Here is a 223862-nt window from a genome sequence, read left to right as displayed (position 1 = left end):
GGTCATCGCCGTGCTCACCGAGACCAGCGCGGTGATGGCGCCGATCGACAGGTCGAACCCTCCGGCCAGCAGTACGACGAACTGGCCCAGTGTGGCGATGATGATGTACGAGTTCTGCCTGAGCGCCGAGTGGATGTTGTCCACGGTCAGGAAGTTGTCCGACATCATCGAGAAGGTGATCAGCGCGACGACCACCAGGATCGGCAGCACGCCGATCTTGACGAAGATCCGGGCGGCGTACGAGATCGCGGATGCTCGTGGCCGCGCCGTCACTTCGACCTCACTCTGGAGGGTCATGCGATCTCCTTCGCCGGTTCGTCCCAATGCATCATGTGACGCAGGATCGTTTCCTCGTTGATGTCGTCCTGCCGCAGCTCGGCGGTGATCGTCCCGTGCGCGAACACGTACACCCGGTGGCACAGGTGCAGGATCTCCGGCAGCTCCGAGGAGATGACCAGCACGGCGTTGCCCTGCCGGGCGAGCTCGACGATCTGGTCGTAGATCGTCACCCGGGCTCCGACGTCCACCCCGACCGTCGGCTCGTCCAGCAGGTAGGTGCCGCAGTCGCCGAGGAGCGCCCGCCCGAGCAGGCCCTTCTGCTGGTTGCCGCCGGAGTAGCTGTCGGCCGTCCGCTCGGGGTCGGCGGGGCTCAGCTTCATCCGGCGCAGCATGTCGCCGGCCACGGCGCGCTCCCTGCCGGGACGCAGCACCAGCCCGGCGGACATCGGCTCCCGGCGCAGCCAGGGCAGCGTGACGGACTCGCGCAGCGGCCGGTTCAGGAACAGCCCCTCGGTCTTGCGGTCGCTGGGCAGGTAGACGACGCCCGACCGCATGACGCGGGCCGGCTTGGCGCCCGTGAGATCGGCGCCGCCGATCGTCAGCGTGCCGGAGTCGACCCGTTCCAGGCCGAAGCAGGCGCGGGCCGCGGTGGACTTGCCGGAGCCCATGAGCCCGGCGAATCCCACGATCTCCCCGGCGCGCAGCTCGAAGCTCGCGTTCCGTACGGTGCCGTCGAAGGTCGACAGATCGCGGGCGGCCAGGACGACGCGGGTGCCCGCCTCGGGCAGCTCCGGGTAGAGATCCTCCACCACGCGGCCGGTCATCAGGTTGATCAGCTCGTCGTCGGGCGTGCCGCCCGGGACGGTGGTGATCAGCCGGCCGTCCCGCAGCACGGTCACCCGGTCCGCGAGACGCCGGATCTCGGCCATCCGGTGCGTGATGTAGACGATGCCGATCCCCCGGCCGCGCGCCTCCTCCACGAGGCTGAACAGCCGCTCCGACTCCTCCTCGGTCAGCGAGGCGGTCGGCTCGTCGAGGATGAGCACGCTGAGCTCGGGCCGGAACGCCTTGGCGATCTCGACCATCTGCTGTTCGGCCCGGCTCAGCGTCTCCACTAGCCGATCCGGCGAGATACGGAAGTCGAACTCGTCCAGGCGCTCCTGGGCCAGCCTCCTGACCGCGCGCCGGTTGATGATCCCGTAACGGCCGGGTTCGGCGCCCATGACCAGGTTCTCGGCCACGGTCATCGTGGGCATCAGCGAGAACTCCTGGAACACCGCGCTGATGCCCAGCGCGCGGGCGGCCGCGACGCCCGCGAGCTCGACGGGCCGCCCGTTGACCTCGATCGTCCCGCCGTCCGGATGCTGGGCGCCCGAGATGATCGAGATGAGCGTGGACTTCCCGGCCCCGTTCTCGCCGAAGAGCACGTGCACCTCGCCCTTGCGGAGCTCGAAGTCCACCCGGTCCAGCGCGGTCACGCCGGGGTACTTCTTGGTGAGCCCGCGGACCCGAAGCACCACCTCGTGGTCAGGATGGGTCATGGAGACAACTTTCTGGTCATGGATCACGCCGTCAGGTGGACCGGGTCAGCTGCCGGCCTTGACCTGGAACGTGGGGGACCAGCCTTCGGGGGCCAGCGTGGTCGCCACGTCGAAGGCGTCGAGCGTGTCCTTGGTGACCATGACCAGCTCAGGCCCCACGTGCTTCATGAACTCCTTCTTCTCCAGCGCCCGGACGGCCTGGTCGATGGCGATCCGGCCCTGCAGCGCCGTGCTGTCGCTCGGAGCGGCCTGTACGGTGCCGCGCTGGATCCCCGTGTAGGTGCCCGGCGTGAAGTAGTAGCCCGCGACGCGGATCTTGTCGCTGAGGCTCCGGTCCCGCAGGATCGGGCCGGCGGCCTCGGCGGTCACCGCGGTGCCGATGATGTATTCGACATCCGGGTGTGCGGCGAGCACATCCTCGATCAACCGGCTTTGTGCATCCTTACCGGTGTCGCCCCACTTGGTGTCGACGACCTCCACCTTGCTGTCCTTGAGGGCGGCCTTGAAGCCCTGCTCGCCGGCCTCGGCCCAGCCCGCGCCGCTCGGCCCGGGGAACCAGGCGACCTTGACGGCCTCGCCCTTGGAGTCCTCGATCAGCCACTTCGCCGTGATGTCGGCCAGGTCGTGGAACGAGACGAGCGACTTGGCGGTGACCTTGTCGCTGGACATGCCGTTGACGACGTCGATGACCGGCTTGCCGGAGGCCGCCAGGCGGTCCACGGTCTTGTTGAGCCCGTCGTAGGAGATGGCGCCGACCACCAGCGCGTCCGCGCTCTGGGCGCAGTCCTCGATCTGCTGGGTCTGCTTGTCGAGGTTCTCGTACCCGCCCGCCTCGACCATCGTCATGTTGACGCCGGCCTCGCGCGCCTGCTCGGCCACGCCGTAGTTGAGGCCGAGCCAGTAGGCGTCCTTCATGTGGGGGACCGACACGCAGATGTTCCAGGGCTTCTCGGCCTTGCCCACGGGTGTGTACTCACCCTTGCTGCGCTCGCTGTCCATGGCGAGGTCGGCCCAGATGTCGACCTTCGCGGGGGCCCAGCTCTTGGCGGGTGCGGCGCTCGCCGGGGAGTCGGCGGCCGAATCGGTGGTGGAGGCCGAGCCGCAGGCGGTCAACGCCAGCAGTGCCGCGGCAGAGGTCGCCAGGACGGCGGGATAGCGGGTGAAGTGCACGAATGCTCCCCTTGTTTTGTTCCACGCCGGGAACTTCGCAGGTAGATGGGTGGTTGCAGTCAACAGGGGGGCCGCTTTCAGCGTCTACGTGCGTGAGGTCTAAGCCTGTCGAGCTTGTATCGTGCAGTTGCACAGCAATACGGTCAGCCCGAAAGGTCGGCTCCGCCCATGGCCCTCACGCTCAGCCAGCTTCTCGCCGAGTCCGTACTCGAGCTGACCTTGGTCACGCCCAGCAGCCCTGACCTGCTGCAACGCCCTGTCCGCTGGGTCGCGTCGACGGAGCTCGTCGACCCCACGCCGTTTCTGCGCGGGGGCGAGCTGCTGCTGACCACGGGCGCGTTCATCGACGCGGACGACCACCAGGCGTGGCAGGCCTTCATCCGGCGGCTCAAGGCGGCCCGGATCCCGGCGGTCGGGTTCGGATGCGGGCTGACCCACCACGACGTCCCGCGCGCGTTGGTCGAGTGCGCCACCGCGGCCGACCTGCCGCTGCTGGCCGTCCCCTACAGCGTGCCCTTCGTCCGGATCAGCGAGTTCGTCGCGGACGCGATCATCGCCGACCGGTTCAAGGACATGGGCCGGGCCTCCAACCTGGCCGCCGAGCTGGCGAAGCTCGTCTCCAACGGCGCCCCCATCGCGGCCCTGCTCAGGCAGATCGCCGAGGAGATCAAGGGAGAGGCGGCCATCGTCGACATCGACGGCAGCGTGATGTCGAGCTGGCCGACGCACCACGAGCTGCAGCCAGACCTGGTGCTCCAGGGGTTGGCCACGAACGGCACGACCGGCTACTTCGCCGTGCCGCTCGACCAGGCCGGGGCGCACGACCACATCCTGGTCGGCCGGTCCGAGATGGCCGTCGAGACCGTGCGGATGGCCATGAACTCCGCGGCGACGCTGGTCGCGATCGACCTGACGCGACGGCTGCAGGAGGAGCCGTCCAGCGCGACGCGGATGGCCGCGGTGCTCGCCGGCCTTACCGACTGGACCACGCCCACGGCGACGCTGGTCAGGGCGCTGCGCGTCGCGGGCTTCGACAGCGACGCGCCCACCGTGGTGCTCGTGGCCCACCCCAATCCCGCGTTCTCGGCCGGCTACTCCCTGCGGCTGCGCCTGGCCGTGGAGCAGGTGCTGCCCGTGGTGCGTTCGGTGCGCAGCGGCGAGATGCTGGTGCTGCTCGCCCAGGGCGGCTCCGGTGATGCGACGGGCACGGTGCTGGAAGTCCTCCGGCGGGAGATGCCCAGCCGGCGGATCGTCGTCGCCGGACCGGCCCGCGACGCCGAGGAGATCCGCATGGTCCTCGCCTCCGCGCGGGCGATGATAGCGCCGGAGCAGGCGACGCCGGTGCGCGCCCGTGCCTTCGACCTGACGTCGATCGTGGCCGCCGCCGCCGGCCGGGGCGGGCAGCACGCCGCGCGTGAGGTCCTGCAACCGCTGATCGACTACGACGCCAAGGTCAACGGCGAGCTGCTCCACACCCTGCGGACCTACCTGCGGCTGGACGCCAGGCAACACCTGACGGCCAAAGCCCTGCACCTGCACCGCAACACGCTGAGATACCGGCTCGCGCAGATCGGCAAGCTGCTCGACGCCGACCTGGACAGCCTCGACACGCTGCTGATCTGCAACCTCGCCTGCCGGATGTACGACGCGGCCGGCGGCTGAGCCGCGATGGTTTGAGCCGCGATGGTTTGAGCCGCGATGGCTTGAGCCGCGATGGCTTGAGCCGCGATGGCTTGAGCCGCGATCACCTGAGCCGCGGGCGGTGGTCAGCCGTCGCGTTGATCGCCTCGGGCTGTGGGTGGCGGTCAGCCGTCGCCTTCGCCGCGGGCGGCGAGCGCCTCGCCCAGCTCGTCGGCGTGGCGCAGGGTGCGGACCAGGAACGGCACCGTGAACGCGACGATCGACCGATCCGCGCCGCGCGCCTTGGCCGCCTCGCGGACGTCGGCGGCGATGGCGGACAGGGCCGCCACCGACTGGAGGGTGAGCCCGACGAGCAGGCCGAGCCGGTCGGGACGCACCCCGAACCTGCTCAGCGGGCGCAGCCCGCGCTCGACCGACGAGACCACGTCGTCGACCCGGGTGGTGATCGCGAACAGGTTGGCGGCGGCCAGCGCGGCCACGATCCGCAGGCACATCACCACCGCCGCGACGGGGCCGAGCAGCCACCACTGCAGCGCGAGCACGAACACCACCAGGAGCGCGAGCAGGCGGACGACCTGCAGGCAGCGCCTCGGTGAGACCCGGGCCACCAGGTAGCCGAGGGCGACGGCCACGCAGATCGCGCCGAGCCACCCCGGGGAGCTCACGAAGAACACCGCCCCGGCCAGCACGAACAGGACGAGGAACTTCCAGCCCGCCGGTGTCCGGTGCAGCGGGGTCGAGCCGGGTTCGTACCATCCGCCGGTCGTCATGTCGCGAGCTTGCGGTAGTGGCGCAGCGCGGGCTCGGGCTCGTCGTCGGCCACGACGCACCCCGCGTCGAGCACGATGACCCGGTCGAAGCCGCCGAGCAGGTCGAGGTCGTGGGTGACCATGACGACCTGCTGCTCCAACTCGGCCAGCAGGCTGACGAACCGGCGCTTGTTGCGCAGGTCGAGCAGCGTCGTCGGCTCGTCGCACACGAGCACGGCGGGCTCCAGCACGAGCATCGCGCACAGCGCGAGCAACTGCTTCTGGCCGCCGGAGAGCTGGTGGGCGGGATGGTCGGCATAGCCGGCCAGCCCGTGCTGGGCGAGCACCTCGGCCGCGCGCGCGGCGCGCTCCCCGGCGGACAGCCCGCTGCGCCGCAGGGAGAACGCGACGTCCTCGCCGGCGGTCGGCATCACGATCTGGCTGTCGGGGTTGGTGAAGACGAACCCGACGCGCCGCCGGACCTCGCGGCCGTCGCGGCTCGGGTCGAGCCCGTCGACCAGCACCCGGCCCGTGGCGGGCCGCACCAGACCGTTGATCATGCGGGCCAGGGTGGACTTGCCGGAGCCGTTGGCCCCGACGAACGCCACCCGCCGCTCGGGCAGGCGCAGGTCCACGCCGGAGAGGACCACCCGGTCGCCGTAGTGGTGTCCGACGCCCTCGAACTCGATCATGGCACTGCCTCCCACATGGTGGCCACGCCCACACCCCCGCCGGCGGAGAGGGCGGCCAGGCCGGAGCCGGCGCGACGGGTTCGTACCAGTGTCGCGAACAACCGCACCACGAGCACAGCGCCCGACGCTCCCCACGGATGGCCGAGGGCGATCGCGCCGCCGTCGGGACCGGCCGTGCGCTCGTCGATCCCGGCGCCGTCGAGGCAGGCCAGCGCCTGACCGGCGAAGGCCTCGTTGAACTCGACGACGTCGGGAGTCCGGTCGAGGACCGCCTTCATCGCCGGGACCGCGCCCAGGCCGAGCCGGTTGGGATCGACGGCCGTGGTCGCCGAGGCGACGAGCCGCAGCCCGGGCAGGCCGAGCCGGCGGCGGACCGTCTCGCTGACCAGCAGCACGGCGGCCGCGCCGTCGTTGATGCCGCACGAGTTGGCCGCGGTGGCGGTGCCGTCCGGGGTGAAGGCGGGCCGGAACCGGGCCAGCCGTTCGGCCGTGAAGCCGGGGCGCGGGCGCTCGTCGCGGTCGGCCCGGCCGAGCGGGACCAGCTCGGCGGCGAACCTGCCGGACCGCTGGGCTTCGACCGCCCTGGCGTGACTGCGCGCGGCGAAGGCGTCCTGCCGCTGCCGGGAGATCCCGGCCTCGGCGGCCACCAGGTCGGCGGCCGGCCCCATGTCGGGGTCGCCGATCTCGGCGGGCGCGAACGGCGCCCGCGTGTAGTAGCCGGGTGTCTCTCCGGCCGACTGCGGGCGCCACGCGCGGTAGGGCGCGGTGGAGGCGCTCTCGACGCCCCCGGCCAGGTACGCCTCGCCTTCGCCGGCCCGGATCAGCGCCGCCGCGAGGGTGATCGCGGCCAGGCCGCTGGCGCACTGCCGGTCGACCGTCATCCCCGGCACGCTCTCGCCCAGCCCGGCGCGCAGCGCGGCGACACGGGCCGGATTGCCGCCGGGGCCGAACACGTTGCCCAGCACGACGTCGTCGACGGTGTCCAGCCCCGCGTCGTCGAGCACGGCACGCAGCACCGGCGCGGCGAGCTCGTCGACGGCGAACGCGCGCAGCGCGCCCCCCGCGTTGCCGATCGGGGTGCGCCGGGCCGCCACCACGACGGGTGTCCGGTCGTCGCTCATCGCATCGGCTTCGCGGCGAGGGTGCCGTCACGCAGTTGCTCCGCGACCGTGGCGCGCGCGGGCTTGCCGGACGCCGTACGGGGCAACGCCGTCGTCACCAGCCAGCGGCGGGGCCGCTTGCCGGGTTCGAGGTTGGCGGACGCGGCGTGGCGCAGCTCGCGCAGCGTGGGCCGGCTGCCGGCGGTCACCTCGACGACGGCGGTCACGATGGAGCCGAGGGTCGGGTGAGGAGTGCCGGTGACGAGGACGTCGGTGACGTGCGGGACTTCGCGCAGCACCCCCTCGACCTCCTCGGCGGAGACCAGCTTGCCGCCGCTGGACAGGGTCGCGCCGAGCCTGCCCCGCACCATCACGGCCCCGGTGTCGTCGAACTCGACCCGGTCGCTCACGGTGGACCACTCGGCCGCGGGGTGCGGGACGCCGTCGCGGAGGTGGCCGGCGAACGCGAGCGGGGAGCGTACCCAGAGCACGCCGTCGCGGACGTCGAGCCGCACGCCGGGGACCGGCCGCAGCCCGCCCGCGCCGCGCCGGACGGCGATCAGCGAGTGCTCGGCGGAGCCGTAGTAGTCGACCAGCTCGGCTCGCGGCAGCAGCCGCGAGAACCGTGATCGGACGGCCGCGTCGAGGTGGGCGCCGCCGCAGACGACCGTGCGCAGGGCGCAGCCGGCCCGCAGGGTGGGCCGCTGGTCGAGGACGTCGAGCAGCGCGGCCAGCATCGCCGGGACCAGGTGGACCGTGGCGGTCTCGCGCGCGGCCCCGGCCGCGGCCTCGGGCGCCCAGCGCGGCAGCGACCTGACCTCGTGGCCACACCACAGCGCGTGCAGCGCGCCGAACAGGAACAGCGACGAGCTCAGCGGCCCCGGGATCAGCACGGGACCGGGAAGCCGGCCGAGGGCCTCGAAGCTGCGCAGCCACGATCCGCGGCTGCGCATGAGGACCTTCGGCCGGGCACTGCTGCCCGAGGTCGTCGGCAGGTAGAAGATCGTGGCGTCGTCGCCGGCCGGTGAGACACCATCGGCTCGTGGGACGCCGTCGCCGACCGGTGGGACACCGTCGGCGATGGGCCGGACGGCGCCGGTGACCACGAGGTGCGGGCTCGCGTCGGCGAGCACCGCGTCGCGCTCCCGTGGTGTCCACGACGGCTCGACGACCAGCGTCGCCGCGCCGAGCAGGTCGGCGCCGAGCAACCACGCCAGCACGTCCGGCGCGTCCACGGCGATCCGCGACCCCTCGGTGACGCCGCGCCCGGCCAGCCACCGGGCGGCGCCGTGCGCCCGCGCCAGCAGGCCGGCGGATGCGGCGCCGCCGCCGAGGATCGGGGGTGTCGCGAGCGTCATGGAGTGGGCGTCACGTTGCCCGTCAGCCTGCCCGGCAGGGCGCGGTGCACCACGGCGGCGATCAGCGAGACCGCCACCACCTTGGCCAGGTCGCCCGGCACGTAGATCAGCGACTGCACCGCGGCCGCCGGCAGGTCACCGGTGTAGAAGCCGAGCCAGGGGATGCCGATCAGGTAGTCGGCGAGCAGCCCGGCCAGGTTGGCGACCAGCAGCAGCGGCAGCCGAGGCTGGCTCGCCCGCGAGACGATCAGCCCGACGACGAACGCCGACAGAATCCAGCCGAGCAGGAAGCCGCCGCTCGGGCCGATGAACGAGGCGATGCCGCCCCGTCCACCCGACAGCAGCGGCAGGCCGAGGGCGACCAGCCCCAGGAACAGCGCGACCGAGGCGGCGCCCCGGCGGGCGCCCAGGACACTGCCCGCGAGCAGCGGGCCGGCGTTCTGCAGCACGATGGGCACGGCGGAGCCGCCGACGTAGACGCCGGGGAAGATGCCCAGCACCGCGATGAAGGCGGCGAAGACGACCGTGCGAGCGAGATCGGCCGCGGGCAAGGGGGAGCGGGATCCAGACACAGCAGTCACGATATCTCCCGGTCGGGAGTGCCTGGACAGAGGCCCCGTGGCGGTGAGCATCCCGGCTGAGCTGCGAAGACAGCGAGAATAAAAAGATCTTGGAAAAAGGTGTGGCCGATCTGTCGAAGCGGCGCGATCCCATTCGAAGCGTAGTCAAAGGGCCGAGAACGAGCCCCGGACTGACGAGGAGAAGGCCATGAGCCGGCAGCTGACGGAGACCTGCGACCCCCGTACGAGTGTCACCAGGTCGCTCCTGGGCTACGGGATCATCGCCGGGCCGGTGTACGTGGTGGTGTCGCTCGCCCAGGCGCTCACCAGAGAGGGGTTCGACCTCACCCGCCACGCGTGGAGCCTGCTCGCCAACGGCGACCTCGGCTGGATCCACATCACCAACTTCATGGTCGCCGCGGCGGCCACCCTCGCGGCCGCCGTCGGGCTGGGCCGGGCCATGACCTCGGGGCGCGGCGCGACCTGGGCGCCCCGGCTGATCGGGGTCTTCGGGGTGAGCCTGATCGCGGGGGGGATCTTCCGGGCGGATCCGGGGATGGGCTTCCCGGCCGGGACCCCGGAGGGACCGGGCGTCGTGACCCCGCAGGGGATGCTGCACTTCGCCGCCGGCGCGGTCGGCTTCCTCGCCGTGAGCATGGCCTGCCTCGTCGTCGCCCGCCGGTTCGCCGGCGAGGGGCGCAGGGGATGGGCCGTCTACTCCGGGGTCACCGGCGCCTTCTTCCTCCTGTCCTTCGCCGCTGTCGCGACCGGAGGCGGGGCCGTCTGGGCCAACCTGACCTTCGTCGCCGGAATCATGGCCATCTGGACCTGGCTCTCGGCCCTGTCGCTGCACCTCTACCGTCGTGCCACACCCCAGCGGGCCTGAACCCCGGCACGGCTGAACCGTCCGAATCCGAAAAAACACGAGAAAAGGGAATCTGTCATGCGATACGCGATCATGCTGCGAGTCACCTCCCAGCCCGCCACCCCGCCGCCCGCCGACCTGATGGAGGCGATCGCCAAGCTCGGCGAGGAGGCCACGAAGTCGGGTGTCCTGCTGGACCAGGCCGGGCTGGCTCCGAGCGCCGAGGGAGCCAGGGTGCGGCTCACCGGGGGCGAGCTGAGTGTCACCGACGGCCCGTTCGCCGAGGCGAAAGAGCTGGTCAGCTACGCCCTCTACCAGGTCCGGTCCAAGGAGGAGGCGGTCGAGTGGACCTCCCGGTTCATCCGGCTGCACCGCGACCACTGGGCGGGCTGGGAGGGCGAGGCCGACGTCTACCGCGTGTTCGGTCCCGAGGACTTCGCCGCCCCCGCCTGACCGCGCGGGACCGTGCCCCAGCCTGACCCCGCACCCCCCGCACCACGACGCCCCCGTCCATGGTCCGAACGGACCGCGGACGGGGGCGCCGTCGTGGTCGCACCATGGTTGGATCGATGGTCATGACCACAGGTGACCCGCGTAGGGCGATCGAGGCGGTCTGGCGGATCGAGTCCGCGCGGGTGATCGCCGGGCTGGCCCGGATGGTGCGCGACGTGGGCCTCGCCGAGGAGCTGGCGCAGGACGCCCTGGTCGCGGCCCTGGAGCAGTGGCCGGAGTCGGGCATCCCCGACAACCCGGGCGCCTGGCTCATGCTCACCGCCAAGCACCGGGCGATCGACCTGCTGCGCCGCCGGACCCGCTACGAGCAGAAGCTGCAGGAGGTCGGCCACGACCTGGAGCTCCGCCAGGAGTCGGCGCCGGACGAGGTGGAGGACGCGCTCGACGATCGGATCGGCGACGACGTGCTGCGCCTGTTCTTCACGGCCTGCCACCCGGTGCTGCCCACCGAGGCGCGCGTCGCGCTGACCCTCCGCCTGCTCGGCGGCCTGACCACGGGGGAGATCGCGCGGGCGTTCCTCGTGCCGGAGCCGACCGTCGGGCAGCGGATCTCCCGCGCCAAGCGCACCCTGGCCGAAAAGCGGGTGCGGATCGAGCTGCCCCCGCCCGACGAGCTGGCCGGCCGGCTCTCCTCGGTGCTGGAGGTCGTCTACCTCATCTTCAACGAGGGCTACTCGGCCACCGCCGGCGACGACTGGATGCGCATGTCGCTCTGCGAGGAGGCGCTGCGCGCCGGCCGGGTCCTGGCGGGGCTCATGCCCGCGGAGGCCGAGGTGCACGGGCTCGTCGCGCTGATGGAGATCCAGGCGTCCCGCACCCGCGCCCGCACGGGCCCCGACGGCGAGGCGATCCTCCTGCTCGACCAGGACCGGCGGCTGTGGGACCGGCTGCTCATCCGCCGCGGCCTGGAGGCGCTCGGCCGCGCGGAGGCGCTCGGCACGATCGGCCCGTACGGCCTGCAGGCCGCGATCGCCGCCTGCCACGCCCGCGCGACCTCCGCCGACGACACCGACTGGGAGCGGATGGCCGCCCTCTACCGGGTGCTCGCCCATCTCAGCCCTTCCCCGGTCGTGGAGCTGAACCGGGCGGTCGCGGTGGGCATGGCGTACGGCCCGGCGCGCGGACTGGAGATCGTGGACGGCCTGGTGGCCGAACACGCGCTCCGGCACTACCCGCAGCTACCGGCCGTACGAGGAGATCTGCTGGCCAGGCTGGGCCGGCTCGGCGAGGCGCGCGAGGAGTTCGGGCGGGCGGCGGAGCTGACCCGCAACGAACGCGAGCGCGTCCTGTTCCTCAACCGGGTGGCCGCCATCGCCGAGGAGCAGGAGCCCGGTCAGTCCTCGTCGGCGGGCAGGGCGAACAACCGGATGTAGAGGGGCCGCGCGTCCGGTGGCGCGTCCTCGTGCCGATGGCTGTACTTCGTCAGCAGCTCGATGTACGCCTCGTAGAAGTCGTGGAACTCCGCCTTGGTCATCCGGCCGAGCCCGCGTGACCCCTTGGCCCAGTCGGGGTCGCGCCGGTAGGCCTCCGGGAAGCGGTTGAACAGCTCGAGATCCTCCTCCATGCCGAGCCGGTGGAACTCGGCGAGCACGGGACGGTCTTCGGGAGCGAGCTGGTCGGGCGTGGGCAGCCGGATGTCCCTGGGCACGTCGGCCTTGCGCCACCAGCGCTCCCTGCCGGTCGAGCGCTCGGGGATCTCCTCGATGAAGCCGTATTTCTCCAGCTGGCGAAGGTGGTAGCTGGTGGTGCCGGTCTTGGCGCCGAGCAGCTCGCCGAGCGTGGTCGAGGTCGCCTCGCCGTGCACGTTGAGATGGCGCAGCATCAGCCGTCGCATGGGATGGGCCAGTGCCTTGAGCCGGGCCGGGTCGTCGAGCAGGAGTCGGTCGTCATCCTTCATGATGAACAGCCTAGTCCTGCAGAACGATATCTGCAGATAACTGTCTGCCGAGAAGTCTCTGCAGAGTATCTTCGGCGATATGAGACGAATCCTCCCGGCTGTGGCCGTCGCCGCATGCCTGCTCACAGGGCCGGCGACCGCGGCGACCGCCTCGCCCACACCTGCCGCCGCACCCGCGCCCGCACCCGCACCCGCACCCGCGAGTACCCCGACCGCGGGCACGGATGCGTCCGGGGTCGTTCCGGCTGATCTGAGCGCGGCCGAGGTGAGCTTCCGCGGAGGCGGCGGCCTCGCCATGCACGGAACGGTCCTCTCACCCGCCGGGGCGAAGACCGCGCGGCCCGGTGTCGTCCTGGTGCACGGGGCGGGCACGGGAACGCCACGCGCCAAACTGATGGGCGAGGCCGTCGAGTTCGCGCGCAGGGGCCTGTCGGTGCTCATCTACGACAAGCGCTCCGAGGGCTACTCGCTCATGCGCCGGTCCTACTCGACGCTGGCCGACGACGCGCTCGGCGCCGTGGCGGCGCTCCGTTCCCAGCCGGGCGTCGACCCGGCGAAGGTCGGCATCTGGGGCTTCAGCGAGGGCGGATGGGTGGCTCCGATCGCGGCCGCCCGGTCGGCGGACATCGCGTTCGTCGTGCTCGTCGGCGCCAACAGCCAGTCGCCGCTGCGCCAGCAGACCTGGGCCGTGGCGGCCGGGCTGCGCAAGGCCGGGGTGTCGGGGGCGCTCGTCGACCGGGCGGAGCACAACCTCTACCGGGTGATCGCCGACGGCGGCATGTTCCCCGAGCCCTACTACGACCCGGAGCCGACCATCGCCGCCCTGCGCCGGCCGGTGCTCGCCATCTGGGGCGTCCACGACCTGCTCACCCCGCCGAAGGAGAGCCCGCCGGGGTTCGTCTCGGCGCTGGAGAAAGGCGGCAACCGGCACTACACGATCCGTTTCTTCGCCGACGCCGACCACGCCGCGCACCTGACCCCTGATCGGGGCGTCACCCGGCTGCCCGAGCTGGCCCCCGGCTACGCGGACCTGGTCGGGAGCTGGATCGGCGAGGTCACGGCCGGACGCCCCCCGGTGGCGCAGACGTCCGGGCCGGCTCCGGCGCAGGACTCGCCGACCCTTCCCACCGAGCCGCCGGCCTGGTGGGAGTCGGCGCTCATGCAGGCGGTGGCGCTGGTGCTGCTCGTCGCCGGGTTCGCCGCCTACCCGGTGGTCGCGCTGGTGCGCCGCTTGCGCCGTCGTTCGCTCGCGCCGGTGACGAGAGCCGCCCGGCTGCTCAGCGCCGGGGGGACGGCGGTGGTGCTCGGCGGGTTCTCCTACCTGTTCTACCTGGTGACGACCGGCGGCAAGCTCGCCTCTCCCGGGCCCCTGCTGGCCGGCCGCCCGCTCGTCTGGCTGGTCCTGCAGGCCCTCTCCGTGGCCTGCGTGGTCGCCGCCGTACTCACCGCCCGGGCCTGGCGCCGCGCGGGCGGCTCCGTGCCATGCGGGGAGAGGGTACGGCTCGGGCTGCTGCTCACCGGTGGGCTGGTGTTCGTGCCCTGGTCGCTCTACTGGGGTCTGCTGATCCCGTGACGGGGATGGGTGAGAAGGGAGGAGACCGGGTCGGCGGGCTCGCCGCGCCAGGCGGTGTGCGGGCCGGTCAGCGGTCGAACCAGCGCCCGGCGGCCGGGGTGAGCAGGATGACGACGACGACCGCGGGAAACAGCATGGCGCTGATCAGGTGGCCGGTGCTGATCCCGGGGTCGATGGCCTGAGCCGCCGCCTGGCCACCGGCGATGACGATCTCGAATGCGACGCTGGCCCAGCGGACCCGCCTCAGCCGCGAGTGCCAGCGGCCCGTCAGCAGGCCCAGCAGCACGGTGAACGCGACGCCGATCGCGAAGTACAGGATCGGGGCGAGCCCGAAGAGCCCGTGGGCGATGATGGCCATCCCGTACAAGGCGAAGTTCACCACGGCGAAGGCCACCTGCAGCGTCATGACGAACCTGGCGCTCCTGACGGCGAACGGCATGCGCGCCGCCTCGGTGACCTCGGTCATGTGATCATCCTGCCTGAAGGGCCACCGTGAGAAAAGTCACATACCGGTCATCGCCTTGAGCGTCGCCGTCATGTTGGCCCGGCTCCTCTCGTGAAACGGATTCATGGCAACGACGAACGGGCGGCGGCGGGACGGACAAGTGGACAGCAACCTCGCTGCACCGGATATTGGATCAAATATCGCCACTACCGGAGGACTTTCATGGATGTACGCCTGGACCACCTCGTCTGCTGGGTCTCGGACCAGCTCCGCGCGCTCGACTTCTACGAGCGGGTGGTCGGGTTGCCAGGCGTGCGGGCCACCGAGTTCCGCGCGGGAGAGGCGCCGTTCCCCAGCGTGCGGATCTCGGACACGACCATCCTCGACCTGATGCGCCAGGACGCCGCCGGCCAGGTCGACGAGGGCACCGGCGTCAAGGGCAGCGCCGGCCACCCGGTCAACCACTTCTGCCTGTCGGTCGGCCGGGCGGACTTCGAGGCCCTCAAGGCGCGGCTGGAGCGGCATGGCGTGCAGATCACGGGCACCGGCACCGACTCCTTCGGCGCCCAGGGGATCTCCCCTGAGGTGATCTACTTCCCCGACCCCGACGACAACGTCATCGAGATCCGCTACTACGCCTGAGCCCGGCTACCGGGCCCCGGTTGTGACTGAGTTCGGGATGCGAGGCCGGCACTACGACTGGGCGCGGCGCAGCCGGCCGCGCACGGTGCGCCGGACCAGCGGCCCCATGTCGTCGAGGGCGGCGACCAGCGTGGTCAGCTGCTCGAGCGCGTCGAACGCCCGGCCGGCGCCGTCGGCGTCGACCCCTTCGTAGAGCTCCAGGCCCACGAACGCCGCGGCGGTCGCCCTGGCCAGGCCCGCCACGTCGACGAACTCGGCCAGCGGGGTGCCGGCCAGCACGCGGCCGAGGGTCTGCTCCAGCTCGCCGATCCACAGGTTGAGCCCGTCGGTCGTCGCGGGCGCCAGCTTGGGGTCGGTCTGGCCGCCGGCGATCAGCTGGGCGAGGGCCGCCACGTTGCCCGCCTTCCGCTCCTCCGCGTGCAGGGCCCGGCCGAGCTCCAGCAGCTCCCGCAGCGAGGTGACCGCGGCGAACCGCTCGCGGTAGGCCGCGACGCGCTGCGTCGAGCCGTGCAGGCCGGCCTGGGCGAGCAACTGGTCGACGCTGCCGAAGTGGTAGAAGACCAGCGCCTGGTTGACGCCCGCGGTGGCGGCGATCGACCGCGCCGAGACGCCCGCGATGCCCTGGGTCCTGAGCGTCTCCAGCGCGGCGTCGAGCAGCTTCGATCGTGTGTCGGCCACCATGTGTCTCCCGGTGTCAGCAGCGGGCGTCCTCGAGCACCGGCTTCACGTTAGCCGGAATCCCGTGCTCGGCGACGTCCACGGAGCCGGCGGTGAAGCTGCCGCGGCCGCGGCCTGGTGGGACGGATGAGCCGGTTATCGCTACTGACTGAAATCGCACAGCCCGGTCTGGTAGGCGATCACGACCAGCTGTGCGCGGTCGCGCGCACCCAGTTTCCCCATCGTGCGACTGACATGCGTGCGCGCGGTGGCCGGACTGAGAAACAACGCGGCACCGATCTCGTCGTTGCTCATGCCCTGTCCCACCAGTGCGAGCACTTCGCGCTCACGGTCGGTCAGCACCGCGAGCCGGTCCTCGCCGGATTTGGCAGCCCTGCGCTGCGCGGTGAACTGGCTGATGAGGCGGCGGGTGATCCGGGGGGCGAGCAGCGCGTCACCGGCGGCGATCACCCGGATGGCGTGCAGGAGTTCGGCGGGGCCCGCGTCCTTGAGCAGGAACCCGCTCGCGCCCGCTTGTAAGGCCTCGAAGACGTTCTCGTCGGTGTCGTAGGTGGTGAGGATCAGGACCTTGACCTGCTCCATCCCGTCGGTCTCGGCGATCTGGCCGGTGGCGCGTATCCCATCCAGCCGTGGCATGCGGATGTCCATGAGGACCACGTCGGGGCGGGTGGCGCGGACCAGTTCGACAGCTTCTGCGCCATTGGTGGCTTCACCGACCACCGTAATGTCGTCTTCCAGGTCGAGCAGAACTTTGAAGCCGGAACGGACCAGCCGTTCGTCGTCGGCGAGGAGCACCTTGATCGGCGACGTGGAGTTCACAAGCGCGATCCGACCGGGGCGAGCGGCAGCCGGGCGGTGACCTCGAACCCGCCATCGGGATGCGGCTTCGCGTCGAGTTCGCCGCCGAGCAGCTGGCAGCGTTCGCGCATTCCGACGATCCCGCGGCCGGTCGTTGGCGAGCCGGCGGTGCGAGCCGGGACGTGCGAGGGGTCGCGGTGGCCCTCGTCGATCACCCGTATCCGCAACGCGTCGATGCCGGGTTCGAGTAGCACCGTCACCCGGGTCGGGCCGACGTGACGGATCACGTTGGTGATCGATTCCTGCACGATGCGGTACGCGGCGCTGCCCACCGCGCTTGGTAGCGGCGTTACCGGCGAGGTCTGCTCGAGAGCGATGTCGAGCCCGGCGTCGCGGGCCTTGCCGGTGAGTTCATGAATCTGGTCGAGACCGGGGTAGGGTTCGCGCCCGTCGCCTTCGCGCAGGACACCCAGGATGGCACGCATCTCGCGTAGTGCCCGCGAACTGGTCTGCTCGATGGTGTGTAGTGCTTCGCGGGCCTGTTCCGGTCGCTTGTCGAGCACGTGCGCGGTGACACCGGACTGCACGTTGATGATGGCGATAGCGTGGGCGACGGTGTCGTGGACTTCGCGGGCGATCCGCAGCCGTTCGGCGTCGACCCGCGCTCTGGCCTCCTCGTCGCGGAAACGTTCCGCCAGTTCTGCCCGCTCTAGCGCATCGGCCGCGATGACCCGGCGGGATCGGACGGACTCGCCGAGCGTCATGCTGATCACCGTCGCGCCGATCCGGAGGAACACCCAGCCGAGGGCCACGCTCGGCTCAGTATCTGCCCCGGCGATCAGCCAGCCGACGGAAAGCACCGTGGTGCCCAAACCGGCGATCAGCAGCGATCGGCGCCCATCGCCATAGGCGGCGAGGGTGTACATGGCGACGAAGAGACCGAGGCAGGAAAGCCGTTGGGGAAGGCCGAGACCGAAATAGATCAGGCTGGCCAGCGCCGTGATCGTGAACACCAGAACAGGCCACCGGCGGCGGGCGACGACGGCCACGCCACTCACGATCAGCAGGGCATAGCCCCAATGTCCGAAGTCCGAGACCGGCCTGGCGGCCGGCTCGGGGAGAACAGCCGCATAGTCCGCGACGCTCTGAATCTGAATCACGGTGACGAACAGCGCCAGCAGAACATCCGAGAACCAGGCGGGCCGACGCGAGAACCAGTCGGACAGCCGTCGCGACACCGCTCGCAGATCCATGCCGTGATCGTACGAGATCCGCGAGGGCTCACGCTCCCGCTCGGACGCGCGATCGGCTACGACGACCGACGTAGCCGATCGCACTTGTCGTACGCGTATTCACGTAGACGGCGCCACCCGTCGCCGGACGCGGAGCATGCCCGGTCGGCGCGACGATCAATGGCATGAAAAAAGTCTTCACCGGCCTGGCGGCCCTGCTGCTGCTCGCCGTCATCACACAGTTCTATCTGGCCGCCAGCGGCGCGTTCGACGCCGCGCCCATCGAGGAAGCCTTCCAGCCACATCGCGTGCTCGGAAACGTGATACTCGTCCTCGCGGTCGTGGTGACGATCGCCGCCGCCGTCGCCCGGATGCCGGGACGGCTCATCGGGATGGCGGGCCTGGCCGCCGGGTTGGTGCTTGTTCAGTCGCTGATCAGGGAAGTCGCCAAGTCGTTCGGCGACGGCGGCCATTTCATCTTCGGCCTGCACGCGGTCAACGGGCTGGTCATCATGGGCCTGATCGGAATGATCGTGCGGCAATCGCGACAGATTTCGTGGACACCGGCCGAACCCGGCCGAATGGCGTCATGACGACGGCCACTTTGATCATCCTGGACCATGCCGTCGCGCTGCTGAGCATCATCGCGTGGTTCGCGGCAGGCGTCACCATGTCGCTGCGGCGTGCCAGGCCCGCCCTCGCCCTCCTGGCCGTGGCGCTGCTGGTGACGTTGACCAGGGCGGTGTCGGTGACGGTGCTGGCCGGTCGGGGCTGGTGGCTCGTCCAAGAGAAGGTGCTGCTCGGGCTGCCGATGCTCGCGCTGGCCGCGCTGGCCGCCACGGTGATCGCCGGACCCCGGCTGCTCGCGCAGGCCAGGGATGCCGGGCGGCGGGAAAACCTCGATGTCGCAGGCGTCGTCGCGCTGCTCACCGCCGCTTACGCCGCATTGGCGGGTTTCGTGCTGACCTTCCTCATCGGATACCCCCTGACCCTCGGCACCGCGCTGATCACGATCGCGCTGGTGTTCGCGGGCGCGCTGCTGACCGTGCGAGTGCTCGCGACACCGAACGCGAACACGGTCGAGGAAGCGGACACCGATCCGGACCGGCCGGAAGTTTCGCGTCGCCGCTTCCTCGGCGTTGCCGGTGGCGTGGTCGTGGTCGGTGCGGTCGGCACCGGCGCCGGCCTGTCGGCGCTGCCCACCGCGGCGGTGACCGACGGAGGTGGTCCCGGTCCGGCTTCGCGTGCGACCGTATCGGTGACCGACCTGCGGGGCGCCGGCACACCGGCACCGGGCGGCGTCCGGCGCGAACACGTATTGGTCGCCCGCAAAGCCACCGTGCGCTTGGAGTCCGGACGCGACATCGACGCGTGGACCTTCGACGGCACGGTGCCCGGCCCGCCGATCACGGCCACTCAGGGCGATCTCATCGAGGTCACATTGGCCAACCACGATCTCGACGACGGAGTGACCCTGCACTGGCACGGCTACGACGTGCCGTGCGCGCAGGACGGTGCAGCGGGCGTCACCCAGGACGTCGTGGCACCCGGCGGCGAGTTCGTCTATCGGTTCCGCGCCGACCAAGTGGGAACCTACTGGTATCACACCCATCACGCGTCTCACATCGGCGTACGCCGAGGGCTCTACGGTGCCCTCGTCGTGAAACCCCGGGAGGAACACAACACCGGACAACTGGATCTGACTCTGCCCGTGCACACCTTCGACGGCACCGCCACGATCGCGGGCGGAGCCGAACACATCGCACCGGCGGGCACCGCCGTACGGCTGCGGCTGATCAACACCGACTCCGAACCGCATTGGTACGCGCTGGCGGGCACCTCGTTCCGGGTGGCTGCCGTCGACGGCCGCGACCTGGAGCAGCCCGGCGAGATCAGCCGGAACGGGCTGCGTCTGCCCGCAGCCGGGCGCTACGACCTGGTGTTCGTCATGCCGAGCACATCCGTGGCACTGGTGCTCGACGACCACGCCGCCACCGTGTGGTTGCGGCCCGAGGCCGGCGCTCCCGACGGTGAGCTGTCCACGCAGGACACCACAGGATGGCCCGAACTCGACCTGCTGACGTACGGAACCCCGGCCCCTGTCGCGTTGCGCGCCGACGCCGCCGACCGGCACTTCACCCTGGTTCTCGACCGTGGGGTGGCCATGGTGGACGGATCACCGGCATACGCGCAGACCGTCAACGGCCGCGGACACCCGTCAATCCCCGATCAGCTCGTCGCCGAAGGCGACATCGTCCGGTTCACCGTGGTCAACCGGAGCCTCGAGACCCACCCCTGGCATCTGCACGGTCATCCGGTGCTGGTCCTGTCCAGGGATGGGAAGCCGTCGTCGGGCAGCCCCCTTTGGGTCGACACCTTCGATGTCCGTCCTGGAGAGGTGTGGGAGGTCGCGTTCCGGGCCTCGAATCCGGGCATCTGGATGAATCACTGCCACAACCTGCCGCACGCCCATCAGGGGATGATGCTGCAACTGCGCTACGACGGTGTCACCACCCCATTCGGCGGCATGCACACGGTCGGCTCGAGCCACAACCACTGATGACCGCGCGGCCCCGGCGCGGCCGTCGACGACGCGCTATCGGCCTTCTACCGGCAAGCGATGTCCGGTGACGGAAAAGACGGGAGAGCGATGAACGCCACTGACCTTGCCAAGGCAAGGGAGCAGCCCGCACCACCACCGGATTCCGCGGCGGGACAGAGCCTGGCAGGGCTGCTGCGGCCGCATCTCGGGGGGTTCGCGGCCGTTGTGATCCTGCAGGTGATCGGCGCCATCGCGGGTCTGGTGCCGCTGCTGGCGGTCGTCGAATTGGGTCGTACTCTGCTGTCGCCCGGGCCGATCGATCACGGCCATGTCTGGTTCGTCGTGTTCGCGGGTGCGGTCGGCTTGTTCGTCCGACTGCTGTTCACGGCCGCATCGTCCGGACTCGGACATATCGTCGACGGCCAGGTGCAACTGACGTTCCGCCGGCAACTGGCCGCGCGGTTGGGGCGCGTACCGATCGGCTGGTTGTCCCGGCGCAGGACCGGCGAGCTGGCAAAGGTGGTGGGAGAGGACGTGAGTGCCGTGCACCCGTTCATCGCCCACGCCCCCGGCGAGCTCATCTCCGCATTCGTGGTGCCGCTGGTGTCGCTGATCTACTTGTTCACCATCGACTGGCGGCTCACGCTGATCACGCTGATACCGGTGGTGCTGGCAGTGTCGCTGGTCCCACTGCTGATGCTCCCCGCCCGGCTGCGCGAGCAGGAGGAGTTCGACGCGGCCATGGGACGGATCGCGAGCTCCGCCGTCGAGTTCGTGCAAGGTATCTCGGTGGTCAAGGCGTTCGGCGGATCCGAGCGCGCCCACCGTAAGTTCCTCACGGCCGCAGACGATTTCGTCAGCATCTTTTTGCGGTGGGTGCGCGGTATGTCCGTGGTCGCCGCTGGGATGCAGCTGGCGCTGTCGCCGCCGTTCGTGCTGCTGGTCGTGCTGATCGGCGGTGCGGCTCTGATCACGGCCGGTGGCCTGGCCCCGGCCGACCTGCTGCCCTTCCTGCTGCTCGGACTGGGACTGACCGCTCCGGTGGCGGCCCTCGGCCACGGCTTCGACGAGATGCAGGCCGCCCGGCGCGCGGTCGGCCGGATCCGGGACGTGCTCGCGGTGCGGTCGCTGCCGGAGCCTGCGCACCCGGTCGCACCACAGGGTCACCGGGTGGAGCTGCGTGGGGTTCGATTCGGTTACGAAGCCGATCACGAGGTGCTGCGCGGGATCGACCTGGTGCTCGAGCCGGGGACGGTCACCGCGATCGTGGGGCCGTCGGGAAGCGGAAAGTCCACGCTGGTTCAGCTGTTGCCGCGGTTCTTCGACCCGGCCCACGGTTCGGTCGTCCTGGGCGGTGTCGATCTGCGCGAGATCGGCAGCCGGGAGCTCTACCGGATGGTCTCCTTCGTCTTCCAGGATGTTCGCCTGCTCCGCGCGTCGGTCGCGGACAATATCGCGCTGGCGGTACCGCATGCCGACCACGATGACGTGGTTCGCGCCGCCCGGCTGGCGAATATTCATGATCGAATTCTCGAGCTGCCGCGCGGATACCAAACGGTGATCGGTGAAGACGCCGGACTGTCGGGCGGCGAGGCACAGCGGATCTCGCTCGCACGCGCGCTGCTCGCCGCCACGCCCGTTCTGGTGCTCGACGAGGCGACCTCCTTCGCCGACCCGCAGACCGAACAGGCGGTGCGCCAGGCCTTGGCGACGCTGGGTGGCGATCGGACGATTCTGGTCATCGCCCATCGCCTGGAGACGGTCGCCGACGCCGACACCGTCGTGATGCTGGACAACGGGTCGATCGTCGAGCGCGGCAGGCCCGCCGAGCTGCTGGCACAGAACGGAAGGTTCGCCGAGTTCTGGCAATCCCACCGATCGGCGATCGCCGACGAGACCGCAACCCACGGTGGCGTACCGCAAGGAGACGAGCCCCGATGATTCGAATGCTGCTGCGCGTGCTGGGAGACGAGTACGCCCAGGCAATGCGTCGCACCGTGGTGCTCATGACGATAACCGCGATAGCCGAGGGTTTGTCCTACGCACTGCTGGTTCCCGTGCTGCGGGCACTGTTAGGGAGCACGCCCGCGGATGCCGGGCCGTGGCTGATCGCGTTCGGGGGCGTGGTCGCGCTCTACGCCGTGCTGCGCTACATCAGCGATCTGTCCGGGATGCGCGTCGGGACCACGATGTTGCGTGGCATGTATCACCGGCTCGGCGAGCATCTGGCCCGATTGCCCATCGGCTGGTACAGCGCCGGCCGGGTCGGCGAGGTGTCCGTCATGGCCAGCCGCGGCCTTCTGGCGGCGATGGGTGTGGCGGCGCATCTGCTGGCACCGTTCATCTCCGCCCTTGTGACTCCCCTGACGATCGTGGTCGTGATGCTCGCCTTCAACAGGCAGATGGGGTTGGCCGCGTTGATCGCCGCACCCGTCGTGGCGGCGATCCAGATCTGGACGGCACGCTCGATGGCCGCCACCGATGCGGAGCGCCACGAACGCGACCACGAGGCCACCGGGCGAGTCATCGAATATCTCCAGGCCCAGCCGGTGCTGCGAGCCGGCGGCCGGACCGCCGAACGCTTCACGTTGCTCGACGACTCGCTGCGGGAAGTCCAGCGCACATCCCGCCGTACCGTGCTGGCGACGCTGCCCGGCGCAGTGGGGTTGACGCTCACGGTGCAGGCGATGTTCACCGCGCTGCTGGTCCTGGGCGCCTACCTCGCGCTCGGCGGCAATATCGGTGCGGCAGAGATTTTGGCGATCCTGGTGCTCGCCGCCCGCTGCGCCGATCCCCTGCTGTCGCTGTCGGATATCGGCGGCAAACTCCGCGGCGCGCGTTCCGAGCTGGCGAGACTCGACACGGTGTTGCGCACCGAGCCGCTGCCGGAAGCTCGCGAACCGATCCTGCCGGTAGGCCATGACCTGAAGTTCGAGTCCGCCGCCTTCCGGCATGGCGATCGCACGGTGATCGACAACGTGTCGTTGTCCGTGCCAGAGGGACAGCGGCTTGCCGTTGTCGGGCCGTCGGGTGCGGGCAAGAGCACCCTGCTTCAGCTGCTCGCGCGGTTCTACGACGTGGACGCGGGCGCGGTGCGCGTGGGAGGCGTGGACGTGCGCGCGATCGACACGGAGGTGTTGATGGCGCAGATCGCCATCGTCTTCCAGGATGTCTACCTCTTCGACGGCACGATCGAGGACAACGTGCGTCTCGGCCGTCCCGACGCCGACGAAGCCGAGGTGCGGGCGGCAGCGGCCGCGGCGCGGCTGGACGAGGTGATCGAGCGGCTGCCCGGTGGATGGGCGACGAATGTCGGCGAGGGCGGCGCACTGCTGTCAGGTGGTGAGCGCCAGCGGGTCTCGATCGCGCGAGCGCTGCTGAAGAACGCGCCCATCGTGCTGCTGGACGAGGTGACCTCCGCACTGGACCCAGTGAACGAGGCGGCCGTCCACGAAGGTATCGACCGCCTGATGGCGGGCCGGACGGTGGTGATGGTGGCGCACCGGATGCGGACCGTCCGACGCGCCGATCGCGTCGTCTTTCTGGACGACGGTCGGATCGTGGAGGAAGGCAGCCACGACGAGCTGCTGCGCCGCAGAGGCCGCTACACCGATTTCTGGAACATCTCCCGGCTGGATTGTCGGTGTTCTTTGCTAGACAGGGGCCCATGGGTGTGAGCGTCGAAGAGTTCCTCAAGCTGCTGGACGAGTTGCCCGAGGTCCGCACGAGCCGTGGTGGCGACTGGGTGAGCCTCAAGGTGCGGGGCAAGGGGTTCGGCTACCTGTGGGAGGAGACCGAGACCGTCGGGCTCAAGGCGACGATCGAGGAGCAGCTCGCGCTGGTGGCCGAGCGGCCCGACGTGTTCGAGATCCAGTTCACCGCCGGCCGGTTCGGGTGGGTGGTGGTGCGGCTCGACCGGATCGACTACGAGGAGCTGTTCGAGCTGGTCGCCGAGGCGTGGTGCCTGACCGCGCCCAAGGAGCTGGTGACCGCCTTCGAGGCAAAACATGACATAGGGGGATAATCTTGCACTAATGCTGCCTATGACTATCGAGCTGCGCGAATGGCGAGACGACGACGCGCCCGTCGTGCTGGCCGCCTTCCAGGTGGCCGACATGCGCACCCAGGCGCCCTGGCCGATCGTCACCCTGAAAGACGCGACGGGCTGGATCGCCTCCTGGTCGGGCGTGGGTCACGCGTTCGCCGTGACGCTCGACGGTCAGGTCGTGGGCAACGTCGCCGTGACGGGCATCGACGTGCACGACAACGGGTGGGTGTCCTACTGGACGGTGCCCGCCGCCAGGGGCCGGGGGGTCGCCACCGCCGCGACCGGCGAGCTCGCGCGATGGGCGTTCCGCGAGCGGGGCCTGTTCCGGCTGGAGCTCGGTCACCGCACCGACAACACGGCCTCGTGCAGGGTGGCGACGAAGGCGGGGTTCCGTCCCGAGGGCGTCGAGCGCGCCAAGCTCAGCCACGACGGCTTCCGCTACAACGTCGAACGCCACGCCCGCCTGGCCACCGACTGACCGACCAGCCCCCTTCGCCGGCTAGGCCGGCTACCGGTCGAGCCGCGTGAGTGGGGGTGAACTGGTCAGCGGGTGGCGGGCTGATCTACGCTCGGGGGGTGGACAGCGAGAGCCTGGCCGCGGCCGGCCTGCTGGCGGCGCTGAGCCGGGCGGCCGGCCTCCTCGCCGAGTTAGATCATCCGTTCGTGAGAAGCGAGCCGTTCTCCTACTTCGTCCCGCCGGCCGGCGCCCGCACCGGCACCGCGTTCACGCTCCCCGACGGCCGCGAGCTCTGCTTCACCGTCTCGATCGCCGTCTTCGAGGGAGCCTTCCAGGTGGACGGCTCGATCGTGGTCGAGGGTGAGGTGCTCCTCGAACTCCCGCGCAAGACCACCCCCGACATCCGCGACGGACTGGCCGTCCTCGACGACTACGCCGCCGAGCTGGCCGCCCCCGCGGGCCGGTTCATCGATGAACAACTCGACAATATTGTCTGATTGTCAGACAATGCCGGAATGAAGAACGGACCTCTCGCCGTGGTGGGCGCCTCGGTGCTGTGGGGCACGGCCGGCACGGCGGGGTTGCTAGTCTCCGCCGACTCGGTCGCGCTGGCCGCGGCCCGGCTGGTCATCGGCGGCTCCGTGCTCGCGCTGTTCGCCGGTCGTGGCATCCGGCGGGTGGTGACCCCCGGCCTGCTGCTCGCCGCCGCCGCGGTCGCCGCCTACCAGCTCTGCTTCTTCGCCGCGGTCGGCCGCACCGGCGTCGCCATCGGCACGGTCGTCGCGATCGGGAGCGGTCCCGTCTTCACCGGCCTGCTCGCCTGGTTGCTCCACGGCGAGCGGCCGAGCGGTCGCTGGGCGCTGGCCACCTCGGCGGCGATCTCCGGCTGCGCGGCCCTGATCATCGGCGGCGGCGCGGAGGCAGGTGGGCAGCTGATCTCCGGCGTGCTGCTGGCGCTGCTCGGCGGCCTGCTCTACGCCTTCTACGCGGTCAGCGCGGCCCACGCGATCGGGGGCGGCGCGCCCTCCAACGCCGTGATGGGCGTGCTGTTCGGCGGCGCCGCCGCCATCATGCTGCCCGTCCTGCTCGTGCGGGGAGTCGACTGGATGGGCGAGCCGCGCGGCCTGCTCGCCGTCCTCTACCTGGGCCTCGGCACCACCGCCCTGTCCTACTTCCTGTACGGCAGGGGCCTGCGCGGCACGCCGGTGGCCACGGCCGCCACCCTCGCCCTGGCCGAACCCGCGGTCGCCGCGCTGCTCGGCCTGGTCGTCCTGGGCGAGCGGCTGGGGCTGGTCTCGGTCGCCGGGCTGGTGCTCCTGGCGATCAGCCTGATGGCGGTGGCCGTACCGGGAAGGGCGGCCGGACCCAGGAAGGTGCCCGTACTGGGAGAGGTGTCCGTGCCGGGACGGGCGGTCGTACCGGAAGAAGGTTAGAGTCACGCTCGTGACGTTGCCCCTTCGTCCCGTTTCCGCCGTCGGCGCGCTCGCCGACGCGCTGCGCCGCAGGGTCCTGTCCGGCGAGATCGAGCCGGGCACGTCGCTGCCCGAGCAGGAGATCGCGGCCGCCTACGGTGTGGCCAGGCCGACGGTCCGCGAGGCGCTGGCCGCGCTCGTCCACGAGGGTTTGCTGCGACGGGAGCGCAACCGCAGCGCGTACGTTCCCGAGGTGACGCTCTCGGATCTGGCGGATCTGATGTACGTGCGCAGGCCGCTGGAGGACCTGATGGCCGAGGCGGTGGCCGGCCGGCGGGTCCCCGAAGCGGAGGCGGCGCTGGCCCGGATGGACGCGCTGCCCGCCGCGGCGCCGTGGGCCGATTCGGTGGCCGAGCACATGGCGCTGCACCAGGCGCTGGTCGAGGCCGTGGGGAGCCCGCGGCTGGAGCGGCTCTACGGCGCGCTGCACGCCGAGACCCGGCTCGGCCTGGTCCGGCTGCGTGACGTCTACGAGGACAGGGACGTGCTCGTGCGTGAGCATCGCGAGCTGCTCGACGCGATCGCCGAGGGTTCGGTGGAGGCGGCGCGGGCGGCGGTCGCGGCGCACCTCGGTCACGGGTGGGGTGGCGAGCGGCGCGCATAAGCGCGAACCCTTGCGGTACAACCCCAGAACTCGCAAGAATCGCGGCCATGCACGGCAACCCGATGCCGGACTCCTACGTGTATGTCACGGAAGAGGGCGTCACCCGTCACTACGCGGACGGGAGCGTTGAGGCACTCGCGTGGGAGGACGTGGTCGAGGTCCGTGTGGTGACCGAGTCCGGAGCGGACGTCCTCTACATCCTGCTCGATCGTGACGGCGAGGGCTGCGTGGTGCCACGGTCGGCCACCGACGCGACATTCCTCGCCCGCCTGCGTTACCTGCCCGACTTCGACCTCGAACGGCTCATCGTCGCGGCCGAGTCGGGGCACGACGGGGTGGTAGTCGTCTGGCGCAGCCCGGATCCGCCGACGGCGTTGCCTGACCTCGAATACGACTAACGGTTCATACTGCGGCAACCTTGTAGAAATGGTGCCGTAAGCTCCATTTCTCTGCCGGTGGGGCGCACTTTTAGATCGTTCCGTCAAGCCTTCAGCTGCCCAGTCATGCGGCCGATTGTGGACATATGACGTTATTCCCCGCTATGCAGTCGATCTTTACTCTTTAGTGGGGGCCGCCGCCCTTGATTACGCATGGGGGACTTTGTCAACCCGTGGGGTTCAAGGAACGTCATGTTACTGCGGTGCACAACGTTGCATGGGTGGTGCTATGAGGGTGGGGACTGGGGAGTCCAATGTCGTGCTCCTCGAAGCCGTGCCACGCCAGGCGTCGAGCATCTGGACGCGGGCGTATCTCCGGCTTCTGCTGGGCGGCGACACGACGTGCGCGCTGGTCGCGTGCGTCTGTGTGCTGGGCATCCGCCTCGTGCTCGGCGCGTACATTCCGGTGGTCGAATTCCTGCTCGGATTCGGCCTGGTCATCGCCTGGCCCGTCGCTCTGGCGATGGGCGGCGCGTATCGGCAACGCGCCCACGGCGAGGGAACGGAGGAGTTCAGAGCCGTATTCAACGGTGGCGCCGGACTGATGGCCACCGTCGCCATCGGCGCCTATGCCACGCAGACGCCGATCGCGCGGAGTTTCGTCATGGCGATGCTGCCGCTGGCGCTGCTGTCCACGCTTTACTTCCGCTACCAGATGCGTAAACGCCTGCACAGGCGCAGGGCCGTCGGTGAATATATGCGCCGGGTCGTGGCCGTGGGGCATCGGGAGTCGGTGCTCGACCTGGTGATGCAGTTCCGGGGCCAGCCCTACCACGGCATGCGCGTCGTGGGGGCCTGCCTGCCGCCGGACCGCATGGACCTCGACCTCGACGGCCTCCCCGTCCTGGGCTCGTTCGACGAGGTCTCGGAGGCGGCCGCGCGGGTGCGGGCGGACGCTGTGGCGGTGCTGGCCTGTCCCGAGCTGGACGGGGCCGCGCTGCGCCGGCTGGCCTGGAGTCTCGAGACCGAGCGCACCGACCTGTTCGTGGCGCCCGCGCTGATGGACGTGGCCGGCCCGCGCATCAGCATCAGGCCGGTGGCCGGGATGCCGCTGCTGCACGTGGAGCATCCCGAGTTCGACGGCACGAAGCAGCTCGTCAAGAGCGTGTTCGACCGCTGCGTGGCGGGAGCCGCGCTGCTCCTGATGGCGGTGCCGTTGCTGGTCGTCGTGCTGCTGATCCGCCTCACCAGCAAGGGGCCGGCGCTGTTCCACCAGACCAGAGTGGGCAGGCGGGGCAAAGAATTCCGAGTCGTGAAATTTCGGACAATGGTGGCGGATGCGGAGCGGCTCAAGGGCAAGCTCCTCGATGCCAACGAGTTCGACGGAGTGCTCTTCAAGATACGGAACGATCCAAGGATCACCCGTCTGGGCGCCTACCTGCGCCGTTACTCCGTGGACGAGCTGCCCCAGCTGCTCAACGTGATCCGAGGGGAGATGTCGCTGGTCGGCCCCCGGCCACCGTTGCCCGAGGAGGTCGCCGCGTACGGCACGGACGTGCGCCGCCGCCTGGTGGTCAAACCAGGTATGACCGGCCTCTGGCAGGTGAACGGGCGCTCCGACCTGACCTGGGAGGAATCGGTACGCCTCGACCTGCGCTACGTGGAGAACTGGTCGCTCATCCTGGACCTTCAGATCCTCTGGAAGACCTGGTCCGTCGTCACGCGGGGAGAAGGGGCCTACTGACCGTGAAAGCACTCGTGCTCGCCGGGGGATCGGGCACACGGCTCCGGCCGATCACTCACACCTCGGCCAAGCAACTCGTCCCCGTCGCCAACAAGCCGGTCCTGTTCTACGGCCTGGAGGCGATCGCGGACGCCGGGATCCACGAGCTCGGCCTGGTCGTCGGTGACACGCAGGCCGAGATCGAGTCGGCCGTCGGCGACGGCTCGGCCTTCGGATTGCAGGTGACCTACCTGCGCCAGGAGGCGCCGCTCGGGCTCGCGCACGGTGTCCTGATCGCCCGTGACTACCTCGGAGACGACGACTTCGTCATGTACCTCGGCGACAACTTCATCGTCGGCGGCATCGACGGCATCGTGCGCAAGTTCGCCCGAGAGCGGCCCGCCGCGCAGATCATGCTCACCCGGGTCGGCGACCCGCGCCAGTTCGGCGTCGCCGAGCTCGACCCGCGAGGCCGCGTCGTCAGCCTGGAGGAGAAACCCGTCCGGCCCAAGAGCGACCTCGCGCTCGTCGGCGTCTACCTGTTCAGCCCGGCCGTGCACGAGGCGGTGAGCGAGCTCAAGCCGTCGTGGCGCGGCGAGCTGGAGATCACCGACGCCATCCAGTGGCTGATCGAGGCAGGGCTGCCGGTGGAGTCGTCGGTGATCTCCGGCTACTGGAAGGACACCGGCAACGTCACCGACATGCTGGAGGTCAACCGCCTCGTCCTGGAGGCGCTCGAACCCCGCGTCAGCGGCTCCGTCGACGCGGCCAGCGAGCTGGTCGGCCGGGTCGTCGTCGAACCGGGCGCCGTGGTCGAGCGCTCCCGCGTCGTGGGCCCGGCGATCATCGGGGCGGGGGCCAGGATCCAGGACGGCTACGTCGGCCCGTTCACCTCGATCGGGTCCGGCTGCGTCGTCGTCAACGCCGAGATCGAGTACTCGATCGTGCTGCCCAGGGCCTCCATCCGGGGAGTGGGCCGGATCGAGAGGTCGCTCATCGGCCACGACGTCGAGGTGACCCCGGCCGCCGGGGCGCCCAGAGCCCACCGCCTCGTCTTGGGAGATCACAGCAAGGTGCAGATCCGATCATGAAGAAGATCCTGGTGACAGGGGGTGCGGGGTTCATCGGCTCGCACTTCGTCCGTTCGCTGGCCGGCGCGGACGTGACCGTGCTGGACAAGCTCACCTACGCGGGCAACCGGGCCAACCTCGACGGTGTGCCGCACACATTCGCGCACGGCGACATCTGCGACGCCGGCCTGCTCGCGGAGGTGGTGCCCGGTCACGACCTGGTGGTCAACTTCGCCGCCGAGTCGCACGTCGACCGCTCGATCGACGGGGCCGCCGAGTTCGTCCGGACCAACGTGCTCGGCACCCAGACGCTGCTGCAGGCGTGCCTGGACGCGGGTGTCCCGAAGGTCGTCCAGGTCTCGACCGACGAGGTCTACGGCTCGATCGACACCGGCTCCTGGGACGAGTCGGCCCCGCCGGCGCCCCGGTCGCCCTACGCGGCGTCGAAGGCGGGCGGCGACCTCATCGCCCGCTCGTACGCGATCACGTACGGGCTGGACGTGTCGATCACCAGGTGCGGCAACAACTACGGCCCCCGGCAGTATCCGGAGAAGATCATCCCGTTGTTCGTCACGAACCTGCTGCGCGGCCGGAAGGTGCCGCTCTACGGCGACGGCGGCAACGTCCGCGACTGGATCCACGTCGAGGACCACTGCGCCGGCATCCGGCTGGTGGCCGAGGCGGGCGAGCCGGGCGAGGTCTACCACATCGCGGGCAACGCCGAGCTGACCAACCTGGAGCTGACCGGGCTGCTGCTGGAGGCGTGCGGCAGGGACTGGAGCCTGGTCGAGCGCGTCGAGGACCGCAAGGGCCACGACCGCCGCTACTCGCTCGACGACACCAGGCTGCGGGGGCTCGGCTACCGCCCGCGGATCTCGTTCGACCAGGGGCTGAAGGAGACCGTCGGCTGGTACGCCACTCACAGGGACTGGTGGGCGTCGTCATGAGATGGCTGATCACCGGTGGCGGCGGCATGCTGGCCACCGACGTGCTCGACCGGACCGCGCTGACCGGCGAGCCGGTGCTGGCGCTCGGCCGGGCCGAACTCGACCTGACCGACGGGCGGGGCGTGCGCGACTTCGTCTCCGCCTACCGGCCCAGGGTCGTGGTCAACTGCGCGGGCTGGACCGCGGTGGACGAGGCCGAGACGCGTGAGGCCGAGGCGCTGGCGGTCAACGGCTACGGGGTCGCCTCGCTCGCCGAGGCCTGTGCCCGCTCGGGCGCGCGCCTGCTGCACGTCTCCACCGACTACGTCTTCGACGGCACGAGCCGCGAGCCGTACCGGGAGGACGCGCTCACGGGGCCGGTGAACGCCTACGGCAGGACCAAGCTGGTCGGGGAGCGCGCGGTGCTGGCGTACGGCCACTACGTGGTGCGCACCGAGTGGTTGTACGGCACGTCGGGCGCCAACTTCGTGCGGACCATGATGAGGCTGGCCGGCGAGCGGGCGACGGTGGACGTGGTCGACGACCAGCGCGGCCAGCCCACGTGGACCGCCGACCTGGCCGACTTCCTGGTCCGGCTGGCCCAGTCAGACCTGCCGCCGGGCGTCTACCACGGCACCAGCTCGGGGGAGACCACCTGGTGCGGCCTGGCCCGGGAGGTCTACGCGCTGCTCGGGGCCGACCCGGAGAGGGTGCGCCCGGTGCCGAGCACCGCCCATCCCCGCCCGGCGCGGCGGCCCGCCAACAGCGTGCTCGCCCACACCCGGTGGGAGCCGATCCGCCACTGGCGCGAGGCGCTGCACGCGGCCTGGCCGCTGCTCACCGGCGGCACGCACAAGCACCCGGACACGTACACGAACGCGAGCACCTACATGAGCGCGGGCCTGAACACGAACGCGAGCGTGGGCGCGAACATGAACACGAACACGGGCGTGGGTGCGAACACGGGTGTGGGCGCGGGCGGGAACGCGGGGGTGCGGCGCGGCGGCGCGGGCACCGGGGCGGGACCCTAATGCGGCGTCGAGTAGAAGCTCCGGCACACCTGGTAGTCGGGCAGCAGCCCGGCGGCGACCGCCTCCGCCAGGGTGGGCGCCGTCGCGTCCTTCTCCGACAGCAGCGGCTCCACGTCCGCCGGCCAGCCGATCCCGAGGCCGGGGTCGAGCGGGTGGACGCCGTGCTCCCGCTCCGGGTCGTAAGGCCGCGAGCACAGATAGACCACCGTGGCCCGCTCGCTCACGGCCATGAACGCGTGGCCGAGGCCCTCGGCGATCAGGACCGCCCGGGGCTCGGACGCGTCCAGCGTCACCGCCTCCCAGCGGCCGAACCCGGGCGAGCCCACCCGCAGGTCGACCACCACGTCGACGACGCGGCCCGCCACGCACATCACGTACTTGGCCTGGCCGGGCGGCACGTCGGCGAAGTGCACGCCACGCACCACGCCCCGGCGGGACACCGAGCAGTTGATCTGGGCGAGGTCGAACGGGTGGGGCAGGCCGACCGTCCGGAAGGCCTCGTGGAAGGCGCCGCGCGCGTCGGTGTGGACACGTGGCGCGTGCACCCACGCCCCTTCGACCGAGAGGGGATCCATGATCGCAGCATGCCACGGTCCGCACTCCATACGTAGACCACCGGAAGGGGATGTTTCACATGACGGCCGTCCTGTCCAACAGCCGGGTGAGCGACGAGACACGGCGGGAGCTGCTGTTCCAGGGTGACCTGTTCGTCTACTCGCCCTCGCCCGCGTCCGCCGAGCTGGTCGGCTTCGCCAGAGAGCTGATCGCCGACGCGTTCGGCGGCCTGGACCCGGAGACGGCGCAGCACGAGATGCCCGTGGAGGACTTCGCGAAGCTGCTGGTGGACCTGAAGCCGCGCTTCATCCACCACCCGAGGTGCAAGGAGCTGCTGCCGGCCGTGGTCGAGGAGCACGGCTGCGACCTCGGCGACACCTACTTCGACGTGCCGCGGCTGCGTACCTCGACCTCCGACGACTACCTCGTCTCCGGCATCTCCTACGCCTTCCACCCGCACCGCGACTGCTGGTATTCGGCGCCGTTCAGCCAGGTCAACTGGTGGATCCCGGTCTTCGAGGTGGTGGCGGAGAACGTGATGGCCTTCCACCCGGCCTACTTCGACCGGCCGGTGCGCAACGGCAGCGGCGGCTACGACTACGCCGAGTGGAACCGTACGAGCAGGCGGAGCGCCGCGCGGCACGTGCGCAGCGACACCCGCGTCCAGCCGCGGCCGGAGGAGGAGATCGAGCTCGACCCGCAGATCCGGGTGGTCCCCGAGCCGGGCGGGGTGCTCATGTTCTCCGGTGCCCAGTTGCACTCGACGGTGCCCAACACCTCGGGCCGGACCCGGTTCAGCATCGACTTCCGCACCGTGCACCTGGCCGACGTCCGCGGGTGGAGGGGGGCGCCGAACGTCGACGCCCGGTGCACGGGCACCACGCTGCGCGACTTCGTGCGCTGTAACGATCTGGCCCCCATGCCCGAAGACCTCGCGCTGGACTACGAAGCCGAGGCCCTGGCTGGAGTGAGCTGAATGATCACCTGCCGACTGTGCGGTTCCGACCGGCTGGCCGGGGTGGTGGACCTCGGGGCGACGCCGCCGTGCGAGTCGTTCCTGACCGCCGGGCAGCTCGACGAGCCCGAGGTCACCTACCCGCTGCACCTGCGGGTGTGCGAGGAGTGCTGGCTGGCGCAGCTACCGCCGCTGATCACCCCGGAGGAGACGTTCACCGAGTACGCGTACTTCTCCTCCTACTCCAGCTCGTGGGTCGAGCACGCGCGGCGGTTCGTCGAGGGCCTCTACCTCCAGCCGGACGCGTTCGTGGTGGAGGTGGCCAGCAACGACGGCTACCTGCTGCAGCACGTGGTCGAGCGGGGGGTGCGCTGCCTGGGCATCGAGCCGTCCGCCAACGTCGGCAGGGCGGCGATCGGCAGGGGTGTGCCAACCCTGACCGAGTTCCTCTCGCCCGAGACCGGCCGGCGGGTGCGTGCGGAGTACGGGCCCGCGGACCTGGTCGTGGCGAACAACGTCTACGCGCACATCCCCGACGTCGTGGGATTCACCAAGGGGCTGCGGGCGCTGGTGGCCGACGACGGGCGGGTCTCGATCGAGGTGCAGCACCTGCTGACGCTCGTGGAGCTCAACCAGTGGGACACCATCTACCACGAGCACTTCCAGTACTACACGGTCGCCTCGGCGCGGCGGGCGCTGGCCAGTGGCGGCCTGACCCTGGTGGACGTCGAGCTGCTGCCGACGCACGGCGGCTCGATCCGGCTGTGGGCCGAGCCGCGGGAGTCGGCCACGGTGTCGCACCGGGTGGCGGACGTGCTCGGGCTGGAGAAGGCCGCCGGGCTGCACGAGCTCTCCGGCTACCAGGACTTCGCCGCCCGGGTGGCGAAGGTCCGGCGTGACCTGCTGAGGTTTCTCGTCACCGCCGCCGACGAGGGCCGGACGGTCGTCGGCTACGGCGCCCCGGGCAAGGGCAACACACTGCTCAACCACTGCGGCGTCCGGCCCGACCTGCTCGCCTACACGGTGGATCGCAACCCGTACAAGCACGGCAGGTTCACGCCCGGCTCGCGGATCCCGATCCTGGAGCCGGAGCGGATCGGGGCCGACCGGCCCGACTACGTGCTGGTGCTGCCGTGGAACCTGCGCGAGGAGCTGATCGAGCAGCTCTCCTACGTCCGTGAGTGGGGCGGGCGGCTGGTCTTCCCCGTCCCGAGGCTGGAGGTCGTCTCGTGAAGGTCGTGCTGTTCTGCGGTGGGCGCGGCACCAGGATGCGCAGCGACGCGCCCGGCGGCGACCTGCCCAAGCCCATGCAGCTCGTCGGGCCCCGGCCGCTGGTCTGGCACGTGATGCGCTACTACGCGCACTTCGGGCACCACGAGTTCATCCTGTGCCTCGGGTACGGCGCGCAGCACATCAAGGACTTCTTCCTGAGCTACCGCGAGACGGTGTCGAACGATTTCGTGCTCCGCGACGGCCGCGTCGAGCTGCTGTCCACCGACATCTCGGGCTGGTCGATCTCGCTGATCGACACCGGGGTGGACGCGCCGATCGGCGAGCGCCTGCGCAGGGTGCGCGGTCACCTGGACGGCGACGAGATGTTCCTGGCCAACTACGCCGACGTGCTGACCGACGCGCCGCTGCCGGACATGATCGACCGGTTCGCCGTCTCCGGGGCGGGCGCCTCGATGATGGTCGTCCCGCCGACCAACACCTTCCACGTGGTGGACGTGAGCGAGGGCAGCCTGGTCGGTGGCATCACCCCGGTCAGCGAGATGCCGCTCTGGGTCAACGGCGGCTTCTTCGTGCTGCGCCAGGACGTGTTCGAGCACATCCCGGAGAACGGCGACCTGGTCGCCGACGGCTGCGCCGAGCTGGCCAAACGCGGCAGGCTGCTGGCCTACCGGCACCGCGGCTACTGGCGGCCCAGCGACACCGTCAACCAGCGGCTGGAGCTGGATCGTTCCTGGGCCCGCGGCGAGCGGCCGTGGGCGTTGTGGGAAACGTGAACGGGCTCCGGCTCGCCGTCCGGAACGGCGTCGTCCTGCTCGGCGCCCACTGCGACGACATCGCGATCGGCGCGGGCGGCACCCTGCTGACGGTCTGCGCGGCCCGGCCCGGCACGCGGGTGGACGCGCTCGTGCTGTCGGGCGGCGGCACCGAGCGCGAGGACGAGGAGCGGGCCGCGCTGGCCGCGTTCTGCCCCGGCGCGGACCTCGCGGTGACCGTGCTCAAGCTGCCCGACGGGCGGCTGCCCGCGCACTGGGACGAGGCCAAGGACGCGCTGGAGGAGCTGCGTGCCAGGACGGACCCCGACCTGGTGCTCGCCCCGTGGGCGGGCGACGCCCACCAGGACCACCGCGGGCTGGCGAAGCTGGTGCCGACGGCCTTCCGCGACCACCTCACCCTCGGCTACGAGATCGTCAAGTGGGACGGCGACCTCGGCCGCCCGTCGGTCTACCAGCCGCTGGCGCCCGAGACGGCCGAGGCCAAGGCGAGCCTGCTCGAACGGCACTACCCTTCGCAGCGGCAGCGCTCCTGGTACGACCGGGAGGCCTTCCTCGGGCTGGCCCGCATCCGGGGCGTCGAGTGCCACGCCCGCTACGCCGAGGCCTTCCACACGACCAAACTGACCATCGACCTGGCTGGAGAATGACGTGCGGATACTGCTGACCGGGCACCAGGGCTACCTGGGCAGTGTGATGGCCCCCGTGCTGTCCGCCGCCGGACACGAGGTGATCGGGCTCGACTCCGGCCTGTTCGCCGACTGCGTCCTCGGGCCCGCCCCGGCCGACCCGCCCACCCACGCGGTGGACCTGCGGGACGTGCGGCCCGACCTGCTGACCGGGTTCGACGCCGTGGTGCACCTGGCCGCGCTCTCCAACGACCCGCTCGGGTCGCTCGCGCCCGAGCTGACCTACGACATCAACCACCACGCCTCGGTACGCCTGGCCCGGCTGGCCAGGGACGCCGGGGTGAGCCGGTTCCTCTACGCCTCCACCTGCTCGGTCTACGGCGCGTCCGGCGACGACGACCTGGTGGACGAGGACGCCCCGCTGCGCCCCGTCACGCCGTACGCGGAGTCGAAGGTGCGGGTGGAGGACGACCTGGTGAAGCTGGCCGACTGCGGCTTCTCGCCGGTGTTCATGCGCAACGCCACGGCGTTCGGCTTCTCGCCCAGGCTGCGTGCCGACATCGTGCTGAACAACCTGGTGGGCCACGCCTGGCTGACCGGCCAGGTGCGCGTCCTGTCCGATGGCACGCCGTGGCGGCCCTTGGTGCACGCCAAGGACATCGCCGACGCCTTCCTGCAGGCACTGCGGGCGCCCCGCGAGGCCGTGCACGCCAGGGCCTTCAACATCGGCACCGAGGACAACAACGTGACGGTGGCCGAGATCGCCGCCGAGGTCGTCGAGGCGGTGCCCGGGTCCACACTGATGATCACCGGTGAGACGGGGAACGATCCACGCTCCTACCGGGTCGACTTCTCGCGGGTGCGGCGGGCGCTGCCCGGTTACGAGGCCCGCTGGACGGTCAAGGCGGGCGCCGCCGAGCTGCTGGACGCCTACCGTCTCCACGGCCTGACCAGGCACGACTTCGAGCGCCGCTTCACCCGCCTGACCAGGCTGTCGGACCGCAGGGTCACGGGGGAGATCTCCGCCGAGCTGAGACCATGACCCCGGCGGAGATGCACGCGCTGGTCGAGCGGCTCTATCCGATCTGCAGGAGCATCACCGGCGACGGCGTGCGCCGGACCCTGGAGATCGTCGGCGAGCTGCTGCCGCTCACCGTCACGGAGGTGCCGACGGGCACCGAGGTGCTCGACTGGACCGTGCCGAAGGAATGGAACATCCGCGACGCCTACGTCAAGGACCCGTCGGGCCGGCGCGTGGTCGACTTCCGCGCGTCGAGCCTGCACGTGGTCGGCTACAGCGTGCCGGTGTCGGGGACGTTCACGCTGGAGGAGCTGCGCCCGCGCCTGCACACGCTGCCGGACCAGCCCTCCCTGGTGCCCTACCGCACCAGCTACTACGCCGAGACGTGGGGCTTCTGCCTCAGCCAGGACACGCTGGACGCCCTGGACGAGGGCCCGTACGAGGTGCTGGTCGACTCCACGCTCGCCGACGGATCGCTGACCATCGCCGAGCACGTGGTGCCCGGCGAGCTTCCCGAGGAGGTGGTCGTCTCCTGCCACGTGTGCCACCCGGCGCTGGCCAACGACAACCTGGCGGGCATCGCCGTGGCCGTCGCGCTGGCCTCGCGGCTCGTGGCGCCCCGTCACACGTACCGGTTCCTGTTCATGCCCGGCACGATCGGCGCGATCACCTGGCTCGCGCTGAACCGGGACCGCGTGCACAGGATCAGGCACGGGCTCACGCTGGCCTGCGCCGGCGACCCGGGCTCGCTCACCTACAAACGCAGCAGGCGCGGCGACGCGGAGATCGACCGCGCCGTCACGCACGTGCTCCGCGGGCGGCCGCACACGGTGCTGGACTTCTCGCCGTACGGCTACGACGAGCGCCAGTTCTGCTCGCCCGGCTTCAACCTCCCCTTCGGGAGTCTCACCAGGACCCCGTACGCGGGATATCCGGAATATCACACCTCGGCGGACAACCCCGGCTTCGTGACGCCCGAGGCGATGAGCGACACCCTGGAGGCGCTCTGGCAGATCACCAGGGTCCTCGAGGGCGACCGCGGCTACGTCAACCTCAGCCCGTACGGCGAGCCCCAGCTGGGCAGGCGCGGACTCTACGGATCTCTCGGCGGGCGAAGTGACACGAAACAGGGCCAGATGGCGATGTTATGGGTGTTGAACCTGTCCGACGGCGAACACAGCCTGCTCGACATCGCCGAACGATCTGGGCTGCCCTTCGAGGCGGTCGAGTCCGCCGCGAAGGCTCTGCGCACTGCCGGCCTGGTGAAGGAGAAGACGTGATGGACCTCAGGGTCGGAGACGTCGTGGAGGTAAGAGGCGAAGCCGAGATTCTCGCCACGCTCGACGAGCGCGGGGAGCTCGACGGGCTGCCCTTCATGCCGGAGATGCAGAAGTTCTGCGGTCGCCGGATGACCGTGCACAAGGTGGCGCACAAGCTCTGCGACACGCAGACGCGCACCGGGCTGCACAGGATGGAGCGGGCCGTCCACCTGAGCGGCGCCCGGTGCGACGGGTCGGCGCACGGCGGCTGCCAGACGGCCTGCTCGATGTACTGGAAGGAGGACTGGCTGCGGCCGGTCGAGCCGGGAAGCCAGCCAGCGCCGTCCGTGCCGTCCGGGTCGTCCGGGTCGTCCGGGTCGTCCCTCCCGCCCGTGCCGGAGGCCCGGCTGCTCCCGCTCCTGGAGGTCAACACGCGCAAGCCGCCCGGCGAGGCGGGCGAGGCGCGCTTCTCCTGCCAGGCGACCGAGTTGCTGCGCGCGGCGCCGGTCTGCCTGCCGGTCAGAAGCCTGGGACAGTACGTCACCGACGTGCGCACGGGCAACGCGGGACCGCTCCGCACCCTGCACGCCTTCCTCATCGGGATCTTCAACCGCCTGCAGGACGTCAGCACGCGGATGTTGCCCAGGCGGCTGTGGATCAAGGAGGGCCGGCGCTGGGGCTTCCTGCGGCCCGCCCTGCGCGGGGCGACCCCGACCGGCACGCTCGACCTGCGACCGGGCGAGCTCGTGCGGGTGAGATCGAAGGCGGAGATCCTCGCCACCCTCAACGAGCGGATGCTCAACCGCGGCCTCGGGTTCGAGGAGGAGATGGCCCGCTACTGCGGCCGGACCGCCCGCGTCCGGGACCGGATCGAGCGCTGCATCGACGAGCGCTCCGGCCGCCTGCTGCGGATGAAGTACCCGTGCATCACCCTTGAGGGCGTCGTCTGCGAAGGGGTGCACAGCCTCAACTGCCCGCGCGAGTTCGTGCCGTTCTGGCGCGAGATCTGGCTCGAACGGGTCGTCACCTAGAAGGGCTTGGATGGACAGGACACAACGCGTCGACGAGATCGGCGCACAGGCCGGCCGTGGGCTGCGCTGGAGCCTGCTCGGAAACCTCGTCACCAAGGCCGGATCGTTCGCCATGGGCCTCGTGCTGGCCCGCGTGCTCGCCCCCGACGACTTCGGGACGTACGCGGTGGCCCTGGCGGCGACCCAGATCGTCATGCACATCAAGGACGTGGGCATCCAGGCGGCGACCATCCAGTGGCGGGGCCGCCTGGAGGACATGGCGCCCACCGCGACGGTGCTGAGCTTCCTGTTCGCCACCGGCCTGTACGGGCTGTTCTGGGGGTTCGCGCCCACCTTCGCGCGGATGGCGGGCAACGAGGACGCGGCGCCCGTGGTCAGGCTGCTCACCTCGATCATCCTGATCGAGGCGTTCACCGCCGTCCGGAGCGCGGCGCTGCTGCGCAGGTTCGACCAGGACAAGCTGACGCTGGCCATCATGATCGGTTTCGTGGCCAACGCCGCGGTGGCCATCACGCTGGCGCTCAACGGCGCGGGGGCCTACAGCTTCGCCTGGGGGCAGGTCTGCGCCTCGCTGATCACCGGGGTGCTGATCTTCTTCTGGGGCTGGGTACCGGTGAGGATCGGGCTGGACCGGGAGGTGGCGGGCAAACTGCTGCGCTTCGGCATCCCGTCCGCCGCCGGGTTCGGGCTGGAGGCCGTGCTGATGAACTCCAGCTACATCGTGGTCGGCGACGTGCTCGGCGCCGAGCAGCTCGGCTACTACCTGCTGGCCTTCAACGTCTCCAGCTGGGTGCCGGGGATCATCGGCACCGCCCTGCGCTACGTCTCGCTGCCCAGCTTCTCCCGGCTGGCCGAGGAGCCCGCCGCGTTATCGGAGGGGGTGCGCAGGTCGGTCCCGGTGATGGTGGCCTTCGTGCTGCCGCCCGCGCTGGTGATGGCCGTGCTCGCGCATCCCCTCGTCACCTTCCTGTACGGCGACCGGTGGGACTCCTCGGCCGGCGTGCTGCGGTGGCTCGCCGTCCTGATGGTCGTCAGGATGCTCATCTCCTTCCTGGCCGTGGACATCCTGACCGGCCTGGGCGCCACCAAGACCACGGTCTGGCTCAACCTGGGCTGGGCCGTCGCGCTGCTGCCCGCCCTGGTGGCCGGGGCGCACCTCGGCGGCATCAGGGGCGCCGCCATCGCGCACGCGCTGGTGGCGCTGTTCGTCACGCTGCCCGTTGCGCTGTTCATCCTGCACGCGGTCGGCGTACGGCTCGCGCCGGTGCTGCCCGACCTCGTACGGCCGGCGGTCGGCGCGGTGGTGTCCGGGGCCGTGATGCTCGGGTTGGAGTGGCTGACCCGGTCCGGCCCTGCGCCGGTGCAGCTCGTCGTGGCGGGAGGCGCGGGACTGCTGGTGTTCGTCCTGATCATGGCGCCGGGCGCCGCGCTGAGAAGGCTCGCCCGAAGGAGGAGCGCCTGATGAGGTTCGCCGACACCCTGGTCTCCGTGGGACTGCCGGTCTACAACGGCGCCGGTCGCCTGGAGAAGGTGGTCGCCTCCGTGCTGGCCCAGGACCATCCGAACATCGAGCTGGTCATCTGCGACAACGCCTCGACCGACGCGACCGAGGAGATCTGCCGCGACCTGGCGGCCGGCGACAGCCGGATCGTCTACCACCGGCAGCCGGAGAACATCGGGCAGGTCCCCAACTTCACCGACGCCATCGACCGGGCCACGGGCGAGTTCTACCGCTGGGCGGGCGACGACAACTGGCTGGCGCCCGACTACGTCTCCCGCTGCCTGCGGCTCTTCGCCGAGGACGAGCGGCTGCTGCTGGTCACCACCCAGCAGGCCTACACCGGCCCGGACGGCACGACGAGCACCGCCTCATACACCGGCACCGGCTATCTCGCCGACGATCCGGTGGACCGGTTCGCGGAGTCGCTGAGGATGCTCAACGAGGATCCGCTGGCCATGGACCCGCTCTACAGCCTGATGCGCCGGGAGCGGGTGCGGGCCGTCAAGCGCGGCCGGATCATCCTGCGCGAGGACGAGATCTTCGCCGCCAGGATGGCGCTGGCCGGTCCGTGGGGGCATGTTCCGGAGATCCTGGCCGGCCGCGGCTGGGAGGCGCAGCGCCTGGTGGACATCGCGCGCAAGATCGGCGCGCCCGCCTGGCATGTCCGCTTCTCCACGCTGCTCCAGTGCTGGGAACTGTGCCGGGCGCTCGACGAGGCCGATCTGAGTCCGCGACAGCGCAGGAGGGGCCAGGCCATCGTGGCGGGGATGTACCTGCGCCGGCACCGGACGACCGCCGCCCGCCGTGGCCGCAAACTCCTCACTATGGGGGCAACTCTGGTCAATCGGTAGAGATGTAACGAAAGCTCCGAAACCTGCGAGTACGGAGTGATCGGGGGAAGAGGGGAAGGGAACTCCGTACATGCTCACCACCGTCTTTTCCAACAGCAAGGCGGACGACGAGACCCGCCGGGGGCTGATCTACCAGGGTCAGGTGTTCGTCTACTCGTCATCTCCCGCGTCCAGGGAGCTGGTCGCCTTCGCCGACGAGCTGATCGTCGAGGCCTTCGGCGACCGCGATCCGGAGACCGCACAGTTCGCAATGCCGGTCGAGGAGTTCGCGCGGCTCCTCGCCGATCTCAAGCCGAGGTTCATCCACCATCCGCGCTGCCGCGAGCTGCTGCCGGCCGTGCTGGCGGACTTCGGCTGCGACCCCGGCAAAACCTACTTCGACGTGCCGAGGATGCGCACGTCGACGTCGGACGACTACCTCACATCCGGCATCTCGTACGCCTACCACGCGCACCGCGACTGCTGGTACTCCGCGCCGTTCAACCAGATCAACTGGTGGATCCCGATCTACCCGGTGGTGGCGGAGAACGTGATGGCCTTCCACCCGCGCTACTTCGACAACCCGGTGCGCAACGGCAGCGCGCGCTACGACTACGCGGTGTGGAACAGCGTGGGCCGGCCCGACGCCGCCAGGCACGTCTACAGGGACACCCGCGAGCAGCCCAAGCCGGAGGAGCCGATCGAGCTGGAGCCTCAGCTCCGGCTGGTTCCCGAGCCCGGTGGCGTGCTCATGTTCTCCGGCGCCCAGTTGCACTCCACGGTCCCGAACACCTCGGGCCGTACCCGATACAGCATCGACTTCCGGACCGTCCACATCGACGACGTGACGGCCCGCCGGGGCGCTCCCAACGTCGACTCCCTCTGCGTCGGCACGACCCTGCGCGACTTCCGGCGGGCCGCCGACCTCGACCGCATGCCCGAGGACCTCGCCTCGGCCTACGAGGCCGAGGCGCTGTCCCGCCTGGCCTGACTCCCGGCCTAACTCCCGGCCCGAGGGCCGGCCTGACCGCCGGTCCGGTCGCCGGCCCGTGCGCCGGGCCCGCGTCGGCTCCGCAGCCGGTCCCGCGCCGCCGCCCGCAGCGCGGGACCACTGCGGTGCCGCTGGAACGGCAGCTCGAACACCGCCGCGAACCCCCTGGCGAACAGCACGGAGGCCGGCCCGGCGACCGCGAGCAGCACCAGGAACCGGGGCACCCCCGGCCCCAGCCGCGGGGCGACCAGGAAATGGTTGAGCGCGACCACGATCGGCGCGTGGACCAGGTAGAGGCTGTAGGAGAAGGAGCCCAGCGAGCGCACCGGCCGCGTGTCGAGCAGGGCGACCAGCGGCCTCGGCCGGCCGCCCGCGACGGCCGCCAGCAGCAGCCCGGCGGCCGGGGCCAGGGCCAGGTCCACCCAGAAGAAGCCGGCGACCGTCCACTCCGATCCCTTGACCGCGATCAGCGCGAGCACGGGGACGGCGGCGAGCAGGGCCGCCCAGTGCAGCGGAAGCCGGGAGGGGGTGCGGACCACCCGGGCCGCGACCACGCCCACCGCGAAGAGCACGGCGAACTGAGGAGTCAGCCGCATCAGCGTCTCGACCGGCGGGACGGCGGGGGCGAGCAGGCCCACCGCCAGCACGACGGCGGTGACCGCGCCCAGCATCGCGACCGCGCCGAGCCGCCGCACGGCCAGCAGCATGAGCGGGAAGACGAGATAGAGCTGCGCCTCGATCGCGATCGACCAGAGTGCCCCGTTGGGGCTGGGCGAGCCGAACACGTCCTGCAGCAGCAGCCCGTACACGACCACGGTCTTCCCGGTCGGCACGGGCTGGCCGGGCTGCGGCACCAGGGTCCACGCGACCACGAGGCTGAACAGCAGCGCCGCCCAGTAGGGCGGCAGGATGCGCCAGGCGCGGCGGCGGGCGAAGCGGCGCAGGCTGTCGAGTCGCCATCCGGAGCGGGCCGGCGAGACCGCCAGGGAGAAGCCCGAGAGGGCGATGAAGATGACGACGGCGAAGTGGCCGTAGAGCAGCCAGCCCGCCCATCCCGGGCCGGTGTCGGCCGGGAAGCCGGGGAAGGAGAGCAGCCAGCAGTGGTGCAGCACCACGAAGAGCGCGGCCAGGCCGCGGATCCCGTCGAGGCCGCTCAGCCGGGCGCCCACCGGGCCCACCGGGCCCGCCGGGCCCGCCGGAGGCTCCAGGTGACCGGCCGCCGGGGAGCCGGACGGGGGCCCTGCCGAGGAGGTCGCGGTGTCGTCTGACGGGGAGCTTGAGGGTCTGCCGGTAAATGAGTCCATCCGCCACCCCCGTGATGGCCGCATTTCGGCCACCGTGAGGTCTATCGCAGTAGGCCGGGCATGCGTAACAAAACTCTCAGCACGACGTGCCGGCAGGCGCTGTAACAAGGACATCAGGTATGCCGATGGACCTAATGGAACGGATTTCGGGGGTTTTGCAACGCCCCGGCGCTTGGTATATCGGGCGGGGGATATATGGAGTTCTGGAAAGCCATTCTTGGCCTGGCCCGTCAGAAGCTCATCGGGCTGCCGGTGTTCGCCCTCGCCGTGGGTCTGGCGGTCGCGGGATTCATCGTGATGCCGGAGCGCTACGTGACGAGCGTCTCCATGGTGCTGGTCAGCCCGTCGGGCGGCGGCTCGATCGACCGGAGCAAGCCCCTCGCGCAGACCAACCCGCTGCTGCAGTTCACCGACGACCTGCGGACCACCGCCAGCATCCTCATCCTGGCGATGAACACCTCCGACGTGTTCAAATCGGTCGGCGTGACCGAGGACGGGCCCACCGACCTGACGATCGACGACGGCCGCAGCAACCCGGAGCTCCTCGGCGTCGGCACCACCGGGCCGTTCATCTACGTCAAGGTCGAGAGCGACTCCCCGAAGACCGCGACCAGCGTGCTCACCGCGGCCCAGGAGCGCGTCAGGACTGAGCTGGAGGACCGGCAGAACGACCTGAAGGCGCACCCGATCACGTTCGTGCAGGTCGAGGACGTCGTGCTGCTCCCGCCCGAGGCCGACCTGTCGCCCAAGCTGCAGGGTATGGTCGGCGGGGCGCTGCTCGGCCTGCTGATCGGCTTCGGCGCGGCGTACGCCGTCGTCCGCAAGCGCCTGTTCGGGACCGCCGTGCCGGCTCTCACCGAGGCGGCCGCCGTCCCCGAGGAGGAGCGTCCGGATGGCACCCGGGGGCCCATCACGGCCCCCGCGAGGCCGGTCGATCCCGCGACGTCCGTGGACCCCGCGACGGTAGAGGACTCCGAAGACTCCGGGGACGAGGAGCCGGGTCAGGGCGGGCGGGAGTCGGGCAAGGTCGCTCGCAACGGGACGAAGCCGGTGCTCGTCGACCCGGACGAGACCGGCCCCATCACCGTCGTCCGGGTCGGCGACAAGAAGTGACCCTCAGCGGCGTCGGGAGAGCAGGTCCACCAGCGCCGGCGGCACCCACCGCCTGGCCGTCTGGCGGAAGCTGCTCTTCCACTCCTCGCCCGGCCGCTGCTTGAACTTGGTGTCGTGCTCGTCGAGCACCTCTTCCTCGGGGCGCCCGTTGGTGTAGTAGTAGAGCGCCATCGACCGCCGGGCCCGGTCGTCCGGGCAGGTCAGCGGCTCAGGGTGGCCGTGGTTGGCCTCGTCGGTCGTGGCGAAGAGCACGAACCTGTTGAAGACCGGCAGGATCTTGTGCTCGCACACGCTCATGTCCCTGTTCCAGAGCTGCAGGTGCCCGCCGTAGGACTCCTCCCAGTCCTTGTTGAGGTAGAGCAGCCCGTTGAGCCGGCGGTCGAGGTTGAGCCTGCGGTGCCGGTTGAAGTCGACGTGCACCTTCAGGAACCCGCCCGGCTTGATCTGGTGCAGCCCGCCGCCGTCGTAGTGCGGGTCGGACACGAGGTGCTCGATGCCGGTGAGCCGCTCCAGGAAGTCGACGAAGACCTGTCCGTTGAACTCGGCCAGCAGGTGCCGCGTCGCGGGGCCCATCCGCTCGGTGTCGGCGAGCGCGAGCTTGATCTCCTGGGCGTTGTCGAACCGCTGCCATTCGACGTCACGGGGCTCAGGGAACTCGGCCAGGACGGGCTCCAGCGCGCTGGGCGGCAGGAAGTCGTCGATCACCACGTGTCTGAACGGGCTGGCCTTGAGGAAGCTCTCGCGCAGGCCGTCCGCCAGTGGGATGAGCTCCTCGCGACGGAAGGTGAAGCTCTCGACTTGCTGCATGACCGCTCCCCACCGAGATTCGCGACGTGAATTCCCCGCGAGTGACATCGCCATATGAGGTGATCTCGTTACAAACCAACCGGTAACACCAGGTACCCGGTCAACCGATTGTCTTGGGGGGAGAGCTGTCGAGGTGAGGAAGGAAAGCCTTGGACTTCTGGGGGACGGTCCTCGTCGTTTTCCGGCGGTGGTATGTCACCGTTCCCGCATTTCTGCTGGCACTGGGTACGGCATTCGCCGTCTATCTGACGGTCCCGACGATGTACCAGTCGAACGCGGTGCTCGTGCTGACCATTCCGCCCACGGGTGGAAGCGTCCCGGTGGATCCGCAGTATCCGAACCCGCTGACCAACCCCTTGCTCAACTACGACGGGGCGCTCAACGTCTCGGCCTCCATCCTGTTGCAGGCGCTCAGCACCCCAGAGACGGCCGCCCAGGTCGGCGCGCCACCGGGCGGCGACACCGCCTACTCGGTCAACAACGGCAGCTCCAACCCCGAGCTGCTGGCCAGCGGACCCTTCGTGATCATCGAGGCGAGGAGCCCGTCGGCGGAGACGGCCCACTCCCTCGTCACCAAGCTGGTCCAGCGGGCCAAGGTCGAGATGGCCGAGCGGCAGCGGCTGCTCCGGGCGCCGCCCAGCACGTACCTCGCGCTGACCGAGATGGTGCCGCCGACCAGCCCGCAGGAGCAACGGGGCGGCAAGAGCCGGTTCGCCGCGGCGGTGCTGATCCTCGGCCTGTTCGCGGCCCTCACCGCCGGGTTCGCCGCGGAGAGCGTCGCGGCGGCCCTGCGGCGCAGGGAGAGCCCCGGCCCGCCGCCGGCGGCCGGCCGGGTCGAGCCGACGGCGCTGCGCCGATGAGGCCGGCCACGCTTCCCGGGCCCCGAGTCGCGCTCCCTGGAGCCCGGGCCCCGCTCCCCAGGCCCCATCGCGCGGACGCCGCCACGGTCGGCGTCGTGTTCGTGGTGATCCTCATGATCGTCCCGGCCAGGCTGGTCTTCCGCGGACTGTCCTTCGCGATCACACCCGCCGAGGCGGTCGGCCTGTTCGCCATCGTGTGGTGGCTCTGCGCGCACTTCACCGACACGCTCGGCGTCGCCAAGGGCCGGACCTTCGTCCGCACCGCGGTGTTCGTGTACGCCGCCTCGCTGCTGGCCACCTACGCCTACGCGACGGCCGGATACCTGCCGGCGGACGAGCTGGACCTGGCCGACCACCTGGCCGTGACCACCACCTCGATGATCGGGATCGTGCTGCTCATGGTCGACGGCGTGCGCGGCCGGGACCGGCTCGACCTCGTGCTGAAGACCGTCGCGGTGATGGGCGCGATCCTCGGTGTGATCGGCGCCCTGCAGTTTCTGCTCGCGTTCGACCCGACCGAGTACATGGTGCTGCCGGGCCTGCGCTACACCAAGCAGGAGCTGTTCATCCTGGAGCGCAACGGGCTCAGCCGGGTGGCCGCGACCACCGGGCACCCGATCGAGTTCGCGGTCGTGTGCGCGATGATCCTGCCGCTCGGGCTGCACTTCGCGTTCCAGGCCCGCGAGCTGGGCAGGCCGTCGGCGCGGTGGTGGATCTGCTCGGCGCTCATCGGGGCCGGGATGGTCTTCTCCGTCTCGCGCTCGGCCTTCGCCGGCCTCGCGGGCGCCGCCGCCGTGCTGCTGGTCGGCTGGCCGAGGATGCGCCGCCTGCTGGCGGCCGGGGCCATGCTGCTGTTCCTGGGGGCGGTGAAGGTCGTGGTGCCCGGCGTGCTCGGGGCCATCGTCGAGCTGTTCACCAACATCTCCAGCGACTCCAGCCTGCGCTGGCGGACCATGGACTACGCCGCCGCGGCCACCGAGATCTCCAGGCACCCCTGGCTGGGCCGGGGTCTCGGCACCTGGTACGCCCCGAAGTACCTGGTCTTCGACAACCAGTACATCCTCACGGCCGTGGAGACCGGCGTCATCGGCGTGGTCGCGTTCGCCGGGCTGTTCGTGGCCGGCATCTGGTCGGCGCTGCGCGCCCGGCACCTGCAGACCGATCCCGCGGCCCGCGATCTGGGGCTGACCCTGGCGGCCTGCCTGGTGGTCCCCCTGATCGGCTCGGCCACCTTCGACCTGCGCTCATACGCCGTGGTGACCGGGCTGGCGTTCCTGCTCGTCGGAGCGGCGGGCGTGCTGTTGCGGGAGAGCGCGCTCAGCCGGCCAGCAGCCGCCGCGCCTCCTTCCACGACCCGGCGGAGAGGTCTCGGCGGCTGATCGCCGTCACGGGCAGCGGCCAGGCGATGGCGAGGTCGGGATCGTCGTAGCGGACCGCGATGTCCTCGGCCGGGTCGTGCTCCCTGTCGATCCGGTAGCAGACGTCCGCCTGCTCGGTGAGCGCCTGGTAGCCGTGGAGCAGGCCCGGAGGCACGTACAGCTGGGCGAACGACCGGTCGTCGAGGAGCACGGTCATGGTCTCGCCGAAGGTGGGCGAGCCGGGTCTGGCATCGACCAGCACGTCGTGGATCGCGCCTCGGGCGCACCTGACGAGCTTGGCCTCGCCCCGGCCGCCGCGCCCGTGCAGCGCCCTGATCGTGCCGAGCCGCGAGCGGGACTGACTGTCCTGGACGAACGCGGCGGGGTCCAGCCCGTGGGCCGCGGCCACCGCCGCGTCGAAGGTGCGGGTGAACAGGCCGCGGTCGTCGTGGTGCGGCGTCGGGACGAACACCAGGACACCGTCGAGCGCCCCTCGTTCCACTCTCATGTCCCCATACTCCTGGATCAGCGACGAGCGCTGCCAGACCCGTACGTAACGGCCTTCTCGTACATATCGATTATCTGGTGAAAGGTCGGGTTGAGCTCGGCCACGAGAAGGGGTGAGCACATTCCGGCGGATCCCTCGATCACGGCGGCCGGCACTCCGGCGCGCGTGCGCGCCGGAGCGATCCAGATCATGGCCATCACGGAGGCCGGGGTGGCCGACCACGTCTCCGGGGCGTGGGCCCGTGGCCGGGGCGGGGCCATCGTCACCGCGAACGTCGACATCGTCCGGGCGGCCACCCGCGATCCCGAGCTGGCCGCCCTTGTCGGCAGGTCCGAGCTGGTCGTCGCCGACGGCATGCCGGTGGTGTGGGCAGGACGCCTGGCCGGAGTGCCGATCCCCGAGCGGGTGACCGGAGCCTCGCTGGTCCACTCCCTGTCCGAGCGCGCCGCCAGGGACGGCCGCTCGGTCTACCTGCTGGGAGGCGACCCGGGCGTGCCCGAGGCGGCCGCCGCGGCCCTGACCGGGCGTTACCCGGAGCTGAGGATCGCCGGCACCGACGCGCCGCCCTACGGCTTCGACGGCGAGCCGGAGGCGCGCCGGGACGCGGCCGGGCGCGTGCTGGCGGCCCGGCCGGACCTCGTGCTGGTCGGGCTGGGGTTCCCCAGGCAGGAGCGGCTGATCCTGGAGTTGCGATCCGCGCTGCCCGCCGCCTGGTACCTGGGCTGCGGGGCGGGCATCGCGATGGCCGCGGGCCAGTTCAGCCGGGCCCCGCGTGCCCTGCAGTCCGTGGGCGGCGAGTGGCTGCACCGCCTCGTCCTCGAACCGCGCCGCCTGGCCGGGCGCTATCTGCGCGACGACGCCCCGTTCGCCGTCGCCCTGCTCGCGGGCGCCGTGCGCAGCCGCTTCCGACGCCCCTGACACGCTTCTGAGAGGCCACCCCCGCATGCTCGCGATAGTGATCGTCACCTACTTCAGTGACCAGGTCATCGGCGACTGCCTACGGTCCCTGCCCGCCGCCGGAGCGGGGGACGCCCGGGTGATCGTGGTCGACAACGACTCCCGGGACGGGACGGTCGCACTGGCGCGGGACGCCCTGCCCGGCGTCGAGGTGATCGCCACGGGCCGCAACGCCGGGTTCGCCGCCGCCGTGAACGTGGGCCTCGCCGCCGCGCCCGGCTGCGACGTGCTCGTGCTGAACCCGGACGTCCGGCTCGCGGCCGGCTCGATCGGAGCGCTCCAGAAGGCCCTGGACGTGCCCGGCACTGGGATCGCGGTGCCGCGCCTGACCGGCCCCGGCGGCGAGCCGCAGCCGTCGCTGCGGCGGCGGCCGACCGTGCTCAGGGCGCTCGGCGAGGCCCTGCTCGGCGGCCACAGGGCGGGCCGCGTGCCGGCGTTGGGCGAGCTGGTCGTGGCGGCGGGCGCGTACGAGAGGCCGGGGACCGCCGACTGGGCGACGGGCGCGGCCTGGCTGGTCTCCAGGCGGTGCCTCGACGCCACCGGCCCCCTGGACGAGCGCTACTTCCTCTACTCCGAGGAGACCGAGTTCATGCTGCGCGCGGGAGACCGCGGCTTCGCGGTGCGCTACGTCCCGCGGGCGGGGGCCGTGCATCTCGGAGGGGAGCAGGCGGTCTCCAGCCGGCTGTGGGCGCTGTCGGCGGCCAACCGGGTCAGGCTGCACAGGCAGCGGCACGGCCGGCTCCGCGCGCTGCCGATGCGTCTGGCGGTCACGCTGAACGAGGCCTCGCGCGCGCTCGCCAGGGGCCGGGCGGGCGGCGAGCGGCACCGGGCGGCCCTGCGCGCGCTGTGGCGGATGCCGCGCTGGCCCGCCGAGCCGCCCGGTTACGTCTGCTTCTCCGCGCAGGACTGGTGGTACCACAACCGGGCCCACTCCGACTTCCAGCTCATGCGCTCGGTGGCGGCGCACCGCCGGGTGCTGGTGGTCAACAGCATCGGCATGCGCATGCCGACGCTCGGCACGTCCACCCAGGTGACCAGGCGCGTCCTGCGCAAGTTGCGGAGCATCGCCAAGTTCGTCCGCAATCCGCTGCCCGGCTTCCACGTGATGTCGCCGCTGCCGCTGCCGTTCTACGGCTCGCCACCGCTCCGCCGGCTCAACGCGGTGCTGGTACGCGTCCAGGTCCGGGCCGTGTGCCGGGCCCTCGGGCTGGACCGGCCGGTGGTCGTGGTGACCATCCCGACGGCCTGGGACGTGGTGGCGCCGATGCGCAGGCGGGCACTGGTGTTCAACCGCTCCGACCGGCACTCGGCGTTCCCCGAGTCGGACGCGGCGACCATCGGGGCGCTGGAGCGGGAGCTGCTGGCCAGGGCCGACCACGTGCTCTACGTCAGCGGGGCGCTGATGGCCGGGGAACGGTCCATCACCGGCGACCGGGCGCGCTTCCTCGACCACGGCGTGGACTTGGACCACTTCACCCGGACGGACGAGCTGCCGGAGGATCTGGCGAGGATTCCCGGGCCCCGGGTGGGATTCTTCGGCGCGCTGGACGACTTCCTGGTGGATTTCGAGTTGCTGGAGCGGATCGCAGTAGATTTGCCGGGCGTTTCGCTGGTGCTCATCGGGGACGCGACGGTTTCGATGGAACGGCTCACGAAGTATCCCAACGTGTATTGGCTGGGATTCCGGCCATATGAGGATATTCCCGGTTATGGCACTGGTTTCGATGTGGCGATCATGCCGTGGGTGAACAGCCCGTGGATCCACCACTCCAATCCGATCAAGCTCAAGGAATACCTGGCGCTCGGGCTGCCTGTGGTGAGTACGGAATTCGCCGAACTCATCAATTATCGTGATCGGGTAAGAATCGCCGCAAACCCCGCCCAGTTCGTCCAGGCCATCAAGGTGACGCTGCGCGAGGGCGGACTGAGACCCGCCGAGGAGCTGCGCGCGTCGGTGCGAGGCGCGTCCTGGGCGTCGCGGGCGGAGGAGCTCATGACGCTCGCAGAAGGGGAGAGCTGATGCGGGCGAGACACCCGGTGCTGATCGTGGCGGGGCTGGCCATGCTGGGCCTGCTGTGGGCCACCCTGGGCATGTCCCCCGACGTGCCGCCCGCCGCGGCACCCGAGCGGGAGCCGGTCCGGAGCGGACAGCCGGCCCAGCCCGCACCCCGGAAGCCGGACCAGCTCAAGCCGGTGCCCTGGGAGGGCGGGCCCGCCTACTACGAGCGCTTCCCCGCCACCGCGGCCGCCGGGTGGACCAAGCCCTCCTTCTTCCCGATCGGCGTCTGGTACGAGTCGGTGATCACCCAGGACGACGTCGACAAGGACAGGGCCGCCGGGATCAACACCTACGTCGAGCTGACCGAGACCAGCGACATGGCGCTGATCAGGCAGAACGGCATGTTCGCCATCCCGAGCAAGCCGCTGGCCGGCTTCGGCGCCGAAACGGTCGCCTGGCTGATCACCGACGAGGCCGACATGTGGGCCGGCCCCGGCGACGACGGCTGGACCGGCAACTTCCCCGGCCAGGGCCCCCTGTGCATCCCCGATGACCCGCACAAAGAGCGCTGCGGCTACACGGTGATGAAGACGCTGAAGGACCGGCTGCCCAAGGGCGACGGCCGGCCGCACTACGCCAACTACGGCAAGGGCGTGATGATCTGGCAGACCGACAAGCAGGCCGCCCGGTTCGTCAACGACTACACCGACCTCGTCTCGCTCGACGTCTACTGGTACACCAGCCACTACGCCTGCGAGGACGCCCAGAACTGGCTCAAGATCCCGGCCGCCGAGTGCCGCAAGGCCACCAACTACGGCCTGCTCCTCGACCGGCAGCGCAGGCTCGACGCCATGGACGGCAGGCGCCAGCCCATCTACGCCTTCGTCGAGGTCGGCTGGCCCGCCCCCGAGGACGAGCGGAACATCCAGCCCGACGAGCTCAAGGGCGCCGTCGTCAACTCGCTCATCCACGAGGCCAGGGGCGTCATCTACTTCAACCACAGCTTCGGCGGGCCGTGCCAGACCCAGCACGCCCTGCGGGACAGCTGTGGGCAGCGGACCAGACCCGCCGTCACTGAGGTCAACCGGCAGATCAGGGACCTGGCGCCGGTGCTCAACACCCAGTCGCTGGACCATGACTTCGGCCCCGGCCTGGACACGATGCTCAAGGAGCACGACGGCTCCTACTACCTGTTCGCCATGGTCAAGGCGGGCGCCAGGACCGGGCCCCACGACTTCACCCTCCCGGCCGGCCTGTCGCCGAGCGGCGTCGAGGTGTTGTACGAGAACCGCACGGTGCCCGTCTCGGGCGGCAGGTTCACAGACTCCTTCGAGCGGGAGAACTCCTACCACATCTACCGGATCAGGCCCTGACGCCCGGCAAACCACGCGATCGTGCGGCGCAGCCCCTCCTCCAGGCCCACCCGCGGACGCCAGCCCAGCACGTCGCGGGCCTGCGCCGGGTCGGCGATTCGGGCGCTGTCCAGCGGCCGGTCCGAGATCGCGCCGTACCTCGCGCCGGCGGCCCGGCCGGTGAGGCGTTCCACCAGCTCGACCGTCTCCCGGATCGACGTCCCGGTGCCCGAGCCGATCTCGAGGCTGTGCCCGGCCGCCCGCCCGCTGGCCCCCGCCGCGACGAACGCCTCCACCACGTCGTCCACGTAGACCCAGTCCAGCAGCCTGGTGCCGCTGGTCAGCGACGGCCGCTCGCCGCGCAGCAGCGAGAGCGTCACGTACGGCAGCAGCTTGCTCGTGTCACGCTGACCCGGGCCGTACACCATGGCGATGCGCAGGCTGGACACCTGGACGCCCCACAGCCGGTGGAACATTTCGGCGTAGCCGCCGGCCGCCCACTTGGCCACCGCGTACGGCGAGGAGGGCGCCCCCTCGCCCGGCCGCGGCTCCTCCAGCGAGCCCGCGAGCACCACCCGGGTGCCCGGCCGGTCCGCCACGGAGGTCAGCACGTTGACGACGCTGACCAGGTTGGCCTCCAGCGTCGGCAGGACCATCCCCGGGTCGCGGACCCCGGTCACCTCGCTGGCCAGGTGGAAGACCACGTGCGGGTCCACCGACCGCACCACCCCGGCCGTCGCGTCCGGGTCGCGCAGGTCGGCCCGATGCCAGAAGACCCCGCCCTCGGCTTTCGCCCCGCCCTCGGCTTTCGACCCGGTCTCAGCCTTTGACCCGCCCTCGGCTTTCGACCCGGGCTCCGCGCCGGAGGTGCGGCTGACGGCGTGCACCTCGGCGCCCAGCCCGGCCAGCCGCTCCACCAGGTGGCCGCCGATGAAGCCGGTCGCACCGGTCACCAGCGCGCGCTTGCCGTACCACTCCACGAGCGACTCTCCCCGCACCTGCTGGCGGGGCCCACTCGGCCGAGCGGGCCCATCGGATCGTGATTATCACCCGGTGAGCCGGTGGTCCGTCCCGGACCGCCTGGCGCAGACCGGGCAGCCCGCCCGTCGGTCATGCCGGTGGTGGCAGCGGCCGTGTCGCGTCCGGGCGTGGACCGACGGCAGCGCCGCGACGAGGGCCGGGTCGCTGCTCAGGATCGCCACCTGCAACCGGCGCAGCTCCGGTGAGGGCTCCAGGCCGAGCTCGGTGCTGAGGATCCGCCGGCCGTCCCGGTAGACCTCCAGGGCCTCCGCCTGGCGGCCGGTCGCGTACAGGGCGATCATGAGCTGGCCGCGGAGCCTCTCGCGCAGCGGGTGCTCCCTGACCAGCACCGAGAGCTCCCCGATGAGGTCGGCGTGCCGGTACAGGCGCAGGTCGGCGTCGATGCGGTCGGCCAGGGCGGCGAGCCGTTCCTCTTCGAGGCGGGTGGCGTGGAGCTGCAGCAGGGGGATGTCGTCCAGGCCGGACAGGGCCGGCCCGCGCCACACGCCGAGGGCGGACCGCAACAGGTCGCTGCCCCCGGCGACGTTCTTCGAGCCGAGAGCCTGGCGCCCCAGGCGGACGAGCACCTCGAACCGCCAGGCGTCCACGGCGTCGTCGGGCAGGCGCATCAGGTAGCCGGTCGACTCGTGCGTGATCGGCACACCCGCGCCGAGGATCTGCCTGAGGCGGTGGATCTGGAGCCGGAGGCGCCTGGTGCCCGTGTCGCCCGCGCCGGCCCCCCAGAGGGCGTCGACGAGGACGTCGCTGCCCACCACCGTGCCCCGATGGCAGAGCAGCATGGCGAGCAGGCTGCGCTGCTTGATCGAGCGCAGGGGTAATTGGTGCTCCCCATCTCTCACCTCCAGTGCACCCAGAATGCCGAATTGCATGGGTCTCCCCCCGTGCGTGTCCTCTTATTACGACCCAAGGAAGGATATTAGTTCCGATCGTCTTGTGAAACGTTGATCGGGAAATCGCGATGAAACCCTCGAGAAACTCGTGGTAATCACACTCGAGGCTTGGCCAGTGACGTATCCACTGGCCGTCTTCGGCTTTCGCGGCTCGGGAGTCAGGTGGGTTCAAGATGAATAACTTTCAGCGAATCGGTTTCGGGCGGCCACGCGGATGGGCCGTACTGGCGGGCTCGGCCATCGCGCTTTGCGGCCTTTTCACGGCCAATTCCCAGGCGGCCGTGACGACCGCCGCGGCGGGGCCCGGCCAGGCCGACGCCGCCCCGCTCAAGGCGCCGCTGGCGCGACCGAAAGCGGACAAACTCGGCCCGCTGCCCAAGATGAAGGGCACCGTGCCCGTGCAACGTTCCACCACGGTGGCCAGGTCCGGCGCCGCGCTCACCGCGGCGGCCAACGACCGCGTGGGGCTGCGCGCGCTGGTCGTCGCCGTCGACGAGGACGATTGGGGCGTCGCGACCTGGAAGTCCGTGCTCGACCGCGTGGGCGCGTCGTACGACGTGCTCTACAGCCGCAGCCAGCCGCTCACCGCGGAGAGCCTGCTCCAGGGCGACGGCGCCGGCAGGTACAACGCAGTCCTGCTGACCAACAACTCGCTGCTGTACTTCGACGGCGGCGGCTACGTCAGCGGGCTCGACGCCGCCGAATGGAACGTTCTATGGGCCTACGAGCGTGACTTCGGCGTCCGCCAGGCGTCCCTGTACACGGCCTACGGGACCTTCCCCGAGGACTACTGCCTGCGCGCCGGCAGCGAGGGCGGCGTCGGCGACACCCCGATCGGCACCGCGCTGACCTCGACCGGCGCGGGCGTCTTCGACTACCTCAAGTCGGGCGTCAGCGTCCCGATCTCCCAGTCCTACGTCTACCGCGCCGCCGTCGCCTCCGGCTGCTCGGCCGACCCCGTCATCACCGCGGGCGGCGACGTGCTCGGCGTGCGCAGCACCTCCGCCGACGGCCGCGAGCGGATGGCCCTCACCTTCACCTCCAATCAGTACCTGCCGCAGGCCGACCTGCTCACCTTCGGCCTGTTCCGCTGGGCGAGCAGGGGCCTCTTCCTCGGCGAGCAGCGCCACTACCTCAACGCCGACGTGGACGACTGGTTCAACCACACCGACCACCTGAAGGCCGACGGAACCCTGGAGACCAACCCGGGCTACCGGCTGACCAGGTCGGACGCGGTCGCCGCCTACAACCGGCAGAACAGCTTCCGCACGTCGAACCCGCTGGCCTCCGCCTTCAAGCTGAACCTCGCCTACAACGGCGAGGGCGCCGACCAGGGCTCCCTGCTGGGGTGCCTGCTGACCCTGCCCGGCCAGGACGGGCTCACCTCCTACTCGCGCTGCCGGGCCTCGTCCTTCACCTGGATCAACCACACGTTCTCGCACCCGAAGATGAACTCGACCGACTACGCGACGAGCCGCGCCGAGATCCAGGACAACCTCACCAGGGCCGCGGCCATCGGCCTGAGCGTGGACCCGACGGTCCTCAAGACCGGCGAATACTCCGGTCTGGGCGTCTACCACCCGGATCCGAACAACGACATCGACCCGCCCACCGACTACGGGCTGGCCGCCTCCAACCCCGAGTTGCTGCGGGCGGCCAAGGACCTCGGCGTGAAGTACCTGCACGGCAACATGTCCTTCAACAGCCACAAGCCGTCGTGCTTCAACTGCGGCATCTACCACCCGCTGGAGCCCGCGGTCATGGTGGTGCCCGACTGGCCGACCAACATCGCCTACCACACGACGACGCCGGCCGAGGAGACGCTCTTCTACAACTCCTACTACGGGCCGTCGGGCAGGTTCCCCTTCTGGCCGGCCGACCAGACCTACGCCCAGATCCTCGGCCACGAGAGCGACGTGGCGATGCAGCACGTGATGTCGGGCTCGGTCTACACGCACACCTTCCACCAGGGCAACCTGCGCAACTACGGCTCCGGCAAGAGCCTCGTCTTCGACTGGCTGGAGGCCGTGCTGGCCAAGTACAACTCCTACTACAAGGTGCCGCTGCTCACCCCCAACTGGGGCACCCTTGCGCAATACACCGAAAACCGCACCAAGCACTTCGCCGGCCTGGGCGACGTCAACGCCGTCTACGACCGCGTCGCGCGCACGGTCACCTTCACCTCCACCTCCGCCACCACCGTCTTCGCCACCAACGCCGCGGTCACCGGGGCGGTGACGTACGGCACCGACACCATCGGCAGGCTCACCCTCAGCGCCGGCACCCCCGTCACCGTCGCCGCGAGGGTGCGCCCGTGAAGGTGACGTTCGTGTCCGAGGGCACCTACCCCTTCGCGATGGGCGGCGTGAGCGTGTGGATGGACCAGCTCATCCGAGGCATGCCCGACTACCGGTGGGACGTCGTCACCATGACGGTGGACGGCGCGGAGAGGCTCGTCTGGGACCTGCCCGGCAACCTCGACCAGGTGATCTCCATACCGCTGTGGAAGACGGGTCACCGGCGCTCCTCGCGAGCGCCGGGGCCGTCATTCGGCGAGGCGTACGAGAGGTTCCTGCAGATGGTCCTGACGCCGGCCGTCATGGGCGCGGGCGGCGAGGAGTTCCTGTCGGTGCTCGAATCGCTGTTCAGGTTCGCCCACGCGGGCGGCGACCTGGCCGGCGCCCTCACCACGAACGAGTCGCTGACCCAGCTCATGGACTGCTGGTACTGGAACAGGACCGACGGGATCAACCTGGCCGACGCGATCACCGCCGGCCACCTCATGGGCCACATGCTGCGCCCGCTGGCCGAGCCGCCGCTGCGCACCGACCTGACGCACGTCGCGATGAACGGGCTGAGCATGCTGGTCGGGATGGCCGCCAAATGGCAGTACGGGACACCGATCGTCCTGTCGGAACACGGCGTCTACCTCAGGGAGAGATACCTGCAGTACGTCACCGAGCCGGTCTCCCACGCGGTCCGGGTGCTTCTGCTCAGCTTCTTCAGGCGGCTGGCCGGCGCGGCCTATGTCGCGGCGGACCGCATCGCCCCGCACTCCTCCTACAACCGGCGCTGGCAGATACACAACGGCGCCGACCCCGACCGGATCCGCGTCATGTACAACGGCGTGGATCCCGACGACTTCCCCCTGGCCGAGACGGAGCCCAAGACCCCGACGCTGGTCTTCATGGGCAGGGTGGACCCGCTGAAGGACATCCACACCCTGATCCGCGCGTTCGCGATCGTCCGCGACAAGATCCCGGACGCCGTGCTGCGCATCTTCGGCGGCGTGCCCTTCGGCAACGAGACCTACCACGAGAGCTGCGTCGCGCTCATCGCCGAGCTCGGGCTGGAGGGCGGAGCGGTGTTCGAGGGCCGCGTGTCCAGCCCGGTCGTCGCCTACCACGCGGGCCACGTCGTCGCGCTCACCAGCATCTCCGAGGGTTTCCCCTACACCGTGGTCGAGGCCATGGCCTGCGGCAGGCCCGTCGTGTGCACCAACGTCGGCGGCGTCGCCGAGGCGGTCGCCGACGCCGGAGCGGTCGTCCCGCCCCGCGACCACGTGGCCGTCGCCGACGCCGCGGTGCGCCTGCTGAAGGACTCCGCGCTGCGCCGCAGGCTCGGCGCGATCGCCCGCGACCGCGTCCTGGACCGGTTCACCCTGAGACAGTCTCTGGACGACTACCGCGACGTCTACGAGGAGCTCCGCCCGGCCGGCCGCGACCGGGGAGCACCCGTATGACGGCCCTCGCGCCGCCCGGGGAGCGACACCCCCTCGACGAGCTGATCGAGCCGCTCGGCACCAGGATCTTCAGGGCCGTCGAGCCCCTGCAGGTGGCCGCCATCCTGGAGTCGGAGGGGCTCAACGACAAGATCGCTCGGGAGAGGTACGGCCACAGCGACGTCTTCTCGCTGGCCGAGGCGGCCTACGGGCGCATCGCGCTCATGGACGCGCCCCGCCCGCCCGCCGTGACCGTCCTGCGGAGGGCCCGACCGGCCGCCCAGATGGCCCACGGGCTGCTCTACGCCCTTCCCGCCGCCCTGCTCCCCGCCGCCTCGGGCCTCGTGGGGACGCAGTGGCTGATGCCCGGGCTGGTCCTCACCACCGGGATCGGATGGGTGCTCGGCAGCGCGGCGGCGCAGATCGCCTACTCGCTGGCCGGCCGGGGCTTCCCGCGTTCGGCCGGGAGGGCGCTGCGCAGCGGGCTCGTGCTCGGGGTGGGCGCGGCGGTGCTCACGGCGAGCGCGATCGCCATCGTCAGGAACGGCCCGGTCGCGCTCGTCGCCCTCTGCGTGACGCAGATGGCGTTCCAGATCGCGTCCGGCATCCTGTTGTTCTACCGGCGCGAGGCCTGGCTCGCCGCCATGATGCTGCCCGCAGTGGCGGCCGGCGTCGCCTACCTCGCCGTCGGAGAGAGCCTGGCCGGACTCGTGACGGTCTGCATGGGCGTCGTCTGCGTCGCGGGCCTCGTCGGCGCGGCCGTGCTGCTGACCCTGCGGGAGGGGGCCGGCCAGGACACACCCGCCGCCGAACCCGCGCTGCGCACGCTGATCCGGTCGAACATCCGCGGGCTGGTCCCGTCCTTCGCCTTCAGCCTGCTGAGCGCGCTCTTCCTGCTCCAGGCCGAGGGGCGCTACGTCCTCGACCGGACCGACATCGCCATCGCCGGCGCCGGGCTGGTCTTCGGCATGGGCGTGCTCGAGTACCGGGCGCATGCCTTCGAGGACGAGACCCGAGCCGTGATCAGGGAGGTCTGCTACCCGGCCGAGTTCACCGCGCTGAGCCGGGGGCTGCTCGCCAAGGGGCTGCTCGTCTGCCTCGCCGTGCTGTCGGCGCTCGCCACCCTGCCGCTCGCCTTCCTCTACGCCACCGACGCGCTGTCGCACGCGAGCGCCGTCATGGCGGTCGCCCACGTGACCGTCGGCGGCGCCTACTTCCTGTCCTTCCTCCTGGCCAACCAGGGGAAGGTGCCGCACCTGTGCCTGGCACAGGGCCTGGCCCTCGCCGTCCATCCGGGAGCGCGCCTGTTGCTGCCCGACCCGGACTCCACCCTGGCCGACGTGACGCTCTTTCTCGTGGCCGGGCTCGTCTTCCTCGCGATCCTGCTCGTCCTGACGGTCAGCAGCCTCAGGGACGTCCAGCAGTACCGCTAGACCACGCAGAAGCAGACCACGCAGAAGCAGACCACGCAGAAGCAGACCACGCAGAAGGGGAACGAACATGCACGTCGTCATTCTCGCCGGTGGCAAGGGTGTTCGCCTGCGTCCGTATACGTCCGCGCTGCCCAAGCCGCTGGTGCCCATCGGCGAGGAGTACGCGATCCTCGACATCATCCTCCAGCAGCTCACCGCGCAGGGGTTCACCGACGCCACGCTCGCGGTGGGGCACCTCAGCCCGCTCATCCGCGCGTTCGTGGGCGACGGCTCCCGATGGGGCCTGTCGGTCGACTACACCGAGGAGGTGACGCCGCTGTCCACGATCGGGCCGTTGTTCCCCATCAGGGACCGGCTGCCCGAGCACTTCCTGGTGATGAACGGCGACGTGCTCACCACGCTGAACTACGCGGACCTGCTCTCCCGGCACGTCGCCTCGGACGTGCCGCTCACCGTCGCGACCTCGCCGCGCGTGGTGAAGATCGACTTCGGGGTGCTGGAGGCGCAGAGCGGCCGGATCGTCGGCTTCAAGGAGAAGCCGCTGCTCAGCTACCTCGTGAGCATGGGGGTCTACGCCCTGTCGCGCGAGACGATCGCGCACTACGCGGACGGCCTGCCGTTCGGCTTCGACGAGCTGGTGCTCGACCTGCTCGCGCACGACACCCCGCCGGGCATCTACGAGTTCGACGGCTACTGGCTCGACATCGGGCGGCCCGACGACTACGACGAGGCCAACGCCCGGTTCGACGAGATCCGGCCGCAGCTGCTGCCCTCGCGGGAGCGCGTGCGATGACGACCGTCGTGCTGTTCGGTTCCACGGGATTCCTCGGCCGCCAGGTCAAGGACCGGCTGGCGGCGGATCCGCGGGTGTCCCGGCTGCTGTGCCCCGGCCGGGCCCGGCTGGACCTCCTCGCGGCGCCGGTCGCCGACGTCGCGGACCTGCTGCGGTCCGTCCGGCCCTCGGTGGTGCTCAACTGCGTGGGCCGGCTGGCGGGAGGCTACGACGAGCTGGTGCGCGGCAACGCCGGGGTCACCGCGGTCCTCATCGAGGCGATGGCCGAGGCGACACCGGAGGCCAGGTTCGTGCGCCTGGGCTCCGCCGCCGAGTACGGCCCGGCCGGGCAGGACCGGTCGCTGCGCGAGCAGGACGCGGTGTGCCCGGTCAGCGCGTACGGCGTCAGCCACCTGGCCGGCACCCTCCTGGTGGAGCGGGCCGCCGAGGACGGCAAGATCGACGGGGCCTCGCTGCGGATCTTCAATCCCATCGGCCCCGGCGTCGGCGCCGAGAGCGTGCTGGGCAGGGCCCGGGCGCTCCTCGACAGGGCCATCGCGGACCGGCTCGGGCACATCGACATGGGGCCGCTCGGCGCGTACCGCGACTTCGTGGACGTGCGTGACGTGGCCGAGGCGGTGGTGAGCGCCGGCTTCGCGGACGAGCTGACCGAACGGGTCTTCAACGTCGGCAGCGGCGACGCGGTCGCGGTCCGCGACGTGGTGGCGCTGCTGGCCGCGGAGTCGGGGTTCGCGGGCGAGGTGCGGGAGAGCGCGCCTGGATCGGCCCGGTCCAGGGCCGTCGACTGGAGCAGGGCCGACATCGGCCGGGCCCGGTTGATCCTGGGCTGGCGCCCACGCTTCCAAGTGGGCGACTCGGTCAAGGCGATGGTGTGAGGGGAGCCGGGATGCGTTCCTTCCTGCACGCGGGGGTCGCGCTGGCCACGCTGGCGACCTGCGCGACCGGCTCGCCGGGCGGCCGCTCGGGGGAGGGGAGCGGGCTGCGCGAGATCTCCACGTTCACGTACGTCCTGCAGAACTACCCGAAGGGCCGCCTGGACGAGCTGGCGCGGGCCCCGCACCAGCTCGCGATCATCGACCTCTCGCGCGACGGCACCGTCAAGGGCTACTTCACCCGCGAGGAGATCGACCGCCTGCGCGGGAGCGGCAAGAAGGTCCTCGCGTACTTCGAGATCGGCTCGATCGAGGAGTTCAGGACCGAGTACCGCCCGCTGCGCGACAAGAACGCCGACCTCCTGCTCAACGTCTGGAAGGACTGGCCGGACGAGCACTTCGTGAAGTACTGGGACCCCCGCTGGTGGCGCCTGGTCGTCAGGCCCAGGGTCGACCAGGCGCTGCGGGCCGGGTTCGACGGCGTCTATCTCGACACCCCGCTGGCCTACGAGGAGATCGACCTGGCCCGGGTGCCGGGCAGGACCCGAGAGCGCCTGGGGCGCGAGATGGCCGACCTGATCATCCGGATCAGCGCCCACGCCAAGAGGAGCCGCCCCGGCTTCGCCGTCGTCCCGCAGAACTCCCCGGAGCTCCGGCGCTATTCCGGATACACCCGGGCCATCGACGGCATCGGCATGGAGGAGCTGTTCTTCAAGGCCACCGACGATCCGTGCGACGAGGAATGGTGCGGCGAGAATCTCGCCAATGCGATAGCACTGCACAAACAGGGAAAAGCCGTGCTCGCGACCGACTACGCCGTCTCGCCGGCGAATGTCAGGACGGCCTGCTCCCGCTATCGCAAACTCGGCATAGCGGGAAATGTCACCGTAGTCGACCTCGATCGCATCAGCCCGCCCTGTCAGTGAAATAAACGAGAAAGGAGCCAGAAATGCCGAAAAAGGTCGGCATTGTCGGCATGGGTTATGTGGGACTGACGCTGGCCGCGGCACTGGGGCGCCGCGGCTACACCGTCCACGGTGTCGACGCCAATCCCCACGTGGTCGAGGCCCTGTCCAACGGCCGGATCCACGTGTTCGAGCCGGGAGTGGAGGAGGCCTTCGAGGAGTTCCTCGGCACGTCCGTCTTCGTCTCCGACCGGCTGCCCGCCGAGCCGCTGGACGCGGCCATCCTGTCGGTCTCCACCCCCGTCGACCTGTCCACGGGCGTCCCCCAGCTGGACAACCTCGCCGCGGCCGCCGAACAGGTGGCCGAGGTGTGCGGCCCCGAGACCCTGGTCGTGGTCCGCAGCACGGTGCCGATCGGCGCCAGCCGCGCGATCGTGCTGCCGGCGCTCACCGCCCGCTGGGGACGGGCGCGGCTGGTCATGGCGCCCGAGCGCACGATCCAGGGCCAGGCGCTGCGCGAGCTCGTCGAGCTGCCCCAGGTGATCGGCGGCCTCGACGAGGCGAGCCTGCGGGCGGGCGTCGAGCTGTTCGAGGGGCTCGCCGACCAGATCGTGCCCGTCTCCAGCCTTGAGACGGCCGAGATGGTCAAGCTCTCCAACAACTGCCACACCGACCTGATCTACGCCTTCGGCAACGAGTTGGCGCTCATCGCCGAGCAGAACGGCCTCGACCCGCTGGAGGTCATCCGGGCCACCAACCTCGACTACCCGCGGCCGGACCTGGCCAAGCCCGGCTACGTGGGCGGCGGCTGCCTGTCGAAGGACCCGTACATCATGCTGGCCAGCGCGGGCGCGACGCACCGCCCCTACCTGGTGGGCGGTGCGCGGACGCTGAACGAGCGGCTGCCCGTGCACGTCGCCGAGCGCGTGGTGGAGCTGGTCGGGGAGACGTTCGGCCACACCGAGGGGGTCAGGCTGTCGGTGCTCGGCTGGGCCTACAAGGGCTGGCCCGCCACCGACGACATGCGCGGCACCCCGATCGCCGACATGATGCCGGTCTTCACGGCCGCGGGCCTGACCGTCCAGGGGCACGACCCCCTGGTCAGGGACGAGGTCATCCGTGAGTACGGTGGCGAGCCCGTCAGCCTGGACAAGGCGTTCGCCGCGGCCGACGCCATGATCATCATCAACGACCATCCCGACTATCGCGGCATCGAGGTCGAGGCCAGACTCGCCTCGTCCGGCCTGCGGGTGCTCTACGACTCGTGGCGCATCCTCGACGAGGCCGCGGTGGTCAGGAACGGCGTCCGCTACGCGGGCATCGGCTACCTCGCGAAGGAGCACGCGTCATGAGAGTCCTCCTGCTGGGCGGGGCCGGGTTCATCGGGCTGCACCTCGCCCGCCGGCTCCTCGCCGACGGGCACCAGGTCACCGTCGTCGACGACTTCTCCCGCGGGCGCCGCGACCCCGCGCTGGCCGAGCTCGCCGAGCACGCCGACGTGAGATCGGCCGACCTCACCGACCCGGCGTCCTACGCGGCCATCGAGCGGGGCTGGGACCAGATCTACATGCTCGCCGCCGTCGTGGGCGTGCGGAACGTCGAGTCCGCCCCGGCCAGGGTCATCAGGGTCAACACGCTGGCCCTGACGCACCTGCTCGACTGGCTCGGCCCCGGCGACCGGCTGTTCTTCGCCTCCACGAGCGAGGTCTACGCCGGCGGGGTCAGCGCGGGCGCGGTGCCCGTCCCCACCCCGGAGGGCGTGCCTCTGATGATCGAAGACGTGGGCTCCGCGCGCTTCACCTACGCCATCAGCAAGATGCTCGGCGAGGCGGCGGTCCTGCACACCGCCCGGGCGAAGGGGTTCGCGGCCGTCATCGGCCGCTTCCACAACATCTACGGCCCCCGGATGGGCGCCGACCACGTGATCCCCGAGCTGGCGCTGCGGGCCACCCGTGGCGAGAACCCCTTCACCCTCTACGGCTCGGAGCAGAGCAGGGCCTTCTGCTACGTCGACGACGCGACGGAGGCGATGGTCCGCCTCATGGCGACTCCGGCGGCCTCTGGGCAGATCGTGCACATCGGCGACGACTCCGAGGAGACCAACATCGGCGACCTGGCCAAGCTCGTCCTGCGCGTCGCGGGCGCCGACCCCGCCATCCGCGAGGTGCCCGCCCCCGCGGGCTCGGTGGCCCGCCGCTGCCCCGACCTCACCCGGCTGCGCGAGCTCACCGGGTACGAACCACGCGTCTGCCTGGAAGAAGGGGTTCGCCGAACCTTCGAGTGGTACCGGGAGTCGTGGACGGCATGACCCAGCCCATCGCGTTCTACTACGGAGCGGGGGAGCTGGAGGGGCTCTCCCGGTTCGACAAGGTCGTCCTGCAGGCCGACTTCTACGCCAAGCACGAGCTCGACCTGCTGAGAGAGCGGGAAGTCCAGACGCTGGGCTACCTGTCCCTGTCGGAGGACGTCGGACCACCCGCGCCCTGGCACCGCCCCGAGCGCAACCCCGACTGGGGCGGCGCGTTCGTGCACGTGGGCGACCCGCGCTGGGTGGCGCACGTGGTGGACCAGGCGACGACGGCCATCGCCGCCGGCTTCAGCGGGCTGTTCCTCGACACGCTCAACCTGGAGCAGACCTACCCCGAGGACCTGCCGCACCTGCTCACCCTCATCGCGGCGATCAGGGAAGAGGCCCGCCCCGAATACCTCCTGGCCAACCGCGGGTTCGGGCTCCTACCGAAGATCGCCGACCTGGTGGACGGCGTCCTGTTCGAGTCGTTCTCGGCCCGCTGGGTCGACACCGAGAGCTACGCGCCGTGGCCCGACGACGTGCTGGAGGCGCACGCCTCGGTGGCCGAGCGCCTGCTGGAACTCGACGTCGACCTCTACGCCCTGGACTACGCCGACAGCGATGAGCTGGCCGACTTCGCCCAGAGGCGGGCACGGGAGTTCGGCATGCTCTGCTTCGTCAGCGACCGGGTGCTGTCGCGGATCTGAGGCGCCGCCGCCCTTGCCGAGCGGCGGCGCCCCGCGAACTCAGCCGATGCGCCAGGTGTCGCCGCCCACGAGCAGCTCGCCGAGGTCGCCCGGCCCCTTCTGGGCCATGGCCTCGTCCAGCTGCTCGGCCATCAGCACGTCGTACGCCGGCCGGTCGACCTGACGGAAGATGCCGATCGGCACGTGCTCGAAGGACGGCTCGTCGAGCCGCGACAGCGCGAACGCCAGCGACGGGTCGGGGTTGTGCGCGTCGTGGACCAGGATGCGGTCGGCGGCGGCCTCGGCCCTCGGGACCACCTCGATGCCGCCGTTGGCGGCGCGGACGACCGCCTTGGACGCCGACGCGATCGGCTGCCCGTGCTCCAGCCGCAGCGTGATCTCGTCGCGGACCTCGGGGTCCTTCAGCGGCTCGAAGGCGTTGTCGTTGAAGATGTTGCAGTTCTGGTAGATCTCCACCAGCGAGGTGCCGCGGTGGGCGGTCGCCTCGCGCAGCACCGACTGCAGGTGCTTGCGGTCGGAGTCGAGGGTCCTGGCCACGAACGAGGCCTCGGCGCCGAGGGCCAGCGAGATCGGGTTGAACGGCTTGTCCAGCGAGCCCATCGGCGTCGACTTGGTGATCTTGCCGACCTCGGAGGTGGGAGAGTACTGGCCCTTGGTCAGGCCGTAGATCCTGTTGTTGAACAGCAGGATGTTGAGGTTGACGTTGCGGCGCAGCGCGTGGATCAGGTGGTTGCCACCGATCGACAGCGCGTCGCCGTCACCCGTGATCACCCAGACGGACAGGTCGGGCCTGCTGGCCGCGAGCCCGGTCGCGATCGCCGGCGCGCGGCCGTGGATCGAGTGGAAGCCGTAGGTGTTGAGGTAGTAGGGGAAGCGCGACGAGCAGCCGATGCCGGAGACGAACACGATGTTCTCGCGCCGCAGCCCCAGCTCGGGCAGGAAGCTCTGCACCGCGGCGAGGATCGCGTAGTCGCCGCAGCCGGGGCACCAGCGCACCTCCTGGTCGGACTTGAAGTCCTTCAGGGTCTGCTTGGCGTCGGTCTTGGGGATGAGCTTCAGGCCCTTCCCGTTTACCAGCTCAGTCACTGTCGATCACGTCCTGGATCACTCCGGCCAGCTCTTCGGCCTTGAACGGCAGGCCGCGCACCCGGTTGTAGCTGATGATGTCGACGAGGTAGCGGGCCCGCAGCAGCAGCGCCAGCTGGCCGAGGTTGATCTCGGGCAGCAGCACCTTGTCGTAGCGGCGCAGCACGTCACCGGTGTTGGCGGGGAGCGGGTTGAGGTGGCGCAGGTGCGCCTGCGCGATCTTGCCGCCGCCCTTCCTGATGCGCCGCACGGCCGCCGCGATCGGGCCGTAGGTGGAGCCCCAGCCGAGGACGAGCACGCGGGCCTCGCCGTCGGGGTCGTCGACGTCCAGGTCGGGCACGTCGATCCCGCTGATCTTGGCCGCGCGCAGCCTGACCATCAGGTCGTGGTTGTTGGGGTCGTAGGAGATGTTGCCCGTGCCGTCGGCCTTCTCGATGCCGCCGATCCGGTGCTCCAGACCCGCGGTGCCGGGGATGGCCCAGGGCCGGGCGAGGGTGTCGGGGTCGCGCTTGAACGGCAGGAACTCGCCGTCCGCGCCGTTGGGAGCAGTCGTGAAATCTTGCGAGATATCCGGCAAGTCGGAAACCTCGGGCAGTCGCCAGGGCTCCGATCCGTTGGCCAGGTAGCCGTCCGAGAGCAGCATGACCGGGGTGCGGTACTTCACCGCGATCCTGGCCGCCTCGATGGCCGCGTCGAAGCAGTCGCTGGGCGACATCGGCGCCACGATCGGCACCGGCGACTCGCCGTTGCGGCCGAACATGGCCATCAGCAGGTCGGTCTGCTCCGTCTTGGTCGGCATGCCGGTGCTCGGCCCGGCCCGCTGCACGTCGACCACGATCAGCGGCAGCTCGGTGGTGACCGCCAGGCCGACGGTCTCGGCCTTGAGCGCCACCCCGGGACCCGACGTCGTCGTGACGCCGAGCGCCCCGCCGAACGCCGCGCCCAGCGCCGCGCCGACACCCGCGATCTCGTCCTCCGCCTGGAAGGTGCGGATGCCGAACTCCTTGTGCCGCGACAGCTCGTGCAGGATGTCGCTGGCCGGGGTGATCGGGTAGGAGCCGAGGAACAACGGCAGCTTCGACTGCACCGAGGCCGCGATCAGGCCGTAGGCCAGGGCCTGGTTGCCGGAGATGTTGCGGTAGACGCCCGGGGTCAGCCTGGCCGGCTTGACCTCGTACGACACCGAGAACGACTCGGTGGTCTCGCCGTAGTTCCAGCCGGCCTGGAAGGCCGCGATGTTGGCCTTGGCGATCTCGGGCTTCTTGGCGAACTTCTGCTGCAGGAACGTGATCGTGTGCTCGGTCGGGCGGTGGTAGAGCCAGGACAGCAGGCCGAGGGCGAACATGTTCTTGGAACGCTCCGCGTCCTTCTTGGACAGGTCGAAGCCTTCGAGGGCCTTGACCGTCAAGGACGTCAGCGGCACCGCGTGGACGCGCCACTCGCTGAGCGAGTCGTCGTCGAGCGGGCTGGCGGCGTAGCCGACCTTCTGCAGGTTGCGCTTGGTGAACTCGTCGGTGTTGGCGATGATGTCGGCGCCGCGCGGCAGGTCACCGAGGTTGGCCTTGAGTGCGGCGGGGTTCATCGCGACGAGCACGTTGGGGGCGTCGCCGGGGGTGAGAATGTCGTGGTCGGCGAAGTGAAGCTGGAAACTCGACACACCCGGCAGGGTCCCTGCGGGCGCGCGGATCTCGGCCGGGAAGTTGGGCAGCGTCGACAGGTCGTTGCCGAACTCGGCCGTGCCCGCGGTGAAACGGTCGCCGGTGAGCTGCATGCCGTCGCCGGAGTCTCCGGCGAATCTGATGATCACGCGGTCGAGTTGCTGGACCTGCTTAGTCACAGCTCAGTCCTCCTCGACGCGCCAGGGCGCGGTCGCTGTGGCGCGTAGTCAGTTTCCATGCTAGATCCTCGCGAGGTTCAACACGTTTCCCTCGCCGCAAATGCGGGTAAACGTGATGGGCGTTCAGGGGGTAGCGGGAGATCCGTAAACGTGACACAGCCCGGAGGCGAGCCTGCACAGGTCCACGTGCAGACGGGCGAAGAGGACGGTACGGGTCACGAGCGCCAACTATACGTCCCCCCTGAGCGTGGGCTGAGTCAGGGCTACCCTCGCGTCTCGTCCGTCCCTGACGGATACAGATGTCCGGCCACCATCCCTGCGGGGCCGTACAGCTCTGGAACAGTGACGAACACGTAACCCTTCCCGCGAAGCCTTTTTAGCATGTCCGGAATCGCCTCGACTGTCGGGCGATGGGTGTCGCGCAGCAAAATGATCGCCCCGTTTCGGGCACCCTTGACGGCGCGCGTGGCGATCGCCTCCGGGCTGTCGCCCGGCCGGTCGAGCAGGTCGACGTCGGAGCCGACCAGCGCGAGCCCCATCTCCCGCGCCACGTCCAGCACGTCGGCGTTCACAGCCCCGTACGGCGCGCGTACCAGCTTGGGCGTCTGCCCGATGGCGGTGGTCAGCACGTCCGCGGTCCGCGCCAGCGAGTCGCTGATCTTGCTCGTGGGCAGCTTCGACAGGTCCCGGTGCGACCAGCCGTGGTTGCCGACCAGGTGCCCCTCGTCCCGCATGCGGCGCAGCAGGCCGGGGTCGGCCGCGGCGTTGGAGCCGACCGTGAAGAACGTCGCCCGCGCGCCCGCCTCCCGCAGCGCGTCGAGCGCCTTAGCCGTGTCGGGGCCCGGCCCGTCGGCGAAGGTCAGCGCCACGCACTTGACCTTCGCGCAGTCCACCGTGCCCGCCATCGAGCTGGCGGCGTCGGGGGCGGGCGCCGGTTCCGTCCGCCGCGGCGGCACGGCCTCCGCGGGCTCCACGGGCCGCCGTCCGCGCTCCCGCGCGCTGTCCCGCGCCCGGCGGCCCGTCTCCGACAGCAGCGGCTCCGCCTTCTTCGCGGGCACGGCCACCGCCAGCCGCCCCAGCGAGCAGGGCCCGAGCTGGCAGTCGTCGAACTCCACCACGAGCTCGCCGGCCCGGTTGAACGCCATCGAGTCGAACGCGTCGCCCTTGACCGACAGCCGGCTCCAGTCCACCGTGGGGCCCCGGTCCTTCAGCTCGTCCTTGACCAGTCCCGTCAGCTCGCCGAGGGCCGCCTCGCCGGAGAGCAGCCCGGTCGAGCCGACCGCGGTGCGGCTCTCGCGGTCGTACCAGAGCGTTCTGGTGGAGTTGGTCCAGTCGGCGCCGAGGTGGCGGCCGGTGCGCAGCCGTACCCCGACGACCTGGGAGGAGGCGGCGGTGAGCTGCCAGTCGACGTTCAGCTCGTGACGAGCGGAGCGAGGAGGAGAGGAGGAGCCGGACGTGGCGCCCGCGCTCGGGCCGGTCGCGGCGCGGAAGGTGCGTAGCAGGCGCGCGGCCTCCTCGCGCAGCGCCTCGTTGAGCCGTGGGGTGTCCTTCAGTTGGGGGTAGCTGATGTAGACGTGCCGGTCGCCGTTCTCGGCCAGCGTGCCGGTGGTCAGGCCGGCGACCTCGGCGGGATCGACAAAGTCGATCATGGTCGGCTCTGCTGGGACGAGGACGTCCCGCTCGGGGGAAGCGGAGGCCAGCCCGCAACCCGCTGCGCTGACGGCCATCAACGCGATTCCTCCGAAGAATCGCATTATGTGCATGGATGTCACATTATGAGGTCAAAAACGCCTTTTGCCGTGATTTGGGGCTATGGGGTCAGAGGCTTGACTGGGTTACGATCGCGACATGGACGGCTACTTCGGGTCCTACCTGCTGGTCGCCGCGCTGTTCGCGATCGGCGTGGCCATCGTGGCCGGGGCCCTCCTGGTCAACCGCCTGCTGCGCCCGACCAGGCCCACGCCCGAGAAGCTGACCAGCTACGAGTGCGGCGTCGATCCCGTGGGCGACGGCTGGGCGCAGTCCCAGGTCCGCTACTACGTCTTCACCTACCTGTACGTGATCTTCGCCGTCGACGCGGTCTTCCTCTTCCCCTGGGCCACGGTGTTCGACGCGCCCGGATTCGGGCTGACGACGCTGGTCGAGATGTTCGTCTTCCTGGGCGTCATCGCGCTCGGCATCCTCTACGCCTGGCGCAAGCGCGTGCTGAGCTGGACCTAGATCGACTCGCCCGCGCACCCCTCGTGACCTCCCCGGCGAGGCCGGGCGAGCGGTCTCCTTTGCCTGACCAGCAATTCGAGGAAGAATGGGCGGTATGGCAGCAACGGATCTCCCGATGCCCACGGTCGGGCCGGGCTCACGGCTGGCGCCCAAGCCCATGCGCTTCATCCTCAACTGGGGGCGGCGCTATTCGCTGTGGGTGTTCAACTTCGGGCTGGCCTGCTGCGCCATCGAGTTCATCGCGACCTCGGCGAGCCGGCACGACTTCATCAGGTTCGGGGTGATCCCGTTCGCCAACGGCCCCCGGCAGGCCGACCTGATGATCGTCTCGGGCACGGTCACCGACAAGATGGCCCCCGCCGTCAAACGGCTCTACGAGCAGATGCCCGACCCCAAGTACGTGATCTCGTTCGGGGCCTGCTCCAACACCGGCGGCCCCTACTGGGACTCCTACTGCGTGACCAACGGCGTCGACCAGATCATCCCCGTCGACGTCTACGTGCCCGGCTGCCCGCCCAGGCCCGAGGCGCTGCTCTACGGGATCATGAAGCTGCAGGAGAAGATCGCCGGAGAGAAGCTCGGCGACCGCTACCTGTGGTCCCGCGCCCACGGGGAGGAGGCGTGAGCCTCTCCGAGCGGGCCCAGCTCTCCGAGACCTACGGCGAGACCACGGCCGACTTGGACCCCGGCGACTGGATCGACGTCCTGACCGAGCTCCGCGACACCGGCTACACCTTCTTCGACTGGCTGACCGGGGTCGACGACCCGCCCGACGGCTTCCACGTCGTCGCCCACCTCTACGATCCGGTCGCCTGCCGGCGGCTGCTGGTGCGCACCCGGATCCCGCGCGCCGACCCGCGGCTGCCCTCGGCCGTGGGCGTCTTCCGGGGCGCCGACTGGCACGAGCGCGAGACGTACGAGATGTTCGGCGTGACCTTCGACGGCCACCCCTACCTGGTGCCGCTGCTGCTGCCCGACGGGTTCGAGGGCCACCCGCTGCGCAAGGACTTCATCCTCGCCGCCCGCGTCGCCAAGGCGTGGCCCGGCGCCAAGGAGCCCGGCGAGTCGGGACACGGAGCGCCCAGCCGCCGCAAGACGCTTCCGCCCGGAGTCCCGGCCGACTGGGGGACACCCGATGCTTGACGTGGTGCTGACCTTCGCCGTCATCCTCGTCGTCTTCCTGGTGCTGCCGCTGATCATCGGGCAGACCGAGCACAAGGTGATGGCCCACATGCAGTCACGCCTCGGGCCGATGTACGCCGGCGGCTTCCACGGCTGGGCGCAGCTGATCGCCGACGGGGTGAAGTTCGCGCAGAAGGAGGACGTCATCCCGGCCGCCGCCGACCGGCGGATCTTCATGATCGCCCCTGGCGTGGCGCTGGTGCCGTACCTCGTCGTGATGATCGCCATCCCCCTCGACAAGGGCCTGGTCGGCGTCGACCTCGACCTGGGCCTGTTCTTCGTGCTCGCGGTGATGGGCGTCGGCGTGCTCGGCTCGATCATCGCCGGGTGGGCCTCGGCCAACAAATACTCCCTGCTCGGCGGCATGCGATCGGCCGCCCAGCTCATGTCGTACGAGCTGCCGCTGGTGCTGGCCGCCTCCTCGGCGGCGATGGCCGCGGGCACCCTCTCCCTGCCCGGCATCGTCGAGGCCTGGCAGTGGTGGTGGCTGCCCTGGCAGGCGATCGGCGGCGTGGTGTTCTTCATGGCCGGGCTGGCCGAGCTGCGCCGCCCGCCGTTCGACATGCCGATCGCCGAGTCCGAGATCATCATGGGCCCGATGACCGAATACACCGGCATGCGGTTCGCCCTGTTCATGCTCTCCGAGTACGTCGGCATCGTCGTGCTGTCGTTCCTGACCACCGTGCTGTTCCTCGGTGGCTGGCACGGGCCGCTGCTGCCCGGCTGGCTGTGGACCCTGGGCAAGGTGTTCCTGCTGGCCTTCGTGGTGATCTGGCTGCGGGTGACCTTTCCCCGGCTGCGCGAAGACCAGCTGCAGAAGCTCGCCTGGGCCGTGCTGGTGCCCCTGGCCCTCGCCCAGCTCGCGCTCACCGGCGTGGTGAAGGTCATGATCTGACCGATTCTTCCCGTTCTCCCTGCCCGTTCATTTGTGATAGGGAGGAAGCGGGCCTTACGGGGATGTGACCTATCTTGCGCGCTTGGGTGCGGCCACTCGGGGAAGAGACGAAGACCGCGTTGTTCTGGGACGGGCACGCGCTTACGGCCACGGACGACGCCGCGCGCCTCGCGATACGGGTCAAACCGGTCGCGCTCTACTACTACTCCTACGTTCAGGACCACGCCGAGAAGCTGAGCGAGGTCATCGGCGGCCTCGCCGCCCTCGACGCCGACGGTCTCGTCCTCGTCGATCTGCCCGGCCCGTGGGACCGCCGGCACGTGGCGGCCTTCACCGCGACGACCGGCCTCCGTTTCGTGGACGGGCACCACGACCCGCCCCGCCGGACCCGGGCGGTCCTCGCCGGACGTGCCCCCGGCTGGCGACGCCTGCACGGCCGCGACCGGCCGTTCCTCAGCCGATGGCGCGCGCCGGTGGCCATCTGCGCCGGAGTCGTCGGGCTGGGCGTGATGGCCTACCTCACCTCGACCGGCGCCTGGATGGCCTGGCGCGGGCTCGCCACCGTGGGCCGGCTCGCGCTCGACCTGATCGACGCCAAGTGGCTGATGATCGCCTTCAGCCCGGCGCTCCTGGTGTTACGGCCCGTGATGGCCCGCGTCCAGAGGTGGCGGATCCGGAACGGAACCGTGTTAGGGCAGGCGGGCGGGGCGCATCTGACGGTCAAGCAGGGGAAGCTGCGGATCGGGCGAGGCAAGGAGGCGATCCCCGAGCTGCGCGTCGGGGTCCACCGCTCGGAAGCCTCCACCCTCCTCCTCTACCGCTACGACCCCCCACCCACCTCCACGCCCCTTTACGGCTACGACCCCCCACCCACCTCCACGCCCCTTTACGGCTACGACCCCCCACCCACCTCCACGCACATCAGCGCTCATCCGCTCCCGCCGAACCCTGCCACGGGTCTCACCCCAGCAGGTCTGCCGGACTCGCCGAACACATCCCCGGCTTCGCCGCACTCCGGCCCGCCACCCCCTCCTGCGCCGGGCCCTGCGCCGTCGGGTGTCGACGTGCCGGGTTCTGTGCCGTCGGATGTCGACGTGACCAGAGACTCCGTTCGGGTGCCCGTCGCGCCCGCGTCGATTCCATCCGCGGTGGGGCTCTTCGTCCTGGACGGGGTCGGGCAGCCGCTCCATCACCTTCCGGGGCCGTGGGACGTCGGTACGGTCCATCGATTCGCTCAGCGATACAACCTGAGGCTGGCCGTACACCGGGTGTCGCGTGAGGAATACCTCCAACTGGTCCGGACGTGCCGAGAGGCGACACCCTGAGCGGCGGCCCGGCGCGTCGGCGGCGAGAACAGGCTCCACCGCCTGATGGCCGGCATGGTCAGTGCACGATGGCCAGCATCACGTCCGAGGCGGAGGGCCGGTCGAGGGGACTCTTTTGGAGGCAGGAGCCCGCGACACCCCGGAGGGTGGGCGGTAAAGGGGATAAGTCTGGATGAACGGTCAACACCCGGTTGAACACCGCGGGCACCGAGTCCTCGCCGAACGGCGGCCGCCCCGTGGCCGCGAACATCATCGTCACCGCCCAGCTGAACACGTCGGAGGCCGGCCCCACCTGCTCCCCGGTCAGTTGCTCGGGCGACATGTACGGTGGCGTGCCGACCATCTTCCCGGACGTCATGGTCACCTGGTCGAGCGCGCGAGCGATGCCGAAGTCGATCACTCGCGGCCCGTCGTGCCCGATGAGCACGTTGCTCGGCTTGAAGTCGCGGTGCACGATCCCCGCCTTGTGGATGGCGGCCAGCGCCCCGGCTGTGGACAACGCCAGCCGGGTCAGGCTGCCCTCGTCACGCGGGCCGTGGCGCCGTACGAGCTGCTCCAGTGATGGGCCGTCGACGTATTCGCTGACGATGTAGGCGTGCTGGCCCGTGATGCTCACGTCGAGCAGCCGGGCTGTGGAGAACGTCGCCACCCTGCGCGCGGCGTCGACCTCCCTGGCGAACCTCATCCGAGCCGTCTCGTCCACCAGGTCGTGCAGGACTTTCACCGCGACCTGCACCCCGTTGGGCGCCATCGCGAGATAGACCGCGCCCTGTCCGCCTCGCCCGAGCGAACGGAGCACGCGGTAGTGCCCGATCCATTCGGGCTCACCCGGCCGCCGGTGGGTGCTGGGAGAGGTGGTGCGCTGGTGCGGATCGGTGTGTGGATATCCGGGTCGCTGGTGAGGAGCCGGATGTGGATAGACCGGCTGCCGGTGCCGGGCCCTGGCCATCGCCGGAACCAGGATGCCCGAGTGGATGACCCCGCCCAGCCAACTGACCATGAGCGCCACAGAGACCAGCGTGGACATCGGCTCCGGGATGTCGTCGAACTCGGTGTAACCCATCACCGCGATGACGAACGAACCGATGCAGACCGTGTACGCGGCAGTGGCGAGCACCAGCCACACGCTGCGCAACCAGTAGGCGGCGAACCCGATCGTGAACGGGGCCGCCAGGCCGCACGTGAACAGCGGCAGGACCGCCCACCCCACGGCGGCGGTCCACGCCAGACCGCTGGGGCCGCGCGGATGGGTGTTCGACATGGCGGCAGGTTATCGTCCCGTACTTGCCTATATCGGCTGTGGACCCATGTTGTGGATAACCTCCCCCAAGCCTGTGGATAGCTGTGGAAAACCTGGGGACAGAGTCTCCTGCTCATTCACCTGCGCCGCCAAGTGCGCCATGATGTTGAATATGGGACGGATACCGGGAGTCGGACTCGCAAAGGGGCTGTCCATCACCCTCCGCCACATGCTGCGCAAATCCGTCACGCAGCAGTATCCCGAGGTCAAGCCCGCCCTCCCGCCTCGCAGCCGGGGGGTGATCGCCCTAGTCGAGGAGAATTGCACCTCTTGCATGCTGTGTGCGAGAGAGTGTCCCGATTGGTGCATCTACATCGATTCCCACAAGGAGACGATCCCGGCCCCCGAGGGCGGTCGCCCCCGCCAGCGCAACGTCCTCGACCGCTTCGCCATCGATTTCGCCCTGTGCATGTACTGCGGTATCTGCATCGAGGTGTGCCCGTTCGACGCGCTGTTCTGGTCTCCCGAGTTCGAGTACGCCGAGGGCGACATCCGTAATCTCCTGCACGAGAAGGACCGGCTCGCGACCTGGGTTCCCACTGTCCCACCCCCTCCCGCCCACGACCCCGGCGCCGAGCCGCCCAAGGAGCTCACGGCCGCCCCTCGCCGCCCGGGCGCCGCTCCGGCTCGCCCTGCATCCTCCCGCCGCCCTCGCCCCGACACCCCGGCTCCACCGGCGAGTACGCGGCAGCCCGTTGACGACACAACGAGCACCGAACAACGCCCACCCGGTACGCCGGACAAGCACACACCCGCCCCCTCAACCCCCGAGACCACATCCTCGGGAACTTCGATCTCCGGAACTTCCACTCCCGAGACCACATCCTCCGGGTCCTCGACCTCCGGAACTTCGATCTCGGAGACCACATCCCCCGGGTCCTCGACCTCCGGAACTTCGATCTCGGAGACCACATCCTCCGAGCCCTTGACCTCCGGGACCGCATCTTCCGGGCCCATAACCTCCGGAACTTCGACCTCCGGGAGTTTGCCCTCGGGCGCCCCGGCCTCCGGGGCGGCGGTTCCGGGGACGGCGACATCTGAGACCGCGCCTTCCGGGAGCGCGCCTGCGGAAACCACGTCTGCGGAAACGGTGTCGTCGGAAGGCGCGGCTTCCGAGGATGAGCCTTCAGGCGCTGTGACCTCTGGAGATGTGAGCCGGGGGACGGCGTCATCCGAGACGGCGGCCCCAGCAACTGCCTCCCAGGACCAGAGAGCGTCCGAGGCGGAGGGCCCCGAGAGTGGCGCGTCCGAGGGGACGATGTCCGAGGCGGAGGGCCCCGGGACTGGGACGGCCGAGAGGGCGATGTCCGAGGCGGAGGGCCCCGGGACTGGGACGGCCGAGAGGGCGATGTCCGAGGCGAGGGGTGAGGCAGCGGGTTCCGAGACGGGCGGCGAGCCGTCTGGAGCCGGGCCAGACCGCACACCGCCCTCGGAGCGCCCCCAGAACGGCCCGTCATCCACAGGCAAGCCGGCAGAGGAAGAGTTGTCCACAGCCTCGGGAGAGCCGCGCCCGGACCCCGGCTCGAAGGAGCAGACTGCAGGCCCGAGGCCGCGCAGGCGCCGGATGGCCGACCCTCGATCCATCCGCCCGCCCGGGCGACTCGACCCTGACGGGACAAGGGAGTCCGAGGAGGATTCGTGATCGAGGAGGTGCCCTCCTACCTGTCACCCACGGGGCAAGAAGTCGTCCTCTTGCTGCTGGGTGCGGTGGCGGTCGGATCGGCGCTGCTCGTTGTCACGACCCGCCAACTCGTTCACGCCGCCCTGTGGCTGGTGGTCTCCTTCGGTGCGCTGGCCGGATGCTACCTCGTTCTGACAGCCGAGTTCGTCGCCTGGGTCCAGGTGCTCATCTATGTGGGCGCCGTCGTGGTTCTGATGCTGTTCGGGATCATGCTCACCCGCGCCCCGATCGGCCGCTCCGCCGACCTCGACAGCGGCAACCGGGTGGTGGCCGCGGTAGTGGCGCTGGCGACGGCAGCCATCCTGGTCACGGTGGTGATCGACGGCTTCCACATGGCCTACACCCCTCTGACGCCCGGCGCGGGCGCGGCGAAAGAGCTCGGAGCCAGCGTGTTCAGCACATGGGTGCTGCCCTTCGAGGCCCTGTCCGTGCTGCTCCTGGCCGCCCTGATCGGCGCCATCGTGCTGTCCCGCACGGACATTCCCGGCGGCGCCCCGCCCGCCCAACCCAGCCCCTCAACCGCCCCACCCGGGAAGCGAGCCGCTCCGCCCGCGAGTCCGGCCGTTCCGTCTGGCAGTACGGCCACGCCGTCCGCGAGTCCAGCCGTTCCGTCTGGGGATCCGGTCGAGCGAAGCGGGGCTTCGGTCGAGCGGGGCGGGGCTTCGGTCGAGCGAAGCGGGGCTTCGGTAGCCGATGAGACCGGGGGACCGGCCCGTCAGGTCGGCGGTTCGACCGACCACTCCCGCGACTCGCCACCTGACCGCACCGGGGGGCATTAGTGCACATCGTCTACCCGGCGGTCATCTCCGCACTCCTCTTCTCTGTCGGCGTCTACGGCGTCCTCGCACGTCGCAACACGATTCTCGTGCTGATGTCGGTCGAGCTGATGCTCAACGCCGTCAATCTCAACCTGGTCGCGTTCGACGTGTGGCTGCGTGACCGGCTGCACAGCGGTCAAGTGCTCACGCTCTTCGTCATCGTCATCGCGGCCGCCGAGGTGGGCGTGGGCCTGGCGATCGTCCTGGCCCTTTACCGAAACCGCAGGACCGTCGACATCGACCAGCTCCGTGACCTGGCCGAGCCCACCGCACCACCGGCAGACTCGACGGACGCAACCGGACGGCCGTGGGCCCCCAGCGATCACTCCCTTGATCTCGGCGAGCCCGCCGGCCCTGCATCGAGGGCGACCCAGTCCAGCGACGGCCCGCTTGCGACCGCCCCCGGACCCGTGATCACACGCATCGGCCACACACCTGCGACCGAGTCCGTCGATCACCCCGTGGCCGAGCCGCCCGAGCAGACGGGCACTCCCAGGGCGCCATCCGACGAGCCACACGAGCCCGCGGAGCGCCATCCCGCCCAGCCGCCGGCCGGCCCGTCGGGCAACGGGCGTGGAGACGAGCGGCCCGCCGAGCGAGGGGGAAAGCTGTGACGATCTTCCCGCTGCTGGCCGTACTCCTGCCCTTCGTCGCGGCCTTCGCGGGCCTGCTCCTCTCGCGCCGGCCGCATTTCCGGTCACCGGGCACCCCCGAGACGCGGAGAGCGGCAGGCCGTCGACGGGCCGCGTGGTTCGCGGTGTTCCCGACGGCAGCCTCCGCCGTGCTGGCCACCTGGCTGGCCTGGGGCCCCGGCTTCGCGTTCCTCGAGGGGGCCTCGCCGGGAGAACCCGTCGGCCGCACCTACGGCACGATCGTCACCGGTGGCATCCCGATCTCGCTGACCCTCCAGGCCGACGACCTGTCCGCCATCCTCGGCGTCCTGGTGACGTTCGTGGCGCTGGCCGTCCAGGTCTACTCGGTCGGCTACCTCCACGACGACCCGCGCTATCCCTCCTACAGCGCCTTCATCAGCCTGTTCACCAGCGCGATGCTGCTCGTCGTCTACGCGGGCGACCTTCTGGTCCTCTACGTGGGCTGGGAGATCATGGGCCTCTGCTCCTACCTCCTCATCGGACACTGGTGGGAAGACCGGGCCAATTCGCGGGCAGCGGTCAAGGCCTTCCTGGTGACGCGGCTGGGTGACGTCGGCTTCCTGTTCGGCATCTTCGTGCTCGGCGTCTCGGCGGGCAGCTTCCGCATCGCCGACGTGCTGGCCAAGGTGCCCGAGATGTCCGCGGGCACGCTGGTGGCCGCCACGATGCTGCTGCTCGCCGGGGTGGCGGGCAAGAGCGCCCAGGTGCCTTTGCACACCTGGCTGCCCGACGCCATGGCCGGACCGACGCCGATCAGCGCGCTGATCCACGCGGCCACCATGGTCGCGGCCGGGATCTTCATCGTGGCCAGGCTCTTTCCCGCCTTCCTGGCCGCTCGCCCGACGCTCGACGTGCTCGCCGTCATCGCCGCCCTCGGCATGCTCGGCGCCGCCCTGGCCGCGCTCGCCCAGGACGACCTGAAACGGGTGCTCGCCTACTCCACGGTCAGCCAGCTCGCCTACATGGCCGGAGGGCTCGCGGCCGGGTCGGACAGCGCCGCGATCTTCCACCTGCTCACTCACGGCGCGTTCAAGGCGCTGCTGTTCCTCTGCGCGGGCGCGGTGATCCACCACGTCGGCTCCAACCTGATGAGTCAGATGGGCGGGCTCCGGCGGACGCTACCGGTCACGTTCGTGACGATGACGGTGGGGTTCGCCGCCCTCACGGGCATCCCACCGGCCAGCGGATTCTTCAGCAAGGACGCGCTCCTGCTCACGATGGAACGCGCGCTGACGGGTGGCCGCCTGACGGACGCCGCCGCCCTGCTGCTGTACGGCTGCGCGCTCGCGACGGTCGCCGTCACCGGCGCCTACGCCACCAGGGCCTGGCTGCGCACGTTCCTCGGCGAGGCCAGGGTGGTCGCGCTGCCCGAGCCCGAACCCGGCACGGCCCACGTGGTCGACGTCCGCGAGGCGCCGAGGACGATGCTGGTGCCCATCGTGCTGCTGGCGGTCCCCGCCCTGCTGCTCGGGTTCGCCGGAGGGGTGCACCTCGATCTGGGGGTGGCCGCCATCAGCGTCGTGCTCACGCTGCTCGGCGGCGGGGTCGTCTACGCGTTCTGGCGCGGCGATCCGGCGGCCGATCCGGCACGCGTGCTCGGTCCGTTCCTGGGGCCGTGCGAGCGGGCGTTCTACGTCGACGGCCTCTACGCCGCCGTGTTCGTGCGCCCGGTGCTGGCGCTGGCCAGGCTCGTGGTCCGGACCGACGACCGGGTGGTGGACGGCGCGGTGCGCGGCTCGGGACGCACGATGCAGGGCCTGTCCGGGATGTTGCGGCTGGTCCAGAACGGCAACGTCCAGCTCTACGTGACCGGCCTGCTGGCCGGAGTCCTGTTGATCGTGGTCGGGGCGGTGGTGTTCGCATGATGGGCTGGCTTCCCGTCGCGCTGCTCGCCGTCCCGTTGCTCGGAGCCTCGCTGCTGCTGATCTCGCCCGGGTCGCTCCGGCCGGTGCTGCGCGTCTACGGGCTCGCCTTTTCGGGCCTCACGCTGGCGCTCGCCGTGATGCTGGCGGCGACGTTCGACTACGCGCAGGCCGCCCGGCCGCAGTTCACCGTCGACCAGCCGTGGATCCCGGGCCTCGACCTCCGGTTCCACCTGGGGGTCGACGGCATCTCGCTGCCGCTGGTGGTGCTGACGGCCCTGCTGACGTTCCTCTGCTTCGCCTACCTGAGCTGGGGCGACGCGCGCGGCCCCGGCCAGCTTCGGGCCTCCGCCACCGGCAGGCCGAGAGCGCTGGTGTTCACGCTGCTCGTCCTCGAAGTCGGCATGATCGGCACGTTCCTGGCCCTCGACCTGCTGCTGTTCTTCGTGTTCTTCGAGATCGTGCTGATCCCGATGTACTTCCTGATCGCCATCTGGGGAGGCAGGGGCCGCCGGGGCGCGGCGATCAAGTTCATCCTCTACACACTGCTCGGCTCGGTCGTGATGCTGCTCGGCCTGCTGCTCATCTGGTCCCAGACCGGCACCCTGGACATCGTCGCCCTCGGTCAGGCACACGGCGCGGGCATGTCGAGGGCGGTGCAGATTCTCGCGTTCGCGGCGGTGGGGATCGGCCTGGCGGTCAAGACGCCCATGTGGCCGCTGCACACGTGGCTCCCGGACGCGCACACCGAGGCGCCGACCGTCGGTTCGGTGCTGCTGGCCGGGGTGCTGCTGAAGATGGGCACCTACGGATTCGCCAGGATCGCCATCCCCGTCCTGCCCGAGGGAGCGGTGGCGATCGCGCCGTGGCTGGGAGCCCTGGCGGTGGTCGGCATCGTCTACGGCTCCCTGGCCTGCCTCGCCCAGCGCGATCTCAAACGGATGATCGCCTATTCCTCCGTGGGGCACATGGGGTTCGTGCTGCTCGGGTTCGCCACGCTGACCACGGTGGGCATCAACGGCGCCCTGTTCGCCAACGTCGCCCACGGCCTGATCACCGGCCTGCTGTTCTTCCTGGCCGGCGCGATCAAGGAACGGTACGGCACGGCCGACATGCCGTCGCTGGGCGGCGGCATGCTGGCCACGCTGCCGCACCTGGGCGCGGTCCTCACCTTCGCCGCGATCGCCTCGCTCGGCATCCCCGGGCTGGCCGGGTTCTGGGGGGAGATGCTGTCCCTCTTGGGCGCCTTCCAGCCGGCCGAGGCGTTGCCGCGCGGGCTGTTCCTCGTCTTCATGGTGATCGGCGGGCTCGGGGCGGTGCTGACGGCGGCGTACTTCCTCGTCATGCTGTCCCGCGTGACCCACGGCCTACCGGCCCGGACGGTCCCCAGCCTGGTCGCGACGCACCCCGGCCCGGCGGAGGAGCCGCCCGCTTCGGCTGCGGGTCTCGGCCCGGATGGGCCGGGCGCCGGGGCAGAGGCGGCCGGTGAGCGGCCGGAGGCGTCCGAGACGGAGCCGTTCGTCCCCGAGGCGACGATCGAGGGCATGCGCGACATCAGGGGCTACGAGCTGGTCGCCTGGGTGCCGTTGATCGTGCTGATCCTGGTGTTCGGACTCTGGCCCAAGCTGCTCCTCTCGCTCACCACACCGGCCGTGCAGACCCTGCTGGGAGCCCTGTCATGATCCAGCAGATCCACTACTTCGTGATCGCTCCACCTCTGGTGCTGGCGCTCGCGGCCGGGCTCGTGCTGCTGCTCGACGCCTTCCTCCCAGCCGGTCGGCGGACCACGGCGGGCCTGGGGCTGATCACCCTCGCCGGGGTCCTCGCCGCCCTGGGTTTCGTCGTGGCGCAGGCCGCCCGAGGCGGGCAGACGCTTGCCACGTTCTGCGTCCCGGACGGCCTCGCCAGGGCCGCGGGCGCCGCTGTGCCGGCGAGCGCCGCGGCGCGGGAAGCCGGAGACGGCGCCGGGTTGTGCTCGTTCGTGGCCGACCGGTTCACCCTGATCTTCGCCGGGGTGGTGCTCGTGGCCGCCGTGGTGGTCGTGCTGATGTCGATGACCGAGCTGGCCGGCGGCGGCATCCCGGTCGGAGAGTGGTACTTCCTCCTGCTCTGCACCCTCGTCGGCGCGGTGACTCTACCCGCCTCGCGCGACCTGATCATGCTCGTGGTGGCCCTCGAGCTGGTGTCGCTCCCGGTCTTCGCCCTCACCGCGCTGAAACGCTACGACGGCCGCTCGTCGGAGGCCGCGATCAAGCTGTTCCTGGTCTCGGTCGTGTCCACGGCGATCATGCTGTTCGGGGTCTCCCTGCTGTACGGCGTCGCGGGCTCGGTCCACCTCTCCCGGATCGCCGCCGTCCTCAGCGGCGCCGGCCCGCCCCCGGAGGCGTTCGCACCGGCACTGGAGGCCGCCCACGGGCTGCCGGCCGTCGTCACGGTCGGCGTCGTGCTGGTCACGGCCGGGTTCGGGTTCAAGATCGCCGCGGTGCCGTTCCATGCCTGGGCGCCGGACGTCTACCAGGGCGCGCCCATCCCGATCGCCGCCCTGCTCTCGGTGATCTCCAAGGCGGCCGGGTTCGCGGGCCTGATCCTGCTGCTGGTCACCGCCCTGGCCGGGCAGTCCACCACCTGGTCGCCGATCATCGCGATCGTCGCCGCGCTCACCATGACGGTGGGCAACCTGCTGGCCATGCGCCAGCGTTCCGCCGTGCGGCTGCTGGCCTGGTCCTCGGTCGCGCAGTCGGGCTACATCCTGGCTCCGATCGCGGTGGCGTCCCGAACAGGCAGGTCAGGCGATGCCCTGCTGACCGGAGCGGTGGGCGCCTCCGTCGCCTACCTGGTCATCTACGCGGCGATGAACCTGGGCGCGTTCGCCGTGGTCATGATCGTCTCCAGGACGGCGCCGCGCAACGAGCTCGACGACTACCGGGGGCTCGTCTTCCACAGCCCCGTGGTGGCGCTCGTGCTGGCGTTCTGCCTGATCTGCCTGGCCGGGCTCCCGCCGGGGCTGGCCGGTCTCTTCGCCAAGATCGTGGTCTTCCGCGAGCTCGTGGACGGCGGGGCCGGCTGGCTGGCGGTGGTCATGGCGGTCAACACGGTGATCGGGCTCTACTACTACGTCGTCTGGGCAGGCCGGCTCTTCACCCCCGCCCCCGCCGTCACCGCCGCCCGCCGGACGTTTCCCGCCACCTGGGTGGCCGCCGGGCTCGCGGTCGCCCTGGCCGTCGTGTTCTCCGTCGCGCCCCAGCTGGTGCTCGACCTGGCCACGGCTTCGGGATAGCCGTACGGTGGCGCTCCGCCGACGGGGGAGCACGCGGGGAACGTTGTACCGGGGGATGGTCGTTGGACCTGGTGAACCCGCACTACGAAGGGGGGAACCTTGCACCACAACGGTCTGCGCACCGCCGTCCTGCTCGGCGGACTGTCAGCGCTTATCCTCGCGGTGGGCGCGTGGCTGGGCGGCAGCACCGGCCTGCAGATCGCGTTCGTGCTGGCCGTGGCCGGCAACGGCTTCGCGTACTTCTTCTCCGACCGGATCGCGCTGTCCGCCATGCGGGCACGCCCGGTGAGCGAGGTCGAGCAGCCCACCCTCTACCGCATCGTGCGCGAGCTCTCCACCCAGGCTCGCCAGCCGATGCCGCGCCTCTACATCTCGCCGACCGTCCAGCCCAACGCGTTCGCCACCGGCCGGACCCCCCGCCAGGCCGCCATCTGCGTGACGTACGGGCTGACGCGGTTGCTCGACGAGCGGGAGCTGCGCGGGGTGATCGGGCACGAGCTGTCTCACGTGTACAACCGCGACATCCTGATCTCCTCCGTGGCCGGCGCCCTGGCCACGATGATCACCTGGCTCAGCTACGTGGCCGTCTTCTTCGGCGGCTCCGACGACGACGAGGGCCCCGGTTTCCTGGGCGCGCTGCTCATGATGTTGCTCGGACCAGTCGCGGCGGGCATGGTTCAGATGGCGATCTCCCGTACGCGGGAATACCAGGCCGACGAGTCGGGAGCCATGCTGACCGGCGACCCGCTCGCGCTGGCCTCGGCGCTGCGCAAGATCGAGATGGGTGCCCGCCGGCTGCCCCTTCCCGAGAACAGCCGCCTCACCTCGGCCTCCCACATGATGATCGCCAACCCGTTCAGCGGCTCAGGCTTCGGCCGCCTGTTCTCGTCGCACCCACCCACGTCCGAGCGGGTGGCCCGGCTCGAGCGCATGGCCGGCTACCGCCGCTAGAGGATCGCACCGCCGAGCCGGGCGAGCCAGAGGATCGCGCCGCCATAGGGACGCGCCGCCAGAGCATCGCACCGCCAGAGGGCCGCGCCGCCAGACGTCACGTCCGATGGAGGTCACGTCGCGACCGAGATGACCACCCGCCGGTTCTTCGCCCGGCCCGCCGGATCGTCACTCCCGTCCGCCTTGGTGTTCGGCACGACCGGCTTGCTCTCGCCGTACCCCGTGGCCCTGAGCAGCGATCTCTGGATGCCGCCCTTGGTGGCCAGCCAGTCGACGACGGCCTGGGCGCGCCGTTCGGAAAGGGGCTGGTTGTGGGAGTCGTCGCCCTTGGCGTCGGTGTGGCCGTCGACCCGGATGGGCGCCCCGTTGGCCCCCTTCGCGGTGATCTGCCCGGCGATCTGCTTGAGCGCGGCCACCGCGCCGGGCTTGATCGTGGCGCTGTCGAAGTCGAAGAGCACGTCCGCCTTGATGTTGTAGGCGATCGAGCCGTCCCCTTCGTATACCTCACTCTTGCCGATCTCGTACGACTTCAGCTCCGCCCCCGGGATGTCCACGCCCGGGACGTTCACCCCGGGCACGCTCAATCCCGGCACCTCCACGGCCGGGATGCACTCGCGCTGCGCGTTGCACGCCGAGGGCCGGATGAGGAACCGCCGCACCAGGAAGGGGCGGACGAGGAAGGGCCGGACGAGGAACGGCCGGATCACGAAGGGCACCAGCCCGCCGTCCTTGGGCTTGACCTGGCACACCTCGGGAGTCGAAACCCCCTCGGCGTACTGTGCCTCGGCTTTGCCGCCCTCGGCGCGGACGGGCGCGAGCTTGATCCCGCCCGCGTCCACGCCGGGGATCTCGACGGGCGGGATCTCCACCCCGGGGATCATCGTCGGCGGGATCGACGCCGCACCCAGGCATCCACCGGGTGCGGGCTTGATCTCGGTGCACTGCGCGGGCACCCGCTGCGCCGGGATGTCCACCCCGGGGATGGTCACCGCCGGGATGACCTCGCCGCCGATCTTCGCCTCCGGGATCAGCACCGGGTCCGCGTGCACGGCGGGGATCTCGACCGCCGGGATGAGCCGGCCGTTCGGGCAGCTCGTCGGCTCGGGCCCGCCGGTGGTCGCGCCAGGAGTCGGCGTGGGCGCGGAGCCGGTGACCTGGGAGGAGGGCTGCTGCCGTTCCTCGCCCCCGCCGGCGACCGGACGCTCAGGCATGAGCCCGCACGAGGCGAGCATGGCGACCACCACTGTGACGGTGATCGCGACCGCGAGTCGCATATCAGACCTCCGGGAGAATCGACCACAGGAGCACCGATGCTAGGAGATTGACCTTCAGAACCCGCATAGCCGCCAAGCCTGCGCCAGAATCTCGGGCATGGGACGACCTCCACGACTGAGCGCGGCCGAGCGCAGGCTCTGGGACGCCTTTCCCACCGGTGAGTTCGTGGAGTTGGCTCCGGTCAAGAGCGGCGTCGGCCGTCCAGCCGGGGAGAACGCGCCAACGGACGGCGACACATGGGGCCCCGAGCGGACCATCCGGGCCAAGGTGATCACGTCGCTGCTGCTCGGCGCCCACGACCCGGGCGCCGGCGTGGTCCCCGCGATACGGCTGCGTGGCGCCAGGATCACCGGCCCGCTCACGATCCTGGGCGGCAACGTGGAGCACGAGCTCGTGCTCAGCGGCTGCCACCTGGACGAACCCGTCCAGCTCACAGGTACGACCACCCGCACGGTCCGGCTGACCGACTGCGCCTTACCCGGGTTCAGCGGCGGCGGGATGCGGGTCGCCGGGCACCTCAGCCTGTCCGGCTCGAACATCACCGGCACCGTCCGCATCGCCCGCGCCCAGTTCGAGAGCGGGCTCTGGCTGACCGGCACCAAGGTGACCGCCGACGACGAGTGGGCCCTCTACGCGGGCTCGATGGTGGTCGAAGCCGGGGCGAACCTGAAGAACGCCGACTTCACCGGCGGTGTCCGCCTGGTCGGCGCCAGGCTCAACGGAGATCTCATCTTCGAGGGCGCGACCCTCCGCAATCCCGGCAAGAACGCCCTCACCGCCGACAACATGGTCGTCGAGGACACCCTGCAGTGCACCGGCGGCTTCACCGCCCTGGGCTGCCTGCGGCTGCGCGGCGCCCGGATCGGCAGCATGTTCGCGCTCAGGGGCGTCGTACGCAGCCCCGACACGTCGTACGCGCTGCACGCCAGCCACATGGAGGCCCGCGAGTTCTATCTCAGACCGGCCGAACCCATCGAGGGCGTGGTCAGCCTCGCCCACTCGCGTTTCAGCACCTTGCAGGACGACCCGGACACCTGGCCCGACAAACTCCGCCTGAACGGCCTGACCTACGACCGGTTGCGCGGCAGCGGCGTCGCCCGCAGGATCGGCTGGGTCGATCGTGATCCGGAGGGCTTCCGCCCGCAGCCGTACGAGCAACTGGCAGCCTGGTATCTCCGTGACGGAAACGACGCGCTCGCCCGCCGCACCCAGCTCGCCAAGCTTCGCGCCAGACGGCGCACGCAGGGCCGCGGCTGGCGGGTGTGGGGCCGGCTGCTCGACGCCACGGTCGGGTACGGCTATCGCCCCTGGCTGGCCGGTGTGTGGTTCGGGATCCTGCTGCTGGCCGGCACCGCGGCGTTCAGCTTCAACCCGCCGCGCGCGCTGAAGCCGGACGAAAGCCCCGTTTTCGATGCCTTCGCCTACACCTTCGACCTGCTGCTCCCGCTGCCGGCCTTCGGGCAGCGGGAGTTGTTCGACCCCGCGGGATGGACGCAGGGGCTGGCGTACGGGCTGGTCGTCTCGGGCTGGATCCTGGCCACGGCCCTGATCGCCGGCGCTACGCGGGTGCTCCGCCCCCAGTGATCTTGCGCAGGATGGACGCCAGATCCTCCGGGAAGAAGGCCTCGGCCGTGGCGTCCAGTTCCTCCGCACTCCACCACCGGTGCTCGATCGTGGTCGCCTTCTCGATCTCCTCCATGTGCTCGAACGAGACCTCCACCCGGCCGACCCGGACCGCGAAGAACGTCTGGTCCTGGACGATCGCGTACTGGTCGAAGAAGAACTCGATCGTGGTCGTGCCGTACGGGCCGGTGAACTCGTCGGCGGGAGCCCTGATCCCCACCTCTTCGTGCAACTCGCGCGCGGCGGCCTCCTGGAGCGTCTCCCCTTCCTCCAGCGCCCCGCCGATGGTGAACCAGTAGCGTCTGCCGGGCTCCGCGGGATCGAACCCGTGGAGCAGCAGGACCCGTCCGTCGTCGTCGATGGGCAGCGCACGTGCCGTGAACCTGCGCAAGGGGATCTTCGTCACACGTCGAGCTTACGGACGCCGAGGCGGTCCCGTGGCATCGACTCCGGATGAGGTCTCGCCATGACCGAAGGCCGTTAGTACATTCGTACCCTATACAGTCGTACCATCCGAGCCTCCTTTGAGGCAGGACGAGAAGGATCAGCGATGGCAGGCAGAGCCCTGGTGCTGGGCGGCGGCGGGTACGTCGGCATCGCGTGGGAGATCGGCGTCCTGGCAGGCCTGGCTGAGCACGGCGTCGACCTGAACGACGCCGACCTGATGATCGGCACCTCCGCCGGAGCCGTGGTGGCCGCCCAACTGGCCGCCGGCACAGACCTCGAGCAGCTGTACGGCAGGCAGCTCGCGCCACCGGACGGCGAGCGCACCCCCAAGCCACACCCGTTCGGCCTGGTACGCCTGCTGTGGACGCTGAGCCGGTCGAAGACCATGGCCGAGTTCGGCGCCCGGATGGGCAAGATCGCCCTGAACGCCAAGACCCCGCCGGAGGCCGAACGCCGAGCGGAGATCGCCCGCTGGCTCGGCGACATCCGCGAATGGCCGCGCCGGCCGCTGGTGATCACCGCTGTGGACGCCGAGACCGGCCAGCGCGCCACCTTCGACGCCGCGAGAGGGGCGGACCTGGTGGACTGCGTCGCGGCCAGCACCGCGGGACCGGGCACCCGACCCCCGGCCACCATCGGCGGCCGTCGATACATCGACGGCGGCATGTGCTCGCCGGCCAACATCGACCTGGCCGCCGGCTACGACCGCGTCGTCGTGCTCGCGCCCGTGACCCGTGGTGGCGGAGTCATGAGAAGTGTCCCCGACCAGCTCGCCGAGCTGGGCCCCGGCACCGAGGCGGTCCTCGTCGAGCCCGAGCCGGACACCTGGAAGCAGGTCGTCGGGAAAGGTCTCGGCGGCATGCTCGACCCGGCCCGCCGTGGCCCAGCCGCCCGAGCAGGCCGCGCCCAGGCCGACCGGGTGGCTTCCCGGATCGCTCAGGTCTGGCGCGTTTGATTACCCGATCATTACCTGAGTGATTGTCGGGGCACAGCGGAGACGAGCGCCCCTGTGCCCCGAGCTGCCCTCCGCCGACCTGCCAAGAGAGTCGGCTAACGGTAGTTGACGAACTGCAGGGCGATGTCGAGATCCTTGCCCTTGAGCAGGGAGATGACGTCCTGGAGGTCGTCCTTCTTCTTCGAGCTGACCCGGAGCTCCTCGCCCTGGATCTGGGCCTTGATGCCCTTGGGTCCCTCGTCGCGGATCATCTTGGAGATCTTCTTGGCGTTCTCCTGGTCGATGCCCTCCTTCAGGCTCACCAGCATGCGGTATTCCTTGCCGGACAGCTTGGGCTCACCAGCGTCGAGGATCTTCAGGGAGAGGCCCCGCTTGACCACCTTCTCCTTGAACACGTCGAGCGCGGCCTCGGCCCGCTCCTCGCTGTTCGCCTTGATCTCGATGTTCTCCTGACCGGACCAGCTGATGCTCGCCCCGGTGCCCTTGAAGTCGAAGCGGTGTCCGATCTCCTTGACCGTCTGGTTCAGCGCGTTGTCGACCTCCTGGCGGTCGATCTTGCTGACGATGTCGAAAGATGAATCGGCCAAAGCGCACATCCTCTCAGCTGCGAACGCATGTATGCGGTGCCCGGCTCCAGGTCTCGCGGACCACGAACGCGTCCCCGTGAACACGAACCCCAGCAAACGAGCCTAGCCAGCATCGCGCCAACGTGCAGGACGGCAGGCCCTTGCTCGCCCCTGTACGCTGACGGATGATCGCGTGTGAGCCGGTGACCAAGATCATCCTTGTGGCCCGAGATCCTGAGCTGAGGCCAGCCAGCATGATGGCCACCATCTTCCAGCAGGTCGCCCAGGGCGACACCCTGCCGGGCCGGACGATGACCCGCGTGTCGGCCCTCCTGGACGCCCGGCTGGGCGGCGCTGACCAGGATGACCCAGCTGATCACCGGAGAGCAGGTCTTCGGCGGCCACCTGGGAGATCCCGAGCACGCCCTCAAGGTGTTGACCGCCCAGATCGACGAGGTCAAGGCGTCGATCCCGCCCGGACGGCTGCTCGTCTACCAGGTCACGGTGGGCTGGGAGCCGCTCTGTGAGTTCCTCGGCACGCCGGTGCCGGACGAGCCGTTCCCGCAGGTCAACGATGCCGCAGAGTTCTCGAGGAACGCCCAGGCCGCGGTTGTGTCGCTGCTGTTCCGGCGGAGTGGGTAACCAAGATCCGGCGCGGGACAAACCGGTGTCACGTGTACCTCGGAAGTCCGCTATTCTTCTGTCTGTCGCCACGAGAGTGGATGACGAGGCAGGTTGCCCGAGTGGCCAAAGGGAGCGGTCTGTAAAACCGTCGGCTCAGCCTACGCAAGTTCGAACCTTGCACCTGCCACCAGCAGTTAGCGCAGCTCAGAGGCCCTACGGGGCCTCTTCTGCGTTTCGGGGGTGTGCAGCCATGGGCAGCCCTGAGCGGCCGTTTGTCGCCAGTCACGGGATATACACGGGATGGATCTCCGCACGCGGCAGGGTGCCCCGGATGGCCATATGCAGGTGTGGAGCCAGCCGCTTCTGAGGCTCGACAGCCGCGAAGTACTGCACGTCATAGCCCGCCACTCGGCGAAGGTTCTGCACGAACCGATCTACGAGCTTGGAGAAGTGCAGCGCGTCCCGAGCAGCGCCCCGGTAGTCGTAGGTCTCCGGATCGACCGGGACGCCGTCACGGACCTTGCCGTAACTCGGCAGGGTGAGCGTGACGAACAGCGACGGCCGGTAGGTCTTGCCCTCGGAGTCGGTGAAAGTGCGTCCAAGGGTGGTGTTGGTCATCTTGCGTTTGGGCAGGTCTGGCGCGTCCTGCCGCCGCCGCGTCGATCGGGTGCGCTTGGGCACCGCGGATCCGGTGACGCTGCCCCGCATCCCAGCGGAGTTGATCTCCTCGTCCAGGCCGGACAGGACCGCGTCCAGATCGGTGGTGTCGTCGCCGGCCTGTTCGCCGGCATCCCGCTTGGCCTGCATATCGGCGCGGAACTCGACTAGCCAGCGCTGTTCCTCGTTCGGCTCGTCCAGCGTGATCGCCGGTTCCGCTTCCAGATGCCACCCCTCACGGCACTGGGCCACGCGGAGCTGCCGATTGCGCTTGGCACACGGCGGGCACTTGCTATCGAGAACGGCTCCACATGGCACGTCGATGATTTCGGCCTTGCCGGTGACGATGTCAAGCGGCGGCGCGGCGTGCCGCCGTACCCCCGGCCCTCCGCCCGCCCGCCGTCCGGGCGTGCGGCCTGGGGGCCGGTCCCGGGCGGCGGCGGGGCACCGGGCCGGGCACCGCACGCCGGTCCCGCCGTAGTTGCCGAACGCGTCGACCGGGGTTGCCACGTCGCCGCACAGATGCAGCCCTACGATCGCCACTGCATGGTTGGCCGCCGTAGATTGCTGGGGGCGATCGACGATCCGTACTTCGTTCCTCAGCACGGCTCACTGAGCAGGGTTGTTGCGGTCCAGCTCCATGCCGAGGCCCGAATCAGCAGGAGAGATGCCGTCCCCCATGATCCGGAGAATACGCGGAATGATCTCTGAGGTAGGCCGTACGCCGCATGGCTGCACCGCAGGTCAGAGGCTGTCGGGCATCAGAACGGGTGACGCCCTGTAAAGCCGTCGGTAGCTGGTATCGCACTTACGATCGCCCGCCTGTGGCTGGCCGCCTTAAGTGGCTGGGGGCGACGGTCCAGGGCTTCGTTTCCTCAGCCCCGGCCCACCGTCATGCAGCAACCCGCCGATTCTCAGTGCGCGCGACATACGCTTGTTGTGTGGACTACATCCCGTCTCGTTACGACCAGGTCGACTTATCCGCGCAGAAGAAGACCGCAAAAGGAAACAAGGTCGTCGAGATCGTCGGCGCCATCATCGACTTACCCGCCACGGTCGGCTGGGGGATGCTGATCGGCGCATGGAAGGTATGGCAAGCGAAGGTACCGCGCCCTGTAAAGATCTTGCTTGCGGCCGTCCTACTCCCCGCAGGACTGTTGTTGCTCCTCCTGAACCTGGTCACATGATAGGGAGTATGAGGAGCGCAGCCTGAGCCGTGGGGGTTGCAGTTCAGGGTGATCCAGAGGCGTTCAGGCTAGACCGCGTATGCCCGTTGACCTGCATTGAACTGCCGGAACCATGATCGTCCGAGCTTTAATCCGCATGCTGTTCTTCCTCGTCAGGTAGAAGCTGTAATCCGCAGGCTCCAGGGGCGATCGTGGCTGGCTCTGCCTCGCGGGATATACGCGGGATGGTCTTCCCTGGTAGGGGAAAGGCGAGAGCCGTACCCCGAGGTCAGAGGCCTGATGCAGTCAGGAACGTCGGCCCGCTGTAAAACCGTCGGCTCAGCCTACGCAAGTTCGAACCTTGCACCTGCCACACGCAGTAAGTGCAGCTCAGAGGCCCTACGGGGCCTCTTCTGCCTTTCAGGGGTATGCAGCCGGATGCCGCCGTGAGCGGGCTGTTGTGGCTGGTCCACCAATATGCGTGCAATGATCTTGATCGTGTTTCCCCAGGTAGAACGCCGGATTCAGCGAGAACGCGGCCATGCGGTAGACCCTCGGTGCGGGGCGGGGTTCTGGGTGTGGCTGGTGCGTGGTCATGCTGAGTACAGCTAGAGCGTCGCCAGTCTGCTCGTTGGAGATGTCCTGGTGGCTGTCGATGTACTTGGCGTAGACCCTCAGGAGGACATCAATGCTGTGATCGACTCGTTGCAGGGCGGAAGCTCGGGAGGCTGCTGACATGATGTCTTGAGACTAGGTAGGGCAGCACCCATGCACCGTTCTGACGTGCGCGATCATGCAGCTGAACCCACATTCTAGGTTGACCGTTTGCAAGTTGGTAGATAGATTGAACTCGTAGTCAGACCCACTGCGGTGAGGTCTGAAAGTGAGCCTCGGGAGATCCTGCCGGACGACAGAGCCCGGGGCTTGCGGCTTTTTCGGCCACTTGTGTCTCGTCGAGCACCTTGACCGTGAGTCTTGACTCGATCTTATCGAGGTACTTCGCCTCACCCACCCGTGCTTGGCCTACTGCGCCACAGATGACGTCAGGAATCCACAGCATCGGGTCACTCGGCCCGGGCTCGTGGGCTAACCGGAGTGTCGAGTCAATCTGCTTGATTCGCCGCATGTTCTCCAACATCATGCGATCACGTTTGTCGTCAGCAGGGCCTCTTGACTCAAGTACTAGGTGACCGCATCCAAGAGCGCTCAGTTCGAGCAAGAGCAGCTCAAGGCACTTCCTCCGCAGTCTTTCAGCGCGGTCCTGTACTCCAGCGGACCGCACCACTACGAAGCCCTCGACGGGCAAGTCGGCTATCGCGTCGATGAGCATCACCCTGCGATTGGGTGCTTCATCACGCCAGTGAACCTTCCTCTGCCCTCGGAGAAGAAGGCCGCCCATTGCGTCACGTATGCCCTCAATCTTGTCTGGTTCTCCCATTGCAGCAGCCATCATGTAAGTTCCTGGGTCCAGCCGGTGGCTTGATCCAGATTCGTCACCCCATGCCGTGAACATCTGAGCTCCCTCCTCCCCTTTCTCGCGGCATGCCAACCTGTCAAGTCAAGCCGGCGGCGCACCGCGCCGCCGTACGCCCCGCGCCGGCGCTCCCGCGCCGCGCATGCGGCCTGGGGGCCGGTCACGGCGCGAGCGCCGCGCGGGGCATCGCCGTAGCGCGGCCCCGCCATATCCAACGTCGCCCACCGACTCCAGCGGCACGCCGCCGCTAGGCCGCCCTCAGCCGACCGTTACGTGACCTGCTGATACCTCGGATCGACGCAAGCCGCTCTGCTCCAATTGACCACTCGGCCTCAAGAAGGCGCTCCCGGCGACTAACGGCTCTATCAGCGACTATGCCAACCTCTACGCCATGCACATCAGATCCGGAACCAAAGACGACGCCGAGCACATCGCAGAGCTCCACACTCGTAGCTGGCTAACCGCCTACGCCGAGATCATGCCCGCCAGCTACCTGAATGGGCCCCTGCTCCACGAACGCAAGGCCATGTGGAGCACGCGGCTCGCCACTGTCACCGCGGAACAGGATCACACCCGCTGCCTGCTTGTTACCGTCGATGGCAACGCCCTTCTGGGGTTCGCCTATCTCGCCGTCGGAACCGACGGGCGCATCTTGCTCGACAACCTGCACGTCCAGCCGGAGCGCAAGCAGTCCGGCATCGGCCGCCAACTCGTTTACCACGCTTTTGGCTGGGCCTCCGAGCAACATCCTGACAAGACGGTCTATCTGGAGGTGTTGCGCGACAACGTCGCCGCGATCACCTTCTACCGGCGCCTCGGCGGCCATCCCACCAAAGAGTTCATGGAACGCTTCCCCGCCGGATTCGAACTACCCGTCGTCGAGTACACATGGGGTCCTGACATCGTCCGAATCCTTGCCGACAACCGTCCCACCACCGATCGGCTCGCCTCCTAGAAGCCTCCGGCGGGGGCACTCTGGCTCCGGGATGATCGCCGTGCCGGGATTGAGGTCCGTAGGTGGCTGAGGTGGAAGCCTGATCATCCCGCCCACCGACCCGGGACAAGCCGAGCAGACCAGGGCCACGGGTCAAGGGTCGTTCGTCCAGTGGGGCGCTCCACCCTTGACCCGTGGCCCTGGCCCGCTTCCCCTTCGGGCGGGTCGACGGCAGACGGGATGATCAGGCGGGCAGGCTGTGCGCTCGCGCGAGCGACCACGATGCGAAGGCCTCGCCCAGTGATAATCAGAGTTTGGGTTGCGTGCCTCATAGGGAGGGGGCGTGGACGAGGATGAGAGCCTGCGACGCTATGGTCTTCGACCGTCTGGGGCTGATCTTGACGAGATTCGAGAGACGTTGAGAACCGAGGCGGTGCTGGAGCGAAGCGCGCAGGACGAGGGCGACACCGAATTGATGAAGCTCTGCTGCGTGCAGCTGTTCAATGCGGGCTATCTGGACGATGTGCTGACGATCTGGGATGCCAAGCGGTCGAGTTGGGATGCTGGCTTCTCTGTCGATGTTCAGTTGCTCTGCGGCGCTGGACTTGAGGAAACCAAGGCGTATCTCACCGCGACGAACTCGCCGGAGGCGTTGGCGGCGCTGGATTACCTCCTGCTGTGTGAGGGGGCCGGCGACTTCGAGGGCTTCTCCGTGGAGTCGAGGTCACGTTGGTACGCGGAGTACTACTCGGATTGAGCGCCGAGCGCTTGCGCCTGCCTGTGCCATATGCGTGCAATGATCACGGACACCGATGCCGCCGGGTGTACTCAAGCCGCAGGTCGGAGGCTATTTCTCGGCTGTAAAGGTCACGGGCTGTAAAACCACCACCGCAGCCGTAGTCTGCGGTCCCATGCCCGGCCCGTACTGGCTTTCCGGCAGACCTGGCCCACTACCGCGCCGCTGTTGGAGTATCCGGCGGCACGGGCGACCTACGGGAGCTTCGGTCAAGCAACCCCGTGGCGGCTTCGGCGTCCCTCCGCAGTTCCTGAGCCACCCGCCGATCAAGCTTCCCATTGTTGTTGAGCCCGGGTTCGTCTGCGCGTGTCCAGCCATGCTCATGGATGGGGTGGCGACTCGCCTGAGGATCTGCATCACCTGACCATAATCACCACTGGTACCACGCTCCCCGCCACTGACTATCCCGGTGTCGGTCGTGATCGTTCCGGCGTCTGAGGCCGCCGCCGGACGCTGGCTTGAAGCGGCGTGGTGCAAAGAGACTGGCCTGGATGGGTGGCGGCGCGGTGCTTGGTCGGCGGGTTTGACCGGTTCGGCGATGGCTTGTGCGGCGGGCTGTTCTCGCGTGCACCCTGGCACGGGAACGGCCGCCAGGCCGCATGCGCAGCGCGGGAGGGCCGGCGCGGCCAGCACGTTCTTGGGCTTGTGTCCGGGCACAATTTCTCTGCGACAACTATTCAAGATTTCCTGGAAGAATCGCATGCTTGCGGGCAAACAAGGGTGTGATCACTGCTCCCGACGTCTTCGAGGCTGTCTTCGAAGCCCATTACGAGGAGATCCGGCGCTACATCGGGCGCAGGCTCGACCCCGATGTGGCCGAGGACCTCGCCGCGGAGACGTTCCTCATCGCCTTCAGGCAACGCGAACGCTTCGACTCGGCCGTGGGCGGGGTCAGGCCGTGGCTGTACGGCATCGCGACCAACCTCATCGGCCGCCACCGGCGCGCCGAGGTGCGCAGGTACCGCGCCATGGCCAGGACAGGGCCGCCACCTGACGACGAAGGACACGACCAGCGGATCGTGGACAGGCTCAGCGCGAGCGTGACGGTCGACCGGCTGGCCGGGGCGCTGGCGCGGCTGTCGAAGGGGGAGCGCGACGTGGTGCTCCTCATCGCGTACGGCGGGTTGGGCTATGACGAGGTGGCGGCGGCGCTCAGGATCGCCTCAGGGACGGTCGCGTCCCGGTTGAGCAGGGCCAGGACCAAGCTGCGTGAGGTGTTGGGATGAACGAGTTTCAGGTCATCGACTCGGTGATGCCCGATGTGCCGCCCCCGTCGGCCGACCAACTGGCGGCGGCGCGGGAGCGGGTACTCGCAGCTACACAGGTACCCCCTGTGTCCATGGCGCGGGCGGGCGAAAGGTCGTGGACAGGGATGGCGCTCGTCGCGGCGGCCGTCGCGCTCGTGGTCGGCGCGGTGGTGGCCTTCGTACCTCGACCTGTGGTGGAGCCGGTCGCGGTCACGCCCATGCAGAAACTGGAAGCTGCGGCCGTCAGGCTGGCGGCGACACCGGAGGCGAAGGGCCGCTACTGGCGACGAGACACCGAGCACGTCATGCGGACGAAGAACGGTTATGGCTACAAGGTCGAGGAACGGGCCATGGAGGTCCTCGCCTTCGGGCCCAACCGCGAGGTCTACGGCTGGCACGAGCCAGTGTCGTCGAAGCCGTATACGGCCGAGGGCCTGAAAGCGTGGCGACGGGACGGTTCCCCTAAGCTGTGCCCCGCGCGGGGGTGCGACAAGAACATGCCCGCATACTCCTCGGTTGATCTGGATTTGGGGCTGGAGCTCGCCGATGGGCTTAAGCCGACGCTGACGGAGCTGCGGAGCCTCCCCAAGGATCCGGCGGCGCTCAGGGCACGGCTGCTGGAAAGCTACAACCCTCAGGTGGCTGCCGAGCGTGAGCCATGGCTCGAGGGGGCTGCCTCGCGGCTCATCACCTCACCGGCGACGCCTGGCACCAGGGCTGCCGCCTACCTTCTCCTGGCGAACGCGCCGGGCATCAAGGTGGTCGACGACATTCCCGGGACGTTCGGGCTCGACGGGCTGGCCCTCCAATACAAGGCGGGGCAGGTCGTAGGGCAGATCGTGATCGACCGCAGGACTGGCCAATTGCTCGGGAGGCAATGGCTGGCTCCCGAGGGCGTTGACTACGGCGCCGAGATCGTAAGGAAGGCGGGCTGGAGCGATGTGCGGCCGGTGCCGCCTACCAAATGTGTCCGCTGTACGGCCCGGCTCTAGAACACGCGCACTGGATTGCGGCCCGGCGAGCACGGAGCGCGCGTCCGGGCTGTTCGGGGAGGCCGCGTCGCAGGTGATCGAGCACGATGGAGGGAAACTGGCCGGCCCGAGGAAGCCGAACGCTGGAACCGCTTGGTCCCTCGTTGGTGATGTACCGTCAAGAACGGTGACGACGCTACAAGATCCGGGATATGCGTGGGATGATCCACGGCCGAGACGCAGCGCCACAGGAGTATGGCCAGGTCAAGGGCAGAGTTTCCCAAAATCTAGGATCCTCTGTAAAACCGTCGGCTCAGCCTGCGCAAGTTCGAACCTTGCACCTGCCACACCAGCGGGAAGAGGCCCGTCACCAGCGGAAACGCGGTGACGGGCCTCTCTCGTTGATCACCCGTGTGTTACCCCTGTTTTCCCGTGGCATCTGGCACGAATCTGGCACGGCGATCACCGGTTGCTCCCCGTGCGGACGCACGCACCCCTCCTGCGGGAAGAGCCAGAGTTGACGTCTTGCTTGCAAAGACGCATGCCGATCTTGGGCAACCAAGGGAGACGCAGCTCACGGTGCTGATCTCGCTCCCCGTGACTCTCCGCCATTCCCCCTTGTTCCCTTTCCATCGGGCACGGCTGCAACCGACAGACTCCTGTCTCAGCGCCTTTTGACCTTGATCAGTTTCGGTACGCTCCGGCCATGAAAGTCCGCTCCGGGTTCATGAAGACCATCGCTGGTTTGGCGGTAACGGCTCTCCTGCTGGGTGGGCTTGCGTACATGACCCTGATGGCGTTCACCGGTTCGCAGTGCACTTCCGATGAGGAAGACCTGATCCCGGTGCTGGCAGCACAGAAGATCCTCACTGCCCACCCGAAGAAAGCCGTCGCCCAGGACGGGTACACCGGATGCTTCCCGGACGACCCGTTCCCCTACGCGGGGAACTTCTACGAATTCCCCGGCACCCGGGAGGAGTACACCTCCTTCTACGAGACGGCAGCCAGGGCCGATGGATGGCGGCCGGTCGTCACCGAAGAGCCCTCGGAGGACATCTGTTACACCAGGAAGATCGGAGAGGCCACAGCGTTCCTCTCGGTCGGAGGGCACAGCGTTGACGGCGTCGAGGGATACGGCATCGACATCTCCGCCTCCTACGGTGACGTCGCAGAGGACGGCGAACTCCTGTGCTGAAGCTGCCTCATTAAAAGTGGATCTTGCTATTTCCGACTCGGCGAGCCTTGACCTGCAACGCTGCTTGCCTCGACCCGAGCATCGCTAGAACCATTCCGCGCATATTTCGGATCTTCGTGCAGCCGGTTGGAGCGCGCCTGCGCCCGTCGGCCATGCCGGTCGGGTGACGCACATCCTCCCGAATCCGCTCCCAGACTTCCATGACTGCGGATGCCCTGACATCTACTTCTGCCCTGCTTCCCCCGAGGTGGAGTGTCCTCGGCACAGCGGATATGACGTCTGCTGCGACGCGACCGGCATATCTCCGTGCGGACGCACAGCAACCCCTCTGCTTGATCATCCCGTCTGCCGTCGACCCGCCCGAAGGGGAAGCGGGCCAGGGCCCTGGGGTCAAGGTGGAGCTCCCCACTGGAAGAACGACCTTGGCCCCATGGCCCTGGTCTGCTCGGCTTGTCCCGGGTCGACGGCAGACGGGATGATCAGGCTTCCACCTCAGCCACCTGCGGACCTCAGGCTCAAGCGGCGATCATCTCGGAGCCGGAGCGCCCCCGCCGGAGAGCTTGGCATAGACACGCAGCAGGACATCCACACCGTGGCTGGCTCGGGCCGCTACCTCCGGAGCCGGTACACCGCCGTTGAGCCAGAGCGAGACTGCCGGAGTTGCCGGTCGGATTGGTAGGCGGTCAGGAACGCCACCTCATCCACTACGACCAGGACGAATGGATCATCGACGGTAGGTGTGTGGGAGCGCTGGAGCCCGGCGAAGCGAGCCGCCCGCTTCTGCATGACGCAGACGACCTCGTCCAGCAGGTCGGCACACTCCTCAGGCGTGGGGGCGTACCGGGTGCCGAAGAGGGCGCCTCCATAGGACAGGTGCATCAGCTTGGGGTCCAGAGCCCACAACTCGACCAGGCCGGCGTGGACGGAGGGGAGTAGGGAGCGGATGACGGACCAGATGATCGACCCCTTGCCGGCCCCGGTCGCACCCGCGACGAGGACATGGGTGCCGTGCACCTTGAGCCGCCACGGCCGCCCGTCCTCACCCCGGCCGATCTCGACCGGCCCCACGGTTGGTTCCTCCGGTATGGCGAGCGCTGGCAGAGGCTCGGAGAGTGGATCGCTGCGCGGGAAGGTCAGCGTGAGTCGACCGGCTTGAGACAGAGCCACCCGGCAGGAAGTAGCGCCGAAGCCTTGGGCGAGGTGGTCGGTGCGGTCGGCCCAGTTCTTGACCGCTTGCCCTTTGAGCATGCGCACGGTGACCTGATCGGCCCACGAGGTGCAGGTGACCTTGCCGAGTGTGGGCAGGTAGTCGCGGCCCCGGAGGTGACGGCCGAGACCCGAGACGATTATGACGGGTTGCCAGTGCCGCTGGTCAAGGCGGCGGCGCGGCGCGCCGCCGCACCCCGGCCCACCGCCCGCCCGCCGTCCGGGCGTGCGGCCTGGGGGCCGGTCCCGGACGGCGCGGGACTGCGGGCCGGCCGCCGTACACCTGCCGCGCCGTACTGAGCGAACGCTCCGGCTGGGGTTGCCGCGCCGCCTGAACCCGCTCTATACCTCCGCCTCTACATGCTCGGATCTCCACGGGAGCCGTCGTTGCCACCATGCCCAATCAGAATCAGGCGACGTGGGCAGAGCTGGTGAGGTTCGACGCAGGTAATACCGGTCGACGGGGAGGACCAAGGCGTACAGATACGGTCTGGCCCACGCGGGTAAGGTGACGAGAGCCTGTTGAAGCCGCCAGCGGGGCGCATCTCCGCGGCACGCATCGCACTCGCACCGGCGGAAGAGGCGGTCGGCGGTCCCCACAAGGGCCGCCTCTTGCCAAGCCGCCAAGGCCGCCGCCACCGCGCCCGGCCACATCTGGGTGTGCTCGAGAGCGATCACCGCCGCCATAGGGCGACGGCCGAGCCCGGGAACATGATGGATCAAAGATCTGTGGGTCCCGCACGCCGGTCTTCGCGTACGGACCTCGGAAGGGCGCCTACGCGGCATGGCCCTTTCTGGTCGATGTCATGAGCTTGATGATCGCATGCCTGGAACGTGATCCCCAAGTCCTGATCGCCGGAGCAAACGTGCGGCCCGAAGGCCGTTCTCGTCCGCGCCCGAAATCGGGTCGCGCCAAGGATGAGACACCATGGAATCTCGCCATCTCAAACAACCGGCATGATTCAGATCATGAGCCATCCCGAAGTCCGACTCCGGCAGCTCCGGCCCATCGATGTCGACGCCGTCCATTCCTGGGCCAGCCTCCCCGAGGTCTGCCGGTACCAGGCATGGGGACCAAACTCCCTCACTCAGACGCGTGAGTTCGTGGCAGCAGCCGTTGCCGCATGGCGGGAAGAGCCACAAACACGTTTCGCCTACGCAGCCCTCCGTGACGACGAGGTCATCGGGATGGGGGAGTTCCGCATCCGCAGCCTCCATCACGCCCAAGGCGAAATCCAGTACCTCACCCACCCTCGTATCTGGGGCCGTGGTCTGGGCACCGCCATCGGCCGGCAACTCCTGCACATCGGCTTCCACCAACTCGGAATGCACCGCATCTACGCCACCTGCGATCCGCGAAACGCCGCCTCCGCAGCCATCCTGAAGAAACTCGGGATGACGCATGAAGGCCATCTCCGCCACACCGCCAAGTTGCGCGACGGCTGGCGAGACTCCGCCCTCTTCAGCATCCTCGACAGCGAATGGTCTGACGGACACAACAGCAGCCGACACCATCAAAGAACAGTGCCTCCGGCAGGGGCGCTCCGGCTCCGGGATGATGACCGTACGGACGAAGGGCCGTAGATGGCAGAGGTGGAAGCCTGATCATCCCGCGCACCTTCTGCATCAGCGCGTCCACCCACACGAACGTATAAGGGCCACCGTCCAGCGGCCGGGAGCATTCACGATCATGTCCTCGTCTATAGGAGCGCACAAATGAGCGCGATGCACGACTACTACCGTGCCCCCGATACCGCCACCGCAACGTGGCGGCCGGACGAGTTACGGGCACCAGCTAAACCTCTGCCCGACGCTCCATTGTTCGATGTCGTGGAAACCAAGTGGGTCGATCCCAACGGATCCCTCGGCAACCTCGTGGCCGTCATCAAGGGCGTCCCCTACTCGAACGACATGGTCGAGACCGTCACCTTGTATCCGCCGCCCGAAGGAGCGCCGAAGACCGAAGACGAGTGGTTGGCCCTGCCGGAAGACTCTCCTTATAAAGAGGGACCGGAGATCGAGCAACTATCGGTGATCTCCCGAGACGCGCTCGCCGAGGTCGATGACGCCCGCCTGCCTGAGGTGGCCCGGCGATGGACGGTTGAACCTCTCTCCAGCTTTCACGAGGGTGACGACGTGGTTGACCTGGTCAATGAGCTCGTCGCTCTTGCACGGCGGGCCAAGGAAAGCGATCAACTGCTCTACTGCTGGTGGATCCCAGGCTAGTCATGACCTCGGAGCTGTAGGGACCGAGGGCTTGGTGGTGGTGCCGCACCGATGGATGGGCTATGCGGGGAGCAGGGTGAAGGCGCCCACGTGAGCTGGCCGGACCGCCGCGAAATGGCGTACGTCGAGCGTGAACACCTCGTTGACCTTCAGGCGCTCTGCTATAGCGACGACCGAGGCGTCAACTGCGCCGAGTGGGAAGTCCGCATACTGTTCGACCAGCGCGGCAACTCTGGAGAGGTCACGCTTGGTCAGCTCGACGAGCGTGAAGACGTCCGACTCAAGAGCGCGGAGAAACGCAGCCTCCGGCGCAGCGCCGCCGAATCGAGAAATCATGTAGCAGACTTCCGCTGCGACGAGGCTAGGGACGAGGAGATCGTTACGCGCGTCATGGAGGCGCTGGAACTCGCGGACACAGCGTTCATGATGGGCATCGTCAGCGAGTGCGGCGGCCACCAGCGGGCCGGTGTCGACGACGATCACTCCTCGCGCCCGAAGCCCTCAGCAAGAATTTCCTCGGTACGGGCGGCTAGGTCCGAGCGGCCGGCACGGACGGAGCCGAAGAACGCCGGAGGCCATGGTTCGCTGTCGGCGTGCTCAGAGGAGTGAACCAGCCGCAGCGTGTGCGCGCGGATCTCCTGGAGCTGCTCTCCGGTGAGCTGGTCGACCAGCCGATGCAGGTCCTCGTACTCTTCAGGGGCGGCAGCCGTCATGCTTCTGATTCTACGTGCTGGAACCGATCGATTCCGAGCTGTGCAATATGCGTGTAATGATCTTGCTGGCCGAGACGGAGCGGGCAGGCATCGCTGCAGGTCAAGCGCGTAGCGGAGCCCTCCCTGTCAAAATAGACAGAGGTAGCAAACAGGCATGAAACTCTGTGCTGAGGGTGGGGAAGGAGACATCCCTTCGTGGGAGCAAGTGAACAGGATCCACCGATCCATGACCCCCAGGTGCGCGAGCGAGCCACGGCACGCCGCTACACCGCCGCTTACAAGGCCCGGATCCTGCGACGGGGCTCGACAAGGCCGGCAAGGGCGCGCTGCTGCGCCGTGAAGGTCTGTACTCCTCGCTGATCTCCAGTTGGAGAACGGCCCGTGACCACGGCGCCGAGCAGGCGCTGGCCCGGCCGGTCGGCCGCCCGAAAGCCGATCCGCGGGACAAGAAGATCGACGCGCTGGAGGGGAGGTCGGGCGGCTGCGTGCCGAGCTCGGCAAGATCCGCCAGGTGGTCGAGGTGCAGGGAATGCTCTTCGCGCTGCTGGATCAGCTCGCCACCAGCAGCGAGAACCCGACAGCTCGGGGCGAGCGGTGAGCCAGATTATCGAGAGTGCCCAGGCTGAGGCGATCGAAGAACTCACCCCGCTGCTCGGGCGACGCAAGGCGTGCCAGGCGGCCGGAGTACCGCAGGCCAACTGGTACCGCAAGAACCGCCAGGGCCCTGCCCCCACCCGCCCGGTCACGCCACGAAAACCGCACCCATCCGCGCTGTCACAAGCCGAACGCGACCACGTCCGCACGGTGTTGAACGAGCGATTCGCCGATGCATCTCCCGCGACGGTGTACTTCTCCCTGCTGGATGAAGGCGTCTATCTGGCGTCCACCTCGACGATGTATCTCGACTTCGGCCATTCTGGCGATCTTGAGATCGTGGCGATGCCGCGGCTCGGGACGGACATCGAGACAGGTTCCGAGCGCTTGGTCAAGCACGGCCCATGATCTGATCATCTGCCCTGAACGGGCGCCTTGACATGCGGAAACATCGGCGGTCTTCAACCACCGTCTCCCGCAGGAGGGTGTCCGCCGATGTCTCCGGTTCCGACCATACCGGCAACCTGGCAGGGCCTGCTGGCAGAGTTCCGGCGCTGTTTCTCTTCCCTCCACCTTCCCGGTGTTCGCGACGTTGGCCACGGGTTTGGTGGCCTGTACCCGGCTTCGTACCGTCACCGGGATGCTGGTCGGCGCCGGGATGAACACCTGCTGGCGGCACGAACGCGCGCACCGTTTCTTCTCCCGCGCGGTGTGGTGCATCGACCATGTCGGCCTGGTGCCGGCCGGCTCATCCTGGCCACCCTCATCGAGCCCGGCACGCCGATCATCGTGGCGATCGACGACAGCGTGACGCGCCGCTCGGGTAGGAAGGTGCATGGCGCGTTCTGGCAGTACGACGGGTCGGCCACCGGGACGAAGAAGACCAGCCGGGGCACGTGCTTCGTCACGCTCGGGATCGTGGTGGCGCTGCCGTTCCTGCCACGCGCGGTGTGCCTGCCGGTGCTGGCCCGGCTCTATGTCGTCGAAGCTGGGCTGGGTTTTGGTGCGGTACCACGGGGCGCGGCGGCGGTGCTCGGCGACTACGTCGGCGATGGTGTGACCGTGGCGGGCGTGCCAGACGATGACCAGACCGGTTGGTGAGCGGCGCGAGGGGCGGGAGCAATCCAGATGCAACCCATGAGCTCAGCCTCATAGCCTCGGCCTCATGAACGACCATGCCCTCGTCCCCGACGACTTCGCCGTCCCCCCGTACCTGGTCACCCCACAGTTCCGTCTGGAACCTCTGGGCCCCCAGCACAACCCTGCCGACCACGCTGCCTGGACCAGCAGCATCGAGCACATCCGCGCGACCCCGGGCTTCCCGGACGGAGGATGGCCTCCCGTGGGCGGCATGACCCTGGAAGCGAACCTCGCCGACCTGCAGCGCCACGCGAACGACTTCGCTCAGCGCCGCGGATTCACCTACACCGTCCTCGAGACGGCCAGCGGCGAGGTGATCGGATGCGTCTACATCTATCCCTCCCCCAGCGAGGAGCACGACGCTGACGTGGCCTCCTGGGTCCGGGCCGATCGAGCCGAACTGGACGTGCCCTTGTATGAAGCCGTGACAGCCTGGCTGTCCACGCATTGGCCCCTCGGGACGCTCAACTATCACCCGCGCTGAGACCACATCATCCCGCAGGGAACCACATCGGCCTCTGCGGGACTCCGCGCATTTCAACACCCGCCACACAGCCGAACGCACCACCCCGGTGAACGTTCCGGTCAGAGCACTAGTCGGCAGCATCGGTCGGGCCGTGGCCGGCTGCCTTCAGGGCAGACCACACGCTGGCTCAAAACGAGCAATAGTCAAGGCTTGTGGACGGGAGCCGGACCGACCCAGCGGTGATAGGCGTCTACGTCGACGTTGCTGCCGCACACGATGGTGACTACGTGTCGGCCGGCGAAGCGGTCACGGTCTTCGAGGATCGCCGCGATGCCGAGCGCGGCCGACGGTTCGACGACGAGGCCGGCATGGTCGAGGAGCATCCGCATACCGGCGATGATCGACGCCTCCTGGACCAGGACGGCGTCGTCAGCGACCAGGAGGAGGTCGTCCAGGACGGCCGGGATGGGACGCCGGCCGGCGACGCCGTCAGCGATGGTGTTGGTCGAGTCGGTGGTGACGACGCGCCGTTGACGCCACGAGTGTGTCATCGCCGGTGCGCCCAGCGGCTGGATGCAGATCACCTCGACTTCGGGCGCCCAGGCCTTCACCACATGACCCACACCGGTGGCCAGCGCCCCGCCGCCGAGAGCGATCAGGACGGCGTCGAACGACGGCACGGTGTCCACCAGTTCCAGGCCGATGGTCGCCGCGCCCTCGCAGGTCTCGATGTCCAGGCTGTCTTCGACCAGCCGGATGCCGTGGTATCCCGCGACGGCCGCCGCCCGCTCGCGAGCCATGTCGAAGTCGCCGTCCACCAGCTCCAACCTGGCGTCCAATGCGCGGATGCGATCAAGCTTGGCCGCAGGCGCAAAGCGGGATGCCACGACGGTGACGTCGAGCCCCCGGCCGCGACCGGACCAAGCGAGGGCCTGGCCAAGGTTGCCCGCGCTGGCGCACACCACGGCTCGCGAGCCATTGTCGACGAGCAGGCTCGCGACTACCTCGGTGCCGCGGGCCTTGAAGCTGCGGACCGGGTTCGCCGTTTCGAGCTTGATGCTCACCGTGCACCCGAGGTCGGGCTCCAGCGCCTCGCAGCGGTACAGCGGAGTGTCGAGAAAAATCGGGTCGATTACCCGGCGAGCCGCCCGGATCCGAGCAGTGTCGAGGCGCGTCTCCCGCATGACAAGCAGCGTAGCGCCACCGCAGTACACCTCTCGAGGAGGGAAAATCCCCAGCGTCGAGGGCCCGCCACAGTCGGCCAGTGACGTGAGGCGAGTTGGCCTGATCAGCACCTGCGTCACCAACTAGTCAGCTTCTCGGTCCTGAAGGGACCGAGCTTCCAGCTCCTCGCCGTCGATGGTTTCGACGGTTCAGGCCGCGTCGTCGGCAGCGTGACTCACTGCCCAGCCCGCGACACCGCGCGAGGCGATGTTACGGGCCGCGTTGACATCGGCGTGCTCAGCAAAGCCGCACGACGTACAGGTGGAAATTTCCTGGCTCGGCCGGTTCCTCTTATCGACATGCCCGCACGCCGAGCAGGACTGGGAGGTGTAGGCCGCATCCACATGGATCACGGCGACCCCGGCCCGGCGTGCCTTGTAGGCGATGAACCTCCCGAACTGGTGGAAGCTCCACGAATGCGACGTGACTCGCTGGGGCTCGCGGAGCCGTACCCGGTCGCGGATGCCGCCATCCGCCGTGGTTCTCGTGCCGGCATGGCCGGCCTTCAGCCCGCACCGCATTCATCGGCTGTGACATGATCCATGCCGAAGCGGAGTGAGTTAGTGTGACCCGCGTGAGCTCGCGTGAGGTGGCCGCCGGCCCGTTATCGCGCCTGGTGGCGCGTGCCCGCTCAACCGCACTTGTCGGGAGAATGGGTGGGCGGCGCCCCGCCCCGCTGGTCGAAGTGGCCGGTCTGCTGCTCGTGATCCTGCTCTTCTCACGGCTTCATGCCGCCGCCGGGAAGGACGTCGCAGCCGCCACCGCCAACGCTCTGGCCCTGCAATCCATAGAACGGGCCCTCCACCTGGACATCGCCCTGAGGGCGAACCAGTGGCTGACCGAGCATCCAGCCCTCATCCAGCCGGCGGTGTACTACTACCGCCTGTACTACCTCGTGATCATCGGTGTGCTGGTGTGGGTCTTCGTCCGGCACGCCGATGTCTACGCCAAGGTCCGCCGGACCCTCATCGCGATGAGCGTCCTCGTGCTGCCCGTCTTCTGGGCGCTGCCCATGTCGCCCCCGCGGTTCGCCCTACCGGGCGTCGTCGACATCATTGCCGAGCACGACATCCTGGGCGGCCATGCCTCACGAGAGGTCGAGAACGGCCAGAACCTGTATTCGGCGATGCCCAGCATGCACGTGGGATGGTCGTTGTGGTGCGCGTATGCCGTGTGGTACGCGCTGCGGGCCTCCCATCCGCGATTGGCGTTGCTGGCGTGGATCTTTCCGCTGGGTATGGTCGCAGTCGTGCTCATCACAGGGAACCACTATGTGCTCGACATCGCCGGAAGCGCCGTGTTGCTGCTCGTCTCCATCGCTGTCGTATCAGCGTGGGGCCACCTGGCCGAGCGCCGGCGTGCTCGGATTTGAGCCCCTGCGGACAGCCGCAGGAAAACCGGTGCCGCCCGGCTGCTTGCTCACCTCACGATCGCCGTTTCAAGAACAAGCTCCGTGCGATATACGTGCAATGATCATGAACCCTGTAGCCACGAGACATGGCTGCGGTGCGGGTGGAAGGCCCTCTGCCCTCCATAACGGTCACGCGCTGTAAACCGCTGCAGGCTTCGCAGCGTAAGACTGCGACAGGGGAAAACCAGTACAGCGGGTGGGATTACCGTCACCCTAAGCCGAGAACTTCGACCCCGTGACCGCAATGGCCGCCGCAGCGCAGGGTGGCGGCACGAGAAGAGGGACTCGACCATGCCCAAGTACCTGATTCAGGCGACCTACACCGCGGACGGCCTCAAAGGAGTGTTGCAAGATGGCGGCACCGGACGCCGGCAAGCGGTGGAGCGCATGGCGGAAAGCGTCGGCGGCCGGGTCGAGCAGATGTATTTCGCGTTCGGCGAGACAGATACGTATGTGATCGTCGACCTGCCGAGCAATGCGGCTTCGGCCGCTGTGGGTCTCACCATATCGGCGTCTGGGGCGGTACGAACGAGGACGGCTGTCCTGCTGACGCCAGAGGAGATCGACGATGCCGCGCGGATGGAGGTGGCATACCGGGCTCCTGGCGCGTGACAGCCGGGTGATTGCGAGCGCCTGGACTGCGGCTTGTGCGGCTGCTGCCTGGCGCGATTGCGATGGATGTCCGCGGCGCGGTAGTAGACCGTCTTCCATTCCCGTTGAGAGGCCAACACCCCGCCGTCGCGCAGGGTCGCCAGGTGGGTGGAGGTGGCTGACTGGGTCGGCGACATGCGTTCGGGGCGGATTCCTGGTGCACCCCGCAAGCGGTGACACCCTGCGGGCCAGGGGAGTCGTGGCGGCCGGCGGCTCCTTCGGCAACCCCTACACGCCGACGATCCCCGGCCAGGACGGCTTCACCGGCTTCGACACCCTGCCACCGCACTGGCTGGCCCGCATCGCCACCGGCATTCTCGTCATGGACACCGGCGACTACGCCGCCTCACTGGCGGACGGCCGGATGGACCGGCGGCCCATGTTCACCGCCTTCGACGCCAACCAGGTCGTGTGGGCGGACGGGACCCGCGAACCAGTCGATGTGGTCATCTACGCCACCGGCTACCTGCCGCACCTGGACTACCTGGCCCCGCTCGGCGCCCTGGCAGCCTACGGCCTGTGACCCGGGCTCTGTGACATGGGTTCCGCGCTGACCACCCTGCCCCTGATCGTGCTCGTGCCGGCCACCATGCCGACCGTCGGCACCTGCCAGACGGACCGGGCGTCGAACTGATCTCCCTCCACAACGACGGCTTCGAACGGGCACGGCGTCCGCTGCTGCGTTCGGAGTCTCAGGGCGCCTGGTCCTGGCTCGAGCCAAGGGACCTGTCCGTCGGGCGGATCTCGCTGAACAGCCTGAGCGTCACCGGCCGCGGCGGAAGCCAGGCGGGCAGGCGCAAGCTTCTTGAGGAGAACACCGTCTCCAGGACGATCTTCACGTAGGGGCGCTCACCGGGGATCTCGGCGCACACGACCGAGACGGGTGAGCGCACCGCCTGGCGTCCGAATCGCAGCCACGCGTGTGCGTCGCGGTCGAGTTCTGCCGACTCCCAGTGCAGCACCGGTGGCTCGGCGCGGCGCGACGGTAGGGGGAGCTGCAGGGCGAATCCCGCCAGGGCAGCGTTGGGCCGCAGGTAGAAGGCGCCGTCGAGGCGTGGCGGCGCGTACAGGAGCCGAGGGCCTTTCCGCCTGCTCGTCGTCAGCCTCGCTTCGGTCGCCTCCAGGACGATCCGCCATGAGCCGGGGCCGATATGTGAGGACGTCGCCATGGATCACCTCGCCGTGGTTCAAACGTGCGCCAGTCACTCCTAAGACGCAGGGCGCCGCACGAATGTGACATCCCCTCGCTGTGGAGGGCTTCCGGAGATGTCACAATCCCCCGCCCTCTGGCGTCTTAGTCATGACGCGGACAGAAAGGTAGTCGCCCATGCAAACCGGACCGAAGGTGGTCCCCGGCACCATCGCACGGACATCAGCGTTCCTTGACGACCGCCTGGGAGCGGGCCGTTTCCTGAACCGCAACCTGCGCAAGATCTTCCCGGATCACTGGTCTTTCCTGCTGGGCGAGGTCGCGCTCTACTCGTTCGTCATCCTGCTGCTCACCGGCACGTTCCTGACGTTCTGGTTCAAGCCGAGCATGGGCCACGTGGTCTACGACGGCGTCTATGCGCCGTTGAGGGGTGTGGAGATGTCGCAGGCGTACGCCTCCACGCTGGAGATCACCTTCGAGGTGCGCGGCGGGCTGCTCATCAGGCAGATCCACCATTGGTCGGCGCTGCTGTTCATTGGCGGCATGATGATCCACGCGCTGCGCGTGTTCTTCACCGGCGCCTACCGCAAGCCGCGCGAGCTGACCTGGGTCATCGGGGTCACGATGCTCGCGCTGGCCCTGCTGGAGGGGTTGACGGGCTATTCACTGCCGGATGATCTGCTGTCGGGTGCGGGCCTGCGGGTCACCGAGGGCGTGCTCATGTCGCTGCCACTGGTCGGCACCTACCTGACCTTCTTCTTGTTCGGCGGGGAGTATCCGGGCGAGGACGTCATCTCCCGGTTCTACGCGCTGCACATCCTGCTGATTCCGGGGACGCTGCTGGCGCTGATTTCGGCGCATCTGGTGCTGATGTGGGTGCAGAAACACACCCAGATGCCGGGCAAGGACCGCACCCGCACGAACGTGGTAGGCGCTCCGCTGTATCCGTCGTTCATGGCCAAGACCGGCGCGTTCTTCCTGTTCACCCTGGCCGCGGTGGTGGGAATGGGCACCTTCGCCCAGATCAACCCCGTGTGGCTGTACGGCCCTTACAGCCCGGCCGACATCTCGTCCGGCTCCCAGCCCGACTTCTACCTGGGCTTCCTGGAGGGCGCGCTGCGCCTGATGCCCGCCTGGGAGGTCAACCTCCTCGGCACCGCCCAAGCGGGCACGGTGCCGTTGAGCGTGGTCATCCCGGCGGTGGTGCCGCTGGGCGTCATCCTCACCGGGATGCTGCTCTACCCGTTCATCGAACAGTGGATCACCGGCGACAAGCGTGAGCACCACATCCTGGAGCGCCCCCGCAACAACCCGCACCGCACCTCGATCGGCATGACCGCCGTCGTCTTCTACGGCGTGCTGTGGCTGCTGGGGGCCAACGACGAGATCGCGTCCACCTTCCACATCAGCCTGAACGCCACCACCTACGCCGGACGCGTCCTGGTGATCGCCGGACCCGTGCTCGCCTACCTCATCACCTACCGGATCTGCCTCGGCCTGCAACGCTCCGACGCCGAACTCATCGGACACGGTGTGCCCACCGGCGTGATCAAGCGCCTGCCCAGCGGCGCGTTCACCGAAACGCACACACCGCTGACCGAGGACATCGAGGCGCACCTGCGCGCCAAGGAAGCCGTGCCGGTGCTCACCGCTCACAACGGTTCCGGCGTCCCGCCTGCACGCATGCGCAGCCCTCTCGGCAGACTACGGGCCCGGATGTCCGCTGCGTACGGCGGGCAGAAGGTCGCCCTGGACGAGGAGCACGACCGGTCCCTGACTCACTGAATGTCACGTGCCCGCGGGCCGGGGCCGCGCCGGCCGGCGGCGTCGGCACCGCGTTCCCAGGCCCGACGGTACCCGTACCGGGCTGCGTGTGCCGAACTCGACTTCGGCTCCTATCCGCTGGGCGTGTCAGTCAGCACCGAGCGCATGAACGCTCTTCGAGCAGCGCCCGCCACGACGCCCAGGCGTGACCGCGCTCATCACCGACGAAGCTGGCACGCTCACCCGCGACGATCTGTGGCTACGGCGGGCGGCAGCGCCAAGATGTTCGTGCCGAAGGAGAAGACGGCCGGCTTGTTGGGCGACCAGTCGAGATGGCGACGGGCTGCCGGTGGTGAGGGTCTCTCGCACGGTGTCACAGCCGAGCGGGCACATCGTCTTAGCTAAGCCGTACAATTCGCCGCCATGAGGGCATGGGTGACGGCGCTAGCCGCCTGCTTGATCACGTTAGGCTGTGCCGCGGAGCCCACGCTCGTCGTGTCGGCCCCCTCGCCGTCAGGCACGCCCACGGTGTCGGCCCCTTCGGCATCGGCCACGCCTACCGCGGAGATCTCCAACAGGTGGGTCCGAGTCCCCGGTCTGCCCAACGACGGCGCGTGGGAGCGTGGCCTGCGCGACGTGAGCGCCGCCGGTCCGGAGCTGGCGTGGGCGATCGGATACACCGGCTGGGAGGACAGCGTGTCGACCTCGCTGCGCGCCTGGGACGGGTCACGGTGGCGCGCGGTGCCCGTCCAGGGAAGTCTGGGCGGCCTGGCGAGCATCGACTCCGACGGGCCGCGCAACGCGTGGATGCTGGGCGGAGGTTTCGACGAGGCCTTCGCCCAGCACTGGGACGGACGTGCCTGGCGACGGTACCCGATCCGGGTGCACGGGCGGGACGTGGCCGTCGACGGCCGCCGGGTGGTCGTGATCTCGGACACCGCGGTTCTGGCCTGGAACGGCGCCGCCTTCGTCACTGAAAGAGTGCTCGGCGGCAAGGAGACGGGGCTGGTCGCGGTGGACACCGGCGCCAGTCACACCTGGGTCGCCGGGGCACGGGGAGATCAGCAGCCCGTGATCTGGCACGGGCATGAAGGCAGGTATGAGGAGACCGCGTTCCCCGAGGGCTACCTCAACGCGATCTTGCAGATCGGCCCCGACGACGTCTGGGCGGTGGGCAGAGCCGGTGAGCAGCCCCTGGTGCTGCACTGGGACGGCCGATCCTGGCAGCGACCCGCCATCCCGCCGTGTAAGGGCGGGTTGGAGAGCGTGACCGCGTTCGGACCTGACGACGTCTGGTTCGCAGGCAAGGACTACGACGCGCCCGGCGGAGTCTCGGTCCTGCACTGGGACGGCCGGAGCTGGACGAAAGAGGCGCCGCCGCCGGGCGGGGCGGGGCACCACGCAGTGATCGAGCGGATCCCCGGCACCTCCCGGCTGTGGCTGATGGTAAACGTGGACCACGGCGATTCCGAGTCGATCGTCACCTTCCGCAGGGAATAGCGGGGCGTCATCCTCAAGTAACGGCCCGATCGGCGCGGTCTCTGTGGCCGTGAGCCTCCGCCGAAAGGTCCTGCCAGTCGGCCCAGGTCTTGAGCCGGTCGGCGTAGACCTGCTGGAGCATCGGGTAGAAGCCCTGGCCGAAGAGCACTCGCAGGGGTGGGTTGCCGGAGTCGACGATCTTGAGGAGTGCCCGGGCCGCGGCGGCCGGGTCGCCGGCGGGCTGCTTTCCCGCGAACCCCGCGATGCGCCGGCGAAGGCCGTCGTAGATCGGGTTGGCCTCGGCCATGTGGCCGTTGGCGAGCGGATCGGGGTTCTTGCCGTCCCTGGTGGCGAAGCCGCCGGGCTCGACCACGGTCACCTTGACGCCGAAGTCGGCGACCTCTTGGGCGAGGGATTCGTTCAGGGCTTCCAGGGCCCACTTGGAGATCTGGTATGCGCCGCCGAGCGGCATCGCCATGAGCCCGGCGGCCGAGGACATCTGGATGATGTGCCCTGCGCCCTGCTCGCGCAGGTAGGGCAGCGCGGCCTGGATCACCCACACCGCGCCGAACACGTTGGTCTCCAGCTGGTCGCGCAGTTGCCGCTCGGTCAGCTCCTCGATCGCGCCGATCTGGGCGTAGCCCGCGTTGTTCACGATGACGTCGAGACGGCCGAAGTGCTCCTTGGCGCGCTTCACGCTCTCGAAGACGGCGGCCTTGTCGGTCACGTCCAGCTCCAGCGGAAGCACCGCGTCGCCATGGGCGGCGACCAACTCGTCAAGACTTTCGGTGTTCCGGGCGGTCGCGGCCACCTTGTCGCCGCGAGACAGGGCGGCCTCGACGAAGTTGCGGCCGAGGCCGCGGGACGAACCGGTGACGAACCAGATCTTGCTCATGATGTCTTTCCGTTCTTTCTGTGGTGGCGGTTGCGCGGTGGTCACCACGCAACGGGGCCAAGGCGATCACTCGTGGAGTTGCGTGCCGCGGAACGTTCGCGCGGCGTCCTGACGAAGATGAGGCGCCGGCGACCCGGACTTTGTGACAGTGCGGTCATGTGACGTGCGCCACCGATCACGGGTGTCACACCGCGGTGAGGGCCGGCGTCTTGTGCGTAGAGCACAGTTGAGAGCGAACGGCAGGGGCCAGGTATGAACGAGCGCAGCGAGCCAACGACGGGCACAGCCGAGCCGCTCGCCGGCGGCGGCACGATGGACTCCGCCACCGAGACGTTCGTCGCCCACCGCAACCTGCTGTTCACCGTCGCCTACGAGATGCTCGGATCGGCCGCCGACGCCGAAGACGTCCTCCAGGAGACCTGGCTGCGGTGGATGAAGGTCGACATGGGGCAGGTGCGCGACCAGCGCGCCTACCTGGTCCGGATCACGACCCGGCAGTCGCTCGACCGGCTGCGCACCATGAGGCGCCGCAAGGAGGCCTACGTCGGCTCCTGGCTGCCCGAGCCGCTGCTCACCGCGCCGGACGTGGCCGAGGACGTCGAGCTCGCCGAGAGCGTGTCGATGGCGCTGATGCTCGTCCTGGAGACGCTGTCGCCGACCGAGCGCGCCGTCTTCGTGCTGCGTGAGGCCTTCGATGTCAGCTACGACGAGATCGCGGCCGCCGTCGACAAGAGCCCCGCGGCCGTCCGCCAGATCGCGCACCGCGCCCGCCGGCACGTCGATGCCCGCCGCCCTCGCGAGGTGGTCCCCCCGAGCGAGACCCGGGCGGCTCTGGAGTCGTTCCAGCGCGCGTTCGAAACCGGGGACCTGCAGGGCGTCCTCGACATGCTCGCCCCTCAAGTCGTCCTTGTCAGCGACGGCGGCGGCGTCAAGCGGGCCGCGCCGCGGCCGATCACCGGCGCCGACAAGGTGGCCCGCTTCATCGTCGGCGGCCTCGGCAAGGCCGAAGTCGTGCTCACCGGTGACCCCACCATGGTCAACGGCAACCCGGCACTCGTCCTACGCGTGGACGGCGAGATCGACGGCGTCATGGCGATCCGGGTCGAGGACGCCCGCATCACCGGCCTCTACTACGTCCGCAACCCCGAGAAGCTGACCCGCATCGAATCCGAGACCCCACTCACCCTGCGATGAATACCGGTGACGAGCCGGCCCGCAGCCTCGTAGCCCGGGATGCGAGGCCGGCTCAAGCTGAAGTTCCGCGTCACCACCGAGGCCAGCACGATGTGCGCGTCGCCGCCGAACGCGGCGCCTTTCCGCGTGGCCTTCGCTTCCAGTTCGGACGATGTCGGATTCATGACAGGTCCCCTAATCGAAGGACGGCGCCGAGGTTGCGACGGCGGCCGATGGCGGTGTGCGCGTACGCGCCGAGCACGGCGCTGGCGGCCAACCCGGCCGCCAGCGCCATGGGCGTGAGCAGGCCGGGGGTGTAGTCGCCGACGGGCAGGCCGCCGGCATAGGAGGACATGTCCACGCCCGGCCCGAGCGCGGCCGGCAATCCCAGGCCCAGAGCGAGGCCCACCAGCGCCGTGATGAGGACCATGGGCAGCAGCTCCAGCACGGTCAGCTGCTGGGCCTGCCGGTCGGACAACCCGAGCGTACGCAGGAGCGACACCGCCCTGGCCCGGCCAGGCGCCCCGATGACCAGCGACAGGACGATCGCGACCAGCGCGTACGACCCCAGCGCCACCGTCACTACGAGCAGTGTGGAGCGGACCGTGCCGGTGAGCGGGTCGGCCTGGATGGCGGCCAGCGCCTGCTCCTGGGTCTCCACGGTGGCCGACGGGACCAGCCGCGCCAGCTCGGCGGGCGAGGCGTCACCCTTGATCAGCAGCGTGTTCGCCGCGGGCCAGGGCAGCACCTCCCGCGGCACGACGAGGAACTGTCCGCTGGAGTAGAACCCCGGAACCGAGTCGATCACACCCTGGGTGGTCAGGTTCACCGGCGACAGCCACCTGATCTCGAAGGTCCCCCGTCTGCCCAGCTCGGGCGAGAGCAGCGCGGACGTGCCCCCGGACAGCGTGGGCAGGTCGATGGGCCCGTCGCCGATGACCTGCCGCCACTGCGCCAGGTCCACGGCGACGGCGTAGGGCCGCTCCCCGGTGATCCCGATCTGCACCCGGCCCGTCAGCGCGAGCGCCACCTGCTCAACCCCGGCGGCCTTGCGTACCCGCTCGATGGCGTCGGCCGGGATATCCGGGATCGACGTCAGCTTGATCGGCGCGCCCACCTTCTGCCAGGACGCCAGCCGCTGCGTGGTGGCGATCCCGTCGTAGATCACCGCGGCGAACACCGACACGCTCAGCGCGGGCAGCAGGATCAGCACCGGCAGCGCGCTGGCGGAGCGCGCCCTGGCCGCCCTGGTCACCCCCAGGAACGGCACGGCCGCCCGCCCTCGCGCGGTCAGCCGGACGAGCAGCCGCAGCGGGTACGGGTAGCAACGCAAGGTGATCAGCGCGGCCGCGAGCGTCAGCGCGATCGGGATCAGCAACAGGAACGGATCCTGCTCCGCGGAGCCGGACAGCCCGCGGGCCCGCAGCAGGTACGCTCCCGCCAGCGCGAGCACGACGACCAGCACTTCCATCGTCACCCGCCGCGCGGACGGCCGGACGGCGACCATGTCGTCGCGGCGCTCGTGCAGCGGCGTGCGATGCGCGAGCACCAGCCGCGCCACGGCGAAGGCCACGGCGGTGACGACCACGACCGCCGGTCCGAGGTGAACGATCGGCAGCACGGGCCCCGGCATGAGGAATGACAGCGCGGACCCGGCCAGGGCCGCGGGCCCCACCGCGAGCGCGGTCAGCGCGGCCCCGGCCCCTGCCACCTGCCACAGCGACCCGCCGCGCGCCCGCGCCAGCGCCAGCGTGTGATCCAGCCGGTCGGTCAGCAGCCGCACGCCCAGCGCGATCACGCCGAGCGCGACCGCGAGCAGCCCACCGAGCACCAGGTACATGATGGTCTGCGCGGCGGACAGCGCGGCCCGGAAGTCGCCGAGCAGGTTGGGCAGCCCGGTGACCAGGCGGTAGGTGGTGGTGCTCGTCCCCTGGACCGTCACTTGCCGCTGGAACTCGGCGACCGCCGCCTCGACGTCCGGCACGTCCAGCGCGCTCGCGGCCCGCCCGTCGAGGGGGAGGACCCAGCGGTAGATCAGGTTGGGTGCCTTGCTGCTGAGCACGGCCAGCCCGTCGTCGGACATCAGTGTCGTGGTGTGGAACTCTTCCGGCTCGGTCGTCGGCACCACCCGGGTGACGTGCAGGATGTCGGAGTCGTGGCTCCAGGAGCGGTCGCCCGGGTCCTTGGCCTTGAAGACGCCGACGATCTTCACCGCGGCGTGGTCCCTCTCGCCGAGCACCTTGGTCTGGCCGATCCGCAGGCCCATCCTGCGTACGGCCTCGTCCACGACGCCCACCTCGATCACCGGGATCGTCGTGCCCTCGTAGCGCATGGTGGACGGCTTGCCGGGTTTGCGGCCCCGCACCCAGTCCACCCGCCGGTCGGCGTCGGACAGCCAGCCGAGGTTGATAAAGGTCTGGGCCCGGCCGGTCCCGACGACGCGTGCGCGGAAGGTCTTGGCGCTCATGTGACCAGCGGGCCGGATCAGGGGCCGCAGTGCCGCCGGGAGGAGGCGGCGCCAGTGAAGGTCTCCGGCCTCGAACTGCGCGCGTTCGTGCAGGTCCCCGCCGGGTCTGAACGGCTCCCCGGCCACGGTCAGGTCGGTCTGCACGGCGGCGGCGGTGGCCAGCGACCGGCGCAGCGCCTCGTCGAACGACGCCTGCATCGTCCTGGGCAGCCCGGTGACGAGCAGACAGGCCACCGTCGTCAGCACGACGAGCAGTGCCGATGTGCCCGCGTGCGCCCGGACCCCCAGCAGGATCCTCACCGGTCTTCCAAGATCTGCCCACGCCGCAGGTGCCGTGCCAGCCCGGCGACGATCGCGAGCAGCACCCCCGCCACCAGTGCCAGCATCGCGGCCGTGGCCGCCCACGGGATGTGGAGCAGCACGCCGGGCGTGACCGCCGACGCCTGCCCGGTCAGCACGATGTGCGGGACCACCAGGTTCCCGACGACCACGGCGAGCCCGGTGCCGGCCGCCAGCGACAGCCCGATGACGAACGCCTGCTCCGTCGCCAGCAGCCCGAACACCTGACGGGAGCTGGTCCCGAGCGCCCGCAGGACGGCGAACTCGGCCCTCCGCTCCCGCGCCGCGACCACGACGTTCACCAGGAACCCGAGCACCGCGAACCCCAGTGCCGCGGCGAATCCCAGGATCAGCGCCCCTTGCAGCCCGCTGGCCAGCGGATCGTCCCGCAGCGTTGCCGCCAGCTCACGCCGGTCGACCGCGGCCACGTCCCACTGAGGGCTCTTGCGAAGGATCTTCAGCGCCGGTGCGGTGTCGGCGGCGGCGAGCCACCACTCGGTGACGGGCCGGGGCGGCCGCGCCGCGGCCAGCTCGTACGCCTGCAGCGCCCCCAAATCGGCGAGCACGGCCTGCTGGCCGGAGGCGCTCGTCGGCATGCTCGCCACGACGCCGACCACTCTTACCTGCAGGATCCGGCCGGCGAAGCCGGCCGGCCCGGTCTGCCCGACGCCCAGCTTGAGCGAGGCGGCCAGGCCGGGGGTGAGCACCACGGGCAGCGGCCCGAGCTCCCGCAACGGCGCGAAGGCGACCACGCCCGGTGTCTCGCTGGAGGCCCGGGACACCGGCACGTCCCGGCCATCCGCGCTCAGCCCGGTCAGCCTCAGACCGGTCTGCTCGCCCATGACGAGGCCGCGCAGCGACAGCGGATACGTGATCTTGCCGGAGCGTCCGGCCAGCGAGACCAGATCGAGCTCGATCCGGTTCCCGCCCTCCCGTAGCTCGCCGAGCGACAGATCCCGCCACACGCCCAGCGCGTCGGACAGCACCATCCGCGCCGGCCCGGCGGCGTCCGCCTCGACCCGCACGGTGAGGGTGCGCGGCTGTCCGGGCAGGTCCAGCTTGCCCGCCTGGTCTCCGGCGAGGGCCCGGGACATCTGCGCGACCGTCTGCCCCGACAGGTCGGGGCGCAGGTCGAACAGCTCACCGAGCTGGGCGGCGTCGAGCCCGAGCAGCAGCGCGCTCTCGCCGCTCACCTGGGTCTGCCCGCGAAAGGCGGGGGAGGCCGCGGTGACGCCGGGCAGTGTGGTGAACGCCGTGCCCCGCCCGAGCGACCCCAGCTCGGGCCCCTCGGACGGCCCGGACAGGCGCAGGTCGGCCCCCGCTTGGTGGTCGGCCTGGTCGAGCTGTGAGGCCTGCCAGGTGGAGGTGGTGGCCATGGACACGATGCCGATCGCGATCGCCAAGGTCAGCAGCAGCGCGGGGCCGGCGTACTTGAGCGGCCGCCTGCTGACCTGCCATGCCCCCAGCGCGGGGGCGAGCGTGGGCCTGCGCGAGGTCAGCCGCTCGGCCAGCCGCGACACGCGCGGCACCAGCCGCAGCCCCAGCATGCCGCCCGCGAGCAGGGCCAGCGCCGGGCCGGAGATGATGAGCGGGTCGATGCCGAGCCCGCCCGCCGCCGTCACGGTGACCGGCGCGCCGTAGCGCTGCAGCTGCCAGATCGACAGCGCGGCCACCGTCAGCAGCGCCAGGTCCGCGCCCGCCCCCTCGATCAGCCCGCGCAGGCCGCGGCCGCGCGCCGACTGCTCCTCCACGTACGTGCGCCGCGCACCCGCCAGGGTCGGCAGCGCCAGCAGCACGGCTGCGGCCAGGGCGACGCCGAACGACACGAGGAACGCGCCGAGATCGGCCGACGGCGTGAGGCGCACCCCCGAGGACCTGATCCACGGCAGTCGGTGGACCAGCGCGAGCAGCGGCGGCCCGAGGAACGGCGCGACGATCGCGCACGGGACCGCCACCAGCAGCGCCTCACCTCCCGCCAGCGCAGCCAGGCGCACCGTACCCGCGCCGCGCGAGCGCAGCAGCGCCACTTCCATGCGGCGGTGGTCGGCGAGCAGCCGCGCAGTGAGCATCAGCGCGTACGCGGCCAGCAACAGCAGTTGCAGCACCGGGATCAGCATGGTGGAGCGGGTCACCAGGGACGCGGTGGCGAGCTGGGTGAGGATCTCGGGCAGGCGGCTGACGGTCAGGCAGTTCACGCAGTCGGCCGCCGTCAGCCGCTCGCCCACCTGGTCGATCGCTTCCGCCAGCGGGCGCAGCCGCTCGGGCGTCAGCGTGCTGAGGTCCGGCTCCGCGGTCCAGGTGGCCCTGACACTGGTGGCGAAGCGCGCGACGAACGTTTCCTTCGCCACCATCAGCGGCCCGTACGTGCTGTACTCCCCGCGTTCCACGCCCCTGCTCAGCAACTCCTCGCCCGCCCAGCGCTCGCCCACGGGGTCGTCGAGCTGGAAGACACCGACGATGCGGACCGTGACCGGGCGCCGGTCGAGCCGCCCATTCGTGACGAACTCCCGGCCGGCCTCGAACCCGGTGGCCGAGGCCGCCGGCAGCGAGATCGCCGCCTCGACGGCCGGTCCGCCGGTACGAGGCCACCTGCCCGAGACCAGCTGGGCATGCCGGTCGAGCCCGTCGTGGCTGCCGAACCTGAGCAGCTCGGGCAGCTTCTTGCCGTCCTGCCCCGGCATGACGTATGAGTCGGAGCGGAGGCTGGTGGTGACGGCCGGGAGTGTGGTGTAGACCCTGGTGAGGTCGTCGCGCACGGCCCGGTCATACCTGGGGAAGGTCTCGGCGGTGACCTGCGCGCTGATCGTGGTGGTGGTCTGGCGGTACGAGGCCGTCTCCATAACCCTGCGGATGCCGGCGTCGGCGATGGAGGAGGCGTACATCGTCAGCGCCACCAGTGTGGCGGTCGCCAGCAGGATCGACCCGAACGCGGCCAGGAGGGGCAGCGGCTCGCTGAGCGCCCTTTTGACGACCAGCGGCCCCCGCATCCCTCCCCCTTCGCCCCTGTAGTAGACCTTCCGGGCGTGGTCGGACGAGAGCAAGAGTGATCTCTTCAACGGTGACGCACCTGATACGCCCCCGTGATATTTGAAGCTGTTTCACAAGGGTGAACACCATGGTGAGCGTGTAGAACGTCAGATTCGGCTTCTGGTGCCGGGTCCAGTGTGCCTACCGCGCGGGGGGTGGCCACCGCCCTGGTGGTCAATCCCAACACCGTCGCGAAGGCGTATCGCGAGTTGGAGCGGGACGGACTGGTCACGGCCCGGGCAGGTCAGGGCACCTTCGTGACCGGCAAGGTCGAGCAGGTGCCGGTTGCGACCTACGCGCGGCTGTCTCACAAGCTTCGCCTCTGGCTCGACTCAGCGCGGGAGGCCGGCCTGGAGCTCGATCAGGTACGGGCGCTGGCAGCTGCCGTGCTCGACGACGAGCAGAATCGGGCGTCGGCGTGAGTATCGAGCCTGCTCTGCGCATAGCCGGGTTGGGTAAGCGCTACGGTCGGCGCCGCTGGGCCCTGCGCGACACCACCCTCGACCTGCCCCAGGGACGGATCATCGGTTTGGTCGGCGCCAACGGCGCCGGAAAGACCACGCTGCTGCACCTGGCCATCGGTCTGCTGCGGCCCACCGAGGGCACCGTGTCGATGTTCGGCCGGCCTCTATGGACGAACAAGGCGCGGGGAGTGACACAGGTGGGGTTCGTGGCCCAGGACCACCCCCTGTACCAGAGGTTCACCGCGGCGGAGATGCTGCACTACGGCCGCTCGATCCCGTGAATTCGAGCAGGGTACGTGGCGGCTGGCCTTCACCCAGGGCGTGAGCCGCACCCGATGGCTGGTGACCCAGTTGACAGTGGTCGGCGCCGGCGCCGCGACCCTGGCACTCATGTTCGCCTTCCTGTTGAAGAGTCCGCCAGGCCGAATTACCTGACGCCGCTGGTCCGTGTCACCGATCCAGCAGTCGAGGGCCAGCAGGGCTGGCAGCCGACGAGCGAATGGGTCGTTGACGACGGCTTGATCGACAAGGCCGGCCAGCTCCTGTCCGACGACGAGAAGGGAGCCATCATCCGCCACGTCTACGACGGCGCCGCGGCGCGTGAGGGCGGAGCAGCAGTAGAGCGGTACTTGGCCGACCACGGCCTGCGCCATTACATCGAATACCACCCAGGCAGCAGGTTTCTGACCCTGCAGCTCATCGAGGCCGCAGTCTTCCTCGGCCTGGCCACGGCGCTCATCACCGCGGCGATCCTGCTAGTGCGCAGGCGTACAGCGTAAGCGGATGCTCGGAGGTATTGAATCCTCACCTAAAGGATCATTAACTTCAATGTGGCCGGCACAGACGTGTGTGTGCCGGCTCGCGGGATCGCCACCGGCGCCCGTGCGCTTGGTGTCAGGCTTTGGAGGTACAGTGACGCCGGATTCGCCCTCCACAATTGATCACATCTCGGCCGGATACCACCCTGACCCCGCGCTGTCGATGTCGTTGCACGCCGACGCCTACACCGATCCGAAGTGGTTCGACGTCGACCAGCGGGCGATTTTCGCTCGCTCGTGGCAGTGGCTGTGCCATGTGGAGAAGCTGCGAGAGCCCGGAAGCTATGTGACGGGGACGGTGGCCGGCATGCCGATCGTCGCCGTCCGGGACGAGGCAGGCGCGCTGCGGGCCTTCTACAACGTGTGCAAGCACCGCGCGCACGAACTCCTGACGGGGTCCGGTGTCCGACGCAGCATCGTGTGCCCTTACCACGCCTGGAACTTCGACCTGACCGGCCGGTTGAGGCGAGCGCGCAACACCGGCGACATGCCGGGCTTCGACACCTCCACGGTGTGCCTGGACCAGATCCAAGTCACCGAGTTCGGCGGCATGGTCTACGTCAACCTCGATCCCACGGCAGCTCCTCTGAACGAGCAAGCCGGAGACCTGCAGGCGGAGATCGAAGCGCGAGCGCCGGACGTGGCCAAGCTGACCCTCGCCCGCCGGCTCACCTACACCATTGCCTCCAACTGGAAGAACGTCGTCGACAACTTCCTGGAGTGCTACCACTGCCATGTGGCTCATAAGGATTTCGTGTCCCTGGTCGACATGAGCACCTATCGGGTCACCACCTATGGGATCTACTCCAGCCACATGGCCCAGGCCGGTAAAGCGGACAACTCCGCCTACGACGTGACAGGCGCGACGGTTACCGAGCACGCGGTCTGGTGGCTGTGGCCGAACACCTGCCTGCTGCGCTATCCCGGCCGCGGGAACTTCATGGTGTTGCAGATCATCCCTGACGGCCCGGAACGGACGCACGAGATCTGGGACTTCTATCTCGAGACCGCAGAGCCGAACGAGGCCGAACTGGACAGTATCCGGTACATCGACGAGGTTCTCCAAGTGGAGGACATCGCCTTGGTGGAAAGCGTGCAGCGCGGAATGCGCACCCCCGCGTTCACCCAGGGGAAGATCGTTTACGATCCCAACGGGTCCGGGTTGTCAGAGCACGCGCTCCATCATTTCCATGGTCTCGTCCTCGACGCCTACCGCCACGAGCTTGAACGCTCCGGCTCGGCTCCCATGAAGGAGATCACCCCTGCTCCTTGAGCCGTTCAAGACGAGCTTGGGGCGGTGTACGGCGCGCACGCCGTACACCTGGGAGATCAGTTCGGGGGGAGACCGAGGCGCTTCAGGGGAGAACGACCGCGAGATCGTCTCCGCCGACGTCGTATGGAGATCGAATCGCGACCAGACCAGGAAGCCCGGTGCGAGCACTACGCGCCGTTCGTTGCCCATCTGCTCGTGGGCGATAGCGGAGCGGCCCCGGCGGGTGACGAACTCGCTAACCGGCGATGAGGCCGGCGTCAGCCAGAACGGCCAGGCCCAAGCCGGCGCACAGGAGCGCCACGGGCCAGGCCTTCTGGCTGAGGGCGACTATCACGCCTGCGAGGAGCGCTATGAGGGCCATGGCGAGGAGAGCGGTCATAGTGAATGCTCCTGCCCGCGGGAAGCGGACTCTAGCGGCCGGATCTCAGGCTCGGGCGGGACGCGAGCGCAGGGATCGGGCCGGTCAAACCGCCATCCGGTTAGCGATCTTGCTCGCGATCCCCGCCGAGCCAGGCCAAGTAGTCGATCAGCGCGGCCGCCGTGAGGTAGATGGCGGCTGCTGATGGGCCGGCACCAGGACCGCACCGACCTGGGGCGCGTGTTCGGCGCCACCGGCATCGTCCCCGAACGCGGCGACGAAGGCATCGAGGATCCGGGAGCTGACCGGCGGCGACGGCACCCAGGCGGTGCTGGAGTGCGTCGGCACCCGGCAGGCGATCGAGACGGGCCCTCGGCGTGGTCCGCGACGGTGGCGTGGTCAGCCGGGTCGGCACGCCGTAGTACGAGGAGGTGCCGGACGGCTACCGCGCGATGGCCGACCGCCAGGCGCTGAAGGTGCTCATCCAGCCCTGAGCCGCGCCGGTGGCGTTCCACCGAAACCCGCCTGCGCAAGGGTCCGAGCAACGGCCTGACCAAGGACGGACTCATCGAGGCGATCACCGGCGGCCGGAGAACTGTTCCCATCGCGCTGTTAGAGGCTGTGTGGATCAAAAAAAGAGGGGCGGGGCTGGAGCGTGGTGGTGGCCCGGAGGAGGACGGCGGCCGGGACGCGAGGGCCGGCTTTCAGAATGACCGTGGTGTCGTCGCGGTCGATCACGTAGGTGGTGCCCGTGTCGGTGGCTCGCCGCCAGGTACGAGGGCTCACCGGTTCGAACGCGGAGTCCTCGCCGGGCGGATCCACACGAGAGCGGACGATCACGGCGATGGTGGAGGCGTCGCGCTCGGCGGGGGTGACGGCGTGGTGGAGCGCCGATGGGCGCAGGAGGTAACGCAGGCCGCCGGGCCGGGTGGAGAGGTGTTCGATCCGGTAGCCGGGCAGGTCGGGAGCGATCAATGGGATCCCGGGGTCGGGCAGGTGGGGCCCTGGCGTCGCCACCGGGATCGGAGGGGGACCGCCCACGGCCATCAGCGGCAGCTGCTGCCACCACCACCAGGGTCTCCCCGGCGTGGTGAGCAGGGCGGTCAGCCCGTACCCCAGGGCCAACGCGACGGAGACGGTGACCAGCGAGTTTTCGATGATCCGTGAGGCCACCGAGTTGAGGACGACCCCGGCGACGACGCCCGCGATCGGGGCCGGCAGAGCGACGTGCCAGGCGGGCCGCACGCGCAGCGCCCACAGCAACGGCCAGGCCATGACGAGCAGGAACGGTACGGCGCCCGCGATGATGCCCAGCCCCTGACCGACGCGACCCCAGCCACCGGTGTCACCCGAGCCGTCGTACGGGACGACGGCCAGGCCGGCCAGGGCGATCGCCCAGGCGAGGAGCGGAAGGGTGAGCCCGACCAGCGCGGCGGCCAGCGTACGGCGCGCGACTGGCTGTGCGGTGAAGCGCCTGCCGGTGGAATGCACGGGATCAAGGGTGGCATGTGGCGGCGGACCGGGAGAATACGATCGTGAAACGTGCCGCCGCAAGGCAGGCACTCGCCGAGCCGATGAGTTCACCCCGGAACCGGTGTCTAACAGAGAACGACCTTGGAGATCTCGACGGAGGTAGATCATGGGCAAGATGCTGTATTCGGTCACCATGTCGCTGGACGGCTTCATCGCCGGTCCAGGTGGTGACATGTCCTGGCTGACCGAGCACCTCGGGCCCAACGAGACAGTGGACGAGCTCATCGGCGAGATCGGTGCTCTCCTCGTCGGCAACCGCACCTTCCGTGGCGACGACCCGCACAAGGACACGGACAAGGAGGGCAAGGCGTTCGGCGGCGGGTGGACCGGACCGCAGTTCGTGCTCACTCACCACATCCCCGCCACGCCGGTGCCGGGCATCACCTTCGTCGGCGACCTCGACAGCGGGGTTGCGGCGGCCAAGGCGGCCGCGGGGGACAAGTACGTCAACATCCTCGGCGCCGACGTCGCTCGGCAGTGTCTCGACGCGGGCGTGCTCGACGAGATCTTCGTGTGCGTCGCGCCTGTCCTGCTCGGCGACGGTGTCCGGCTGTTCGATCGCCCGGGCGGGACCAACGTCAAGCTCGAACGCCTCAGTCTGACCCACGCACCGAAGGCGACCAACCTCTGGCTGCGCGTCGTCAAGTAAGCCGGTCGACCTCGCCTCGTCGAGCAGCCTCGTCGAGCAGCCTCGTCATGCAGCGCCGTCATGCAGGCCGTCGAGCAGGCCCTCTCAGGCAGGTCCACCGAGTAACCCCGCGTTTCGGAGGACGGCTGGGCTCAGGAAAGGTCGACGACGAGGCCGGAGACGGCGATGCCGAGCTCGCCGCCGTATTCGGTCCGAGCGGCGGCTTGCGCGGCGGTCATGTCGGTGCCCGGTTGCAGGTGCGTCAGCAGCAGGTGACGGGCGTCGGCCTCCCGCGCCTGCCGGCCTGCCTGGCGGGCGCTCGTCAGGTAGCGCCGCGAATCCTCGGGCACCTGGTCCGCGTAGGTGGCCTCGGCCAGGAAGAGGTCGGCGTCGCGCGCCAGGTCCACCACGTCGGGGCTCGGGCCGGTGTCACCGGTATAGACGAGCACCCGCTCACCCGCTGTCAGCCGTACGCCGGCATTGGGCACCGAGTGCGGCAGCAGGCGGGTCTGGACGTGGAACGGGCCGATGTCGAGCCTGCTGCCGGCGGTGAACTCGTGGGCGACGTAGGCACTGGCCAGCATCCCGGGGCGGTCCAGCGCGAGCACCGCGTCCAGGGCCCCGGGCAGTGAGTGCACGGGCAACGGCGACGACGGGTCGTCACAGAACGTACGCGCTCGCAGGAGTGGGTTCAGGTCGGCGCAGTGATCGGGATGCCCGTGGGTGATGAACACCGCGTCGACCTGGTCGGGGGTGACCCGTTCGAGCAGCCGGGGCACCGTCGCGTATCCGGGGTCGACGAGCAGCCTGAACCCGTCGTGCTCCACGAGGTAGCCGCTGCAGGCCTGACCCGCGTCCGGCCATGCGCCGCGTCCGCCGAGGATCGTCAAGAGCATCCATGAACCCTAACGCCCGGTGCCCCCGATGATCGAGGGTACGTTTCCGGTCTCGGCGTCGCCTCCTGGCCGAGGCTCCGGAAGCTCGAACGGTCGAGAGAAGCGCTACTCGATCGGCACCGCGGTGCCGCGGACCTTGACGCGGGTGTCGCCGGGGATGGTGGCGCACGTCAGCAGGCTGGGCCGGCCCATGTCGACGCCCTGGTGGATGGTGAGGGTGGTGTTCATCCCCGAGGCGTCCGAGGTCGCGCAGGTAGCCGGTGAAGGCGGCCGCCGCGGCGCCGGTGGCCGGGTCCTCGATCACCCCGCCGGGCGGGAACGGGTCGCGGACCTGGAAGACGGTGGGAGATTCGGCCCAGAAGAGGTGGACGGTGACCCAGCCCAGCTCCGCCATGATCTTGCCGAGGGCCTCGAAGTCGTAGTCGAGGTCGGCCAGGCGGTCCCGGGTGGCCGCGGCCAGGCTCCTCTCGCAGAGCGGCCCTGCCAGTCCTGCCGGTCCCGGGTCCTGCCGGTCCCGGGTCCCGCAGGTCCCGGAGGACCGGCCAGTGGATCTGGTGGCATCGGCGGGAGAATGGGCGCATGGACGCTCAGCGGGCTCGCGAGAGGTTCCGCGGCGAGCGGGTCGCCCGCCTCGCGACGGTGGGCGGTGACGGCGCGCCGCACCTGGTGCCTGTCACGTTCGCCCTGGCCGGCGACCAGGTGATGATCGCGATCGACCGTAAGCCTAAGACGACGACGGACCTGAAGAGGCTGCGCAACATCCGGGCCGATCCCCGGGTGACGCTCCTGGCCGACCACTACGAGGACGACTGGGCACGGCTCTGGTGGGTACGCGCCGACGGCTCCGCCCGCGTCGTCGAGACCGGGACGGCCTGGGCCTCGGCGATCGACGCCCTGGCCGAGAAGTACGGCCAGTATCGAACGAGCCGGCCGGATGGCCCGGTGATCCTGGTGGACGTGTCCCACTGGTCCGGCTGGTCGTATTCCGGATAGTTCGTACCGGTAAAGAAGTCGCTGTTGGGATCCCGAGCCCGAGGATGCCGCTCGGGCTGATCCAGCCCGTCATCCGTGCAGCTCGTGCGCCGTACAGCCGTACAGCCCGTCATGCGAACACGGCAATGGAACGGGACAAAGGGTGTCAGACGGCGGCGGGAACGGGGGCAGGGGCGGGGGAGCCCGCTACGCGTCGCGCCACGAACTGCGCGAACTGCCCGTGGGCGACCACCGTCGCGCCGAAGCCCACGGTCACCACGGCGATGAGCGGCATGCGGCCGTCGGGGGCCAGGAGGACGGCCGCGCCGTCGGCGAAGCCGGTGCTGGCCACGGCCCAGCCGGTGACCGCCGCGGTCACCCACCGGCCGGCCAGCCGCACCACGGGTGGCGCGTTCGCCGTGAGGGCGGCGGGCACGGACAGGACGGTGAAGACGAGTAGCACGCCCGCGGTCCCGCCGAGGGTGAAGGTGCTCTCCTCGGCGGCGGCCAGCGTGATCGCGCTCATCAGCAGGCGGGCCGTCAGGCCGATGACGATGCCGGCGCCCAGCGCTCCGGCGAGTGCCGCCGCGGCCAGCCGGATCAGGCGCCCTCGCCCTCCGATGACTTTGTCCATGCCCCACCTTCCGTCTCAAGGAAGGTTTGTATCGGTCCAAATCTGGCCGAGGCAATGCCCGGAGAATTCCGTAACTCGCCCGTTACTCTTGATATATCGCCTTATGGGGTATTTGTGGGTGGCCGAACGAGACGTCCGATAGCTGCCAGCCTCCGCCGCCCGCCAGGCGCGACAGTGGATCGCGTGACAGCGACGCACACCCCCATGACGCACACCCCCATAGAGTCCAACATCCTGTACTTCGGCACCCCGGTGGTGCTGATCTCCACCATGAACGAGGATGACACCCCCAACCTGGCACCCATGTCGTCGGCGTTCTGGCTCGGCTGGCGGGGCATGCTGGGCCTGGGCGCGAGGTCCAAGACGGCGCAGAACCTGCTCCGAGCCCGCGAATGCGTCCTCAACCTGCCCTCCGACCAGATGGCCGCGGCGGTCGACCGGCTCGCGCTGACCACCGGCCGCGATCCGGTCCCCGAGCGCAAGCACGACCGCGGCTACCGCTACGTCCACGACAAGTTCGGTCGCGCCGGGCTCACCCCGGTGGAGTCGGAGACGGTCCGGCCGCCGCGTGTGGCCGAATGCCCGGTGGCCATGGAGGCCGTGGTCGAGGCGGTCCACCCGGTGGCCGACGAGGACGAGGCGCAGCGGGGCGGCATCATCGTGTTCGAGGTGCGGGTGCGCCGCCTCTGGGTGCACGACGAGATCCGGCTGGCGGGCACGGACGACCATATCGACCCGGACGCCTGGCGGCCGTTGATCATGAGCTTCCAGAAGCTGTACGGCCTGGGCCCGCAGGTGCACCCGTCCACGCTGGCCCGGATCCCCGAGCGGTTCTACCGCAGCCCCGACCTCGACCGGGCTCGGCGTGTGACCAGTTCTTAGACGGCAGGTGGGGAGGTCCGCCCGCGGCCGGGCATGGTGAGGGGAAGGGGGGTGGCGATGGGAGAGGCCGCACCCGTCACACACCCGTTCACACGCCGGTGCCGGAAGGTTCACGTCGTCGGCGCCTGATGCGGCCGGCATCCACACCGAAGGAGAAGTCCGATGCCGTTGGTCAATGTGAAGGTCATCGAAGGGGTGTTCACCGAGGCCCAGAAGGCCGAGATCATCACGGCGGTCACCGACGCGATGGTCGGAGTCGAGGGGGAGGCCATGCGCCCGGTGACGTGGGTCGTCGTCGAGGAGGTCAAGAGCGGTGACTGGGCGATCGGCGGGAAGCCGCTGACGACCGAGGACGTGAAGGCGTTGGCCGCGGGGGCGCCCGCCGGCTGACCGGGCCCCGTCCGTCCGACACGGGGACGCAAGGCGTGGGCCCCGCGTTCGCCGCCGCCCGGCCGCTCGGCCGCTCGGCTGCTCGGCGCGGACGTCGGCGATCCCGCTCCGGCCCGGTCGCCGAACGACGCGGGGTCCCACGTTCCCGTTCCTCCCCGTTCCTCACCAGGGTGGCGCCGTCCGATGAGGAGTGGGGCGCGACCGCCTCTGGCCGCTAGATCCCCTGGCGCATGGCCCGGTTGCCCAGGACCAGGCCCAGGGCTGCGACCAGGAGCGTGGCGGCCGTGCCGTACAGGACGGAGAGGTCGGTGAGGTCGCCGGCGAACAGGGCGCGCTGGGCGTCGACGATGTAGGTGATCGGGTTGAGCCGGCCGACCACCCACAGCCAGCCCGGCCCGCTGTCCATCGGCAGGAGGACACCCGAGAGCAGCAGCAGGGGAAACAGCAGGACCTGGGTGACGACGTAGAACAGGGTGCCGTCGGGGGCGGACTTGATGGCCAGCACGAACGACAGGGCGCCGAGCCCGACCCCGAACGCGACCAGCATGGCCAGCCCGGCCAGCACGCCCGCCGGGTGCGGCCGGAAGCCGAGCGGCAGCGCCAGCACGATGATCAGCACGGCCTGGCAGAGCAGGACCACCATGGTCTTCATCGTCCTGCCGACCAGCATGGCCGTCCGGTTCAGCGGGGTGACCAGCATCCGCTCCATCGAGCCGCCGATCAGGTCGACCAGCAGGGTGTAGCCGGCGGCCATCGGCCCCGACAGGCACATCATCACCAGGATGCCCGGCACGAACCACTGCCAGGACGAGCCCACCGCCCTGTCCAGCAGCGAGCCGAAGAGGAACAGGAACAGCAGCGGCTGCCCCATCTCGAAGAGCAGGCCGACCGGTTCGCGGACGGACGGGGTGATCTCGCGGGTGAAGACGGTCGCGGTGTCACGCAGGAATGTCGTCATCGGTGAGGCTTCTCCCGGTAAGCGTCAGGAACACGTCGTCGAGTGTGGGGCGGGCGGTCTCGGCGGTGGCGACCTTGACGCCGGCCGCCTCCAGCGCGCGCAGGTACTCCGGCAGGGCCGCGGCGGCGTTGGCCACCCGGAGCCGTACGGTCGTGCCCTCGGCGGTGGCGCCGCCGATCCGCGCCGCCGCCTCCGCCTCCTGCGCGGTGGTTGTGGTGATCGTGATCTGGTCGCCGGCCAGGTCGTTCTTGAGCTGCGCGGCGGTGCCGTCGGCGATGATCCGGCCGTTGTCGATGATCACCACCCGCTCGGCCATGCTGTCGGCCTCCTCCAGATAGTGGGTGGTCAGGAAGAGCGTCGTGCCGTACGCCTCGCGCAGCCGCAGGATGTGCGTCCAGATGTCGGCGCGGCTCTGCGGGTCGAGACCGGTGGAGGGCTCGTCGAGGAAGAGCAGGTCGGGGCGGTGGATGAGGCCGAGCGCGATGTCGAGGCGGCGGCGCTGGCCGCCCGACAGCGTGCCGGGCTTGCGCTGGGCCAGCGGGCCGAGGTCGAGCAGGTCGAGCAGCTCGTCGGCGCGTTCACGGGCTCGCGCCGTGGTCAGGCCGTAGGCGCGGCCCTGGACGACCAGCTCGTCGCGGGCGCGGAAGTTCTCGCCGGCGCTGTTCTTCTGGCCGACGTAGCCGATGCGGGCGCGGACCTTGGCCGGCTCGCGCGCCACGTCGTGGCCGGCGACGGTGGCGGTGCCGGAGGTGGGGGGCAGCAGGGTGGTGAGCATGCGCAGCGTGGTGGACTTCCCGACTAATGATTTGGGGCACATAATCGAGGTAGAACCACCGAAAACGGGCAAAGCGAGGGGACGGGAATCATGGGCAAGCTTCAGACGGCAGCAGAGCAGACGACCAGCAGCGCAAGCGAGCGGCACACCAGCCCCGACCAGCCGCGTTGGGTGGTGGACTACACGCGTAAGAGTCTGGACAAGGCCAAGACCGGTGACGGGGTCGGTAGCCAGCACTTGGAGAATCAGGACCTGGCCGACGAGTTCGAGTTGGGCGAAATCCGGATTACCTACAGCGACAACGACGTGTCGGCCTACCAGGACGTGGAGCGTCCGGAGTATCTGCGCATGCTGGCGGACATGCAGGCGGGCAAGATCGCCATCGTCATTGTCTGGCACGCCAAGCGCCTGCACCGCAAGGTGGAGGAGGTCACACAGTTCATCAAGATCGCCCGCGCGCACAAGGTCCGGTTGTTCAGCGTGGCTCGCGGTGGCGAGTACAACCTGAACAAGCCCCAGGGCCGCAGGGATCTCATCAACGACACCAACGAAGGGGAGTACGAATCCGGCGAGCGCGGGGAGCGTGTGGCGCTGGCGCGCAAGCGCCAGGCCCGCAACGGCGATTGGGGCGGTGGCGTGCGCCCGTACGGGTGGGGTGTGGACACCGGCCGCGTTCGGTCGGTGTGCGTCAACCCCAAGGCCCCGACGATGGAGCGTGTCTACGAGGACCGTCCGGTTATGGACATGACCCGGCACAACGAGGAGGAAGCTACCGAGATCCGCAAGTGGGCTAAGGATTTGCTGGCAGGTGTGCCGATGGAGCAGGTCATCCGCGACATGGCCAGGAGGCTGGTCAAGACCGTCAGCCAGAAGGAGGGCCGGAGCGTGAAGCGTAGCGGCAAGGTTGTGCAGACGCAGGGGTGGAACTCCCGGACGATTAAGCAGATCTTGACGCACCCGCGTACGTCGGGTCATGCCGTCTACCAGGGGAGGATCATCCGCCGGGACGCCTATGAGGCGATCATCCCGGAGGACAAGCGCCAGGCGTTGATCACGCTGTTCGCCGACCCGTCCCGCAAGACCAGCCCCGGCAACACGCCCAAGTGGCTGGGATCGCTGATCGCATCGTGTGAGCGGTGCGACGACGGCACGGTATGCACCGTTCGCAACAACAGCCAGGGAGAGCCCATCTACCGGTGCCGTGCCAAGGGACATTGCATGGCCAAGGCCGAGGAAGTCGATGCCTACATAGCGCGCGTCGTGGTCAAGCGACTGTCGCGTGAGGATGTTCAAGATCTCCTCCCGGCTAACGTCGAGGCTGACATTCCCGCGCTGCGTGAGGAGATCGTCACCTTGAACCAGGCCAAGAAGGACGCGGCCCGAAAGCTGGTGCTGGGTAAGTGGGACGAGGAGACCGCCGATGAGGCGATCGCCACCGCGATGACCCGGATCGAGGAGATACGCGAGATCTTGAGGCAGGCCACATCGGACAGCCCGTTGGCCGAGTTCGCCGCATCCGACGACGCGCAGCGCACATGGGATGGCCTGTCTCTGGGTCGTAAGCGAGAGATCGTCAAGTTGCTGGTCACGGTGACCCTCCTCCCGATGGACCGCCGCCGCTCCGTGCCGGTGAGCGAGTGCGTGAACATCACCCCGAACGAGCCGCCCCAGCCGGGCATGCTGGTCGCCTAACCACCCCGCCGCGCTCCGCCGCCAGGGGGGCGCCAGTGGCCCCCGGGAGCCCCCTACAGCAGCAGCAGCGCAAGCCGCTCACGCTGGCTTTCGGTCAGCGGTGGCCAACTGCGCACCATCGCCGCGATTGCTTCATCGTCGCCCTCAGGCCCCGGGGCGTTCGCCGCCCGCTCCGGCCCGTCTAACTCCTGATCGTCTCGTCTGTCCTTCGCGTCCATTCCTGCCGCCTCACCCGATCGGGCAGCCCAGCCCCCCACCGGCCCGCCGCCATGATCAGCGCATGCCGAAGGGAGCGGCCATGGCCGCCCGCATGATCGTTTAATGGGTGCTGTCTGGCAGCGGCCCGCGCGCCCACCCACCCACCCCCGGTGCAGGTCGAGCACCGTAGGTCAGGCACAAGTGAGCAGCCGGGGAAGAAAGGCCAACCCCAACAGCCAAGATCCAAATATTTCAGTGGTGCTTCGCGCGTTTTGCCTGGTCGCAGCCTCGCCGCAGGTGCCGGCGGATTCGTCGGCGATCTTCAGGCGGTCAGCCCCAGCCGTCCCGCCTCCCGGGCCTGACGATGCTCACGCCCCAGCACTTCGGCCCACACCCGATCGCCCAGGTTCCGGTAGCCGACTCCCGCGATCCGCCAGTCCCCGACCACCACCCGTTGGGCTCCGTCGCCCGCCCCGTCGTGCGCCCACGGGTCGTGCTCCCGCCAGCGCTGCGCCAGCCGCCATGCCCGCCGTGCCTGCCGCAGCGCCGCGAACGTCGTGGAGTAGCGGCGGCTCTTGGAGGTCACATGCCCGCGAAAGCCGAGCGTGTGAACGTGCCGCGCCAGCCGCAGCGATCGGCAGGTGGCCAGCCGCGCCAGCCTGCGCACCGTTTCTGTCAGCGCCGCCACGTGCCCCGCGACGCCGCCGCCCTGCATCACGTCCGTCTCACCCGCAGGGGGCCGGGACGCGGGCAGGCCGCTCACGCTGTCGGAGACGGTCTTGGTGGCGTACTTGGCCAGGTACCCGGCCACCCGGGCGGCGTCCACCTCGCTGGCCCGCACGGGCCGCACGTCGAGCTGCGTGCCCCACCGGGCGATCGCCGTCGTGCGAGCATCGACCACCGGCAGCGCCACGCTGACCCGTCCGGCCGCCTCGATCAGTGCCGCCGTCAGCAGCTCCACACCCGCCCACGCCGGAGCAGGCACCAGTGCCTCCGGATCGTCGGGGTTGACCCCATCCAGTCGCGCCAGTACGTGCAGGTGCACCACGCCCCGTTTCTGGAATTCGGCCACCTTGGCGTAGGAAACGCGCAGCAGGTCCCGCACCCGGCGCACGCTGACCGGCCGACCACCGACAGTCGGAGCGAGCGCGGCCAGCGCCCGATACACATAGATCACCGTGCGCCGCCACAGCTCCCCGACGTGCGCGTTCCACAGCACCTGACCGGCCAAGTCCGCGCAGTCCACGCACAGCGGAGCTCCCACCAGCCCGTCACGGGCATCATGGCGTGCCGTGCACCACAGCGCCCTGCCGTGCTCACACGTCCGCTTGCGTCCGCCACCCCGAGCCGCCCGGCACACCTTCCCGTCGCGGGCCGCGTGCACCGCGCCGAAGCTGGGAGCGGTGAACGTGGCCAGAACCAGCGGACTGGCCCCCGCCTCCCCGCAGCCGTCGCCGTCCTGGTCGCCAGTGCCCGCCCGCTTCACCCCACCGGCGAACACGTGCCAGGCATCGGCCCGGTAGCGGGCCGCGCACGGCGGGCACACGCTCTCGCGGCGGTCCTTGCACGCCACCAGCAACACCCCGCCCGGCTCCCCCGCACTGCTATAGGCGGCCTCTACCTCACCGGTCTGCATGTTGACCGTCATCGCCGACCCGGCCAGTTGCACCGGCCGCACGCAGTGCCCGGCCCGCTCCACCTGACCGGCCCATCGCCGGTATTGCTCGTCATCGGCCACCCGGGCGATCATCTGCCCGAGCACCGTCTGTGTCTGCATCGCCGTTCGCATCATCTGACATGCTCCTGTCCCGCAATACGCCAAAGGGCGGGTCCCCACCGGCCCGCCCCCGTCATGCGCGCAGATCACCCGATCCGTGCCGGGACCTCACCGCCGCCCCGGCATCGGGTGGCTACCGCGCTACGGCCTCGCCCGCCGTCAGCGGACGCCACCGGCTCCGCACCACGTCTGCGAGCCCGGCCAGCTCCTCCGGCCCCTCCAGGAACGACGCGCCCAGACCGCCGTCCCTCCACGGCGCGTGCGCGAACGTCTTGAGGGTGTGCTCCAGCTCCGTCTGTCCCGCCTTGAACAGCCACGCCACGAAGCGCTCAGCGGCGTACTCGTCGCTGATCTCCACCGGTGCGGCCCCCTGGTCTGTCATCGTCCAGACCTTCACTGTCTTGTCCTCTCCTTCGGTCTCTCCCGTCGCCGGGCGTCCCCGACCCCGATCCCACGGGAACGCTCCCGGCCTTGCTCGTGCTTCCTGCGTGGGGCAGGAGGCGTGTCAGATACCGGTTGTACGCACCGAGCACCCATTTGGTTCGATCGTGAGCGGTATTTCCGCAGGTAATAGCCCTTTCCGGAAAGCTGCCCGGCCGGTAATGATCCTCCGGGCAGCTCACCGGCTCACCTCACGACCGCCTCAGAGCACCCGCACGCAGGTAGCCGCGACGTACCCGAACGGGCTCCCGGTGATGGTCAGCCGCCCGGAGGCGACCTTGTACCAGCTCGTTCCTCGCCGACCGCACTTGGGCGGGTAACTGTTGGAGCCGTTCCCGGCCACGAACTCACATGAGGTGAGGATGGTCCCGCGCGGCACCGCGCGCACGATCAGCCCGTTGGTGAACGGGAAGTCGCGGATGGCGATCCTGCCTCCGGTCACCTGGAGTTTGCGACACGCCGACGCCGACGTCTGCGCCGTGCTCTGCCCAGCCGTCTGCGTCGCGCTCTGCACCGCCGTCTGCGTCGTGCTGGTGGCGTTCGCCGAGGAGGCGAGCGTGGGCGTCACGGCCACGAGAGCGGCGATGACGGACGCGGCGAACAGCGTGGTCGTCTTGAACATGATGGTTCTCCTTCGTGTGTTGGGTTGATCTCATGCGAAACTCGAATGGCGCGTGTTTGTGCAGGTAGGAGGGTTGGCACATGTGCCGGCCGCTACCTCCAGTTGGTGGTGGCGCGCAGGTCGGCCGCGTACGCCGCCAGGTCCGACAGTTGCTCATCGGACAGGTGGAACGCCTTGTGGCGGACCGGCCCGGAGGCACCGGCCAGCAGGTAGCCGACCCCGGCCGCGCCCAGGGGGATGGTGGAGGCGTCGATGCCACGCGCGGCCCAGCCGGAGCCCAGCACCGTGTCGGAGGCATCCTTGGTCGTGCAGCGCAGCGCCCACCGGACGTCGAACAGATCCCGGATGTAGGTCGGCACCACATCGCTACCGGGCTTCTGCGTCGCGGCCAGGACTCGCACCGCCGCCGCCCGGCCCCGCGCGCCGAGATCATGCAGCGGCACCAAGAACGCCTCACGCTTCTTCTTGTCCGGGTACAGGGTGAACGCGGACAGCTCATCGATCACTACGGCCAGCAGCCCGAAGCCCATCCCGCGCGTGATCTTCCGTGTGCCCGTCGAACTGAGGTAGGCGTAGCGCTCATCCATCCGATTGCGCGCCCACTCCAACCCCTCGGTCGCCGTGTCGATGTCGCTACGCACCCCGCCGTGCGCCACCTTCTCCCAGGCGGCCAGCTCCACCCCGTGCTTGCCGTCGATCATCAGCCCTTGCGTGGCAGGGTCCAGCATCAGGCCCGCCGTCAGCGTTTGCAGCGCCACCGACTTACCCGACTCCGGGGCACCCCCGATGAGCACATGCACGCTCACCGCTCAGACCCCCGTTCGATCTCCGTGCTGGCGTTGCTCAGCAGCCCAACTGTGACCATCTCGCCCGCCTCACCGAGCCCCACGGGGATCGGGTCCCAGACGCTTGCCACCCAGCCCTCTTGCGCAGCCGGGGCCCACGGCCAGGTCAGCACCCCGAAGCCGTCGAGCGGATCACGGCGGATGATCTCCACCTCCGCATAGCGGGCGTTGACCTCATCGGCCTCCACCTCCACCCGGGAGGCTTCCAGCGATGAGGCCAGCCACGGCGCGCGATCGGCCACATCCACCGCCGCGCCACCCTTCGCCAGCCGCACCCGCAGCCGTTCACCCGCCGGTGTCCGCCGCGCCCCCATCACCCGGGGTACCCGGTCATTGTGCGTGGCCAGGCCCGCGAACCGGCACGCCGTGTCCCAGCGCCGGACCACCCGCGCCCACCACAGCACACCGGCCAGCCAGCGCCGCACCCCGGGCACGGCCAGCAGGCACGCCAGCGTGACCGCCACCATCACGGCCAACGGCCACCCGCCGAGCAGCCAGCCACCACCCACCACGCCGACCACGGCCACAGCCAGCGCCAGCTCACGCCGCGCCAGCCACGCCGGACGCAGCAGGTAGACCGTCAGCCGGGAACCGGGCGTGGACTGTGCCCGGATCGGCACCACCGGTGTCTCCAGCGCAGGCGGCAGGCCCGAGGGACGCCCGGGAACCTGCGGCCCGAACAGCCCGCTCATGACAGCCCCCCGCCGTCCGGTGTCGGAGGCCGGTGCGCCAGCGACGGCACCGCCGCCACCCCGGGCGGGTCGCCCAGCTCCACCGGCAGGGCCCCGGACAGGTCCACCACACCGGAGCACCGCAACCAGCCCGACTCAGCCGCCGCGATCTCCGCGCAGCCGTCCACCTCACGGGCGAACGCCGCCGATGCCTGCGCCAGCGTGGCCGCGAACCATCGCGCCACCCCCGGCGACAGGTGATCCACCCGGACCACCACGAGCCGACCCGTGACGCTGGTGAAGCTCAGCAGCGGCCAGCCGTGCGGCACCCGCCAGGTATGCACCCGGGTACCGGCCGGACCGATGAGGAGATCCATTACCCCTCACCCTCGCCAGCACGCCCCGAGTGCCGAGCCGCCCCACCCGCAGCGCCAGCCGCAGAGGCGACCGGAGCCCCCGACCCGTGCGGGTTGCGCCTGGCCGGACCGTTGGCCCCGTGCAGCGGCACGACCGCCGTCGCGCTCCACCACCGGACCTCACCCTCCTTGGCCATGCCGTAGGCGAGACCTTCCACCCGCACCGCCATACCCGGCACCAGGTGATGCTGTTCGCCCGGCAGGTTGAACTTGATCGTGGTTGAGTCGCTGCCGTCCATCGCCAGCACCTTCACCACCATGACCGGCTGACCGTCCTCGGTCACCTTGACCTTTTTCGTGGCGAAGTCCTTCGCCGCCATCGGGGGCGAGGTCACCGTGAACCCGAGCTGACTGGTATCGATCGGAAATCGCATCCGCTCTACCTCCCATCGCCGGGGAGCGTCCCTTCTGGTCACTCCCACGATGTCAGGCTGTACTCGAATACGTGTTCGAATAGTTCAATGCGATGCCCGCCCGGCATACCTCCGTGCGCAATCCCCCGGCGCGTGCTAATGCCGCACCCGCGCCCACGGTGCACCCGGCGCACCGTGTGATGAGTTTCCCTACTAGATCAAGCCGCCCGGCCCCGGCCGGACGGACACCATCCCGCGGAAGTGATCATGCGTGGAGGTTGGACCACCCAGCGGCCAGCGGGCCACCCTCCGCCGCCCGGCATCACGCGCCGTCCGGGGCCGGAAGACGGGGACTGCGCGCGGCGCTGCGCGCCGTGCTCGCCCCGCCCCGCCCCCGGACGGCAGCGCTCGCCGCACCACCGCACGGCCCTACCCGCCCGTCCACCTTCCCGCCGTCACCTCCGCCCAGCCGCCTGCCCGCAGACGCGACGGACCCCCGGCACGACATCCGCACCGGGGGTCACGATCTTCGGGACACGTCTTACTCGCGGTCATCTGTCCGCCGCGTCAGCGCCGGCCGAACTCCCTTACGGTCGCCCCTACGGGGTGCCTACGGCATTCCGCCGGCCCCGACGCTCCCGACCTCATGCAGGCCCGCATCACCGCTTGCGCTACTTAGGATTCCCGAAGCCACAAGCCGGTGATCCCGTCCTGGTACTTGCCGTAGAAGGCGTGGAGCGTGGTTTGGAAACCCCACTCCTCAAGCGTGTAGCGACTGATCGGTGTGACATGAGTCGAATCCATGGCCAGGACATCCCAGACCTCCGGATTGGGTGTGGTGACTACCAGTCCGCGTGTGGCGTGCTTCTGGAGTGCCCCCACCAGGCGGGCCGGGTCCTTGAGGTGTTCCAGGATCTCCAATGCTGCGAACCAGTCGAATTCACGGCCCGGCTCCCAGACGTTCAGATCAACGCCGTCCAGCCATCCGTCTACGGGAACGTACCTGCCGCGCCAACCATGCTCGACTCTCAGGCATACGTCCAGCTCGGTGAGTCCGGCTCCCACGTCCACCAAGATGTCTCGGTTGGACAGTCCCCCCAGATAGAGCCGATCAGCCGCCGCCTGATAGCGCGCCTTTCGCTCTGCGTAGGGACGGCGGGGGCGGCGGATGTACTCCTCGCACTGCTGGACGCGGTCCTTGAAGATCACGGGTCCTCCTGTCCTCCGAGAGATCGGCCCGCATGCGCCGTTTACGAGCAAGGCCCTGTGTGGCGTTAGCTGGCAGGCCAGGGGAGGTCCGGCTCGCACGGGCGCGAGTAGTCCACGCCGGGCACGTCGAAGCCGTACAGCCGCCTTACCTCATCCCGGAACCAATCAGTTGCAGCCAGGGTGCCGATGGTGTCGGAGGTGGCCGCCTTCCACCGTTCGGTGACCGACTCTTGGACCTGGTCGTCCAGCTCCCAGCGGTCAAGGCGGATACGGCCCCGTTCGTCAGTGTCGAGGGGAGCCGTGCCGGTGAGCTGGTCCCACAGGTCGATGGACTGTTGGAGCGGTGAACGCATCCCGTCGCCGAGGACACCGCGAAGCAGGCTGACGTACAGCGCGTTACCGGGGATGGCCGTTGACGCTTGAGTGACCGCCGCACCGTTGACCGAGGTAAGTGCGCGCCCGCCATGACCGCGCAGCATGTCGCCGAGGGCGGCGGCCGTGTCCTCCAGATGCAGTTTCGCCGCTCCGATCGTGCCCAGCCGATAAATAGCCGACGTGAGATGCGAACCGATGTAGGACAGGGCAACGGTGGTGAATCCCGGCCGGACCAGACCGCGCGAGCCCAGCGCCTCCACCCAGCGGAACCAGTCCTCGCCGCCCATCACCTTGACCGTGTCCGCCGTCTCCTTGTCGGTGGCGGGTGGGACGCTGATCTCTCGCAGTCGCGATGTTCCATCGGGGTCGAATTCGAGCGTCTTGGTCACGTGCTCGGCTCCGATCGGCTGAATCACCGACTGGTGGACCGTCCCCGTAACCGGATCGGCGCGGCGTGGCGCGGCAACGCTGTAGATCAGGTAGTCGATGCCCCCGAAGCGCTTGGCGATCAGATCGAGGACGCTTTCCTTGGTGGCGTCGGCAAAAGCGTCCCCGTTGACGAACGTGAGATCACTTCCGGCCTCCTTCGCGAGCGTCGCTGTGGCGATCGTTCGATACCAGCCCGCTGTTCCCGTCCGACGCTCAGTCGGTGCCCGCTCGAAGCACAGGCCCACGCCCTGAACCCCATAGCGCGCGATTGCGGCGACTGCTGCGGCCAGCCCGTAGCCCGCACTGGACCCGATGACCAGAGCGACCGGGCGTTCTCCTCCGTCCGGCCGTGTCACGGGCGAGATGTGAGCCGCCATGTCCGTGACGATGCGAGCACATCCCTCAGGGTGGCTGTCGAACAGCAGGAAACCCCGCCCGGTCGGCTGAATGAGTCGTGCGGTCATCGTGTGCCTTTCTACGTCAGGGATTGCTCGGAGCCTGTGAGGCGTTGGAGGACCGCCACCAACTCACCCAGGGTTCGTACCTGCCCGGTGTCCTCGTCCGGGATCGTCACCCGGAACCGCTCCTCCAGGATTTCGACCACGACCAGCAAGGCGAGGCTATCGACCCCGAGATCATCCAGCCGCTTCGCGTGTGTGTCTTCATGCGGTGGCTCGCCCCCGGTGACCTGTGCCACGACGCCAGAGATTACCGCCGCGATGCTGGAGCCGGACTCATCCACGCGCCTTGTCCCCACTCGGGCGTTTGGCGGGGAATCGAGACCATAAGGCGTCAACGCTCACCATCGGCGGCTCCGTACCCCCCGCCGTTCCCTCTCCGCCCGTCTTCCTCTCGAACGCGTCGATCAGCAACGCACAGGAGCCGCAGAAGCTCCCGCACGTCATCTGCTCACTCTCGGCGCGCGGGATGATGTCATGCAGGGCCTTGAGACCGCCACCGGCCCGGACGGTGGCGACGTAAGCCGACCGGTTGGTGCGAGCCAGGATGTCACGCAGCGGCTCACGAAACAGATTGCCGAAACCCAGCTTCTCCGGGACGTTGAACGCCGCACAGGCGTACAAGTCGCCCGACGCCTTGAGGAGAGCGGTAGGCAACACGTACGCGCCCACGGTGGGGGCGAAACAGTCGTAGCAGTGATCCATCCATCTGGCCACCGAGGTCCGGCCAGGGCGGTGGATCGCCGCCTGATCATCAAGACGTTCGTTGGGCAGGTAGACGCGCATCGTCGAATGGACCCGGTCATGCGGGAAGTCCCCGTAAGTCTCCGCATACAGCCGCATCACCGGATAGATCCTGTGCTCACGCGTGCTCGGATCGGCCAGGCTGGACACCGCGATGTTCAGCTCGTGATCGCTGAACTCCGTGACCGCATGATGGATGATCCGGCACACACGATCCAACGGCGTTGTCTGCTCCCCGATCGACACCATGAGCAGCGGCACGAACAGCCGGTTGTCCAGCAGCCCATGCGCGACGAGCTGATCAAAGGTCGGACCGCACCGCTTCTGCGACCCCCACACGCCGTTCGTGGTGAGCTTCGAAACGTCCACCGTGCCCCGCGCTTGAGCCATGAACCGCAGCAGCGCCCGCATGGCCACGAACGGTTCACCACCCGTGATGGCCACGCTCGGCAGGCCGACACTCGCGAACTCCGACACCAAATGATCGAGCTGCCTATCAGACAGCGACCGCCCCGCTTGCAGGGACAACGCACCCATACCGCAGCTCGCGCAGGTGTCATTGCACTTGGTCGTCAGCTCGAACTCGATCCGTAGCGGACGGTAGGGAGCATCGACAAGCCCCGCTCCATCCCACCCGGCACGGATGAGGTCAAAGACCGCTGAGGTCTTCACCGCGTACTTTCCGGTGAACGGTATGACGGGTCCACGCCCGTCCACGTAGGTTGCTGTGCCCTCTTTAATCATCGTCCACCCATCCCGGCCCATCGAGAACCGCGCGGCTCTCTGGCCTGCCATGACTTGTCGGTGGTGCCCCGTTTCCCCACTGCCGTCCCCCGTGACCGCGCATCTGTCCGAGCAGCCACAGCCCCGGGTCAATGGCCACGGGCATGGACCACGTTGGACACACCGTCAGGCACGAGCGGTATCCCAACCCCGCAGACTCAGCCACCCGGCAACCGTTCCACGGTCAACGGGGGACGGCACGCGTGAGCCGACCCAACACCCGGCCCACGTTGTACGGCACGACAGAGCGGGGGGTTCCCGCGCCACCCAAGCCCCCCGGCACCCGAAACAAGCCGAGGAAACCAGACAGTGCTGGTCGCGCTGTCGTGCCGATCTTCACGGCATGACGACACGGCAAGCCGACACCCGCCGCGTCACCACACCAAACTAAGGAGAGCCGCCCCCCAAGCTGCGAGCCTGCGAGGCTGCTATCTTCGCGGCCAGACCACCCAGCGTGGCATCACGCACAATGTGCCACGACCCGTGCGCCTCCGGATCAGGACAAGGCAGCCGACACCGGCGAGCCGCCCACCACTCGTGACAGCCCTTCCAGACATCCCACGACTCGAAGGATGCCTTCAACGCCTCCAAACTCACCACTGTGCCCGGCCCATCGCGATCTTGCCTCGCGGGTCCGTTGCCCTTCACGTGCTCGCCCGCCCGCTCTGCTCCTCGCCCCCGGCATGACGGCCACCACCCGCGACCAACGGGGCACCGGCCTTGATGAACTGACCGCCGCCGGGATGAGCCTCCAGGTAGCGGCCAGCGATCCGCCGCGCCGCCGTCGGGCCCGCACCAGCCGGGCACCTCTCCCACTCCCACCGCCTGCTCCCGGCCACAACCCGACCGCTCCACCACCGGAAATGCCATCCCTGCGGCCCGCACTCGCACCAGACGACCAGATCAGGCCGCACCGACACCAGCGCCAGCCCATACCCCTCCACGACATCACCCGTGATGCCGAAGTCCTCCAGCGCCCGCCGCAACCGGCCCGCGATCACCCCGGCAGGCGAACCACGCATCCCTGACCGCCCGTTCATGACCGCACCCCCACCCCGCCCACCAGATGCATCGCCGCGACCTCATCGCGAAAGCTCGTCCGCTCATCCGCACGCCACAACGGCACCCGGACTACCCCCGGCTCCACCAGCCGCGCACCCACGAAGGAGAAGAACCGCTCAATCGCCGGTTGAGACCGCAACGTCACCGGCGCGGAGGTACTGGCGTAAGCACCAGCCGCCGCGATCGTCTCCGCAGCGCTCAACACATGCGTCACCACCAGGTACGAACCCGGCGCCAGCGCATCCATCACCGTCCTGAGAATCCGATACGGCTCCTCCTCGCGTGCGATGAAGTGCAACACCGCTACCGCCAACACCCCCACCGGACGCGACAGGTCCAGCAAAGACCCGTTCCGGCACGCGTTCACGATCTTCTCCGGAGCCCGCATGTCCAGTTCCAGCATGTGCGTATGCTCGTCAACCGCGAGCAGCGCCCGACCATGACACGCCACCACCGGGTCATAATCCACATACACCGTGCGCGCCTCCGGCTGAAACCGCCGCGCCACCTCGTGCACGTTACCCATGTTCGGATAACCCGTGCCCAGGTCGAGGAACTGATCGATCCCCGCCTCACCGGCCAGGTAGCCCACCGCACGCCCCAGGAACTCCCGGTTCGCGATGGCGTAATCCCGCGCTTTGGGATTCCTCGCCAAAGCCTGCGACGCCGCCTCCCGGTCAACCTCCGAGGTGTCCTTGCCGCCCAGCCCCGGATCACCCAGGAACCAGTTGTACATCCGCGCCACATTCGGCCTCTGCGTGTCCATAACGGGAGGAACCCGCACGATCGACGCAGCCTCGCTCTGATCGCTCCGGCCATCGTTCGCCGGTACCGATTTGGCCGTATCCTGTGCCATAGATCAGGACCTCGTTTCCTGATCGAGGGAGCCGTACGGCGTACTCAGCGCCTGCGGCTCCCGCTATTTCGGCGTCATCGCCCTAGGTCCTCCATCTCACCTCTTGGAAGTCTGTCCACGCAGCCTGCGTCTAGAGGACACTAGAGGACAGTGAGAGGACATCCGGCCAGTACATAGAGAGGTGAGTACGTGGCTAAGGATCGTCGCACCGCATGGGCTGAACGGCTACGCAACGAACGACGCAGCCGATTGTGGTCACAGGACGACCTGGCCCAAGCGCTGGAGAAGGCAGCAGGCCACAACACGCGCCTGCACGACAGCCTCCCGGCAAGACCCTCCATAGTCCGCCGAATCCGCGACTACGAAGCCGGTAAGCACCAACCCCGAGACCCCTATCGCACGCTCTATTGCCGCGTATTTGGTATGACCGAGGTTGAACTCTTCGCCGAAATGCCGGGCGAAACGAACGCGCCACAGGTTGCGGAGGTTGCCGTCATCGCTGCGTGCGATCCTCCCGGCGATGAAGAAGGGCTAATTCTCTCTGCCGAAAAGGCGAACAGCGCTAGCCGAGTCGATGCGGACTATGTCCAGGCAATCAGGGAGAGTAACCAGCACTTCGTAGCCATCGATGGACTGTGCGGAGGAAACGATATACTGCCCTTGGCTGTAAGAATCTTCAGAGCAGCGCACGGAAAAATAGGTGATGCATCTCTCCGCCCTGCAATCCAGCGGGATCTAGAAGCGGCAACAGGAGAAGCAGGCGAAGTAGCCGCATGGTTGGCCTACGATGCCGACCGTCAATCACTTTCTCGCCAGATCATCCATGAGGCACTTTTCTTGTCTCGACTTGCAGGCGATCGCGAGATGGAACTCTTCGAGCTAACCCACTTAGCGATGCAATCGCTCTATCTTCGTCGCCCTCGTGAGGCAATGAGAATCGCCGACAATGCCCTAGATGACAGAACCATACCGCCACGGGTCGTGGCCTTGTTCGACATACGGCGAGGCCGCGCACTGGCCCAATACGGGGAGCGCGAACGAGCCCTCCGCACTCTCGACAAGGCGCGCTCAGCACTCACTGGCAGCATCACCGCTCGCGACCCGAAATGGACTTGGTGGGTAAACGAGGCGGAGGTTATTTGGCACAAAGCTACGGCTCATGCCGAGCTCGGAGAATGGCATAATGCTGTCCCGCTGTTCAAAGAGGCAACCGATCTCAAGTCATCGTCTCGCAGGTCACGCTACAACGACCATGTCCATTTCCTGGATTCGCTGGTACACGTCCACGCTTGGGAGGACGCCGAACGCACCATCATCAACGACGTGATACCGCAAGTAGGGGAAGTTGGATCAGCGCGCACCACAAATCTGTTGCGGCGCATCATCGACCGCATCGAGAAGTCCCGCGCTGTCGCAACGTCTACGTTGGTTGACTCTGCTGCCGACCTTCGACAACTCCTAGCAGTCCAACGGGGCACCGATCCGGTATAGATCACGTCTCTTTCTTCCAGAAGACGAGATTGTTCCGTGTTTGAGGTGCTTAAAGCTCTTTGGGAACCCCCTCGGGTTGGCCACCACACTGCGTGCCTTCGGCCCGCTGGGCCCACCGTAGACCCGCACGGGCACAGCACTGCGAAGCAGGCGGGGCCTACCGAATCGTTTCGGAGCCAACTTCATGGGGACCCCTCCAAGATCGCAAAAGGGGGGCGGGGAGGGAAGTATGGGGGCAGGGGCGCAGCCCCTCCCCAATTGGCGGACAATTGTGATGCCCCCCTTTTGCGATCTTGCCCCATGAAGTCAGCACCACCGCAACGATTCGTCCACCCCCTCACGTCCGCGCCACGGATCCCACACTCTCGCAGGTGGGAGCCACCAAACGGCCCGACGCATCGTTACCAAACCGCAAGCGCCCCAGACCGCTAATGGGCTTGCCCGCGCCGTTCGGGCCCAGGAAGGCGACCAGCTGTCCGGTCTCGACGTCGAGGTCGATGCCGCGGACGGCTTCGACGGTCTGTTTTTTCACCTTGAACACTCGGGTCAGTCCCCGGGCGTGGATCATGGTCGTGCTCCTCCGGGCATGGCGAAGAAACCCCAGGTCGGGGGGCGGTTGAGGATCGGAATTCATCTTGAGCCGCGGAAACCGGATTGGCAAACGCGAATGTGACGTTCATATACGACTCTGACCTGCGGAAACGGCCACGTGGGCGGCGGCCGCGTCAGGGCGTTTTCAGGGCCGCTGACATGCGGTTATCCGGCGTCCGCGAATCTTTTTCGGCGAACGGTCGAGACGGCTCCTTCTGAGCGGCTTTTAATGCGATAAGGCAGGATGAATCGGAGGGGAAGTTCGGCCCGGCGAGGGGAGTCAGGGTGTCGGGGAGGCGCCGGCCGGCCCTGGTGGCCGTCCTCGTCCTGATGACCGCCACGGCGTCGGTGCCGTTCCGGCCGGACGTCTTACCGGAGGTCGTGCGGATCGCGTTCGCGATCGAGCAGCGCGGGATCGTCTACGCGTGGGGCGGCGGGCACGCCGAGGAGCCGGGGCCGTCGAAGGGCACCTGCCTGGGCTACACCGGGAAGATCAGGCCCTGTCCCGCGGCCAGGACCCTGGGGCTCGACTGCTCGGGCTTCACCCGGTGGGTGTACGCGCTGGCGCACGGGGCGGACGTGCTGGGACCGGGCAACACCGATGACCATGTACGGAAGATGCGGCGGGTCCGTACCGCCAGACCCGGCGATCTTGTCTTCTTCGGGAAAATCACGAAGAAGCGCGTCAAGACCCACCACGTCGGCATCTACCTGGGTGACGGAAAGATGATCAACGCACCCGAGACGGGAGCTGTCGTCCGGATCGACCCGATCGGCCGGATCAGGGACTTCGTCGGTTTCTACCGGCTCTGAGGCCGTCCCTGTCGGCTCTGAGGCCGTCTTGGTATGGCTGTAACGCGTGTCATGTCCCGAAAATTGAGAGACCCGAGGGCTACTCTGTGCCGCTATGGACAGGCGATGGGTGGGCACGGATGGCCTTGAGGTGATTCCGGCCTGGCGTGCGGGGCGTCAGGTGCTGCGCGTGCGCCGTCACGGGTGGCTCGTCGCCGACTGCGTCTCGGTCGCCGAGGTGGCTCGCCATGTCGACCTCGCCGATCTCTGCGAGGTGATCGACCTGCCGCGGCAGCGTGGGTACGAGGCCGTCGGATGACGGCCCCGACAAGTTCGCATCATGGCTGGACCCCGTGTATGGTTACACCTGTCCGCAGCGCGGACAGGCCCCTATAGCTCAGTCGGCAGAGCGTCTCCATGGTAAGGAGAAGGTCAACGGTTCGATTCCGTTTGGGGGCTCCAGCTTGGTCGAGCCTCACCGGGAATCTCAGGTGGGGCTCTTGTTGTTGATTTCAGCGGTCGGGTGTTCTTGGGGCATACTAGGAGCACCTCACCTGACCAGGCGGAGTTCGTATGCGCTCCCCAGGTCGGGTATCCTTTACGGGCCGGGGGTTTCGTCCGGCTCAAAGGCGGAGTAGCTCAGTCAGGCAGAGCAAACGGCTCATAATCGTTGTGTCGCCGGTTCAAGTCCGGCCTCCGCTACTGCCCTTCCACAGGTCGTCGACCTGGGTTGGGGCATGTCCTAATCCCGAACGTAGAAAGGCACTCCCACGTGGCTGCCACCGACGTTAGGCCGAAGATCACGCTGGCCTGCCAGGAGTGCAAGCACCGCAACTACATCACGCGGAAGAACCGGCGAAACGACCCGGATCGGCTTGAGCTGAAGAAGTACTGCCCCAACTGCCGCTGCCACCGCGCGCACCGCGAGACCCGCTAGCTCTTCCCGAGCGCGGTCTCGCCGGGCAGCACTTGCCTGGCCCCATATCGCACAACCGGCGTCCCGACCGAGGGCGCCGGTTTGTCGTGTCTACACCTTCGCCTGTGGGCGGCTGTGAGCTCCTCTGGTTCCTGCGGGCAAAATCACGGGAACCCCGAGCGACAGCCGAACCTTGTTCTGTTACCGTCTGGCTCAACGGTGGCGGACCTGCGAGGGAGCACAGATGGCGTTGAACCGTGACTTCGTTGGACGGACGTACTCGTCCAATGTCCCGTACGAGGTCAGCCGGGTGAAGATCAGGGAGTTCGCCGCGGCGATCGGTGATCACAACCCGATCTACCGCGACAAGGAGGCCGCCCGCGCCGCCGGACATCCGGACGTGGTCGCGCCGCCGACCTTCCCCATCGCGTTCAGCCTGCAGAGCGGCGGCGAGGCGCTGGTCGACCCCGACCTCGGCCTCAACTTCGCCATGGTGGTGCACGGCGAGCAGCGGTTCGAGTACCACCGGCCGATCTACGCGGGAGACGAGCTGGTCACCAGCTCGACGATCACCGACATCCGCAGCGCCGGCCGCAACGAGCTGCTGACCGTCAGGAGCGACATCACGACCGTGGCCGGTGAGCCGGTCTGCGTCAGCTACAACACGATCGTCGAGCGCGGAGGGGCGGCCTGATGACAGCCACGGTGAAGTACGACGAGGTCCAGGTCGGCCAGCAGATCCCGGCCGCCGACTACAACGTGCGCAGGCTCGACCTGGTGATGTACGCGGGCGCCTCCGGCGACTTCAACCAGATCCACTGGAACGAGCGGTTCGCCAAGGCCGTGGGCCTGCCCGACGTCATCGCGCACGGGATGTTCACCATGGCGCAGGGCGGCCGGTTCGTCACCGACTGGGCCGGCGACCCGGGCGCCGTCGTGGACTACGGGGTGAGGTTCTCGTCGATGGTGGTCGTGCCCGACGACGACCAGGGGGCCACGATCACGGTCAGCGGTGTGATCGAGGAGAAGCTGGAGGACAAGCGCGTGGTCGTCGCCCTGACGGCCAGGTCGGGCGACGCCCGGGTGCTGTCGAGGGCACGCGCCGTGGTGCGGCTCGCCTGACCGGCCCCCGATGATAGGGCGCGCCGGTCCAGGGTACGCGTGTCCTTATGACTGAAACCCCACATCATGTCAAGGTATGGCCCACGATTCGTTCGGTCCCGGTCTCGGCGGTGACCGACGACGGACCACCGGGCCATCTGCGGCCCCCGCGAATCGAGGACGTGGCCGGTGCCAGCGGCACCGGCCGTGACTCCACGGGCGGCGCCGCGACCGGTGTGGGCACGGGCAGGGCCAGGCCCGCCGGTGGAGCGCGCGGCAACCCGGCCGCCGAGTTCGGCTTCTCGGGCGACCCGGCCCAGCACGGCGCGCCCGACGACGACATTCTGCACGCCCAGCGGGTCTGGGACGGGTCCCTGGCCACCAACCGCCTCGACGACCTGGGCGTCAACACCGAGCGGCAGCGGGTGGAGACCGCCGAGATCACCACCACCGTGGGCGTGCTCGTCGACGGCCGGCCCGACGACGTGCGCCGGTCAGTGGAGTCGGTCATCGAGCAGACCGGCGCCTACGTCCTCGCCATCGACCTGGGCGACGTGGACGGTGCCGGACAGGTGCTGCGCGAGCTGGCCGACCTGCATCCGGAGCGCGTCACCGCCTGGTACGTGGCCGAGCGGCCCGCCTGGCGCGACGGCACGGCGGCGTGGGGCGAGAGCCGGGCGAAGCTGATGCGGCTCGACACGTCAGAGGTGCACGTGCTGATGGAGACCTCCGTGACGCTGGACGGCGACGCGATCACCCCGCTGGTCGCGGCGGTCCACGAGGGCGCGGTGGCCGCCGGATGGATGGGGTTCGAGCGCGACGGCGACAACTGGCGCGAGGCCGCGCCCGGCCGGGTGGACGCTCTGAGCGGCGACCTGATGGCGGTGCGAAGGCCGGCGGCGCTGGGCGCCTCTCCCGAGGACGCCCGGGACGGGTTCGAGCTGTCGCTCGCCCTGCGCGGCGAGCTGGTCGTGCCCCCCGACCGGCTGCAGGTGCGCCGCACACCGGCTCACTAGGGCTCACTGGGCGCGGTGCGCATCTCCTAAGCTGTGGCTCATGCAGACCCTCGCGCCGTATACCACGCTGGGCCTCGGCGGGCCCGCCCGCCGATTCGCCGAGGCCGTCACGGCGGAGCAACTGGTCTCTTTGGTGGCCGACGCCGACCGGCGGGCCGAGCCGACCCTGGTGCTCGGCGGCGGCAGCAACCTGGTGGTGGCCGACGAGGGTTTCGACGGGGTGGTCGTCCGGGTCGCGACCGAGGGCGTGTCGGTCTCCCGAGACGGCGAGCAGGTGCTGGTCACGGTCGAGGCGGGCGAAGATTGGGACTCCCTGGTCGCCCACGCCGTGGCGGAGGGCTGGTCCGGCATCGAGTGCATGTCGGGCATCCCCGGGCTGGTCGGGTCGACCCCGATCCAGAACGTCGGCGCCTACGGCCAGGAGGTGGCCCAGACGATCAGGTGCGTCCGGGCCTACGACCGCAGGACCCGGCAGGTGGTCGACCTGGAGGCGCGGCAGTGCGGGTTCTCCTACCGCACCAGCGCCTTCAAGCGTGACCTCGCGCGCCACGTGGTGCTCGCCGTGACCTACGCGCTGGACATCTCGCAGGCGTCCACGCCGATCGCGTACAAGGAGCTGGCCGGGAAGCTCGGCGTCGAGCTGGGCGAGCGGGTCTCGTCGGAGCGGGCCCGCGCGGCGGTGCTGGAGCTGCGACGCGGCAAGGGCATGGTGCTCGATCCCGGCGATCCCGACACCCGCAGCGCCGGCTCGTTCTTCACCAACCCGATCCTGAGCCCGGCCGAGGCCGCCGACCTGGAGAGCCGTGCCCCCGGCCACCCCCGCTGGGACCTGCCCGACGGAGCCGTCAAGGTGCCCGCGGCCTGGCTGATCGAGCAGGCCGGCTACCCCAAGGGCTACACCCTCGGGCCGGTCCGCATCTCGACCAAGCACACGCTGGCCCTGACCAACCCGTCCGGCCAGGCCACCACGGCCGACCTGCTGGCGCTGGCCGCCGAGGTGCGCGACGGCGTCCGCGAGAAGTTCGGGGTGACGCTGGTCAACGAGCCGGTGCTGGTCAACTGCGAGCTCGCGGAATAAAGCGCCGGTAATGGGCTGTTAAGGTGGTTCGGAAACACCGAAGGGGAGTAGTCCCAATCGCGTGATCGACACGCTGGCGCCTCACCGCGCCCGGTCACGCGGGCCTTCGCGGGCGGACGAGACCTTCGGCCTGGCAGTCATGCGAACAAGACGCTGCCGGGCCGAAGTCGTGCCCGCACATCTCCCCGGGCGCCGCGGTCCGGTCGCGCGGAAGAGGACCGTTGGAAGCGTTCTGGATCAGTCTCGTCGTCATCTTCGTCGCCGAGCTCGGTGACAAGAGCCAGCTCATGGCGATGACGTTCGCGACCCGTTTCAAGATCTGGCCGGTGCTGGCGGGCATCACGATCGCGACGACCGCCGTGCACCTGGTCAGCGTCGCCGCCGGCGGCCTGATCGGTGACGCCCTCCCCACCACCGCCATCTCCGTCGTGGCGGGTCTCGCCTTCCTCGGTTTCGCCCTGTGGACGCTGCGCGGTGACGAGCTCACCGAGGAGGAGTCGAGCAAGGCCCAGCGCACCACCAGGAACGCCGTCATCGCCGTGACCGTCGCGTTCTTCCTGAGCGAGCTGGGCGACAAGACCATGCTCGCCACGATCACCCTGGCGACGCAGCACGGCTGGCTGGGCACCTGGATCGGCTCGACGGTCGGCATGGTCGCCGCCGACGCGCTGGCCATCCTGGTGGGCCGCCTGCTCGGCAAACACCTGCCGGAGAAGGTCATCAGGTACGGGGCCGCCGCCGCGTTCGCGGTGTTCGGCGTCGTGCTCCTGGCCGACGCGATCCTCTGACCCGGGCTACCGCGTCAGCAGCGAGAGCCGGTGTGCCGCCGCGGCCGCCTCACCTCGGGTGGTGACCCCCAGCTTGGCCAGGATGTTCGAGACGTGCACGCTGACCGTCTTGGCCGAGATGAACAGCTCCGAGGCGATGTCGCGGTTGGTGCGGCCGAGCGCCACGAGGCGGAGCACCTCCAGCTCCCGCGGAGTGAGCAGCTCGGAGCCCTCCTGCTGGTGCGAGCCGACGCCGACGCGGCGCGAGAGCGCCTCGATCTCGCCGATGAGCGGCGCCGCCCGCAGGGCCGCGGCCAGCGGGGCGGCTACGGCGAGCCGGGACGCGGCGCCCTCCCGGTCGCCCGAGCGGGCCGACAGCGCGGCGGCGCGCAGCAGCGCCTTGGCCTGGTTGTGCGGGCGGCTGAGCCGCTCCCAGGCGGCAGCAGCGGCGTCGAAGTCGCCCGAATAGGACAGACGGTACGCCTCGGCGACCGGCCCGCTGACCTTGAGCCTCGACGCCACCTCGGCCGCCTGCTTCCTGACCGTGCGGGCGCGGGCCGGCTCGGTGCCCTCGGACGCGTCGCAGACCGACTTGAGCAACGACAGCAGCCGCCAGCCCAGCATGGCCTTGGGCGACTGGGCCGGGCGGGCCAGGACGCGCTCGGCCACCGCCAGCGCCTGGTCGGGCTCGCCCCTGGACAGGTGCCAGCCGATGCGCAGCCGGGTGCTGTTGGTGATGTCCTGGACGAAGTCCTCCGGCCGCTCCTTGAGCACGCCGATTTCGGCCAGGATGCTCTCGACCAGAGCCAGGTCGCCCCTGCCCAGGGCGACGTCGGCGCGGACGCGGAGCAGGTGGTGACGCTTGCGCAGCGTCGGCCCCAGATTGAGGGCCCGCTCGACGGTCTCGATGGCCTCGTCCCAGCGGCCGATCGCCTCCAGGGTCTCGGCCCGGTTGTTGAGCACGAACAGCCCGCTGACCCGGAGCCGGCCGTACTTCTTGGACAGCCGCCAGCCCTCCTCGCTCAGGTCGAGGGCCTCCTGCCAGCGGCCGAGTTCGTTCAACGCGTCGATGTTGTTGCCGATCGCCCGGGTGATCAGGCGGCCCGAGCCCTCCTGGTGGCCCAGTGCCAGAGCGTCCATGTTGGTGGCGAGCGTGGCCTCGGTCTCTCCCGCGATCGAGTGGCCGAGCGCCTGGTTGAGCAGCAGGTCGCCTTCGAGGCACTTGTCGCCGAGCTCCCTGGCCAGCCGGAGCCCTTCCTCGACGAGCGCGAAGCCCTCGTCGAGGTCGCCGCTGAGCATGAGGTGCCGGCTGATCGTCATCACCACCTCGACGCGGTCGAGCGTGGGCTCGGGCACCAGCCGCAGGGCGTGGCGCAGGTCGTCGAGGACGCAGGTCTTGCCCTTGTCGACCTTGAAGCCGGCCCAGCGCACGATGAGCTTGGCGACCCGGTCCGGCTCGCGCGTCTCGTCCAGCTGGGACAGGGCGGCCTTGACGAACTTGATGCCCCGGTCGAGCTCACCACCGGCTTGCGCGGCCTCGCTGGCCCGTTCGAGCACCGCCGTGTGGTCGGCGCCGATCCGCTCGGCCGCGTCGGGCACCCGGTCCCAGAGCATGAGCACGCGTTCGAGCAGGGGGATCGCCTCGGTGTACGCGAACGCGCGGGACGACTTCCGCGCCGCCTCCCAGGCCGAGACCAGGGCCCAGAGGTCGTCACGCGCGCCGTACCAGTGGTGGGCCAGCTCGACCGCGGCCCGGCCGGGCGGCACGAGCGCGCGGTCGCGGGAGATCTCCTCGGCGTAGCGGGCGTGCAGCCGCTGGTGCTCGCCGGGCAGCAACTCCTCGTGTACGGCTTCGCGGATCAGGGCGTGCCGGAAGACGTAGGCCCGGTTGTCGGCGATCTGCAGCACGTTGCCGGCGATGGCCGGGCGCAGCGCGGTCTCCAGCTCGATGTCGGACAGGCCGCTCACCGCGGCGAGCAGGGCGTGGCCGACCCGGGTGCCGCCGGCGGCGGCCATGCGCAGCACCCGCTGGGTCTCCTCGGGCAGGCGCTCGACCGCGCCGAGGATCAGGTCCTGCATCGACTGGGGGACGACGCTGTCGGCGCCGCTGTCGAGCAGCGCCTCGACGAACAGCGGGATGCCTTCGCTGCGGTCGTAGACCTTCTGCACCGTGGGGTATTCGGGGGCGTTGCCGAGGATGCCGGCCATCTGCTGGGCCACCTCGTCCCTCGTCAGGCGGGGCAGGTCCAGCCGGTAGACGCCGTCGACCCGGCCCAGCTCGGCGAGCACCGGCCGCAGGGGGTGCTGCCGGTGCAGGTCGTCGGAGCGGTAGGTCATGACGATCAGCACCTGCGGGGTGCGCAGGTTGCGGCTGAGGAAGGCGATGAGGTCGCGGCTGGACCGGTCGGCCCAGTGGATGTCCTCGATCAGCAGGATCGTGGGGCGGTTGTCGGCCAGCCGTTCGAGGAGGGTGAGGAACTGCTCGAAGAGCCGGGCGCGGCCGGCGTCGGTCTCGCCGTCGCCGCTCGGCTCGCCGAACTCGGGCAGCAGCCTGGCCAGGTCGCGCTCTGCGCCCTCCGGCAGCAGCGCGGCGACCTGGCCGGGGCCCTGCTCTCTGACCAGCTGCCTGAGCGCCGCGGTGAACGGCGCGTAGGCCAGACCCTCGGTGGAAAGCTCCACGCAGCCGCCGTACAGGACCCGGGCGCCGTCTCTGGCCGCCTGCTCGACGAACCTCTGGACCAGCCGGGTCTTGCCGACCCCGGCCTCGCCGCCGAGCAACACGGCCGTCGCGGCGCCCTTGCGGGCCTCGTCGAAGACCTCGGAGAGGGACGCCAGCTGCTCTTCCCGTCCGACGAAGACAGGACTCACCGAACGTCCCAGCATGTCATCAAGCATGTCATGCCTTACATAGCGCTTTCGACGGGTTTTCGGGCCTTACGGGGGTACAGAGGCCCGGCCGCGAGGGAGGATGCGGCCGGGCTCTCGTGGGGGGGTCATGCTTGGCGGCGCTTGCCGAAGACCGAGCGGCGCTCGGCCTTGTTGGCGCGCTGGGCCTCCCGTACCTGGCGGTGCCGGGCGGCGGCCGCCCGTAGTTCGGTCGCCTGGCTCTTCATGAGCTGGTACTCAAGCTCGGGATTCATGGTGTCTCCTGAAATTTCGTGCTTCTTCCTGACACCCTTAAGACTCCCCCTAAGGCCCACCCCGCCACATCGGGCGGATGTCCTATCTCTGGCGGACTATCGGCCGAGGTATACCTAGGCCCCCCACCCCGGCCGCCTTAGGTCACTCGCCCCCGGTCGTCAGGCCGGGGCCACCGTCGTCGTTTCCCGAGGCGACGGTCCACGTGGGGGGCCATGTCAACCCCATGTCAGCCCCACAGGAGACAGGCGGCGATAGATCCGGTTTGGAGGTAGCCCGCCTGGTCGGCGATGCTGTGGAGGTGTCAACTGTGACTACCTCGCTCGCGGACGTCGCCTCGTCCAACGCGACGCTGCGAGCCCTCCTGCACGGCCTGCCCGGTGTCGACCGGGTCGGCGCCGACCAGCGGGCAGCGATGCTCGGCACCCGTTCCATCAAGACGACAGCCAAGGCCAAGGCCATCGACCTGGCCATCTCCATGGTCGACCTCACGACGCTCGAAGGCGCCGACACCCGGGGCAAGGTCCGGGCGATGTGCGCCAAGGCCATGCACCCGGGCGACGGAGCCCCCACCGTGGCGGCCGTCTGCGTCTATCCCGACCTGGTGGCGGTGGCCGCCGAGGCCGTGGCCGGCTCGGGGGTCAAGGTGGCCTCGGTCGCGACCGCGTTCCCCAGCGGGCGTTCCTCTCTTGAGGTGAAGGTGACCGACACCGCGCTCGCCGTCGCCGCGGGCGCCGACGAGATCGACATGGTGATCGACCGCGGCGCCTTCCTGTCCGGCGACTACCTGAAGGTCTTCGAGGAGATCGTCGCGGTGAAGGCCGCCTGCGGCGAGGCTCACCTGAAGGTGATCCTGGAGACCGGCGAGCTGTCCACCTACGACAACGTACGGCGCGCGTCCTGGCTGGCCATGCTGGCCGGCGCCGACTTCATCAAGACCTCCACCGGCAAGGTCTCCCCGGCGGCCACGCCCCCGGTGACGCTGATCATGCTGGAGGCGGTGCGCGACTTCCGCGACCAGACGGGCAGGCAGGTGGGGGTGAAGCCGGCGGGCGGCATCCGCACCACCAAGGACGCCATCAAGAACCTGGTCCTGGTCAACGAGACCGCGGGCGACGACTGGCTCTCGCCCGACTGGTTCCGGCTGGGCGCGTCCTCGGTGCTCAACGACCTGCTGATGCAGCGCCAGAAGCTGGCCACCGGCCGTTACGCGGGCCCCGACTACTTCACCCTGGACTGATCATGGCGATGTTCGAATACGCACCGGCGCCCGAGTCGCGCGACATCGTCGACCTCAGTCCGTCCTACGGGCTGTTCATCGACGGCGAGTTCGTGGACGGCTCGGGGACGTTCTTCAAGACCGTGAACCCCGCGACGGAGGAGACGCTGGCGGAGATCGCCACGGCCTCCTCCGACGACGTCGACCGCGCGGTCCAGGCGGCCAGGAAGGCCTTCGGCGGGTGGAGCGCGCTGCCAGGGGCGGAACGCGCCAAATACCTGTTCCGCATCGCCCGCGTCATCCAGGAGCGGGCCCGCGAGCTGGCCGTGCTCGAGACCCTCGACAACGGCAAGCCCATCCGCGAGTCGCGCGACGTCGACCTGCCGCTGGTCGCTGCCCACTTCTTCTACTACGCGGGCTGGGCCGACAAGCTGGGCCACGCCGGGTTCGGGGCCGATCCCCGGCCACTCGGCGTGGCCGGCCAGGTCATCCCGTGGAACTTCCCGCTGCTCATGCTGGCCTGGAAGATCGCGCCGGCACTGGCCTGCGGCAACACCGTCGTGCTCAAGCCGGCCGAGACCACACCGCTGACCGCGCTGCTGTTCGCGGAGATCTGCGTGCAGGCCGGCCTGCCGCCCGGCGTCGTCAACATCGTCACGGGCGCCGGTGACACCGGGGCCGCCCTGGTCGCGCACCCCGACGTCAACAAGGTGGCCTTCACCGGCTCCACCGAGGTGGGCCGCGTCATCGCCCGCACGGTGGCCGGCACCGACAAGAAGCTCACCCTGGAGCTGGGCGGCAAGGCCGCGAACATCGTGTTCGAGGACGCCGCGCTCGACCAGGCCGTCGAGGGCATCGTCAACGGCATCTTCTTCAACCAGGGGCACGTGTGCTGCGCGGGCTCCCGGCTGCTGGTGCAGGAGTCGATCCAGGAGGAGCTGCTGACCGCGCTGAAGCGCCGCCTCGGCACACTCCGGCTCGGCGACCCGCTCGACAAGAACACCGACATCGGCGCGATCAACTCGGCCGAGCAGCTGGCCAAGATCCGCACGCTCAGCGAGGCCGGCGAGCAGGAGGGCGCCGAGCGCTGGTCGCCCGCCTGCGAGCTGCCCGACCGGGGCTACTGGTTCCCGCCGACCCTGTTCACCGGGGTGGCGCAGTCGCACCGCATCGCGCGCGAGGAGATCTTCGGGCCCGTGCTGTCGGTGCTGACCTTCCGCACCCCGGCCGAGGCCGTGGAGAAGGCCAACAACACGCCGTACGGCCTGTCCGCCGGGGTCTGGACCGAGAAGGGGTCCCGCATCCTGTGGATGGCCGACCGGCTCCGGGCCGGAGTCGTCTGGGCCAACACCTTCAACCGGTTCGACCCCACCTCGCCGTTCGGCGGCTACAAGGAGTCGGGGTACGGCCGCGAGGGCGGGCTGCTCGGGTTGGAGGCCTACCTTGACGTGTGACCATCGCCGGGGCCGTCGCCGGACCCGCCGCGAGCAGGCCACCCGGGGCCACGCCTTCGCCCGCGCGGGCCGGCCCGTACGCACCGGCTGGTATGCCCACCGCTGCGGCGTGAGCCGGTGCGGTCAGGTGTTCGTGCCGGTGCAGATGTCGCAGGAGATCACATGGAGGGGGCGCGGCGATGAGTAGGTTGGCCGTTCGCAAGACCTACAAGCTGTTCATCGGCGGGGCCTTCCCGCGCTCTGAGAGTGGGAGGTCCTACACCGTGACCTCGCCCAAGGGAGACTTCCTCGCCAACGCCTCGCGGGCCTCGCGCAAGGACGCCCGCGACGCGGTGGTGGCGGCCCGCAAGGCGTTCCCCGGCTGGTCCGGGGCCACGGCCTACAACCGGGGGCAGATCCTCTACCGGATCGCCGAGATGCTGGAGGGCCGCCGCGCCCAGTTCGCCGAGGAGCTGGGCACCGGCCGCAAGGCGGCGCTGGAGGCGGTCGACGCCACCGTCGACCGCCTGGTCTGGTACGCCGGCTGGTCCGACAAGATCGCTTCGGTCCGCGGCACCGCCAACCCGGTCGCGGGGCCCTACTTCAACCTCTCCTCGCCGGAACCCACCGGAGTGGTGGCCGTCGTCGCCCCTGCCGACCCCCTGCTGGGGTTGGTCTCGGTCGTGGCGCCCGTGATCGTGACGGGCAACACGTGCGTGGTCATCGCCTCCGAACGATCACCCCTGGCGGCGATCACCCTGTCGGAGGTGCTGGCCACCTCCGACCTGCCCGGCGGCGTCGTCAACGTCCTCACCGGTCACCAGGAGGAGCTGGCGCCCTGGCTCGCGGCCCACATGGACGTCAACGGCCTCGACCTGACCGGCGTCGAGGACACCGACCTGGCGCTGAGGTGCGAGCAGGCGGCGGTCGAGAACCTCAAGCGGGTCCTGCGGCCCTCCTCTGAAGACTGGGCCGATGATCCGGCCCTCACCCGTATGACCCGCTTCCTGGAGACCAAGACCGTCTGGCACCCCCTGGGCGTCTGACGTCTCATCTCCCGCCGGCGACAGGGGTGCGCCACACCCACCACTCAAGGTGGGTGTGGTGTCCACCCCCAGGACCCCGGCCGTCGCCCGCCGCCGTCGACGGCCGGCGGGCTCAGTAGGAGAAACCGGGCGGGTGGACGAGCGGGTGGGCCGTCTCCAGCTGGGCGGCCAGGCCCAGCAGATGCGGCTCGCCGCCGGGCGGGGCGACGAGCTGCACCCCGATCGGCAGCCCGCTGGAGTGGGTGGCGATCGGCACCGCGAGCGCGGGCCAGCCGCACATGTTCCACGGCCCGGTGGCGGGGGCGTACCTGATGTTGGCCAGCAGGTTGCGCGTGAGGCCGCGCCGGCCCCAGCGGTCGGCCCTCGGCGGGATGGCGGCCAGGGCGGGCGTGATGAGCACGTCGGCGTCACCGAACCACTGGTCGGCACCGTAGCTCTGCCAGCGTTCGCGGCTCCGCTCGCCGTCGAGACTCAACGCGGCCAGTACGCGGCCGCCGCGGGCGAGGGCACGCGTGCGGCGTTCGAGGCGGCCCCGGTCGAGCCCGTCGGCCGCCTCCGAGGCCCGCGCGAGCCAGGTGGCGACCGTGGCGGGGCCCAGCCAGAACGGCAGCCTGCGGTTGCGCTCGACCACCGTGTGCCCGGCGATCCGCAGCGTCTCGGCGGCGGCGCGTACGGCGGACTGGAACTCCGCGTCCATCGGCAGCCCGGCGGGAAGCGGCTGCGGGGAATAGGCCACCCGCAGGTCGAACGGCTCGGGACCGGACGGCGGCCGCTGGGGCTCCCACATCTCGTCGTCGTCGGCCCAGACCGACCGGAGCATCCGCGGCGCCGGCTCGACCCGCGCGCCGCCGCGCCACGCCTCGGCCAGTGTCGGGTCGGCCGCGAGCACCGAGAGCATCAGCGCGAGATCGGCGACGCGGGCGGCCAGCGGGCCGTTCTCGGTGAGGCCGTGCCAGTCGTTCGACGGGGGCGGGACCAGGCCAGTTCCCGGCTTGATGGCGAACACGCCGCAGCAGGCCGCCGGGATGCGCAGCGAGCCCATGCCGTCGTTGCCGAGCGCGAGCGGCACCATGCCCGCCGCCACGGCCGCGGCGCTGCCCGCCGACGAGCCGCCCGCCGTGCGGGACGGGCTCCAGGGGTTGCGCACGGTGCCGTACGCGCTGTCGCCGAAGGCGACGAGCCCCAGCTCGGGCAGGTTGGTCAGGCCGATCACCACGGCGCCGGCCGCGCGCAGCCGGGCGACCGTCTCGTGGTCGCGCGGCGCGGGAGTGTCGGCCGTGACCGCGGAGCCGCCGCGTGTGGCCTCGCCCGCGACCTCCAGGTTGTCCTTGACCGCCACGGGCACCCCGGCGAGCGGCAGGTCCGCCAGGTCACGACGTTCGCCCAGGGCCCGCGCCTCGGCCACGGCCCGCTCCCTGACCAGGCGGAACGCGCCCACCCGTGGATCGCGCTCGGCGATGGCCCCTAGATGCTCCTCGACGACGGTGACGGCCGCGACCTCTCCCTGCCGCACGGCCGTCGCGATCTCGACAGCGGACCTGCCTGCCCACAACATGCCTAGAAGTGTGCAGGTTTTCACCGTTGGTTGCGAGGATCCCGTCCGGCCTGCTTCAACGAGAGCCGGAGCGCGTACTCGATCTGCGCGTTGACGCTGCGCAGGTCGTCGGCCGCCCACTTGGCGATCGCGTCGTAGACGGCCGGATCCAGCCGCAGCAGCAGCTTCTTGCGAGCCGGCGGCCCCGCCGCAGGCGACTCGGGCTCCGCCGGCTCGTCTTCGCGCTCAGGCATAGAGACTGCCGGTGTTCACCACCGGCTGGGTCGCCCGGTCACCGCACAGCACGACCAGGAGGTTGGACACCATCTGCGCCTTGCGCTCCTCGTCCAGCTCGACGACGCCTTCGGCGGCCAGCCGGTCGAGCGCCAGCTGCACCATGCCCACCGCGCCCTCGACGATCCGCGTGCGCGCGGCCACGATCTGGCCGGCCTGCTGGCGGACCAGCATGGCCTGGGCGATCTCCGGCGCGTAGGCCAGGTGCGTGATGCGGGCCTCGATCACCTCGATCCCGGCCAGCTCGGTGCGGTCGCGCAGCTCGGTGGTCAGCTCGGTCGCCACCTCGGCGCCGTCACGCAGGCTGGTGCGCTCGGAGTCGTGGGAGTCGTAGGGGTGGGTGGTGGCCAGGTGGCGGACCGCCGCCTCCGACTGGATCGCGATGTACTGCTCGTAGTCGTCGACCGCGAACGCGGCCTTGGCCGTGTCGGTCACCTTGTAGACGACCACCGCGGCGATCTCGACCGGGCTGCCGTCGGCGTCGTTGACCTTGAGCTTGGTCGTCTCGAAGTTGCGGACACGCAGCGTGACCTTGCGCTTGGTGGTGAAGGGCAGCACCCACTGGAAGCCCGCGTCGGAGATCGACCCCACGTAACGGCCGAGGAACTGCACCACCTTCGCCTCGTTCGGGTTGACCACCGTGAACCCGCTGGCGACCAGCGCGACGAGCACGCCCCACGCGATGCCGAGGACCTCCAGCCAGATCGCGGCCACGGCGCCGCCCAGCACCAGCAGGACGAGCAGGACCAGGAACCCGTTCAGTCGGAAAGCACGTCGTTCCATCGCAACTCCTTGCTATCGGGGTGATATCACCATGATAGCTCGCCAAGTTTCTCCGGTGCGAACGGAATTTCCTTCGCCATCCGCCGGCGCCCGGCGTGGGCGAGCAAGGGATTGCCGGAGAGTACGACGGTGGACGACGTGCTCCGGGCGATCAGTTCTTCAGCCACACCCGGAGCGGGCCGATCGGGACGAAGCCCTGCCTGCCGGCGGCCGTCACGTCCCCCTCGTAGCCGACCAGCGCGCGACCCGGGAACAGCTCGGCGGCCATGGCGACCGTGCCGGCCCAGGCGGTGTCCTCCGCGCAGCCTTGGGCGAACACGTTGGAGACGCCGGCGACGCGGCCGCTCTGGTTGAGCACCGAGCCGCACACCAGCTCACCGCCGAGCCTGCCGGCCAGCACGGCGATGTCCTGCCGGGCCGGCAGGGCGGGCCGGAACAGGGCGTGATCCTCGCCCGGGAAGCAGGCCCGCTCCCAATCGGCGAGCGCGGCCGGGTCGCGGACCACCTCCCAGGTGACGCCCTCTCCGTCCCGCTCTCCTGCCTTCCGCCGGGGAGCGGGACGGTGGATCCACTGCGCCTCGAACAGCACCTCGAACCCAGCCGGCCGCAGGTCGAGCGTGGCGAAGCCGTCCTTCACCGACGCGCCGGGGCCCCGGTCGATGGCGTCGAGCACGTCGCCGGGCGTGGCGTCGGGGGAGAGGGTGACGGCGTCCGGGTAGTAGAGCGGGGTCCTGGCCGGGCTGGTCCAGGCACGCGGGCCGAAGTCGCCCGCGATCCCGTGCGTCCGGCACACCGCCTCGCACCATTCGGCGTTGTTGAGTGCGGCCTCGATGACGGTCATGCGGTCCGTTTCAGTGTCAGCACGGTGGTGGGGCCCCAGCCTGACGGCCCTCAGGGTAGCGCCCGTTTCGCGCGCCGGGTCGGTGCGGCGGTGAGGGGATCCTCCGGCCAGGGATGCCTGGGGTAGCGGCCGCGCAGCTCCGCCCGGACGGACCGGTAGCCGTCGCGCCAGAACGACGCCAGGTCGGCCGTGACCGCCACCGGACGGCCCGCCGGGGAGAGCAGGTGGACCAGCAGCGGCACCCCCGCGATCCGCGGCGCCTCGTCCCAGCCGAACAACTCCTGCAGCTTCACCGCCAGCACCGGCTGCTCGCCCGAGTAGTCGACGCGGATCCGTGAACCGGTCGGTACCTCGACCCGCTCCGGCGCCACCTCCTCCAGACGCTCGCTCCACGGCACCAGCCGCCGCAGCGCCGAGGCCACGTCGACGCGTTCCAGGTCGGCCCGGCGGCGCGCCCTGGACAACTCGGGTTCGAGCCACCGGTCGGCCAGCTCGACCAGGTCGTCCATCGGAGGCCAGGGATCTCCGAGCGCGCGGTGGCAGAACGCCAGTCGATCCTTGACGGCCAGCGCCTCCTTCGTCCAGGTCAGCACGTTCTCGGTGCGCAGGCCGGTCAGGACGGCCGCGCGGACGTCGGCGTCCTTCAGCGGGACGGACGACAGCTCGATCGCGCCGAGCCGCTCCACCACGCGGGCCGAGACGTCGCCGCGCCGCTCGCCCGGCGGGGTCCGCCAGGCGACCTCCTCCTCGGTGGTGACGGGGACGACCTGCCGCGCGGTCTCCTCGTCGATCACCACGGCCTGCCTGACGCGAGCCGACGCCGAGCCCGCTGGCCGGTCGGCGACCGCGACGGCCAGCCATCGCGCCGACCCCAGCCGCGACCCTTCGGCCGGCTGCGCCTCGGTGCCCGACGCCATCAGGTAGCCGCCGCCGCGCCTGCGCGCCACCCGCTCGGGAAACGCCAGCGCCACGACCAGCCCGGCCAGCGCGTCATCACTCAGCCCCTCGTTCCCCGCCCCGGTTCGCTCGCCTTGCGGCGTCGCGCGGCGCAGCCGGCCGGCCTCCCGGCGCCAGCGGGCGGCGAAGCCGTCGGTGCCCCGGCGGGCCGCGCGCCAGATCTCGACGAGGTCGTCGCCGGCCTCGCGGGGCAGGGGCTCGGACAGCAGCGCGACCACGTCGGCGGCGCGCGGCCCGGCGTCGATGAGCGCCCTGGCCAGGCGGGGATGGACCCCGGCCCGGGCCATGCGCCGGCCGCGCCCGGTGACGCGGGCACCTCCGGCGGGAGTGAGCTCCAGGGCGCCGAGGGCGTGCAGGGTGCGGGTGGCGGCGGAAAGGGCGGCGGCCGGGGGTGGGTCGAGCAGGGCGAGGCCGGTGGCGTCGGGGACGCCCCAGCAGGCCGCCTGGAGCGCGAACCCGGTCAGGTCGGCGAGCGCGATCTCCGGCCGCGCGTGCTCGGCCAGCCGCTCGTGCTCGGCCTCCGGCCAGCAGCGGTAGACGGTTCCCGGCGCCTCGCGGCCGGCCCGCCCGGCGCGCTGGGCGGCCGACGCCCTGGAGACGCGGACCGTGGTGAGCGAGCCGAGCCCGCGGGCGTGGTCGGTGCGCGGCTCCCTGGCCAGCCCCGAGTCGACGACCACCCGGACGCCGGGCACGGTCAGGCTCGACTCGGCCACCGACGTGGCCAGCACCACCCGGCGGGCCGAGCCGGGAGACAGCACGGCGTCCTGGACGCGGGCCGGGGCCTGGCCGTGCACCTGGAGGACCTCGACGTCGCCGAGCATCGCGGCCACCCTGGCGATCTCTCCGACGCCGGGCAGGAAGCACAGCACGTCGCCCTGTCGTTCGGCCAGCGCCCGCCGCACCACATGGGCGACGTGGGACAGCAGCGCGGGATCGACGCGCAGCCCGTGCGGAGGCGCGACCGGCCGGGCCGGCGGCGCCCACACGATCTCGACGGGATGCGTCGCCCCCGTCGCCCTGACGATCGGCGCCATCCCGGCCTCGGGCACGGGCGAGGCGGCTGCGGGCGCGGACGCGGACGCGGGTGAGGTGGCCTCGGGCGAGGTGGTTCCGGGCGCGGCCCCGGGTGAGGTGGCTCCGGGTGTGGTGGCTCCGGGTGAGGTGGTTCCGGGTGAGGTGGCGAGGAGGCGGGCCCAGGGGAGAGCGTCGGCGGTGGCCGAGGTGGCGAGCAGGCGCAGGTCGGGGCGGAGCGTGTCGCGGACGTCGAGCAGGAACGCGAGCGCGGTGTCGGCGTCGAGGTGGCGTTCGTGGCATTCGTCCAGCAGCACCACGTCCACTCCGGCCAGCTCCGGATCCCGCTGCAGGCGCTGGAGCAGGACACCGGTCGTGACGACCTCGACCATGGGGTTGGCGCCCACCCGGCGCTCGCCCCTGATCGTGTAGCCGACGCCCATCCGCTTGGCCGCGGCCCGCACGGCCAGCCGCCGCGGCTCGGCGACCAGCACCCGCAGGCCCGCCTCGGCCAGCGCGAGCGGCACGACCGTCGTCTTGCCCGTGCCCGGCGGGGCGGTCAGCACCGCCGTGCCGTGCCGGTCGAGCTCGGCGAGCAGCAGCGGCAGGACGTCGTGGATGGGCAGGCGGTCAGACGGGCTCATGCGCCGCGGTCAGCACCGAGTCGAGCAGGCCGGGGAAGCGGGCGTCGAGGTCGTCGTGGCGCAGGCTGATGTATTTCTTCCGGCCCTCCTGCCTGGACATGATCACTCCGGCGTCCCGGAGCATGCGGTAGTGGTGGGAGGCCGTCGACTTGTGGACGCCCAGATCGTCGCCCGCGGTGGAGCAGGTCATCTCGCCGTGCGCGGCCAGCCTGCCGACGATCAGCAGGCGTACGGGATCGGACAGCGCCTTGAGCACCTCGGTGAGCTGGATGTCTTCCGTGGCCGGATGCGGGAGCAGGCGCATGGCTCGACGATACCTCCGTCTAACTGTTTGACATACATCCAACTATACGTCAGTTTGATGCCTGTCCAACTTTATCCTCCGGAGGCCACGTGAATCCCCGGCTCTATCCGCTCGCGGTAGGAAATTTCGCCATTGGCACCGGCATGTTCGTCACCGCCGGACTCCTCTTGCCGATCTCCGGCGATCTCGGCATCTCGCTGCCGGCCGCGGGTCAGTTGATGACCGTCTTCGCCCTGGCGTACGCGGTGCTGTCGCCGTTGCTGGCCGCGCTGACCGCGCGCCTGCCGCGCAGGAGGCTGCTGCTGATCGCGCTCGCGGTCTTCGTGCTGGGCAACGTCCTGTCCGCGCTCGCGCCCACGTACCCCCTGGTCCTGGCCACGCGAGTGATCGCGGCGGCGGGGGCGGCGATGTTCACGCCGACGGCGTCCGGCGTGGCGACCGCGCTGAGCCCGCCCGAGCGCCGGGGACGCGCGCTGGCCCTGGTGATGGGCGGACTGGCCGTCTCGTCCGCGATCGGCGTGCCGCTCGGCACCTGGCTGGGCGACGTGTCGGGCTGGCGGGCCACGCTCTGGCTGGTGGCCGGGCTCGGCGTGCTGGGCTTCGTGGGTGTCGCGGCCGTGGTGCCCGACGTCACGGTCGTCACGACGGCCCGGCTCGGCGAGCGGTTCGCGCCGCTGCGGGACCGGAAGGTGCTGGTGGTGCTGGCCACGCAGCTGCTGATGTTCGCCGGCGCCTTCACCGCCTACACCTACCTCGGATCGCTGCTCGACCTGCCGCTGGCCGCCGTCCTGTGGGCCTGGGGGCTGGGCGGCGTCGTGGGCAACCAACTGGGCGGGAGGCTCACCGACAGGTTCGGGCCGCGGCGGATGGTGCTGATCGGGCTGGCCGCGGGCACCATGGCCACGGCGCTGATCCCCGTCGCGAATTTGGCGCTGCCCGTCGGGCTGGTGTGGGCGTTCCTGTGGGGTGTCCTCGGCTGGCTGATCGCCCCGGCCCAGCAGTATCGAACCGTCGCGGCGGTGCCCGGCAACGTGCCCGTCGGGCTCGGGCTGCTCTCCTCCGCGCAGTACGTCGGGCTGTTCGTGGCGGGCGTCGCCGGAGGCGTGGCGCTCGACTGGTACGGCAGCGCGGGCGTGATCGCGCTGGCCACCGGGTTCTGCCTGGTCGCGCTGCTCTTCACGCTGGCGACCTACCGGCGGGAGGCAGCGCTCGCACGAGCGGTCCCGGCCCCGTCGCCGACCGGGTAGCGGCGCCCGCGTCAGCCCTGGGCCGGGATCCAGCCCAGGGTGACCGCGAGGATGACGAACAGGCCCAGGGCGATGCGGTAGAAGACGAAGCCGGTGAACCGGTGGCTGCTGATGTATTTCAGGAACCAGGCGACGGCCGCGTAGCCCACGACGAACGAGATGACCGTGGCCACGATGGTCGGGCCCCACGCCGGGGCCGGGCCCTCACCGATCTGGCTGAGCTCCAGCATGCCCGACAGCAGCACGGCGGGGATGGCCAGCAGGAACGAGTATCTGGCCGCGTCCTGCCGACGGTAGCCGAGCAGCAGGCCGGCCGTGATGGTGCCGCCCGAGCGGGAGACGCCGGGGATGAGGGCGAGCGACTGCGCGAAGCCGTACGCGATGGCGTGGGTGAAGCCGAGGTGTTTCTCCAGCGTGAACGTGTCGCGGGCCCTGCGGTCGGCGAACCAGAGGATCAGGGCGAACACCACGAGCGTGGTGCCGACCAGGCGCAGGTCGCGAAAGACGCCCTCGATCTGGTCCTTGAACACCAGACCGAGGACGCCGATGGGCAGGCTGCCGACGATGACGTACCAGCCCATGCGGGCCGCATGGTGGGAGCGCAGCGCGGGAGTCCACAGGGAGCGGGTCCAGGTGGAGAGGATCTCCCAGATCTCGCGGCGGAAGTAGATCAGCACGGCCGTCTCGGTGCCGAGCTGGATGACCGCCGTGAAGGCGGCGCCGGGATCCTGCCAGCCGAAGAACGCCGAGACGACCCGGATGTGGGCGCTGGAGGAGATCGGCAGGAACTCCGTGAGCCCCTGGATGAGCCCCAGGATCACCGCTTCGAACCAGCCGATCACGAACGCACCTTCCACGAGCCCGGAGTGATGAGGTGAGGCTAGCGGAATCAGGGAACCGACAAGTGAACGCGGAGGAGACAGCCGGGCATCGCTAGGCGCGGTCGCCGCCTGACGCGTCGCGTGCGGCCACGGTCCAGGCCCCTGCGGCGTCGCGGGCGTAGTCGGCGAAGTCCCGGGCGGGGCGGCCGAGCGCTTCGCGCACGCCGTCGGCCACGTAGGCGTTGCGGCCGTCGAGGATCTCGGTGAAGAGCGCGGTCAGCAGGCCGATCTCGGCCTCGGGCACGCCGTGCTCGGCCGCCGCCGCCGCGTACTCCCCGGCCGTCACCGGCAGGTAGGCGATCTGCCTGCCGGTCGCCTTCGACAGCTCGTCCGCCACGTCGGCGAACGTCATCAGCCGCGGTCCGGTCAGGTCGTAGAGCCGGCTCGCGTGCTCCGGCCCGATGAGCGCGGCCACGGCGACGTCCGCGATGTCGTCCACGTCCACGAACGGCTCGGCCACGTCGCCGGCGGGCAGCGCGATGACGCCGTCGAGCACCGGCTCCAGCAGGTAGCCCTCGCTGAAGTTCTGCATGAACCAGCCGCACCGGACGATCGTCCACTCGGCCCCCGACTCCCGGACGACCCGCTCGGCGGCCTCGGCCAGCGGCTCGCCCCGGCCGGAGAGCAGGACCAGCCGTCTGACCCCGCTCCGGACGGCGAGCGAGGTGAACGCCCGGATGTCGTCAAGCGCGCCGGGGAAGGCGAGGTCGGGATAGTAGGTCAGGTAGACCGCGTCGACGTCGCGCAGGACGGCCGCCCAGCCGTCACGGTCGGCCCAGTCGAAGGGCGGCTCGGCGGAGCGCGAACCCACCCGTACGGGCAGGCCGAGAGCGGTGAGCCGGTCAGTCACACGGCGGCCGGTCTTGCCCGTGCCGCCCAGCACCAAAGTTGTCATGCACCCAGTAAGCCGGAAGGCTGTGAGACTATCCATCGTTGAGAAGCGCAATGCCATATGCGATCGTCTAACCCATGGACCGGTTGGCGGCACTCCTCGACGGCCCCCGAGCCCGCGGCGCCTTCCTGCTGCGTTCGATCATGGATCCGCCCTGGTCGCTGCGGATCCAGGACGAGGCTCCGCTGACCCTGGTGGCGATGACCCGGGGGGTCGCCTGGGTGACGCCCGGCTCCGGTGACCCGGTGCGCGTCGGCGAGGGCGACGTCGCGATCATGCGTGGGCCCGAGCCGTACATCGTCGCCGACGACCCCGCCACCCCGCCGCAGATCGTCATCCACCCCGGCGAGCGCTGCACCACGCTCGACGGCGAGTCGCTGTACCAGGCGATGGACCTCGGCGTACGCACCTGGGGCAACTCCTCCGACGGCGGCACGGTGATGATCACCGGCACCTACCAACTCGAAGGGGAGATCACCCGGCGGCTGCTGGAGGCCCTGCCGGCGCTGCTGGTCGAGCCGGGCGGCCCGGTCATCTCGCTGCTCGGCGCCGAGGTGGTCAGGGACGAGCCGGGGCAGGAGGCGGTCCTCGACAGGCTGCTCGACCTGCTGCTCATCACCGTGCTCCGGTCGTGGTTCGCCTCCCGCGAGGCGCCCGGCTGGTATCACGCGATGGGCGACCCGGTGGTGGGCAGGGCCATGCGGATGCTGCACAACAATCCCGCTCACCCGTGGACGGTCGCCACGCTGGCCACCGAGGTGGGCGTCTCGCGGGCCTCGCTGGCCCGGCGCTTCACCGAGCTGGTGGGCGAGCCGCCGATGGCGTTCCTCACCGACTGGCGGCTGGCACTGGCCGCCGACCTGCTGCGCGAGCCGGGCGCCACGATAGGCTCGGTGGCCAGGAAGGTGGGTTATGGCAGCCCGTTCGCGCTCAGTGCCGCCTTCAAGAGGGTGCGCGGGATCAGCCCGCAGGAGCACCGGGCGGGAGCCGACAGGTGAAGCCGTTGCTGCTGGTAGACGTCGACGGGGTGCTCAACCCCTTCGGGTCGCCCGGTCCTGACTTCAGGCGCTACAGGTGCACGGTCGACGGCGTCGTCTACACCGTCCACCTCAACTCCAGGCATGGCACCAGGCTGCTGGAGCTCGCCCTGCTCACGGGTGCCGAGCTGGCCTGGGCCACCACCTGGGAGCATCACGCCAACGAGTGGATCGCGCCCCGTGTCGGCCTGCCGGAGCTCCCGGTCGTGCCCATGGGGCCCGGCCGCGACAGCGAGGTGGGCGAGATGTTCAAGACCCGGCACGTGGGGGCGTACGTCGGGGACCGGCCGTTCGTCTGGTTCGACGACCAGGTGCGCTGGGAGGACGAGAAGTACCTGAGGGACCGTCAGGGTCTCGGTGATTTCCTGCTCGTCCCCGTCGAGCCCAATCGCGGTCTGACCAGCCAACACCTCGCGGCGGCCCGCGACTGGCTGACCCTATCGGGGTTTTCTCAGGGTTCCTAGCGGGATAGGTGTGGGCGGCCCACCCGTTGTTCAGGTAGGCGCGAACCACACGGAGGAAATGATGTACCGCTCTCGCAAGCACAGGATCCTGGCCGGCGTCTGCGGCGGCCTCGCCGACAAGATGGGCCTGCCGCCGACCCTCGTCCGGATCCTCTGGCTGATCCTCTCCCTGTTCCCGGGCCCGATGTGGGTCGTCTACGTCGTCATGTGGGTCCTCGTCCCCGAGGAGCCGGAGAAGTACTAAACGCGTTCTATCCTCGAACCATGGAGGCAAGGCCGCTGACGCTCATCCAGGATGAGCTGGTCGACTACGACAAGGCGATGGAGCGCATGACCGACCTCGTCGGCGAGCGCCAGCGAGACGAACGGCCGGACACCCTCTGGCTGCTCAGCCACCCGTCGGTCTACACCATCGGGCGCCGCACGCCGCAGGCGCACCTGCCCGACCCCTCGCGCGGCATCCCCGTGGTCGAGACCGGCCGCGGGGGCCAGCTCACCTATCACGGTCCCGGCCAGCTGGTCGGCTACCTGATCGTGAAGCTGGGCGAGGAGGAGCGGATCGTCGACTACGTGCGCGAGGTGGAGCTCCGGCTGGTCGAGGCGCTGGGCGAGCTCGGCCTGGCCGCCGAGCGCCGCGACACCCCGCCCGGCTCCGAGCTGCTGACCGGCGTCTGGACCTCCGAGAGCGGGCGCAAGATCGCCTCGATCGGCATGCGCCAGAGCCGCGGCGTCACCAGCCACGGCTTCGCGCTCAACGTCGACGGCGACCTCGATCCCTGGCAGTGGGCGGTCGCGTGCGGCATGCCCGACGTCGACATGACCTCGCTCAAGCGGGAGGTGGGCGACGCGGCGATGGACTCCGTCCGCGTCGCCGTGGCCGCCTCTTTCGAGGCATCCTGAACCAGTCGCGCGGAAACGCCCGCACCTCGGCATCGTGTGCGCCGCCGGTCAAACAGAGCCGCCGGTCAAACAGAGGGGTACGGCAGCCGTACCCCTCTGCTTGGAGACCGTCAGGGGACGGGGAGTTCGTCGATCGTGCGTCGGGGACCGGTGAACCAGTGGCGGGCCGACAACACCCACCACAGCGCGATGCCGATCAGCACCACCCCCACCGCGATCGGCGCGTAGTTGACCGAGGTCCAGGTGAAGCCCTCGTTGCCGGGCACCCCTGCGGGGGAGAACGGCATGACGAAGTAGATCGAGACGATCACGATCTCCACGCACGCGATCCAGCACAGCACGCGATACTTCTTGCCCAGCGTCCACGGCCCGGGTGTGAAGTCGTCGCCCATCTTCAGCCTGAGCCAGATCGGGATGAGGAAGGCCAGGTAGAGGCCGATGACCGCCATCGACACCACGGCGTAGAAGGCGACCGGGGTGGTCGTTCCGGCGGGGGCGTAGAGCGCGGGCAGGGTGATCAGCGCCGCCACCGCGCAGCCCGCGAGGATGGCGTTGACCGGGGTCCGGTTGCGGTCGATCTTCGACCAGATCCGCCAGCCGGGCACGGCTCCGTCCCGGGAGAACGCGTAGGTCATCCGCGACATCGAGGTCACGCAGCTCATGCCGCAGAAGAACTGGCCGATCGTGGAGATCGCGAAGATCGCGGTCGCCAGCGGGGACGAGAGCGCCGTCTCGAAGATGGCGCCGACGAAGCCCTGCTGCTCGTTGATCGCGTCGACGTTCGTCGCCGCGAAGAGGAACGCCAGCAGCAGGATCCAGCCGCCGATGGCCGAGTAGAAGATCGACTGCCAGAGCCCGCGGGCCGCCGAGGTGGCGGCTCCCTGGGTCTCCTCCGACACGTGCGCGCACGCGTCGAAGCCGGTGATCGTGTACTGCGTCAGCAGGAAGCCGAGCGGCAGCACGTACAGCCAGAACGGCAGGCCGCCGTCACCGTCGCCGAATCCGGAGTTGTTGATCGTCTCGGTGAAGACGAACCCGAGCGACTGGTGGTCGCTGGGCGCGAAGATCAGGATGCCCACGATGATCGCGGCGCCGGCCACGTGCCACCAGACCGAGATGTTCTGCAGTAACGAGATGAGCCGGTGGCTGAAGATGTTGATCAGCGCGTGGAGCCCCAGCACGATCACGAACAGCAGGAACGCCTGCGACAGCGTGCCCTCCCATCCGCCGCCGGTCAGCCGGGTGAGCGTGATGTTGAGGAAGGTCGCGCAGCCGTAGTCGACGGACGCGGTGACCGCGATGAGGCCGATCAGGTTGAGCCAGCCGGTGAACCAGCCGTGGATCGGCTTGCCCAGCTTGGCGGCCCACCAGTAGATGCCGCCGGCGGTCGGGTAGGCGGAGACCAGCTCCGACATGCAGAAACCGATGATCAGGATGAAGGCGGAGATCAACGGCCAGCCCCATGAGATGGCGATGGGGCCGCCGTTGTTCCAGGCTTGGCCGAAGGTGGTGAAGCATCCGGCGAGGATCGAGATGATGGAGAAGGAGATGGCGAAGTTGGAGAACCCGCTCCAGGTGCGGGCCAGCTCTTGCTTGTAGCCGAGCTCGGCGAGTCGCCTGGAATCCTCTTCGGTGGTCATGAGGCTCCCTGGGGGGCGTGGAGAACTCACTATTTGGTCTATATCTAGACCTTTCCGATCGTAGGAGCAAGGCGTTACAGGTGGGTTTCGCGCTCGTCCCGTTCACCCCTGCTTGTCTGCGAGGTCGGCGACGGTCTCGGCCACCGCGTCGACCTCGGCCTCGGTGTTGTAGTAATGGGGCGACAGCCGCAGGGCCCAGTCGACGTCCTTGTCGGCGAAGTCAAACTGGGCGAACTCCCGGAAGCTCAGCGCCGAGTTGATGCCACGGGTGTCCATGGCCTGCTTGAACGGCTCCGCGTCCCAGCCGCTGATCTCGAAGGTCACCAGCGCGGCCGGGCGCGGCCCGCGGTCCAGGACCCTGACGCCGGGGATGGCGGCCAGCCGGTCACGCAGGCGGTCGCCGAGCGCGGGAGTGCGGCGGGAGATGGGGCCGAGGCCGACGTCAAGGGCGTACCGGACGGCGGCCGCGCAGCCGAGCAGGGTCGCGTACGGGAACTCCCACTCCTCGAAGCGGGCCGCGGTCTCGACCGGCCGATAACGTCCCGGCTCGACCCAGCGGGCGCCGTACATGTCGATGAACAGCGGCTCGAACCCGGCACGCAGGACGCGGTCGGACACGTACAGGAAGCCGGAGCCGCGTGGGCCGCGCAGGAACTTGCGGCAGGTGGCGGTGAGCAGGTCGCAGCCGATCTCGTTGACATCGATCTCGTACTGGCCGACCGTCTGGCAGGCGTCGACCAGGTACAGCAGGTCGAGCTCGCGGCAGTGGCGGCCGATCTCGGCCACCGGCTGGACCAGGCCGGAGTTGGTGGGCACGTGCGTGACGGCGACGAGGCGGGGGCGGCGGGAGCGCATGAGGGCGGCCATCGCGTCGATGTCGACCCCGCCGCCGCCGGGAAGGTCCGGGGCGTGCACGATCTCGACGCCGTGTCTCCTGCGCAGCGCGAGGAAGGCGATCTGGTTGGAGATGAAGTCGTTGCGTGTGGTCAGGATGACGTCGCCCGGCTCGAAGGCGATCGCGGACAGCGCCTTGGTGTAGGCGTGGGTGGCGCTGCCGGCGAAGGCGATGTTGCCGGGAGCGCATCCGATGAGCTCCGCGATCGACGCGTGGAAGTCGCGGACCTCCTCCGCACGCGCGGCGGACGCCTCGTAGCCGCCGATGCGGGCTTCGAGCTCCAGGTGGTCGAGCATGGCCTGGAGGACGGGCCGGGCCAGCAGGCCGCAGCCGGCGTTGTTGAAATGGATCATCGATGCGCAGCCAGGGGTGTCGGCTCGCAGCGCCGTGAGGTCGAGAAGCGTTTCTCCGGCTGGCTCAAAAGCGCTACTATCATTTCTCATGTCAGAGAGTAGCACTTTCGACGTGCTGGTCGCGAGCCTGCAAGCGCAGATCGCCGGGCTGCCCCCTGGAGCCAGGCTGCCGAGCAGCCGCGACCTGACACGACGGCACGGCGTCAGCCCGGTGACGGTGGCCCGCGCCATCGCGCTGCTGGCCGCCGAGGGGGCCGTCGTGACGCGCCCCGGCAGTGGCACGTTCGTGGCCGCCCGCCGCACCGGCTCGGCCACCGCCGGAGGCGACACCTCCTGGCAGGCCGTGGTGCTCGCAGACCGCAGCGTGACCGTCTCGTCCGTGAACGGCCTGCTCGGCCCGCCTCCGGCCGACGCCGTCGATCTGGCCGGCGGCTACCTTCATCGATCGCTTCAGCCGACCAGGGCGCTGGCCGCCGCACTGGCGCGGGCGGCGCGGCGGCCCGACGGGTGGGACCGCGCGCCGACCGCGGGCCTGGCGCCACTGCGCACGCTCTTCGCCAGGCTGGCGGGGGGCGACGTGAGCGCCGACGACGTGCTCGTCACCGGTGGCGGGCAGGGCGCCCTGTCGATGGCGTTCCGGGCGATCGCCGCGCCGGGCAGTCCGATACTGGTCGAGTCGCCGACCTACCCCGGGGCCCTCGTTGCCGCCCGTGCCGCCGGACTGCGGCCGATCCCGGTGCCGATGGACGACGACGGGATCCGCCCCGGCCTGCTCGCCGACGCGTTCGCCACCAGCGGGGCGCGGCTGCTCTACTGCCAGCCGGCCTTTCACAACCCGACCGGCACCGTGCTCGGGCCGGGCCGCCGCAGCCAGATCGTCGACGTGGCCCGCGCCGCCGGAGCCTTCATCCTCGAGGACGACTTCGCACGGCACCTGGGGCACGGCGGGGCGGTGCCCCGCCCGCTCGTCGCCGACGACCCCGACGGCACGGTGGTCTACCTGACCTCGTTCACCAAACCGGCCGCACCGAGCCTGCGCATCGGCGCCATGATCGCCCGGGGCCCGGTGATGGAGCGGCTGCGCGCGATGCGGCTCGTCGACGACTTCTTCATCGCCCGCCCCCTCCAGGAGGCGGCCGTCGAGCTGGTCAGCACCCCGGCCTGGGAACGGCATCTGCGGGCCCTGGCCGCGGCGCTGCGGGAGCGCTGCGCGACCCTGACCGCCGCGCTCACCCGCGAGGCGCCCGGCTGGACGATCACCCGTATGCCGGCCGGCGGGCTGCACCTGTGGATCCGGCTGCCCGGCGGTGACGTCGAGGTCGCGCAGGCGGCCCGGGCCCAGGGTGTGGCGATCAGGCCGGGCCGTGACTTCTTCGCGGCCGAGGCGCCGGGCGCCTACCTGAGGGTGGGCTTCGCCGCCGCCACCGACCTCGCCGAACTCGCCGAAGGCGCGCGCCGCCTGGGCGAGATCGCCCGGGCCGCCGACGGCCCGGGACGCGCGGTCACTGGCTGAACGCGTCGATCGCCCCCTGACAGAACGCCTTGAGGTCGTCCGGCTTGCGGCTGGTGACGAGGACGTTGAGGCCCGCCGTGCACACGACGATCTCCCGGTCCACCCAGTTGGCGCCCGCGTTGCGCAGATCGGTCTGCAGACTCGGCCAGGAGGTCACCATCCGGTCGCGCACCACGTCGGCCTCGATCAGGGTCCACGGGGCGTGGCAGATGGCGGCCACCGGCTTGCCCGCCTCGAAGAAGTCGCCCACGAACCGCACCGCCTCGGGCACCATGCGCAGGAAGTCGGGATTGGCGACGCCGCCCGGCAGCACCAGGCCGTCGAAGTCGGCCACCGAGACGTCGCCGACCGTGCCGTCCACGGCGAAGGTGTCGCCCCTGTCGAGGTGGTTGAAGGCCCGGATCCGGCCGGAGCCGGTGGAGATCAGCTTGGGTGTGCCGCCGGCCTGCTTGATCGCCTTCCACGGCTCGGTGAGCTCCACCTGCTCGACCCCTTCAGGGGCTACGAGGAACGCGATCGTCTTTCCCCGGATCATCTGACTCCCCCTTGCTGAGATGCGTGTCCTCCTCTCCCTTACCGGGGTGTCGGGTTGTATGCAGGGTTGTGTGCAGGGTGTGCCCGGCCCACGCCGCGGCGGCGCCGGCGGTCGGCAGGCGGGACACCGGCCCACCCTGACGGGCGGGTGACCTAGCATCGGGCTACATGAGCGCGACCATGGTGGTGAAGGATCTCACGGCAGGTCACGGCGAGCGGGTCCTCTTCTCCGGCCTCGACCTGGTGGTCGGGCCCGGCGATGTGATCGGGCTCGTGGGGGCCAACGGCGCGGGCAAGTCCACCCTGCTGCGCCTGCTGGCCGGCCTCGACCGGCCCGAGCACGGCACCGTACGCCTCAGCCCCGCCACCGCCACGGTGGGCCACCTCCCGCAGGAGCCCGACCGCCGGCCCGGCGAGACGGTCAAGGAGTTCCTGGCCAGGCGCACCGGCGTCGCACGGGCGCAGCGCGACCTCGACGAGGCCACCCAGGCGCTGGTGGAGGAGCGGCCGGGCGCCGACGACGCCTACAGCCTGGCGCTCGAACGCTGGCTCTCGCTGGGCGGCGCCGACCTGGAGGAGCGGTCGGAGGAGATCGGCCTGGCCGTGGGTCTCGACCAGCAGATGACCTCGCTCTCCGGCGGCCAGGCGGCCCGTGCCGGGCTCGCCTCGCTGCTGCTCAGCCGCTACGACCTCTTCCTGCTCGACGAGCCGACCAACGACCTCGACCTCGACGGGCTCGACCGGCTGGAGGGGTTCGTCAACGGGCTCCGGGCCGGCACGGCGCTGGTCAGCCACGACCGGGAGTTCCTGGCCCGGACCGTCACCAAGGTGCTGGAGCTCGACCTGGCGCAGCAGCGCATCAGCCTGTTCGGCGGCGGCTACCAGGCCTACCTGGAGGAGCGGGAGGTGGCCAGGAGGCACGCCCGCGAGCAATACGAGGAGTACGCCGGCACCCGCGCCCAGCTGGAGGCCCGCGCCCGCACCCAGCGCGCCTGGATGGAGAAGGGCGTGAAGAACGCCCGCCGCAAGGCCACCGACAACGACAAGATCGGCCGCAACCTGCGGGTCGAGACCACCGAGAAGCAGGCCGCCAAGGCCCGCCAGACCGAGCGGCTGATCGAGCGGATGGAGGTCGTCGAGGAGCCGCGCAAGGAGTGGGAGCTGCGGATGGAGATCGCCGCCGCGCCTCGCTCGGGCGCGGTCGTGGCGACGCTGCGCGGCGCGTTGGTCAGGCGCGGCACGTTCACGCTGGGCCCGGTCGACCTGGAGATCGGCTGGGCCGACCGGGTGGCGATCACCGGGGTCAACGGCTCGGGCAAGACCACGCTGCTGGGCGCCCTGCTGGGCCGCACGCCGCTGGACGAGGGGCACGCCGCGCTCGGCCCCGGCGTGGTGGTCGGCGAGGTGGACCAGGCCAGGAGGTTGTTCGAGGGCGACGAGCCGCTGCTGGAGGCGTTCGCGCGGCACACGCCCGAGCTGGTGCCCGCCGACGTGCGGACGCTGCTGGCGAAGTACGGGCTGAAGGCCGGCCACGTGCTGCGGGCCGCCTCGACCCTGTCGCCCGGCGAGCGGACCCGCGCCGCCCTGGCGTTGCTGCAGGCCAGAGGGGTCAACCTGCTGGTGCTCGACGAGCCGACCAACCATCTCGACCTGCCGGCGATCGAGCAGCTCGAATCGGCGCTGGCGACGTATCCGGGCACGCTGCTGCTGGTCACGCACGACCGCAGGATGCTCGACGCCGTGCGGGTCGATCGCCGGCTCAGAGTGGACGGCGGAAAGGTTTCCCAGTCGATCTGAAAATTTACACCGAATCAGGAAACGAAGATGAAACAATTTTCCGTAGTTCGTTGACATGGGGTCTTCGTATCGTTTGCCTTTCTCTACACAGGATCCCCCCGCCTGAAGGTGAGGCACCATGAAGAAATTGTTCGCGCGCCTGGCTGTGCTGGGCGTCGCGCTGTTAGTAGCAGGACAGGGCCAGATCGCCCACGCTCAGGAGCCCGCCGCGGGGAAGAAGATCGTCCGTGTCGGGGCGACCCAGGCGGTCGACTCGATGAACCCGTTCCTCGCGGTCCGGCTGGTGTCGTCGTCCATCCACCGCTTGATGTACGGCTTCCTGACCGTGCCCGACCCCAAGACGCTGCAGCCGAGCCCCGACCTGGCCGAGTCGTGGACCACCTCCGAAGACGGCCTCACCTGGACGTTCAAGATCCGCCAGGCCAAGTGGTCCGACGGACAGCCGGTCACGGCCGAGGACGCCGCCTGGACGTTCAACAAGGTCATGACCGATGACGCGGCCAAGACCGCCAACGGTCCGGCCGCCGAGAACTTCGAGAGCGTCACGGCCAACGGCCAGGACCTGGTCATCAAGACCAAGGAACCTCAGGCCTCGATGCTGGAGAACCCGATCCCGATCATGCCCAAGCATGTCTGGGAGAAGGTCACCGACATGGCCAACTACGACGCCGAGACCTACCCCGCGGTGGGCAGCGGGGCGTACATCGCTGTCGAGCACAAGAAGGACCAGTACGTCAAGCTGAAGGCCAACCCCGACTACTGGCGGGGCGCGCCCAAGATCGACGAGCTGCAGGTCATCTTCTACGACAACCCCGCGGCCTCGATCGTCGGCCTGAAGAAGGGCGAGATCGACCTCATCGGCCGCCTCGCGCCGCCCGACTTCGAGGCGCTCAAGGGCGACCCCAACATCGTGCAGTGGAACCAGCAGGGTCGCCGCGCGAGCTACCTGCAGATCAACCACGGCGCCACCACCAGCGACGACAAGCCCATCGGCGACGGCCACCCCGCGCTGAAGGACCCGAAGGTGCGCCAGGCGCTGCACTACGCGATCGACAAGCAGAAGTTGGCCGACGAGGTGCAGGGCGGCCTGGCCAAGCCCGCCGACGGCTCGATCGTGCCGCCCATGTACACCGACTTCTTCTGGGAGGCGAGCGGCGACACCAAGATCACTTACGACGTCGCCAAGGCCAACCAGATCCTCGACGACGCCGGCTACAAGAAGGGCTCCGACGGCGTCCGCACGATGCCCGACGGTGACAAGAAGCTGGAGTTCCGCTTCAGCATCCACACCGACACCCCGATCGAGGACAAGCTCGCCGAATACCTGACCGGGTGGTTCAAGGAGATCGGCATCACGCTGACCACCAAGAAGCTCGACTCCAGCAAGTTCACCGAGGAGACGGGCACCACCGCCCTGTTCGACATCGCGATCAGCGGCTGGTCGGTCAACCCCGACCCCGAGGAGGTCCTGGCGACGCACCTGTGCAGCCGCAGGCCCACCCCGTCGGGCGAGGGCGGCGGCACCGAGTCGTTCTACTGCGACGAGACCTTCGAGAAGCTCTACCAGGAGCAGCTCAAGGAGCTCGACCGGCCCAAGCGCGCCGAGATCATCAAGAAGATGCAGGAGCGCCTCTACACCGACGCCCCGGTGATCGCCATCTACTACCCGAACGACCTCGAGGGCTACCGCAAGGACCGGATCACCAGCATCACCCCGATCCCCGAGGACAACGGCATCCTCTACGGCGGCAGCGGCTTCTGGCCGTTCTACACCGTGGACGCCGTCGCGGCCCCGGCCGCCGGATCCGCCGAGAGCGGCTCCAACACCGGCCTCATCGCCGGCGTGGTCGGCGCCGTGGTGGTCATCGGCCTCGGGGCGTTCTTCCTGACCAGGCGGCGCAAGAGCGTCGCGGACGAGCGCGAATGACAACACCGCTCGACGCAGCGGAGCCCGCCGTCCAGGCGGCGGGCTCCGGTGACGGGCGCCCCGCCCACCGAGGCACGCTGAGATACGCGCTGTCGAAGGCGGGCGGGGCGTTGCTCAGCATCGCCATGGTGATCGTCGGGACGTTCTTCGCGTTCCGCATGTTGCCCGGCGACCCGGTGCGCGCCCTCGCGCAGGGCCGCAACATGACCCCCGAGCAGCTCGACCTGGAGCGGCACCGGCTCGGCCTGGACAAGCCGCTGATCGACCAGTTCTTCGACTTCGTCGGCAAGACGCTCCGCTTCGACCTCGGCACCTCCTACGAGTACAAACGGCCGGTGGTCGACCTCATCGGGGATCGGCTCGGAGCCACGCTGCTGCTCGCGGGCGCGGGGCTGGTCATCGCGGTGAGCCTCGGCCTCTGGCAGGGCATCCGGGCCGGCTGGCGACCCGGCAGCCGCTTCGACCGTTTCTCCACCGGCGTCTCGCTGGTGCTCTGGTCGGTGCCGACGTTCTGGCTGGGGCTGCTCCTGCTGATGGTCTTCGCGGCCGGCATCGGCCCGATCCCCGGCATCTTCCCCACCCGGGGCATCGAGAGCGTCGACGCCCCCGACGGCTTCGCCTACCTCCTCGACGTGGGCATGCACATGGTGCTGCCCTGCCTCACCCTGGCCGCCGTGATCTACGCCCAGTATCTGCTGGTCATGCGCTCGTCGCTGCTCGACGAGGTGAGCCAGGACTACGTGACCACCGCACGGGCCAAGGGCCTGCGCGACGACGAGGTACGCCGCCGCCACGCGGTGCCCAACGCGCTGCTGCCCACGGTGACGCTGGTCTTCATGCGCATCGGCTTCGTCGTCGGCGGCGCCGTCACCGTTGAGGCGATCTTCAGCTGGCCCGGGCTCGGGCAGCTCTTCTACGAGGCGATCAGGGTGCCCGACTTCACGCTCATGCAGGGCACGTTCATGCTGCTCACCGTGTCGGTGATCCTCATGAACACACTGGCCGACGTCGTCTACCACGTCATCGACCCGAGAGTGAGGTCGGCGTGACCAGTGTCGCCTGGACCCGGAGGCGGCTCGCGTTCGGCCGTTTCTGGGACACCTTCCGCGGCCAGCGGCCCGGCGTGATCGGGCTGGCCGTGCTGGTCGTCGCGGTCGTGCTCGCGCTGGTGGCGCCGCTGTTCATCGACGAGAGCGTGACCAGCGTCGTGACCGGCACGGGCGCCAAGATGGCCGCGCCCAGCCTCGACTCCCCGTTCGGCACCGACGAGTCCGGCCGGTCGATCCTGCTGATGGTCTGGTGGGGGTCGCGCACCTCCCTGCTCATCGGCTTCCTGGCCGCGCTGCTCAGCATCGGGATCGGCACCGTGATCGGCATCGCGGCCGGCCACTTCCGCGGCTGGCTCGGCGCCGTGCTGATGCGGGTCACCGACTGGTTCCTGGTGCTGCCGTCGCTGGTGACGGCCCTGGTGCTGGCGGCCATCCTGGGTGGCAGCACGCTGACGATCATCATGGCCATCGGGGTCACCTCGTGGCCGTCGACCGCCCGGCTGATCAGGGCCCAGACCCTCGCCGTGGAGGCCAGGCCGTACATCGAGCGGTCCAAGGCGCTCGGCGGCGGCCACTGGCACATCACCACCAGGCACGTGCTGCCCAACGTGGCGCCGCTGCTGCTGGCCAGCACCACGCTGGAGGTGGCCAGCGCGATCGTCACCGAGTCGACCCTGGCCTTCCTCGGTGTCAGCGCCAACAAGACCTCATGGGGCACCATGCTGCGCGGCTCCTACGACTGGGGCGCCGCCAACGCCGGCGCCTGGTGGTACATCCTCATCCCCGGCCTCTGCATCGTCGCGGTCGTCATGGCGTTCACGTTGTGCGGCAGGGCCCTGGAGTCGGTGCTCAACCCGCGACTGCGGAAGGCGGGCGCATGACGACCCTTCTCGAACTGGACGACCTCTCGGTGACCTACCGCATCGCGACGGGCGAGGTGCCCGCCGTGCGCGGGGTGTCGCTGAGCCTGGACTCTGGGGCCGCGCTGGGGATCGCCGGAGAGTCGGGATCCGGCAAGTCGACGCTGGCCATGGCGCTGCTGCGGCTGCTGCCGCGCGACGCCCGCGTCGGCGGCCGGATCCTGCTCGACGGCGAGGACGTGCTCGCCATGAAGTGGGGCAGGCTCCGGGCCGTCCGGTGGGCCGAGGCGTCCATCGTGTTCCAGGGCGCGCAGCACGGGCTCAACCCGGTGCGGCGCATCGGCGACCAGATCGCCGAGCCGCTGCTGGTGCACGGCCTGGCCAAGCCCGACGGCGCCCGCAAGCGCGTGGCCGAGCTGCTGGAGCAGGTCGGGCTGCCCACCTGGCGGGCCGGCAGCTACCCGCACGAGCTGTCGGGCGGGCAGCGGCAGCGCGTGATGATCGCGATGGCGCTGGCCTGCTCACCCCGGCTGATCATCGCCGACGAGCCGACCACGGCCCTCGACGTGATGGTCCAGGCGCAGGTGCTCACGCTGATCAAGCAGCTGATCGCCGAGCACGGCATCTCACTGATCATGATCTCTCACGACCTGTCGGTGCTGGCCGACGTGTGCGACCGGCTGGCGATCATGTACGCGGGCCGCGTCGTCGAGGACGGCCCGTCCCGCGAGGTGTTCCACGACGCCAGGCATCCCTACGGCCGGGCGCTGGCGGCGGCGTTCCCGACCGTGGGCGACCCGGTCTCCCGGCTGGCGCCCAAGGGCCTCGGCGGCGACCCGCCCGACCCCATGGAGCTCCCGACCGGCTGCTCGTTCCACCCGCGCTGCCCGGTGGCGCTGGACGAGTGCTCGACCCTCGACGTCCAGCTCTGGCCCGCCGGCCAGGCGCGTTCGGCCGCGTGCGTGCACGTACGGGCGAAGGAGGAGGTCTCATGACCGAGACGCAAGCCGCGGGGGGCGAGTCCCGCGCGTCCGAGCAGGCTCCTCCCGCCGCGGAGACCGTGACGACCACCCGCGGCACGCTGCTGGAGGCCCGCGACCTGCGCGTGGAGTTCCCCTCGCGCGGGCGCCGCGCCCGCGCGGTCGACGGGGTCAACCTCGCCGTCGCCGAGGGCGAGATCGTGGCGCTGGTCGGCGAGTCCGGCTGCGGCAAGACGACGCTGGCGCGCACCCTGCTCGGCCTCGAACGCCCCACCTCCGGCTCGGTCGTGTACGGCGGGACCGCGCTCGACTACGGCTCCAGGTCGCTCAAGGCCTACCGCAGGGAGGTGCAGCTCGTCCTGCAGGACCCGACGGGCTCGCTCAACCCGCGGCACACCGTCTACGAGGCGGTGGCCGAGGGGCCGCGGATCCACGGTCTGCCCGACGAGCGGGAGGTCGTGGCCTCCGCGCTGGCGAGGGCCGGGCTGCGCCCGCCCGAGCGGTTCTTCCTGCGCTACCCGCACGAGCTGTCCGGCGGGCAGCGGCAGCGGGTGGTGATCGCCGGGGCGCTGGCGCTGAACCCGAAGGTGCTGATCGCCGACGAGCCGGTGGCCTCGCTCGACGCCTCGGTGCGGGGCGAGATCCTCGCGCTGATGCTGGGGCTCCGCGACGACCTCGGGCTGTCGGCGCTGGTCGTCACCCACGACCTCGGGCTGGCCTGGAACATCGCCGACCGGGTGGCGGTCATGTACCTGGGCCGGATCGTCGAGTCCGGGCCCGTGGAGCAGGTGCTCACCGCTCCCCGGCACCCGTACACACAGGCGCTGCTCTCGGTGCTGCCGGAGTCGCCGGAGCGGGTGGTGCTGACCGGCGAGCCGCCGGACCCGACGCGGATCCCCGGTGGCTGCCGCTTCCACGCCCGCTGCCAGGTGCTGGCCTCCGGGCGGGCGGCCGAGGCGGGGGTCGACGGCAGGTGCCGGTCGGAGGCGCTCGGTGTGCTGCCGGCCGTCTCCGGAGCCCAGGTGGCCTGCCACTACGCGGAGGTCACGGCCTGACGGCCCGCCGGCGACCTCGCCGAGGATTCAGTCCGCGGGCTGGCGCCTCCTGCGGGGCTGGTAGTCCTTCAGCGTGATGGCGTTCGCGGCCCGGTGGATGGGGCCGGTGACCCGGCTGATCATCCGCTCGGCGCCGGGCAGGCGGGGAAGCAGCCTGAGCATCGTCAGCTGGGTCCAGAGCGCCGCGCGCGACCCGATCACCATGCCCTTCAGGTTCGCGGGGCCGAGCGCCTGGTTGGCCGCCGCGAACGGGCGCATCTCCGCCTCGTAGCCTTCGGCGCCGCCGCCCTCGGCGAGCTCGCCCGCCAGCACGTACGCGCCCACGAGGGCCAGGCTCGTGCCCTGTCCCGAGGCGGGCGAGGCGCAGTGGGCCGCGTCGCCCGCCAGCACGACCCGGCCACGGGACCAGCTCTCCATCCGGACCTGGCTCACGGAGTCGAAGTAGAAGTCGGCCGACTCGCGCACCGCCGCCAGCAGCCTGGGCACCTCCCATCCCATCCCGGCCATCGCCTCGGCCAGCAGCTCCTTCTGCCGGGCGGTGTCGCGGTGGTCGTAGGAGAGCGGCGGCGACGACCAGATGAACAGCGCCCTGGCGTTCGCGTCGCGGGCCGTGCCGTAGACGTTCGCGGTCCTGCCGGGAGCGGCGTGCACGGCCTCCTCCCGGTCCAGGCCCAGGTGGTTGGGGACCGTGCAGATCGAGATGTGGCAGCCGAGGTCGTGGACGAACCGCGACTCCTCCCCGAACGCCAGCCGCCTGGTGGCGGAGTGCAGCCCGTCGGCCCCCACGACCAGGTCGAACCGGCGAGGCTCGGATCGCTCGAACGTCACGAGCCCGTCCTCGGAGACGCTCGTGATCGAGTCGCCGAAGAGGTAGTCGACGTCGTCGCGGGTCAGGTCGTAGAGCAGCTCGTTCAGCTCGCCGCGCATGATCTCGACGTCGTCGCCGAGCCGGCCGCCGAACAGGTCGGCGTCCATGGTCGCGAGCCCGCGCCCCGTGCCGTCGTAGTAGGTCGCGAGGCGCATGTCCGTGCTCCGGGCGCGGATCGCGTCGAGCAGGCCCATCCGCTCCACCACCTTGAGCGCGGCGCCGCGGACGTCGACCTTGTAGCCGCCGGGGCGGATCGCGGGCGCCCGCTCGACCACGGTCGGGGCGAAGCCGTGGCGGTGCAGCCAGTAGGCCGTCGCGGTGCCGGCGATGCCCGCGCCGGAGATCAGGATTTTCTTCATGCCCTGGACGATACATCTGTCTTAGACGATTGTCCAAGACGGTTGTGCTATTCTCCCGGCATGGGAAACCGTGAGGATCTGCTGGCCGGGGCGAAGCGCTGTCTCATGGAGAAGGGCTACTCACGCACCACCGCTCGCGACATCGCCAACGCCTCGGGCGTGAGCCTGGCCGCGATCGGCTACCACTTCAGGTCGAAGGACGCGCTGATGAACGAGGCGCTGTTCGAGGCGATGAAGGAGTGGGGCCTCGACCTGGGCGCGACGCTGGCCGCCGACGCGAAGCCCGACGCGACCCCGCTGCAGCGCTTCGAGACGGCGTGGGACCGGGTGATCGAGTCGTTCGACCGGCTGCGACCGCTGTGGGTCACCCAGTTCGAGCTGCTCGGGCAGATCGACCACGTGCCGGAGGTCCGGGAGCATCTCGTACGCGGCCTCCGCGAGGCGCGCGACGGCCTGGCGGAGCTGTTCGAGAACATCGAGGCCGCAGCCGATCCCGAGCGGGTGCGCCTGACCGGCTCGCTCTACCAGGCCATGCTGACGGGGTTCCTGTCACAGTGGCTGCTCGACCCCGAGCGCGCGCTGTCGGGCGGCGAGGTGGTCGCCGCCCTGCGCATGGTGACCTCTTCCCCGGAGAGGTGTTCCTAGGAGGCGCTCAACTCCTAGAAGGCGCTTATCGTGGCCGGCGCCCGCTCGGCCCTGCTCAGCGCGCGGATGACCGCCGTGGCCCCGTGGCGGTGCACGGCCAGCCGCGCCAGCAGGTCGACGACCGGGGCGACGACCTCGGAGGGCAGCTCCGGTGTCTGCACGCCCACGCTGGCGGCCAGGTCGTCGGAGTGCACCACCAGCTCGATCAGCCGGGTCAGCAGGAAGTCGTCCAGCCGTAGCGACCAGCCCGACCAGGGCAGGTGCACCACGCTGTCGGCCGGTTCGGCGGGCAGCGCGGCTCGCTGGCGCTCCAGCAGCTCACCCGTCCTGGCGGCCAGCGCGGCGGGCCCTTCGGCGGCGGCGGCCTCGCCGCCACGCCTGATGCCGACGTTGCTCTCGTGGTCGAGGCCCGCCTGCACCCACGGCGACATGGAGTAGTGCTCCAGCAGGTGGACGGGCTCCTGCGCCTCCCCCTCCCGGGGGCCGAGCACGGCTTCCACCCGGACGAGCTGGTGAGCCAGGTGTCCGGCCAGCCCCGCGACGCCGAACTCGGTGAGCGCGCTCGGCTTGTCCCACGCCGCCGCCACGGCCGGATCGCCGAGCAGGTCCACCGCCGACTGCGCGGCGACCAGATAGGACTCCCTCATAGCCGGACCTTTCCCCTTATGTGGTGACTCGGGCCAACACTATCCCTCCGACGATCAACGCGAGCGCCGCCATTTTTCCCGCCGGCACGGGGGCGTCGTTGAGCACGACGCCCAGTGTGATCGCCCCCACCGCGCCGATGCCGGTGAACACCGCGGCTCTTCACCTGAGCCGTTCCGCCTGCGCGTCGCCGGGTGTTCGCAGGGTCTGGTTGATCCTCGTTCTGAGGAAGGCCCGGGCCAGTTTCGCGCGGCGAAAGCGGCTCAGCGGGGGGTGTGGGAGGCCGTACCGACGGGCCCGGATGTCGGCCACCACCCGGGGAGGCGCACCCAGCTGGACCAGCACGTCGAGCGCCTCCCGCTTGGTGATCATCCGGCCGTCCCGCAGTGTGACCGTCGCCCGGGCGACCGTCACCAGGCCCAGATCGACCCAGACATCTCGCAGCCAGCGCCGCCGGTCACGTGTCTTGACCAGCCAGAACTCTCGCAGGTCGGCACGGATGAAGTCGGTCAGCTCCTGGTCGGAAACCGGCGGGAGCAGGTCGGCGGGCGGCGGGCCGTACAGTTCCAGGGCGTCCTCGTGCAGCTCGCGGCGCGTGACGGCGGTGACCGGGCGCTCGAAGAGCTCCTCCATCGCCCACGTCACGTGGTCGGCCGCGAGCTCGGACAACTCGTCCCGGGCCAGGTAGGAACAGTGCAGGTGCTCGCTGAGCGGCAGGTCCAATGCCTGGTGCAACCGCTCCAGCCCGTCCTTCTGCTCGCCGGTGAGGGGAGTTTCGACGACCGCAATGAGATCCAGGTCGCTGCGCCCCGGCTGGTAGTCACCCCTGGCCAGCGAGCCGTGCGCCCAGAGCGCTACAAGCGGGACGACGGGCCGCAGGTCGTCCAGAAATCGTCTCAACAACAGATCCGTGGCAGCGCGCATGGTGAAACTATGAGCGATCCGCCGCCCGAGCGAAAGATCATCCCGGCGGTGGCCACAGTTCGGACCGCGCGGTGTCAGCGGACGGCGGAGAAGACCGTGAGGGTGGCCAGCTTGTGGCGCGTGGCATCGGAGAAGAGGCCGCGAAGTCCTCGGTCGATGCGGCTGAGCTGCTCCTCCGTCAGCGCGAGGCCGCGAGCGATCCATGACGGTCGCGTTCCGCCATGCCAGGCGATCACCACCCGTCCACCCGGTCGGGTCACCCGGCGCAGCTCGCGTAGTCCGCCCTCGAGATCCGGCCAGATCGCCACGTTGTTCACCGAGACCACGCGGTCGAACTCCGCATCGGGGAATCCTGACCGGTCGGCTGTGCCCAACCGCAGGTCGATTCGCCCCGCGGCGATCTCCGCACGGTGGGGCCGCGTGGCGAGGTCACGCATCTCGGGCGAGGGATCCACCCCGCAGATCCGTCCCGCCGACGTCCGCTGGAGTAAGCGGATCATCCCGCCAGGTCCGTAACCGACTTCCAGCACGCGCTCGCCCTCCTGAACGTCGAGGAGGTCGAGCAGGTCCTGCTGCCTGTTCATCCACAGCATCAGGCGGCCGGCGAGCCGTCCGGGCATCCCGCTCGGTGTCGCGAACGGCGAGCGGGACGGTCCACCGCCCGTCCAGGGAGTCGTGGTGTTCATGTCTCCAGAGTCATACTTCAAGACGGCTTCAAGTCAACTGCCTCGGCACTACCGGCCTGAGCGAGCGGTGGCCGCCGACCACGAACCCCCACGGCAACCGAGCAGATCCCGGGCCTGACCTCGCGCCCAGCGCGGCCCGGGGGCGCGCCTCCGGTCCGACCTGTCATCCTGGTCGGCGGCCGGGCCCGCGGGTAACCCGGAGCTGGTTCACCGCCTCGACGATGGGCGCCGCGCCGTCCTCCGCCGAGATCCGGACCGAGAGGGCCTGGGCCCGCCGCCGGTAGGCCGGGTCGGTGACCGCGGTGGTGAGCGCGTCGGCCAGTCGCGCGGGCGTCAAGCGGCGGAACGGGATCGCGGCGGGAGCCACACCGAGTGCCATCAGCCGGGACGCCCACAACGGCTGGTCGTTCATGACCGGCACGGCCACGGCGGGCACCCCCGCCCGCACCCCGGCCCCGGTGGTGCCGCTGCCGCAGGCGTGGGCGACGGCGGCCATCCGGGGGAACAGCCAGTCGTGCGGCACGTCGCCGACCGCGAGCACGTCGTCCGAGAGGCGTCCCCGCAGGCCGGTCTGCAACACGCCACGCAGCCCGGCCCGCCGCAGCGCGTGCACGGCCAGCTCCGTGTACTGCTCGGCCCGCGCGTCCGCCAGGCTGCCGAAGCCAACGAAGACCGGCGTGGGCCCCGACGCCAGGAAGTCGCACAGCACCGGATCAGGCTGCCAGCCCCGCGGCCGGAGCGGCCACCAGTAACCCGTGATCTCCAGCCCCGGCCGCCAATCGGCCGGGCGCGGCAGCACCAGCGGGCTGACCCCGTGGAAGACCGGCCACCGCGTGCTCTCCCGGCGCCGATAGAGGGCGCTCGGGGTCATCGGGGGCAGCCCCAGCCGGGCCCGCATCTTCGTGCTCAACCCGGCGAGCAGCGGGCCGGCGGCGGGCAACTCGAACGCGAGCCGGGCCGCCCTGCGGTTCCCCCACCGCCCGAGCGACCGGCGGAACAGGCTCATGACCGGCGGAAAGTCTCCCGTGGGGTCGATCGGCTGCAGGTGCACCCCCATGCTCGGCACGCCCATCGCCTCGGCGACGTGACAGCCCAGCGCGCCCGCCATGCCGAGCAGGAGCAGGTCGGCCTCCTGTCCGGCGAGCTCGGCCAGGCCCTCCATAAGCTGCTCGCCGTATTCCTCGAAGGCGCTGATGCGTACGGAGAAACGGCCGGTCAGCGCGGGGAGCGGGTCTCCGGGAAGTGGTTTGTGCTCCAGGCCCGCATCGGTCACCAGCTCCGTGTACGGCTCGTGCGCGGCGATCGTCACCTCGTGCCCGGCCTCGCGTAACCGCATCCCCAGCCCCGTGTACGGCGCCACGTCCCCGCGCGTGCCGACTCCGATGATCAGAACCCGCATCCAGATCCCCCCTGTCACTCCCGTTTGTCATACAGTCGCATGATAAACGGGAGCGATAGCTTTTACCATGCGGTCGCACGAGAAAAGTGGGAGATATGCCGAAGATCGTCGATCACGAGGCCCGGCGGCGGCACATCGCCGAGGCCGTGCACCGCGTCATCCACGACAAGGGCATGGAGAGCGTCAGCCTGAGGGAGGTCGCCGCCGAGGCCGGGATGTCCATGGGGGCGGTGCAGTACTACGTCACGACGAAGGACCAGATGCTGCTGCTGGCGCTGGAGCGCATCGGGATCTGGATCGGGGACCGGATGGCGGCCGTGGCCGCGCACCAGTCCACGCCGCTCGACCTGCTGCGGGCGACCGTGCTGGAGCTGTTGCCACTGGACGAGGAACGCAGCTACCTGAACCACATCGGGCTGGCGTTCCAGGCGAGCTCGGTGGTGTCCGAGAACCAGGCGGCCGCGATGCGGCTCGGGCTGCCGCTCCTGCTGTCCTTCTTCGCCGAGCAGATCAGGGCCGCCCAGGCCGCCGGGCAGCTCGCCGCCCACCTGGATGCCGGCAAGGAGGCGAGCATCCTGTACGCCTTCGCGCAGGGCATCGTGAACGCCACCCTGGTCGGGCACTACACGCCCAAGGAGGTCGCGGCGTTGCTCGACTACCACCTGGCGCGGCTCCGCACGGGGTGATGGCCGTAGCGGGAATCTTCGGCCGGTCCGAGCCGGGCTGGTCGAGCACTGGACGATCCTGGAGGAAGAGCGCGACCTGATCGCCGGAAAACGGGATGCTTCGGCGATGCCGACGATCAGGGATATCGCCTGCCCCAGGAGGGCGGGCACCGGCCAGTCCCCCAGAACGAACTACACCTTGATCCTGTGCCCCCCGAACACTGAGCGACGCGCCTGAGCCCGCGCGGGCCGATGAATCATCGCGGCTGCGCCCGAGGACCGCCCTCTCAGCGGCGCGGTCGCACCACCATCCCGCGGCAGACCTCGCACTCATGGCCCTGTTCGCCTGACGGACCCCGGGCGGCGCCTCTGCCGAATGGGAGATACCGTGCGCCCGGCTCCGGCTGGTGAACTCATGACAGTGTCCGCCTACCCGATCAGGGGACCATTCGTCCCGCCCGTCAGGAGACCACGAACCCCTGCGGCGTTGGGTGACCGGCGCTCTAGACTCGTTCCCATGTCCCATCGGGCATGGGCCGCCGTAGCGTCGTCCGCACTCGTTCTGGCGCTCCTTCTCCTGCCCGTCTCTCCAGCGATCGGCCTGCTCGCGGCCGTGCCAGCGGCCATCGGGTGGGCGTTCGTGGTCGCCTGGGCCATCCTGCGCCCGTCCATCGGAACCGGCGGCTCCTGGTGGACGGCTCTGCCTGGCGGCGCGTCCCTCGCGGCCACCGGCTTCGCGCATGCCACCGGATACCGCGGCAGCACAGATGCCGGAATGTGGGGACTGGTCGAAGTCGCCGCCCTCTTGGTCCTGCTGACACTTGTCGTGAGGTGGAACAGAGGCCGCGGACTCTGGGTGTCGGGGATCGTGACCGCAGTCGCGCAAATAGCGTGGATAAGCCGATTCATTCCCGACGAGGATGTCGGAGCGGTGCTCGCCGGCTGTGCCTTGTGGGGACTCGGCTCAGCCTCCGCGGTCGTCATCGGCGGATATCCACGCTTCGCCGCGCGGCGGACCGAACGTATGGTCGAAGCCGAGAAGAGCAGGCAGAAGCGGCAGCTGGAGCGTGATCTGCATGACTACGTCGCACACGACCTGTCGGGAATAATCGCGCAGGCGCAGGCCGCGCAGTTCGTGCGCGATTCCGATCCTGAGAGGCTTCTGGCGGCCCTGCGGCGGGTGGAAGAGGCCGGGCTTCGGGCTATGTCGTCCATGGACCGCGCGCTGGAGTTGCTGTCCGGCGACGACCCCGGCTCCGCCGAAACGAAGGAAGAGATACGCCGGCCGGACATGCGTGCCGTCGAGTCCCTGGTCGAGTCGTTTCGACAGGTGTCCGAGGACGTGGACGTGCGGCTGCTCGTGGACGGCGATGTCGCGACGCTGCCCAGGGAAGTCAGTGAGACCGCCTACCGCGTGACGATGGAAGCCCTGACGAACATCAGACGGCACGCCAAGAATCGTGCCTGGGTCCGCGTCGAGGTACGGATGGATCCGAGCGGTGGGCTTTTCCTCAGGGTCGAGAACGCGGCGCCTCGAGGCCCGTCACGGAGCTTGATCCCCCGCAGGCGGGGCGGGACGGGGTTGCGCGAGGTCCGCGCACGGACCGAGGCGCTCGGGGGCACGCTGAGTGCCGGAGCGTCACCATCGGGCTGGCGCGTGAGCATGAATGTCCCGTCAAGGAGAACACCACGATGAATCGCACTCGCGTCGCGATCGCGGACGACCAGCTGGAAGTGCGCGAAGGGTTCCGGACCGTCGTGGACAGCAGGCCGGACATGGTGGTCGTCGGCGAAGCGGGCGATGGCCCGGCCGCGTTGGAAATGGTGCGGACGTTGCGTCCGGACGTGCTGCTCCTCGATATCCGGATGCCGCGCCTCGACGGCCTCGAGGTGTGCCGTCACATCCGCGACGAGAGGCTCGACCAACGAACGCGGGTCATCATCGTGACCACCTTCGATATCGACGAGTACATTGCCGCCGCGCTGCGACACGGCGCTTGCGGGTTCATTCTCAAGCGATCCCGTCCCCAGCTCCTGATCGAGGCCATCATGGCCGCCATATCCGGGGACACTCTCATCAGCCCGGAGCTGACCCTTCGCCTTCTCCGCAGCGCCAGGACGAATCCCGTGCACCCGGCACACGCTGCGGTCTCTGTTCTGACGCCGCGCGAGGAGGAAGTCGTGCGACGTGTGGCTCGCGGAATGACCAACGTGGAAATCGGCCAGGACCTGTTCATCACCGCGGGCACCGTCAAAACTCATCTGGCGAAGGTCCAGTCGAAACTCGGTGTGGCCAACAGGGTGGCAATAGCCGCCTGGGCGTGGTCCGTGGGTCTCGTGGACGGATGAGCGGGCAGATGCCCGCCTTCTCCGGTGCGGCCCCGATCGCTGGTAACCCAACTCGGTAGCCCGCATTCGTTTCTCCGTCAGGCGCGGTGGCAGCGGGCGCAGGTGCCACGGCGGCGAAAGTGGTAGGCCAGGGCGGCGGCGCCCAGCGCGACTCCCCACAGCGGCCACAGCGTGCCGGGCAGGATCGTCCCCCAGTTGTCACCGAAGAGCCTCTCCGGAAAGTAGCCCCTCATCAGCGCGTTCAGGTGGCTGATCGATCCCGAGGTGACGAGGACGGCGACGACCGACGCCGGGACGATCGCGGTTCGCGGTTTCACTGGCCTGCCGCGCAGTCCGGGGATCCAGCGAGGATAGACCTCGCCCCAGCGCTGGACGAGGCCGAGGGTGAGAACGGCCCCGCCGATCGCCAGCAGGCCCTCCATCGCCCCCGCCAGCCAGATGTCGGGCGTGTCCCGCGCCTCCTCGGTGAGGAACTCGGACGTGACGCCGAACGGGATGCCTGCGAACCAGGCCAGACGCACCGACGCGTAAAACAGGGGGATGACGACGGCGACGGCGACGGCCCATCGACCCCACCGCGAGGCCGCCTCGGGAGTCGTCCACCTGGCTAGGGAGTCGGCACGGCCACAACTGGGGCACGTCCGCGCGGTCCTGCGCCGGTACGCCAATGTGGCGAGGGCCCAGAGCAGGCCGCCGAGCATGAGGATCAACTGGTTGAGCACCGGCCAGGGCAGCACGCCGCGGTCGAACAGGCTCACCCCGGACGGCCAGCCGAACGGCAGGCCGACGAGGAGGAGGGGCAGGCGGGCCACGGCCATCAACGGCCGGCCGTCGGGGATCACCAGGGTGAGGGCGGCGGACAGCAGCCACCCCCCTCCGGCTAGCACCGCGCGCGTGATGCCGCGTCCGTGACCGCGTGACATGGCCATCGCGAGCGTAGCCGCCGCGAACCCGACGGCGGCGATCAGCGGGCCGAGCGTTTCGGGCCGTGCCTGCTCCAGCATCGTTCGCGCGGCGTCGGGATCGTGCCGTACGCCGAAAGGAAAGGCCGCGCCGCCTAAGGTCCAGTAGAGCCCCGCCATGCCGTAGAGCAGTGACCAGGCAGCCGCCGCCTGACAGGCCCACGCGGGCCAGTTGGACCGTGTCCGGCGCCCGGGGCGCGTCACGCCGGACTCCATGGGTGACGTGGGTCGAACTCGTCTGACATTCATGACGTCAACCCTGGCGGAACCGGTCACGCCGTCGTATCTGCCGTCTGGCGGATACGACGGCGGACCCAGCCTTGAGTACAAACGTTGTGAACAGGCAGGTCCTCGCGGTGGGCTGATCGTCGTCAAGGCCGCCTGCTCGACGGCCCATGCCGGCCCTGAGGGCTTAGGTCTCTACCGTGAGCCGGGAGGACCGTCCATGCTCACAGGCACGGGAGGTGAGGTGATGAGCGCCGGAACCGTGCCCTCGACACGACACGATGCATGGGCGGGCCTGGATGTCACCACCGCCGCGAGCCTGGACGTCGAGACCGTGCTGGCCCGGCTGGAGACCAGCGGGGAGGGAGTGAGCGGACCCCAGGCGCGAGAACGGCTTCAGGCGTTGGGCCCGAACGCGGTGCGCACGCATCAGGCCCGGCGGCTTGCGGTGCTGGCCCGGCAACTACGATCCCCGCTGCTGATCCTGCTCGCCCTGACGGCGATCGCGTCCTACTTCCTCGGCGAACCGACCGATGCCCTGATCATCGGAGCGATCCTGACGGCGTCAGTGGGCCTCGGGTTCTTCAACGAGTACCGCGCGGAGAGATCCGCGCAGGCGCTGCACTCAAAGATCAGGCACACCTGCGTGGTCCGGCGGGACGGTCGGCCACAGTCGGTGGACGTGACCGACGTCGTACCCGGCGACATCGTCGAACTCGGGCTCGGCCAGGTAGTGCCCGCGGATCTGCGCCTGGTCCGCGTCGAAGGGCTGGAGTGCGAGGAGTCGGTGCTCACCGGGGAGTCGATGCCGGTGGTCAAGTCGATCGCACCGGTCCGGCCGGGCGCTCCCCTGGCCGAACTGAGCGGTTGCGGGCTGATGGGCACCGTGGTGCACGCCGGCTCCGGCACCGCGGTCGCGGTGGCCACCGGCGGGCGAGCCGAGTTCGGAAAGATCGCGCTCGGCCTGGGCCAGCGTCACCCCGACACGGAGTTCCAGCTCGGGTTGAGCAGGTTCTCCATGCTGCTGGTCAGGGTCGCCGCTGTGCTGACCGTTACGATCTTCGTCATCAACCTGCTTCTGCACCGCCCGGTGATCGACGCCCTGCTGTTCTCGCTGGCGATCGCCGTGGGGATTTCCCCGCAGCTGCTGCCCGCCGTCGTCTCCACCAGCCTGGCCGCGGGGACACGGCGCCTGGCCCAGCGCAAGGTGCTGGTCAAACGCCTGGTCTGTATCGAGGACTTAGGCGATATCGAGGTGCTGTTCACCGACAAGACCGGCACGCTCACCGAAGACGGCATCAGCCTCATGCGGTCCCTCGGTCCGGACGGCACCCCTGCCGACGAGCCCCTGAAGCTCGGCCTGCTCTGCAACGAAGCCGTGGTCGCCGCCGGGCGGGTGGCGGGCGGCAACCCGCTGGACGTCGCGCTCTGGCAGGCTCCGGCCGCGGCGGCTCTCGGCGCCGCGCTGGCCCCCTATCGGCGGCTGGCGGTCCTTCCCTTCGACCATGAACGCCGGATCGTGTCGGTCGTGGTCGAACACGCGGGTCGCAGGACCCTCATCTCCAAGGGCGCGCCGGAAGCCGTCCTGGCACGCTGCACCAGTGTGCCGCCCGAGGTGACGGCCACGCTGGCGGCCGAGTTCGCCGCGGGCAACCGCGTGGTCGCGGTGGCGGAACGTCCCGCCCCGGAATCGCCCCAGATCACGGTCGCCGACGAGTGTGACCTCGTCCTGCGTGGCCTGCTGGTCTTCCTGGACCCGCCCAAGACCAGCGCCTCCCACGCACTCGAACGCCTGGCCGGTCTCGGTATCACCGTGAAGGTTCTCACCGGTGACAACCCCGCGGTCGCCGCGCGGCTCTGCGCCGACCTCGGACTGCCCGGCGGACGTGTCGCGACCGGTCAGGACGTCGACGCCGCCGACGACGACGGCTTGGCCGCTCTCATCGACCGGTCCACCGTGTTCGCACGGGTCACGCCGGAACAGAAGGCCCGCATCGTGCGAGTTCAGCGGGGCAGCGGACGGGACGTCGCCTTTCTCGGCGACGGCGTCAACGACGCCCTCGCGTTGCACGCCGCCGACGTGGGCGTCTCGGTCGAGACCGCGACCGACGTCGCCAAGGACGCCGCGGACGTGCTGCTGCTGGAGAAGGACCTGAACGTGCTCGCCGACGGCGTCATGGAAGGCCGTCGCATCTTCGCCAACACCATGAAATACGTCCTGATGGGCACCTCCAGCAATTTCGGCAACATGTTCAGTGCCGCCGGGGCCTCCCTCGTCTTGGGTTTTCTGCCGATGTTGCCCTCCCAGATCCTGCTCAACAACCTGCTGTACGACGCGAGCCAGCTCGCCATTCCCACCGACAACGTCGACCCCGAGCAGGTGGCCCGCCCCGCCCGCTGGAACATGAAGCTCATCCAGCGCTTCATGTTGTTCTTCGGGCCGCTCAGCTCATTGTTCGACTTCGCCACTTTCGCCGTCATGCTCGGGATCTTCCATGCCGGCCCCCCCTTGTTCCGTACTGGCTGGTTCGTCGAATCCCTCGCCACCCAGACACTTGTGATCTTCGCGATCCGGACCCGACGCAGCCCGTTCTTCCGCAGCCATCCCAGCCTTCCGCTGGTGGTCGCCGCCGTCGGGGTCGTTCTGATCGGCGTGGTGCTGCCGGCCACCCCCTTGGCGCAGATGCTGGGTTTCCTCCCGCTTCCCGGCCTGTATTTCCTCGCCCTGGCCCTGATGGTGGTCATCTATCTCGGTCTGATCGAGGCGGGCAAGCACTGGTTCTACCGCACTCTCCCAGCCGTACCGGTGGGTCGCGAGCGCGCGGCCGGCCATCGCACCCACCGCAGGGCCGAACGGTTCACCACCGTCCATCGGATCCGCCGGCAATCGCGGCCAGCGGAAGTTCGCTGACCCCGCGGGCGGTGGCGGCCACTCTGCTCAGCGGGCGCAGCGACAGCCCTACCCACAGGGTGCCGGCGACGCCGGTCACGGTGGTGCGGCAGCGCGGGCCGGCAGCGGGTAACGGGCTCCTGACCTGCTCGAACGCCGGACGTCGGCTGGCGCGGGTCAGGCATGGAGTCCGCGCTCGGGGGGAAGGTGTGGCCTGAGGGCTGTTCAGCAGAGGTTCGCCGGAGGGAGCGAGCCGAGCTCCGGGCGCCGGTGACCAAGGTACGAGAGTGGCTGTTCCGGCACACCTTCCTGTCGAACCGGAGATCGGAGAGAGGCGTCGCTCGTGGTCATCGCGGTCTGCCTGGGAGCGGCGTGTCTTCTGGGCCTGGGGTTCGTCGCCCAGCAGCATGCCGCGTATCGCGAGCCCCTGGGGGAGATGCTGCACCCGCGTCTGTTGCTGGATCTCGCGCGCACGCCGCTCTGGCGCATGGGGATCGGCCTGATGATCTGCGGGCAGATCCTCGGAGCCATCGCGCTCGGGCAGTCCAGCGTGGCGCGGGTCGTGCCGCTTCTCGCGACGAACCTCTTGTTCGCCCTGACCGCCGCCCATGTCGTCTACCAGGAGCACTTCGCGCTCATCGAGTGGCTGGGGGCGGTGCTGGTGAGCGGAGGAGTGACGCTGTTCCTGTTCTTCGGGCAACCGCACGGAGGTCAGCAGCCTGCGCACAACTCCGCGCGGTGGCTCACGGTGCTCCTGGTGCTCCTGGTCGCGGCCATGCTCGTCCTCATGGGGCTCCGTTGTTCCCTGCAGACCAAGGCCATGTTGCTGGCGGCGGCGGCCGGAGTGCTGTATGGGCTCCAGGACGTGCTGACGCGTAGCACGGTGCTCACGTTCGGCGATGGGCCGGGCGCCGTCCTCAGGACCTGGCAACTTTACCTGCTGCCCTGCGTCGCCCTCATCGGGTTGCTCCTCACCCAGAGCGCGTTCGACGCCGCGCCGCTGCGGATCTCGTTGCCGGCCACCACCGCCGCCGAACCGATCGCCGGAATCGTCCTGGGCGTCGCGATCTTCGCCGAGAAGCTGCGGGTCACTCCGGAGGCGCTCGCGGCGGAGGTGGCCGGCCTGATCGCGATGGTGACGGGGATCGTCATCCTGGGGCGGTCTCCGTTTCTCGCCAAATCAGAGCAGGACGCCGACCGGCGTCCGGAGGGGCAGGGCTGGTGATCACGGTTGTGCTGGCGTTGCTCGCCGCCGTCTCCAACGCCGTCGCCTCGAACCTTCAGCGGTTCGCGGCGCGCTCGGTCCCCGAGAGCAAGGCGTTCCGGCCGGCCCTCATCCTCGATCTGATGCGGCGTCCGATCTGGCTGGGCGGGATCGTGGCGCTCATCGCCGGGTTCGTCTTCCAGGCCTCGGCGCTGTCGACCGGGCCGCTGGCCCTCGTGCAGCCGGTTCTCATCACCGAGCTGCCGTTCACCATGCTCCTGCTCTCCGTGATCTTCACGGTGAAGCTGGAGGGGCGGCTCTGGCTGGCGGTGGCGCTGATGTCGGCGGGGCTGACGATCTTCCTCCTCAGCGCCGATCCCGGGCCGGGGCGAGAGGTGCCCAGCTCGGAGGTCTGGATCATGGCGTCGATCGTGACGGTCGGCACGGTCGTCCTCCTGTGCCTGGTGGCACGGCTGGTCAGGGGTGACGGGAGGGCCGCCCTGCTGGGGGTGGCGACGGGCATCGGGTTCGCCTTCACGGCCGCGTTCATGAAGGAGAGCACGTCCATCCTGAAGAGCGACGTGGTGACCCTGGCGACCTCCTGGGAGCCGTACGCGATGGTGGCCGCGGGTCTGTGCAGCCTGTTCCTGCTGCAGAACACGCTGCAGAGCGGGTCACTGGTGGCCGCGCAGCCGGCGCTGACCATCAGCGATCCGATCGCCAGCATCCTCTACGGCACCCTGATGTTCGGAGAGGACGTCCGGACGGGCCCGTGGATCGTCCTGGAGGCGGCCGGCATCGGCATGATCTTCTTCGGCAGCTTCCTGCTCGCCAGGTCGCCCCTGGTCAGGGCCCAGTTGAAAGGCGAGCCGGCCGGCTCGGCGCAGGGGGGCCGGTGCTGATGCCAGACCCGCCTCGGCGGGCGGCGACAGGAAGAGAGCCGATGCCCGGGCGATCTGGTGGTCGCGTCGCCGTTGGTCCTTCAGCCGGTCGAGCGCGTCGAGGAGCGCCGCGGCGTCGGGCGCGTGCACGCTCACGCCCGCCCGTGCCATCGCCAGCGCGCCGTCGCGACCGTGGCCCGGGATGGTCCGATATGAGACGACGGGCAGTCCAGCGGCGAAGGCCTCCTCGCAGGTCAGCCCCGCGCCGTTGTCGACCAGCGCGTAGGCGGCCGACATGAGCTCCGGCATGTCGTCCTGCCAGCCGAGGACCAGCCCCGTCCGGGCAGCGGCCAGCCGGCGGCGCAGCCCGTCGTTGTGCCCGCACAGGATGACCGGCGTGTACCTGCCGGAGCGCGCGAGGATCCGGGCGGTCCGGGCCACCTGGCCCACGCCCCAGGATCCGGCCGAGACCAGCACCAGCCGCTCGTCCGGAGCCGCGCCGATCCGGGCGCGGGTCCGGGCGTGATCGGCGGTGGGTGGCCGTGCCTCCGGCGTCCCCCCTCCAGAGGTACGCGGCGGAGGGGCGGATCGGCGGAGGAACTCCGGTCGTACGACCGGGGCGCAATGGGACGCGGGCCGGCCGGTCATGGCGGAGAGGTGCGGGATGACGGTGGGGTTCGGGCACAGGTAACGGTCGTTGCCCGGATGCAGCCAGAGCCGGTGCACGGCGAAATCGGTCACGAGCACGGTGCTCGGAGCCGGCAGCCGGCCGCGCCGCCTCAGCCTCCCGGTCACCTGGGCTGCCAGGTGGAAGGTCGAGATCACCTCGTCCGGCGGGCGGCGGGAGACCAGGCGGCGCAGGTGGGCCCCGGCCAGGATCGTCAGCGGAGAGGTCGACGGGGCGCGTTTGGCGACGAAGAAGACCCGGTAGATGACCTCGTACAGCCACGGCGTACACGTGATCATCCAGTGGTACCACCAGCGCAGCAGGGGACCCAGCCGGAAGGGGAGCAGTTGGAGCACATCGATGATCTCCACCTCGGCGCCCTGCGCGGCGAGTCGCCGGGCCAGCTCGGCGGCCACCCGGTCGTGCCCGGCGCCCATGGCGGCGCTGATGATCAGGAGACGCCGGCTGGCCGCGCTCACGATCCGCTCCGGCGGGACGTGAGATGACGAGCCGGGCCGCGCTGCCGGTGGCGCTGGCGGGCCTGGCGCTGGTCCACGCCGGCCCGGCCGCCACCTGGCTGCCCGTGGTGCGGCGGGGGCTGCCGGGTCTCGCCGGGGCGGGACACGCCGACCACGTGGCGCTGACCTTCGACGACGGTCCCGATCCGCGGTCCACCCCGCGCTTCCTGGACGAGCTGGGGCGGCTCGGTTGCCGGGCCACGTTCTTCGTCCTCGGTGAGATGCTCGAACGTCATCCCGAGCTGGGGCGCCGCATCGTCGCCGAAGGGCACGAGGTGGGGGTGCACGGCTGGCGGCATGTCAACGCCCTGATCACCCGTCCGGGAGGCGTCGCCTCGGAGATGGGCCGGGCGGCGGACCTCGTCCAGGCGGTCACGGGGGTGCGCCCCGCCTGGTATCGGCCGCCGTATGGTGTGCTCAGCGCCGAGGCGCTGGCCGCGGCTCGGCTGCGCGGGCTCCGTCCGGTGCTGTGGACCGTGTGGGGCAGGGACTGGACGGCTTCGGCGAGTCCGGCGTCGGTCTTGGTGACCCTGCTGCCCGGCCTGCGGGGCGGCGCGACCGTCCTGCTCCACGACTCCGACCACACGTCGGCCCCCGGTGCCTGGCGCTCGGCGCTCGGCGCGCTGCCCGGGGTGGTGGCGCGTTGCCGCCGGATGGGGCTGCGGGTGGGGCCACTGCGTGACCACGGCGTCGCCGGGGCGGGCGCTCGGGCGGGCACTCGGGCGGGCGGAGCGCCCGGAAGGCGCCTCCGGTCCGGCACCACCTAGCGCAACGTCCATGGAGGGTCGCCGGGTCGCCCGAGGGCGACGGCGCTGCGGTGGGCTGGGCATGGCGGTCCTCCCTGGTGCTGTGCAGGAACACCGTGTCCGCCGGCCCGTATTGATAAAACAGCAATTACGGCAATATTCCGCTTATGGGCGATTTCGGATGACTGGGCGGTAGAGAAGTCGCTGGAATGCGTAAATTCGGCACCGAGAAGGCGTAATAGATGCCGATGAATGGCGTTGGCGTTGTTTTGTGGCGCCGTTCGGTGGAGATTCCGTAGCAATGGCATCGCAGCAGGACTGCATGCGCAATTTCATATCGAAGGCCGGACGGGAGAATTTCCCGGTGGCCCTGAGGGTGCTGCCGCGTGCGCACCGGAAGCACCTGTTGGCCGTGTACGGGTTCGCGCGATTCGTCGACGACCTGGGCGACGAGGCCGAGCCGGGCGACCGGCTGCGGCTGCTCGGCGACGTCGAGTCGGACCTGGCTCGCCTCTACGCCGGATCGAGCCCGCGGCTGCCACCCGTCCGGGCGCTCGCGCGAACCGTCGAGACCTGTTCGATTCCGGCCGAGCCCTTCCACCTGCTGGTGGAGGCGAACCGGCGCGACCAGACGGTCACCCGTTACGACACCTTCGATGACCTGCTCGGCTACTGCGAACTGTCGGCGAACCCCGTCGGGCACCTCGTCCTGCACGTGTTCGGCGCGGCGGCTCCCCGGCGGCTGACCCTGTCCGACCGGGTGTGCTCCGCGTTGCAGATCATCGAGCACTGCCAGGACGTCGGTGAGGACTACGCGCGGGGCCGGATCTACCTGCCCGCGCAGGACCTGCGCCGGTTCGGCTGTGCCGAAGACGACCTGGCCGGCGGCACGACCCCGGGAGGGCTGCGCCGCGTGGTGGCCCTTCAGGCCGGACGGGCCGCCCGGATGCTGCAGGACGGCCACCCGCTCGTCGCCTCGCTGTCCGGGTACGCCCGCGTGGCCGTCGCCGGCTACGTCGCGGGAGGACTCGCCACCGTCACCGCACTCGAACGGTCGGCTCATGACGTTCTGGGCCCCGCCATCCGCCCGCGTCGCAGCCGTTCGCTGGCCGCGTTGCTCCGCATTCTCGCGACATGGAGGTGAAGAACCGGTGACCGCGTCCCACGCATACCGGCGCTGCGAGGAGATAGTCCGTACCCGGGCGAGGAACTTCTCTTACGGGATCCGGCTGCTGCCGGCGCCGAAACGCCGGGCGCTCAGCGCGGTGTACGCCTTCGCCCGCCGGATCGACGACATCGGGGACGCGGACGGGCCGGCCGAGCAGCGGCTCGCCCACCTGTCGGAGGCGAGGACCGCGCTGCGCGGGGCTCGCCCCGACGAGGGCAACTTCGTCCTGTTCGCCCTGACCGACGCGGCCCAGCGCTACCCCATCCCGCTGGAGGCCTTCGAGGAGCTGATCGACGGGTGCGCGGCCGATGTCCGTGGCACGACGTATCAGGACTTCGACGACCTGCTGTTCTACTGCCGCTGCGTCGCCGGATCGATCGGCCGTCTGTCGCTCGGTGTCTTCGGCGCCGATGACCCCAAGGCCGCCGCGCCGCTGGCCGACGCCCTGGGCGTGGCGCTGCAGCTCACGAACATCCTGCGCGACGTGCGCGAGGACCGGCTCGCCGGCCGCGTCTACCTGCCGTCGGAGGACCTGGAACGGTTCGGTTGCACGCTGGACATCGACTCCTCCGGCAGGTTCACCGACGCGCCGCACCGGCTCGCCGCGCTCGTCCGGTACGAAGCCGGCCGGGCCCGCGACTGGTATCACGAGGGGATACGGCTGGTGCCCCTGCTCGACCGGCGCAGCGCGGCGTGCACCGCGGCGATGGCCGGCATCTACCGCTCGCTGCTGGACCGGATCGCCGCCCAGCCCGCCCAGGCCCTGGCCGCCCGGTCGTCGCTTCCCACGTGGCGGAAGACGACGATAGCGGCGCGCGCGCTGGCGGGAGTCCGCACGTGAGCGGCTCACCGGCGGCGCCGGTCGCGATCGTGGGGGGCGGCCTCGCGGGCATCGCCGCCGCCGTCGCGCTGGGCGAGGCCGGACACGCGGTGACGCTGTACGAGGCGCGTCCGAGGCTGGGAGGCGCCACCCATTCGTTCGAGCGTGACGGGCTGGTCGTGGACAACGGCCAGCACGTGTTCCTCCGCTGCTGCACGGCCTACCGGGGGCTGCTCGACCGGCTCGGCGTCGCCGGCCGGGTGCGGCTGCAGGACCGGTTCGACATCCGGGTGCTCACCCCGGGAGGCCGGGCCGGGCGCCTGCGCAGGGCCGCGCTGCCCGGGCCGTTCCAGCTCATGCCCGCCCTCGCGACGTACTCGCTGCTGGGACCGGCCGACCGGCTGCGCGTGATACGCGGCTCGTTCGCGCTGGCCAGGCTGGACCCGGCCGACCCGGCGCTCGACCGGATCGACCTGGCGAGCTGGCTGGCGGCCCATGGCCAGCGCGACGCCGCGCGGAAGGCTCTCTGGGAGCTCTTCGCGATGGCGGCACTGAACGTCGGGGTCGAGGACGCGGCGCTCGGGCCGGCGGTGAAGGTGTTCAAGACCGCCCTGCTCGGCCGGGCCGACGCCGCCGACCTCGGCATCCCGGCCGCGCCGCTCGGCGAACTGCACGGCACCGCCGCCCAGGACGCCATCAAACGGCACGGCGGTGAGGTGCGGCTGTCGGCGAAGGTCACGGCCATCGAACCGGGCCCGATGATCGTCGTGGACGGCGACGGGATTCCGGTGTCCGCGGTGATCGTGGCGACCCCCCACGAGCAGGCCGCCAGGCTCGTCCCCGTCGAGGCGGCGCCCGGCCGGGACCGCTGGCACGGCCTGGCCGCGAGCCCGATCGTCAACGTGCACGCCGTGTACGACCGTCCGGTCACCGGCCTGCCGTTCGCCGCCGCCGTGGACTCGTCCGTGCAGTGGGTCTTCGACAAGACGCGCGTCGCGGGGCTGACCAGGGGGCAGTACCTCACGATCTCGGTGTCGGCCGCGGACCGGTGGATCGACGTGCCGACCGCGAAGATCCGGGCCGAGTTCGTCCCCGCGATCCAGCGGCTGTTCCCCGAGGCGCGATGGGCCCGCCTCACCGACTTCTTCGTCACCAGAGAACGGCGCGCCACCTTCCGCCAGGGGCCGGGCAGCGGCGCGCTCCGGCCGCCGGCCGCCACCCGGTGGCCAGGGCTGTACCTCGCCGGCGCGTGGACCGACACGGGCTGGCCCGACACGATGGAGGGTGCGGTGCGCAGCGGACTGAACGCGGCCGGACTGGTCAGACGGCACCTGCTGACCCGAGCCGTCTCATGACTCCGGTCGTGCCGCCCGTGGTGGCGGTGGCCCGGAAGCTGTTCGACCCCGTCCTGCGCGAGGCGGTCGCCCGGCTGGACCCGATCACGGCACGGGTGACCGGTTATCACTTCGGCTGGACCGAGGACTCCGGCGGGAGCGCGCCGGCCGGGGGCAAGGCCCTGAGACCGGCGCTGGTCCTGCTCTCGGCCAGGGCCGCCGGCGGGGACGCCGAGCGGTGCGCGCCGGCCGCCGTGGCGGTGGAACTCGTGCACGCGTTCTCGCTGCTCCACGACGACATCATGGACGGTGACCGGATGCGCAGGCATCGTCCCGCGGCCTGGACGGTGTTCGGCCCTTCCGAGGCGATCTTGGCGGGCGACGCTCTGCTGGCGCTGGCCGGGGAGCTGCTCGTCGAACGCGGCGCCGGCGGCTACCTGGACGCGGCGCGCTCGCTGAGCCTGGCGGTCCGCGGGCTCATCGCCGGGCAGGGAATGGACCTGGAATTCGAGCGACGCGACGACGTCGGCCTGGACGAGTGCCTGCGGATGTCGGCGCGCAAGACCGGTGACCTGCTCTCGTGCGCCTGCTCGATCGGCGCGATGACGGCGGGCGGGACCGCGGAGACGGTCGAGGCGCTGGCGGCGTTCGGGGCCGAGGCGGGGCTCGCCTTCCAGCTGGCCGACGATCTGCTCGGAATCTGGGGCAGCCCGGAGGCGACCGGGAAGCCGGTGCGGTCCGATCTGCGCGCGCGCAAGAAGAGCCTGCCGATCGTCGCGGCTCTCACCAGCGGTGGCGCGGCGGGTGAGCGCCTGGCCCGCCTGCTGGCTCAGCCGGAACCGCTGTCGGAGGACGACCTGTGGGAGGCGGCCCGCCTGGTGGACGAGGCGGGCGGACGGGCCTGGGCCGAGACCGAGGCCAAACACCGGCTCGACACCGCCGGTCGCCATCTCGCCCATGCGGGGATGCCCTCAGACGTTCGGGAGGAATTCCTGGACATCGCCAGATTCATCACAACCCGGGATCACTGACATGACGACTGTCGACACCCTTCCGTCCGCGTCCAGCGCCCAACTGGCGCTCGACAGCGCATGCGACCACCTGATCGGCCTCCGGTCCCCGCAGGGGTGGTGGAAGGGCGAACTGCAGACCAACGTGACGATGGACGCCGAAGACCTGCTGCTCAGGGAGTTCCTCGGCATCCGGACCGAGGACGACACAGCCGAGGCGGCCCGCTGGATCCGGTCCGAGCAGCGGGCGGACGGGACGTGGGCCAACTTCCACGGCGGGCCGCCCGACCTGTCCACCACCATCGAGGCCTACGTCGCCCTGCGGCTGGCCGGCGACCCTGTCGAGGCCCCGCACCTGCGCGTCGCCGCCGGCTTCGTCCAGCGGTCCGGCGGCATCGAGGCGGCACGGGTCTTCACCCGGATCTGGCTGGCCATGTTCGGGCAGTGGCCGTGGCGGGAACTGCCCGTCCTGCCGCCCGAGCTGATGTACCTGCCGGCGTGGTTCCCGCTCAACGTCTACGACTGGGCCTGCTGGGCCCGGCAGACGATCGTCCCGCTCACGGTCGTCAGCGCGCACCGGCCCGTGCGCCCGCTCCCGTTCGACCTGGCCGAGCTGCGTACCGGCCAACGGGCACGGCGGCCCTCGCGCCCGGGGTGGGAGGGCGTGTTCAGCGGCCTCGACCGGCTGCTGCACCACTACGAACGGCGACCGGTGAGAGGCCCACGGGAGGCGGCGCTCAGGCGGGCCGCCGAGTGGATCGTGGCCAGGCAGGAACTCGACGGCTCCTGGGGCGGGATCCAGCCGCCGTGGGTCTACTCGCTGATCGCGCTCAACCTGTCCGGCTACGACATCGGCCATCCCGTCATGCGCAGGGGGATCCAGGGGCTCGACCGGTTCACGATCCGCGACGACAGGGGCCGCAGGCTGGAGGCCTGCCAGTCGCCGGTGTGGGACACCGCGCTCGCGGTCAACGCGCTCCTCGACGCCGGCGTCTCCGCCGGGCACCCCGCGGTGAGCGAGGCCGCCGACTGGCTGCTCGGCGAGGAGATCAGGGGGCCGGGGGACTGGTCGGTGCGGCGGCCCTCGCTGCCGCCGGGCGGCTGGGCGTTCGAGTTCGACAACGACGGCTATCCCGACGTGGACGACACCGCGGAGGTGGTGCTCGCCCTGCGCCGGACCCGCCGTCCGGACGCGCGGCCGGCGATCGACCGCGCCGTGCGCTGGATGACCGGCATGGCGTCCCGCGACGGCGGCTTCGCGGCGTTCGATGCCGACAACACCCGTACGCTCTGCACCAGGTTGCCGTTCTGCGACTTCGGCGCGGTGATCGACCCGCCGTCGGCCGATGTGACCGCCCATGTCGTCGAGGCGCTGGCCCACGAGCGGCCGGCCGGTTCGCCGGCGCTGCGCCGCGGTGTCGTCTGGCTGCTGAAGGCGCAGGAGGCGGACGGGTCGTGGTTCGGCCGCTGGGGCGCCAATCACGTCTACGGGACCGGCGCCGTGGTGCCCGCGCTGGTCGCGGCCGGCGTACGCCCGGAGGCGCGGTGCGTGCGGCGGGCGGTCACGTGGCTGGAGCGCCACCAGAACGAGGACGGCGGCTGGGGCGAGGACCTGCGCTCCTACGACGACCCGGCGTGGATCGGACGCGGGGAGTCGACGCCGTCGCAGACCGCCTGGGCGCTGATGGCCCTGCTCGCCGCCGGGGAACGTTCGCCCGCGGTGGACAGGGGCGTGGGGTGGCTGGTCGAGCACCAGCGCCCGGACGGCACCTGGGACGAGCCCCACTTCACCGGGACCGGCTTCCCCGGCGACTTCTACATCAACTACCACCTGTACCGGCTCGTCTTCCCGATCAGCGCCCTCGGACGCTACCTACGGGCCCGAGCGGATGACGCCGCGGCTAGCCGGGAGGAGCCGTCGTGACCGGGCTGCTGATCTGCACCGCCCTGGGCATCGAGGCGTCGGCCGTCCGCCGGGGCCTCGCCGCCTCCGCGACGGGCGTACAGGTGCTCCAGACCGGGCCGGGACCGCACCGCGCCGCGCGGACGGCGGCCGGCCTGCCGGGGTCCGGCGCCCTGGCGGTGGTCGGCTTCGGAGGCGCGCTCGACGGGAGCCTGCGGCCGGGGGACGTCCTGGTGGCGAGCGAGATCCGCTTCGGCGAGCAGGTGTTCCCCTGCCCGTCGGCGCCGCTGCTCGCCGGCGAACTGGCGCGCGCCGGCCTGCCCGCCCATCTCGGCCCGCTGCTGACCTGCGACCACGTGGTGACCGGAGCCGAGCGCGGGCGGCTCGCGGAGACGGGAGCGCGGGCGGTCGACATGGAGACCGGCCCGCTGGCCGCGTCGGTGGCCGGCCGGCCGCTGGCCGCGCTGCGGGTCATCGTCGACACCCCTGACGCGCCGCTGCTGAGCCCGGCCACCCTGCGCGGCGCGAACCTGGCCCGCCGCGCGCTGCACCGCGTCGGCCCGGTGCTGACGCGCTGGGCCGCGGCCATCGCTCCCCGGACGGTGCTGACCGCGTCCCCCCGGTCGTTCTGCGCCGGAGTGGAACGCGCCATCGAGATCGTCGAGCTGGCGCTGGAGCGTCACGGGCCGCCGGTCTACGTGCGCAAGCAGATCGTGCACAACGAGCACGTGGTCCGGGAGCTGGAGCGACGCGGGGCGGTCTTCGTCGACGAACTCGACGAGGTCCCCTCCGGCGCCGTCACCGTCTTCTCCGCCCACGGCGTGGCGCCGAGCGTGCGGGAGGAGGCGGGGCGCAGGGACCTGCGCGTGATCGACGCGACCTGCCCGCTGGTCGCCAAGGTGCACGCCGAGGCCCGGAGGTTCGCCGGGCGCGGCCGCCTGGTGGTCCTGATCGGGCACGCCGGGCACGAGGAGGTCGAAGGCACGCTGGGAGAGGTTCCGGGCTCGGTGCTCGTCGAGGACGTGGGCGAGGTCGCGGAGTTGCCGGCCGACCGGCCGGTGGCCTACCTGATGCAGACGACACTCGCCGCCGACGAGGCCGAGGAGGTCGCCGCGGCGATCCGGCACCGGTTCCCGGACGCGGAAGGACCACCGCAGGACGACATCTGCTATGCGACGACCAACCGGCAGGCGGCCGTGCGCGCGGTCGCCGACCTGGCCGACCTCGTTCTCGTCGTCGGGTCGGCCAACTCCTCCAACTCCCAGCGGCTGGTGGAGGTCGCCGGACGCCGGGCGCCCGCGTATCTCATCGACGACCCGGGCGACATCGCGCTCGAATGGCTCGCCGGCGTCGGCACCGTCGGGCTGACCGCCGGCGCCTCCGCCCCGCCCTCGCTCGTCGACGCCGTCGTGACGGCACTGGGCGGCCTGGGCGCGGTGACGGTCGAGGAGCGGCGGGTCGCCGAGGAGACCATCAGGTTCACGCTTCCCAAGGAGGTGCTTCGATGACGATTCCGGTCCGCCAGAGCCTGCGTGTCGGGGGCTACATTCTTCGCAACAAGCTGCGGAGACAGTCGAAGTTCCCGCTGCTCGTCGAGCTGGAGCCGTTGTTCGCCTGCAACCTCGGCTGCGCCGGGTGCGGCAAGATCCAGCACCCCGCCGACATCCTGCGGCAGCGCATGCCCGTGGAGCAGGCCGTGGCCGCGATCGAGGAGAGCGGCGCCCCGATGGTGTCGATCGCGGGCGGGGAGCCGCTGATGCATCCGCAGATCGCGGAGATCGTCCGGGAGCTGATCGCGCGGAAGAAGTACGTCTACCTCTGCACCAACGCGCTGCTGATCCCGAAGAAGATCGACCAGTTCGAGCCGTCCCGGTACTTCGCGTGGACGGTGCACATCGACGGGCTGCGGGAGCGCCATGACGCGTCCGTGTGCAAGGAGGGTGTCTTCGACGAGGCGGTCGCCGCCGTCCGCGAGTGCCGCCGGCGCGGCTTCCGCGTCACCACGAACACCACCTTCTTCAGCACCGACAGCCCGCAGACGGTCGTCGACGTGCTCAACTACCTCAACGACGACCTGGCCGTGGACCAGATGATGATCTCTCCCGCGTACGCCTACGAGAAGGCTCCGGACCAGGAGCACTTCCTCGGGGTGCGTGAGATTCGCGAGCTGTTCCGGAAGGCCTTCGCCGGTGGCAACCGCCGCCGGTGGCGGTTCAACCACTCACCCCTGTTCCTCGACTTCCTCGAGGGGAAGGTCGACTTCCCCTGCACGGCCTGGGCGATCCCGTCGTACTCCCTGTTCGGCTGGCAGCGGCCGTGCTACCTGATGGCCGACGGATACGCCCGGACGTACCGGGAGCTCGTGGAGGAGACCGACTGGGACTCCTACGGGCGCGGGCGCGACGCGCGGTGCGCCAACTGCATGGCGCACTGCGGGTACGAGCCCACCGCCATCTTCGCCACGCTGGGCTCACTCAAGCAGACACTCCGAGCGGTACGCAGCCGCTGACCCGCTGGGGTCAGCCGAAGCATCGCATGAGCCGGCGGAACGCGCCGGGCGCGGCCCCGCGCAGCCGCGCCGGCAGGCGGAGCCAGCCCGGCACGAACGATTCGGGCCGATCGCGCCGGATCGATGTCACGATGCCGCGCGCCACCCGCTCCGGCGGGACGGGCAGGGGCCAGGAGCGGTCGTACGGAGCGCCGCGCCGCTCGAAGAAGGGCGTGTCCACCACGCCGGGCAGCACCACGGACAGGCCGATCCCCCGGGACTCGCGAAGCTCGTCGCGGAGCGCCTCCGCGAAGGCGGCGAGCCCCGCCTTGGTCGCCGAGTAGACCGCCTCGCGCCCCACTCCGATGGCGCCGGCGATCGAGGTGACGAAGACGATGTGGCCCCGGTTCGCCTCGATCATGCCGGGCAGGAGCAGCCGGGTCAGCTCGATCGGGGCGGTCAGGTTGACCGACACCAGCCCCGTGAGCCTGTCGGGCGGCATCCGGGTGAAGGGTCCGGCCCAGCCCTCTCCGGCGTTGTTGACCAGGATGTCGACGGGCCCGGCCCGCCTGGCGAGGCCGCGGGCGTCGGTCGTGATGTCGGCGACGACGGCCTGCCCGCCGGTCTCGGCCGCCACCGCCTCCAGCCGCTTCCTGTCCCGCCCGGCCAGCACCAGCCGCGCGCCGGTGCCGGCCATCGCCCGCGCGGTCGCCGCGCCGACTCCCGAGGAAGCGCCCGTGATCAGGACGCGGGCACCGTCAAGCTCCATGACACCTGACGCTAGTGCGCACCAGCCCGGCGGTCCGGACGACGCTCCGCGCGGTGTCACGGCCGGGCGCGGGCGGGGTGGCCGGCCCCGCGAGGAGTTTTGTCCGTATTGCCGGATAAGAAGGCTGTCGCGTGACCGTGTCCGTACTGGTCTGCGGGCATGCACGTAGGTATGGCTGACCTTCCATTTCACGACCGCCGCGACTTCGACGACGCCGGCCGCGGCTTCATCGCGAAGCTCACCCCGGCGGTGATCAGGACCGCCGACGGCAGGGTCATCTGGGACAACGACTCCTACGGCTTCCTCCAGGAGGAGTGTCCCGGCACGGCGCATCCGAGCCTGTGGCGGCAGGGGCAGCTGTGTGCCAGGCAGGGCCTGTACGAGGTGACCGAGGGCGTCTACCAGGTGCGCGGGCTGGACCTGTCGAACATGACGATCATCGAGGGCGACACCGGCGTCATCGTGGTGGACCCGCTGCTGTCCACCGAGTGCGCGGCGGCGGCGCTCCACCTCTACCGGGCCCACCGCGGTGACCGGCCGGTGACCGGCGTCGTCTACACCACCCCCCACGTCGACCACTTCGGCGGCGTACGGGGCGTCACCGACGGCGGCGCGCCGATCCTGGCGCCCGGCGGGTTCCTGGAGCGGGTGGTGTCCGACCACGTCTACGCCGGTCCGGCGATGAACCGCCGGGCCGCCTACACGTACGGGCCCGCGCTGGAGCGCTCGCCGATGGGCCAGATCGGCTCGGGCCTGGGCATGACCACGTCCACGGGCACGATCTCGTTGATCACGCCCACGGTCCTCGTCACCCGCACCGGGCAGGAGGAGGTCGTCGACGGTGTGCGCATGGTCTTCCAGCTCACCGAGGCGTCGGCGGAGATGAACTTCCTCTTCCCCGACCGCCGCGCCCTCTGCCTGGCCGAGAGCGCCACCCACAACCAGCACAGCATCCTGCCCCTCAGCGGCGCGCCCGTGCGCGACGCCCGCGGCTGGGCCCGCTACCTGACCGGCACCATGGCGATGTTCGCCGGCCACGCCGACGTGGCCTTCGCCTCGCACCACTGGCCCACCTGGGGCGGCGAGGAGATCACGCGCTTCCTCTCGCAGCAGCGCGACCTGTACGCCTACCTGCACGACCAGACCCTGCGCCTGATGAACAAGGGCCTGACGGGCGCCGAGATCGCCGAGGCCATGCAGCTGCCCCCCGGCCTCGAACGGGCCTGGCACGCGCACGGCTACTCCGGCTCGGTCAGCCACAACGTCAAGGCCATCTACCAGCGCTATCTGGGCTGGTTCGACGGCAACCCGGCCCACCTGTGGGAGCATCCGCCGCGCAAGAGCGCCATCCGCTACGTGGAGTGCCTGGGCGGCGGAGCGGCCGTGGTGGCCTACGCCAGGGGCTACATCGAGGAGGGCGACCTGCGCTTCGCCGTGCAACTGCTCAACCACGCCGTCTTCGCCGACGAGGGCAACAAGGAGGCGCGTGACCTGCTCGCCGAGGTCTACACCCGGCTCGCGCACGGCGCGGAGAACGGCACGTGGCGCAACTTCTACCTGATGGGCGCGCTGGAACTGGCCGACGGCATCGTCCCGGGCGGCCCGCGCGCCCCCTGGCCCGACCTGGCGGCCGCGCTGGGCGTCGAGCAGATCTTCGACTCGATCGCCATCCGCGTCCACGGGCCGAAGGCGTGGAACGAGTGCCTGACCATCGACTGGCACGTCACCGATCTCGGGGAGTGTTACCGTACGACGCTGTCCAACGGGGCGTTCACGCAGCAGCTCGACCCGCCCGGCGGGCCCGTCGACCTGACGTTGAGGCTGACCCGGGCGCAGCTCGCCGGGCTGCTGGCCGGCAGGGGCGTCGAGGGGGTCGAGCGGGAGGGCGACATCGGGGTGCTGCGGCGGCTGGTCGCCGTGCTGGACGGGCCGCCGCCCGACTTCGCCATCGTCACGCCCTGATCCACACCCGGTGATCGTCTCCCTTGATCCTCACTCCTCACCTCGCCGGCCCGGGGCGGCGGGGAGACGCGAGGGTGAAGGCGAGGTAGAGCAGGCCGGCCAGGTCTCCCAGCAAAGAAACCATTGACCGCGAAAGGCGATATTTCGTAGCTCAGTGGGAACCATGGTCGCCGCGGCCGGGTCGTACGGCCGGCTCGTCCTCGCTGCCGGTACCCGTGGGAAGCCGGGGGAGGGATCGCGTGTACGACCGCAAGCGGGCTCTCGGTGTCTGCCTGGTGGCGGCGTTCATGTCGGGGCTGGACGTGAGCATCGTCAACGTGGCGTTGCCCTCGATCCGTGAAGGGCTGCACGCCTCGGAGGACGGGCTGCAGTGGATCCTGTCGGGGTACGCGCTCACGTTCGGGCTGCTGCTCATCCCGGCCGGGCGGCTCGGTGACGCGCGCAGCCGCAAGAACGTCTTCATGGTCGGCGCGTTGATCTTCACCCTGGCCAGCGCCACCTGCGGCCTGGCCTCGACCATGACCGTCCTGATCGTGTCGCGGCTGATCCAGGGCATGGCCGCGGGGATGCTCAACCCGCAGGTGTCGGGGCTGATCCAGCAGATGTTCCGCGGTGTCGAGCGGGGACGGGCGTTCGGCGCGCTCGGCGCCACCATCGGGCTGTCCACGGCGGCCGGCCCGCTGATCGGCGGCGCGCTGGTCACGGCGTTCGGGCACATGGAGGGCTGGCGGTGGGTGTTCCTGGTGAACCTGCCGATCGGGTTCGTCCTGCTGCCGCTGGCCTGGAAGGTGCTGCCGGCGCCCGACACCCCGCCCCGGCGGCGGGAGAGCGTCGACCCGATAGGCGTGCTCCTGCTGGGCCTGGGCGTGGCGGGGCTGTTGCTGCCCTTCATCCAGCAGCATCAGTGGCCGGGCAACGCCAAGTGGCTGCTGATTCCGGCCTCGCTGGCCATGCTGGCCGGGTTCGTGGCGTGGGAGCGGGCCTACCGCCGGGAGCCGCTGATCGACCTGTCCCTGTTCCGCCTGCGAACGTACAGCCTGGGGTCGATCATCGCGCTGTTCTACTTCGCGGGATTCACCGGGATCTTCTTCATCTTCACCCTGTACCTGCAGAGCGGCCGTGGCTACAGCGCGCTGCTGGCCGGGCTGGCGATCACGCCGTTCGCGCTGGGGTCGGCGATGGCGTCGGTGGTCGGCGGGCGCCTGGTGGCGCGGGTGGGCCGGCTGCTGGTGGCGCTCGGGCTGGTCACGGTGGCCGCCGGCCTGGCCCTGACCATGTTCGCCACCGGCCTCGTGCCAGGGGAGTACGTGGGGGCGGCGACCGCGCTGCCGCTGCTGCTCGCGGGGATCGGCAGCGGGCTGGTGATCTCGCCCAACCAGGCGATCGCGCTGTCGGAGGTGCCTCCCGCCGGCGGGGGGAGCGCGGGGGGAGTGCTGCAGACCGGGCAGCGGCTGGGGTCGTCGATCGGCATCGCCGCCGCGGGCTCGGCCTTCTTCGGCGCGGTCGACGAGGGGTGGGCGACGGCGTTCAGGCACGGGCTGCTCGTGGTGCTGACGTTCGTGTTGATCGCGCTGGCCGCCGCCGTCTACGACCTGATCCGCGAGCGCGTCGAGCACTGACGCCCCAGCGGGCCCGCGCGCTGTTACGGCGCCTGCTCCAGGAGCTTGGCCTCCACGTCGGGATCGAGCCCGACGGCGGGCCGGTCGGCCCGCGTGGGAGCCGGGCCGGGCAGGCCGCGCAGCCAGGCCCAGGTGTCGGCCACGGTCTCCTCGACCGGGCGGCAGTGGAGCCCCGCCGCGACGGCCTTGGACACGTCGCCCTGGTGCATGGCGCCGTGGCTCTCGCCGGGCAGCCAGATCGGCAGGTCGGTCCACGGCGCGACGCCGGCCGCGAGGATCGCGTCGGGCTCGACCCACCGGAGCCGGGCGTCGGACCCGGTCGCCCGCACGCAGGCCTCCAGGAGCTCGCCCATGGTGGCGAACGCGGGCGGGCTGACCGTGTTGTAGGCCCCGCTCAGGCCGCGCTCGGCGGCGGCCAGGCACCACAGGGCCAGATCGCGGGCGTCGATGTATTGCAGGCCGAGGTCGGCGGGCCCCGGGGCGAGCACGGGCCCGCCCTTGGCGATGCGGTGCAGCCACCATGGCAGCCGGCCGATGTTCTCGTGTGGCCCGAGGATCAGCCCTGCCCGGGCCAGCAGCGCCCGGTCGCCGAACGCCGCCACGGCGGCCAGCTCGCCGCCCACCTTGACCCGGGCGTACTCCTCCGCGATGTCGTCGTCGGCCGACCCTTCGACCAGGGGCGCGCTCTCGTCGGCGCCAGGCGGCGTCGGAAAGCGGTAGACCGAACGGGTGGAGACGTAGACGAAGTGGCCGGCCCGTCCCTTCAGCAGGCGGGCGGCGTCGCGCACGGCGGACGGCGCCCAGGACCAGGTGTCGACGACGACGTCCCACTCGCCCCGCTCGATCGCGGCCAGCCCGCCGGGCGCCGACCGGTCGCCCCGCAACGCCGTCACCCCGGCGGGGGGCTCGTGGGTGCCCCGGTTGAACACGCTCACCTCATGGCCGAGGGAGAGCGCCTCGTCGACGAACGCCCGGCCCACGAACTCGGTCCCGCCCAGCACCAGCAGCCTCATGCCCCCACCCTGGCGCGCCGGCCGGGCACCCACCAGAGGCGCACGCCCTCAGCGGAATCGCTCGAAGCGTAACCGCGCATCGGATCGCGGAACGTCACGGCCACCGACCCTCCCTTCTGGTTATATCGGCAGGTCAAAACGGGGTAGGGGTCACGAATAGTGATTCTGGGGGCTTGGCTGGTGAAATGGATCTTTCCTGGGTCGATCCGGGCGCGCCTGACCATGATCGCGACTCTCGTCGCGGCCGTGGTCTTCTGCCTGGCCGCCGTTCTCACGCTCACGACGGCGCCCGCCAACCTGCGCGGGGTCGTGCAGAGCAGGGTGGAGCTGGCCGTGCAGAAGGTGGCGAGCGACGTCCGCGCGGGTCAGCTCAGCGGCATCCTGGACACGCCGGCCCGGGTGCAGCTGCTCCAGGTCGTCTCCGCCGACGGCAGGGTCCTCGCGGTCAGCGAGGGGCAGCGCGCCGAGCCGGGCCTGGCGGCCATCAGACCGGCCACGGACGAGACCCTCTACACGACCGAGCGCACGCTGAAGCCTCCCGAGGAGCCACGCGGCGACTACCTGGTGATGGCCATGAGGGTGCGGGGCCCCCGCGGCCCGGTCACGGTCTACGGCGTCGGGTCGCTCACCGACGTCCAGCGGGCCCTGCTCTGGCTGTACGTCCTGGTCTTCGCGGGCACCCCGCTGGTCGTGGTGCTCGTGGGCGGCCTGACCTGGCTCATGGTCGGCCAGGCGCTGCGCCCCGTCGAGCGCATCCGCGCGGAGCTGGCCGAGATCACCGGCCAGGACCTGACCCGCCGGGTGCCCGTCCCCGACACCGGCGACGAGATCACCCATCTCGCGACGACCACCAACGACACCCTCGACCGGCTGGAGCGCTCCGCCGAGACCCAGCGCAGGTTCGTGGCCGACGCCTCGCATGAGCTCCGCAGCCCCGTCTCCGGGCTGCGCGCCCAACTGGAGTACGCCGCCACGTACCCGGAGGAGGCCGACTGGCAGGCCACGGGCGTCCGCGCTCTCGCCGCCGCCGACCGCCTCACGGGCATCATCGACGACCTGCTCATCCTGGCGCGGCTCGACGCCGGGGCCACGACCGACCGCCGTGTCGTCGACCTCTGCGACCAGGTCAGGGATCAGGTGAAGCGACGCGCGGGCGGTCGCGTGCCGATCTACCCCGACCTCTGCGAGGCGGCGCCCGTCCTGGGTTCGCCCGTCCAGACGGACCGGCTGCTGACCAATCTCCTCGACAACGCGGCCAGGCACGCGAAGAGCAGGATCGACCTGACGATGGAGGTGGACGACGGGGAGGTCGTCCTCACGATCACAGACGACGGCGCGGGCATCGCCCCGGAGGACCGCGAACGCGTCTTCGAGCGCTTCACCCGCCTCAAGGAGGCCCGGCTCAAGGACAAGGCCGGCAGCGGCCTGGGCCTGTCGCTCTCCCGGGAGATCGCCACCGCCCACGGCGGCACCCTGACCATCACCGACCACCAGCCGGGCGCCCAGTTCGTGCTCCGCCTCCCCATGCACAGGGCGGCGTGATCAGGCCGAGTCGCGGACGATCAGCTCCGTGGGCAGGGTCACCGGGTCGAGGTGGCCGGCCCCGTCGATGAGGGCGAGCAGCAACCGCACCGTCTCGCGGGCGACGTCGCCGAGCGGCTGGCGGACCGTGGTGAGCGGCGGGTGGGTGGCGATGGCCACCGAGGAGTCGTCGAACCCGCCCACCGCCACGTCGTGGATGGCCCGCTCGATGGCGATCCGGGCCGCGGGGCCGCTACGACGTGATCGGCTGTCGTACTACCCCTACTGGCACGGCACGCTGGACGCCTTCCGGGCCAACCTGAACGACGTCGCCACCAGGTACGGCAAGCCCCTGATCGTGGCCGAGACCGCCTACCCCTTCACCACAGCCGACAAGGACGGCTGGGAGAACATCATCACCTCGGCCGAGCCGCACCCCGGCCACCCCGCCCCCCCCGAGGGGCAGACGGCGCTGATCCGCAAGGTCAGCGACCTCGTCCGGAACGTCCCGGGCGGGCTCGGCCTCGGCGTCTTCTACGCACGGTCGGCGTGACCGGCGGGCGGACCAGGGCCAGCGGTGTCGTGGCGCTGCCGCACGACGCCCGGGACGGGCTGTGGACGGTCAGCTACGAGCACGGCACCCTGGCCACCAAGCGCCACGCCGGATCGGTGGCCGACGGCGACGGACGGGCCATCCCCGTGATGTTCGCCGCCACCGGATTCGCCGCCGTGGCGCCCGACTACCTGGGTCTCGGCAAGGGGCCGGGCTTCCACCCCTACATGGACGCCGCGACGGTGGCGTCCGCGTCGGCCGACCTGCTGCGCGCCGCCCGCGAGCTGGCCGCCGCCAAGGACCGCACGCTGAGCGGGGACGTGCTGGTCACCGGCTTCTCCCAGGGCGGCCTGGCCACCATGGCGCTCGGCCGCGAGATCCAGCGCGACCCCTCCCTCGGCTTACGGCTGCGCGGGCTCGCCCCGATCGCCGGACCGTACGACGTGCGGGGCGCCGAGCTGCCCGAACTGCTGGCCGGCCGGCTCGACCCGCACAGCTCGACGTTCTACCTCGCGTACTGGACCGTGTCGATGAACCGCCTGCACGGCTTCTACCGGCCGCCCGCCCAGGCGTTCCGCGACCTGCGGTCGAGCGGCTCTTCGACGGCCACCACAGCTTCGACGAGATCGTGGCCGGGCTGCCCGCCTCGCCGCGTGAGCTCGTCACGCCCGCCTTCTGGAAGCGGCTCCAGCGCCCTTCCGGTTCGCTGCTGAAGGCGCTCGACACGAACGACCACCTGCTCCGACTGGCGTCCCGAGGCGCCGGTGCGATTGTTCGCCGGGCGGGGCGACCGGGACGTGACGATCCTCAACTCGCGCAACTGCCTGCGCGACCTCCGCGCCGGCGGCGCCACCGCCTCACTCACCGACGTGGGCGACGTCGACCACCGGACCTCCGCGTTCCGCTCGCTCCCGATCGCGCTGCGCTGGTTCGAACAACTCCGCTGACCCGCTCCCCGCCTCTCTCGGCGACGCGCTCACTCCTCGCGGCGGGCGCGGGCGCGGCGCTTGCCCTCGTGCATGGCCTGGACGCGGGCGATCGGGATCGTGTGCCCCTGCTCGACCAGGTCGGCGGGCAGGCGCTGCGGCTCGGGCATCCGCTCGGCCCAGGGGTCGCCGTCGCCGAGCAGCCGCGCCGCCGTGTGGACGGTGAAGTCGGCCGGCGTCACCCGGTCGAGGTCCTCCCACGCCACCGGGAAGGACACCGGAGTGCCGGGCCGGATGCGCGGGCTGTAGGCGGCCACGACCGTCGCCCCGCCGGCCCGGGTGGAGTCGAGGAACACCTTGCCCTCCCGGTCGTCGCGGATGAACGCCGTGGTGGCGAGCCCGGGGTCGAGCACCTCGGCGCGGGCGGCCAGGGCGCGGGTGGCCGCGGCCAGGTCGTCCATCGCGGTGCCCGCCACCACCGGCACGAACACGTGCAGCCCCTTCGCGCCGCTGGTCTTCACCGCGCCCGCCAGCCCGGCGTCGTCCAGGGCCTGCCGCACCAGCCGGGCGGCTCGTACGGCCAGCGGGAACGCGTCGTCCACCGGCGGGTCGAGGTCGAGCACGAGGTGGGTCGGGTGCTCGCCGCGAAACAGCGCCGGGTGGTATTCGACCGCCCGCTGGTTGGCGAACCACAGCAGGGTCCGGCGGTCGTCGCACAGCGCATAGGACACCTGCCGGTGCGAGGCCTCTGCCCAGACGGACACCGTACGCACCCAGGAGGGGGCGTATTTGGGGACGTTCTTCTGCATGAACGGCGCCTGGCCCGGCCGCACGCGCATCACCGACAATGCCCGCTCCCGCAGGACCGGCAGGATGCGGTCACGGACCGCGTCCAGGTAGTCGACCAGATCTCGTTTCGTCGCGTTCGCCTCGTCGAACAGCGGCTGGTCGAGATTGGTCAGCGACACTCCGTCCCGCGTCTCATCGCTGGTCACCCGCCCCACCCTGCCGATTCGCGGTGCGCGGGTCAACATCGGCGGGTCAGGCCGTCCAGCCCAGGAACGCCTCGCCGGCCGACACGCCGCCCAGCCAGGCTCCCACCGCGACGGCCGGGACGAGCAGCCCCCACGGCGAGCGCGCCTGTACGGCCAGGATGGAGACGCCCAGCAGCGCCAGCCAGAGCGCGAGCAGCACGACGATCGCCCACAGCGGCGCCGCCAGCCCGCTCGAGAGGTAGAACGGCAGCGTGCAGAGGTGACCGGCCAGTCCCAGCCAGCTCGCGACCCGCTTCACCACGTGCATGTCCATGCTCTCCTTCTAGTCCGTTACGAGAGGATCCCAGCCATATGTCACGACTCGGGGTGATTCGCGAACCAGGCCACCCACCGGCGCTGCCAGGGCGTCTCGACCGCCCGATGGTGGTGGTGCTCGCGGGCCCACCGGACGGCCTCCTCGGGGGACAACCCGGCGCGGGTGGCCAGGCAGGCGATCACCGTGCCGGTCCGGCCCACGCCGCCGGCGCAGGCCACCTCGACGGCCAGCCCCGACCGCGCGCGCTCGTGCAGGTCGACGATCGACCGCGCGGCCGCGTGGCGGTCCAGCGGCAGCAGGAAGTCCGGCCAGCGGATCCACTCGCACGGCCAGTGCAGCGCGTCCTGGTGACGCCGTCGCAGCCGGTCGAGCCCGAGGTAGAGCCCGAAGTCGGGGGCGGGGCCGGTGGGGGCCGGATCGCGGAGCCCGCGACCCCGCACCGGAACACCGTCGGGCAGCCGGATCGCACCGGCCAGGGATGCCGTCATCCGCCGATTGTCGCCCACCGCCATCGCGCCCCGCACTGCGGCCGGCGACCGGCTCCCCGGCCCGGCAGGACCGCATGCTCAGCCGAGAACAAGCCGGTGCGGGCGTTCGATGTGCTCAGCGTCCGGTGTGCTCAGCGGGGTGAGCAGGCGGGTGGGGTGTCCGATGCGCTCAGCGTCCGATGCGCTCAGAGGAGAGCAGGTCGGGCAGGGGGGTCCGGTGGCCGGTGGCGAGGGCGGCGGCGAGGGCGGCGGCGCCGAGCTCGTCGCGGAGGGACGCGTGCAGGGCGTTGCCGGGCAACAGGTGCGCGCGCAGCTCAGGGTCGAGGCGTTCGGCGGCGCCGAGCAGGGTGGCGGCGCGCTCGAAGCGGCCGGTCGCGTGGTCGCATTCGGCGAGCAGGCACAGGCCCGTCATCACGGCGCGCGGGTCGCCGAGGCCGACGGCCAGTTCGAGGCCCTCGGTGAGGTGGCGACGGGCCAGGCCGTGGTCGCCGTCCGATGCCGCGGCGCGGCCGAGGCCGAGCAGACAGCGGGCCGTGCAGCGGCGGTCGCCGATCCGCCGGAACTGCCCGAGGAGGGCGGTGTAGCCGGTCCGGGCGGTCGCGTGGTCGCCGTGGTGCTGGTCGAGGCGGGCCCGGAAGACCTCGGCGTGCAACCGCTCGTGCTCGTTGCCGCTGAGCCGGGCCAGCCGGCCGGCCTCGGCCAACCAGAGCGCGGCGTCGTCGAGACGGCTGTGGTCCTCGATCGCGCGGATCGCCATCTGGTTGAGGCAGTTGGCGCGCTTCACGTGGTCGCGCAGCCGGCCGAACAGATCGGCGGCCTGGGCCGTCAGGGTCAGGCAGGTCGCGGTGCCGGCCGTGGCGTGCCCGAGCGCGGACATCGTCAGCGCCCGGTGCCAGTCGTCGCCCAGCAGCTCGAAGCTCGACACCGCCAGCTCCAGGTGGCCGATCGCGGACGCGCGCCGCTCGCCGTACATCTTCACCCAGCCGAGGGCGAGCAGGGCGAGGGCCCGGTCCGGCCCGGTGTCGTCCCCGGCGCGCTCGTACGCCTGCTCGGCGAACGTCAGGGCGCGCCCGGTGTCCTGGTACGCCAGCAGGACGGAGCACGTGACGGCCGCCCGGACCCCCAGCGACCCGTCCGGGAGGGGGCGTTCGAGCAGCCGGTCGATCCAGCCGAACAGCTCGCCCCGGGCGCCGAGGATCTCCCAGCCCGTCCCGACGCCGGCCAGGAACTCCCAGGCGGCCACGGTGTCCGGCCGATCGAGGGCCCAGCGCATCGCGGTCCGCAGGTCGGCCCAGTGGCGGTCGAACCAGCGCATCGCGCCGGCCTGGTCCCGCCCGCGCAGGTCGGCCAGGAGGGCCACCCCGTGCCGGAGGTGGTGGCGGGCGTGCTGCTCGCGGGCCGTGCCGGCGGCGCCGCGCGACACCAGTCGCCGGTGCGCGAACTGGCGGACGCTGTCGAGCAGCCGGTACTCGGTGGTCTCGTCGCGCCGGCGGCGGGAGATCAGCGAACGGTCCAGCAGGCGCGGGAACAGCCGGACGAGATCGGCGGAGCCCAGCGGCGGATAGGCCAGGATCTGCGCCGCGGTGTCGTAGTCGAACTCGCCGGGGAACACCGCGCACCGCTCGAACAGCAGCCGTTCGTCGCCGCCCAGCAGGTCGTAGCTCCACTGGAGGGCCTCCTCCAGCGTGCGGTGCCGCCCCTGCGCCCCGTCGGTCAGCAGCGCGAACCGGTCGTCCAGCCGGGCCAGCAGCTCGGCCGGGGAGAAGAACCGGATCCGGGCGGCGGCGAGTTCGATGGCCAGCGGCAGGCCGTCCAACCGGCGGCAGATCATCGCGACGTGCCGGGCGTTGCCCGGGGTGACCTCGAAGCCGGGCGACACCGCGGCCGCGCGGTCCGCGAACAGCTGTCCGGCTGCCGCGCCGAGCACGGCCGGCGGGTCGTCCACCTCCTCGGGCAGCGGCAGCGGCGGGATCTCGTAGACGACCTCCCCGGCGACACCGAGCGGGCCGTGACCGGTGGCCAGCACGTGCAGGTGACCCGTGGTGGCCAGCAGGTCGGCGAGCAGCGCCGCCGCGGTGCCGGTGACGTGTTCGCAGTTGTCGACCAGCAGCCAGTGGCGGCCTTCGGCGAGCGCCTCGCGGATCAGGGAACGCAGCCTCCGCTCGTCGCCGGAGACGCCGAGGGCGTCGGCGAACGCGCGCTCCACGTCGTCCCCGGGTGGCACGGACGCGAGATCGACCAGCACGGCCGGCGGCAACGTGGTCACCGACTGCGCCAGCCGCAGCGCCAGCCGGGTCTTGCCGGTGCCCGCCGGACCGGTCAGCGTCAGCAGCCGGTGGGCTCCGACCAGCCCGAGCAGGTCGTCGGTCTCCCGGGCCCGCCCGACGAACGACGACAGCGGGCTGGGCAGCACGGTGCCGGGCTCCCGGCGGGCCCGCAGCCGCACCGCCGCGTCGACCAGTGCCAGGCGGCTCGACCCGCCGAGCTTGCGCAGCAGGGACGACACGTGGCTCTCCACGGTCCGCTCCGACACCTGGAGGCTGTCGGCGATCTCGCGGTTGTGCAGGCGGTCGCCCACGAGCCAGAAGATCTGGGACTCGCGTGGCGTCACCCCGGCCGCCCGCAGCGGATCGGACTCCATGAGGGGAGTATCCCGTCATTTCCGTACTGAGCACGGATGTGGGCGATCACGGCCCCGGTGTCCAATGACCGGGTACCCCCCTTTACCGGAAGGCAGGCACGATGAGCGACTCCGTCAAGCAACTGGTGGCACGCGCCCGGGACCGGGTCCGCAACCTGTCGGTGGCCGAGGTGGCCGAAGCCCTCGAAACCGGCGCCGTGACGCTGGTCGACCTCCGCGAGCCCGACGAGGTCCGGCGCGAGGGCAGCATCCCGGAAGCGGTGCGGGCGCCGCGCGGGATGCTGGAATTCTGGGCCGACCCCGGCAGCCCCTACCACCGCGAGGAGTTCGACCCCTCGGCGCCGACCATCCTCTACTGCGCCTCCGGCGGCCGGTCCGCGCTCGCCGCGAGCACCCTGCAGGAGCTCGGCTACACCGACGTCTCGCATCTCGACGGCGGGCTGACGGCCTGGAAGGCGGACGGCCGCCCGGTGACCTTCCGTCCCGGCGACCCGTCGTGACCGGCTTCCTCGGCGTCCCGCCACCCACGGCCGAGGGGCGGCAGGTGTTCGACGAGGACGTGGCCGAGGTCGGCTACGTGATGAACCTGTCCAGGCTGTGGGCCTACCGGCCCGCCCTCCTCAACGGGCTCTTCGACCTGATGGGGGAGACCGGCCGGGTGCACGGGCTGGACCTGCGCGGGCGCGGCGTCCTCGTCGCCGCCTGCGCCTCGGCCCTCGGCGACTCGTACTGCTCGCTGGTGTGGGGCGGCCGGCTGGCCGCGGAGACCGACCCGCTCACCGCCTCCGCCGTCCTCCGCGAAGACGACGACCACCTGTCCCTCAAGCAGCCGCCCACAGCGGGCGGCCACCTGACGGACGGCGGTGGCTTGGCGGACGGCGGTGGCTTTACGGACGGTGCTGGGTTGGCGGACGGCGGCGACCTGGCGGTTGGCGGTGGGCTCACGGACGGCGGTGGGCTGGCGGACGGCGGTGGGCTCACGGACGGTGAGCGGGCGATGGCCCGGTGGGCGCGCAAGGTGGCGCGCGATCCGAGCGGGACCTGCGCCGAGGACGTGCGGTCGCTGCGCGAGGCCGGTTTCGACGACGCCCAGATCTTCGCGATCACGGTGTTCGTCGCGCTGCGCATCGCGTTTTCGACGGTCAACGCCGCGCTCGGCGCGCGTCCCGACGCCGCCCTTCGCTCCACCACCCCGGCGGCCGTCCTCGACGCCGTCACGTACGGTCGCCCCATCGCCGAAGTCTGAGAGGCGCCCGTGGCTCACACACCCACCATGGCGTGGCCGGTGGGGTGTGGACTCACCAGTGCCCGGCCGGTGGGGTGTGGAACAGCCATGGCGTGGCCGGTGGGTGTGGACCGGCCATCTCCCGGCCGGTGGGGTGCGGACCGGCCGGGAGATGGCCGATCCGCGGCGGGGCCTCAGAGGGTGGCCTCGTGGAGGGGGGTGTCGAAGTCGGCCAGCCGGGCGCGGTCGACAGGGCGGCCGGAGCGGATCAACTCCTGGATCTGGCTCGTGACGTCCCAGATGTTGACGTTCATGCCGGCCACCACCCTGCCGTCGTCGAGCCAGAACGCGATGAACCGCCGGGAGGCGAGGTCGCCCCGGACGACGACGTCGTCGTTGTGGCCGGGCCGGGCGAGGCCGGTGTATTCCATGCCCAGGTCGTACTGGTCGGTGTAGAAGTAGGGCAGCCGGTCGTAGACGGCCTCCTGGCCGAGCATCGAGCGGGCGGCCACGGCGGGCTGGTTGAGGGCGTTGGCCCAGTGCTCGACGCGGATGTGGGTGCCGAGCAGCGGGTGGTAGGCGCTGGCCACGTCGCCGGCGGCGAAGATGTCGGGGTCGGAGGAGCGCAGGCCGGCGTCCACCACGATCCCGTCGTCCACCTTGAGCCCGGCCTCGGCCGCGAGGCCGGTGTTGGGGGCGGCGCCGATGCCGACGATGACCGCGTCGGCCGGCAGGTGGGTGCCGTCGGCCAGCCGCACCCCCGAGGCCCTGCCGCCCTCGCCGGTGATCTCGCTGACCTGCACGCCGAGCCGCAGGTCTACGTCGTGCTCGCGGTGCAGGTCGGCGAAGACGGCGGCGATCCGGGGGCCGAGCACGCGCAGCAGCGGCTGCCGCTCGGCTTCCAGCACGCTGACCTGTGCGCCGGCGGCACGGGCGGCGGCGGCCACCTCCAGGCCGATCCAGCCGGCGCCGACGATCGCGACGCGGGAGGCGGTGGCCAGGGTGTCGCGCAGCCGCTCGCTGTCGTCGACGGTGCGCAGGTAGAGGACGCCGTCCAGGTCGGCGCCGGGAACGGGCAGGCGGCGGGGCGTGGCGCCGGTGGCCAGCAGCAGCCTGTCGTAGCCGAGGCGCTCGCCGCCGGACAGGTCGAGCCGGTGGCCGGCGCGGTCGATGCCGGTCACCTGGGTGCCCTGAAGCAGCTCGACGTGGTGGGTTCGGTACCAGGCCGCGTCGTGGACGAAGATCTTCTCCCGCTCGGATTTGCCCTGCAGGTAGTCCTTGGACAGCGGTGGCCGCTCGTAGGGCAGGTGGGGCTCGGCGCCCACCAGCACGAGGCGGCCGTCGTAACCCTGCTCGCGCAGGGCCTCGGCGGTCTT

218 protein-coding genes, 3 tRNA genes and 8 pseudogenes (2 of these 229 running past the window's edge) are annotated in these 223862 nt (G+C 70.2%); 139 read left to right on the top strand and 90 right to left on the bottom strand.

Annotated features, from left to right (window positions below; translation table 11 throughout):
• The 3 genes in view from AB0C16_RS01435 to torT are tightly spaced (at most 45 nt apart) and all read right to left on the bottom strand, a layout consistent with a single transcriptional unit that may run on beyond the window.
• On the bottom strand, nt 1–297 hold the start of the coding sequence (locus AB0C16_RS01435; RefSeq protein WP_357677632.1) for an ABC transporter permease. The gene continues 735 nt to the left of window position 1, outside the view; 297 of the gene's 1032 nt are visible here — the first part of the coding sequence; its start codon is at nt 295–297; its stop codon lies off the left edge, out of view.
• Entirely contained in the window at nt 294–1820 is a 1527-nt protein-coding gene (locus AB0C16_RS01430; protein ID WP_357677630.1) for a sugar ABC transporter ATP-binding protein, read from the bottom strand. The genes AB0C16_RS01435 and AB0C16_RS01430 overlap by 4 nt, the downstream gene beginning before the upstream one ends.
• 45 nt (nt 1821–1865) lie before the next feature.
• Nucleotides 1866–2990: a TMAO reductase system periplasmic protein TorT gene (gene torT, locus AB0C16_RS01425; protein ID WP_357677628.1), complete on the bottom strand. Its 1125-nt coding sequence runs from the start codon at nt 2988–2990 to the stop codon at nt 1866–1868.
• A gap of 168 nt (nt 2991–3158) precedes the next feature.
• Between torT and AB0C16_RS01420 the strand changes: the two genes are divergently transcribed.
• Nucleotides 3159–4652: a PucR family transcriptional regulator ligand-binding domain-containing protein gene (locus AB0C16_RS01420; protein ID WP_357677627.1), complete on the top strand. Its 1494-nt coding sequence runs from the start codon at nt 3159–3161 to the stop codon at nt 4650–4652.
• 143 nt (nt 4653–4795) lie between these two features.
• Here AB0C16_RS01420 and AB0C16_RS01415 read toward each other — a convergent pair whose 3' ends face one another.
• Genes AB0C16_RS01415 through AB0C16_RS01395 form a run of 5 tightly spaced genes read right to left on the bottom strand, consistent with a single transcriptional unit; the run spans nt 4796 to nt 9102 of the window.
• A complete protein-coding gene (locus AB0C16_RS01415; RefSeq protein WP_357677625.1) occupies nt 4796–5401 on the bottom strand; it encodes an energy-coupling factor transporter transmembrane component T in 606 nt (201 codons plus the stop codon).
• Entirely contained in the window at nt 5398–6072 is a 675-nt protein-coding gene (locus AB0C16_RS01410; protein WP_357677623.1) for an ABC transporter ATP-binding protein, read from the bottom strand. Before AB0C16_RS01410 ends, AB0C16_RS01415 begins: the two co-directional genes overlap by 4 nt.
• Complete coding sequence (locus AB0C16_RS01405; RefSeq protein ID WP_357677621.1) at nt 6069–7193, bottom strand: thiolase family protein; 1125 nt, start codon at nt 7191–7193, stop codon at nt 6069–6071. Before AB0C16_RS01405 ends, AB0C16_RS01410 begins: the two co-directional genes overlap by 4 nt.
• The gene (locus tag AB0C16_RS01400) at nt 7190–8530 is read right to left on the bottom strand and encodes an AMP-binding protein (RefSeq protein ID WP_357677619.1); all 1341 of its coding nucleotides are present in this window, start codon (nt 8528–8530) and stop codon (nt 7190–7192) included. Before AB0C16_RS01400 ends, AB0C16_RS01405 begins: the two co-directional genes overlap by 4 nt.
• Nucleotides 8527–9102, bottom strand: a complete 576-nt coding sequence (locus AB0C16_RS01395; RefSeq protein ID WP_357677617.1) for a biotin transporter BioY — start codon at nt 9100–9102, stop codon at nt 8527–8529. Before AB0C16_RS01395 ends, AB0C16_RS01400 begins: the two co-directional genes overlap by 4 nt.
• Before the next feature lie 196 nt (nt 9103–9298).
• Here AB0C16_RS01395 and AB0C16_RS01390 point away from each other — a divergent pair, with 196 nt between their 5' ends.
• The 3 genes from AB0C16_RS01390 to AB0C16_RS01380 all read left to right on the top strand — a co-directional run bounded on the left by AB0C16_RS01390 (nt 9299) and on the right by AB0C16_RS01380 (nt 11841).
• On the top strand, nt 9299–9976 hold the full coding sequence (locus tag AB0C16_RS01390) for a DUF998 domain-containing protein (RefSeq protein WP_357677614.1): 678 nt from the start codon (nt 9299–9301) through the stop codon (nt 9974–9976).
• A gap of 57 nt (nt 9977–10033) precedes the next feature.
• Nucleotides 10034–10408, top strand: coding sequence for a YciI family protein (locus AB0C16_RS01385; protein ID WP_357677612.1), 375 nt, complete (start codon nt 10034–10036; stop codon nt 10406–10408).
• 122 nt (nt 10409–10530) lie between these two features.
• Nucleotides 10531–11841, top strand: a complete 1311-nt coding sequence (locus tag AB0C16_RS01380) for an RNA polymerase sigma factor (protein WP_357677610.1) — start codon at nt 10531–10533, stop codon at nt 11839–11841.
• Here AB0C16_RS01380 and AB0C16_RS01375 read toward each other — a convergent pair.
• Nucleotides 11802–12365: a helix-turn-helix domain-containing protein gene (locus tag AB0C16_RS01375; protein WP_357677607.1), complete on the bottom strand. Its 564-nt coding sequence runs from the start codon at nt 12363–12365 to the stop codon at nt 11802–11804. The two genes, AB0C16_RS01380 and AB0C16_RS01375, sit on opposite strands and share 40 nt — an antisense overlap.
• A gap of 79 nt (nt 12366–12444) precedes the next feature.
• Between AB0C16_RS01375 and AB0C16_RS01370 the strand changes: the two genes are divergently transcribed.
• A complete protein-coding gene (locus AB0C16_RS01370) occupies nt 12445–13938 on the top strand; it encodes a prolyl oligopeptidase family serine peptidase (protein ID WP_357677605.1) in 1494 nt (497 codons plus the stop codon).
• Nucleotides 13939–14005: 67 nt separating this feature from the next.
• Here the strand turns inward: AB0C16_RS01370 and AB0C16_RS01365 are convergent, their stop codons facing one another.
• A complete protein-coding gene (locus AB0C16_RS01365; RefSeq protein WP_357677603.1) occupies nt 14006–14404 on the bottom strand; it encodes a hypothetical protein in 399 nt (132 codons plus the stop codon).
• 201 nt (nt 14405–14605) lie between these two features.
• Here AB0C16_RS01365 and AB0C16_RS01360 point away from each other — a divergent pair, with 201 nt between their 5' ends.
• Nucleotides 14606–15025 (top strand): VOC family protein, encoded by a 420-nt coding sequence (locus tag AB0C16_RS01360; RefSeq protein ID WP_357677602.1) that lies wholly within the window; start codon nt 14606–14608, stop codon nt 15023–15025.
• 51 nt (nt 15026–15076) lie between these two features.
• On the opposite strand, the gene AB0C16_RS01355 is transcribed toward AB0C16_RS01360, so the two are convergent.
• From AB0C16_RS01355 to AB0C16_RS01345, 3 genes are all read right to left on the bottom strand, one after another.
• Nucleotides 15077–15706 (bottom strand): TetR family transcriptional regulator, encoded by a 630-nt coding sequence (locus tag AB0C16_RS01355; RefSeq protein WP_357677599.1) that lies wholly within the window; start codon nt 15704–15706, stop codon nt 15077–15079.
• A 138-nt stretch (nt 15707–15844) separates the two neighbouring features.
• Nucleotides 15845–16522, bottom strand: a complete 678-nt coding sequence (locus tag AB0C16_RS01350; RefSeq protein WP_357677596.1) for a response regulator transcription factor — start codon at nt 16520–16522, stop codon at nt 15845–15847.
• Nucleotides 16519–17754 (bottom strand): sensor histidine kinase, encoded by a 1236-nt coding sequence (locus AB0C16_RS01345; RefSeq protein ID WP_357677594.1) that lies wholly within the window; start codon nt 17752–17754, stop codon nt 16519–16521. Before AB0C16_RS01345 ends, AB0C16_RS01350 begins: the two co-directional genes overlap by 4 nt.
• Before the next feature lie 164 nt (nt 17755–17918).
• Here AB0C16_RS01345 and AB0C16_RS01340 point away from each other — a divergent pair, with 164 nt between their 5' ends.
• The 14 genes from AB0C16_RS01340 (at nt 17919) to rfbD (ending at nt 31983) form a co-directional block, all read left to right on the top strand.
• Nucleotides 17919–18326, top strand: a complete 408-nt coding sequence (locus AB0C16_RS01340; protein ID WP_357677592.1) for a DUF6220 domain-containing protein — start codon at nt 17919–17921, stop codon at nt 18324–18326.
• Nucleotides 18323–20293, top strand: a complete 1971-nt coding sequence (locus tag AB0C16_RS01335; RefSeq protein WP_357677589.1) for a multicopper oxidase family protein — start codon at nt 18323–18325, stop codon at nt 20291–20293. Before AB0C16_RS01340 ends, AB0C16_RS01335 begins: the two co-directional genes overlap by 4 nt.
• A 90-nt stretch (nt 20294–20383) precedes the next feature.
• Nucleotides 20384–22216, top strand: a complete 1833-nt coding sequence (locus AB0C16_RS01330; RefSeq protein WP_357677588.1) for an ABC transporter ATP-binding protein — start codon at nt 20384–20386, stop codon at nt 22214–22216.
• On the top strand, nt 22213–23952 hold the full coding sequence (locus AB0C16_RS01325; protein WP_357677586.1) for an ABC transporter ATP-binding protein: 1740 nt from the start codon (nt 22213–22215) through the stop codon (nt 23950–23952). Before AB0C16_RS01330 ends, AB0C16_RS01325 begins: the two co-directional genes overlap by 4 nt.
• Nucleotides 23943–24299, top strand: a complete 357-nt coding sequence (locus AB0C16_RS01320; RefSeq protein WP_357677584.1) for an MmcQ/YjbR family DNA-binding protein — start codon at nt 23943–23945, stop codon at nt 24297–24299. Before AB0C16_RS01325 ends, AB0C16_RS01320 begins: the two co-directional genes overlap by 10 nt.
• A gap of 19 nt (nt 24300–24318) precedes the next feature.
• Nucleotides 24319–24801, top strand: a complete 483-nt coding sequence (locus AB0C16_RS01315; protein WP_357677582.1) for a GNAT family protein — start codon at nt 24319–24321, stop codon at nt 24799–24801.
• A 98-nt stretch (nt 24802–24899) separates the two neighbouring features.
• A complete protein-coding gene (locus tag AB0C16_RS01310) occupies nt 24900–25277 on the top strand; it encodes a hypothetical protein (RefSeq protein WP_357677580.1) in 378 nt (125 codons plus the stop codon).
• An 18-nt stretch (nt 25278–25295) separates the two neighbouring features.
• Complete coding sequence (locus AB0C16_RS01305; RefSeq protein ID WP_357677578.1) at nt 25296–26213, top strand: EamA family transporter; 918 nt, start codon at nt 25296–25298, stop codon at nt 26211–26213.
• A gap of 10 nt (nt 26214–26223) precedes the next feature.
• On the top strand, nt 26224–26856 hold the full coding sequence (locus tag AB0C16_RS01300; protein WP_357677576.1) for a GntR family transcriptional regulator: 633 nt from the start codon (nt 26224–26226) through the stop codon (nt 26854–26856).
• 47 nt (nt 26857–26903) lie between these two features.
• Nucleotides 26904–27254, top strand: a complete 351-nt coding sequence (locus AB0C16_RS01295; RefSeq protein ID WP_357677574.1) for a hypothetical protein — start codon at nt 26904–26906, stop codon at nt 27252–27254.
• Nucleotides 27255–27522: 268 nt separating this feature from the next.
• Nucleotides 27523–28977, top strand: a complete 1455-nt coding sequence (locus tag AB0C16_RS01290; RefSeq protein ID WP_357677572.1) for a sugar transferase — start codon at nt 27523–27525, stop codon at nt 28975–28977.
• Between the two features lie 2 nt (nt 28978–28979).
• Nucleotides 28980–30047, top strand: a complete 1068-nt coding sequence (locus AB0C16_RS01285) for a glucose-1-phosphate thymidylyltransferase (protein ID WP_357677570.1) — start codon at nt 28980–28982, stop codon at nt 30045–30047.
• Nucleotides 30044–30973, top strand: coding sequence for a dTDP-glucose 4,6-dehydratase (rfbB, locus tag AB0C16_RS01280; protein WP_357677568.1), 930 nt, complete (start codon nt 30044–30046; stop codon nt 30971–30973). Before AB0C16_RS01285 ends, rfbB begins: the two co-directional genes overlap by 4 nt.
• Nucleotides 30970–31983, top strand: a complete 1014-nt coding sequence (gene rfbD / locus AB0C16_RS01275; RefSeq protein ID WP_357677566.1) for a dTDP-4-dehydrorhamnose reductase — start codon at nt 30970–30972, stop codon at nt 31981–31983. Before rfbB ends, rfbD begins: the two co-directional genes overlap by 4 nt.
• On the opposite strand, the gene rfbC (AB0C16_RS01270) is transcribed toward rfbD, so the two are convergent.
• Nucleotides 31980–32558 carry a dTDP-4-dehydrorhamnose 3,5-epimerase gene (gene rfbC / locus AB0C16_RS01270; protein ID WP_357677564.1) on the bottom strand — a complete coding sequence of 193 codons (579 nt, stop codon included), beginning with the start codon at nt 32556–32558 and terminating at the stop codon, nt 31980–31982. The two genes, rfbD and rfbC (AB0C16_RS01270), sit on opposite strands and share 4 nt — an antisense overlap.
• Before the next feature lie 59 nt (nt 32559–32617).
• Here rfbC (AB0C16_RS01270) and AB0C16_RS01265 point away from each other — a divergent pair, with 59 nt between their 5' ends.
• The 10 genes from AB0C16_RS01265 to AB0C16_RS01220 all read left to right on the top strand — a co-directional run bounded on the left by AB0C16_RS01265 (nt 32618) and on the right by AB0C16_RS01220 (nt 42758).
• Nucleotides 32618–33514 (top strand): hypothetical protein, encoded by an 897-nt coding sequence (locus tag AB0C16_RS01265; protein ID WP_357677562.1) that lies wholly within the window; start codon nt 32618–32620, stop codon nt 33512–33514.
• Complete coding sequence (locus AB0C16_RS01260) at nt 33515–34726, top strand: class I SAM-dependent methyltransferase (protein ID WP_357677560.1); 1212 nt, start codon at nt 33515–33517, stop codon at nt 34724–34726.
• Nucleotides 34723–35499, top strand: coding sequence for a glucose-1-phosphate cytidylyltransferase (locus tag AB0C16_RS01255; RefSeq protein ID WP_357677558.1), 777 nt, complete (start codon nt 34723–34725; stop codon nt 35497–35499). The genes AB0C16_RS01260 and AB0C16_RS01255 overlap by 4 nt, the downstream gene beginning before the upstream one ends.
• On the top strand, nt 35496–36146 hold the full coding sequence (locus AB0C16_RS01250; protein WP_357677556.1) for a PIG-L deacetylase family protein: 651 nt from the start codon (nt 35496–35498) through the stop codon (nt 36144–36146). Before AB0C16_RS01255 ends, AB0C16_RS01250 begins: the two co-directional genes overlap by 4 nt.
• Nucleotide 36147: 1 nt before the next feature.
• Complete coding sequence (locus tag AB0C16_RS01245) at nt 36148–37167, top strand: SDR family oxidoreductase (protein ID WP_357677553.1); 1020 nt, start codon at nt 36148–36150, stop codon at nt 37165–37167.
• Nucleotides 37164–38426 carry a DUF4910 domain-containing protein gene (locus tag AB0C16_RS01240; protein ID WP_357677551.1) on the top strand — a complete coding sequence of 421 codons (1263 nt, stop codon included), beginning with the start codon at nt 37164–37166 and terminating at the stop codon, nt 38424–38426. Before AB0C16_RS01245 ends, AB0C16_RS01240 begins: the two co-directional genes overlap by 4 nt.
• A complete protein-coding gene (locus tag AB0C16_RS01235; RefSeq protein ID WP_357677549.1) occupies nt 38426–39436 on the top strand; it encodes a hypothetical protein in 1011 nt (336 codons plus the stop codon). The genes AB0C16_RS01240 and AB0C16_RS01235 overlap by 1 nt, the downstream gene beginning before the upstream one ends.
• 10 nt (nt 39437–39446) lie before the next feature.
• Nucleotides 39447–40898, top strand: a complete 1452-nt coding sequence (locus tag AB0C16_RS01230) for a lipopolysaccharide biosynthesis protein (protein ID WP_357677547.1) — start codon at nt 39447–39449, stop codon at nt 40896–40898.
• Nucleotides 40898–41788 carry a glycosyltransferase family A protein gene (locus AB0C16_RS01225; RefSeq protein ID WP_357677545.1) on the top strand — a complete coding sequence of 297 codons (891 nt, stop codon included), beginning with the start codon at nt 40898–40900 and terminating at the stop codon, nt 41786–41788. The genes AB0C16_RS01230 and AB0C16_RS01225 overlap by 1 nt, the downstream gene beginning before the upstream one ends.
• Before the next feature lie 70 nt (nt 41789–41858).
• Complete coding sequence (locus AB0C16_RS01220; protein WP_357677543.1) at nt 41859–42758, top strand: hypothetical protein; 900 nt, start codon at nt 41859–41861, stop codon at nt 42756–42758.
• Nucleotides 42759–42766: 8 nt separating this feature from the next.
• On the opposite strand, the gene AB0C16_RS01215 is transcribed toward AB0C16_RS01220, so the two are convergent.
• The gene (locus tag AB0C16_RS01215) at nt 42767–43927 is read right to left on the bottom strand and encodes an acyltransferase (RefSeq protein ID WP_357677541.1); all 1161 of its coding nucleotides are present in this window, start codon (nt 43925–43927) and stop codon (nt 42767–42769) included.
• Nucleotides 43928–44257: 330 nt separating this feature from the next.
• On the opposite strand from AB0C16_RS01215, the gene AB0C16_RS01210 reads away from it, so the two are divergent.
• The gene (locus tag AB0C16_RS01210) at nt 44258–45175 is read left to right on the top strand and encodes a hypothetical protein (RefSeq protein WP_357677539.1); all 918 of its coding nucleotides are present in this window, start codon (nt 44258–44260) and stop codon (nt 45173–45175) included.
• Nucleotides 45176–45178: 3 nt separating this feature from the next.
• On the opposite strand, the gene AB0C16_RS01205 is transcribed toward AB0C16_RS01210, so the two are convergent.
• Nucleotides 45179–45982: a 2OG-Fe(II) oxygenase gene (locus tag AB0C16_RS01205; RefSeq protein ID WP_357677537.1), complete on the bottom strand. Its 804-nt coding sequence runs from the start codon at nt 45980–45982 to the stop codon at nt 45179–45181.
• 149 nt (nt 45983–46131) lie between these two features.
• On the opposite strand from AB0C16_RS01205, the gene AB0C16_RS01200 reads away from it, so the two are divergent.
• Together AB0C16_RS01200 and AB0C16_RS01195 are read left to right on the top strand one after the other, a co-directional pair.
• The gene (locus tag AB0C16_RS01200) at nt 46132–46842 is read left to right on the top strand and encodes a hypothetical protein (RefSeq protein WP_357677534.1); all 711 of its coding nucleotides are present in this window, start codon (nt 46132–46134) and stop codon (nt 46840–46842) included.
• Nucleotides 46843–46937: 95 nt separating this feature from the next.
• The gene (locus tag AB0C16_RS01195; RefSeq protein ID WP_357677532.1) at nt 46938–48221 is read left to right on the top strand and encodes an O-antigen ligase family protein; all 1284 of its coding nucleotides are present in this window, start codon (nt 46938–46940) and stop codon (nt 48219–48221) included.
• On the opposite strand, the gene rfbC (AB0C16_RS01190) is transcribed toward AB0C16_RS01195, so the two are convergent.
• Nucleotides 48160–48708 (bottom strand): dTDP-4-dehydrorhamnose 3,5-epimerase, encoded by a 549-nt coding sequence (gene rfbC, locus AB0C16_RS01190; protein ID WP_357677530.1) that lies wholly within the window; start codon nt 48706–48708, stop codon nt 48160–48162. The two genes, AB0C16_RS01195 and rfbC (AB0C16_RS01190), sit on opposite strands and share 62 nt — an antisense overlap.
• A gap of 165 nt (nt 48709–48873) precedes the next feature.
• Between rfbC (AB0C16_RS01190) and AB0C16_RS01185 the strand changes: the two genes are divergently transcribed.
• Genes AB0C16_RS01185 through AB0C16_RS01175 form a run of 3 tightly spaced genes read left to right on the top strand, consistent with a single transcriptional unit; the run spans nt 48874 to nt 53037 of the window.
• Nucleotides 48874–49626: a WecB/TagA/CpsF family glycosyltransferase gene (locus AB0C16_RS01185; RefSeq protein WP_357677528.1), complete on the top strand. Its 753-nt coding sequence runs from the start codon at nt 48874–48876 to the stop codon at nt 49624–49626.
• Nucleotides 49627–49651: 25 nt separating this feature from the next.
• Complete coding sequence (locus AB0C16_RS01180; RefSeq protein WP_357677526.1) at nt 49652–51685, top strand: glycosyltransferase; 2034 nt, start codon at nt 49652–49654, stop codon at nt 51683–51685.
• Entirely contained in the window at nt 51685–53037 is a 1353-nt protein-coding gene (locus tag AB0C16_RS01175) for a hypothetical protein (protein WP_357677524.1), read from the top strand. Before AB0C16_RS01180 ends, AB0C16_RS01175 begins: the two co-directional genes overlap by 1 nt.
• Here AB0C16_RS01175 and AB0C16_RS01170 read toward each other — a convergent pair.
• On the bottom strand, nt 53019–53996 hold the full coding sequence (locus AB0C16_RS01170) for an NAD-dependent epimerase/dehydratase family protein (protein ID WP_357677522.1): 978 nt from the start codon (nt 53994–53996) through the stop codon (nt 53019–53021). The two genes, AB0C16_RS01175 and AB0C16_RS01170, sit on opposite strands and share 19 nt — an antisense overlap.
• 66 nt (nt 53997–54062) lie before the next feature.
• Nucleotides 54063–54926, bottom strand: coding sequence for an AfsR/SARP family transcriptional regulator (locus AB0C16_RS01165; RefSeq protein ID WP_357677520.1), 864 nt, complete (start codon nt 54924–54926; stop codon nt 54063–54065).
• Between the two features lie 302 nt (nt 54927–55228).
• On the opposite strand from AB0C16_RS01165, the gene AB0C16_RS01160 reads away from it, so the two are divergent.
• The 9 genes from AB0C16_RS01160 to AB0C16_RS01120 all read left to right on the top strand — a co-directional run bounded on the left by AB0C16_RS01160 (nt 55229) and on the right by AB0C16_RS01120 (nt 65668).
• A complete protein-coding gene (locus AB0C16_RS01160; RefSeq protein WP_357677518.1) occupies nt 55229–57265 on the top strand; it encodes a hypothetical protein in 2037 nt (678 codons plus the stop codon).
• Nucleotides 57262–58689, top strand: coding sequence for a GT4 family glycosyltransferase PelF (pelF, locus tag AB0C16_RS01155; protein ID WP_357677516.1), 1428 nt, complete (start codon nt 57262–57264; stop codon nt 58687–58689). Before AB0C16_RS01160 ends, pelF begins: the two co-directional genes overlap by 4 nt.
• Nucleotides 58686–60101, top strand: a complete 1416-nt coding sequence (locus tag AB0C16_RS01150; protein WP_357677514.1) for a hypothetical protein — start codon at nt 58686–58688, stop codon at nt 60099–60101. The genes pelF and AB0C16_RS01150 overlap by 4 nt, the downstream gene beginning before the upstream one ends.
• Nucleotides 60102–60168: 67 nt before the next feature.
• On the top strand, nt 60169–60894 hold the full coding sequence (locus AB0C16_RS01145) for a sugar phosphate nucleotidyltransferase (RefSeq protein ID WP_357677512.1): 726 nt from the start codon (nt 60169–60171) through the stop codon (nt 60892–60894).
• Nucleotides 60891–61769, top strand: a complete 879-nt coding sequence (locus tag AB0C16_RS01140; protein WP_357677510.1) for an NAD(P)-dependent oxidoreductase — start codon at nt 60891–60893, stop codon at nt 61767–61769. The genes AB0C16_RS01145 and AB0C16_RS01140 overlap by 4 nt, the downstream gene beginning before the upstream one ends.
• An 11-nt stretch (nt 61770–61780) precedes the next feature.
• Nucleotides 61781–62692, top strand: coding sequence for an endo alpha-1,4 polygalactosaminidase (locus AB0C16_RS01135; RefSeq protein WP_357677508.1), 912 nt, complete (start codon nt 61781–61783; stop codon nt 62690–62692).
• 23 nt (nt 62693–62715) lie between these two features.
• Nucleotides 62716–64023 carry a nucleotide sugar dehydrogenase gene (locus AB0C16_RS01130; RefSeq protein ID WP_357677506.1) on the top strand — a complete coding sequence of 436 codons (1308 nt, stop codon included), beginning with the start codon at nt 62716–62718 and terminating at the stop codon, nt 64021–64023.
• Entirely contained in the window at nt 64020–64979 is a 960-nt protein-coding gene (locus AB0C16_RS01125) for an NAD-dependent epimerase/dehydratase family protein (protein WP_357677503.1), read from the top strand. Before AB0C16_RS01130 ends, AB0C16_RS01125 begins: the two co-directional genes overlap by 4 nt.
• Nucleotides 64976–65668 carry a hypothetical protein gene (locus AB0C16_RS01120; protein WP_357677501.1) on the top strand — a complete coding sequence of 231 codons (693 nt, stop codon included), beginning with the start codon at nt 64976–64978 and terminating at the stop codon, nt 65666–65668. Before AB0C16_RS01125 ends, AB0C16_RS01120 begins: the two co-directional genes overlap by 4 nt.
• Before the next feature lie 39 nt (nt 65669–65707).
• Here the strand turns inward: AB0C16_RS01120 and AB0C16_RS01115 are convergent, their stop codons facing one another.
• The 4 genes from AB0C16_RS01115 to AB0C16_RS01100 form a co-directional block, all read right to left on the bottom strand.
• Nucleotides 65708–66754, bottom strand: a complete 1047-nt coding sequence (locus AB0C16_RS01115; RefSeq protein WP_357677499.1) for a 2-oxoacid:ferredoxin oxidoreductase subunit beta — start codon at nt 66752–66754, stop codon at nt 65708–65710.
• On the bottom strand, nt 66747–68591 hold the full coding sequence (locus AB0C16_RS01110; RefSeq protein ID WP_357677497.1) for a 2-oxoacid:acceptor oxidoreductase subunit alpha: 1845 nt from the start codon (nt 68589–68591) through the stop codon (nt 66747–66749). The genes AB0C16_RS01115 and AB0C16_RS01110 overlap by 8 nt, the downstream gene beginning before the upstream one ends.
• Before the next feature lie 123 nt (nt 68592–68714).
• Nucleotides 68715–68810 (bottom strand): putative leader peptide, encoded by a 96-nt coding sequence (locus AB0C16_RS01105; protein WP_357677495.1) that lies wholly within the window; start codon nt 68808–68810, stop codon nt 68715–68717.
• 44 nt (nt 68811–68854) lie between these two features.
• Nucleotides 68855–70318, bottom strand: a complete 1464-nt coding sequence (locus AB0C16_RS01100; RefSeq protein ID WP_357677494.1) for a polysaccharide deacetylase family protein — start codon at nt 70316–70318, stop codon at nt 68855–68857.
• A 121-nt stretch (nt 70319–70439) separates the two neighbouring features.
• Between AB0C16_RS01100 and ndhC the strand changes: the two genes are divergently transcribed.
• The 5 genes from ndhC (at nt 70440) to AB0C16_RS01075 (ending at nt 74213) form a co-directional block, all read left to right on the top strand.
• Complete coding sequence (gene ndhC, locus AB0C16_RS01095) at nt 70440–70811, top strand: NADH-quinone oxidoreductase subunit A (protein ID WP_357677493.1); 372 nt, start codon at nt 70440–70442, stop codon at nt 70809–70811.
• Nucleotides 70812–70968: 157 nt separating this feature from the next.
• Nucleotides 70969–71436, top strand: coding sequence for an NADH-quinone oxidoreductase subunit B family protein (locus tag AB0C16_RS01090; RefSeq protein ID WP_357677710.1), 468 nt, complete (start codon nt 70969–70971; stop codon nt 71434–71436).
• Nucleotides 71433–71954 carry an NADH-quinone oxidoreductase subunit C gene (locus AB0C16_RS01085; protein ID WP_357677492.1) on the top strand — a complete coding sequence of 174 codons (522 nt, stop codon included), beginning with the start codon at nt 71433–71435 and terminating at the stop codon, nt 71952–71954. Before AB0C16_RS01090 ends, AB0C16_RS01085 begins: the two co-directional genes overlap by 4 nt.
• Complete coding sequence (gene nuoH, locus AB0C16_RS01080; protein ID WP_357677490.1) at nt 71947–72888, top strand: NADH-quinone oxidoreductase subunit NuoH; 942 nt, start codon at nt 71947–71949, stop codon at nt 72886–72888. The genes AB0C16_RS01085 and nuoH overlap by 8 nt, the downstream gene beginning before the upstream one ends.
• Nucleotides 72889–72974: 86 nt before the next feature.
• Nucleotides 72975–74213: a hypothetical protein gene (locus AB0C16_RS01075; protein WP_357677488.1), complete on the top strand. Its 1239-nt coding sequence runs from the start codon at nt 72975–72977 to the stop codon at nt 74211–74213.
• Nucleotides 74214–74271: 58 nt separating this feature from the next.
• Here the strand turns inward: AB0C16_RS01075 and AB0C16_RS01070 are convergent, their stop codons facing one another.
• Nucleotides 74272–75474, bottom strand: coding sequence for a serine/threonine-protein kinase (locus tag AB0C16_RS01070; protein ID WP_357677485.1), 1203 nt, complete (start codon nt 75472–75474; stop codon nt 74272–74274).
• On the opposite strand from AB0C16_RS01070, the gene AB0C16_RS01065 reads away from it, so the two are divergent.
• From AB0C16_RS01065 to htpX, 7 genes and pseudogenes are all read left to right on the top strand, one after another.
• Nucleotides 75473–77155 carry a 4Fe-4S binding protein gene (locus AB0C16_RS01065; protein ID WP_357677484.1) on the top strand — a complete coding sequence of 561 codons (1683 nt, stop codon included), beginning with the start codon at nt 75473–75475 and terminating at the stop codon, nt 77153–77155. The genes AB0C16_RS01070 and AB0C16_RS01065 overlap by 2 nt on opposite strands.
• On the top strand, nt 77152–77973 hold the full coding sequence (locus tag AB0C16_RS01060) for an NADH-quinone oxidoreductase subunit J (protein WP_357677482.1): 822 nt from the start codon (nt 77152–77154) through the stop codon (nt 77971–77973). The genes AB0C16_RS01065 and AB0C16_RS01060 overlap by 4 nt, the downstream gene beginning before the upstream one ends.
• A pseudogene (gene nuoK / locus AB0C16_RS01055) lies at nt 77973–78257 on the top strand (NADH-quinone oxidoreductase subunit NuoK); the annotation flags it as partial. The gene AB0C16_RS01060 and the pseudogene nuoK, both read left to right, overlap by 1 nt.
• Nucleotides 78258–78622: 365 nt before the next feature.
• Nucleotides 78623–80530, top strand: coding sequence for an NADH-quinone oxidoreductase subunit L (locus tag AB0C16_RS01050; protein ID WP_357677479.1), 1908 nt, complete (start codon nt 78623–78625; stop codon nt 80528–80530).
• Nucleotides 80527–82209 carry an NADH-quinone oxidoreductase subunit M gene (locus AB0C16_RS01045; protein WP_357677477.1) on the top strand — a complete coding sequence of 561 codons (1683 nt, stop codon included), beginning with the start codon at nt 80527–80529 and terminating at the stop codon, nt 82207–82209. The genes AB0C16_RS01050 and AB0C16_RS01045 overlap by 4 nt, the downstream gene beginning before the upstream one ends.
• On the top strand, nt 82206–83804 hold the full coding sequence (locus tag AB0C16_RS01040) for an NADH-quinone oxidoreductase subunit N (RefSeq protein ID WP_357677476.1): 1599 nt from the start codon (nt 82206–82208) through the stop codon (nt 83802–83804). The genes AB0C16_RS01045 and AB0C16_RS01040 overlap by 4 nt, the downstream gene beginning before the upstream one ends.
• A gap of 99 nt (nt 83805–83903) precedes the next feature.
• Nucleotides 83904–84755: a zinc metalloprotease HtpX gene (gene htpX / locus AB0C16_RS01035; RefSeq protein ID WP_357677474.1), complete on the top strand. Its 852-nt coding sequence runs from the start codon at nt 83904–83906 to the stop codon at nt 84753–84755.
• Between the two features lie 113 nt (nt 84756–84868).
• Here the strand turns inward: htpX and AB0C16_RS01030 are convergent, their stop codons facing one another.
• Nucleotides 84869–86029: an OmpA family protein gene (locus AB0C16_RS01030; RefSeq protein WP_357677472.1), complete on the bottom strand. Its 1161-nt coding sequence runs from the start codon at nt 86027–86029 to the stop codon at nt 84869–84871.
• 97 nt (nt 86030–86126) lie between these two features.
• On the opposite strand from AB0C16_RS01030, the gene AB0C16_RS01025 reads away from it, so the two are divergent.
• Complete coding sequence (locus AB0C16_RS01025; protein WP_357677470.1) at nt 86127–87614, top strand: hypothetical protein; 1488 nt, start codon at nt 86127–86129, stop codon at nt 87612–87614.
• On the opposite strand, the gene AB0C16_RS01020 is transcribed toward AB0C16_RS01025, so the two are convergent.
• On the bottom strand, nt 87589–88059 hold the full coding sequence (locus tag AB0C16_RS01020; RefSeq protein WP_357677468.1) for an NUDIX domain-containing protein: 471 nt from the start codon (nt 88057–88059) through the stop codon (nt 87589–87591). The genes AB0C16_RS01025 and AB0C16_RS01020 overlap by 26 nt on opposite strands.
• Before the next feature lie 144 nt (nt 88060–88203).
• On the opposite strand from AB0C16_RS01020, the gene AB0C16_RS01015 reads away from it, so the two are divergent.
• Nucleotides 88204–89055, top strand: a complete 852-nt coding sequence (locus AB0C16_RS01015) for a patatin-like phospholipase family protein (RefSeq protein ID WP_357677465.1) — start codon at nt 88204–88206, stop codon at nt 89053–89055.
• 95 nt (nt 89056–89150) lie between these two features.
• On the opposite strand, the gene AB0C16_RS01010 is transcribed toward AB0C16_RS01015, so the two are convergent.
• Nucleotides 89151–89651, bottom strand: coding sequence for a YajQ family cyclic di-GMP-binding protein (locus AB0C16_RS01010; protein WP_357677463.1), 501 nt, complete (start codon nt 89649–89651; stop codon nt 89151–89153).
• 333 nt (nt 89652–89984) lie between these two features.
• On the opposite strand from AB0C16_RS01010, the gene AB0C16_RS01005 reads away from it, so the two are divergent.
• Both AB0C16_RS01005 and AB0C16_RS01000 read left to right on the top strand, forming a co-directional pair.
• On the top strand, nt 89985–90263 hold the full coding sequence (locus AB0C16_RS01005; RefSeq protein ID WP_357677461.1) for a sulfotransferase: 279 nt from the start codon (nt 89985–89987) through the stop codon (nt 90261–90263).
• A gap of 87 nt (nt 90264–90350) precedes the next feature.
• A tRNA-Tyr gene (locus AB0C16_RS01000) sits at nt 90351–90435 on the top strand.
• A gap of 113 nt (nt 90436–90548) precedes the next feature.
• Here AB0C16_RS01000 and AB0C16_RS00995 read toward each other — a convergent pair.
• A pseudogene (locus tag AB0C16_RS00995) lies at nt 90549–91253 on the bottom strand (replication initiator); the annotation flags it as partial.
• A 590-nt stretch (nt 91254–91843) separates the two neighbouring features.
• Here AB0C16_RS00995 and AB0C16_RS00990 point away from each other — a divergent pair.
• On the top strand, nt 91844–92089 hold the full coding sequence (locus tag AB0C16_RS00990) for a hypothetical protein (RefSeq protein WP_357677458.1): 246 nt from the start codon (nt 91844–91846) through the stop codon (nt 92087–92089).
• An 835-nt stretch (nt 92090–92924) separates the two neighbouring features.
• Here AB0C16_RS00990 and AB0C16_RS00985 read toward each other — a convergent pair.
• Nucleotides 92925–93581, bottom strand: coding sequence for a hypothetical protein (locus AB0C16_RS00985; protein ID WP_357677456.1), 657 nt, complete (start codon nt 93579–93581; stop codon nt 92925–92927).
• 352 nt (nt 93582–93933) lie between these two features.
• Between AB0C16_RS00985 and AB0C16_RS00980 the strand changes: the two genes are divergently transcribed.
• The 5 genes from AB0C16_RS00980 to AB0C16_RS00960 all read left to right on the top strand — a co-directional run bounded on the left by AB0C16_RS00980 (nt 93934) and on the right by AB0C16_RS00960 (nt 98685).
• Nucleotides 93934–94497 carry a GNAT family N-acetyltransferase gene (locus AB0C16_RS00980; protein WP_357677454.1) on the top strand — a complete coding sequence of 188 codons (564 nt, stop codon included), beginning with the start codon at nt 93934–93936 and terminating at the stop codon, nt 94495–94497.
• A gap of 322 nt (nt 94498–94819) precedes the next feature.
• Complete coding sequence (locus AB0C16_RS00975; protein ID WP_357677452.1) at nt 94820–95233, top strand: hypothetical protein; 414 nt, start codon at nt 94820–94822, stop codon at nt 95231–95233.
• 743 nt (nt 95234–95976) lie between these two features.
• On the top strand, nt 95977–96498 hold the full coding sequence (locus AB0C16_RS00970; protein WP_357677450.1) for an RNA polymerase sigma factor: 522 nt from the start codon (nt 95977–95979) through the stop codon (nt 96496–96498).
• A complete protein-coding gene (locus AB0C16_RS00965) occupies nt 96495–97511 on the top strand; it encodes a hypothetical protein (protein ID WP_357677448.1) in 1017 nt (338 codons plus the stop codon). Before AB0C16_RS00970 ends, AB0C16_RS00965 begins: the two co-directional genes overlap by 4 nt.
• 685 nt (nt 97512–98196) lie before the next feature.
• Complete coding sequence (locus AB0C16_RS00960) at nt 98197–98685, top strand: hypothetical protein (protein WP_357677446.1); 489 nt, start codon at nt 98197–98199, stop codon at nt 98683–98685.
• 609 nt (nt 98686–99294) lie between these two features.
• On the opposite strand, the gene AB0C16_RS00955 is transcribed toward AB0C16_RS00960, so the two are convergent.
• Nucleotides 99295–99753 (bottom strand): FtsK/SpoIIIE domain-containing protein, encoded by a 459-nt coding sequence (locus AB0C16_RS00955; protein ID WP_357677444.1) that lies wholly within the window; start codon nt 99751–99753, stop codon nt 99295–99297.
• A 288-nt stretch (nt 99754–100041) separates the two neighbouring features.
• Here AB0C16_RS00955 and AB0C16_RS00950 point away from each other — a divergent pair, with 288 nt between their 5' ends.
• The 3 genes from AB0C16_RS00950 (at nt 100042) to AB0C16_RS00940 (ending at nt 102117) form a co-directional block, all read left to right on the top strand.
• Entirely contained in the window at nt 100042–100191 is a 150-nt protein-coding gene (locus tag AB0C16_RS00950) for a hypothetical protein (RefSeq protein ID WP_357677442.1), read from the top strand.
• A 669-nt stretch (nt 100192–100860) separates the two neighbouring features.
• The gene (locus AB0C16_RS00945; protein ID WP_357677440.1) at nt 100861–101475 is read left to right on the top strand and encodes a GNAT family protein; all 615 of its coding nucleotides are present in this window, start codon (nt 100861–100863) and stop codon (nt 101473–101475) included.
• Between the two features lie 132 nt (nt 101476–101607).
• A complete protein-coding gene (locus AB0C16_RS00940; protein WP_357677439.1) occupies nt 101608–102117 on the top strand; it encodes a hypothetical protein in 510 nt (169 codons plus the stop codon).
• 60 nt (nt 102118–102177) lie between these two features.
• On the opposite strand, the gene AB0C16_RS00935 is transcribed toward AB0C16_RS00940, so the two are convergent.
• Together AB0C16_RS00935 and AB0C16_RS00930 are read right to left on the bottom strand one after the other, a co-directional pair.
• Entirely contained in the window at nt 102178–102600 is a 423-nt protein-coding gene (locus tag AB0C16_RS00935; protein ID WP_357677437.1) for a PIN domain-containing protein, read from the bottom strand.
• Nucleotides 102597–102830 (bottom strand): hypothetical protein, encoded by a 234-nt coding sequence (locus AB0C16_RS00930; protein WP_357677435.1) that lies wholly within the window; start codon nt 102828–102830, stop codon nt 102597–102599. The genes AB0C16_RS00935 and AB0C16_RS00930 overlap by 4 nt, the downstream gene beginning before the upstream one ends.
• A 594-nt stretch (nt 102831–103424) precedes the next feature.
• Between AB0C16_RS00930 and AB0C16_RS00925 the strand changes: the two genes are divergently transcribed.
• From AB0C16_RS00925 to AB0C16_RS00915, 3 genes are all read left to right on the top strand, one after another.
• The gene (locus tag AB0C16_RS00925; protein WP_357677433.1) at nt 103425–103832 is read left to right on the top strand and encodes a hypothetical protein; all 408 of its coding nucleotides are present in this window, start codon (nt 103425–103427) and stop codon (nt 103830–103832) included.
• An 87-nt stretch (nt 103833–103919) separates the two neighbouring features.
• Nucleotides 103920–104525, top strand: a complete 606-nt coding sequence (locus tag AB0C16_RS00920; protein ID WP_357677431.1) for a hypothetical protein — start codon at nt 103920–103922, stop codon at nt 104523–104525.
• 64 nt (nt 104526–104589) lie between these two features.
• Nucleotides 104590–105048 (top strand): N-acetyltransferase, encoded by a 459-nt coding sequence (locus tag AB0C16_RS00915; protein ID WP_357677430.1) that lies wholly within the window; start codon nt 104590–104592, stop codon nt 105046–105048.
• Nucleotides 105049–105233: 185 nt separating this feature from the next.
• Here AB0C16_RS00915 and AB0C16_RS00910 read toward each other — a convergent pair whose 3' ends face one another.
• On the bottom strand, nt 105234–106214 hold the full coding sequence (locus AB0C16_RS00910) for a pyridoxal-phosphate dependent enzyme (protein WP_357677428.1): 981 nt from the start codon (nt 106212–106214) through the stop codon (nt 105234–105236).
• 189 nt (nt 106215–106403) lie between these two features.
• Nucleotides 106404–106721: pseudogene (locus AB0C16_RS00905) on the bottom strand (transposase); the annotation flags it as partial.
• A 107-nt stretch (nt 106722–106828) separates the two neighbouring features.
• Between AB0C16_RS00905 and AB0C16_RS00900 the strand changes: the two are divergent.
• The 3 genes from AB0C16_RS00900 to AB0C16_RS00890 all read left to right on the top strand — a co-directional run bounded on the left by AB0C16_RS00900 (nt 106829) and on the right by AB0C16_RS00890 (nt 108839).
• Nucleotides 106829–107626: a phosphatase PAP2 family protein gene (locus AB0C16_RS00900; RefSeq protein ID WP_357677426.1), complete on the top strand. Its 798-nt coding sequence runs from the start codon at nt 106829–106831 to the stop codon at nt 107624–107626.
• 330 nt (nt 107627–107956) lie between these two features.
• Entirely contained in the window at nt 107957–108277 is a 321-nt protein-coding gene (locus tag AB0C16_RS00895; RefSeq protein WP_357677424.1) for a GYD domain-containing protein, read from the top strand.
• A 196-nt stretch (nt 108278–108473) separates the two neighbouring features.
• A complete protein-coding gene (locus AB0C16_RS00890) occupies nt 108474–108839 on the top strand; it encodes a hypothetical protein (RefSeq protein ID WP_357677422.1) in 366 nt (121 codons plus the stop codon).
• A 169-nt stretch (nt 108840–109008) separates the two neighbouring features.
• On the opposite strand, the gene AB0C16_RS00885 is transcribed toward AB0C16_RS00890, so the two are convergent.
• Nucleotides 109009–109485 carry a hypothetical protein gene (locus AB0C16_RS00885; protein ID WP_357677420.1) on the bottom strand — a complete coding sequence of 159 codons (477 nt, stop codon included), beginning with the start codon at nt 109483–109485 and terminating at the stop codon, nt 109009–109011.
• Nucleotides 109486–109643: 158 nt separating this feature from the next.
• On the opposite strand from AB0C16_RS00885, the gene AB0C16_RS00880 reads away from it, so the two are divergent.
• Both AB0C16_RS00880 and AB0C16_RS00875 read left to right on the top strand, forming a co-directional pair.
• A complete protein-coding gene (locus tag AB0C16_RS00880) occupies nt 109644–111251 on the top strand; it encodes a ubiquinol-cytochrome c reductase cytochrome b subunit (protein WP_357677418.1) in 1608 nt (535 codons plus the stop codon).
• A gap of 402 nt (nt 111252–111653) precedes the next feature.
• Nucleotides 111654–112730 (top strand): hypothetical protein, encoded by a 1077-nt coding sequence (locus AB0C16_RS00875; protein ID WP_357677416.1) that lies wholly within the window; start codon nt 111654–111656, stop codon nt 112728–112730.
• A gap of 13 nt (nt 112731–112743) precedes the next feature.
• Here the strand turns inward: AB0C16_RS00875 and AB0C16_RS00870 are convergent, their stop codons facing one another.
• A complete protein-coding gene (locus AB0C16_RS00870) occupies nt 112744–113604 on the bottom strand; it encodes an SDR family NAD(P)-dependent oxidoreductase (protein WP_357677414.1) in 861 nt (286 codons plus the stop codon).
• A gap of 252 nt (nt 113605–113856) precedes the next feature.
• Between AB0C16_RS00870 and AB0C16_RS00865 the strand changes: the two genes are divergently transcribed.
• Nucleotides 113857–114798: an RNA polymerase sigma-70 factor gene (locus AB0C16_RS00865; protein ID WP_357677412.1), complete on the top strand. Its 942-nt coding sequence runs from the start codon at nt 113857–113859 to the stop codon at nt 114796–114798.
• Nucleotides 114799–114958: 160 nt separating this feature from the next.
• Here AB0C16_RS00865 and AB0C16_RS00860 read toward each other — a convergent pair whose 3' ends face one another.
• Complete coding sequence (locus AB0C16_RS00860) at nt 114959–117544, bottom strand: FtsX-like permease family protein (RefSeq protein ID WP_357677410.1); 2586 nt, start codon at nt 117542–117544, stop codon at nt 114959–114961.
• Entirely contained in the window at nt 117541–120639 is a 3099-nt protein-coding gene (locus tag AB0C16_RS00855) for an ABC transporter permease (RefSeq protein ID WP_357677408.1), read from the bottom strand. The genes AB0C16_RS00860 and AB0C16_RS00855 overlap by 4 nt, the downstream gene beginning before the upstream one ends.
• Before the next feature lie 126 nt (nt 120640–120765).
• Here AB0C16_RS00855 and AB0C16_RS00850 point away from each other — a divergent pair, with 126 nt between their 5' ends.
• The 4 genes from AB0C16_RS00850 (at nt 120766) to AB0C16_RS00835 (ending at nt 123165) form a co-directional block, all read left to right on the top strand.
• Nucleotides 120766–121032, top strand: a complete 267-nt coding sequence (locus AB0C16_RS00850; protein ID WP_357677406.1) for a GntR family transcriptional regulator — start codon at nt 120766–120768, stop codon at nt 121030–121032.
• Nucleotides 121029–121355: an ATP-binding cassette domain-containing protein gene (locus tag AB0C16_RS00845; protein WP_357677404.1), complete on the top strand. Its 327-nt coding sequence runs from the start codon at nt 121029–121031 to the stop codon at nt 121353–121355. Before AB0C16_RS00850 ends, AB0C16_RS00845 begins: the two co-directional genes overlap by 4 nt.
• Nucleotides 121356–121409: 54 nt before the next feature.
• Nucleotides 121410–121853 (top strand): hypothetical protein, encoded by a 444-nt coding sequence (locus AB0C16_RS00840; RefSeq protein ID WP_357677402.1) that lies wholly within the window; start codon nt 121410–121412, stop codon nt 121851–121853.
• Nucleotides 121854–121986: 133 nt separating this feature from the next.
• Nucleotides 121987–123165: an SRPBCC family protein gene (locus AB0C16_RS00835; RefSeq protein WP_357677400.1), complete on the top strand. Its 1179-nt coding sequence runs from the start codon at nt 121987–121989 to the stop codon at nt 123163–123165.
• A 235-nt stretch (nt 123166–123400) separates the two neighbouring features.
• On the opposite strand, the gene AB0C16_RS00830 is transcribed toward AB0C16_RS00835, so the two are convergent.
• Nucleotides 123401–123544: a hypothetical protein gene (locus tag AB0C16_RS00830; RefSeq protein WP_357677398.1), complete on the bottom strand. Its 144-nt coding sequence runs from the start codon at nt 123542–123544 to the stop codon at nt 123401–123403.
• A 177-nt stretch (nt 123545–123721) separates the two neighbouring features.
• On the opposite strand from AB0C16_RS00830, the pseudogene AB0C16_RS00825 reads away from it, so the two are divergent.
• A pseudogene (locus AB0C16_RS00825) lies at nt 123722–124017 on the top strand (zinc-binding dehydrogenase); the annotation flags it as partial.
• A 118-nt stretch (nt 124018–124135) separates the two neighbouring features.
• Here AB0C16_RS00825 and AB0C16_RS00820 read toward each other — a convergent pair.
• A complete protein-coding gene (locus AB0C16_RS00820) occupies nt 124136–125014 on the bottom strand; it encodes a hypothetical protein (RefSeq protein ID WP_357677396.1) in 879 nt (292 codons plus the stop codon).
• A gap of 148 nt (nt 125015–125162) precedes the next feature.
• On the opposite strand from AB0C16_RS00820, the gene AB0C16_RS00815 reads away from it, so the two are divergent.
• A complete protein-coding gene (locus AB0C16_RS00815) occupies nt 125163–125705 on the top strand; it encodes a dihydrofolate reductase family protein (RefSeq protein ID WP_357677394.1) in 543 nt (180 codons plus the stop codon).
• Between the two features lie 131 nt (nt 125706–125836).
• Here AB0C16_RS00815 and AB0C16_RS00810 read toward each other — a convergent pair whose 3' ends face one another.
• The 3 genes and pseudogenes from AB0C16_RS00810 to AB0C16_RS00800 all read right to left on the bottom strand — a co-directional run.
• Nucleotides 125837–126580: an MBL fold metallo-hydrolase gene (locus tag AB0C16_RS00810; RefSeq protein WP_357677392.1), complete on the bottom strand. Its 744-nt coding sequence runs from the start codon at nt 126578–126580 to the stop codon at nt 125837–125839.
• A 105-nt stretch (nt 126581–126685) separates the two neighbouring features.
• On the bottom strand, nt 126686–126808 hold the full coding sequence (locus AB0C16_RS00805; protein WP_357677719.1) for a hypothetical protein: 123 nt from the start codon (nt 126806–126808) through the stop codon (nt 126686–126688).
• Between the two features lie 49 nt (nt 126809–126857).
• A pseudogene (locus AB0C16_RS00800) lies at nt 126858–126974 on the bottom strand (phenazine biosynthesis protein PhzF); the annotation flags it as partial.
• Nucleotides 126975–127159: 185 nt separating this feature from the next.
• Here AB0C16_RS00800 and AB0C16_RS00795 point away from each other — a divergent pair.
• Entirely contained in the window at nt 127160–127573 is a 414-nt protein-coding gene (locus AB0C16_RS00795; RefSeq protein ID WP_357677390.1) for a TIGR03668 family PPOX class F420-dependent oxidoreductase, read from the top strand.
• Between the two features lie 145 nt (nt 127574–127718).
• On the opposite strand, the gene AB0C16_RS00790 is transcribed toward AB0C16_RS00795, so the two are convergent.
• Nucleotides 127719–128186, bottom strand: coding sequence for a hypothetical protein (locus AB0C16_RS00790; RefSeq protein WP_357677388.1), 468 nt, complete (start codon nt 128184–128186; stop codon nt 127719–127721).
• 183 nt (nt 128187–128369) lie between these two features.
• On the opposite strand from AB0C16_RS00790, the gene AB0C16_RS00785 reads away from it, so the two are divergent.
• Entirely contained in the window at nt 128370–129068 is a 699-nt protein-coding gene (locus AB0C16_RS00785; RefSeq protein WP_357677386.1) for a flavin reductase family protein, read from the top strand.
• Between the two features lie 162 nt (nt 129069–129230).
• The gene (locus AB0C16_RS00780; protein ID WP_357677384.1) at nt 129231–129458 is read left to right on the top strand and encodes a 4-oxalocrotonate tautomerase family protein; all 228 of its coding nucleotides are present in this window, start codon (nt 129231–129233) and stop codon (nt 129456–129458) included.
• Nucleotides 129459–129672: 214 nt separating this feature from the next.
• Here the strand turns inward: AB0C16_RS00780 and AB0C16_RS00775 are convergent, their stop codons facing one another.
• The gene (locus AB0C16_RS00775; protein ID WP_357677382.1) at nt 129673–130416 is read right to left on the bottom strand and encodes an ABC transporter permease; all 744 of its coding nucleotides are present in this window, start codon (nt 130414–130416) and stop codon (nt 129673–129675) included.
• Nucleotides 130397–131212 (bottom strand): annotated as a pseudogene (locus tag AB0C16_RS00770) (ATP-binding cassette domain-containing protein); the annotation flags it as partial. The gene AB0C16_RS00775 and the pseudogene AB0C16_RS00770, both read right to left, overlap by 20 nt.
• A gap of 69 nt (nt 131213–131281) precedes the next feature.
• Between AB0C16_RS00770 and AB0C16_RS00765 the strand changes: the two are divergent.
• The gene (locus AB0C16_RS00765; RefSeq protein ID WP_357677380.1) at nt 131282–132883 is read left to right on the top strand and encodes a recombinase family protein; all 1602 of its coding nucleotides are present in this window, start codon (nt 131282–131284) and stop codon (nt 132881–132883) included.
• A gap of 53 nt (nt 132884–132936) precedes the next feature.
• Here the strand turns inward: AB0C16_RS00765 and AB0C16_RS00760 are convergent, their stop codons facing one another.
• The 14 genes from AB0C16_RS00760 to AB0C16_RS00695 all read right to left on the bottom strand — a co-directional run bounded on the left by AB0C16_RS00760 (nt 132937) and on the right by AB0C16_RS00695 (nt 144032).
• Nucleotides 132937–133101: a hypothetical protein gene (locus tag AB0C16_RS00760; protein WP_357677378.1), complete on the bottom strand. Its 165-nt coding sequence runs from the start codon at nt 133099–133101 to the stop codon at nt 132937–132939.
• 302 nt (nt 133102–133403) lie between these two features.
• A complete protein-coding gene (locus AB0C16_RS00755; RefSeq protein ID WP_357677376.1) occupies nt 133404–134873 on the bottom strand; it encodes a replication initiator in 1470 nt (489 codons plus the stop codon).
• A gap of 118 nt (nt 134874–134991) precedes the next feature.
• Entirely contained in the window at nt 134992–135240 is a 249-nt protein-coding gene (locus AB0C16_RS00750; protein WP_357677374.1) for a hypothetical protein, read from the bottom strand.
• Between the two features lie 261 nt (nt 135241–135501).
• Nucleotides 135502–135921, bottom strand: a complete 420-nt coding sequence (locus tag AB0C16_RS00745) for a hypothetical protein (protein ID WP_357677372.1) — start codon at nt 135919–135921, stop codon at nt 135502–135504.
• Between the two features lie 92 nt (nt 135922–136013).
• Nucleotides 136014–136727, bottom strand: a complete 714-nt coding sequence (locus AB0C16_RS00740) for an FtsK/SpoIIIE domain-containing protein (RefSeq protein WP_357677370.1) — start codon at nt 136725–136727, stop codon at nt 136014–136016.
• Nucleotides 136724–137458: a hypothetical protein gene (locus AB0C16_RS00735; RefSeq protein ID WP_357677368.1), complete on the bottom strand. Its 735-nt coding sequence runs from the start codon at nt 137456–137458 to the stop codon at nt 136724–136726. The genes AB0C16_RS00740 and AB0C16_RS00735 overlap by 4 nt, the downstream gene beginning before the upstream one ends.
• On the bottom strand, nt 137455–137814 hold the full coding sequence (locus AB0C16_RS00730; RefSeq protein WP_357677366.1) for a hypothetical protein: 360 nt from the start codon (nt 137812–137814) through the stop codon (nt 137455–137457). The genes AB0C16_RS00735 and AB0C16_RS00730 overlap by 4 nt, the downstream gene beginning before the upstream one ends.
• On the bottom strand, nt 137814–138227 hold the full coding sequence (locus AB0C16_RS00725; RefSeq protein WP_357677364.1) for a hypothetical protein: 414 nt from the start codon (nt 138225–138227) through the stop codon (nt 137814–137816). The genes AB0C16_RS00730 and AB0C16_RS00725 overlap by 1 nt, the downstream gene beginning before the upstream one ends.
• A 654-nt stretch (nt 138228–138881) precedes the next feature.
• Complete coding sequence (locus AB0C16_RS00720; protein WP_357677362.1) at nt 138882–139415, bottom strand: hypothetical protein; 534 nt, start codon at nt 139413–139415, stop codon at nt 138882–138884.
• 65 nt (nt 139416–139480) lie between these two features.
• The gene (gene fabV / locus AB0C16_RS00715) at nt 139481–140683 is read right to left on the bottom strand and encodes an enoyl-[acyl-carrier-protein] reductase FabV (RefSeq protein WP_357677360.1); all 1203 of its coding nucleotides are present in this window, start codon (nt 140681–140683) and stop codon (nt 139481–139483) included.
• An 11-nt stretch (nt 140684–140694) separates the two neighbouring features.
• Nucleotides 140695–140961, bottom strand: a complete 267-nt coding sequence (locus AB0C16_RS00710) for an acyl carrier protein (protein ID WP_357677358.1) — start codon at nt 140959–140961, stop codon at nt 140695–140697.
• Nucleotides 140954–142216 (bottom strand): hypothetical protein, encoded by a 1263-nt coding sequence (locus tag AB0C16_RS00705; RefSeq protein WP_357677356.1) that lies wholly within the window; start codon nt 142214–142216, stop codon nt 140954–140956. Before AB0C16_RS00705 ends, AB0C16_RS00710 begins: the two co-directional genes overlap by 8 nt.
• A gap of 632 nt (nt 142217–142848) precedes the next feature.
• Complete coding sequence (locus AB0C16_RS00700) at nt 142849–143244, bottom strand: hypothetical protein (protein WP_357677354.1); 396 nt, start codon at nt 143242–143244, stop codon at nt 142849–142851.
• Entirely contained in the window at nt 143241–144032 is a 792-nt protein-coding gene (locus tag AB0C16_RS00695; protein ID WP_357677708.1) for an SAM-dependent methyltransferase, read from the bottom strand. Before AB0C16_RS00695 ends, AB0C16_RS00700 begins: the two co-directional genes overlap by 4 nt.
• Before the next feature lie 279 nt (nt 144033–144311).
• On the opposite strand from AB0C16_RS00695, the gene AB0C16_RS00690 reads away from it, so the two are divergent.
• Nucleotides 144312–145613 (top strand): hypothetical protein, encoded by a 1302-nt coding sequence (locus AB0C16_RS00690; protein ID WP_357677352.1) that lies wholly within the window; start codon nt 144312–144314, stop codon nt 145611–145613.
• 436 nt (nt 145614–146049) lie between these two features.
• Here the strand turns inward: AB0C16_RS00690 and AB0C16_RS00685 are convergent.
• Nucleotides 146050–146181: pseudogene (locus AB0C16_RS00685) on the bottom strand (ABC transporter); the annotation flags it as partial.
• 308 nt (nt 146182–146489) lie between these two features.
• Between AB0C16_RS00685 and AB0C16_RS00680 the strand changes: the two are divergent.
• The 10 genes from AB0C16_RS00680 to AB0C16_RS00635 all read left to right on the top strand — a co-directional run bounded on the left by AB0C16_RS00680 (nt 146490) and on the right by AB0C16_RS00635 (nt 151895).
• Nucleotides 146490–147017 carry a C40 family peptidase gene (locus AB0C16_RS00680; protein ID WP_357677350.1) on the top strand — a complete coding sequence of 176 codons (528 nt, stop codon included), beginning with the start codon at nt 146490–146492 and terminating at the stop codon, nt 147015–147017.
• Nucleotides 147018–147111: 94 nt separating this feature from the next.
• The gene (locus tag AB0C16_RS00675) at nt 147112–147315 is read left to right on the top strand and encodes a transposase (protein WP_357677348.1); all 204 of its coding nucleotides are present in this window, start codon (nt 147112–147114) and stop codon (nt 147313–147315) included.
• A 67-nt stretch (nt 147316–147382) separates the two neighbouring features.
• Nucleotides 147383–147458, top strand: a tRNA-Thr gene (locus tag AB0C16_RS00670).
• 166 nt (nt 147459–147624) lie between these two features.
• Nucleotides 147625–147698 (top strand) — tRNA-Met (locus AB0C16_RS00665).
• Between the two features lie 70 nt (nt 147699–147768).
• Nucleotides 147769–147933 (top strand): 50S ribosomal protein L33, encoded by a 165-nt coding sequence (gene rpmG / locus AB0C16_RS00660; protein ID WP_019632658.1) that lies wholly within the window; start codon nt 147769–147771, stop codon nt 147931–147933.
• Nucleotides 147934–148156: 223 nt separating this feature from the next.
• On the top strand, nt 148157–148606 hold the full coding sequence (locus tag AB0C16_RS00655) for a MaoC family dehydratase N-terminal domain-containing protein (protein ID WP_357677346.1): 450 nt from the start codon (nt 148157–148159) through the stop codon (nt 148604–148606).
• Nucleotides 148606–149034, top strand: coding sequence for a MaoC family dehydratase (locus AB0C16_RS00650; protein ID WP_357677344.1), 429 nt, complete (start codon nt 148606–148608; stop codon nt 149032–149034). The genes AB0C16_RS00655 and AB0C16_RS00650 overlap by 1 nt, the downstream gene beginning before the upstream one ends.
• A gap of 161 nt (nt 149035–149195) precedes the next feature.
• Entirely contained in the window at nt 149196–150029 is an 834-nt protein-coding gene (locus AB0C16_RS00645; RefSeq protein ID WP_357677343.1) for a hypothetical protein, read from the top strand.
• A gap of 40 nt (nt 150030–150069) precedes the next feature.
• Nucleotides 150070–151107, top strand: a complete 1038-nt coding sequence (locus AB0C16_RS00640; RefSeq protein WP_357677341.1) for a UDP-N-acetylmuramate dehydrogenase — start codon at nt 150070–150072, stop codon at nt 151105–151107.
• Nucleotides 151108–151328: 221 nt separating this feature from the next.
• Nucleotides 151329–151895: a TMEM165/GDT1 family protein gene (locus AB0C16_RS00635; protein WP_357677339.1), complete on the top strand. Its 567-nt coding sequence runs from the start codon at nt 151329–151331 to the stop codon at nt 151893–151895.
• 6 nt (nt 151896–151901) lie between these two features.
• Here AB0C16_RS00635 and AB0C16_RS00630 read toward each other — a convergent pair whose 3' ends face one another.
• Nucleotides 151902–154757, bottom strand: a complete 2856-nt coding sequence (locus AB0C16_RS00630) for an AAA family ATPase (protein WP_357677337.1) — start codon at nt 154755–154757, stop codon at nt 151902–151904.
• Nucleotides 154758–154867: 110 nt separating this feature from the next.
• The gene (locus AB0C16_RS00625) at nt 154868–155014 is read right to left on the bottom strand and encodes a hypothetical protein (protein ID WP_357677335.1); all 147 of its coding nucleotides are present in this window, start codon (nt 155012–155014) and stop codon (nt 154868–154870) included.
• A 308-nt stretch (nt 155015–155322) separates the two neighbouring features.
• Here AB0C16_RS00625 and deoC point away from each other — a divergent pair, with 308 nt between their 5' ends.
• The 4 genes from deoC to AB0C16_RS00605 are packed head-to-tail and all read left to right on the top strand — an operon-like array spanning nt 155323 to nt 158710.
• Complete coding sequence (deoC, locus tag AB0C16_RS00620) at nt 155323–156252, top strand: deoxyribose-phosphate aldolase (protein WP_357677333.1); 930 nt, start codon at nt 155323–155325, stop codon at nt 156250–156252.
• 8 nt (nt 156253–156260) lie between these two features.
• Nucleotides 156261–157685, top strand: coding sequence for an aldehyde dehydrogenase family protein (locus tag AB0C16_RS00615; protein ID WP_357677706.1), 1425 nt, complete (start codon nt 156261–156263; stop codon nt 157683–157685).
• Entirely contained in the window at nt 157675–157872 is a 198-nt protein-coding gene (locus AB0C16_RS00610; protein WP_357677331.1) for a hypothetical protein, read from the top strand. The genes AB0C16_RS00615 and AB0C16_RS00610 overlap by 11 nt, the downstream gene beginning before the upstream one ends.
• Nucleotides 157865–158710 (top strand): aldehyde dehydrogenase family protein, encoded by an 846-nt coding sequence (locus AB0C16_RS00605; RefSeq protein ID WP_357677329.1) that lies wholly within the window; start codon nt 157865–157867, stop codon nt 158708–158710. Before AB0C16_RS00610 ends, AB0C16_RS00605 begins: the two co-directional genes overlap by 8 nt.
• Nucleotides 158711–158822: 112 nt before the next feature.
• On the opposite strand, the gene AB0C16_RS00600 is transcribed toward AB0C16_RS00605, so the two are convergent.
• From AB0C16_RS00600 to AB0C16_RS00575, 6 genes are all read right to left on the bottom strand, one after another.
• Complete coding sequence (locus tag AB0C16_RS00600) at nt 158823–160265, bottom strand: amidase family protein (protein WP_357677327.1); 1443 nt, start codon at nt 160263–160265, stop codon at nt 158823–158825.
• Nucleotides 160266–160285: 20 nt separating this feature from the next.
• Nucleotides 160286–160498, bottom strand: coding sequence for a hypothetical protein (locus AB0C16_RS00595; protein WP_357677325.1), 213 nt, complete (start codon nt 160496–160498; stop codon nt 160286–160288).
• On the bottom strand, nt 160491–161321 hold the full coding sequence (locus tag AB0C16_RS00590; protein ID WP_357677324.1) for an SPFH domain-containing protein: 831 nt from the start codon (nt 161319–161321) through the stop codon (nt 160491–160493). Before AB0C16_RS00590 ends, AB0C16_RS00595 begins: the two co-directional genes overlap by 8 nt.
• A gap of 151 nt (nt 161322–161472) precedes the next feature.
• Nucleotides 161473–162162: a hypothetical protein gene (locus tag AB0C16_RS00585; RefSeq protein WP_357677322.1), complete on the bottom strand. Its 690-nt coding sequence runs from the start codon at nt 162160–162162 to the stop codon at nt 161473–161475.
• A gap of 50 nt (nt 162163–162212) precedes the next feature.
• Nucleotides 162213–164774 carry an ATP-dependent helicase C-terminal domain-containing protein gene (locus AB0C16_RS00580; protein WP_357677320.1) on the bottom strand — a complete coding sequence of 854 codons (2562 nt, stop codon included), beginning with the start codon at nt 164772–164774 and terminating at the stop codon, nt 162213–162215.
• A complete protein-coding gene (locus AB0C16_RS00575) occupies nt 164761–165078 on the bottom strand; it encodes a metalloregulator ArsR/SmtB family transcription factor (protein ID WP_357677318.1) in 318 nt (105 codons plus the stop codon). Before AB0C16_RS00575 ends, AB0C16_RS00580 begins: the two co-directional genes overlap by 14 nt.
• An 89-nt stretch (nt 165079–165167) precedes the next feature.
• Here AB0C16_RS00575 and AB0C16_RS00570 point away from each other — a divergent pair, with 89 nt between their 5' ends.
• The gene (locus tag AB0C16_RS00570) at nt 165168–166325 is read left to right on the top strand and encodes an MFS transporter (RefSeq protein ID WP_357677316.1); all 1158 of its coding nucleotides are present in this window, start codon (nt 165168–165170) and stop codon (nt 166323–166325) included.
• A gap of 11 nt (nt 166326–166336) precedes the next feature.
• Here AB0C16_RS00570 and AB0C16_RS00565 read toward each other — a convergent pair whose 3' ends face one another.
• Together AB0C16_RS00565 and AB0C16_RS00560 are read right to left on the bottom strand one after the other, a co-directional pair.
• Complete coding sequence (locus tag AB0C16_RS00565) at nt 166337–167167, bottom strand: undecaprenyl-diphosphate phosphatase (protein ID WP_357677314.1); 831 nt, start codon at nt 167165–167167, stop codon at nt 166337–166339.
• A gap of 91 nt (nt 167168–167258) precedes the next feature.
• Nucleotides 167259–168101, bottom strand: coding sequence for an NAD(P)H-binding protein (locus AB0C16_RS00560; RefSeq protein WP_357677312.1), 843 nt, complete (start codon nt 168099–168101; stop codon nt 167259–167261).
• A 74-nt stretch (nt 168102–168175) separates the two neighbouring features.
• Here AB0C16_RS00560 and AB0C16_RS00555 point away from each other — a divergent pair, with 74 nt between their 5' ends.
• The 4 genes from AB0C16_RS00555 (at nt 168176) to lipB (ending at nt 170499) form a co-directional block, all read left to right on the top strand.
• On the top strand, nt 168176–169096 hold the full coding sequence (locus AB0C16_RS00555) for an AraC family transcriptional regulator (RefSeq protein ID WP_357677310.1): 921 nt from the start codon (nt 168176–168178) through the stop codon (nt 169094–169096).
• Entirely contained in the window at nt 169093–169599 is a 507-nt protein-coding gene (locus AB0C16_RS00550) for an HAD domain-containing protein (RefSeq protein ID WP_357677308.1), read from the top strand. Before AB0C16_RS00555 ends, AB0C16_RS00550 begins: the two co-directional genes overlap by 4 nt.
• Before the next feature lie 61 nt (nt 169600–169660).
• Complete coding sequence (locus AB0C16_RS00545) at nt 169661–169843, top strand: PspC domain-containing protein (RefSeq protein WP_357677306.1); 183 nt, start codon at nt 169661–169663, stop codon at nt 169841–169843.
• Nucleotides 169844–169863: 20 nt separating this feature from the next.
• Nucleotides 169864–170499: a lipoyl(octanoyl) transferase LipB gene (gene lipB / locus AB0C16_RS00540; protein WP_357677304.1), complete on the top strand. Its 636-nt coding sequence runs from the start codon at nt 169864–169866 to the stop codon at nt 170497–170499.
• Between the two features lie 110 nt (nt 170500–170609).
• On the opposite strand, the gene AB0C16_RS00535 is transcribed toward lipB, so the two are convergent.
• Nucleotides 170610–172139: an amino acid permease gene (locus tag AB0C16_RS00535; RefSeq protein ID WP_357677302.1), complete on the bottom strand. Its 1530-nt coding sequence runs from the start codon at nt 172137–172139 to the stop codon at nt 170610–170612.
• Between the two features lie 102 nt (nt 172140–172241).
• Nucleotides 172242–173387 carry an aminotransferase class V-fold PLP-dependent enzyme gene (locus AB0C16_RS00530; protein WP_357677300.1) on the bottom strand — a complete coding sequence of 382 codons (1146 nt, stop codon included), beginning with the start codon at nt 173385–173387 and terminating at the stop codon, nt 172242–172244.
• Between the two features lie 88 nt (nt 173388–173475).
• Between AB0C16_RS00530 and AB0C16_RS00525 the strand changes: the two genes are divergently transcribed.
• Nucleotides 173476–174900, top strand: a complete 1425-nt coding sequence (locus tag AB0C16_RS00525) for a PLP-dependent aminotransferase family protein (protein WP_357677298.1) — start codon at nt 173476–173478, stop codon at nt 174898–174900.
• On the opposite strand, the gene AB0C16_RS00520 is transcribed toward AB0C16_RS00525, so the two are convergent.
• Nucleotides 174890–175435, bottom strand: coding sequence for a type 1 glutamine amidotransferase domain-containing protein (locus tag AB0C16_RS00520; RefSeq protein WP_357677296.1), 546 nt, complete (start codon nt 175433–175435; stop codon nt 174890–174892). The genes AB0C16_RS00525 and AB0C16_RS00520 overlap by 11 nt on opposite strands.
• A 167-nt stretch (nt 175436–175602) precedes the next feature.
• On the opposite strand from AB0C16_RS00520, the gene AB0C16_RS00515 reads away from it, so the two are divergent.
• From AB0C16_RS00515 to AB0C16_RS00490, 6 genes are all read left to right on the top strand, one after another.
• Entirely contained in the window at nt 175603–177231 is a 1629-nt protein-coding gene (locus tag AB0C16_RS00515; protein ID WP_357677294.1) for an ABC-F family ATP-binding cassette domain-containing protein, read from the top strand.
• A gap of 118 nt (nt 177232–177349) precedes the next feature.
• Complete coding sequence (locus AB0C16_RS00510) at nt 177350–179158, top strand: ABC transporter substrate-binding protein (protein ID WP_357677292.1); 1809 nt, start codon at nt 177350–177352, stop codon at nt 179156–179158.
• Nucleotides 179155–180207 carry an ABC transporter permease gene (locus tag AB0C16_RS00505; protein ID WP_357677290.1) on the top strand — a complete coding sequence of 351 codons (1053 nt, stop codon included), beginning with the start codon at nt 179155–179157 and terminating at the stop codon, nt 180205–180207. Before AB0C16_RS00510 ends, AB0C16_RS00505 begins: the two co-directional genes overlap by 4 nt.
• Nucleotides 180204–181088, top strand: coding sequence for an ABC transporter permease (locus tag AB0C16_RS00500; RefSeq protein ID WP_357677288.1), 885 nt, complete (start codon nt 180204–180206; stop codon nt 181086–181088). The genes AB0C16_RS00505 and AB0C16_RS00500 overlap by 4 nt, the downstream gene beginning before the upstream one ends.
• Entirely contained in the window at nt 181085–182062 is a 978-nt protein-coding gene (locus tag AB0C16_RS00495; protein WP_357677286.1) for an ABC transporter ATP-binding protein, read from the top strand. The genes AB0C16_RS00500 and AB0C16_RS00495 overlap by 4 nt, the downstream gene beginning before the upstream one ends.
• Entirely contained in the window at nt 182059–183102 is a 1044-nt protein-coding gene (locus AB0C16_RS00490) for an ABC transporter ATP-binding protein (protein ID WP_357677284.1), read from the top strand. Before AB0C16_RS00495 ends, AB0C16_RS00490 begins: the two co-directional genes overlap by 4 nt.
• 27 nt (nt 183103–183129) lie before the next feature.
• Here the strand turns inward: AB0C16_RS00490 and AB0C16_RS00485 are convergent, their stop codons facing one another.
• Nucleotides 183130–184329 (bottom strand): FAD-dependent monooxygenase, encoded by a 1200-nt coding sequence (locus tag AB0C16_RS00485; protein WP_357677282.1) that lies wholly within the window; start codon nt 184327–184329, stop codon nt 183130–183132.
• A 60-nt stretch (nt 184330–184389) separates the two neighbouring features.
• Between AB0C16_RS00485 and AB0C16_RS00480 the strand changes: the two genes are divergently transcribed.
• A complete protein-coding gene (locus tag AB0C16_RS00480) occupies nt 184390–184974 on the top strand; it encodes a TetR/AcrR family transcriptional regulator (RefSeq protein ID WP_357677280.1) in 585 nt (194 codons plus the stop codon).
• A gap of 14 nt (nt 184975–184988) precedes the next feature.
• Here AB0C16_RS00480 and AB0C16_RS00475 read toward each other — a convergent pair whose 3' ends face one another.
• The 5 genes from AB0C16_RS00475 to AB0C16_RS00455 form a co-directional block, all read right to left on the bottom strand.
• Entirely contained in the window at nt 184989–185621 is a 633-nt protein-coding gene (locus AB0C16_RS00475) for a maleylpyruvate isomerase N-terminal domain-containing protein (protein ID WP_357677278.1), read from the bottom strand.
• 16 nt (nt 185622–185637) lie between these two features.
• The gene (locus AB0C16_RS00470; RefSeq protein WP_357677276.1) at nt 185638–185772 is read right to left on the bottom strand and encodes a hypothetical protein; all 135 of its coding nucleotides are present in this window, start codon (nt 185770–185772) and stop codon (nt 185638–185640) included.
• A gap of 9 nt (nt 185773–185781) precedes the next feature.
• Complete coding sequence (locus AB0C16_RS00465) at nt 185782–186519, bottom strand: nucleotidyltransferase domain-containing protein (protein ID WP_357677274.1); 738 nt, start codon at nt 186517–186519, stop codon at nt 185782–185784.
• 98 nt (nt 186520–186617) lie between these two features.
• Nucleotides 186618–187229, bottom strand: a complete 612-nt coding sequence (locus tag AB0C16_RS00460) for a methyltransferase domain-containing protein (protein ID WP_357677272.1) — start codon at nt 187227–187229, stop codon at nt 186618–186620.
• 163 nt (nt 187230–187392) lie between these two features.
• A complete protein-coding gene (locus AB0C16_RS00455; RefSeq protein ID WP_357677271.1) occupies nt 187393–188628 on the bottom strand; it encodes a glycosyltransferase in 1236 nt (411 codons plus the stop codon).
• A gap of 95 nt (nt 188629–188723) precedes the next feature.
• Between AB0C16_RS00455 and AB0C16_RS00450 the strand changes: the two genes are divergently transcribed.
• The 3 genes from AB0C16_RS00450 to AB0C16_RS00440 all read left to right on the top strand — a co-directional run bounded on the left by AB0C16_RS00450 (nt 188724) and on the right by AB0C16_RS00440 (nt 191642).
• The gene (locus AB0C16_RS00450) at nt 188724–189314 is read left to right on the top strand and encodes a TetR/AcrR family transcriptional regulator (protein WP_357677270.1); all 591 of its coding nucleotides are present in this window, start codon (nt 188724–188726) and stop codon (nt 189312–189314) included.
• A 496-nt stretch (nt 189315–189810) separates the two neighbouring features.
• The gene (locus tag AB0C16_RS00445; RefSeq protein WP_357677268.1) at nt 189811–190989 is read left to right on the top strand and encodes a histidine kinase; all 1179 of its coding nucleotides are present in this window, start codon (nt 189811–189813) and stop codon (nt 190987–190989) included.
• Nucleotides 190986–191642, top strand: a complete 657-nt coding sequence (locus AB0C16_RS00440; RefSeq protein WP_357677266.1) for a response regulator transcription factor — start codon at nt 190986–190988, stop codon at nt 191640–191642. Before AB0C16_RS00445 ends, AB0C16_RS00440 begins: the two co-directional genes overlap by 4 nt.
• Before the next feature lie 77 nt (nt 191643–191719).
• Here AB0C16_RS00440 and AB0C16_RS00435 read toward each other — a convergent pair whose 3' ends face one another.
• Nucleotides 191720–192808 carry a hypothetical protein gene (locus AB0C16_RS00435; RefSeq protein ID WP_357677264.1) on the bottom strand — a complete coding sequence of 363 codons (1089 nt, stop codon included), beginning with the start codon at nt 192806–192808 and terminating at the stop codon, nt 191720–191722.
• A gap of 268 nt (nt 192809–193076) precedes the next feature.
• Here AB0C16_RS00435 and mgtA point away from each other — a divergent pair, with 268 nt between their 5' ends.
• From mgtA to AB0C16_RS00420, 3 genes and pseudogenes are all read left to right on the top strand, one after another.
• Nucleotides 193077–195740, top strand: coding sequence for a magnesium-translocating P-type ATPase (mgtA, locus tag AB0C16_RS00430; RefSeq protein ID WP_357677262.1), 2664 nt, complete (start codon nt 193077–193079; stop codon nt 195738–195740).
• Between the two features lie 322 nt (nt 195741–196062).
• Complete coding sequence (locus tag AB0C16_RS00425; protein WP_357677260.1) at nt 196063–196944, top strand: DMT family transporter; 882 nt, start codon at nt 196063–196065, stop codon at nt 196942–196944.
• Nucleotides 196941–197699, top strand: a pseudogene (locus AB0C16_RS00420) (DMT family transporter); the annotation flags it as partial. The gene AB0C16_RS00425 and the pseudogene AB0C16_RS00420, both read left to right, overlap by 4 nt.
• On the opposite strand, the gene AB0C16_RS00415 reads toward AB0C16_RS00420, so the two are convergent.
• The gene (locus AB0C16_RS00415; protein WP_357677258.1) at nt 197598–198950 is read right to left on the bottom strand and encodes a hypothetical protein; all 1353 of its coding nucleotides are present in this window, start codon (nt 198948–198950) and stop codon (nt 197598–197600) included. The pseudogene AB0C16_RS00420 and the gene AB0C16_RS00415 overlap by 102 nt on opposite strands.
• A gap of 23 nt (nt 198951–198973) precedes the next feature.
• On the opposite strand from AB0C16_RS00415, the gene AB0C16_RS00410 reads away from it, so the two are divergent.
• From AB0C16_RS00410 to hpnH, 8 genes are all read left to right on the top strand, one after another.
• Complete coding sequence (locus AB0C16_RS00410; RefSeq protein WP_357677256.1) at nt 198974–199756, top strand: polysaccharide deacetylase family protein; 783 nt, start codon at nt 198974–198976, stop codon at nt 199754–199756.
• A gap of 280 nt (nt 199757–200036) precedes the next feature.
• Nucleotides 200037–200879, top strand: a complete 843-nt coding sequence (gene hpnC, locus AB0C16_RS00405) for a squalene synthase HpnC (protein WP_357677254.1) — start codon at nt 200037–200039, stop codon at nt 200877–200879.
• Nucleotides 200880–200886: 7 nt separating this feature from the next.
• Nucleotides 200887–201744: a presqualene diphosphate synthase HpnD gene (hpnD, locus tag AB0C16_RS00400; RefSeq protein WP_357677253.1), complete on the top strand. Its 858-nt coding sequence runs from the start codon at nt 200887–200889 to the stop codon at nt 201742–201744.
• The gene (gene hpnE / locus AB0C16_RS00395; protein ID WP_357677251.1) at nt 201741–203078 is read left to right on the top strand and encodes a hydroxysqualene dehydroxylase HpnE; all 1338 of its coding nucleotides are present in this window, start codon (nt 201741–201743) and stop codon (nt 203076–203078) included. The genes hpnD and hpnE overlap by 4 nt, the downstream gene beginning before the upstream one ends.
• The gene (locus tag AB0C16_RS00390; protein ID WP_357677249.1) at nt 203075–204088 is read left to right on the top strand and encodes a polyprenyl synthetase family protein; all 1014 of its coding nucleotides are present in this window, start codon (nt 203075–203077) and stop codon (nt 204086–204088) included. The genes hpnE and AB0C16_RS00390 overlap by 4 nt, the downstream gene beginning before the upstream one ends.
• 1 nt (nt 204089) lies before the next feature.
• The gene (gene shc / locus AB0C16_RS00385) at nt 204090–205991 is read left to right on the top strand and encodes a squalene--hopene cyclase (RefSeq protein WP_357677247.1); all 1902 of its coding nucleotides are present in this window, start codon (nt 204090–204092) and stop codon (nt 205989–205991) included.
• Nucleotides 205988–207478, top strand: a complete 1491-nt coding sequence (gene ispH, locus AB0C16_RS00380) for a 4-hydroxy-3-methylbut-2-enyl diphosphate reductase (RefSeq protein WP_357677246.1) — start codon at nt 205988–205990, stop codon at nt 207476–207478. The genes shc and ispH overlap by 4 nt, the downstream gene beginning before the upstream one ends.
• Nucleotides 207475–208479: an adenosyl-hopene transferase HpnH gene (gene hpnH / locus AB0C16_RS00375; protein ID WP_357677245.1), complete on the top strand. Its 1005-nt coding sequence runs from the start codon at nt 207475–207477 to the stop codon at nt 208477–208479. Before ispH ends, hpnH begins: the two co-directional genes overlap by 4 nt.
• 10 nt (nt 208480–208489) lie before the next feature.
• Here the strand turns inward: hpnH and AB0C16_RS00370 are convergent, their stop codons facing one another.
• Nucleotides 208490–209227: an SDR family NAD(P)-dependent oxidoreductase gene (locus tag AB0C16_RS00370; protein WP_357677244.1), complete on the bottom strand. Its 738-nt coding sequence runs from the start codon at nt 209225–209227 to the stop codon at nt 208490–208492.
• Between the two features lie 171 nt (nt 209228–209398).
• Between AB0C16_RS00370 and AB0C16_RS00365 the strand changes: the two genes are divergently transcribed.
• Both AB0C16_RS00365 and AB0C16_RS00360 read left to right on the top strand, forming a co-directional pair.
• A complete protein-coding gene (locus tag AB0C16_RS00365; RefSeq protein WP_357677242.1) occupies nt 209399–211189 on the top strand; it encodes an alkyl sulfatase dimerization domain-containing protein in 1791 nt (596 codons plus the stop codon).
• Nucleotides 211190–211428: 239 nt separating this feature from the next.
• On the top strand, nt 211429–212808 hold the full coding sequence (locus AB0C16_RS00360; protein WP_357677239.1) for an MFS transporter: 1380 nt from the start codon (nt 211429–211431) through the stop codon (nt 212806–212808).
• A 23-nt stretch (nt 212809–212831) separates the two neighbouring features.
• On the opposite strand, the gene AB0C16_RS00355 is transcribed toward AB0C16_RS00360, so the two are convergent.
• Nucleotides 212832–213821, bottom strand: a complete 990-nt coding sequence (locus tag AB0C16_RS00355) for an NAD-dependent epimerase/dehydratase family protein (protein WP_357677237.1) — start codon at nt 213819–213821, stop codon at nt 212832–212834.
• A gap of 222 nt (nt 213822–214043) precedes the next feature.
• Between AB0C16_RS00355 and AB0C16_RS00350 the strand changes: the two genes are divergently transcribed.
• On the top strand, nt 214044–215363 hold the full coding sequence (locus AB0C16_RS00350) for a HAMP domain-containing sensor histidine kinase (RefSeq protein WP_357677236.1): 1320 nt from the start codon (nt 214044–214046) through the stop codon (nt 215361–215363).
• On the opposite strand, the gene AB0C16_RS00345 is transcribed toward AB0C16_RS00350, so the two are convergent.
• Complete coding sequence (locus tag AB0C16_RS00345) at nt 215364–215522, bottom strand: substrate-binding domain-containing protein (protein WP_357677234.1); 159 nt, start codon at nt 215520–215522, stop codon at nt 215364–215366.
• Between AB0C16_RS00345 and AB0C16_RS00340 the strand changes: the two genes are divergently transcribed.
• Genes AB0C16_RS00340 through AB0C16_RS00330 form a run of 3 tightly spaced genes read left to right on the top strand, consistent with a single transcriptional unit; the run spans nt 215515 to nt 216842 of the window.
• A complete protein-coding gene (locus tag AB0C16_RS00340) occupies nt 215515–215895 on the top strand; it encodes a glycosyl hydrolase 53 family protein (RefSeq protein ID WP_357677232.1) in 381 nt (126 codons plus the stop codon). The genes AB0C16_RS00345 and AB0C16_RS00340 overlap by 8 nt on opposite strands.
• Nucleotides 215892–216608 (top strand): hypothetical protein, encoded by a 717-nt coding sequence (locus tag AB0C16_RS00335; RefSeq protein WP_357677230.1) that lies wholly within the window; start codon nt 215892–215894, stop codon nt 216606–216608. The genes AB0C16_RS00340 and AB0C16_RS00335 overlap by 4 nt, the downstream gene beginning before the upstream one ends.
• A 51-nt stretch (nt 216609–216659) precedes the next feature.
• Nucleotides 216660–216842 carry a hypothetical protein gene (locus tag AB0C16_RS00330; RefSeq protein ID WP_357677228.1) on the top strand — a complete coding sequence of 61 codons (183 nt, stop codon included), beginning with the start codon at nt 216660–216662 and terminating at the stop codon, nt 216840–216842.
• A 29-nt stretch (nt 216843–216871) separates the two neighbouring features.
• Here AB0C16_RS00330 and AB0C16_RS00325 read toward each other — a convergent pair whose 3' ends face one another.
• The 4 genes from AB0C16_RS00325 to AB0C16_RS00310 form a co-directional block, all read right to left on the bottom strand.
• Nucleotides 216872–217816, bottom strand: a complete 945-nt coding sequence (locus AB0C16_RS00325; RefSeq protein WP_357677226.1) for an ATP-dependent DNA ligase — start codon at nt 217814–217816, stop codon at nt 216872–216874.
• 46 nt (nt 217817–217862) lie between these two features.
• A complete protein-coding gene (locus AB0C16_RS00320; RefSeq protein WP_357677224.1) occupies nt 217863–218123 on the bottom strand; it encodes a hypothetical protein in 261 nt (86 codons plus the stop codon).
• A 47-nt stretch (nt 218124–218170) separates the two neighbouring features.
• Nucleotides 218171–218620, bottom strand: coding sequence for a protein-tyrosine phosphatase family protein (locus AB0C16_RS00315; protein ID WP_357677222.1), 450 nt, complete (start codon nt 218618–218620; stop codon nt 218171–218173).
• A 169-nt stretch (nt 218621–218789) separates the two neighbouring features.
• Nucleotides 218790–221261: a LuxR C-terminal-related transcriptional regulator gene (locus tag AB0C16_RS00310; RefSeq protein ID WP_357677220.1), complete on the bottom strand. Its 2472-nt coding sequence runs from the start codon at nt 221259–221261 to the stop codon at nt 218790–218792.
• A 101-nt stretch (nt 221262–221362) separates the two neighbouring features.
• Here AB0C16_RS00310 and AB0C16_RS00305 point away from each other — a divergent pair, with 101 nt between their 5' ends.
• A complete protein-coding gene (locus AB0C16_RS00305; protein ID WP_357677218.1) occupies nt 221363–221761 on the top strand; it encodes a rhodanese-like domain-containing protein in 399 nt (132 codons plus the stop codon).
• Entirely contained in the window at nt 221758–222507 is a 750-nt protein-coding gene (locus tag AB0C16_RS00300) for a hypothetical protein (RefSeq protein WP_357677217.1), read from the top strand. The genes AB0C16_RS00305 and AB0C16_RS00300 overlap by 4 nt, the downstream gene beginning before the upstream one ends.
• A gap of 173 nt (nt 222508–222680) precedes the next feature.
• Here the strand turns inward: AB0C16_RS00300 and AB0C16_RS00295 are convergent, their stop codons facing one another.
• Nucleotides 222681–223862, bottom strand: partial view of an FAD-dependent oxidoreductase gene (locus AB0C16_RS00295; RefSeq protein WP_357677215.1) — the 3' portion only. It continues 39 nt past the right edge of the window; 1182 of the gene's 1221 nt are visible here — the last part of the coding sequence; the start codon falls outside the window, past its right edge — the gene reads right to left on this strand; the stop codon is at nt 222681–222683.

The organism is Nonomuraea sp. NPDC048916 (assembly GCF_040649575.1).
GTDB lineage: Bacteria > Actinomycetota > Actinomycetes > Streptosporangiales > Streptosporangiaceae > Nonomuraea.
Note: the sequence above shows the minus strand (reverse complement) of the source record. Positions and strands in the feature narration are given on the sequence as shown.

Coding starts and splice junctions, on each gene's coding strand:
- AB0C16_RS01025 (WP_357677470.1), top strand. CDS start 86,127: ATGGGACGACCTCCACGACTGAGCGCGGCCGAGCGCAGGCTCTGGGAC.
- AB0C16_RS00920 (WP_357677431.1), top strand. CDS start 103,920: ATGTCTCCGGTTCCGACCATACCGGCAACCTGGCAGGGCCTGCTGGCA.
- AB0C16_RS00485 (WP_357677282.1), bottom strand. CDS start 184,329: ATGAAGAAAATCCTGATCTCCGGCGCGGGCATCGCCGGCACCGCGACG.
- AB0C16_RS00700 (WP_357677354.1), bottom strand. CDS start 143,244: ATGAACGGGCGGTCAGGGATGCGTGGTTCGCCTGCCGGGGTGATCGCG.
- AB0C16_RS00445 (WP_357677268.1), top strand. CDS start 189,811: ATGTCCCATCGGGCATGGGCCGCCGTAGCGTCGTCCGCACTCGTTCTG.
- AB0C16_RS00775 (WP_357677382.1), bottom strand. CDS start 130,416: ATGACGACATTCCTGCGTGACACCGCGACCGTCTTCACCCGCGAGATC.
- nuoH (WP_357677490.1), top strand. CDS start 71,947: ATGCTTGACGTGGTGCTGACCTTCGCCGTCATCCTCGTCGTCTTCCTG.
- AB0C16_RS01140 (WP_357677510.1), top strand. CDS start 60,891: ATGACGACCGTCGTGCTGTTCGGTTCCACGGGATTCCTCGGCCGCCAG.
- AB0C16_RS01205 (WP_357677537.1), bottom strand. CDS start 45,982: ATGCAGCAAGTCGAGAGCTTCACCTTCCGTCGCGAGGAGCTCATCCCA.
- AB0C16_RS01070 (WP_357677485.1), bottom strand. CDS start 75,474: ATGTCGAACACCCATCCGCGCGGCCCCAGCGGTCTGGCGTGGACCGCC.
- rfbC (WP_357677564.1), bottom strand. CDS start 32,558: ATGGATCCCCTCTCGGTCGAAGGGGCGTGGGTGCACGCGCCACGTGTC.
- AB0C16_RS01265 (WP_357677562.1), top strand. CDS start 32,618: ATGACGGCCGTCCTGTCCAACAGCCGGGTGAGCGACGAGACACGGCGG.
- AB0C16_RS00980 (WP_357677454.1), top strand. CDS start 93,934: ATGCACATCAGATCCGGAACCAAAGACGACGCCGAGCACATCGCAGAG.
- AB0C16_RS00750 (WP_357677374.1), bottom strand. CDS start 135,240: ATGACAGACCAGGGGGCCGCACCGGTGGAGATCAGCGACGAGTACGCC.
- AB0C16_RS01165 (WP_357677520.1), bottom strand. CDS start 54,926: ATGCAATTCGGCATTCTGGGTGCACTGGAGGTGAGAGATGGGGAGCAC.
- AB0C16_RS01225 (WP_357677545.1), top strand. CDS start 40,898: ATGAGGTTCGCCGACACCCTGGTCTCCGTGGGACTGCCGGTCTACAAC.
- AB0C16_RS01120 (WP_357677501.1), top strand. CDS start 64,976: ATGACCCAGCCCATCGCGTTCTACTACGGAGCGGGGGAGCTGGAGGGG.
- AB0C16_RS01345 (WP_357677594.1), bottom strand. CDS start 17,754: ATGGATCTGCGAGCGGTGTCGCGACGGCTGTCCGACTGGTTCTCGCGT.
- AB0C16_RS00930 (WP_357677435.1), bottom strand. CDS start 102,830: ATGACGGCTGCCGCCCCTGAAGAGTACGAGGACCTGCATCGGCTGGTC.
- fabV (WP_357677360.1), bottom strand. CDS start 140,683: ATGACCGCACGACTCATTCAGCCGACCGGGCGGGGTTTCCTGCTGTTC.
- AB0C16_RS00745 (WP_357677372.1), bottom strand. CDS start 135,921: ATGTTCAAGACGACCACGCTGTTCGCCGCGTCCGTCATCGCCGCTCTC.
- AB0C16_RS00355 (WP_357677237.1), bottom strand. CDS start 213,821: ATGAGGCTGCTGGTGCTGGGCGGGACCGAGTTCGTGGGCCGGGCGTTC.
- AB0C16_RS00605 (WP_357677329.1), top strand. CDS start 157,865: ATGAGTAGGTTGGCCGTTCGCAAGACCTACAAGCTGTTCATCGGCGGG.
- AB0C16_RS00585 (WP_357677322.1), bottom strand. CDS start 162,162: ATGACCGTCATCGAGGCCGCACTCAACAACGCCGAATGGTGCGAGGCG.
- AB0C16_RS01175 (WP_357677524.1), top strand. CDS start 51,685: ATGCGGGCGAGACACCCGGTGCTGATCGTGGCGGGGCTGGCCATGCTG.
- AB0C16_RS00865 (WP_357677412.1), top strand. CDS start 113,857: ATGAACGAGCGCAGCGAGCCAACGACGGGCACAGCCGAGCCGCTCGCC.
- AB0C16_RS01415 (WP_357677625.1), bottom strand. CDS start 5,401: ATGACGACCGGCGGATGGTACGAACCCGGCTCGACCCCGCTGCACCGG.
- AB0C16_RS00810 (WP_357677392.1), bottom strand. CDS start 126,580: ATGCTCTTGACGATCCTCGGCGGACGCGGCGCATGGCCGGACGCGGGT.
- AB0C16_RS00795 (WP_357677390.1), top strand. CDS start 127,160: ATGGACGCTCAGCGGGCTCGCGAGAGGTTCCGCGGCGAGCGGGTCGCC.
- AB0C16_RS01355 (WP_357677599.1), bottom strand. CDS start 15,706: ATGGTGGCCGACACACGATCGAAGCTGCTCGACGCCGCGCTGGAGACG.
- AB0C16_RS01330 (WP_357677588.1), top strand. CDS start 20,384: ATGAACGCCACTGACCTTGCCAAGGCAAGGGAGCAGCCCGCACCACCA.
- AB0C16_RS00630 (WP_357677337.1), bottom strand. CDS start 154,757: ATGCTGGGACGTTCGGTGAGTCCTGTCTTCGTCGGACGGGAAGAGCAG.
- AB0C16_RS00555 (WP_357677310.1), top strand. CDS start 168,176: ATGGACCGGTTGGCGGCACTCCTCGACGGCCCCCGAGCCCGCGGCGCC.
- AB0C16_RS01015 (WP_357677465.1), top strand. CDS start 88,204: ATGGCAGGCAGAGCCCTGGTGCTGGGCGGCGGCGGGTACGTCGGCATC.
- AB0C16_RS01135 (WP_357677508.1), top strand. CDS start 61,781: ATGCGTTCCTTCCTGCACGCGGGGGTCGCGCTGGCCACGCTGGCGACC.
- AB0C16_RS00840 (WP_357677402.1), top strand. CDS start 121,410: ATGGCTGGTGACCCAGTTGACAGTGGTCGGCGCCGGCGCCGCGACCCT.
- AB0C16_RS01340 (WP_357677592.1), top strand. CDS start 17,919: ATGAAAAAAGTCTTCACCGGCCTGGCGGCCCTGCTGCTGCTCGCCGTC.
- AB0C16_RS00410 (WP_357677256.1), top strand. CDS start 198,974: ATGACGAGCCGGGCCGCGCTGCCGGTGGCGCTGGCGGGCCTGGCGCTG.
- AB0C16_RS00450 (WP_357677270.1), top strand. CDS start 188,724: ATGCCGAAGATCGTCGATCACGAGGCCCGGCGGCGGCACATCGCCGAG.
- AB0C16_RS01320 (WP_357677584.1), top strand. CDS start 23,943: ATGGGTGTGAGCGTCGAAGAGTTCCTCAAGCTGCTGGACGAGTTGCCC.
- AB0C16_RS00320 (WP_357677224.1), bottom strand. CDS start 218,123: ATGCACGTGGTGAAGCGGGTCGCGAGCTGGCTGGGACTGGCCGGTCAC.
- AB0C16_RS01130 (WP_357677506.1), top strand. CDS start 62,716: ATGCCGAAAAAGGTCGGCATTGTCGGCATGGGTTATGTGGGACTGACG.
- AB0C16_RS00705 (WP_357677356.1), bottom strand. CDS start 142,216: ATGGCAGGCCAGAGAGCCGCGCGGTTCTCGATGGGCCGGGATGGGTGG.
- AB0C16_RS00505 (WP_357677290.1), top strand. CDS start 179,155: ATGACAACACCGCTCGACGCAGCGGAGCCCGCCGTCCAGGCGGCGGGC.
- AB0C16_RS01315 (WP_357677582.1), top strand. CDS start 24,319: ATGACTATCGAGCTGCGCGAATGGCGAGACGACGACGCGCCCGTCGTG.
- AB0C16_RS00815 (WP_357677394.1), top strand. CDS start 125,163: ATGGGCAAGATGCTGTATTCGGTCACCATGTCGCTGGACGGCTTCATC.
- AB0C16_RS00580 (WP_357677320.1), bottom strand. CDS start 164,774: ATGAGCCCGTCTGACCGCCTGCCCATCCACGACGTCCTGCCGCTGCTG.
- AB0C16_RS00695 (WP_357677708.1), bottom strand. CDS start 144,032: ATGGACACGCAGAGGCCGAATGTGGCGCGGATGTACAACTGGTTCCTG.
- AB0C16_RS00625 (WP_357677335.1), bottom strand. CDS start 155,014: ATGAATCCCGAGCTTGAGTACCAGCTCATGAAGAGCCAGGCGACCGAA.
- AB0C16_RS01100 (WP_357677494.1), bottom strand. CDS start 70,318: ATGGCCGTCAGCGCAGCGGGTTGCGGGCTGGCCTCCGCTTCCCCCGAG.
- AB0C16_RS01390 (WP_357677614.1), top strand. CDS start 9,299: ATGAGCCGGCAGCTGACGGAGACCTGCGACCCCCGTACGAGTGTCACC.
- AB0C16_RS01260 (WP_357677560.1), top strand. CDS start 33,515: ATGATCACCTGCCGACTGTGCGGTTCCGACCGGCTGGCCGGGGTGGTG.
- AB0C16_RS01125 (WP_357677503.1), top strand. CDS start 64,020: ATGAGAGTCCTCCTGCTGGGCGGGGCCGGGTTCATCGGGCTGCACCTC.
- AB0C16_RS00515 (WP_357677294.1), top strand. CDS start 175,603: ATGAGCGCGACCATGGTGGTGAAGGATCTCACGGCAGGTCACGGCGAG.
- AB0C16_RS00615 (WP_357677706.1), top strand. CDS start 156,261: ATGTTCGAATACGCACCGGCGCCCGAGTCGCGCGACATCGTCGACCTC.
- AB0C16_RS01220 (WP_357677543.1), top strand. CDS start 41,859: ATGCTCACCACCGTCTTTTCCAACAGCAAGGCGGACGACGAGACCCGC.
- mgtA (WP_357677262.1), top strand. CDS start 193,077: ATGAGCGCCGGAACCGTGCCCTCGACACGACACGATGCATGGGCGGGC.
- AB0C16_RS00910 (WP_357677428.1), bottom strand. CDS start 106,214: ATGCGGGAGACGCGCCTCGACACTGCTCGGATCCGGGCGGCTCGCCGG.
- AB0C16_RS01145 (WP_357677512.1), top strand. CDS start 60,169: ATGCACGTCGTCATTCTCGCCGGTGGCAAGGGTGTTCGCCTGCGTCCG.
- AB0C16_RS00655 (WP_357677346.1), top strand. CDS start 148,157: ATGGCGTTGAACCGTGACTTCGTTGGACGGACGTACTCGTCCAATGTC.
- rfbC (WP_357677530.1), bottom strand. CDS start 48,708: ATGAGAGTGGAACGAGGGGCGCTCGACGGTGTCCTGGTGTTCGTCCCG.
- AB0C16_RS00365 (WP_357677242.1), top strand. CDS start 209,399: ATGGCTGACCTTCCATTTCACGACCGCCGCGACTTCGACGACGCCGGC.
- AB0C16_RS00510 (WP_357677292.1), top strand. CDS start 177,350: ATGAAGAAATTGTTCGCGCGCCTGGCTGTGCTGGGCGTCGCGCTGTTA.
- AB0C16_RS01380 (WP_357677610.1), top strand. CDS start 10,531: ATGACCACAGGTGACCCGCGTAGGGCGATCGAGGCGGTCTGGCGGATC.
- AB0C16_RS01295 (WP_357677574.1), top strand. CDS start 26,904: ATGCACGGCAACCCGATGCCGGACTCCTACGTGTATGTCACGGAAGAG.
- AB0C16_RS01235 (WP_357677549.1), top strand. CDS start 38,426: ATGGACCTCAGGGTCGGAGACGTCGTGGAGGTAAGAGGCGAAGCCGAG.
- AB0C16_RS00870 (WP_357677414.1), bottom strand. CDS start 113,604: ATGAGCAAGATCTGGTTCGTCACCGGTTCGTCCCGCGGCCTCGGCCGC.
- rfbD (WP_357677566.1), top strand. CDS start 30,970: ATGAGATGGCTGATCACCGGTGGCGGCGGCATGCTGGCCACCGACGTG.
- AB0C16_RS00525 (WP_357677298.1), top strand. CDS start 173,476: ATGTCAGAGAGTAGCACTTTCGACGTGCTGGTCGCGAGCCTGCAAGCG.
- AB0C16_RS00875 (WP_357677416.1), top strand. CDS start 111,654: ATGAGGGCATGGGTGACGGCGCTAGCCGCCTGCTTGATCACGTTAGGC.
- AB0C16_RS00790 (WP_357677388.1), bottom strand. CDS start 128,186: ATGGACAAAGTCATCGGAGGGCGAGGGCGCCTGATCCGGCTGGCCGCG.
- AB0C16_RS00535 (WP_357677302.1), bottom strand. CDS start 172,139: ATGACCACCGAAGAGGATTCCAGGCGACTCGCCGAGCTCGGCTACAAG.
- AB0C16_RS00675 (WP_357677348.1), top strand. CDS start 147,112: ATGGACAGGCGATGGGTGGGCACGGATGGCCTTGAGGTGATTCCGGCC.
- AB0C16_RS00730 (WP_357677366.1), bottom strand. CDS start 137,814: ATGGATCTCCTCATCGGTCCGGCCGGTACCCGGGTGCATACCTGGCGG.
- AB0C16_RS00530 (WP_357677300.1), bottom strand. CDS start 173,387: ATGATCCATTTCAACAACGCCGGCTGCGGCCTGCTGGCCCGGCCCGTC.
- AB0C16_RS01405 (WP_357677621.1), bottom strand. CDS start 7,193: ATGAGCGACGACCGGACACCCGTCGTGGTGGCGGCCCGGCGCACCCCG.
- shc (WP_357677247.1), top strand. CDS start 204,090: ATGACGACTGTCGACACCCTTCCGTCCGCGTCCAGCGCCCAACTGGCG.
- AB0C16_RS00305 (WP_357677218.1), top strand. CDS start 221,363: ATGAGCGACTCCGTCAAGCAACTGGTGGCACGCGCCCGGGACCGGGTC.
- AB0C16_RS01305 (WP_357677578.1), top strand. CDS start 25,296: ATGAAGAACGGACCTCTCGCCGTGGTGGGCGCCTCGGTGCTGTGGGGC.
- AB0C16_RS01410 (WP_357677623.1), bottom strand. CDS start 6,072: ATGATCGAGTTCGAGGGCGTCGGACACCACTACGGCGACCGGGTGGTC.
- AB0C16_RS01385 (WP_357677612.1), top strand. CDS start 10,034: ATGCGATACGCGATCATGCTGCGAGTCACCTCCCAGCCCGCCACCCCG.
- AB0C16_RS00885 (WP_357677420.1), bottom strand. CDS start 109,485: ATGGCGACGTCCTCACATATCGGCCCCGGCTCATGGCGGATCGTCCTG.
- AB0C16_RS00340 (WP_357677232.1), top strand. CDS start 215,515: ATGGCCACCGAGGAGTCGTCGAACCCGCCCACCGCCACGTCGTGGATG.
- AB0C16_RS00965 (WP_357677448.1), top strand. CDS start 96,495: ATGAACGAGTTTCAGGTCATCGACTCGGTGATGCCCGATGTGCCGCCC.
- AB0C16_RS01210 (WP_357677539.1), top strand. CDS start 44,258: ATGGAGTTCTGGAAAGCCATTCTTGGCCTGGCCCGTCAGAAGCTCATC.
- AB0C16_RS00440 (WP_357677266.1), top strand. CDS start 190,986: ATGAATCGCACTCGCGTCGCGATCGCGGACGACCAGCTGGAAGTGCGC.
- AB0C16_RS01420 (WP_357677627.1), top strand. CDS start 3,159: ATGGCCCTCACGCTCAGCCAGCTTCTCGCCGAGTCCGTACTCGAGCTG.
- AB0C16_RS00545 (WP_357677306.1), top strand. CDS start 169,661: ATGTACCGCTCTCGCAAGCACAGGATCCTGGCCGGCGTCTGCGGCGGC.
- AB0C16_RS00520 (WP_357677296.1), bottom strand. CDS start 175,435: ATGATCCGGGGAAAGACGATCGCGTTCCTCGTAGCCCCTGAAGGGGTC.
- AB0C16_RS00475 (WP_357677278.1), bottom strand. CDS start 185,621: ATGAGGGAGTCCTATCTGGTCGCCGCGCAGTCGGCGGTGGACCTGCTC.
- AB0C16_RS00310 (WP_357677220.1), bottom strand. CDS start 221,261: ATGGAGTCCGATCCGCTGCGGGCGGCCGGGGTGACGCCACGCGAGTCC.
- AB0C16_RS00895 (WP_357677424.1), top strand. CDS start 107,957: ATGCCCAAGTACCTGATTCAGGCGACCTACACCGCGGACGGCCTCAAA.
- AB0C16_RS01090 (WP_357677710.1), top strand. CDS start 70,969: ATGCGCTTCATCCTCAACTGGGGGCGGCGCTATTCGCTGTGGGTGTTC.
- AB0C16_RS01365 (WP_357677603.1), bottom strand. CDS start 14,404: ATGACCGAGGTCACCGAGGCGGCGCGCATGCCGTTCGCCGTCAGGAGC.
- AB0C16_RS00315 (WP_357677222.1), bottom strand. CDS start 218,620: ATGACGGCATCCCTGGCCGGTGCGATCCGGCTGCCCGACGGTGTTCCG.
- AB0C16_RS00595 (WP_357677325.1), bottom strand. CDS start 160,498: ATGCCTGAGCGCGAAGACGAGCCGGCGGAGCCCGAGTCGCCTGCGGCG.
- AB0C16_RS01150 (WP_357677514.1), top strand. CDS start 58,686: ATGACGGCCCTCGCGCCGCCCGGGGAGCGACACCCCCTCGACGAGCTG.
- AB0C16_RS01030 (WP_357677472.1), bottom strand. CDS start 86,029: ATGCGACTCGCGGTCGCGATCACCGTCACAGTGGTGGTCGCCATGCTC.
- AB0C16_RS00945 (WP_357677440.1), top strand. CDS start 100,861: ATGAGCCATCCCGAAGTCCGACTCCGGCAGCTCCGGCCCATCGATGTC.
- AB0C16_RS01400 (WP_357677619.1), bottom strand. CDS start 8,530: ATGACGCTCGCGACACCCCCGATCCTCGGCGGCGGCGCCGCATCCGCC.
- AB0C16_RS00755 (WP_357677376.1), bottom strand. CDS start 134,873: ATGATGCGAACGGCGATGCAGACACAGACGGTGCTCGGGCAGATGATC.
- AB0C16_RS00560 (WP_357677312.1), bottom strand. CDS start 168,101: ATGACAACTTTGGTGCTGGGCGGCACGGGCAAGACCGGCCGCCGTGTG.
- AB0C16_RS00960 (WP_357677446.1), top strand. CDS start 98,197: ATGAAAGTCCGCTCCGGGTTCATGAAGACCATCGCTGGTTTGGCGGTA.
- AB0C16_RS01335 (WP_357677589.1), top strand. CDS start 18,323: ATGACGACGGCCACTTTGATCATCCTGGACCATGCCGTCGCGCTGCTG.
- AB0C16_RS00880 (WP_357677418.1), top strand. CDS start 109,644: ATGCAAACCGGACCGAAGGTGGTCCCCGGCACCATCGCACGGACATCA.
- AB0C16_RS01230 (WP_357677547.1), top strand. CDS start 39,447: ATGGACAGGACACAACGCGTCGACGAGATCGGCGCACAGGCCGGCCGT.
- AB0C16_RS00600 (WP_357677327.1), bottom strand. CDS start 160,265: ATGTTGTGGGCAGGCAGGTCCGCTGTCGAGATCGCGACGGCCGTGCGG.
- AB0C16_RS00735 (WP_357677368.1), bottom strand. CDS start 137,458: ATGAGCGGGCTGTTCGGGCCGCAGGTTCCCGGGCGTCCCTCGGGCCTG.
- AB0C16_RS01180 (WP_357677526.1), top strand. CDS start 49,652: ATGCTCGCGATAGTGATCGTCACCTACTTCAGTGACCAGGTCATCGGC.
- AB0C16_RS00350 (WP_357677236.1), top strand. CDS start 214,044: ATGATCGCGACTCTCGTCGCGGCCGTGGTCTTCTGCCTGGCCGCCGTT.
- AB0C16_RS01240 (WP_357677551.1), top strand. CDS start 37,164: ATGACCCCGGCGGAGATGCACGCGCTGGTCGAGCGGCTCTATCCGATC.
- AB0C16_RS01290 (WP_357677572.1), top strand. CDS start 27,523: ATGAGGGTGGGGACTGGGGAGTCCAATGTCGTGCTCCTCGAAGCCGTG.
- AB0C16_RS00760 (WP_357677378.1), bottom strand. CDS start 133,101: ATGGACGCGAAGGACAGACGAGACGATCAGGAGTTAGACGGGCCGGAG.
- AB0C16_RS00805 (WP_357677719.1), bottom strand. CDS start 126,808: ATGAACACCACCCTCACCATCCACCAGGGCGTCGACATGGGCCGGCCC.
- AB0C16_RS00490 (WP_357677284.1), top strand. CDS start 182,059: ATGACCGAGACGCAAGCCGCGGGGGGCGAGTCCCGCGCGTCCGAGCAG.
- AB0C16_RS01370 (WP_357677605.1), top strand. CDS start 12,445: ATGAGACGAATCCTCCCGGCTGTGGCCGTCGCCGCATGCCTGCTCACA.
- AB0C16_RS00765 (WP_357677380.1), top strand. CDS start 131,282: ATGGGCAAGCTTCAGACGGCAGCAGAGCAGACGACCAGCAGCGCAAGC.
- ndhC (WP_357677493.1), top strand. CDS start 70,440: ATGGACGGCTACTTCGGGTCCTACCTGCTGGTCGCCGCGCTGTTCGCG.
- AB0C16_RS01005 (WP_357677461.1), top strand. CDS start 89,985: ATGACCCAGCTGATCACCGGAGAGCAGGTCTTCGGCGGCCACCTGGGA.
- AB0C16_RS00390 (WP_357677249.1), top strand. CDS start 203,075: ATGACTCCGGTCGTGCCGCCCGTGGTGGCGGTGGCCCGGAAGCTGTTC.
- AB0C16_RS01360 (WP_357677602.1), top strand. CDS start 14,606: ATGGATGTACGCCTGGACCACCTCGTCTGCTGGGTCTCGGACCAGCTC.
- hpnH (WP_357677245.1), top strand. CDS start 207,475: ATGACGATTCCGGTCCGCCAGAGCCTGCGTGTCGGGGGCTACATTCTT.
- AB0C16_RS01040 (WP_357677476.1), top strand. CDS start 82,206: ATGATCCAGCAGATCCACTACTTCGTGATCGCTCCACCTCTGGTGCTG.
- AB0C16_RS01065 (WP_357677484.1), top strand. CDS start 75,473: ATGGCGGCAGGTTATCGTCCCGTACTTGCCTATATCGGCTGTGGACCC.
- AB0C16_RS00495 (WP_357677286.1), top strand. CDS start 181,085: ATGACGACCCTTCTCGAACTGGACGACCTCTCGGTGACCTACCGCATC.
- AB0C16_RS00830 (WP_357677398.1), bottom strand. CDS start 123,544: ATGACCGCTCTCCTCGCCATGGCCCTCATAGCGCTCCTCGCAGGCGTG.
- lipB (WP_357677304.1), top strand. CDS start 169,864: ATGGAGGCAAGGCCGCTGACGCTCATCCAGGATGAGCTGGTCGACTAC.
- rfbB (WP_357677568.1), top strand. CDS start 30,044: ATGAAGAAGATCCTGGTGACAGGGGGTGCGGGGTTCATCGGCTCGCAC.
- AB0C16_RS00940 (WP_357677439.1), top strand. CDS start 101,608: ATGAGCGCGATGCACGACTACTACCGTGCCCCCGATACCGCCACCGCA.
- AB0C16_RS01045 (WP_357677477.1), top strand. CDS start 80,527: ATGATGGGCTGGCTTCCCGTCGCGCTGCTCGCCGTCCCGTTGCTCGGA.
- AB0C16_RS01010 (WP_357677463.1), bottom strand. CDS start 89,651: ATGTGCGCTTTGGCCGATTCATCTTTCGACATCGTCAGCAAGATCGAC.
- AB0C16_RS01375 (WP_357677607.1), bottom strand. CDS start 12,365: ATGAAGGATGACGACCGACTCCTGCTCGACGACCCGGCCCGGCTCAAG.
- AB0C16_RS00455 (WP_357677271.1), bottom strand. CDS start 188,628: ATGCGGGTTCTGATCATCGGAGTCGGCACGCGCGGGGACGTGGCGCCG.
- hpnC (WP_357677254.1), top strand. CDS start 200,037: ATGGCATCGCAGCAGGACTGCATGCGCAATTTCATATCGAAGGCCGGA.
- AB0C16_RS00575 (WP_357677318.1), bottom strand. CDS start 165,078: ATGCGCCTGCTCCCGCATCCGGCCACGGAAGACATCCAGCTCACCGAG.
- AB0C16_RS00725 (WP_357677364.1), bottom strand. CDS start 138,227: ATGCGATTTCCGATCGATACCAGTCAGCTCGGGTTCACGGTGACCTCG.
- AB0C16_RS00780 (WP_357677384.1), top strand. CDS start 129,231: ATGCCGTTGGTCAATGTGAAGGTCATCGAAGGGGTGTTCACCGAGGCC.
- AB0C16_RS00480 (WP_357677280.1), top strand. CDS start 184,390: ATGGGAAACCGTGAGGATCTGCTGGCCGGGGCGAAGCGCTGTCTCATG.
- AB0C16_RS01430 (WP_357677630.1), bottom strand. CDS start 1,820: ATGACCCATCCTGACCACGAGGTGGTGCTTCGGGTCCGCGGGCTCACC.
- AB0C16_RS00370 (WP_357677244.1), bottom strand. CDS start 209,227: ATGGAGCTTGACGGTGCCCGCGTCCTGATCACGGGCGCTTCCTCGGGA.
- AB0C16_RS01325 (WP_357677586.1), top strand. CDS start 22,213: ATGATTCGAATGCTGCTGCGCGTGCTGGGAGACGAGTACGCCCAGGCA.
- AB0C16_RS00640 (WP_357677341.1), top strand. CDS start 150,070: ATGCAGACCCTCGCGCCGTATACCACGCTGGGCCTCGGCGGGCCCGCC.
- AB0C16_RS00915 (WP_357677430.1), top strand. CDS start 104,590: ATGAACGACCATGCCCTCGTCCCCGACGACTTCGCCGTCCCCCCGTAC.
- AB0C16_RS00985 (WP_357677456.1), bottom strand. CDS start 93,581: ATGTTCACGGCATGGGGTGACGAATCTGGATCAAGCCACCGGCTGGAC.
- AB0C16_RS00460 (WP_357677272.1), bottom strand. CDS start 187,229: ATGAACACCACGACTCCCTGGACGGGCGGTGGACCGTCCCGCTCGCCG.
- AB0C16_RS00650 (WP_357677344.1), top strand. CDS start 148,606: ATGACAGCCACGGTGAAGTACGACGAGGTCCAGGTCGGCCAGCAGATC.
- AB0C16_RS00590 (WP_357677324.1), bottom strand. CDS start 161,321: ATGGAACGACGTGCTTTCCGACTGAACGGGTTCCTGGTCCTGCTCGTC.